At 49.6% G+C, this 229,625-nt stretch carries 216 protein-coding genes, 2 tRNA genes, 1 other RNA gene, 10 pseudogenes and 1 other annotated feature (1 of these 230 cut by a window edge); of the genes and pseudogenes, 124 read left to right on the plus strand and 105 right to left on the minus strand.

Features of this window, described 5'->3' with window-relative positions; genetic code table 11:
- Nucleotides 1-9: the 3' portion of a metal-dependent hydrolase gene (locus AACS05_RS09065; RefSeq protein ID WP_045441730.1), read on the plus strand. It extends 789 nt beyond the left edge of the window; the window shows 9 of its 798 coding nt (coding positions 790-798); its start codon lies beyond the left edge, outside the window; its stop codon occupies nt 7-9.
- A 293-nt stretch (nt 10-302) separates the two neighbouring features.
- A complete protein-coding gene (gene ptsG, locus AACS05_RS09070) occupies nt 303-1,736 on the plus strand; it encodes a PTS glucose transporter subunit IIBC (protein WP_045441733.1) in 1,434 nt (477 codons plus the stop codon).
- Between the two features lie 52 nt (nt 1,737-1,788).
- Here ptsG and AACS05_RS09075 read toward each other — a convergent pair whose 3' ends face one another.
- From AACS05_RS09075 to AACS05_RS09090, 4 genes are all read right to left on the minus strand, one after another.
- On the minus strand, nt 1,789-3,567 hold the full coding sequence (locus AACS05_RS09075) for an aminopeptidase P family protein (RefSeq protein ID WP_045441735.1): 1,779 nt from the start codon (nt 3,565-3,567) through the stop codon (nt 1,789-1,791).
- A 15-nt stretch (nt 3,568-3,582) separates the two neighbouring features.
- On the minus strand, nt 3,583-5,037 hold the full coding sequence (locus tag AACS05_RS09080; protein WP_045441737.1) for an AMP nucleosidase: 1,455 nt from the start codon (nt 5,035-5,037) through the stop codon (nt 3,583-3,585).
- Between the two features lie 118 nt (nt 5,038-5,155).
- Nucleotides 5,156-6,472 (minus strand): shikimate transporter, encoded by a 1,317-nt coding sequence (gene shiA / locus AACS05_RS09085; RefSeq protein ID WP_045441739.1) that lies wholly within the window; start codon nt 6,470-6,472, stop codon nt 5,156-5,158.
- 119 nt (nt 6,473-6,591) lie between these two features.
- A complete protein-coding gene (locus AACS05_RS09090) occupies nt 6,592-6,774 on the minus strand; it encodes a hypothetical protein (RefSeq protein WP_071828917.1) in 183 nt (60 codons plus the stop codon).
- A gap of 427 nt (nt 6,775-7,201) precedes the next feature.
- On the opposite strand from AACS05_RS09090, the gene AACS05_RS09095 reads away from it, so the two are divergent.
- From AACS05_RS09095 to AACS05_RS09110, 4 genes and pseudogenes are all read left to right on the plus strand, one after another.
- The gene (locus tag AACS05_RS09095) at nt 7,202-13,615 is read left to right on the plus strand and encodes a hypothetical protein (protein WP_045441742.1); all 6,414 of its coding nucleotides are present in this window, start codon (nt 7,202-7,204) and stop codon (nt 13,613-13,615) included.
- A 404-nt stretch (nt 13,616-14,019) separates the two neighbouring features.
- Nucleotides 14,020-14,322 carry a hypothetical protein gene (locus AACS05_RS09100; protein WP_223306985.1) on the plus strand — a complete coding sequence of 101 codons (303 nt, stop codon included), beginning with the start codon at nt 14,020-14,022 and terminating at the stop codon, nt 14,320-14,322.
- Between the two features lie 351 nt (nt 14,323-14,673).
- Nucleotides 14,674-14,802, plus strand: a complete 129-nt coding sequence (locus AACS05_RS09105) for a hypothetical protein (RefSeq protein ID WP_255351253.1) — start codon at nt 14,674-14,676, stop codon at nt 14,800-14,802.
- 183 nt (nt 14,803-14,985) lie between these two features.
- Nucleotides 14,986-15,401: pseudogene (locus tag AACS05_RS09110) on the plus strand (transposase); the annotation flags it as partial.
- Here AACS05_RS09110 and AACS05_RS09115 read toward each other — a convergent pair.
- The 4 genes from AACS05_RS09115 to AACS05_RS09130 form a co-directional block, all read right to left on the minus strand.
- Nucleotides 15,401-16,042, minus strand: coding sequence for a hypothetical protein (locus tag AACS05_RS09115; protein WP_045441748.1), 642 nt, complete (start codon nt 16,040-16,042; stop codon nt 15,401-15,403). The pseudogene AACS05_RS09110 and the gene AACS05_RS09115 overlap by 1 nt on opposite strands.
- Nucleotides 16,039-17,484: an AAA family ATPase gene (locus tag AACS05_RS09120; protein ID WP_045441751.1), complete on the minus strand. Its 1,446-nt coding sequence runs from the start codon at nt 17,482-17,484 to the stop codon at nt 16,039-16,041. Before AACS05_RS09120 ends, AACS05_RS09115 begins: the two co-directional genes overlap by 4 nt.
- Before the next feature lie 42 nt (nt 17,485-17,526).
- Complete coding sequence (locus AACS05_RS09125; RefSeq protein ID WP_045441754.1) at nt 17,527-17,784, minus strand: hypothetical protein; 258 nt, start codon at nt 17,782-17,784, stop codon at nt 17,527-17,529.
- A gap of 93 nt (nt 17,785-17,877) precedes the next feature.
- Nucleotides 17,878-18,471: a hypothetical protein gene (locus AACS05_RS09130; protein ID WP_045441757.1), complete on the minus strand. Its 594-nt coding sequence runs from the start codon at nt 18,469-18,471 to the stop codon at nt 17,878-17,880.
- A 279-nt stretch (nt 18,472-18,750) separates the two neighbouring features.
- On the opposite strand from AACS05_RS09130, the pseudogene AACS05_RS09135 reads away from it, so the two are divergent.
- Both AACS05_RS09135 and AACS05_RS09140 read left to right on the plus strand, forming a co-directional pair.
- Nucleotides 18,751-19,852, plus strand: a pseudogene (locus tag AACS05_RS09135) (IS3 family transposase).
- A 56-nt stretch (nt 19,853-19,908) separates the two neighbouring features.
- Nucleotides 19,909-20,238 (plus strand): hypothetical protein, encoded by a 330-nt coding sequence (locus AACS05_RS09140; protein ID WP_045441764.1) that lies wholly within the window; start codon nt 19,909-19,911, stop codon nt 20,236-20,238.
- A gap of 11 nt (nt 20,239-20,249) precedes the next feature.
- Here the strand turns inward: AACS05_RS09140 and AACS05_RS09145 are convergent.
- Nucleotides 20,250-21,360 (minus strand): annotated as a pseudogene (locus AACS05_RS09145) (IS3 family transposase).
- Nucleotides 21,361-22,263: 903 nt separating this feature from the next.
- Here AACS05_RS09145 and AACS05_RS09150 point away from each other — a divergent pair.
- Nucleotides 22,264-22,578, plus strand: coding sequence for a helix-turn-helix domain-containing protein (locus AACS05_RS09150; RefSeq protein ID WP_045441768.1), 315 nt, complete (start codon nt 22,264-22,266; stop codon nt 22,576-22,578).
- Between the two features lie 133 nt (nt 22,579-22,711).
- Here AACS05_RS09150 and AACS05_RS09155 read toward each other — a convergent pair.
- The 3 genes and pseudogenes from AACS05_RS09155 to AACS05_RS09165 form a co-directional block, all read right to left on the minus strand.
- Nucleotides 22,712-23,983 (minus strand): annotated as a pseudogene (locus tag AACS05_RS09155) (tyrosine-type recombinase/integrase).
- Nucleotides 23,984-24,181: 198 nt separating this feature from the next.
- Nucleotides 24,182-24,257: transfer RNA gene (locus AACS05_RS09160), tRNA-Asn, on the minus strand.
- 99 nt (nt 24,258-24,356) lie between these two features.
- On the minus strand, nt 24,357-25,844 hold the full coding sequence (locus AACS05_RS09165) for an EmmdR/YeeO family multidrug/toxin efflux MATE transporter (protein WP_286493689.1): 1,488 nt from the start codon (nt 25,842-25,844) through the stop codon (nt 24,357-24,359).
- A gap of 160 nt (nt 25,845-26,004) precedes the next feature.
- Here AACS05_RS09165 and AACS05_RS09170 point away from each other — a divergent pair.
- The 10 genes and pseudogenes from AACS05_RS09170 to AACS05_RS09215 all read left to right on the plus strand — a co-directional run bounded on the left by AACS05_RS09170 (nt 26,005) and on the right by AACS05_RS09215 (nt 32,706).
- A tRNA-Asn gene (locus tag AACS05_RS09170) sits at nt 26,005-26,080 on the plus strand.
- A 354-nt stretch (nt 26,081-26,434) separates the two neighbouring features.
- Nucleotides 26,435-26,794 carry a purine nucleoside phosphoramidase gene (gene hinT / locus AACS05_RS09175; protein ID WP_045449566.1) on the plus strand — a complete coding sequence of 120 codons (360 nt, stop codon included), beginning with the start codon at nt 26,435-26,437 and terminating at the stop codon, nt 26,792-26,794.
- 2 nt (nt 26,795-26,796) lie between these two features.
- Nucleotides 26,797-27,171: a YcfL family protein gene (locus AACS05_RS09180; RefSeq protein WP_045441772.1), complete on the plus strand. Its 375-nt coding sequence runs from the start codon at nt 26,797-26,799 to the stop codon at nt 27,169-27,171.
- A gap of 13 nt (nt 27,172-27,184) precedes the next feature.
- Nucleotides 27,185-27,826 (plus strand): penicillin-binding protein activator LpoB, encoded by a 642-nt coding sequence (lpoB, locus tag AACS05_RS09185; RefSeq protein ID WP_045441778.1) that lies wholly within the window; start codon nt 27,185-27,187, stop codon nt 27,824-27,826.
- Nucleotides 27,807-28,632 (plus strand): annotated as a pseudogene (gene thiK / locus AACS05_RS09190) (thiamine kinase). Before lpoB ends, thiK begins: the two are co-directional and overlap by 20 nt.
- A gap of 10 nt (nt 28,633-28,642) precedes the next feature.
- Complete coding sequence (gene nagZ, locus AACS05_RS09195; protein WP_045441780.1) at nt 28,643-29,668, plus strand: beta-N-acetylhexosaminidase; 1,026 nt, start codon at nt 28,643-28,645, stop codon at nt 29,666-29,668.
- A gap of 21 nt (nt 29,669-29,689) precedes the next feature.
- Nucleotides 29,690-30,232, plus strand: coding sequence for an alpha/beta hydrolase YcfP (ycfP, locus tag AACS05_RS09200; RefSeq protein ID WP_003030817.1), 543 nt, complete (start codon nt 29,690-29,692; stop codon nt 30,230-30,232).
- A 237-nt stretch (nt 30,233-30,469) separates the two neighbouring features.
- The gene (gene ndh, locus AACS05_RS09205) at nt 30,470-31,774 is read left to right on the plus strand and encodes an NADH-quinone dehydrogenase (RefSeq protein WP_045441784.1); all 1,305 of its coding nucleotides are present in this window, start codon (nt 30,470-30,472) and stop codon (nt 31,772-31,774) included.
- A gap of 96 nt (nt 31,775-31,870) precedes the next feature.
- A complete protein-coding gene (locus AACS05_RS09210; RefSeq protein WP_190284556.1) occupies nt 31,871-32,026 on the plus strand; it encodes a hypothetical protein in 156 nt (51 codons plus the stop codon).
- Between the two features lie 140 nt (nt 32,027-32,166).
- Entirely contained in the window at nt 32,167-32,706 is a 540-nt protein-coding gene (locus AACS05_RS09215; RefSeq protein WP_045441787.1) for a glycine zipper 2TM domain-containing protein, read from the plus strand.
- A 61-nt stretch (nt 32,707-32,767) separates the two neighbouring features.
- Here AACS05_RS09215 and AACS05_RS09220 read toward each other — a convergent pair whose 3' ends face one another.
- Together AACS05_RS09220 and comR are read right to left on the minus strand one after the other, a co-directional pair.
- On the minus strand, nt 32,768-34,954 hold the full coding sequence (locus tag AACS05_RS09220; RefSeq protein ID WP_045441790.1) for a TonB-dependent siderophore receptor: 2,187 nt from the start codon (nt 34,952-34,954) through the stop codon (nt 32,768-32,770).
- A gap of 249 nt (nt 34,955-35,203) precedes the next feature.
- Nucleotides 35,204-35,839: a TetR family copper-responsive transcriptional repressor ComR gene (comR, locus tag AACS05_RS09225; RefSeq protein WP_045441792.1), complete on the minus strand. Its 636-nt coding sequence runs from the start codon at nt 35,837-35,839 to the stop codon at nt 35,204-35,206.
- A gap of 242 nt (nt 35,840-36,081) precedes the next feature.
- Between comR and bhsA the strand changes: the two genes are divergently transcribed.
- Entirely contained in the window at nt 36,082-36,339 is a 258-nt protein-coding gene (gene bhsA, locus AACS05_RS09230) for a multiple stress resistance protein BhsA (protein WP_045449568.1), read from the plus strand.
- A gap of 85 nt (nt 36,340-36,424) precedes the next feature.
- On the opposite strand, the gene ldtC is transcribed toward bhsA, so the two are convergent.
- The 3 genes from ldtC to AACS05_RS09245 all read right to left on the minus strand — a co-directional run bounded on the left by ldtC (nt 36,425) and on the right by AACS05_RS09245 (nt 42,166).
- Nucleotides 36,425-37,390 (minus strand): L,D-transpeptidase LdtC, encoded by a 966-nt coding sequence (ldtC, locus tag AACS05_RS09235; protein ID WP_045441794.1) that lies wholly within the window; start codon nt 37,388-37,390, stop codon nt 36,425-36,427.
- Between the two features lie 147 nt (nt 37,391-37,537).
- Nucleotides 37,538-40,984, minus strand: a complete 3,447-nt coding sequence (gene mfd / locus AACS05_RS09240; protein WP_045441797.1) for a transcription-repair coupling factor — start codon at nt 40,982-40,984, stop codon at nt 37,538-37,540.
- A gap of 117 nt (nt 40,985-41,101) precedes the next feature.
- On the minus strand, nt 41,102-42,166 hold the full coding sequence (locus AACS05_RS09245) for an acyltransferase family protein (RefSeq protein WP_045441800.1): 1,065 nt from the start codon (nt 42,164-42,166) through the stop codon (nt 41,102-41,104).
- 260 nt (nt 42,167-42,426) lie between these two features.
- Between AACS05_RS09245 and lolC the strand changes: the two genes are divergently transcribed.
- The 5 genes from lolC to cobB are packed head-to-tail and all read left to right on the plus strand — an operon-like array spanning nt 42,427 to nt 47,331.
- Nucleotides 42,427-43,626, plus strand: a complete 1,200-nt coding sequence (lolC, locus tag AACS05_RS09250) for a lipoprotein-releasing ABC transporter permease subunit LolC (RefSeq protein WP_045441803.1) — start codon at nt 42,427-42,429, stop codon at nt 43,624-43,626.
- Nucleotides 43,619-44,320 carry a lipoprotein-releasing ABC transporter ATP-binding protein LolD gene (gene lolD, locus AACS05_RS09255; RefSeq protein ID WP_045441805.1) on the plus strand — a complete coding sequence of 234 codons (702 nt, stop codon included), beginning with the start codon at nt 43,619-43,621 and terminating at the stop codon, nt 44,318-44,320. Before lolC ends, lolD begins: the two co-directional genes overlap by 8 nt.
- Nucleotides 44,320-45,564 carry a lipoprotein-releasing ABC transporter permease subunit LolE gene (lolE, locus tag AACS05_RS09260; RefSeq protein WP_045441808.1) on the plus strand — a complete coding sequence of 415 codons (1,245 nt, stop codon included), beginning with the start codon at nt 44,320-44,322 and terminating at the stop codon, nt 45,562-45,564. Before lolD ends, lolE begins: the two co-directional genes overlap by 1 nt.
- Before the next feature lie 18 nt (nt 45,565-45,582).
- Nucleotides 45,583-46,494 (plus strand): N-acetylglucosamine kinase, encoded by a 912-nt coding sequence (gene nagK / locus AACS05_RS09265; RefSeq protein ID WP_045441811.1) that lies wholly within the window; start codon nt 45,583-45,585, stop codon nt 46,492-46,494.
- A gap of 15 nt (nt 46,495-46,509) precedes the next feature.
- The gene (gene cobB / locus AACS05_RS09270; protein ID WP_045441822.1) at nt 46,510-47,331 is read left to right on the plus strand and encodes a Sir2 family NAD+-dependent deacetylase; all 822 of its coding nucleotides are present in this window, start codon (nt 46,510-46,512) and stop codon (nt 47,329-47,331) included.
- A gap of 37 nt (nt 47,332-47,368) precedes the next feature.
- On the opposite strand, the gene AACS05_RS09275 is transcribed toward cobB, so the two are convergent.
- The 5 genes from AACS05_RS09275 to potA form a co-directional block, all read right to left on the minus strand.
- Nucleotides 47,369-47,875, minus strand: a complete 507-nt coding sequence (locus AACS05_RS09275; protein ID WP_045441825.1) for a methyltransferase — start codon at nt 47,873-47,875, stop codon at nt 47,369-47,371.
- 139 nt (nt 47,876-48,014) lie between these two features.
- Entirely contained in the window at nt 48,015-49,061 is a 1,047-nt protein-coding gene (gene potD / locus AACS05_RS09280; RefSeq protein ID WP_045441827.1) for a spermidine/putrescine ABC transporter substrate-binding protein PotD, read from the minus strand.
- Between the two features lie 23 nt (nt 49,062-49,084).
- Nucleotides 49,085-49,864 (minus strand): spermidine/putrescine ABC transporter permease PotC, encoded by a 780-nt coding sequence (potC, locus tag AACS05_RS09285; RefSeq protein ID WP_003030794.1) that lies wholly within the window; start codon nt 49,862-49,864, stop codon nt 49,085-49,087.
- On the minus strand, nt 49,861-50,718 hold the full coding sequence (gene potB, locus AACS05_RS09290; protein WP_045441829.1) for a spermidine/putrescine ABC transporter permease PotB: 858 nt from the start codon (nt 50,716-50,718) through the stop codon (nt 49,861-49,863). The genes potC and potB overlap by 4 nt, the downstream gene beginning before the upstream one ends.
- Complete coding sequence (potA, locus tag AACS05_RS09295; RefSeq protein ID WP_045441837.1) at nt 50,702-51,838, minus strand: spermidine/putrescine ABC transporter ATP-binding protein PotA; 1,137 nt, start codon at nt 51,836-51,838, stop codon at nt 50,702-50,704. The genes potB and potA overlap by 17 nt, the downstream gene beginning before the upstream one ends.
- Before the next feature lie 249 nt (nt 51,839-52,087).
- On the opposite strand from potA, the gene pepT reads away from it, so the two are divergent.
- Entirely contained in the window at nt 52,088-53,314 is a 1,227-nt protein-coding gene (gene pepT, locus AACS05_RS09300) for a peptidase T (protein WP_045441840.1), read from the plus strand.
- 56 nt (nt 53,315-53,370) lie between these two features.
- Here the strand turns inward: pepT and roxA are convergent, their stop codons facing one another.
- From roxA to rluE, 9 genes are all read right to left on the minus strand, one after another.
- Nucleotides 53,371-54,492 carry a [50S ribosomal protein L16]-arginine 3-hydroxylase gene (gene roxA / locus AACS05_RS09305; RefSeq protein ID WP_045441843.1) on the minus strand — a complete coding sequence of 374 codons (1,122 nt, stop codon included), beginning with the start codon at nt 54,490-54,492 and terminating at the stop codon, nt 53,371-53,373.
- 88 nt (nt 54,493-54,580) lie between these two features.
- Nucleotides 54,581-56,044, minus strand: a complete 1,464-nt coding sequence (gene phoQ, locus AACS05_RS09310; RefSeq protein ID WP_045441845.1) for a two-component system sensor histidine kinase PhoQ — start codon at nt 56,042-56,044, stop codon at nt 54,581-54,583.
- Complete coding sequence (gene phoP / locus AACS05_RS09315; RefSeq protein WP_045449570.1) at nt 56,044-56,715, minus strand: two-component system response regulator PhoP; 672 nt, start codon at nt 56,713-56,715, stop codon at nt 56,044-56,046. The genes phoQ and phoP overlap by 1 nt, the downstream gene beginning before the upstream one ends.
- A gap of 181 nt (nt 56,716-56,896) precedes the next feature.
- Complete coding sequence (gene purB, locus AACS05_RS09320) at nt 56,897-58,267, minus strand: adenylosuccinate lyase (RefSeq protein ID WP_045441847.1); 1,371 nt, start codon at nt 58,265-58,267, stop codon at nt 56,897-56,899.
- A 3-nt stretch (nt 58,268-58,270) separates the two neighbouring features.
- A complete protein-coding gene (gene hflD, locus AACS05_RS09325; RefSeq protein WP_045449571.1) occupies nt 58,271-58,912 on the minus strand; it encodes a high frequency lysogenization protein HflD in 642 nt (213 codons plus the stop codon).
- Between the two features lie 35 nt (nt 58,913-58,947).
- Complete coding sequence (gene mnmA, locus AACS05_RS09330) at nt 58,948-60,054, minus strand: tRNA 2-thiouridine(34) synthase MnmA (protein ID WP_045441850.1); 1,107 nt, start codon at nt 60,052-60,054, stop codon at nt 58,948-58,950.
- A 53-nt stretch (nt 60,055-60,107) separates the two neighbouring features.
- Nucleotides 60,108-60,569, minus strand: coding sequence for an NUDIX hydrolase (locus tag AACS05_RS09335; protein WP_045441852.1), 462 nt, complete (start codon nt 60,567-60,569; stop codon nt 60,108-60,110).
- Between the two features lie 10 nt (nt 60,570-60,579).
- Nucleotides 60,580-61,509, minus strand: coding sequence for a hypothetical protein (locus AACS05_RS09340; protein WP_045441855.1), 930 nt, complete (start codon nt 61,507-61,509; stop codon nt 60,580-60,582).
- 43 nt (nt 61,510-61,552) lie between these two features.
- Nucleotides 61,553-62,176, minus strand: a complete 624-nt coding sequence (gene rluE, locus AACS05_RS09345) for a 23S rRNA pseudouridine(2457) synthase RluE (protein WP_045441858.1) — start codon at nt 62,174-62,176, stop codon at nt 61,553-61,555.
- 201 nt (nt 62,177-62,377) lie between these two features.
- Here rluE and icd point away from each other — a divergent pair, with 201 nt between their 5' ends.
- Nucleotides 62,378-63,628, plus strand: a complete 1,251-nt coding sequence (gene icd, locus AACS05_RS09350; RefSeq protein WP_045441860.1) for an NADP-dependent isocitrate dehydrogenase — start codon at nt 62,378-62,380, stop codon at nt 63,626-63,628.
- A gap of 309 nt (nt 63,629-63,937) precedes the next feature.
- On the opposite strand, the gene AACS05_RS09355 is transcribed toward icd, so the two are convergent.
- Nucleotides 63,938-64,825: a LysR family transcriptional regulator gene (locus tag AACS05_RS09355; RefSeq protein ID WP_045441863.1), complete on the minus strand. Its 888-nt coding sequence runs from the start codon at nt 64,823-64,825 to the stop codon at nt 63,938-63,940.
- A gap of 101 nt (nt 64,826-64,926) precedes the next feature.
- On the opposite strand from AACS05_RS09355, the gene AACS05_RS09360 reads away from it, so the two are divergent.
- Nucleotides 64,927-65,904 (plus strand): hypothetical protein, encoded by a 978-nt coding sequence (locus AACS05_RS09360; RefSeq protein ID WP_045441866.1) that lies wholly within the window; start codon nt 64,927-64,929, stop codon nt 65,902-65,904.
- A gap of 404 nt (nt 65,905-66,308) precedes the next feature.
- Nucleotides 66,309-66,464 (plus strand): annotated as a pseudogene (locus AACS05_RS24940) (NADP-dependent isocitrate dehydrogenase); the annotation flags it as partial.
- Between the two features lie 331 nt (nt 66,465-66,795).
- Here AACS05_RS24940 and AACS05_RS09370 read toward each other — a convergent pair.
- A complete protein-coding gene (locus AACS05_RS09370; protein WP_045441872.1) occupies nt 66,796-68,094 on the minus strand; it encodes an anaerobic C4-dicarboxylate transporter in 1,299 nt (432 codons plus the stop codon).
- Between the two features lie 107 nt (nt 68,095-68,201).
- Entirely contained in the window at nt 68,202-69,632 is a 1,431-nt protein-coding gene (locus AACS05_RS09375; protein WP_045441875.1) for an aspartate ammonia-lyase, read from the minus strand.
- Between the two features lie 136 nt (nt 69,633-69,768).
- Here AACS05_RS09375 and AACS05_RS09380 point away from each other — a divergent pair, with 136 nt between their 5' ends.
- The 10 genes and pseudogenes from AACS05_RS09380 to AACS05_RS09420 all read left to right on the plus strand — a co-directional run bounded on the left by AACS05_RS09380 (nt 69,769) and on the right by AACS05_RS09420 (nt 75,572).
- Nucleotides 69,769-70,710, plus strand: coding sequence for a LysR family transcriptional regulator (locus tag AACS05_RS09380; RefSeq protein WP_045441878.1), 942 nt, complete (start codon nt 69,769-69,771; stop codon nt 70,708-70,710).
- 312 nt (nt 70,711-71,022) lie between these two features.
- Nucleotides 71,023-71,739, plus strand: a complete 717-nt coding sequence (locus tag AACS05_RS09385) for a YebC/PmpR family DNA-binding transcriptional regulator (protein ID WP_045441888.1) — start codon at nt 71,023-71,025, stop codon at nt 71,737-71,739.
- A gap of 133 nt (nt 71,740-71,872) precedes the next feature.
- A pseudogene (locus tag AACS05_RS24945) lies at nt 71,873-71,986 on the plus strand (hypothetical protein); the annotation flags it as partial.
- Between the two features lie 728 nt (nt 71,987-72,714).
- A complete protein-coding gene (locus tag AACS05_RS09390; RefSeq protein WP_045441890.1) occupies nt 72,715-73,095 on the plus strand; it encodes a hypothetical protein in 381 nt (126 codons plus the stop codon).
- A 24-nt stretch (nt 73,096-73,119) separates the two neighbouring features.
- A complete protein-coding gene (locus AACS05_RS09395) occupies nt 73,120-73,374 on the plus strand; it encodes a membrane lipoprotein lipid attachment site-containing protein (protein WP_045441892.1) in 255 nt (84 codons plus the stop codon).
- Between the two features lie 494 nt (nt 73,375-73,868).
- Nucleotides 73,869-74,081, plus strand: a complete 213-nt coding sequence (cspE, locus tag AACS05_RS09400; RefSeq protein ID WP_045441895.1) for a transcription antiterminator/RNA stability regulator CspE — start codon at nt 73,869-73,871, stop codon at nt 74,079-74,081.
- A 10-nt stretch (nt 74,082-74,091) separates the two neighbouring features.
- Nucleotides 74,092-74,280: a cold shock small protein YmcF gene (gene ymcF / locus AACS05_RS09405; protein WP_071829076.1), complete on the plus strand. Its 189-nt coding sequence runs from the start codon at nt 74,092-74,094 to the stop codon at nt 74,278-74,280.
- A gap of 77 nt (nt 74,281-74,357) precedes the next feature.
- A complete protein-coding gene (locus tag AACS05_RS09410) occupies nt 74,358-74,585 on the plus strand; it encodes a hypothetical protein (RefSeq protein ID WP_045441897.1) in 228 nt (75 codons plus the stop codon).
- 332 nt (nt 74,586-74,917) lie between these two features.
- Nucleotides 74,918-75,091 (plus strand): GnsA/GnsB family addiction module toxin, encoded by a 174-nt coding sequence (locus tag AACS05_RS09415; protein WP_045441900.1) that lies wholly within the window; start codon nt 74,918-74,920, stop codon nt 75,089-75,091.
- 178 nt (nt 75,092-75,269) lie between these two features.
- Complete coding sequence (locus tag AACS05_RS09420; protein ID WP_045441902.1) at nt 75,270-75,572, plus strand: putative quinol monooxygenase; 303 nt, start codon at nt 75,270-75,272, stop codon at nt 75,570-75,572.
- A gap of 88 nt (nt 75,573-75,660) precedes the next feature.
- Here the strand turns inward: AACS05_RS09420 and AACS05_RS09425 are convergent, their stop codons facing one another.
- Nucleotides 75,661-77,748: a TonB-dependent receptor gene (locus tag AACS05_RS09425; protein ID WP_045441905.1), complete on the minus strand. Its 2,088-nt coding sequence runs from the start codon at nt 77,746-77,748 to the stop codon at nt 75,661-75,663.
- Between the two features lie 434 nt (nt 77,749-78,182).
- On the opposite strand from AACS05_RS09425, the gene AACS05_RS09430 reads away from it, so the two are divergent.
- The 7 genes from AACS05_RS09430 (at nt 78,183) to zinT (ending at nt 84,219) form a co-directional block, all read left to right on the plus strand.
- A complete protein-coding gene (locus tag AACS05_RS09430; protein ID WP_045449573.1) occupies nt 78,183-79,769 on the plus strand; it encodes an ABC transporter substrate-binding protein in 1,587 nt (528 codons plus the stop codon).
- The gene (locus tag AACS05_RS09435) at nt 79,769-80,743 is read left to right on the plus strand and encodes an ABC transporter permease (RefSeq protein WP_045441907.1); all 975 of its coding nucleotides are present in this window, start codon (nt 79,769-79,771) and stop codon (nt 80,741-80,743) included. The genes AACS05_RS09430 and AACS05_RS09435 overlap by 1 nt, the downstream gene beginning before the upstream one ends.
- Complete coding sequence (locus tag AACS05_RS09440; RefSeq protein ID WP_045441909.1) at nt 80,733-81,545, plus strand: ABC transporter permease; 813 nt, start codon at nt 80,733-80,735, stop codon at nt 81,543-81,545. Before AACS05_RS09435 ends, AACS05_RS09440 begins: the two co-directional genes overlap by 11 nt.
- Nucleotides 81,539-82,333, plus strand: coding sequence for an ATP-binding cassette domain-containing protein (locus AACS05_RS09445; RefSeq protein WP_045441912.1), 795 nt, complete (start codon nt 81,539-81,541; stop codon nt 82,331-82,333). Before AACS05_RS09440 ends, AACS05_RS09445 begins: the two co-directional genes overlap by 7 nt.
- On the plus strand, nt 82,317-82,922 hold the full coding sequence (locus AACS05_RS09450) for an ATP-binding cassette domain-containing protein (RefSeq protein ID WP_045441915.1): 606 nt from the start codon (nt 82,317-82,319) through the stop codon (nt 82,920-82,922). Before AACS05_RS09445 ends, AACS05_RS09450 begins: the two co-directional genes overlap by 17 nt.
- A gap of 59 nt (nt 82,923-82,981) precedes the next feature.
- Entirely contained in the window at nt 82,982-83,491 is a 510-nt protein-coding gene (locus tag AACS05_RS09455) for a phospholipase D family nuclease (RefSeq protein ID WP_404842361.1), read from the plus strand.
- Between the two features lie 83 nt (nt 83,492-83,574).
- Entirely contained in the window at nt 83,575-84,219 is a 645-nt protein-coding gene (gene zinT / locus AACS05_RS09460; RefSeq protein ID WP_404842378.1) for a metal-binding protein ZinT, read from the plus strand.
- Nucleotides 84,220-84,289: 70 nt separating this feature from the next.
- Here zinT and ycaC read toward each other — a convergent pair whose 3' ends face one another.
- On the minus strand, nt 84,290-84,916 hold the full coding sequence (gene ycaC / locus AACS05_RS09465; RefSeq protein ID WP_045441920.1) for an isochorismate family cysteine hydrolase YcaC: 627 nt from the start codon (nt 84,914-84,916) through the stop codon (nt 84,290-84,292).
- 250 nt (nt 84,917-85,166) lie between these two features.
- Between ycaC and leuE the strand changes: the two genes are divergently transcribed.
- The 4 genes from leuE (at nt 85,167) to AACS05_RS09485 (ending at nt 87,400) form a co-directional block, all read left to right on the plus strand.
- On the plus strand, nt 85,167-85,805 hold the full coding sequence (leuE, locus tag AACS05_RS09470; RefSeq protein WP_045441923.1) for a leucine efflux protein LeuE: 639 nt from the start codon (nt 85,167-85,169) through the stop codon (nt 85,803-85,805).
- Nucleotides 85,806-85,980: 175 nt separating this feature from the next.
- Nucleotides 85,981-86,343 carry a DUF1971 domain-containing protein YeaR gene (gene yeaR / locus AACS05_RS09475; protein ID WP_045441926.1) on the plus strand — a complete coding sequence of 121 codons (363 nt, stop codon included), beginning with the start codon at nt 85,981-85,983 and terminating at the stop codon, nt 86,341-86,343.
- Nucleotides 86,344-86,346: 3 nt separating this feature from the next.
- Nucleotides 86,347-86,529, plus strand: coding sequence for a DUF1869 domain-containing protein (locus tag AACS05_RS09480; RefSeq protein WP_045441929.1), 183 nt, complete (start codon nt 86,347-86,349; stop codon nt 86,527-86,529).
- A 226-nt stretch (nt 86,530-86,755) separates the two neighbouring features.
- Nucleotides 86,756-87,400, plus strand: a complete 645-nt coding sequence (locus tag AACS05_RS09485) for a hypothetical protein (protein WP_045441932.1) — start codon at nt 86,756-86,758, stop codon at nt 87,398-87,400.
- Nucleotides 87,401-87,454: 54 nt separating this feature from the next.
- Here AACS05_RS09485 and fdhF read toward each other — a convergent pair whose 3' ends face one another.
- On the minus strand, nt 87,455-89,602 hold the full coding sequence (gene fdhF / locus AACS05_RS09490) for a formate dehydrogenase subunit alpha (RefSeq protein ID WP_045441935.1): 2,148 nt from the start codon (nt 89,600-89,602) through the stop codon (nt 87,455-87,457).
- 360 nt (nt 89,603-89,962) lie between these two features.
- On the opposite strand from fdhF, the gene AACS05_RS09495 reads away from it, so the two are divergent.
- Nucleotides 89,963-90,211: a GlsB/YeaQ/YmgE family stress response membrane protein gene (locus AACS05_RS09495; RefSeq protein ID WP_045441938.1), complete on the plus strand. Its 249-nt coding sequence runs from the start codon at nt 89,963-89,965 to the stop codon at nt 90,209-90,211.
- A gap of 49 nt (nt 90,212-90,260) precedes the next feature.
- Here the strand turns inward: AACS05_RS09495 and yoaJ are convergent, their stop codons facing one another.
- From yoaJ to AACS05_RS09510, 3 genes are read right to left on the minus strand one after another with little or no spacing between them, the layout of a single operon-like run.
- Nucleotides 90,261-90,335: a protein YoaJ gene (yoaJ, locus tag AACS05_RS09500; RefSeq protein WP_099530266.1), complete on the minus strand. Its 75-nt coding sequence runs from the start codon at nt 90,333-90,335 to the stop codon at nt 90,261-90,263.
- Entirely contained in the window at nt 90,335-90,436 is a 102-nt protein-coding gene (locus tag AACS05_RS09505) for a YoaK family small membrane protein (RefSeq protein ID WP_144243066.1), read from the minus strand. The genes yoaJ and AACS05_RS09505 overlap by 1 nt, the downstream gene beginning before the upstream one ends.
- 47 nt (nt 90,437-90,483) lie before the next feature.
- The gene (locus AACS05_RS09510) at nt 90,484-91,509 is read right to left on the minus strand and encodes a sensor domain-containing diguanylate cyclase (protein WP_045441941.1); all 1,026 of its coding nucleotides are present in this window, start codon (nt 91,507-91,509) and stop codon (nt 90,484-90,486) included.
- 187 nt (nt 91,510-91,696) lie between these two features.
- Here AACS05_RS09510 and AACS05_RS09515 point away from each other — a divergent pair, with 187 nt between their 5' ends.
- A complete protein-coding gene (locus AACS05_RS09515; protein WP_045441944.1) occupies nt 91,697-91,945 on the plus strand; it encodes a putative hemolysin in 249 nt (82 codons plus the stop codon).
- 7 nt (nt 91,946-91,952) lie between these two features.
- On the opposite strand, the gene AACS05_RS09520 is transcribed toward AACS05_RS09515, so the two are convergent.
- Nucleotides 91,953-92,300, minus strand: coding sequence for a DUF488 domain-containing protein (locus AACS05_RS09520; RefSeq protein ID WP_045441950.1), 348 nt, complete (start codon nt 92,298-92,300; stop codon nt 91,953-91,955).
- A gap of 210 nt (nt 92,301-92,510) precedes the next feature.
- On the opposite strand from AACS05_RS09520, the gene AACS05_RS09525 reads away from it, so the two are divergent.
- Entirely contained in the window at nt 92,511-93,218 is a 708-nt protein-coding gene (locus tag AACS05_RS09525) for a CTP synthase C-terminal region-related (seleno)protein (RefSeq protein WP_045441952.1), read from the plus strand.
- A 36-nt stretch (nt 93,219-93,254) separates the two neighbouring features.
- Here AACS05_RS09525 and AACS05_RS09530 read toward each other — a convergent pair whose 3' ends face one another.
- Complete coding sequence (locus tag AACS05_RS09530; protein WP_045441954.1) at nt 93,255-94,442, minus strand: CynX/NimT family MFS transporter; 1,188 nt, start codon at nt 94,440-94,442, stop codon at nt 93,255-93,257.
- 99 nt (nt 94,443-94,541) lie between these two features.
- Between AACS05_RS09530 and AACS05_RS09535 the strand changes: the two are divergent.
- A pseudogene (locus AACS05_RS09535) lies at nt 94,542-95,388 on the plus strand (AraC family transcriptional regulator).
- Here AACS05_RS09535 and AACS05_RS09540 read toward each other — a convergent pair.
- The 3 genes from AACS05_RS09540 to dgcJ form a co-directional block, all read right to left on the minus strand.
- Entirely contained in the window at nt 95,317-95,763 is a 447-nt protein-coding gene (locus AACS05_RS09540) for a DUF441 domain-containing protein (RefSeq protein WP_045441958.1), read from the minus strand. The pseudogene AACS05_RS09535 and the gene AACS05_RS09540 sit on opposite strands and share 72 nt — an antisense overlap.
- A 147-nt stretch (nt 95,764-95,910) precedes the next feature.
- A complete protein-coding gene (locus AACS05_RS09545) occupies nt 95,911-96,414 on the minus strand; it encodes a YbaK/prolyl-tRNA synthetase associated domain-containing protein (RefSeq protein WP_045441960.1) in 504 nt (167 codons plus the stop codon).
- A 45-nt stretch (nt 96,415-96,459) separates the two neighbouring features.
- On the minus strand, nt 96,460-97,950 hold the full coding sequence (gene dgcJ, locus AACS05_RS09550) for a diguanylate cyclase DgcJ (RefSeq protein ID WP_045441963.1): 1,491 nt from the start codon (nt 97,948-97,950) through the stop codon (nt 96,460-96,462).
- 175 nt (nt 97,951-98,125) lie between these two features.
- Between dgcJ and AACS05_RS09555 the strand changes: the two genes are divergently transcribed.
- On the plus strand, nt 98,126-98,896 hold the full coding sequence (locus AACS05_RS09555) for a class I SAM-dependent methyltransferase (RefSeq protein ID WP_045441965.1): 771 nt from the start codon (nt 98,126-98,128) through the stop codon (nt 98,894-98,896).
- 39 nt (nt 98,897-98,935) lie between these two features.
- Here AACS05_RS09555 and AACS05_RS09560 read toward each other — a convergent pair whose 3' ends face one another.
- Both AACS05_RS09560 and yeaG read right to left on the minus strand, forming a co-directional pair.
- Nucleotides 98,936-100,219: a YeaH/YhbH family protein gene (locus AACS05_RS09560; protein WP_045441968.1), complete on the minus strand. Its 1,284-nt coding sequence runs from the start codon at nt 100,217-100,219 to the stop codon at nt 98,936-98,938.
- Nucleotides 100,220-100,342: 123 nt separating this feature from the next.
- Nucleotides 100,343-102,277, minus strand: coding sequence for a protein kinase YeaG (gene yeaG / locus AACS05_RS09565; protein ID WP_045441971.1), 1,935 nt, complete (start codon nt 102,275-102,277; stop codon nt 100,343-100,345).
- Between the two features lie 433 nt (nt 102,278-102,710).
- On the opposite strand from yeaG, the gene AACS05_RS09570 reads away from it, so the two are divergent.
- Nucleotides 102,711-103,454, plus strand: a complete 744-nt coding sequence (locus AACS05_RS09570; protein ID WP_045441974.1) for a MipA/OmpV family protein — start codon at nt 102,711-102,713, stop codon at nt 103,452-103,454.
- A 291-nt stretch (nt 103,455-103,745) separates the two neighbouring features.
- Nucleotides 103,746-104,600, plus strand: a complete 855-nt coding sequence (locus tag AACS05_RS09575; protein ID WP_045441977.1) for an aldo/keto reductase — start codon at nt 103,746-103,748, stop codon at nt 104,598-104,600.
- A gap of 58 nt (nt 104,601-104,658) precedes the next feature.
- Here the strand turns inward: AACS05_RS09575 and AACS05_RS09580 are convergent, their stop codons facing one another.
- Nucleotides 104,659-105,543 (minus strand): D-hexose-6-phosphate mutarotase, encoded by an 885-nt coding sequence (locus AACS05_RS09580; protein WP_045441980.1) that lies wholly within the window; start codon nt 105,541-105,543, stop codon nt 104,659-104,661.
- 268 nt (nt 105,544-105,811) lie between these two features.
- Nucleotides 105,812-106,807, minus strand: a complete 996-nt coding sequence (gene gapA, locus AACS05_RS09585) for a glyceraldehyde-3-phosphate dehydrogenase (RefSeq protein WP_045441983.1) — start codon at nt 106,805-106,807, stop codon at nt 105,812-105,814.
- A 341-nt stretch (nt 106,808-107,148) separates the two neighbouring features.
- On the opposite strand from gapA, the gene msrB reads away from it, so the two are divergent.
- Both msrB and AACS05_RS09595 read left to right on the plus strand, forming a co-directional pair.
- Nucleotides 107,149-107,562, plus strand: a complete 414-nt coding sequence (gene msrB / locus AACS05_RS09590) for a peptide-methionine (R)-S-oxide reductase MsrB (protein WP_045441986.1) — start codon at nt 107,149-107,151, stop codon at nt 107,560-107,562.
- 41 nt (nt 107,563-107,603) lie between these two features.
- Nucleotides 107,604-107,879, plus strand: coding sequence for a YeaC family protein (locus AACS05_RS09595; protein ID WP_045441989.1), 276 nt, complete (start codon nt 107,604-107,606; stop codon nt 107,877-107,879).
- Between the two features lie 43 nt (nt 107,880-107,922).
- Here the strand turns inward: AACS05_RS09595 and yajD are convergent, their stop codons facing one another.
- The 5 genes from yajD to sppA all read right to left on the minus strand — a co-directional run bounded on the left by yajD (nt 107,923) and on the right by sppA (nt 113,434).
- Entirely contained in the window at nt 107,923-108,267 is a 345-nt protein-coding gene (gene yajD / locus AACS05_RS09600) for an HNH nuclease YajD (RefSeq protein ID WP_045441991.1), read from the minus strand.
- A 97-nt stretch (nt 108,268-108,364) separates the two neighbouring features.
- Nucleotides 108,365-109,618, minus strand: a complete 1,254-nt coding sequence (locus AACS05_RS09605) for a glycoside hydrolase family 18 protein (RefSeq protein ID WP_045441993.1) — start codon at nt 109,616-109,618, stop codon at nt 108,365-108,367.
- 232 nt (nt 109,619-109,850) lie between these two features.
- Nucleotides 109,851-110,489 carry a bifunctional nicotinamidase/pyrazinamidase gene (gene pncA, locus AACS05_RS09610; RefSeq protein WP_045441995.1) on the minus strand — a complete coding sequence of 213 codons (639 nt, stop codon included), beginning with the start codon at nt 110,487-110,489 and terminating at the stop codon, nt 109,851-109,853.
- Nucleotides 110,490-110,503: 14 nt separating this feature from the next.
- Entirely contained in the window at nt 110,504-111,520 is a 1,017-nt protein-coding gene (gene ansA, locus AACS05_RS09615) for an asparaginase (RefSeq protein ID WP_045441997.1), read from the minus strand.
- A 57-nt stretch (nt 111,521-111,577) separates the two neighbouring features.
- A complete protein-coding gene (gene sppA, locus AACS05_RS09620) occupies nt 111,578-113,434 on the minus strand; it encodes a signal peptide peptidase SppA (protein ID WP_045441999.1) in 1,857 nt (618 codons plus the stop codon).
- Nucleotides 113,435-113,609: 175 nt separating this feature from the next.
- On the opposite strand from sppA, the gene AACS05_RS09625 reads away from it, so the two are divergent.
- The 3 genes from AACS05_RS09625 (at nt 113,610) to topB (ending at nt 117,275) form a co-directional block, all read left to right on the plus strand.
- On the plus strand, nt 113,610-114,161 hold the full coding sequence (locus AACS05_RS09625) for an NAD(P)H nitroreductase (protein ID WP_045442001.1): 552 nt from the start codon (nt 113,610-113,612) through the stop codon (nt 114,159-114,161).
- A 116-nt stretch (nt 114,162-114,277) separates the two neighbouring features.
- Entirely contained in the window at nt 114,278-115,321 is a 1,044-nt protein-coding gene (gene selD, locus AACS05_RS09630) for a selenide, water dikinase SelD (protein WP_045442004.1), read from the plus strand.
- Between the two features lie 4 nt (nt 115,322-115,325).
- Complete coding sequence (gene topB / locus AACS05_RS09635) at nt 115,326-117,275, plus strand: DNA topoisomerase III (RefSeq protein WP_045442006.1); 1,950 nt, start codon at nt 115,326-115,328, stop codon at nt 117,273-117,275.
- A gap of 39 nt (nt 117,276-117,314) precedes the next feature.
- Here topB and gdhA read toward each other — a convergent pair whose 3' ends face one another.
- Nucleotides 117,315-118,658: an NADP-specific glutamate dehydrogenase gene (gene gdhA / locus AACS05_RS09640; protein ID WP_045442009.1), complete on the minus strand. Its 1,344-nt coding sequence runs from the start codon at nt 118,656-118,658 to the stop codon at nt 117,315-117,317.
- 237 nt (nt 118,659-118,895) lie between these two features.
- On the opposite strand from gdhA, the gene AACS05_RS09645 reads away from it, so the two are divergent.
- The gene (locus AACS05_RS09645) at nt 118,896-119,171 is read left to right on the plus strand and encodes a YnjH family protein (RefSeq protein ID WP_045442011.1); all 276 of its coding nucleotides are present in this window, start codon (nt 118,896-118,898) and stop codon (nt 119,169-119,171) included.
- Here the strand turns inward: AACS05_RS09645 and AACS05_RS09650 are convergent.
- Nucleotides 119,131-119,547, minus strand: coding sequence for a pyrimidine (deoxy)nucleoside triphosphate diphosphatase (locus AACS05_RS09650; RefSeq protein WP_144243097.1), 417 nt, complete (start codon nt 119,545-119,547; stop codon nt 119,131-119,133). The two genes, AACS05_RS09645 and AACS05_RS09650, sit on opposite strands and share 41 nt — an antisense overlap.
- Nucleotides 119,548-119,623: 76 nt before the next feature.
- On the opposite strand from AACS05_RS09650, the gene AACS05_RS09655 reads away from it, so the two are divergent.
- Nucleotides 119,624-120,193, plus strand: a complete 570-nt coding sequence (locus AACS05_RS09655) for a carboxymuconolactone decarboxylase family protein (RefSeq protein WP_045442014.1) — start codon at nt 119,624-119,626, stop codon at nt 120,191-120,193.
- Nucleotides 120,186-120,809 carry a CDP-alcohol phosphatidyltransferase family protein gene (locus tag AACS05_RS09660; protein WP_045442017.1) on the plus strand — a complete coding sequence of 208 codons (624 nt, stop codon included), beginning with the start codon at nt 120,186-120,188 and terminating at the stop codon, nt 120,807-120,809. Before AACS05_RS09655 ends, AACS05_RS09660 begins: the two co-directional genes overlap by 8 nt.
- 7 nt (nt 120,810-120,816) lie before the next feature.
- Here AACS05_RS09660 and AACS05_RS09665 read toward each other — a convergent pair.
- From AACS05_RS09665 to xthA, 7 genes and pseudogenes are all read right to left on the minus strand, one after another.
- Nucleotides 120,817-122,123 (minus strand): annotated as a pseudogene (locus tag AACS05_RS09665) (sulfurtransferase).
- 87 nt (nt 122,124-122,210) lie between these two features.
- A complete protein-coding gene (locus tag AACS05_RS09670) occupies nt 122,211-122,843 on the minus strand; it encodes an ATP-binding cassette domain-containing protein (protein ID WP_045442020.1) in 633 nt (210 codons plus the stop codon).
- Nucleotides 122,843-124,378, minus strand: a complete 1,536-nt coding sequence (locus tag AACS05_RS09675) for a thiamine ABC transporter permease (RefSeq protein ID WP_045442023.1) — start codon at nt 124,376-124,378, stop codon at nt 122,843-122,845. Before AACS05_RS09675 ends, AACS05_RS09670 begins: the two co-directional genes overlap by 1 nt.
- On the minus strand, nt 124,351-125,520 hold the full coding sequence (locus AACS05_RS09680) for an ABC transporter substrate-binding protein (RefSeq protein ID WP_045442026.1): 1,170 nt from the start codon (nt 125,518-125,520) through the stop codon (nt 124,351-124,353). Before AACS05_RS09680 ends, AACS05_RS09675 begins: the two co-directional genes overlap by 28 nt.
- Before the next feature lie 32 nt (nt 125,521-125,552).
- Nucleotides 125,553-126,260, minus strand: a complete 708-nt coding sequence (locus AACS05_RS09685) for a TVP38/TMEM64 family protein (RefSeq protein WP_404842379.1) — start codon at nt 126,258-126,260, stop codon at nt 125,553-125,555.
- Nucleotides 126,260-126,931: a TVP38/TMEM64 family protein gene (locus tag AACS05_RS09690; protein WP_190284575.1), complete on the minus strand. Its 672-nt coding sequence runs from the start codon at nt 126,929-126,931 to the stop codon at nt 126,260-126,262. Before AACS05_RS09690 ends, AACS05_RS09685 begins: the two co-directional genes overlap by 1 nt.
- A 210-nt stretch (nt 126,932-127,141) precedes the next feature.
- Nucleotides 127,142-127,948: an exodeoxyribonuclease III gene (gene xthA / locus AACS05_RS09695; RefSeq protein WP_045442034.1), complete on the minus strand. Its 807-nt coding sequence runs from the start codon at nt 127,946-127,948 to the stop codon at nt 127,142-127,144.
- Between the two features lie 444 nt (nt 127,949-128,392).
- Between xthA and astC the strand changes: the two genes are divergently transcribed.
- The 7 genes from astC to ves all read left to right on the plus strand — a co-directional run bounded on the left by astC (nt 128,393) and on the right by ves (nt 136,186).
- Nucleotides 128,393-129,613: a succinylornithine/acetylornithine transaminase gene (gene astC, locus AACS05_RS09700; protein WP_045442036.1), complete on the plus strand. Its 1,221-nt coding sequence runs from the start codon at nt 128,393-128,395 to the stop codon at nt 129,611-129,613.
- Nucleotides 129,610-130,644, plus strand: coding sequence for an arginine N-succinyltransferase (gene astA / locus AACS05_RS09705; RefSeq protein ID WP_045442043.1), 1,035 nt, complete (start codon nt 129,610-129,612; stop codon nt 130,642-130,644). The genes astC and astA overlap by 4 nt, the downstream gene beginning before the upstream one ends.
- Nucleotides 130,641-132,119 (plus strand): succinylglutamate-semialdehyde dehydrogenase, encoded by a 1,479-nt coding sequence (astD, locus tag AACS05_RS09710; RefSeq protein WP_045442046.1) that lies wholly within the window; start codon nt 130,641-130,643, stop codon nt 132,117-132,119. Before astA ends, astD begins: the two co-directional genes overlap by 4 nt.
- Complete coding sequence (gene astB / locus AACS05_RS09715) at nt 132,116-133,447, plus strand: N-succinylarginine dihydrolase (RefSeq protein ID WP_045442048.1); 1,332 nt, start codon at nt 132,116-132,118, stop codon at nt 133,445-133,447. Before astD ends, astB begins: the two co-directional genes overlap by 4 nt.
- Nucleotides 133,448-133,450: 3 nt before the next feature.
- Complete coding sequence (astE, locus tag AACS05_RS09720; protein ID WP_045442050.1) at nt 133,451-134,416, plus strand: succinylglutamate desuccinylase; 966 nt, start codon at nt 133,451-133,453, stop codon at nt 134,414-134,416.
- A gap of 366 nt (nt 134,417-134,782) precedes the next feature.
- Nucleotides 134,783-135,268, plus strand: a complete 486-nt coding sequence (gene spy / locus AACS05_RS09725) for an ATP-independent periplasmic protein-refolding chaperone Spy (RefSeq protein ID WP_045442052.1) — start codon at nt 134,783-134,785, stop codon at nt 135,266-135,268.
- A gap of 342 nt (nt 135,269-135,610) precedes the next feature.
- Complete coding sequence (gene ves, locus AACS05_RS09730) at nt 135,611-136,186, plus strand: environmental stress-induced protein Ves (RefSeq protein WP_045442055.1); 576 nt, start codon at nt 135,611-135,613, stop codon at nt 136,184-136,186.
- Here ves and cho read toward each other — a convergent pair.
- Both cho and nadE read right to left on the minus strand, forming a co-directional pair.
- Nucleotides 136,146-137,033, minus strand: coding sequence for an excinuclease Cho (gene cho / locus AACS05_RS09735; protein WP_045442058.1), 888 nt, complete (start codon nt 137,031-137,033; stop codon nt 136,146-136,148). The two genes, ves and cho, sit on opposite strands and share 41 nt — an antisense overlap.
- A gap of 139 nt (nt 137,034-137,172) precedes the next feature.
- Nucleotides 137,173-138,003, minus strand: a complete 831-nt coding sequence (nadE, locus tag AACS05_RS09740) for an ammonia-dependent NAD(+) synthetase (protein WP_045442061.1) — start codon at nt 138,001-138,003, stop codon at nt 137,173-137,175.
- A 336-nt stretch (nt 138,004-138,339) separates the two neighbouring features.
- Here nadE and osmE point away from each other — a divergent pair, with 336 nt between their 5' ends.
- The 8 genes from osmE to cedA all read left to right on the plus strand — a co-directional run bounded on the left by osmE (nt 138,340) and on the right by cedA (nt 144,679).
- Nucleotides 138,340-138,681: an osmotically-inducible lipoprotein OsmE gene (gene osmE / locus AACS05_RS09745; RefSeq protein WP_045442064.1), complete on the plus strand. Its 342-nt coding sequence runs from the start codon at nt 138,340-138,342 to the stop codon at nt 138,679-138,681.
- Nucleotides 138,682-138,979: 298 nt separating this feature from the next.
- Nucleotides 138,980-139,300 carry a PTS N,N'-diacetylchitobiose transporter subunit IIB gene (gene chbB / locus AACS05_RS09750; protein WP_003832547.1) on the plus strand — a complete coding sequence of 107 codons (321 nt, stop codon included), beginning with the start codon at nt 138,980-138,982 and terminating at the stop codon, nt 139,298-139,300.
- 86 nt (nt 139,301-139,386) lie between these two features.
- On the plus strand, nt 139,387-140,745 hold the full coding sequence (chbC, locus tag AACS05_RS09755; protein WP_045442068.1) for a PTS N,N'-diacetylchitobiose transporter subunit IIC: 1,359 nt from the start codon (nt 139,387-139,389) through the stop codon (nt 140,743-140,745).
- 54 nt (nt 140,746-140,799) lie between these two features.
- Nucleotides 140,800-141,147, plus strand: a complete 348-nt coding sequence (gene chbA, locus AACS05_RS09760; RefSeq protein WP_045442078.1) for a PTS N,N'-diacetylchitobiose transporter subunit IIA — start codon at nt 140,800-140,802, stop codon at nt 141,145-141,147.
- Nucleotides 141,148-141,157: 10 nt separating this feature from the next.
- Nucleotides 141,158-142,000, plus strand: coding sequence for a transcriptional regulator ChbR (gene chbR / locus AACS05_RS09765; RefSeq protein ID WP_136345518.1), 843 nt, complete (start codon nt 141,158-141,160; stop codon nt 141,998-142,000).
- A gap of 122 nt (nt 142,001-142,122) precedes the next feature.
- On the plus strand, nt 142,123-143,478 hold the full coding sequence (locus AACS05_RS09770) for a 6-phospho-beta-glucosidase (RefSeq protein WP_045442082.1): 1,356 nt from the start codon (nt 142,123-142,125) through the stop codon (nt 143,476-143,478).
- A gap of 12 nt (nt 143,479-143,490) precedes the next feature.
- Complete coding sequence (gene chbG, locus AACS05_RS09775; protein ID WP_045442084.1) at nt 143,491-144,249, plus strand: chitin disaccharide deacetylase; 759 nt, start codon at nt 143,491-143,493, stop codon at nt 144,247-144,249.
- A gap of 166 nt (nt 144,250-144,415) precedes the next feature.
- Nucleotides 144,416-144,679: a cell division activator CedA gene (cedA, locus tag AACS05_RS09780; RefSeq protein ID WP_071667549.1), complete on the plus strand. Its 264-nt coding sequence runs from the start codon at nt 144,416-144,418 to the stop codon at nt 144,677-144,679.
- A gap of 64 nt (nt 144,680-144,743) precedes the next feature.
- Here cedA and tcyP read toward each other — a convergent pair whose 3' ends face one another.
- The 3 genes from tcyP to hxpB all read right to left on the minus strand — a co-directional run bounded on the left by tcyP (nt 144,744) and on the right by hxpB (nt 147,684).
- A complete protein-coding gene (gene tcyP / locus AACS05_RS09785; RefSeq protein WP_045442098.1) occupies nt 144,744-146,135 on the minus strand; it encodes a cystine/sulfocysteine:cation symporter in 1,392 nt (463 codons plus the stop codon).
- A gap of 135 nt (nt 146,136-146,270) precedes the next feature.
- Entirely contained in the window at nt 146,271-146,870 is a 600-nt protein-coding gene (locus AACS05_RS09790) for a metal-dependent hydrolase (protein WP_136345517.1), read from the minus strand.
- 145 nt (nt 146,871-147,015) lie between these two features.
- A complete protein-coding gene (gene hxpB, locus AACS05_RS09795) occupies nt 147,016-147,684 on the minus strand; it encodes a hexitol phosphatase HxpB (protein ID WP_045442101.1) in 669 nt (222 codons plus the stop codon).
- Nucleotides 147,685-147,853: 169 nt separating this feature from the next.
- Here hxpB and AACS05_RS09800 point away from each other — a divergent pair, with 169 nt between their 5' ends.
- Complete coding sequence (locus AACS05_RS09800; RefSeq protein ID WP_045442103.1) at nt 147,854-148,390, plus strand: YniB family protein; 537 nt, start codon at nt 147,854-147,856, stop codon at nt 148,388-148,390.
- Between the two features lie 75 nt (nt 148,391-148,465).
- Here the strand turns inward: AACS05_RS09800 and AACS05_RS09805 are convergent, their stop codons facing one another.
- Together AACS05_RS09805 and pfkB are read right to left on the minus strand one after the other, a co-directional pair.
- Nucleotides 148,466-149,326 carry a fructosamine kinase family protein gene (locus tag AACS05_RS09805; RefSeq protein WP_045442105.1) on the minus strand — a complete coding sequence of 287 codons (861 nt, stop codon included), beginning with the start codon at nt 149,324-149,326 and terminating at the stop codon, nt 148,466-148,468.
- Between the two features lie 270 nt (nt 149,327-149,596).
- On the minus strand, nt 149,597-150,526 hold the full coding sequence (gene pfkB, locus AACS05_RS09810) for a 6-phosphofructokinase II (protein WP_045442107.1): 930 nt from the start codon (nt 150,524-150,526) through the stop codon (nt 149,597-149,599).
- Between the two features lie 287 nt (nt 150,527-150,813).
- On the opposite strand from pfkB, the gene AACS05_RS09815 reads away from it, so the two are divergent.
- Complete coding sequence (locus AACS05_RS09815) at nt 150,814-151,572, plus strand: DUF481 domain-containing protein (protein ID WP_045442110.1); 759 nt, start codon at nt 150,814-150,816, stop codon at nt 151,570-151,572.
- A gap of 132 nt (nt 151,573-151,704) precedes the next feature.
- Here AACS05_RS09815 and yniD read toward each other — a convergent pair whose 3' ends face one another.
- A complete protein-coding gene (gene yniD, locus AACS05_RS09820; protein WP_136345516.1) occupies nt 151,705-151,812 on the minus strand; it encodes a small membrane protein YniD in 108 nt (35 codons plus the stop codon).
- 305 nt (nt 151,813-152,117) lie between these two features.
- On the opposite strand from yniD, the gene thrS reads away from it, so the two are divergent.
- The 14 genes from thrS to selO all read left to right on the plus strand — a co-directional run bounded on the left by thrS (nt 152,118) and on the right by selO (nt 165,053).
- Nucleotides 152,118-154,046, plus strand: coding sequence for a threonine--tRNA ligase (thrS, locus tag AACS05_RS09825; RefSeq protein ID WP_045442112.1), 1,929 nt, complete (start codon nt 152,118-152,120; stop codon nt 154,044-154,046).
- A 3-nt stretch (nt 154,047-154,049) separates the two neighbouring features.
- Nucleotides 154,050-154,592, plus strand: coding sequence for a translation initiation factor IF-3 (gene infC / locus AACS05_RS09830; RefSeq protein ID WP_071828920.1), 543 nt, complete (start codon nt 154,050-154,052; stop codon nt 154,590-154,592).
- Nucleotides 154,593-154,688: 96 nt separating this feature from the next.
- On the plus strand, nt 154,689-154,886 hold the full coding sequence (rpmI, locus tag AACS05_RS09835) for a 50S ribosomal protein L35 (protein ID WP_003030583.1): 198 nt from the start codon (nt 154,689-154,691) through the stop codon (nt 154,884-154,886).
- Nucleotides 154,887-154,941: 55 nt separating this feature from the next.
- On the plus strand, nt 154,942-155,298 hold the full coding sequence (gene rplT / locus AACS05_RS09840; protein ID WP_045442118.1) for a 50S ribosomal protein L20: 357 nt from the start codon (nt 154,942-154,944) through the stop codon (nt 155,296-155,298).
- Nucleotides 155,299-155,418: 120 nt separating this feature from the next.
- Nucleotides 155,419-155,543: a sequence feature (Phe leader region), on the plus strand.
- The gene (pheM, locus tag AACS05_RS09845) at nt 155,424-155,468 is read left to right on the plus strand and encodes a pheST operon leader peptide PheM (RefSeq protein ID WP_001386830.1); all 45 of its coding nucleotides are present in this window, start codon (nt 155,424-155,426) and stop codon (nt 155,466-155,468) included. Its footprint overlaps the feature before it by 45 nt.
- Before the next feature lie 165 nt (nt 155,544-155,708).
- Nucleotides 155,709-156,692, plus strand: coding sequence for a phenylalanine--tRNA ligase subunit alpha (pheS, locus tag AACS05_RS09850; protein WP_045442121.1), 984 nt, complete (start codon nt 155,709-155,711; stop codon nt 156,690-156,692).
- A gap of 15 nt (nt 156,693-156,707) precedes the next feature.
- Nucleotides 156,708-159,095 (plus strand): phenylalanine--tRNA ligase subunit beta, encoded by a 2,388-nt coding sequence (gene pheT / locus AACS05_RS09855; RefSeq protein ID WP_045442124.1) that lies wholly within the window; start codon nt 156,708-156,710, stop codon nt 159,093-159,095.
- A 4-nt stretch (nt 159,096-159,099) separates the two neighbouring features.
- On the plus strand, nt 159,100-159,399 hold the full coding sequence (ihfA, locus tag AACS05_RS09860; RefSeq protein ID WP_003030571.1) for an integration host factor subunit alpha: 300 nt from the start codon (nt 159,100-159,102) through the stop codon (nt 159,397-159,399).
- A 222-nt stretch (nt 159,400-159,621) separates the two neighbouring features.
- Entirely contained in the window at nt 159,622-160,602 is a 981-nt protein-coding gene (btuC, locus tag AACS05_RS09865; RefSeq protein WP_045442126.1) for a vitamin B12 ABC transporter permease BtuC, read from the plus strand.
- Nucleotides 160,603-160,676: 74 nt separating this feature from the next.
- Entirely contained in the window at nt 160,677-161,228 is a 552-nt protein-coding gene (locus AACS05_RS09870; protein WP_045442129.1) for a glutathione peroxidase, read from the plus strand.
- Nucleotides 161,228-161,977, plus strand: coding sequence for a vitamin B12 ABC transporter ATP-binding protein BtuD (gene btuD, locus AACS05_RS09875; protein WP_045442133.1), 750 nt, complete (start codon nt 161,228-161,230; stop codon nt 161,975-161,977). Before AACS05_RS09870 ends, btuD begins: the two co-directional genes overlap by 1 nt.
- A gap of 77 nt (nt 161,978-162,054) precedes the next feature.
- The gene (locus AACS05_RS09880; RefSeq protein ID WP_045442137.1) at nt 162,055-162,519 is read left to right on the plus strand and encodes a C40 family peptidase; all 465 of its coding nucleotides are present in this window, start codon (nt 162,055-162,057) and stop codon (nt 162,517-162,519) included.
- A 316-nt stretch (nt 162,520-162,835) separates the two neighbouring features.
- Nucleotides 162,836-163,549, plus strand: coding sequence for an EAL domain-containing protein (locus AACS05_RS09885; RefSeq protein ID WP_045442140.1), 714 nt, complete (start codon nt 162,836-162,838; stop codon nt 163,547-163,549).
- Between the two features lie 61 nt (nt 163,550-163,610).
- Nucleotides 163,611-165,053: a protein adenylyltransferase SelO gene (selO, locus tag AACS05_RS09890; RefSeq protein WP_045442143.1), complete on the plus strand. Its 1,443-nt coding sequence runs from the start codon at nt 163,611-163,613 to the stop codon at nt 165,051-165,053.
- Here selO and AACS05_RS09895 read toward each other — a convergent pair.
- The 8 genes from AACS05_RS09895 to ppsR form a co-directional block, all read right to left on the minus strand.
- On the minus strand, nt 165,050-165,829 hold the full coding sequence (locus AACS05_RS09895) for a heme ABC transporter ATP-binding protein (RefSeq protein ID WP_045442146.1): 780 nt from the start codon (nt 165,827-165,829) through the stop codon (nt 165,050-165,052). The genes selO and AACS05_RS09895 overlap by 4 nt on opposite strands.
- A complete protein-coding gene (locus AACS05_RS09900; RefSeq protein ID WP_045442149.1) occupies nt 165,822-166,814 on the minus strand; it encodes a FecCD family ABC transporter permease in 993 nt (330 codons plus the stop codon). The genes AACS05_RS09895 and AACS05_RS09900 overlap by 8 nt, the downstream gene beginning before the upstream one ends.
- Nucleotides 166,814-167,635, minus strand: coding sequence for a heme/hemin ABC transporter substrate-binding protein (locus AACS05_RS09905; RefSeq protein ID WP_045442151.1), 822 nt, complete (start codon nt 167,633-167,635; stop codon nt 166,814-166,816). The genes AACS05_RS09900 and AACS05_RS09905 overlap by 1 nt, the downstream gene beginning before the upstream one ends.
- A complete protein-coding gene (chuS, locus tag AACS05_RS09910) occupies nt 167,632-168,663 on the minus strand; it encodes a hematinate-forming heme oxygenase ChuS (protein ID WP_045442153.1) in 1,032 nt (343 codons plus the stop codon). Before chuS ends, AACS05_RS09905 begins: the two co-directional genes overlap by 4 nt.
- 47 nt (nt 168,664-168,710) lie before the next feature.
- The gene (locus tag AACS05_RS09915) at nt 168,711-170,696 is read right to left on the minus strand and encodes a TonB-dependent hemoglobin/transferrin/lactoferrin family receptor (RefSeq protein ID WP_045442155.1); all 1,986 of its coding nucleotides are present in this window, start codon (nt 170,694-170,696) and stop codon (nt 168,711-168,713) included.
- A gap of 74 nt (nt 170,697-170,770) precedes the next feature.
- Nucleotides 170,771-170,959 carry a hemin uptake protein HemP gene (hemP, locus tag AACS05_RS09920; RefSeq protein WP_071828921.1) on the minus strand — a complete coding sequence of 63 codons (189 nt, stop codon included), beginning with the start codon at nt 170,957-170,959 and terminating at the stop codon, nt 170,771-170,773.
- A 169-nt stretch (nt 170,960-171,128) separates the two neighbouring features.
- Nucleotides 171,129-172,175 carry a 3-deoxy-7-phosphoheptulonate synthase AroH gene (gene aroH, locus AACS05_RS09925; RefSeq protein ID WP_045442157.1) on the minus strand — a complete coding sequence of 349 codons (1,047 nt, stop codon included), beginning with the start codon at nt 172,173-172,175 and terminating at the stop codon, nt 171,129-171,131.
- 126 nt (nt 172,176-172,301) lie between these two features.
- Entirely contained in the window at nt 172,302-173,135 is an 834-nt protein-coding gene (ppsR, locus tag AACS05_RS09930; RefSeq protein ID WP_045442159.1) for a posphoenolpyruvate synthetase regulatory kinase/phosphorylase PpsR, read from the minus strand.
- Between the two features lie 329 nt (nt 173,136-173,464).
- Between ppsR and ppsA the strand changes: the two genes are divergently transcribed.
- Nucleotides 173,465-175,843, plus strand: coding sequence for a phosphoenolpyruvate synthase (gene ppsA / locus AACS05_RS09935; RefSeq protein WP_045442162.1), 2,379 nt, complete (start codon nt 173,465-173,467; stop codon nt 175,841-175,843).
- Nucleotides 175,844-175,895: 52 nt separating this feature from the next.
- Here ppsA and fadK read toward each other — a convergent pair whose 3' ends face one another.
- The 5 genes from fadK to AACS05_RS09960 form a co-directional block, all read right to left on the minus strand.
- Nucleotides 175,896-177,533: a medium-chain fatty-acid--CoA ligase gene (fadK, locus tag AACS05_RS09940; protein ID WP_045442164.1), complete on the minus strand. Its 1,638-nt coding sequence runs from the start codon at nt 177,531-177,533 to the stop codon at nt 175,896-175,898.
- An 81-nt stretch (nt 177,534-177,614) separates the two neighbouring features.
- Entirely contained in the window at nt 177,615-177,908 is a 294-nt protein-coding gene (locus tag AACS05_RS09945; protein WP_045442166.1) for a ferredoxin family protein, read from the minus strand.
- Nucleotides 177,905-179,194, minus strand: coding sequence for an FAD-dependent oxidoreductase (locus AACS05_RS09950; protein ID WP_045442169.1), 1,290 nt, complete (start codon nt 179,192-179,194; stop codon nt 177,905-177,907). Before AACS05_RS09950 ends, AACS05_RS09945 begins: the two co-directional genes overlap by 4 nt.
- A 56-nt stretch (nt 179,195-179,250) precedes the next feature.
- Entirely contained in the window at nt 179,251-180,186 is a 936-nt protein-coding gene (locus AACS05_RS09955) for an electron transfer flavoprotein subunit alpha (RefSeq protein ID WP_045442171.1), read from the minus strand.
- Between the two features lie 21 nt (nt 180,187-180,207).
- Nucleotides 180,208-180,972, minus strand: a complete 765-nt coding sequence (locus tag AACS05_RS09960; protein ID WP_045442173.1) for an electron transfer flavoprotein — start codon at nt 180,970-180,972, stop codon at nt 180,208-180,210.
- 508 nt (nt 180,973-181,480) lie between these two features.
- On the opposite strand from AACS05_RS09960, the gene AACS05_RS09965 reads away from it, so the two are divergent.
- Complete coding sequence (locus AACS05_RS09965; RefSeq protein WP_045442176.1) at nt 181,481-182,371, plus strand: AraC family transcriptional regulator; 891 nt, start codon at nt 181,481-181,483, stop codon at nt 182,369-182,371.
- Nucleotides 182,372-182,425: 54 nt separating this feature from the next.
- Here the strand turns inward: AACS05_RS09965 and AACS05_RS09970 are convergent, their stop codons facing one another.
- The 9 genes and pseudogenes from AACS05_RS09970 to ydiK form a co-directional block, all read right to left on the minus strand.
- Nucleotides 182,426-183,577 carry an acyl-CoA dehydrogenase gene (locus AACS05_RS09970; RefSeq protein ID WP_045442178.1) on the minus strand — a complete coding sequence of 384 codons (1,152 nt, stop codon included), beginning with the start codon at nt 183,575-183,577 and terminating at the stop codon, nt 182,426-182,428.
- A gap of 13 nt (nt 183,578-183,590) precedes the next feature.
- Complete coding sequence (locus tag AACS05_RS09975) at nt 183,591-185,186, minus strand: acyl CoA:acetate/3-ketoacid CoA transferase (RefSeq protein ID WP_045442181.1); 1,596 nt, start codon at nt 185,184-185,186, stop codon at nt 183,591-183,593.
- A 278-nt stretch (nt 185,187-185,464) separates the two neighbouring features.
- Nucleotides 185,465-186,223 (minus strand): type I 3-dehydroquinate dehydratase, encoded by a 759-nt coding sequence (gene aroD, locus AACS05_RS09980; protein ID WP_045442184.1) that lies wholly within the window; start codon nt 186,221-186,223, stop codon nt 185,465-185,467.
- 35 nt (nt 186,224-186,258) lie between these two features.
- Nucleotides 186,259-187,125 carry a quinate/shikimate dehydrogenase gene (gene ydiB / locus AACS05_RS09985; protein ID WP_045442188.1) on the minus strand — a complete coding sequence of 289 codons (867 nt, stop codon included), beginning with the start codon at nt 187,123-187,125 and terminating at the stop codon, nt 186,259-186,261.
- Nucleotides 187,126-187,146: 21 nt separating this feature from the next.
- Nucleotides 187,147-188,383, minus strand: a pseudogene (locus AACS05_RS09990) (MFS transporter).
- A gap of 241 nt (nt 188,384-188,624) precedes the next feature.
- On the minus strand, nt 188,625-189,845 hold the full coding sequence (locus tag AACS05_RS09995) for an MFS transporter (protein ID WP_045442190.1): 1,221 nt from the start codon (nt 189,843-189,845) through the stop codon (nt 188,625-188,627).
- A gap of 143 nt (nt 189,846-189,988) precedes the next feature.
- Complete coding sequence (locus AACS05_RS10000; protein WP_045442192.1) at nt 189,989-190,345, minus strand: YdiL family protein; 357 nt, start codon at nt 190,343-190,345, stop codon at nt 189,989-189,991.
- Nucleotides 190,346-190,932: 587 nt separating this feature from the next.
- An RNA gene (gene rprA / locus AACS05_RS10005) (antisense sRNA RprA) lies at nt 190,933-191,040 on the minus strand.
- Between the two features lie 184 nt (nt 191,041-191,224).
- On the minus strand, nt 191,225-192,334 hold the full coding sequence (gene ydiK, locus AACS05_RS10010; RefSeq protein WP_045442195.1) for an AI-2E family transporter YdiK: 1,110 nt from the start codon (nt 192,332-192,334) through the stop codon (nt 191,225-191,227).
- A 211-nt stretch (nt 192,335-192,545) separates the two neighbouring features.
- On the opposite strand from ydiK, the gene ydiJ reads away from it, so the two are divergent.
- The 3 genes from ydiJ (at nt 192,546) to AACS05_RS10025 (ending at nt 196,275) form a co-directional block, all read left to right on the plus strand.
- The gene (gene ydiJ, locus AACS05_RS10015) at nt 192,546-195,602 is read left to right on the plus strand and encodes a D-2-hydroxyglutarate dehydrogenase YdiJ (protein ID WP_045442197.1); all 3,057 of its coding nucleotides are present in this window, start codon (nt 192,546-192,548) and stop codon (nt 195,600-195,602) included.
- Nucleotides 195,599-196,009, plus strand: a complete 411-nt coding sequence (gene menI / locus AACS05_RS10020) for a 1,4-dihydroxy-2-naphthoyl-CoA hydrolase (protein ID WP_045442199.1) — start codon at nt 195,599-195,601, stop codon at nt 196,007-196,009. Before ydiJ ends, menI begins: the two co-directional genes overlap by 4 nt.
- 77 nt (nt 196,010-196,086) lie before the next feature.
- Nucleotides 196,087-196,275 carry a YdiH family protein gene (locus AACS05_RS10025; RefSeq protein ID WP_045449579.1) on the plus strand — a complete coding sequence of 63 codons (189 nt, stop codon included), beginning with the start codon at nt 196,087-196,089 and terminating at the stop codon, nt 196,273-196,275.
- Between the two features lie 67 nt (nt 196,276-196,342).
- On the opposite strand, the gene AACS05_RS10030 is transcribed toward AACS05_RS10025, so the two are convergent.
- A complete protein-coding gene (locus tag AACS05_RS10030; RefSeq protein ID WP_045442202.1) occupies nt 196,343-197,194 on the minus strand; it encodes a Vmh family MBL fold metallo-hydrolase in 852 nt (283 codons plus the stop codon).
- A gap of 124 nt (nt 197,195-197,318) precedes the next feature.
- Between AACS05_RS10030 and AACS05_RS10035 the strand changes: the two genes are divergently transcribed.
- The 8 genes from AACS05_RS10035 (at nt 197,319) to ldtE (ending at nt 205,317) form a co-directional block, all read left to right on the plus strand.
- A complete protein-coding gene (locus AACS05_RS10035) occupies nt 197,319-198,194 on the plus strand; it encodes a LysR family transcriptional regulator (RefSeq protein WP_045442205.1) in 876 nt (291 codons plus the stop codon).
- Nucleotides 198,195-198,669: 475 nt separating this feature from the next.
- A complete protein-coding gene (sufA, locus tag AACS05_RS10040) occupies nt 198,670-199,038 on the plus strand; it encodes a Fe-S cluster assembly scaffold SufA (RefSeq protein ID WP_045442207.1) in 369 nt (122 codons plus the stop codon).
- A gap of 8 nt (nt 199,039-199,046) precedes the next feature.
- A complete protein-coding gene (gene sufB, locus AACS05_RS10045) occupies nt 199,047-200,534 on the plus strand; it encodes a Fe-S cluster assembly protein SufB (RefSeq protein ID WP_045442211.1) in 1,488 nt (495 codons plus the stop codon).
- A 16-nt stretch (nt 200,535-200,550) separates the two neighbouring features.
- A complete protein-coding gene (gene sufC, locus AACS05_RS10050) occupies nt 200,551-201,297 on the plus strand; it encodes a Fe-S cluster assembly ATPase SufC (protein WP_045442214.1) in 747 nt (248 codons plus the stop codon).
- On the plus strand, nt 201,272-202,543 hold the full coding sequence (gene sufD, locus AACS05_RS10055; protein WP_045442217.1) for a Fe-S cluster assembly protein SufD: 1,272 nt from the start codon (nt 201,272-201,274) through the stop codon (nt 202,541-202,543). The genes sufC and sufD overlap by 26 nt, the downstream gene beginning before the upstream one ends.
- Nucleotides 202,540-203,760, plus strand: a complete 1,221-nt coding sequence (gene sufS / locus AACS05_RS10060) for a cysteine desulfurase SufS (RefSeq protein WP_045442219.1) — start codon at nt 202,540-202,542, stop codon at nt 203,758-203,760. Before sufD ends, sufS begins: the two co-directional genes overlap by 4 nt.
- A gap of 12 nt (nt 203,761-203,772) precedes the next feature.
- Nucleotides 203,773-204,189, plus strand: a complete 417-nt coding sequence (sufE, locus tag AACS05_RS10065; RefSeq protein ID WP_045442222.1) for a cysteine desulfuration protein SufE — start codon at nt 203,773-203,775, stop codon at nt 204,187-204,189.
- 123 nt (nt 204,190-204,312) lie between these two features.
- Nucleotides 204,313-205,317: a L,D-transpeptidase LdtE gene (gene ldtE / locus AACS05_RS10070; protein ID WP_045442225.1), complete on the plus strand. Its 1,005-nt coding sequence runs from the start codon at nt 204,313-204,315 to the stop codon at nt 205,315-205,317.
- A gap of 69 nt (nt 205,318-205,386) precedes the next feature.
- Here the strand turns inward: ldtE and lpp are convergent, their stop codons facing one another.
- From lpp to ynhH, 3 genes are all read right to left on the minus strand, one after another.
- Complete coding sequence (lpp, locus tag AACS05_RS10075) at nt 205,387-205,623, minus strand: murein lipoprotein Lpp (protein WP_003029373.1); 237 nt, start codon at nt 205,621-205,623, stop codon at nt 205,387-205,389.
- Between the two features lie 308 nt (nt 205,624-205,931).
- Nucleotides 205,932-207,344, minus strand: a complete 1,413-nt coding sequence (pykF, locus tag AACS05_RS10080; RefSeq protein WP_045442228.1) for a pyruvate kinase PykF — start codon at nt 207,342-207,344, stop codon at nt 205,932-205,934.
- Nucleotides 207,345-207,351: 7 nt separating this feature from the next.
- The gene (gene ynhH, locus AACS05_RS24950; protein WP_420808585.1) at nt 207,352-207,582 is read right to left on the minus strand and encodes a protein YnhH; all 231 of its coding nucleotides are present in this window, start codon (nt 207,580-207,582) and stop codon (nt 207,352-207,354) included.
- Here ynhH and AACS05_RS10085 point away from each other — a divergent pair.
- From AACS05_RS10085 to AACS05_RS10100, 4 genes are all read left to right on the plus strand, one after another.
- Nucleotides 207,529-207,765 (plus strand): hypothetical protein, encoded by a 237-nt coding sequence (locus AACS05_RS10085; protein ID WP_045442231.1) that lies wholly within the window; start codon nt 207,529-207,531, stop codon nt 207,763-207,765. The two genes, ynhH and AACS05_RS10085, sit on opposite strands and share 54 nt — an antisense overlap.
- A 154-nt stretch (nt 207,766-207,919) precedes the next feature.
- Entirely contained in the window at nt 207,920-208,942 is a 1,023-nt protein-coding gene (locus AACS05_RS10090; RefSeq protein WP_045442234.1) for a methionine ABC transporter ATP-binding protein, read from the plus strand.
- Nucleotides 208,935-209,603: a methionine ABC transporter permease gene (locus tag AACS05_RS10095; protein WP_045442237.1), complete on the plus strand. Its 669-nt coding sequence runs from the start codon at nt 208,935-208,937 to the stop codon at nt 209,601-209,603. Before AACS05_RS10090 ends, AACS05_RS10095 begins: the two co-directional genes overlap by 8 nt.
- 21 nt (nt 209,604-209,624) lie before the next feature.
- Nucleotides 209,625-210,437: a MetQ/NlpA family ABC transporter substrate-binding protein gene (locus AACS05_RS10100; RefSeq protein WP_045442239.1), complete on the plus strand. Its 813-nt coding sequence runs from the start codon at nt 209,625-209,627 to the stop codon at nt 210,435-210,437.
- A 43-nt stretch (nt 210,438-210,480) separates the two neighbouring features.
- On the opposite strand, the gene ttrA is transcribed toward AACS05_RS10100, so the two are convergent.
- From ttrA to ttrB, 3 genes are read right to left on the minus strand one after another with little or no spacing between them, the layout of a single operon-like run.
- On the minus strand, nt 210,481-213,546 hold the full coding sequence (ttrA, locus tag AACS05_RS10105) for a tetrathionate reductase subunit TtrA (protein WP_045442241.1): 3,066 nt from the start codon (nt 213,544-213,546) through the stop codon (nt 210,481-210,483).
- Nucleotides 213,539-214,561 (minus strand): tetrathionate reductase subunit TtrC, encoded by a 1,023-nt coding sequence (gene ttrC, locus AACS05_RS10110; RefSeq protein ID WP_045442245.1) that lies wholly within the window; start codon nt 214,559-214,561, stop codon nt 213,539-213,541. The genes ttrA and ttrC overlap by 8 nt, the downstream gene beginning before the upstream one ends.
- Nucleotides 214,562-215,296, minus strand: a complete 735-nt coding sequence (gene ttrB, locus AACS05_RS10115; RefSeq protein WP_045442248.1) for a tetrathionate reductase subunit TtrB — start codon at nt 215,294-215,296, stop codon at nt 214,562-214,564.
- Between the two features lie 179 nt (nt 215,297-215,475).
- On the opposite strand from ttrB, the gene ttrS reads away from it, so the two are divergent.
- The 9 genes from ttrS (at nt 215,476) to ydhT (ending at nt 224,468) form a co-directional block, all read left to right on the plus strand.
- Complete coding sequence (gene ttrS, locus AACS05_RS10120) at nt 215,476-217,257, plus strand: tetrathionate respiration histidine kinase TtrS (protein WP_045442260.1); 1,782 nt, start codon at nt 215,476-215,478, stop codon at nt 217,255-217,257.
- Nucleotides 217,232-217,816 (plus strand): tetrathionate respiration response regulator TtrR, encoded by a 585-nt coding sequence (gene ttrR / locus AACS05_RS10125; RefSeq protein WP_045442269.1) that lies wholly within the window; start codon nt 217,232-217,234, stop codon nt 217,814-217,816. The genes ttrS and ttrR overlap by 26 nt, the downstream gene beginning before the upstream one ends.
- Nucleotides 217,817-217,908: 92 nt before the next feature.
- Nucleotides 217,909-218,118 carry a fumarate hydratase FumD gene (gene fumD / locus AACS05_RS10130; protein WP_045442274.1) on the plus strand — a complete coding sequence of 70 codons (210 nt, stop codon included), beginning with the start codon at nt 217,909-217,911 and terminating at the stop codon, nt 218,116-218,118.
- Nucleotides 218,119-218,599: 481 nt separating this feature from the next.
- Nucleotides 218,600-219,226 (plus strand): ferredoxin-like protein, encoded by a 627-nt coding sequence (locus tag AACS05_RS10135; protein ID WP_003029338.1) that lies wholly within the window; start codon nt 218,600-218,602, stop codon nt 219,224-219,226.
- Between the two features lie 120 nt (nt 219,227-219,346).
- Nucleotides 219,347-221,449 (plus strand): aldehyde ferredoxin oxidoreductase, encoded by a 2,103-nt coding sequence (locus AACS05_RS10140; RefSeq protein ID WP_045442277.1) that lies wholly within the window; start codon nt 219,347-219,349, stop codon nt 221,447-221,449.
- A 10-nt stretch (nt 221,450-221,459) separates the two neighbouring features.
- Nucleotides 221,460-222,137, plus strand: a complete 678-nt coding sequence (locus tag AACS05_RS10145) for a YdhW family putative oxidoreductase system protein (protein WP_045442279.1) — start codon at nt 221,460-221,462, stop codon at nt 222,135-222,137.
- A 64-nt stretch (nt 222,138-222,201) separates the two neighbouring features.
- The gene (locus AACS05_RS10150; RefSeq protein WP_045442282.1) at nt 222,202-222,870 is read left to right on the plus strand and encodes a 4Fe-4S dicluster domain-containing protein; all 669 of its coding nucleotides are present in this window, start codon (nt 222,202-222,204) and stop codon (nt 222,868-222,870) included.
- Nucleotides 222,867-223,652 (plus strand): thiosulfate reductase cytochrome B subunit, encoded by a 786-nt coding sequence (gene phsC / locus AACS05_RS10155; RefSeq protein ID WP_045442284.1) that lies wholly within the window; start codon nt 222,867-222,869, stop codon nt 223,650-223,652. The genes AACS05_RS10150 and phsC overlap by 4 nt, the downstream gene beginning before the upstream one ends.
- Nucleotides 223,653-223,655: 3 nt before the next feature.
- Entirely contained in the window at nt 223,656-224,468 is an 813-nt protein-coding gene (gene ydhT, locus AACS05_RS10160; protein WP_045442287.1) for a protein YdhT, read from the plus strand.
- Nucleotides 224,469-224,477: 9 nt separating this feature from the next.
- Here the strand turns inward: ydhT and AACS05_RS10165 are convergent, their stop codons facing one another.
- The 4 genes from AACS05_RS10165 to AACS05_RS10180 are packed head-to-tail and all read right to left on the minus strand — an operon-like array spanning nt 224,478 to nt 227,583.
- On the minus strand, nt 224,478-225,155 hold the full coding sequence (locus tag AACS05_RS10165; RefSeq protein ID WP_045442290.1) for an amino acid ABC transporter permease: 678 nt from the start codon (nt 225,153-225,155) through the stop codon (nt 224,478-224,480).
- Nucleotides 225,145-225,930, minus strand: coding sequence for an amino acid ABC transporter permease (locus AACS05_RS10170; protein WP_045442293.1), 786 nt, complete (start codon nt 225,928-225,930; stop codon nt 225,145-225,147). The genes AACS05_RS10165 and AACS05_RS10170 overlap by 11 nt, the downstream gene beginning before the upstream one ends.
- Entirely contained in the window at nt 225,930-226,748 is an 819-nt protein-coding gene (locus AACS05_RS10175) for an amino acid ABC transporter ATP-binding protein (RefSeq protein WP_045442296.1), read from the minus strand. Before AACS05_RS10175 ends, AACS05_RS10170 begins: the two co-directional genes overlap by 1 nt.
- 1 nt (nt 226,749) lies before the next feature.
- On the minus strand, nt 226,750-227,583 hold the full coding sequence (locus AACS05_RS10180; RefSeq protein WP_045442299.1) for an ABC transporter substrate-binding protein: 834 nt from the start codon (nt 227,581-227,583) through the stop codon (nt 226,750-226,752).
- 248 nt (nt 227,584-227,831) lie between these two features.
- Here AACS05_RS10180 and AACS05_RS10185 point away from each other — a divergent pair, with 248 nt between their 5' ends.
- Complete coding sequence (locus AACS05_RS10185) at nt 227,832-228,011, plus strand: hypothetical protein (RefSeq protein ID WP_045442302.1); 180 nt, start codon at nt 227,832-227,834, stop codon at nt 228,009-228,011.
- A 180-nt stretch (nt 228,012-228,191) separates the two neighbouring features.
- Here the strand turns inward: AACS05_RS10185 and AACS05_RS10190 are convergent, their stop codons facing one another.
- Entirely contained in the window at nt 228,192-228,332 is a 141-nt protein-coding gene (locus AACS05_RS10190; protein WP_003832695.1) for a hypothetical protein, read from the minus strand.
- 247 nt (nt 228,333-228,579) lie between these two features.
- Between AACS05_RS10190 and AACS05_RS10195 the strand changes: the two genes are divergently transcribed.
- Nucleotides 228,580-229,625: APC family permease (locus AACS05_RS10195; protein WP_045442306.1), on the plus strand; the 1,046-nt coding region annotated here is incomplete at its 3' end.

Consider the following 229,625-nt stretch of genomic DNA (forward strand, 5'->3'; position numbering starts at 1 on the left):
GCCTGTTAACTGAGTTTTTTTAAAGCTCGTAATTAATAAGTAAAGCGAGTAAAGTTCACCGCCCCAGAATGGGCGGTGAGTAACCAGTTGGAAACATTCAGATACTCATTTTATCGGAATGTGCGAATTTTGCGGCCACCCACAACTGAATTGTGATAGCCGTCAAACAAAAACGAACTGAATTATTTTACTCTGTGTAATAAATAAAGGGTACTTAGATGCCCTGTCCACGGCGAGGTTCTCCCCCCTCGCCAATGCGTGAGAACGTAGAAAAGCACAAATACTCAGGAGCACTCCTAATTATGTTTAAGAATGCATTTGCTAACCTGCAAAAGGTCGGTAAATCGCTGATGCTGCCGGTATCCGTACTCCCTATTGCAGGTATCCTGCTGGGTGTCGGTTCCGCTAACTTCAGCTGGCTGCCAGCCGTTGTATCGCATGTAATGGCAGAAGCAGGCGGATCTGTTTTTGCAAACATGCCGCTGATTTTCGCCATCGGTGTTGCGTTAGGCTTCACCAACAATGACGGTGTATCCGCCCTGGCTTCAGTCGTCGCCTATGGCATCATGGTTAAGACCATGGCTGTGGTTGCGCCGCTGGTTCTGCATTTACCTGCAGAAGAAATCGCCGCTAAACACCTGGCTGATACCGGTGTTCTCGGGGGGATTATCTCCGGTGCGATCGCAGCGTATATGTTCAACCGCTTCTACCGTATCAAACTGCCTGAGTATCTGGGCTTCTTTGCCGGTAAGCGCTTTGTTCCTATCATTTCTGGTCTGGCTGCCATCTTCACGGGTGTGGTTCTGTCCTTCATTTGGCCGCCAATCGGTACTGCTATTCAGACGTTCTCCCAGTGGGCTGCGTATCAGAACCCGGTAGTGGCATTCGGTATCTACGGCTTCGTTGAACGCTGCCTGGTACCGTTTGGTCTGCACCATATCTGGAACGTTCCTTTCCAGATGCAGATCGGTGAGTACACCAATGCTGCGGGCCAGGTGTTCCACGGTGATATTCCTCGTTATATGGCAGGTGACCCGACTGCGGGCAAACTGTCCGGTGGCTTCCTGTTTAAAATGTACGGTCTGCCGGCTGCTGCTATTGCAATCTGGCACTCTGCAAAACCGGAAAACCGCGCGAAAGTGGGCGGTATCATGATCTCCGCGGCGCTGACCTCGTTCCTGACCGGTATTACCGAGCCGATCGAGTTCTCCTTCATGTTCGTGGCGCCGATCCTGTACATCATCCACGCGATTCTGGCAGGTCTGGCATTCCCAATCTGTATCCTGCTGGGTATGCGTGACGGTACATCGTTCTCCCACGGTCTGATCGACTTTATCGTACTGTCCGGTAACAGCAGCAAACTGTGGCTGTTCCCGATTGTCGGCCTCGGCTATGCAATCGTCTACTACACCATTTTCCGTGTACTGATCAAAGCGCTGGACCTGAAAACTCCGGGTCGTGAAGACGCCACCGAAGACAGCAAAGCTGGCGCGACAGGTGAAATGGCTCCGGCTCTGGTTGCTGCGTTTGGTGGTAAAGAAAACATCACTAACCTGGATGCGTGCATCACTCGTCTGCGTGTCAGCGTTGCTGACGTTGCCAAAGTTGATCAGGCTGGCCTGAAGAAACTGGGTGCTGCGGGCGTCGTGGTTGCTGGTTCCGGTGTTCAGGCTATCTTCGGGACTAAGTCCGATAACCTGAAAACTGAAATGGATGAATACATCCGTAACAGCTAAGCAGTAAGACGTTGGGGAGAACTAAGGCAGCCTGAGGGCTGCCTTTTTTACGTTAATTGGCCTGAACACGAATCGGTGCTGTGGCTGCAAATAGCCATGGACGTGCGTCACTGTCCACGCGTGGCGACAGTGTTTCTCTTACCTGCTGGTGGTAGTCATCAATCCACTGCTTTTCTGTTTCGCTCAACAGATGTAACTCAACCAGGTTCAAATCGATAGGGACCTGCGTCAGTGAGGCGAACCGGCAAAAGCCTGGACGACTCTCGATAATCTCTACCTGATTCTCGATGCGGATCCCATATTGACCTGCCAGATAATATCCCGGCTCGATAGTAATAATATTGCCTGCGACCAGAGGCCAAGGATTTACTTTTTTGGCAATACGGTGGGGCTGCTCATGAATCAGTAGCTGGTGGCCCACGCCATGTCCGGTGCCATGATCGTAATCCAGCCCCAGCTCCCAAAGAGCCCGACGACTAAACGCATCCAGTTGATGACCCTGAGTGCCGCTGGGGAATTGTAGCGTGATCAGCGATATAAAGCCTTTCAGTACTGCCGTATAGTGCAGTCGGCGCTGCGGATCCTGTGGGCCAAAGGCGAGGGTACGCGTCGTATCTGTGGTACCGTTTTGATACTGACCACCGGAGTCATTCAGATACATGGCCTGTGAGGTAATCGGCGTATCTGTCTTTTCACTGGAATGATAATGACACATCGCCGCATTACTGGCTGAAGCTGAAATAGTGCCAAAACTTTGCTCAATAAACCCGGGTTGTTGCTGGCGAAACGCCAACTGTTTGGCTTGTGCTTCCAGCTCGGTTACCGGATTACCGGCCGCCTCACGTAGTGGTACCTCATGCGCCAGCCAGGCGAGGAAGTTAACCCATGCAGCACCATCCTGTTCATGGCATTCACGATAGCCTGCCAGTTCAGTGTCATTCTTATGAGCTTTAATCAATGTGATTGGATCCGGGGCCCAAAGAACTTCACCTCCGTTCTGTTCAATCGCAAAACGCAAAGCAACCGGGGCATAGTCCTTATCAACCAGAAAACGTTTTCCCTGTGCCAGTTGCTGGCAGCGAGAGAGAAAACCCTCTTGTGGTGCAAGGGTCAACGTGCTCAGCAGGGCTTCGGGTAACTGCTTTGTTTTGTTGGTATCAACAAACCACTCCAGTTCGCCGGTGCGGTGCAGCAGGGCAAATGAAAAAGGGACGGGGACCATATCAAGATCTGAACCACGCACATTGAGCAGCCAGGCAATATTATCAGGAAGGGTAATAGCCAGAGTATCAGCCTGATGCCGGGCAAGTTGGTCTACGATCCGTGCACGTTTTTGTGTACTGCTTTCACCGCTGATTTCAACAGGCATTTCCCGGATGATGCCGCACGGTGCCGCAGGACGATCGAGCCATACCTGGTCGAAAGGATCGGTTTCCAGAGCCACCAGTTCGCAATGGGTGGCCGACAGGGATTCAAACTGGCTGTTAACCATCAACAGGGGTTCAAAGCCAATACGAGTGCCTGGTGCGACGTGTTCCTGTAAATAGTCCGCCAGCGGCTCATCGTGCAGATGATGAATTTCAAAATCATCAAGGGAGACTTCGTTACGTACCTGAACCTGATAGCGTCCATCGACAAACATTAAGGCGCGATCGCGAAGGACTAACGCCAGGCCTGCTGAGCCGCTAAAGCCTGTGAGCCAGGCCAGTTTATTGTCGTGTGGCGTGCAATCCTCGCTCTGGTGTGCATCAGCGCGTGGAACAATCATACCGTCAAGCCCCAGGGCCAACAGTAGATTGCGCAGAGCGGAAAGGGGAGTTGAGTTGTGCATAGTTACCTTCAGGCCTTAACGGAACGGCGGTTCGTTGAACGTACGTAATTTGCGGGAGTGCAGTCGGTCACCTTCAGCACGAAGGCGGTCGATAGCCCGGATGCCAATCTGCAGGTGCTCAGAAATCGCACCTTCATAAAATCGGTTAGCCTGACCAGGAAGCTTAATTTCACCGTGCAGCGGTTTGTCGGAAACACAAAGCAGAGTGCCGTAAGGGACGCGGAATCTGTAGCCCTGAGCAGCGATAGTGGCGCTTTCCATATCGATAGCTACGGCGCGGCTGAGGTTAAAGCGCAGCGCAGAAGCGGAGTAGCGTAATTCCCAGTTGCGATCGTCGGTCGTAACGACAGTGCCGGTACGCAACCGTTGCTTCACCTCTTCACCGGGCATACCGCTGACCTCTTTGGTGGCGTCATACAGTGCGCGCTGAACTTCCGCTATGCTCGGAATAGGAATGTCAGGAGGCAGTACGGCATCAAGCACATGGTCGTCACGCAGATAGGCGTGGGCAAGAACATAATCACCAATTGCCTGGCTTTCGCGCAGACCACCACAGTGCCCAATCATCAACCAGACATCAGGGCGAAGGACCGCCAGATGATCACAAATGGTTTTAGCGTTAGACGGGCCTACGCCAATATTTACCAGCGTGATCCCCTGGCCGTCGGCGGTGATTAAATGCCAGGCAGGCATCTGGTGTTTTTTCCAGGCAAGGTCGGAGATAGCCTCTTCCGGGGCTTCTGTTTCAGCGGTGATCCAAATCCCTCCCGCACAGGAGAGCGCGATATATGGACTGTCAGGATCGAGGATCTGGCTGCATCCCCAGCGTACGAATTCATCAACATAACGGGTGTAATTGGTGAACAGTACAAAGGGTTGGAAATGTTCAACCGGCGTGCCCGTGTAGTGACGCAGTCGTGCCAGTGAAAAATCTACCCGTCGGGCGTCGAAATGTGACAGTGGGGAGAATTCCGCCGGATGATAAGTCCCGTCTGCGGTTTCATCGCCAATCTGTGACAGCTCGGTGGTAGGGAAATGACGCGTTAATCCGGCACTCATCGATCGATCAAGTGTCAGTTCAGAACCGTCAATCACATAGGGATAGGGGATTTCGTGCTGCGATGGCTCGACGGAGATGTGAGCATCATAATCTTGATACAGCAGCGTCAGCTGTTCTTCAAGATAAGGGCGAAAGAGCGACGGGCGGGTAATGGTCGTGGTATAGCAACCAGCATGGGTAAAACGTCCGTAAGCGCGAGTTTTTGGTGGATTGGTGGCGCTGCCATCCCAGGTTACAGAAAGTGAAGGGTAAACAAAAAGACCTTTATCTCGGGCGATTACATCAGGAAGTGTCCCGGTGTCAATGTACTTGCCAATGGCGCTACGCAGAGCCTTAACTGATTGCTCATACAATGCGTCCAGTTTATCCAGCGCCTGAGCCGGGGTCAGGCTGGAGCCCTTATTGTTCATGTCTGTCTCCTTGTTCCACAGATGTGCTGCTCTCCCGATAGTATGTCACAGGAATGTGAAACAAAAGTCAGACGTTGAGGAAGAAAATGCGAAGACCAGATGGTCTTCGCGAAAAGACTTAACCGTGCTGCTTATCTCTCATCATTATTGCTGTGGCAGCAGAAATCAGACAACCCGCCATCAGGTAAATGGCTACACTGTGCCAGTCTCCGCCGGAGAACGTGACCAGTGCTGCAGCAATAAACGGGGTAAAGCCGCCGCCAACCACGCTGGCGACCTGATAGCCAACTCCTGCGCCACTGTAACGGTAGCTTGCGCCAAACAAGCCGGTAAACATGGGTTGCTGGACACAGACCACCATGTCGTGGGCGATGTTTGCCAGCATAATCGCGAAAAATACGATCCAGAAGATTGACTGTGCTTCCAGGGCCATAAAGAACGGGAATGCGCTGAGTGTGCCGACCAGCGCCCCGGTAATGTAGACCCGGCGACGACCAAAGCGGTCGGCAAGCCAGGCAAAGCAGGGGATAGTCAGACAACTTAGCCCACCTACCAGCAGCCCGATATTGAGAAACAATTCGCGTGGTAGTCCCAGATTTTGGGTGGAGTAGTTGAGTGCAAAAGCGGTGACTATATACATCGTCAGCAGTTCACAAAGGCGCAGGGCAATAATTTTTAAAAATGCCCCCGGGTGGCGGGTTAGCGCTTCGATGACCGGCAGTCGTTTTTTCGCCTGCGGTGGTTCTTGTTTTTGCAGCTCGAACTCTGCGGACTCTTCCATTCTGTTACGCATCCACAATGCGCCCAGAACTAATACGATGCTGAACAGGAACGGAATACGCCAGCCCCAGCTCAGGAACTGTTCATCAGTCGTTTGCGAGCTAATCAGCGAGACTAACCCTGTAGAGAGCAGCAAGCCGACACCGTAACCCACCTGAACGCCGCTGCTGTAGAACGCTTTTTTATTTTTTGGGGCACTTTCGACGGAAAGTAATGCCGCGCCGCCCCATTCACCGCCGACGGCGAATCCCTGAACGGCGCGCAGTGTCACCAGTAAGATGGGGGCCCACCAGCCGATGGTGTCAAAAGAGGGGATAATGCCAATCAACGCAGTGGCAATCCCCATCATCCAGACAGTGAGCATCAGCATGCGCTTACGGCCAAGGCGATCGCCGAAGTGCCCGAATATTATTCCACCCAATGGGCGGAACAGAAATCCGACACCAAAGGTGGCGAACGCGGCGAGCGTACCCATCGCGGGACTTATCTGTGGGAAAAACTCGCGATTGAAGACCAGTGCGGCAGTGATGCCATAAAGCAGAAAATCATACCAGTCGACCACGGCACCAGCGAAGCTACCGAGTGCTGCGCGTCGGGCGCGGTTAAGCGAAGATGTGTCCTCCTGGGGACCCGTGGAGATGAGGGTGGAATCCATAGTTATCCTGTCTGTACTGATTTCTAATTATTAGTATTGGAATAAGGTTACGCACATTGCAGTCGATATATTAACGACTGTTATGAGACTACCGCGACAGACGGGAAGAGAAAACGATTTTATCCCTTATAACGGGGCAAGATGAAAAATAAGACGAAAGGAAAAACAGAAAAACAAAAAGCCCGCTTAAGTTTCCTTAAGCGGGCTTTTCTAAATATGGCTCCTCTGACTGGGATCGCCCTTGCCAGTAACTGGCTAATAAATAAGCTAAACCTGAATTCCCTTTCTGTCAAGACCACCATAATGACCACCCAATAGGCCGGGTTACATAAATTGATTTGAGCGGTCTACGTTCATTTGGTAATCGTTACTATGGTTTTATCTACGAGGGTAGTGTTGTTTCTGTCCTCGTAGTGGAATTGTACCCGTGAAAATGCCCTGGGAGCCTGTTCTGTGCATATGTTGTGTGAAAAGGTGTTTGGTCAAAGAGAGACGGCCGAAAATAGAGCTTAAAACCGTGCTCGTGTGTAAAATTGGCCCTAACTATCCAATTGAGCAATTTCATATTTTGCGTAGACGCGCGCCCTAAGTTTATGGCAAGGGTTTTCACACAGTCTGCGCCAATAGCGGATATTAAAGGTATTCAAGTAGTTACAATAGTATGTTCTGGCTTAGGTCTCTAAACGTGGATATGGTGAAATAAAATAATTTTTAAGGGTCAAGATTTCTATGAATATAGCAGTAAGGAGCGTAGACAAAGTCAGAGTATCACGTGCGGGACACACTTTTCATGAACGGTGGGCAGCGCGGCGAGCTCTTCAGCTTGTGTTCCCGAAGGATGATCTTTTCGCGATAGTGATCGAAGGCCTATCCCCTAACGAAGATCTAAAGCTTGGAAAAGAGGCAGAGGATATAGCTGACCTTGTTCTTTATTATGGCAATGGAGATACTTTCGAGACCTGCATAGCCCAGCAGATTTTGCAGTTCAAATACAAGGAAGCTTCCGAGCCCGTCACATCATCCTATCTGAAAAAAACGATCAAGAAATTCGCTGCAACACTGCGAAACTTTAAGGCCAGCATTTCGGATGAAGATATAGCGAAGAAATTGTCATTCGGGTTCGTGACGAATGCGGAATTTTCTTGTGAGCTTTGGGATGCTATCGCGTGCTTGAAATCGGGTCGTGCACCGGGGTCCAGTAGCGCCAAGAAGCAACTTGAGTACCTCAAAACCTGGTGCAAGGAAGAGAAGGTCGAAGCGAAGGATATTTTCCTGCTCATCGAGTTTCGTGCTGCAACAAATGATTTACCTGCGCAGAACCGATTCTTGCGACGAACAATCAGTGATTGGTCGGCTGACTCAAGCGGACTGGCTGCAAGGAGGCTGTTTGCACTCGTAGAGCTTGTCCGAGAGAAGTCGCAAATCGAGGGGCAGGGCAAGAATTCTATCAGGCGTGAAGATATCCTCGATGCTCTTGAATGTGATGAGGATCAGTTATTTCCAGCGGATACGCGGTTTGTTGATGTTGGTGATGTCGTTGAGCGCAGCGCCTCGCAAGATGTCAAAGACGAGATCGAAGCCAGCAATCTTCCCGTATTCCTCCATGCTGACGGCGGTGTTGGAAAAACCGTCTTCATCCAGAGCCTGACCACATATCTGACAGATACTTTCGAAATCGTGGTGTTCGACTGTTTCGGTGGCGGGTCGTATCGCTCTGAAGCCCAGGCACGTCACCTTCCTCGGGTTGGCCTTCTGCAAATCGTCAATGAACTGGCGACCCGTGGACTCTGCGATCCACTTTTTCCAACCGACAGCGATCAATATGGGTTGATCGAAATTGCCCGCAAGCGTTTCAAGCAGGCGAGCGAGACTGTCAAAAGTCAGTCTTCACTGCAAGGTATACTGGTTGTTTTGGACGCAGCAGACAATGCGCAGTTGGAAGCTGAGGCGCGAAATGAAATCGCCTTCCCTAGACTTCTCCTTGCATCGCTGAGCGCAGAACCTATCGAAGGTGTGAAGCTTCTGCTTACTGCGCGTCCTCACAGGATGGAAAGTGTAATCGGAAAGAGCCAGACGAAGCGTCTCGCGCTCGAACCATTCACGAAGGAGGAAACTTGGAGCTTTCTTGAAACAAGGCGTAAAAATATCACCGATGTGGAATTTTCCGCAGTTTTTGCGCGATCGCAAGGAAATGCCCGCGTCCTTGAGTACCTCGTCGAAAGTTGGGACTCGCATGTGTCCGGCAATGCGCCGCAGAGCGAAATATCCGTCGAAGAATTGATCGCACAAAAATGCGTGAAGATATTCCGGGATCTACATATGGCAGGCTGGCTTGAGAGCGAGATTCGCGAATTCTTCGCCGCTTTATCGCTTCTTCCACCACCCATTCCGTTAACTGAACTTGCTGAGGCTCTGGGCTGGTCAGAAACGCAAGTCAAAAGCGCGGCATCCGATCTTGCGCCGATGCTTGAGCTGGTCAAACATGGTGTGATTTTTCGCGACGAACCCACTGAAACCTATATCAAGGATCACTATGCAAGAGAGGCAGCAGCCCAGCAGTCCATTGCACATAGGCTTCTAACGCGCCAGAAAGATTCAATGTACGCTGCAGAAGCGCTTCCGCATTTCCTTGTGGTAATTGGCGACAGCGACAGAGCTTATCAGCTTGCTGGCTCCGATGAGTTTCCTTCTATGATCGAGACTGAATATGGACGGCGAAAATTGAAACTTGCGCGCCTTTATGCGGCATTCTCGCTTGCCATACGAGGCGACAACCTAGACAGAGTTCTGAGCTTGACCATGCAACTCTCACAGGTAGCTTCGGCAAATGCGAGGGGTGATCAGTTTATCCGGCGTTCTCCGGCACTGGCGACGATCCTTGGAGATTCTGATGCCTCTCGCCGCCTGTTCAATGATCGATCTGGCTGGCGCGGTGGGCGTGATGCACGTCTGATCGTCGCTTACAGTTTTACCGATGAACTGGACGAAGCGCGCATTCATCAAAACAGGGCCATTGGGTGGATAAATTGGCATCTTAATAAAGATGATGAGACCAAACGGTTTGACCGCTCGGGGCCGGAGGCATCTGACGTCGCGGCGATTATGTTCTTGAGTGTACTGAAGAACGAGTACTCGTCGTTTAACCGGAATATCCAGATATGGAGTTTCAAGTTTGCACTTTCCGTAATTGAAGAACTGATCACTCTTTGCGCACAACACGAAGTCTCGAATGGAAGTGATGCTTTGCAGGCCCTCGCCAAATTCGCAGCATCGAAAAGGTGCCTGTCTCTTACCTTGCAAATCGGTCTCCTGTCTAAGGAGTATGGCCTTTCGAAAAGCCAACTCAAGGCTGTTTCGCTAGCGACGAGTTTGCTTTCACAGAGTTACAAGAACAAAGTTCCGCAAGATAACTCCGACTATAAAATGGAGCTGCAGGGGGCTATTGCTGGTGCGGCGATGGACTCCTTAATCGTGAATTCAAGGCAGGCCGCGAAGCGGTTGCTCAAGTTATGTCGATACCGTAGGCCATCATGCTACGACTATGGCGAACGTCATGGCATTAACGGTGTTTGGATGTCTGTTCAATCGGCTTGCATCACGTCCTGGTCGTCAGGCAAAGAGCTGTCTTTTCATCATCTTTTGCCGGAGGAAGTGAAAACAGGGCGAAAGGCAAAATCTATAGCCACCGAAGCTGACTTCAGCGCGTTCCTTGATAACCTCATCATCACAAGAGACCACAACAGGGGGCGAAAGGGTCGGAAGCCAGAGAAACGCAAGCAGTTTTCCGGGCATGAACGAGAAGATATTGTGAAGGGCGTGGCCTGCGTCCTGCAGCTAGTCAAACCTATTGAGTCAGCCCTTCTGTCGAAGGTTACGCTTTCAAATGACGTTCTGGCCGAGTTCTTGACTGTCTGGAAATCTTCGTTGAGACCCGATGTCCACTGGAGAGCTGAAACCGGAAGAGACAATGTTGCGCGACACGTCGGCATTGGACTTGCCAGACTGCTGCTTCGCCATTGCGAAACGGTCGAAAAGAAAGAGGCTGAAGAGCTCATTGAAATCATTGGCTTGAACCGGTTTTCGCTGGGTGACAAGCTAAGCGTACTCGCTCTTATCGCTAGGTGCCCCAATCTGTCCGATGTCGCAGGAGCGTACTCCGCGATGATTTCCAGCGACATAGTAAAGGATGACTACATCGAACAACGCGGCGAGTCCTACCAGGATTTGGCTGCATCGTTGCTACCGATGAGCATTGGCGAAGCACAGGAGTACTACGCACAAGGTTTGGTTGAACTTGATCAGATGGGTGGTAATGACTTCGACTTGATTTACTCCGCCTTGCACTACGCCGCAGAACAGCCTGGAGGGTTTGTGAAGCCGGAGGTCTCGCACCGGCTCATGAACCTTTGTCAGACGATCTTCCAGCATGAGCCATCAAAGTTCGGATGGACACTGTTCGGACGTGCCGCCGCTTCATCCATCGGCTTTCCGGCGATATATAAGCTGATACGCTGGGATGATCAGGATGTTGTGGATTATTCCTACGGACTTCCACAGCTTGCCTGCTACCTCGCGAAAGCGGGACATCTTGATGCGCGCCGTGCGGCGGTGCTTCTCACAATATGTGAAGATCATGGCTGGCATGAGTGGCAGGTCGGTAAGGGTTTGCACGATCTGCTTTCGGTTGCCAATCCCAAGGAAAAGGCTGCAATCTTCTCTCTTGTGGCAACGAAGCTCGATCAAGAGCACAGTTTTGGTGGGTGGGAAGGGCTCTGGGAGAGCCTGCTGGGCTGTGTGGATGCCATTGAAGAGATCAATGACGTGAGTTTACGTGATCATCTCCAAGGTCAGCGGGAAGCTGCGCGGCGTAGGCGCGTTATCGAAAATACCAAAAGAAATTATGGTGGGGCGAGCGCTGAATACGGAGTACAGGAGCGTAGCAAGAAGCAGGATGAACAGGCTCGAAACAAAGCCGTCGCGACGATTGTTGCCAAATGTGACTTTACATCTGCATCATCGGTGGATGAGGCAATTCAAAAAATTAAGTCCAGTGATGGGCTGCTATTCGTTAGCAGAGGTCGCCTGCTAGAGGAACTCCGGACTGCTTGCCCGTATGCCAAAAGGGTCAAGTTTCTTGAGGCACTTTGTGAGTCTACCGAGCTTGAATTTGATCGCGCACTCGACCTTATAATCGAATGCGTGGAGGTTTGGGGCAATAGTTCGGTGCATGCAAGGAAGAGCGCACCTGATCTGATCAAGAAGCTTTTTGCATTCAAGGGATCCGAGCTTTTCGAGCTCCAATATTCGGGCATCTCCAGACACATCCTTCGTCTATCCAAACTTTGCGGCGATCCAAAATTCGTGTTGCAAACCGTTTTAGAAACGGTAGCGAAGGAGCGCCTTGAGCTCGGAGGAGACGAATGGCTTCAACTGGCGACCAGTCTATCTCGCCACACTGACCCTTCGACGGCTTTAGATGCTTTTGAGGACTTGCTTTCCAGTTCAGTTGCAAAGGTTGGTGATGAAATTGGCGAAGGTGAGTATCGCGCTGCGTTCGCAGGCAAGAGTGACGAAAGTGACGTCCTCGCTGATATCATCTGGCATCTGCTTGGTGATAGTGATGCCTTTGTCAGATGGTGTGTCGCACGAAGTCTGAAGGGCATGCTTGATGTCGGATTGACAGAAGATATAGGTTGCTTGCTTGATCGTTTTGATTCGGTTGACAACTCATCTTTGGCCTCAGATGTGCATCATTTTGCTTTTCTGAATGCACAGCAATGGCTGTTGATGGGATTGGCGCGCGCGGCTCTGCACAATGGAGAAAAGCTCAAACCTCTGAGTTCAAAAATTGCAGCGCTAGCAAAGCGAACCGATTTGCACGTGCTCAACAAACTTCATCTTGCCCGATGCCTCAGACATATCGAGGGCGATAAATTCATGAGTTCCGAACTGGAGAAACTGTGGGTAGATGTTCAAACGCCTCTAAAATGTATCGTTGAACGCGATGGCTGGCCGATCAATAAAGACCGACGAACTGATTTTGATTTTGGATATGAATTTGATAAAACCGATATTCCAAGCTTGGCAAGACTTTTTGATATATCGAAAAATGAAGCCAGTGATTACATAACCGATGAAGTGATCAAACGTTGGCCAAGTGCAAAAAGCATTTCCGATTTTCCCGAAACGGTTCGCTACTGTCCCGACGAACAGTTCGAGACCTATGCTGAACACATTCAACGGCATGCTCGCCTTTTTGCAGCAACCACACTCGTGAAGACCTTGCCCGTGGCACGGCAATGCTATTATTTGGATGGCCTGAACCCTTGGCAAGAATTCCTACAAGACGAAGATGTTTCGTTTGATGATGGCTCATGGTTATCAGATCATAAAGACTGTGTTCCAGAAGAGGCTCGGGCATACCTACTCGGCGAGCGCAAAGAAAATCAAGAAACGCTTCTTGGCAAAGAGTCGCTGTTTGCTAAGGTCGGTTTTTCCCAAGACTCGGATGATAAGTTCCTACCGCTTTACGGTTACTGGACTTCACCGGATGGCGTACATGTCCGTATAGATTCCGCGCTGATTAAGGGACGTGGTGCGGTCGGGCAATGTACAAAGTTTTCAAGGTCCCCTGATTACGATCTTTGGTTGCCACATTTTGGTTCAGATGGACGTGTTGATCGCTACACTGCGAATAATCCGTTCAACCCATTGATTTGGGAACCGGAGAAATATCCCATTGGTATTGACGAGGGTGAAGAGTGGGCCGCTCGGGGAGCTAAAGCCCGTCCAAAACTAGGGCTGTCTCTCAACAAGTTGCTTAGACTGGCCTCCGATGATGATGAACGGCTGTGGCATGACGATATAAATAGACTGGTATTGAAGAGCGGAGTCTGGGGTGAGTGGAGGCAAGAACCAGGTGCTCGTAGTAAATATCGGGATGAGGGGGCAATCCTGTGGGCAGAACGTGACTGGCTCGACGAAGTGCTCAAATCCAGCAAACGAGGCCTCATCTTCACGCTCAGTTTCTCAAAATACAAATCAAGCGACTCATCTGGCATCCGAGAACGGTATGTAATCTTGAAGCGAGATGGTGTTCCCCCCCGCATTTGGTATGCCAAGAAGGCATCTAAAAGGGCGTAATAGTTGAATAATACACTCTTTGTCGTGAGGCGTGGCTGGTTGACTGAAACAAATCTGAACACCTTCTAACCCTGCAAACAGGAAATGCCGGGTTAGGAGAGTTTGCATACACCGCTTAGGTAAATGACGGTGTTAATGAGCTGCCTCGATAAAATCAAATGAGAATATGAAGAGCTTTCAAAATACCGCTTGATTCTGACGCGTCTGCTAAGTGGGATACTTAAACGTTATGTAGAAATCTTATCGGAACACATATTAAATATTTCCGAAAATATGTTGCAAAAGAGGTATCTCGACGTTAATTTTGTATGAGTAATGATCAGAGAAGAAGGTGGGGAGTGCACCACTTACGGGTGAGGCACCATCTATTAAATTATTAGCATTCAATCGTGTAATGTTAGAGTATGGAGTTAAAATTGAGAGACTTTAACAATGGCGGTGACATAAACGTTAACGGGGATTTTAACGTAAATGATAATTCTAAAAGTGAGTTCAAACTCTATGTTCATTGCACAAACGAAGAATTACTGGCTGACCGTCCCTTTAGAGCTGAAAACATCAAAATTGAACAACGAAATAAAATTCAGCGCTTGAAGCCGTTCTATGCTTTTACCGTTTTGTTAGCTTTCGCTGCGGCTATCTGGGCTATGTACAACGGAAAAACTGATCTTATTACGATATTGATGGGAGCTGTTTCGCATTTTTAAGTTATCAATCTTTGATTGCGACCATTGAACCAAATACGTTCCAAAAAGAAGAGCAGGCGGCAGTGAACGAAATAAGCAAAATATTAAAGCAGCGTCGAGTTGAGTGATAGCAATGAATGCTAAAAAAGTGCTCAAGCAAACAGGTTGCTGAATTCGGTGTTTACATACGTTTTTCGCTCATAGTAGACCGATTGCAGCATGCATTGTTCCATTCTATACAAATATCGGACATAGCTCACTCAATAACAAGTTAATCGTTGGAAGACTGTTCACCTCAAATTGAAAACTTTCATTACACCCCATATATCGATGTAGAGGGCTTCCCTCTTAAACCGTTAAAGGATAACTATCATGGCTCTTAAACGTGGTCCTAAACCAATTGCTAAATCGACAGGAAAACCTGATAAACGTCGTCGTGATAATAAGGATACCCCCGGTAACACTCCGGAGCTAAAGCCTAGTAAATCCACTGGGAAGTAAAAAAATTAGGGTGTAAATAATTAAGGTTATAAATAATTTATTTATACCCTCATTACAATAATAGATTATAGAATATTTTTCTGTAGCCAGATCTGCGTACCTTCTGTAAGCATCCCTGCAAACCGGCCCACTCATTTTAGAGATCTTCTGACATACTAATTATGTCCTCATGAGGAGTTCGCCATGCGTAAAGCCCGATTCACCGAACACCAGATCATTGCCGTTCTGAAGTCTGTCGAAGCCGGGCGCACCGTCAAGGATGTCTGCCCTGAAGCCGGTATTTCTGAGGCCAGCTATTACAACTGGAAAGCGAAGTATGGCGGTATGGAAGCCTCTGATATCAAAAAAATGAAAGATCTGGAGAACGAAAACCACCGCCTCAAACAGATGTTTGCCGACTTGACTCTCGAGTGCCGCGCACTGAAAGATGTCATTGAAAAATAGCTTTAAAACCAGCGATAAAGCGTGAGCTTGTCAGCTATCTGACCGCACAATTTGCGATGAGCATACGCCGGGCATGCAGGATGTTATCGCTGAGCAGGACGGTATTTCTTTACCAGCCGGATACGCGGCGTGATGAACCACTGTTGAGTATAATTTAAAACCGGCATGCTTCGATCATCTTCTTAAATGATTCCGGGTCTTTCTTGTATCGCTCTATTTGATTTAAGTCCTTTTCCCTTTCCATTACCATTATTAACGTATCTAATTCAAAAAGTTTTATATGAAACTTCCCTTTTTCTGAGCTTGCCTCTTTAACTGGAATTGAACCATTCCAAATTATTTCTATTGCAGGATCATCAATTTTGGGATGTATAAATAAAAAATCAAATTTAGTATATTGCTCTGACATACAATCGTATTGAATATGATTCTCAAATTTACCGTTTACCTTCATTATATGTTTAAATTTACGACCTTTGCGACTTGAACCATTACAGTTTGAACAGACCACTATTAGGTTTTTAGAGTAAAAACTGAACTGTGGGAATTTACTTTTGAGTGCTATGTGCTCAATTTCTCCACGGCCAGTGCCCCCAACTGGTAGGCCACAATATCCACAGCGCGTTACTTCAAGATCTTTCATTTGTGAACATTTTTGATGTTGATATAATATTGGGACAATTTTTTCTCTAATGCTTATTATAGAATCCCATGACTCTTTAGTGAGAGCGCTCGCATTATTTATTTCTAATGTTAGTTGATTGTAAAACTCATAACTTGTTATTTTATATATCATTTTATTGTTCCATTAATTCTTTGAAGTAAAGTAAAGAGTGGATCGTTTTCACTCAGTTCAAGGCTATTTAATTTCTGTAATATACGATAAAATTCTTTGTTTTTTTCATTATTACTAACAGCTGAAATCAGACTTTGTACATCATTTTCAACATAGTAATTTCTATTTGTCTTTACATTGAAAATTTCATATAAAATTTGCTCGATAGACCAACCATACGGAGATGACGGTAGTATTTCTGACTTTCTCTCTAAAAAATCATTAATATATAGCTTATTCACGCTTGAACAAGCAATATCTAACCCTGAAATAATAAAGTGCGAATGAGTCCCTAAAATAAAATGACAAGAAGGGAATTCTTTAAATATCTTTCTTAATAAGATTATATAATTTAGTTGCCAATTAGGATGTAAAGATATCTCTGGCTCATCAATCAAAATAAGTGACTGATCTCTAATTTTTGACAGTATTCCAATTAGAGTAAATATTATATTCTTTTCCCCTGAGCTAGAATCATCAAAATTAAAATGATCTAATTTTTTGAATTGTATTTTAGGGTTTTCAATGTATCCTAAGATTAATAAAATTTTTATGTTTTTTATTTCTTCTAAGAAAAGCTCCATTGACTCTTGAGCTAACAAATCTAAGTGGTATGTGATGTTGTCGGAGCTTTTTTTCTGTTTTTCCTTAATAAAAACTATTAGATTATCGAAGCTTTCCACGTTGACATTATTAATCTGATAGTTTGTTAACTTCGATTTAGAATCGGAATTCTTAATGGATTTATATTTCCTTATAATTGTTTTTGTGGTTATCTTACGATTAAGAAGAGATTTTATTTTTGGAGTGTAAATCAATGTTATTTTAGGTGAAAAACGTAACAACTCGAACATTTCAACAAGTAAATGTGTTTTATTATTTAATATTAAAAATTCTAGATGTTCGAAAACTCGCTTCTCTATACTGCTAATCCAGGCTGCATTAGATACCTGCCTAACACCTAGATAATGGTAAAAACCATCATAGTTAGAGGGTTTCGAAAAAGTAAATTTATCACCTAGCATATAGGATGATGCTAGAACTGAACATGGCAGATGGGATTTATTTAAAGTATCTACCTTAACACCGTCTAAATAAAAATTTATTTTTCTATGATCATAAGAAATTTTTATTTTAGCTTTATTTATTATATATTCAATATTAAAAAAATCATATCTAAAAAAAATATCCTTCTGCGTGTTGTCACATTTATCATTTATAAGTATAAATATGTCACAAATTAGTTTTAGTAGATAGCTTTTACCGCATCCGTTCATACCAATAATCACTGAAGTGTAAAAAGACTCAGAAGTATTATTATCTCCATTTAAAAAATTTATATCGAAAATTGAATTATTATTATGAACTATTTTTAAATGGGTTAATCTGAAGTATTTATTCACTTTCTGATCCTTATAATTCTGGGTTTAACAATTGTAAGAAGTTTAAGATTGTAAATCAGTAATGATTGAAATACTGCCATCATTAAATCCTACTAAATCACCACCATCAATAAATCTTTCTAAGAATTTAAAGGTTTGCTCTATCGGAGTGGACCACATCTTTTTTATTTCGCTGAGAAAAAAACCAAACTCATCATCTGGGAATCTATAATTCATATGCGGGCCATAGAGAAATAAAAGTTTCAGGCAATTTAACACTTCTAAAAAATCAGCAATAAAAAAATGTGATCTTTCAAACATGAGATAAACACGAGGAATTCCTTTATGGAGTGATTCTTCGAAATAAATTAATTTTTGACTACCATCAACAACACCTACACCGAAAACACAAAATTAATTTTTCTTTCCCCAATAGCTTTCAGTTCGAAGCTTATTACCATAAGTGCCTTCAACTTCGCCAAAAATACCAACTGCGGAACCGTTTAACGAATTCTCCAACACCAAGCAGAGATCTGAATATCCAATCAAATCAGATAAAGATCCTTTCATTTCTTTATAGGGAAATACATCAGTAAAAAGGTTTGAAAGTTTGTGACTAAGTTGAGAGTCATTACCAGAAACATAAAACGAAAATTTATCTAACTCTTTGTTGAAGCAAACTCCATATAAATCCTCCAATCGTTCAATCAATTCAACGATGATATGCCCTCCGATTTTTTGATTAAATAGGCTCGCAAAAAAATACTGAACCCCCCAGTTGCGAATGTAGGTTTCAATTTGGTCGAAGAAGTTTGGAGGTAAATTTCCTCTAAGTAAACTTAATGACCATAAAGGAAACTCTTTAAACCTTCTGGGAGAGTGCATTAGGTTTTTGTGATTATCTAAACACTTCAAAATACTGTAGAAATGTGTTGCCCAATATGATTTTTGATCTGGTATTATGATGGGGTCCACTGGTGTGACTATGCTTTTCTTACCACTTCTCATATTCGCTCATTCTTCCGATAGTTATGATTTAGATGGTTGCGCTCTATGAATGATAATATTGGTTTTTTCAGCGTGTTTGGACATTAACCATAAGTTAGCACATAACAATTTATGCTCATATCTCCTTGAACACAATAGAAAAATGGTAAAAATATTTCCGCGTGTCTGTAAATGCATATGGCTGATAAAAAGTGGAGTTTGTAAGTATCCTGGCAAAACGGCCCATTCACTTTTATAGATCTTCCTACATACTGATAATGTCTCTGTGAGGAGATCGCCATGCGCAAAGCCCAGTTCATTGAGCACCAGATCATCGCCGCTCTGAAGTCCGTAGAAGCAGGGCGCACTGTCAAGGATGTCTGCCGTGAGGCCGCTATTTCAGAAGCTAGTAATTACAACTGGAAGGCGAAGTATGGCGGTATGGAAACCGCTGATATCAAAAAAATAAATGACTTTGTAGACGAAAATCGTCACCTGAACCAGATGTTTTCCGATCTTAGTCTTGAGTGTAGGGCTTTAAAGGATGTTATTGAAAAAAAGCTTTAAAACCAGCGATAAAGCGTGAGCTCGTCAGCCTTCTGACCGTTCAGTTTGCGATGCGCACACGCCAGCATGCAGGACGTTGTCGCTGAGCAGGACAGTGTATTTTTACCAGCCCGATACTCGGCGTGACGAGCCGGTGATTAGTGCGCTGACTGAATTGGCAGAGCGCTATCCGCGGTACGGTTTTAAGAAGCTTTTTCAGGTAATTCGCAGGCAGGGTCACGCTTGGAATCACAAGCGTGTACATCGGATTTACTGCCTGTTGAAGCTGAATTTTCGTCGTAAGGTAAAGCAACGTCTGTCGGTGCGTAATCCGGCACCACTGGTCACGCCGCAAGCTCTGAATCAGAGCTGGTCCATCCACGATGCGCTGGTCAGCGGCAGGCGGTTCCTTACTTTCAACGTGGTAGATGATTTTAACCGTGAAGCGCTGGCCATTGAAATTGATCTGAATATCTCGGCTCAGCGTGTAGTTCGGGTACTGGACAGAATCGTCGCAAACAGGGGTTACCCGCTGAAGATGCGTATGGATAACGTACCTGAACTGATTTCGCTGGCACTGGCTGAGTGGGCCGAAAGCCATGGCGTGATACTGGAGTTTATCAGGCCAGGTAAGCCAACAGAGAATGCTTTTATCGAACGCTTTAACCGGGCATACCGGACAGAAGTTCTGGATTTTTATCTGTTCAGAACGCTGAATGAAGCACGGGAGATCACAGTGCGCTGGCTGAATGAATACAACAGCGAGCTACCTCATGAATCCCTGAATAACCTGGCGCCGGAAGAGTTTCGGCTGATGGCCGAGAAACAGGAAATATCAAAAAGTAGCTGGAACTAAAAGCGGTCTTCTTACGGATACGATTAGGCTTGGCATCAAAAGGGACTCCTGATGATATGTTTACGCGAGTATTCGAGTTAAAAAAACTTGCGGACAAAGCTGCTGAAGAGAATAACTTCTACGACAAAAAAGTAGCAATTGAGAAAGAAGCGTTGTTATCTGAAGAACGCTTGAAAGCGATATACGTGGACATTTTTCTCAGTATTGAAACTGTAATGAATATAAAATTAAAAAACTTTAATAATGTTGTATACGGACCAAGCAGAAATGCCTCTCAGCTGAGAATAAAAAACGCAAATTCATACAACTTCATCTCGCCGGAAGATACTGGAACTGGAAAGTCGTATGCCGGTTTAGTTGGATTTGATCTTGCTATGCTTTTGTAAATAGACCCGTTTTAGTTCCAGGCATTTTTTGAGATCCCGGCCAAATGATTGTGTTGCCGATATTCCTCCGGCGTCATATTGTTCAGTGATTCATGAGGGGTTCACAGTTATATTCTGACACCCATCTTTCCGTGATTTCCCGCACTTCATTCAGCGTTCTGAACAGATAAAAATCGAGTATTTCTGTACGGTATGTTCGGTTAAAGCGCTCAATAAAAGCGTTCTGCGTCGGCTTACCCGGCTGAATAAACTCCAGTTTTACTGCATGTTGCTCTGCCCATTCAGCCAGTGCAAGTGAGATAAATTCCGGACCATTATCCATGCGTAGCATGACCGGATAGCCGCGATTTGCCGCGATCCTGTCGAGTACACGGACCACGCGCAAAGCTGGCAGATTCAGATCGATTTCAATCGACAATACCTCACGGTTAAAGTCATCAACGACATTGAACGTGCGAAAACGACGGCCACAGACCAGGGCATCATGCATAAAATCGACAGACCAGCTCTGGTTCAGCGCTTCCGGTGTGGCCAGTGGCGAGGGATTACGCACCGGCAACCGTTGTTTGCATTTACGGCGAAAATTCAGCTTCAGCAGACAATAAATACGATGGATCCTTTTGTGATTCCACGGGTATCCCTGCCGCCGCAGAACCTGGAAAAGTTTTGGAAAACCGTACCGTGGGTATCGCTCTGCCACTGCCTGCAACGCGACAATAACGGGTTCGTCACGCGTGGTATCCGGACGGTAATGGTAAACCGTTCTGCTCAGGTTCAGACTCCGGCAGGCCTGACGGATACTGAGTCCAAATGTCGTTATCAGATGAGTGACCAGTTCACGCTTAACGGCTGGTTTTAAAGCTTTTTTCCGATAACGTCTTTCAGCGCCCGGTTCTCAAGGCTCAGGTCGGCAAACATCTGTTTGAGACGCCGATTCTCGTCCTCAAGATCCTTGATCTTTTTAATATCAGAAGCCTCCATGCCGCCGTATCTGGACTTCCAGTTGTAGTAGGTGGCTTCAGATATACCGGCCTCCCGGCAGACATCTTTAACGGTTCGTCCGGCTTCAACCGATTTAATTACGGCAATGATCTGATGCTCAGTAAAACGGGCTTTACGCATAGCGATCTCCTTTGTTGGCAGATTGATTATGCCGGAGGATCTCTAAATGTGAATGGCACGATTATGCGGAATACTTACAGTAACTGAGTCGCGATGACTATAGCTTCTGGTATCGTAATCCAGTTAAACTTATCACTCAGGGTATCAAAAAGACTATTTTTCATTATCATGATTCATCTCCTTTATATGAAAATGATATATGCACAAGTGTTTTACGTTCCCTTGTGCAGTCATGACGTATAGATAGGATTTTAAAGGTGGGGAATAGGATTAGTGAGGGGTTGTAGTGATAACGGAGATGTTATTATTTTCTTTTCGCTGGCTGTCACTAAAAATTTCGAACTAAGTCGCTATGAAATGACGTGATAAATTCCTCATGTCATTTTTACGCCATGCTTCGAAGATTCCATTAAAAGCAATGCTATTAAGATCTTCGTTGAAAATAATATAAAAACTTAGCTCAGAGCATAAAGTTTATATGTGGTAATTTACGAATTAATTGATGAGACACGATTGGATACAGAGTGAATCAGAATGTCATTATCTGAAACTGGCGCTCAATTCAGCAAATAATATTTTTTTTAAAAAGTATATCTCATTGCATGCGCTGCCTACGTGAATCGAAAAAGGGATTCGACACATTTCACTTGTTGTTATGCACAGTGAGCCTGCAATAAGTCGTTCACCTTACGGTTGGAGGCATTTTAGTGCATTTGGGAGTGTTGATGAACTAAGACCTGTCTCGGATGCATTATGGAATTCAATTTCAGTGTATCTACTCTTCTAAATTTGATTGTTTAACTATTTATAAATTAAATATTTATTTTGAAATTTGAAAAAATAAAAAACTTTCGATTAATAACCACTTTAAGAGCGGCATGGCGGAATAGCGATAAACGGCATATGTTAATCTGCGAAGTCGGTAATACCGTGATTGGTAAACGATTAAGATTGGCCCGAGTGAATACAGGATTAAAACAGGTCGAGCTTGGTTGTCTCGCTGGGCTGGACGAAGAGACGTCGAGTTCCCGCGTAAGCCAATATGGAAGAGAAGTCAGTTCACCGGATTTTGGTCTGGTTTACCGATTTGCGGCGGTGCTGGATGTGTCGGAAGCCTATTTTTATGCTATCGATGAAGATCTCGCAACGCTAATATTGCAATACCATCGTTATAAGAAAAGTAACCCTAATTCTACGTTGTTGATTACCCCGCAATAGACCTTCATTTATGTATCTGGCCTGAGTAATTTCCTGACGCTTCTCGATTCTTTGTGAAATGCTGAGGGGACGATTTCTCACAGTCTGAAGAGCAGATCCTGTTATCAGGCTCTGCTCTTAGGTGCGTTATCGATCAAGCTGCTCCGGTCGTCTTATGTTGTTGAGCATAAATGTATGGTGCAACACATTCTTCTCGGTTGGTATCCAGATAATCCGACCACCATTGCATCATCGCTTTACGGGCATCAAGATATTCTGCTTTATGGATGTAAGCTGCTCGAACGCTATTGCGTTCCTGATGGCTCATTTGGCGCTCAACCACATCCTGCGCCCACAGTCCAGATTCCATCAGCGCACTACAGGCCATCGCTCTGAATCCGTGGCCGCAGATTTCATCTTTTGTGCCATAACCCATCAGGCGCAAAGCCTTGTTCACCGCGTTTTCGCACATTGGCTTATGCGGATTGTGATCGCCAGGAAATATGAGTTCCTGATGCCCGGAGATTTCCCGTATCTGTTTCAGAATAGCGATGGACTGACGGGAGAGAGGAACGATATGCTGCGTGCGCATTTTGGCACCACGCCCGGAATAACGCACTCCGGGGATGGCTTCACGGGCAGCCGGAATGGTCCAGATTTTGTTTCTGAAATCGATCTCAGACTAACGGGCGAAACGCAATTCGCTGGAACGGATGGAAAGGTGCAGGGTGAGCGATACTGCCAAACGGGTTAATGCTCTCCCTTGCTTGTAGTCCTCAATGCGAGTCAACAGTTCCGGTAGTTTCTCCAGCGGAAGGGCAGGGTAATGGCGTTTAATGGGCGGAGCGATGATACCGTCCAGATTGGCCGCCGAATTATGTTCTATCAACTCTTGATGCACGGCATGACGCATGATGTTGCACATATGCTGCCGGGTACGCGCCGCCACTTCCAGCAAACCTTTATTCTCAATCCCTTTCAGCAGATCGATGAAGTGGCGAGTTTTCAATTCTGTTATCGGCAGATGTCCAATGATCGGGAATATATGGTTATTCATGCTGGCGAGCAAGCGGGCGGCATGGTTTTCTGACCATGTTAGGTTGCTTTTATGCCACTCCAGTGCCACATACTTGAAGGTTTTTTCTGGTGAGGAAGTGGTTTTTTCAGCAGAGCGCTGTTGTGCTGGATTGATATTATGCGCCAGCAACTTGCGAATACCGTCACGCTGCTGACGAGCGTCGGCTAAAGATACGTCTGGATAGGCACCTAGGCCGAGGCGGGATTCTTTTTTATTGATACGATATTTGAGATACCAGAGACGTGAACCGCGAGGATTAACCAACAGATACAGACCATGAGAATCGGAAACTTTGAAGGGTTTAGCGAATGGTTTTAAGTTGCGGATTTTTGAGTCGTTAAGAGACATTTGGGGGTCACTCCGTCATCGAACCAACTTGACCCCAAATCTGACCACCAAATTCTCCCGATGCGGAGGATAAACTAGAAATGCATCTGGAAGATTTTTCACACTAACCTATTGAATCTGAATCACATAAGATTTCGCAAAAAGACATAAAAAAACAAAAAGCCCGCTTAAGTTTCCTTAAGCGGGCTTCTCTAAATATGGCTCCTCTGACTGGACTCGAACCAGTGACATACGGATTAACAGTCCGCCGTTCTACCGACTGAACTACAGAGGAATCGTGTGAACGGGGCGAATATTAGCGATGCCGGTCAGCGTTGTCAAAGCCTGAATGTAGAAACGCGATCGTTTGCTGAAATATTCTTCATTTCGCCGTTTATTCAGACGCAACGGGTTGTTTTATACACTTTTCACGTTCCTGGCGCGGATATTTCCACAGCCATCGACCGGTGACCATTCGCCAGTAAAATAGCGCGGCGCGGACCGCCCAGTCGAAGAACATCCCCATCCAGACGCCGACCACTCCCCATCCTAATACGATCCCTAGGGTATAACCTGCTACAACACGGCAGCCCCACATACCCAGCATGGAAACCCACATAGCAAAACGTGCATCACGCGCTCCCTTAAAACCAGCGGGAAGGACCCAGGATGCTGCCCATATCGGCATAAATGCCGCATTGAGCCAAATCAGTATGACTATGACCTCTTTTACGTCCTGATCGTGGGTATAAAACGAGGCCATGACACCGGCAAACGGTGCAGTCAGCCAGGCGATGGCAGTTAAACCGATTGTGGATAACCAAAATACGTGTCGCAACTGAATTTCTGCCTGGGCAATCTGCCCATTACCCAGGCGTCTGCCGGTAATGATGGTGGATGCGGATCCTAATGCGTTTCCCGGCAGGTTAATCAGAGCCGCAATAGAAAATGCGATGAAGTTACCGGCAATAACGCTGGTACCCATACCCGAGACAAACATTTGAGTTAATAGCTTGCCACCGTTAAACAAAACGGATTCGATACTTGCAGGAATACCTATCCCCATCACCTCCCAGATAATGGCGAGATTTAACGGCTTAAAATAACTTTTCAGTGAAATACGCAGCGCTGGGTTAAAACCAATCATCAGCACCCAGATAATGGCGATAGCACCAATGTAGCGGGAAATCGTTAACCCAAGACCTGCGCCTACAAATCCCAGCCCTTGCCAGGAAAAAATGCCGTAGATCAGGATGCTACTGATGATGATATTCAGTATATTCATGCCGCCGTTAATCAACAGCGGTATCTTGGTATTCCCGGCCCCACGCAGTGCTCCGCTACCGATCAATGCAATGGCTGCTGCCGGATAACTGAGCACCGTTAATTCCAGATAGGTCAGCGCCAGTGCCTTTACTTCGGGAGTCGCTTCACCGGCGACAACATTAATAATCTGCTCGCCAAAATAATGAATCACCGCTGCCAGCACGATGGCAAAAATCGTCATGATTACCAGTGACTGTCTGGCGGCAGCTCTGGCCCGTCGGCGATCGCGTTTCCCAAGGCTAAAAGCAACGACCACCGTCGTGCCAAGATCGATAGCGGCGAAAAACGCCATGATAACCATATTGAAACTGTCGGCGAGTCCGACACCCGCCATTGCTTCCTTACCCAACCAGCTAACAAGGAAAGTACTCAGTACTCCCATCAATAATACGCAGGTATTTTCCAGAAAAATGGGAATGGCTAAAGGAGTGATTTCACGCCAAAAGAGTACTTTGTAACTCTTGCGTTTGGCATACCAGGGCGTACGGGAAACGACCTGACGTAAGGCAGCGGACACGTTCAAAGTGGACCTTAATGAAGAAAGTTGAAACCTCATTTCAAATGATGAGGGAGAATCAAAAAAGCTGCAAAGTTTTTTCCATATAAAATGTCTGTAAATGCAACAAACTGTCGAGAGAAGCACCAATTGATACTCAATGAAGGAAATGGGGTTTGACAAAAGATTTTTCGCCGCTAAGATAAGCCTCCACAACGATTCCTCTGTAGTTCAGTCGGTAGAACGGCGGACTGTTAATCCGTATGTCACTGGTTCGAGTCCAGTCAGAGGAGCCATATTTAAGAAGCCTGCTTAGGAAACTAAGCAGGCTTTTTGTTTTTTTAGCGTTTACATTTCTCTGCCTGGGTAAGCGTTAACGTCAGCTTTAGTCCCCCGTATTTTGGCTATGAGTGCAAAATCCACCCGATGAGCAGGTGGAATTTTTGCCAGTATGAAATATTGTTTCAGTACTATGTCTGAGCAATAGCAACGGGAAATGGTTATAAGAGCAGCATAAGGAAAACTTTTTGCTTAAAAAATCGAGGGTTAAAGTTGAAAGAGCGTGAGTAACTCACTCATACTCTATACTCGCAGAGTAGCTCGGCGTAGCATGGCACAACGAAGGGCTCTTAATGAAAAAGGAAAACGTCGTGGCAGAAGAAACTATATTCAGCAAAATTATTCGTCGTGAAATCCCCTCAGATATCGTGTACCAGGACGAACTGGTCACAGCGTTTCGCGATATTGCACCTCAGGCGCCTACGCATATCCTGATTATTCCAAATGTCCTGATCCCAACCGTTAATGATGTTACGGCTGAACATGAGCAGGCGTTGGGGAGAATGATCACGGTCGCGGCGAAGATCGCTGAGCAGGAAGGCATTGCCGAAGATGGATATCGTTTGATCATGAATACCAACCGCCACGGGGGTCAGGAGGTGTATCACATTCATATGCATCTACTGGGTGGGCGTACTCTTGGTCCAATGCTTGCGCATAAAGGTCTTTAATAATGACCAGAGGATGCTTAGTGCTGTCACTGGGGGTGCTGTTACTGGCAGGCTGTCGTTCACATCCTGAAATTCCGGTGAGTGATGAACAGTCGCTGGTGATGGAATCAACGATACTGGCTGCAGGTATAACAGCAGAACAGCCTGCGTTAACCACGTCTGATATTCAGCCCTCTGCATCCTCACGACTCTATAACGAAAGACAAGAACCCGTTACCGTTCATTATCGGTTTTACTGGTATGACGCCAGAGGGCTGGAGATGCACCCTCTGGAAGCGCCACGCAGCGTCACTATCCCGGCACGTTCGTCGGTGACTCTGTACGGCAGCGCCAATTTTCTGGGGGCGCACAAGGTTAGACTTTATCTTTATTTGTAAGGGGTGAATCTTGATGATCAAAATGAATCGCTACGCATTGATTGCCGCGCTGGCGATATTTCTCTCTGGTTGTGTGGCGCAACGAGAGCCAGCGCCGGTAGATGAAGTCAAACCGGTGCCGGAGCAGCCCGAGCAACCGCAACAGCCGGTACCGGTTGTCCCAACGGTGCCAACCATACCGCAGCAGCCTGGTCCGATTGAACATGAGGATCAAACGGCGCAGCCGACGCCCCGGGAACGTCATTATGACTGGAATGGCGCAATGCAACCGATGGTGGCGAAAATGCTGCAGGCTGATGGCGTCAAAGCTGGAGGTGTCTTGCTGGTCGACAGCGTGAATAATCGCACCAATGGTTCTCTCAACTCTGGTGACGCAACCGAAACATTGCGTAATGCGCTGGCGAATAACGGCAAATTTACCCTGGTCTCGGCACAACAATTGTCGCTGGCGAAGCAACAATTAGGTTTATCACCACACGACAGCCTGGGTACGCGCAGTAAAGCCATTGGTATTGCCCGTAATGTAGGAGCGCAGTATGTGCTGTATTCCAGCGCTTCCGGCAACGTCAATACGCCGGCACTGCAAATGCAATTAATGCTGGTACAAACTGGCGAGATAATCTGGTCAGGTAAAGGTGCTGTTCAGCAACAATAACAGACTGACGCGCGACGAGGTTTTGTCGCGCTATTTCCCGCAGTATCATCCCGTCGCGGGCAGCCAAAGCGGCTTGAGCGGCGGGAGCTGTATCATCGAAAATCATCCCCATCGTTTAGTGCTGCGCTGCCATCATGATCCTCACGCGCCCGAGTCCCATTTTTTACGGCACTATCATGCGCTAGAAAAAACTGCCCGAAAGTCTTGCTCCCAAACCCTGTTTTTATACACAAGGGTGGATGGCAGTAGACTATTTTCACGGTAAGGTAGAATCCAGATTACCGGAAGCCGACGAACTTGCAGGCTTACTGTATCATCTTCACCAACAACCCCGTCTGGGCTGGCAAATCAGAGTGCTGCCATTACTTGAACAGTACTGGCAGTGTTGTGATCCGGCGCGCCGGACGCCTGGTTGGTTGCGCGTGCTAAAGCGGTTAAGAAAACAACGCGAACCTCGCCCGATACGTCTCGGGCCGTTACATATGGATGTCCACGGCGACAACATAGTGCGCACAGCGTCGGGGCTGCGGTTGATTGACTGGGAATATGCCGGAGACGGTGATATTGCGCTGGAGCTGGCTGTGGTGTGGACCGTTGATGAATCTCAGCACCGGCAACTGGTGAACGCCTATGCTCAGCATGCGCACATTGATCCGGATGCCCTCTGGCGGCAGGTCAGACAGTGGCAACCCTGGGTGATGGTGCTGAAGGCGGGGTGGTTCGAATATCGCTGGCAGCAAACCAGCGATCGACAATTTATCAGGCTGGCCGATGAAACCTGGCGGCAGCTAACAATGAAAGGATAAGGAGAGCAGTGTGGGTCCAGTAATGTTGGATGTCGAAGGGTATGAGCTGGACGCTGAAGAGCGTGAGATTCTGGCGCATCCGCTGGTGGGTGGGTTGATCCTCTTTACCCGAAATTACCACGACCCGGAACAGTTGCGTGAACTTGTTCGCCAAATCCGTGAGGCATCACGTAATCATCTGGTGGTGGCAGTGGATCAGGAAGGGGGGCGTGTACAGCGTTTTCGTGAAGGGTTTACCCGCCTGCCGGCGGCACAATCTTTTGCTGCACTGCACGGACTGGAAGAGGGAGGTAAGCTGGCTCAGGATGCCGGATGGCTCATGGCCAGCGAAATGATTGCGATGGACATCGACATCAGCTTTGCCCCCGTCCTGGATGTGGGCCATATTAGCGCGGCGATTGGCGAGCGTTCTTACCATGCCGATCCAATAAAGGCGCTGGCAATGGCAACCCGCTTTATTGATGGCATGCATGCCGCGGGCATGAAAACCACCGGTAAACATTTCCCCGGGCATGGGGCGGTGACGGCGGATTCGCACAAAGAGACACCAACCGATCCGCGACCGGAAGCGGAAATTCGCGCCAAAGACATGTCGGTGTTTAAGACGTTAATTACGGAAAATAAACTTGATGCCATTATGCCGGCACACGTGATCTATAGTGAAGTCGATCCGCGTCCGGCGAGTGGTTCCCCCCACTGGTTAAAAACGGTGCTGCGTCAGGAGCTTGGTTTTGATGGGGTGATCTTCTCCGACGATCTGTCGATGGAAGGCGCAGCTATCATGGGGAGCTACGCAGAGCGTGGGCAGGCATCGCTTGATGCAGGTTGCGATATGATCCTGGTCTGCAATAATCGTAAGGGAGCGGTCAGTGTGTTAGATAATCTGTCGCCGATCAATGCGGAACGTGTTACACGTTTGTATCATAAAGGTTCATTTTCGCGTCAGGAACTGATGGATTCGGCACGCTGGAAAACGATTAGCGCCCAGCTCAACCAGCTTCATGAGCGCTGGCAGGAAGAAAAAGCAGGTCATTAACGCACGTTTGGTGAGGATGCGATGATTATCTATTTACACGGTTTTGACTCTAACAGTCCGGGAAACCACGAGAAAGTGTTACAGCTGCAGTTCATTGACCCGGATGTCAGACTGATCAGCTACAGTACACGGCATCCTAAGCATGATATGCAGCATCTGCTGAAAGAAGTGGACAAAATGTTGCAGCTTAATGTGGACGATCGCCCGTTGATTTGCGGCGTGGGGTTGGGTGGTTACTGGGCTGAACGAATTGGTTTTCTGTGTGATATTCGGCAAGTCGTGTTTAATCCCAACTTGTTTCCGTATGAGAATATGGAAGGGAAAATCGACAGGCCCGAAGAGTATGCGGACATCGCCACAAAATGCGTGACTAATTTCCGTGAAAAGAATCGCGATCGGTGCCTGGTTATCCTTTCACGCCATGATGAAGCACTGAACAGTCAACGCTCCTCTGAGGAGCTGCACCACTTCTATGAAATTGTATGGGATGAAGAACAAACCCATAAATTCAAAAATATCTCTCCTCATTTGCAGCGAATCAAAGCGTTCAAGACGTTAGGTTAGTCGCCGATTTACGTTGAACAAAGCCAGCCTTCGGGCTGGTTTTTTTGTTGTTAAAGCTAGGGTTGTCTATCTTTTCATCATCAAAACTTGATACATATCAATTTTGGTATGACCAATGCACCGTTCGTGTTATTCTCAGTCTCGAAGAAGATTTTCATTATCGTAACTTGTTGTTAATTAAAGGCTATGTTAATAACTTTTAATTAACAATTGGTTAATAAATTTAAGGGGGTCACGTTGACTACACCATTAAAAAGAATCGTTATTGTCGGCGGTGGTGCTGGCGGACTGGAAATGGCGACTCAGCTGGGGAAAAAACTGGGACGTAAGAAAAAGGCAAAAATCACGCTGGTAGACAGAAACCACAGCCATTTGTGGAAACCCTTACTACACGAAGTGGCGACAGGATCCCTGGATGAAGGCGTTGATGCGCTGAGCTATCTGGCACATGCGCGTAACCACGGCTTCCAGTTTCAGCTTGGCTCGGTTGTAGATATCGATCGTGAAGCGAAGACCATTACTATTGCTGAGCTGCGCGATGAGAAGGGTGATCTACTGGTTCCTGAGCGTAAAGTGCCTTACGACACGTTGGTGATGGCGCTTGGCAGTACGTCCAACGATTTCAACACGCCGGGTGTCAAAGATAATTGCATCTTCCTCGATAACCCGCATCAGGCGCGTCGTTTCCACCAGGAAATGTTGAATCTGTTCCTGAAATACTCTGCGAATCTGGGCGCGAATGGCAAAGTGAATATCGCCATTGTGGGCGGTGGTGCAACAGGTGTAGAACTCTCCGCCGAGCTGCACAATGCGGTAAAACAACTGCATAGCTATGGGTACAAGGGACTGACTAACGAAGCGCTGAATGTGACTCTGGTGGAGGCCGGTGAAAGAATTCTGCCAGCATTGCCGCCGCGGATTTCCAGTGCTGCGCATAATGAACTGACCAAGCTGGGCGTGCGTGTATTGACTCAGACGATGGTGACCAGCGCTGATGAGGGCGGGTTACATACTAAAGATGGCGAGTACATTGAAGCCGATCTGATGGTGTGGGCGGCAGGTATCAAAGCGCCAGACTTTATGAAAGACATTGGTGGTCTGGAAACTAACCGCATCAACCAACTGGTGGTGGAGCCTACTCTGCAAACCACACGCGATCCGGATGTTTATGCTATTGGTGACTGTGCTTCCTGCGCCCGCCCGGAAGGTGGCTTTGTTCCACCGCGCGCTCAGGCTGCTCATCAGATGGCTTCCTGCGCGATGAACAATATTCTGGCGCAGATGAATGGCAAGCCGCTGAAAGCGTATCAATACAAAGACCACGGCTCTCTGGTTTCCCTCTCCAACTTCTCTACCGTGGGTAGCCTGATGGGGAACCTGACGCGCGGTTCGATGATGGTGGAAGGGCGTATTGCGCGCTTTGTGTATATCTCACTGTACCGTATGCACCAGATTGCGTTGCATGGTTACTTCAAAACCGGTCTGATGATGCTGGTTGGCAGTATTAACCGTGTGATTCGTCCGCGCCTGAAACTGCATTAAAATATCAAATAACCGGGCCACACAGTGGCCCGGTAGACGTTTTTCAGCTCCTGCCCTCCTACTATATTGCAACTTGGCCTTCCTTGAGATCCAATAGTGAACCTGACCGATGAGCCGCGCGAGTCGATGAGTCTCTCCACTGAAGTGCTAAGTATGCAGTTTGTATTCTGGCAGATACCGATCACCGGGTTAACCAATGTACCAACCGGAATGGTAGTGGCTGCAGGTTTTTATTCGAACAGCATTATATGACATCCTGTTCTGCGTGATTCAGAACCGTCTGAATCACGCTGCTTTCGCGCTTACCCTCGCTATTTTCATCCCCATTCTGATTGGCATTCCTTACATCCTGTTGCAAAGTTGTTGCTAATAGCAAAAAAGGAGGATGTCCCGTGAATAAATCAATGTTGGCGGGTATAGGGATTGGCGTGGCGGCTGCGCTGGGCGTGGCGGCGGTAGCCAGTCTGAACGTTTTTGAACGTGGCCCACAATATGCACACGTCGTCTCTGCGACGCCGATAAAAGAAACGGTAAAAACGCCGCGTCAGGAGTGCCGTAACGTTACCGTTACCCATCGTAAACCTGTGCAGGATGAGAATCGTATTGCCGGTTCGGTACTGGGCGCTGTTGCGGGTGGTGTTATCGGTCATCAGTTTGGTGGTGGACGAGGTAAAGACATTGCGACCGTCGCTGGTGCTTTAGGTGGCGGTTATGCTGGTAACCAGATCCAGGGTTCAATGCAGGAAAACGATACATACACCACCACACAGCAGCGTTGTAAAACGGTGTATGACAAGTCGGAAAAAATGCTTGGTTACGACGTAACGTACAAAATTGGCGATCAGCAGGGCAAAATCCGGATGGATAAAGATCCTGGTTCGCAAATTCCACTGGATAACAATGGCCAGTTGGTTCTGAATAACAAAGCGTAAAAAAGCTTTACTCTGCACATCAATTAGCCCCCCAATCGCTCAGGCTGGGGGGCTTTTTTTATCAGAAGGTTAAGGCATAGTTCAGACCAAAGGTGCGACCGCGGCCTTTGTATTCATAGAGTGAAGGGCTACCGTAGGTTGGGCTGTAAAGTAACGGTGCACGTTGTCCCCAAAGTGTGGTGTATTCTTCATTCAGCAGGTTTTCAACGCTGAAGGTCAGTTTACCCAGCGGGAGCTGATAGCTGCCTATGAAATCCATGGTGTTATACCCGTCCAGCTTGTTGCCGCTGGCGTCGCTCAGGTCAAATGTCTGCTGACTCTGTATACGTAACGACCACAGTTCAGGCGCCCAGCCGACCCAGGCGGTTGCTTTTGATGGCGAGGCCAGTGTGACGTCCCACTTCTGCCATTTACCGTTCTGTTTGACTTCCGATTTGATGATATTGAAGTTACTTCCCAGGCTCCAGTCAGTGTCAGCAATGAAATAATCCACGGCACCTTCGAGGCCATATATCCGGCGATCGTCTGGTTGCACGTTAATGGTCATATCGCTGCGGTTAATGACAATCGACTTATCCGAGGTAGAGTAGTAGGCCGCCAGTTGAGTGCGCAGGCTATCACCGGTGTAGCGCCAACCCAGTTCGAAAGAGTTTACCTTTATGCCTTCCAGCCGAGAATCTGCCACATTGACACTACGCTGGAGTTGATAATGGTCACCGACAAGTGAGTAAGTACCGTTCCCGTAGTATTTCCCCGGATCGGGAAGCTCCACACCCTGAGAGAAATTAAACCATGTCTGCTGACGGTCAGTCAGATGTGCAAGAATGCCCGCATTAAACAGGAAATTATCGTAATCAGTTTTCCCGCCAGGAATCACATCTGCAGAGTGCGCCAGCCCATTAGCAATCCCTTGTTGCTGCGCATAGCCGACAAAATCATCAACCCGGTTTTCGGTCCATTGATAGCGAACGCCGGCACTTAACGTGAAGATGTCGTTTATGTCATAGCTGTTTTGCAGGAAAGGCGCGAAGTTGGTAATGCTGTAACCAGGATAACGCCCGGTGGTATAGGCGGTGCGGTTATCCATGCCGCCAGAGGGCAGGGACCAGGCAAGATCAAAGAATTTCTGGTTGGAGTCGAAGGTTTCATGGTCCGCATCGATACCCCATGTCAGCTCCCAGTTCTCCATCAGTTGGCTATTAAGGGTAATTTTTGCGCCAAATTGATCGGTATCCTGCTGTGATGCGGAGAAACTGGTGACTTTGCCTTTGCTCAGTGTAGGGAAGGGGTAGAATGTCAGAGATTCATCACGGTAGTAAACCTGACTGACCAAATTCTGGCCGAAGAAGTCAGCATCGGAATATTGCAGGCTGATAAGATGACGCTCCGTGCCGGGAATGCGATCGGAACTCAGACCGCTGCTGGTGTAGGCTTTCCCCGTTCCCGTCACCGCCGACATATTCTCGCCCAGATATAATCCGTAATCATCATCCCCCTGGCTTTTATAGTACTGGGTTACCAGTTGTAGTTGACGGTTGTCATCAATCTCTATTGTCCCGGTGCCCATGATGTCGAGACGATCGGAATGCTGCAGGCCGGTTTGAGTGTTATCCAGCATTAAGGCATCGTTGTTGCCGTCATACCAGCCGCCAAATCGTTGATAAGCGACGGACATGCGTCCGGAAGCGTGATCGGTTCCTCCGCTGACAGCTGCGGCGACACGTTCGTCATGATCGTTACTGTTGTTGAAGCCGCTTTTGCTTCCCAGTTCGAGTTCAACTTCGCGTTCTGGCTGGCCTTTTTTGGTGACAATATTGATCAACCCACCGGTACTTCCACCGCCATACAACGACGTTGCACCAGAGATAACCTCGATATGCGCAATATTAAAGGGGTCAATGGAATCCAGTTGGCGGCTGTCGGTACGGGAGGAGTTCAGGCGAACACCGTCAATCAACACAACGATGGCGCGTCCACGCATGTTCATCCCGTAGTTCGTCCGTCCCTGACTGCTGACGTCAATTCCAGGGATTAACTGAGCCAGCACATCTTTGAACTCTTTACCACCCTGAACCTGCTGTTCAATCTCGCTGCCTTCAATGACCCAGGTGGTTTGCGCCATTTCAGCCACAGTTCGCTGGCTACGGTTGGCGCTGACGATGAGATTTTCTTCTTCATTCTGTGCCGCCATTACCGGCAGGGTTAAAGATAATAAGATTGGATTGAGCACCCAAAGACGCTTATTCATTCGCATTCCTTTTAAAAAAGAGTCGGTCTGTTTTTTTTATTGCGGCGTAGAAACCGATAGTTACATTGGGAAATAGATGTTAAAACAAATGCAAATATTGCTGATATTGATTGTGATTATCAATTGTTTTTACAAAAATGTAGCATTAAGGTTATGAAAACAATGATAAAAGTAGGGTGATTCAGAGGGGATCGGGAGCGAGATAAACTCCCGATAATCTTAGAAATGAAAAGTTGTCACGGTAAAGCATTACTCTTTGAGTAATTCAGGCCACAGCCGCAAGGTTGTATGGGTTATCTGCATCAGTTTTTCGAACGTTGCGCCTTCACGGGCACTGATCGACATTCCTTGTAAAATACAGTTCAGAAATTCGGCCAGTTTCTGCGGATCGCAGTGGGCAGGAATTTCACCATGTTCCTGGCGTTGGCAAAGAAACCGGGCAAGCGTCTGTTCCTGCATAGCGTGGCGGGTTTTAACCGTGTGTGCAATGTCACGGGAGGAGGCAGCAAGCGTTGCGGAGGTATTAATCATAAAACATCCCGCAGGTGTGTCCTTGCTGGTGAAACAGGTGGCTATGGCTGTGAAATAGTCTTCCAGTGCAGACTCAAGACTTTTTTCTTCGCAAAAAAGCTGAGCTTCATGTTTTGCCGCAAAACGGCTGATGTAGCGGTCCAGCACGGCGCGAAATAATCCTTCTTTATTGGTAAATTCCGCATACAGCGTGGGCGCTTTAGCACCGGTTGCTTCCACGAGATCGGAGAGCGATGTCGCTTCATACCCGTGCTGCCAGAAGAGTGTCATGGCCTTATCAAGCGCGGCTTCCCTGTCGAACACTTTTGGTCGGCCACGGCTTTTCTTTGTACAACTCGTTGTTTCAGTTGTCATGGTGCCGTCGTACCTGATTGGGTTTGTTGAATAACCATTATAAAAATATTCGACCACACTCTCCAGCAGATTCACGATAAAAATAATTCATGGCTATTAGCATGAAAGATAAGGCCTTTATGATTTGTATAACGATCATTATAAAAAATTGTTGACGTGTGACCTGGATCACATCTATGATTTACCTATCGATCGTTAAGTTAATCTTTGCGACGCACATTCATCTGCTAAAGGTCACAATTATGAAAAACGTACAAACACTCCTTCTTGCTACCGTTCTGAGCTCACTTTCATTCGCCAGCTTTGCTGCTGTTGAGGTTCAGGCAACGCCTGCAGACCAACAGAAAGTTGGGACTATTTCTGCTAATGCAGGTACCAACTTAGGTTCTCTGGAAGATCAACTGGCACAGAAAGCGGATGAAATGGGCGCGAAGTCGTTCCGCATTACTTCCGTTACCGGTCCTAACACCCTCCACGGGACTGCGGTTATTTATAAATAAGTTTTAACCCATCGTAATGCCACTGCGATTTAAATAAAAAACCCCGCTGAACAACGTCCAGCGGGGTTTTTTCATGGGTTGTGTTTTACAGTGTCTGCTGAGTAACGTCGTGATGGCGTGTCACGTCGACCGGCATCCCTGAGCGTAGCTCCATCGCATGCTCCATGACGGTCTGGTCCGTTTGCACTGCATTTTTAAAGTTCTGCATTGACGTATTCAGTACGATCGGCAGTACCTGCGGGTCGTCATCTATATTTTTCGACAGCGGTTGGTGCACTTCAACCAGACGCATACCGTTTGGTTCAACAGACGCTTTAATTGGCGTGTTAATGATATTGACCTTTGTTCCAGGAGTTACCTGGCGGAATAAGGTCTCAATATCGCCATCGCGCAGGCGAATACAACCAGAGCTGACACGCATACCGATACCAAAATCAGCGTTTGTGCCATGCAGCAGATAAACACCACCGTATGCCGCTAAGCGAATGGCATGGTGGCCCATGGGGTTGTCCGGGCCAGCAGGTACCACAGCCGGTAGGTCGATCCCCTGCGCTTTATAACGTGCTCGAATATTAGCGGTTGGCGTCCAGGTTGGGTTGGCTCGTTTATCTGAAATGGTGGTAACCATTGTTGGTGTCAGTGTGTCTCCGCCCAACTGACCGATGCCAATGGGATACACGGTCACCGAATTTTTACCCGGATGATAGTAATAAAGACGCAGCTCAGCGAGGTTAATCACAATGCCTTCGCGCGGTGCATCGGGCAGCAAGGTCTGCAACGGAATAGTCAGCACACTGCCCGCCCGAGGTACGAAAGGATCAACGCCAGGATTCGCCTGTAGCAGAGCTAAAAAACCAACGTTGTATTTTTTCGCAATAGCTTCCAGTGAACCGCCATTATTTTCGACAACGTGAACGGCGTTTTTACCAACCACCTTGCTTCCGGGAGGAGGTAGCGGCCAGGTATTTGCCTGAGCCGGAAGGGCCAAAACCATGGTTGCGGCGAGCGTAACAAATGTGAACCAGCGAGAGATAGATATATTGTTTAACATCACCATAAATCCATTGTTTTTACGTGGTTATTGTTATGTAAAAGTAAACAGGAATTATGGCGGTTTGCTCTGTCGGGAAGTGCAGGGAAGTGCAAAGAGTTTGTAAATACCGGGTCGGGTGAGCGTTGTACTCACCCGACCCGCCGTTTACGCTACCGCGTTCTCTTCAAGCTGGCGCATAAACTGACGCACCCATTCGATGCGTTTTTTTCGCTCGCTCAGTTCCTGCATGAATTTCAGACGGGTAGGGCCATCCAGACGGAAATGTTGCGGCTGTTTTTGCAATAGTCCAATCAACCAGACCGGGTTGACGTGGTTTTTCTCTGCAAACTCAATCGTGCCACCTTTTTCATTTCCCTCGAGCTTTCTGATACCCAGTTTCTGTGCCTGCTGGCGTAAACGGGCGACATCCAGCAATGTCCTGGCCGGATCGGGCAGCAGACCGAAACGGTCGATCAGCTCGACCTTGATCTCTTCCAGCTCATTTTCGTTCTTCGCACTGGCGATGCGTTTATAGAACGACAGTCGTGTATTAACATCGGGAATGTAGTCATCCGGTAGCAGCGACGGTACCCGTAATTCCACTTCAGTTTGCTGACTGGTGAGATCTTCCAGCGACGGTTCCCGGCCTTCTTTCAGAGCATCGACAGCGTTTTCCAGTAGTTCCATGTACAGCGAGAAGCCGATGGTTTCCATTGAGCCACTCTGGTCTTCACCCAGCAGTTCACCCGCACCGCGAATTTCGAGGTCGTGAGTTGCCAGCGCAAATCCGGCACCCAGATCTTCCAGCGAGGCGATAGCTTCAAGGCGTTTTTGGGCATCAGTCGTCATTGCTTTCGGATGCGGTGTCAACAGCCAGGCGTAAGCCTGGTGGTGCGAACGCCCGACGCGACCGCGTAACTGGTGTAACTGTGCCAGCCCAAAATGGTCTGCGCGCTCGATAATAATGGTGTTGGCGGTTGGGATGTCGATTCCGGTTTCAATAATGGTGGTGCACACCAGCACGTTAAAGCGCTGGTGGTGGAAATCGTTCATCACGCGTTCCAGTTCCCGCTCGCGCATTTGTCCGTGTCCAATGGCAATGCGCGCTTCAGGCACCAGCTCCGCCAGCCGATCTGCAGTTTTCTGGATATTCTCGACATCGTTGAACAAATAATAGACCTGACCACCGCGCAGAACCTCACGCAGGATTGCTTCACGCACCACCAGATTGTCGTACTCACGAACAAAGGTTTTAACCGCCAGGCGACGGGCAGGAGGTGTAGCGATAATCGACAGATCGCGCATGCCGCTCATTGCCATATTGAGGGTTCGCGGGATGGGGGTTGCCGTCAGCGTCAGAATATCTACGTCAGCGCGCATCGCTTTAATGCGCTCTTTATGTCGTACGCCGAACCGGTGCTCTTCGTCGACGATAAGCAGGCCCAAATCTTTTAGCTTCACATCACTTTGCAGCAGTTTGTGAGTACCAATCAGGATATCGATTTTCCCCTCAGCGACCTGTTCGAGAATTTGCGCCTGCTCTTTGGCACTGCGGAAACGGGATAGCATCTCAATGCGTACTGGCCAGTTGGCAAAGCGGTCGCGGAAGTTGTCAAAGTGCTGCTGGGCGAGCAGGGTGGTCGGTACCAGCACGGCGACCTGTTTGTGGTTCTCTACGGCAAGGAATGCAGCACGCATCGCCACTTCGGTTTTACCAAAGCCCACATCGCCACAGACCAGTCTGTCCATTGCCAGTGGCTGACACATGTCGCTGAGTACAGCGTTAATGGCCTGGGCCTGATCCGGTGTGGTCTCAAACGGGAAGCTGTCACAGAACAACTGATACTGTTCACGATCATGCTTAAAGGCAAAACCTTCTTTTGCGGCGCGTTGGGCGTAGATATCCAGCAGTTCTGCTGCGACATCGCGAACTTTCTCGGCGGCTTTCTGACGGGCACGCGACCAGGCATCGCCGCCAAGTTTATGCAGTGGCGCATTCTCTTCCGCACCACCGGCGTAGCGGCTAATAAGATGTAACGACGACACCGGCACATACAGTTTGGCGTCATTGGCGTAGGTGAGCATCAGATACTCACCAGTGATACCGCCGGCTTCCAGGGTGGTCATACCGGCATAGCGTCCCACGCCGTGTTCAAGATGCACCACCGGCTGACCAGGGTGCAGTTCAGCGAGGTTACGGATTAATGTGTCCGGGTTGATGGTGCGGCGCGAGTCCTGACGGCGACGCGCCACTCGCTCACCGAGAAGATCGCTTTCGCAGATCAGCGCCAGATTCCGGTTGCTGTCGATGAACCCGTGTTCCGCTGAGCCAATCATCAGATAGCGACCGGCATCGACCGCTTCATCGAGGCGTAAAATACGTTTCGGAGCAATCTTGATGCGGGCGAGAAGGTCGCCAAGCGCTTCACGGCGCCCTTCACTTTCAACCGAGAAAATCACCGGGCCATCAAATGATTCGAGAAATTTACGTAACGCATCCAGTGGTGCTTTTTGCTGCGCTTGTACCGCCAGGTCCGGGAGCTTCTTGAATCCCAGGTTGGTATTTGCAGCTTTTTTCGGCAGGCTCTCAGTTTTGAGCTGAACGCGTGGCCAGCGTTTAAGCTCAGAGAACAGCTCATCCACGCGTAACCACAATGATTCCGGCGGCAGAAGAGGGCGCATCGGATCGACGCCCCGGTTTTCGAAGCGCGATAGCGTATCGACCTGAAAGCGTTCTGCGCTGGTCTCTAAATCGCTAGTATTCACCAGCAGCGTATTTGCGGGGAAGTAGCTGAAAAGCGGCGGCAGCGGTTCGCTGAAAAACAGCGGCTGCCAGTATTCGATCCCGGCAGGCAGCGTGCCTTTACTGACCTGCTGGTAAATATGCTCCGCGTCGCGTTTAACTTCAAAAGTATCGCGCCACTGGCTACGGAACAGCTCGATGGCCGTTTTATCCGTAGGGAATTCGTGTGCGGGTAATAAGTTAATAGCGTCGACTTCTTCCAGTGTGCGTTGAGTATCTGTATCAAACAGACGCAAACTGTCAATTTCATCATCAAAGAAATCAAGGCGGTAAGGCAGTTCACTGCCCATCGGAAACAGGTCCAGTAACGCGCCGCGTGTGGCATATTCGCCGTGTTCCATGACCTGGTCAACGTGGCGATAACCGGCGCTGTCCAGTTGCTCACGCAGGGCATCGCGCGACAGGCGTTGGCCTTTTTTCATCACCAGTGCATGACCGTGCAGATAGCTGTGTGGGCACACGCGCTGCATCAGAGTGTTTACCGGCACAATCAGTACACCGCGCTGCATGGAAGGCAGTTGATACAATGTAGAGAGCCGTGAGGAGATGATTTCCTGATGAGGGGAAAAACTGTCGTATGGGAGTGTTTCCCAGTCTGCAAGGTTCATCACCATCTGGTCGGTGAACTGACGAATTTCATCATGCAGGCGCAGGGCATTTTGCATGTCCGGCGCGATGAGCACCACCGGACCAGCGTGGTGCTCGGCGATTTCTGCCACCAGCGTAGCGCAGGCGGCACCGGTAAGTTCACCTAACTGGCGCTGATCGCCAGCTTTCGCTGGGAGCGTATAACGATGTTGTTCAGGCATAACGGTTGTCAGGATCTCGTTTAGATATACGTCTGATAAGCAATGTTCTTTATTATCCGTGATCGTTTCTCATAAGCAAATTGAATCGCCCCCAAATGGGGGCAAAAAACGGTGAGGTTAGCGGGTGACGGTCGCCAAAGTCGGCGGGGAAAAAAGCAGATCGGCCACGGCTTTCTGCGAAAACTTTCGCACTATAAGTCCGGCGAGGGTGCACAATAACAAACTGGCAAACGGATAAATGAGTAACACAGCCAGTTCCACTTTTGCAGGCCATGCGGCGTGATTCAGTTTGGGGATTAGCGTTAAGCTGAACGCCTCGACCAGGATACGGTGCGTGGTGTAGATAGCGATGGTGTTCGCGCCAATCACACTTAATAGACTGTTGGCCCGCATGCCAAAGCGCTGCTCGAACTGATAAAACATTTTCATAATAAGCACAATGGAGAGCAGTGACAGTAGCAGCGAAACATTTGCCAGCCAGGCCATGACGGACAGTAAGGCGGTAAATGTAAATATCAGAGCGTGGCGGCCCAGGGGAACTTCTTTAATCCACGCCATCAGCGTTGCGCCAGACCAGGCACCGAGGCTGTAATACGGCAGATTGCGTAATACGCTGTTCATTCCCCACCACGGCGTTGGGAAGAAGTTTATCGCTATACTGAGCAACATCAACAGCGGCAGCAGCGGAAATGCCCAGCGGTTGAAAGTTTTACACAGGATAAAGTAGACCACCAGTGCGTACAGATACCACAGGCTGGTGCTGGCAGTAAGCATGCCACGCGTAAAGTCACGCGCGGAATCGGCATAAGCGGCATTGGCTGCATGGGCCAGGTCGCGTTCCGGGGCCAGCCAGCCATTGAGCGTCGTTAATGCCAGCCATTGCACTATTCCCCACAGTACCAGTACCCAGACAATATTCCAGATCCGCTTATCCACACAGGTGGTCCAGGAGACGCTGTCGATATAACGACGAATGAGATAACCCGAAATAAAGAAAAATACTGGCATCCGAAACGGTGCCAGATACAGGTTGAGGTAAATCCAGCTTTTGGCCAGCATTTCTGCAAGAGGATGCTGAAAAGTGGTGAGATGAGGGTAAAAGGTAATAACTGAGTGGTAAATAACCACCAGACATATACATAACCCTTTGATTTGATTAATCCATAATTCTTTTTGATTCATTGCGACAGCGTATCCATATTGAGTGAGATAGTCTGTCATCCTGCGGATACCGGGGAACGCTGTAATGCGTAACCGTCTGCTTTTTATTTTTTTCAGATTAAGATCAGGGACAAAGAACGATGCGAGGAGAGATAACTATAGTGAATTGATTTGTTTATGCTTTTCAGATTAAAGCTGACGAACACTTACGGTTCAGTCATTTACCCATTCCGCTTTCGCTTATATACTCGTGGCTTTGCTACAGCAACCAGACGGATTTCATGTATCAACCTGTCGCTCTATTCATCGGCCTGCGTTATATGCGTGGGCGTGCAGCTGATCGCTTCGGTCGCTTCGTTTCCTGGCTCTCAACCATAGGCATTACTCTCGGGGTAATGGCACTGGTAACGGTATTGTCGGTAATGAACGGTTTCGAGCGCGAGCTGCAAAATAACATTCTTGGTCTGATGCCTCAGGCCATTCTCTCTTCTGAACAGGGCTCCGTTAACCCGCAACAGCTGCCTGAAAAAGCCGTGGTATTGAATGGCGTCAATCGTGTTGCACCGCTGACGACGGGAGATGTCGTCCTGCAAAGTGCGCGCAGCGTTGCTGTTGGCGTTATGCTGGGCATCGACCCGGCGCAAAAAGATCCGCTGACGCCGTATCTGGTCAATGTGAAGCAAACAGATCTCGCACCGGGCAAGTATAATGTCATCCTCGGTGAACAGCTTGCCGGGCAGTTGGGAGTGAACCGGGGTGATCAAGTCCGCGTTATGGTGCCGTCAGCCAGCCAGTTCACGCCAATGGGACGTCTGCCAAGTCAGCGTTTGTTCAATGTGATTGGCACTTTTGCCGCCAACAGCGAAGTCGATGGCTACCAGATGCTGACCAATATCCAGGACGCATCACGTCTGATGCGCTATCCAGCGGGCAATATCACAGGCTGGCGTCTGTGGCTGAACGAACCATTGAAGGTCGATACACTGAGTCAGCAAACGCTGCCGCAGGGGACTAAGTGGCAGGACTGGCGTGAGCGCAAAGGCGAGCTGTTCCAGGCTGTGCGGATGGAAAAAAACATGATGGGACTGCTGTTGAGCCTGATCGTGGCTGTCGCGGCGTTCAATATTATTACTTCGCTGGGCCTGATGGTGATGGAGAAGCAAGGGGAAGTGGCAATTTTACAAACCCAGGGGCTAACGCCGCGACAAATAATGATGGTGTTTATGGTTCAGGGGGCCAGCGCAGGTATTATTGGCGCGCTGCTGGGCGCTGTGCTGGGAGCGTTGCTTGCCAGCCAGTTGAATAACCTGATGCCAATTATCGGGACGCTCCTGGATGGCGCAGCGTTGCCGGTCGCTATTGAACCACTACAGGTTATCGTCATTGCGCTGGTGGCAATGGCCATCGCGCTGCTGTCTACGCTTTATCCTTCCTGGCGCGCTGCCGCCACTCAACCCGCTGAGGCTTTACGTTATGAATAAGATCCTGTTGCAATGCGACAACCTGTGCAAACGCTATCAGGAAGGCTCCGTACAAACTGATGTGTTGCACGATGTCAGTTTTTGCGTCGGCGAGGGTGAAATGATGGCGATTGTCGGCAGCTCAGGCTCCGGCAAAAGTACCTTGCTGCATCTGCTGGGTGGCTTGGATACGCCGACGTCAGGCGATGTGATTTTTAGCGGCCAGCCAATGAGCAAACTTTCGTCTGCGGCAAAAGCGGAGTTACGTAATCAGAAGCTCGGTTTTATTTACCAGTTCCACCATCTGTTACCGGATTTTACCGCGCTGGAAAACGTGGCGATGCCTTTGTTAATCGGTAAGAAAAAACCGGCTGAAATTACCGAGCGTGCGCGCGATATGCTGAAAGCGGTTGGGCTGGATCACCGTGCCAGCCACCGTCCTTCTGAACTTTCGGGCGGCGAGCGCCAGCGTGTGGCTATTGCTCGCGCATTGGTGAATAACCCGCGTCTGGTCCTCGCGGATGAGCCGACGGGTAACCTTGATGCGCGCAACGCGGACAGTATTTTCGAGCTTCTGGGAGAACTGAATCGTTCTCAGGGCACGGCATTTCTGGTGGTGACGCACGATCTGCAACTGGCGAAGCGAATGAGTCGTCAGCTTGAAATGCGCGATGGTCGTCTGACGGCTGAACTGAGCCTGATGGGAGCAGAGTAATGGCTTCGCCTTTATCGTTATTGATTGGGCTGCGCTTTAGCCGTGGTCGGCGGCGCGGTGGCATGGTCTCGCTGATTTCCGTTATTTCTACCATTGGTATCGCATTAGGTGTAGCGGTATTGATCGTTGGTTTGAGCGCCATGAACGGCTTTGAGCGCGAGCTGAATAACCGCATTCTGGCGGTTGTTCCGCACGGTGAGATTGAAGCGGTTAATCAGCCCTGGAACAACTGGCAGGAAGCACTGGACAACGTGCAGAAAGTGCCGGGTATTGCGGCAGCAGCACCCTACATCAACTTTACCGGACTGGTGGAGAGTGGGGCGAATTTACGCGCCGTACAAGTGAAAGGTGTTGACCCCAAACAGGAACAGCGTCTGAGTGCGCTGCCTTCGTTTGTGCAAAACCACGCCTGGGACAATTTCAAAGCCGGTGAGCAACAGGTCATTATTGGCAAAGGTATTGCCGATGCGTTGAAGGTGAAACAGGGTGACTGGGTGTCGATTATGATCCCTAACGCCAGTGCCGATCACAAGTTACAGCAACCTAAGCGCGTGCGATTACATGTCACAGGCATTCTGCAACTGAGTGGTCAGCTCGATCACAGCTTCGCTATGATCCCAATGGAAGATGCGCAGCAGTATCTGGATATGGGATCCAGCGTTTCCGGGATCGCCCTCAAGGTTAACGATGTCTTTAATGCCAATAAACTGGTCAGAGATGCCGGTGAAGTAACCAATAACTATGTCTACATTAAGAGTTGGATTGGCACCTACGGCTATATGTATCGCGACATACAGATGATCCGCGCCATTATGTATCTGGCAATGGTCCTGGTGATAGGCGTCGCCTGTTTTAATATCGTTTCGACGTTAGTGATGGCGGTAAAAGACAAGAGTGGCGATATTGCGGTATTAAGAACGCTGGGCGCTAAAGATGGATTGATTCGCGCCATTTTTGTCTGGTATGGATTGCTGGCGGGTCTGTTTGGTAGCCTGACAGGCGTCGTTATCGGGGTTGTTGTCTCGCTGCAGCTGACGCCGATTATTAACGGGATTGAAGCAATTATCGGCCATCAGTTCCTCTCTGGTGATATCTATTTTATTGACTTCCTGCCATCCGAATTACACTGGCTGGATGTTATTTACGTGCTGGTTACAGCATTATTGCTGAGTCTTTTAGCGAGTTGGTATCCGGCGCGGCGCGCCAGTAATATTGATCCTGCGAGAGTACTTAGCGGCCAGTAAAAATAATAAGGAGCGGTGATGTATTACGGATTTGACATCGGCGGGACTAAAATTGCGCTAGGCGTGTTTGATAACCAACGTCGTTTGCAGTGGGAAATTCGTGTCCCTACGCCACGCGACAGCTATGAGGCTTTCCTGGATGCAGTTTGTAATCTGGTGACGGAAGCCGATCAGCGATTTGGTGTCAAAGGTTCGGTGGGTATTGGTATCCCCGGTATGCCGGAAACTGAAGACGGTACGCTGTACGCGGCTAACGTTCCTGCCGCCAGCGGCAAACCACTCCGCGCCGACCTCAGTGCTCGGCTGGATCGTGATGTTCGCCTGGATAATGATGCCAACTGTTTTGCACTCTCCGAAGCCTGGGACGATGAGTTCACCCAGTATCCCTTAGTGATGGGATTAATCCTCGGCACGGGCGTTGGTGGAGGCCTGATCCTTAATGGGAAATCCATCACTGGACGCAGTTATATCACCGGTGAGTTCGGTCATATCCGTTTACCAGTAGATGCGCTGACGCTGATGGGGTTTGACTTCCCGTTGCGTCGCTGTGGTTGTGGTCAACTGGGATGTATCGAGAGCTATCTATCCGGTGGCGGATTTGCGTGGCTGTATCAGCATTACTACCATCAATCGCTGGATGCCCGCGAAATTATCTCGCTCTGGGAGCAGGGTGATGAGCATGCGCGCGCGCACGTCGAACGCTATCTGGATTTGCTGGCGGTTTGCCTGGGGAATATCCTGACTATCGTCGATCCTGATTTAGTGGTGATTGGTGGTGGTTTGTCGAATTTTACCGCGATAACAACGCAACTGGCAGACCGACTGCCACGCCATCTGCTGCCGGTTGCCCGTGTGCCACGTATTGAACGGGCACGACACGGTGATGCGGGTGGGATGCGCGGGGCCGCTTTCCTACATCTTACCGATTAATACAAAGAGGTTGTTATGCTGTCGCGTCGGGGTCATCGGTTAAGCCGTTTTCGTAAAAATAAACGCCATATGCGCGATCGCCTGCGTCAACGGATCTTTTTCAGAGACGGAGTGGTGCCTGAATTGATGGAAAAACCAAGAGTATTAGTCCTGACGGGAGCGGGGATTTCTGCCGAGTCAGGTATTCGTACCTTCCGCGCTGCGGATGGCCTTTGGGAAGAACATCGGGTTGAGGATGTTGCGACCCCGGAAGGATTTAGTCGTAATCCAGGGCTTGTTCAGTCGTTTTATAACGCTCGCCGCCAACAACTTCAGCAGCCCGAGATCCAACCAAACGCTGCGCATATCGCGCTGGCGAAACTCGAAGAAGAGCTTGGCGACCGTTTTTTGCTGGTGACGCAGAACATCGATAATCTGCATGAACGTGCGGGTAGCCGGAATGTTATCCATATGCATGGCGAGCTGCTCAAGGTACGCTGTTCGCAAAGCGGGCAGATTTTAGACTGGACGGAGGATGTCACTCCGGAAGATAAATGTCATTGCTGCCAGTTTCCGGCACAGCTTCGCCCACATGTCGTGTGGTTTGGTGAAATGCCTCTTGGTATGGATGAAATCTATATGGCGCTGGCAATGGCGGATGTTTTCATTGCCATTGGCACATCGGGCCATGTCTATCCGGCTGCGGGTTTTGTGCACGAAGCCCGACTGCATGGGGCTCATACGGTGGAGTTAAATCTTGAACCGAGCCAGGTGGGAAGCGAGTTTGAAGAGAAGTATTACGGTCCGGCAAGTCAGGTAGTACCTGAGTTTGTTGAGAAGTTACTGAAAGGGCTGTAAGCGTCTTTTGTGCCAAAGCCCTTACCGGCAACGTTCTTTAAGCCTGTACAAGCTGGCGGCTCTCGCGCAGGGCCGCCAGAATCAAAAATCCTGTAATGTAAAAACAGCAGATCAGTGCCAACACGCTCAGCCATATGGGCAGTCGGGTAATGTAAACCAGGCTGCACGAGATAATCACTAAAATAATCCCGGTGTACATAGGGTGCGCAATCCAGGCAAAAATGCCGCGTGTAACTCGTTTAGCGTTGGGTAAATAATATCCTGTCCAGGTGTGGCTGCCGCCAAGATCCCATTTCCCCTTGATAACCAGCGCGTTACCGATGATCGCTATCGCCAGGTACCCCCAGTCCGCTGGATTAATCTGATGATCAAAAAACAGACTGTAGCCAAAAGCCAGAATCGGCAGTAAGAAGGTCAGGCGCAATAGTCGGGTTGCTGCTATCGGCAGCAAAGGACGAGCGCCTACCGGTTGAGGGCGAGGGAGAATAAAAAGAGTGAAAACAATGAGGTTAACCAGCTCAAGTAGCATCCATAGCGTTGCCATTGGGAGCCTCACAGCAGAGTCGGAATAGAGTAAGCGTAGCTGGTGGCGGGGGTAAATAAATCAGTCGAAAGACGTAATCAACTTCGGGGATTGCAGCTAGCAACCCGGCGTTGCCATGTTTCGCCGGGTTGCAAGAGTATTAGCGTCCTGCCTTCAGCTTCTGATAATACTCTTCATAAATAGCGCTGGCTGAACCGACATCGTTTTGCCATTCGCCTTTGCTGATAGTTTCCGCGTCAGGGTAGAGCGTTTTATCATTCGCTACGGCCGGGCTTAGCAACTTACGCGCCGCCAGGTTAGGTGTCGGATAACCAATGGTTTCTGCTACTTCTTTCGCCACGTCCGGGCGCAGCAGGAAATTAATCAGTTTCAGCGCACCTTCTTTATTTTTGGCGTTCGCCGGAATAGACAAGCTGTCCATCCAGAAAATACCTCCTTCTTTCGGCCACACGACTTCCAGTGGTGTGCCAGCCTGACGCGCGACAAATGCGGATCCGTTCCACACCATGCCCAGGTTCACTTCACCTTCCATATAGGGGTTCGCCGGGTTATCGGAGTTAAATGCGGCTACGTTGGGCATTAGCTTTTTCAACTCGTTATAGGCGGCTTCAATCTCTTTCGGATCGGTGGTATTGCCGGAATAGCCCAGTTTACGTAGTGCCATCTGGAATACTTCACGGGCATCATCAGTTAACAGCAGACTGCCTTTGTATTCAGGTTTCCACAGGTCTGCCCAGCTGGTTACGGTTTTCGGATCAATGGCATCACTATTGACGCCAATCGCCGTTGCCCCCCAGATGTACGGAATTGAGAAGTCATTGTTCGGGTCAAACGGCTTGTTGAGCATTTCCGGATCGAGGTTGTTGAAGTTGGTTAACTTCGACTTGTCAATTTTCTGGATCATGCCCTCTTTGCGCATCTTATCCACGTAATAGGTGGAAGGTACCACCAGGTCGTAGGCGCCTTCTTTATAGGTTTTGAGCTTGGCATACATGGTTTCATTCGACTCGTAGGTTGAATAAATAACCTTAATACCAGTCTCTTTTGTAAACTGTTCCAGCAGTCCTGGTGGAACGTACTCGGTCCAGTTATAGAAATAGAGTGTATTGCTATCGGAAGCTGTGGCAGTGTTCATGCCCAGTGCCAGAGCACCCGCCGCGAGCAGGTGGCGTGACCATTTTTTCATTTAACGTCCCCTGAGTATCGGCCTTAGCGGCCCTTGGTTTTATCACGTGCAATAAGCTGGCTGGCGATAACCATAACCAGCGACAGAACCAACAAAATGGTAGCCAGCGCGTTAACTTCCGGTGAAACGCCTACTTTAACCATTGAGTAGATTTTTAGTGGCAGAATTTCATAGCCAGGTCCGGTAACGAATGATGAGACAACGACATCATCCATCGACAGGGTAAAGCTCAGTAACCAGCCTGCAGCTACCGCAGGCATGGCCAGTGGTAGAATAATTTTGCGCAAAATAGTCACTTCACTGGCCCCCAGATCCTTCGCTGCCTCAAGCATACGCACGTCAAATCCTTTCAGGCGCGAGTAAACTGTCACTACCACAAAAGGCAGGCAGAAGGTGATATGCGAGAACAGCAGTGACCAGAAGCCGAGTTGGATCCCGATCAGCATAAACAGCACCAGCAGTGAAATCGCCATTACGATATCTGGTGACATCATCACCACAAACAGCATGCCGCTGACAAACGGTTTGCCGCGAAAACGATAGCGATAAAGTGCAACTGCCGTCAGTGAACCAATCAGGGTCGCAAATGTTGCAGATAACACGGCCATGGTCAGTGAATGCTGCGCTGCCTGCAACAGGCTGTCATTATTCATCAACAGGCCATACCATTTGGTGGTAAAACCTTGCCAGTTGATGCCAAATCGCGAGCTGTTAAAAGAGTTCACAATCAAAATAATGATTGGGATGTACAGATACGCGTAGATTGCGGTCATAAAACCGCCGCGAAGCAGTCGACCGATCATTCGAGTTCCACCTTCTTGTTCAGTAGGCGGGAAGCACGCCAGTATATCAATAGCATCAGCCCCATCACGATGGTCAGAGTAATGCTGGTAGCTGCACCAAATGGCCAGTCGCGGATATTCAGGAACTGAACTTTAATCACGTTACCAATTAACAGGTTTTTCGCGCCGCCCATCAGATCGGAAACGTAAAACAGTCCCATCGCGGGCAGCATAACCAGCAGACAACCAGCGATAATCCCCGGCATGGTCAGCGGAATAATGATGCGGGTAAAGGTCTGAAATTTGCTTGCTCCCAGATCGCGTGCCGCTTCCAGTAGTGGCTTGTCCAGCTTCTCAATGCTGGAGTAGAGCGGCATCACCATAAACGGCAGCAGGATGTAAACCAGACCGATAATTACTGCACTGGGGGTAAACATGATGCGAATTGGCGTGTCAATCACACCGAGCCATAGAAGAAACTCGTTGAGATAGCCTTTGGTGCTGAGAAAAATTTTGAGTCCATAGATGCGAATTAACGAGTTGGTCCAGAATGGAACAATCAGCAGGAACAGTAGCAGTGGTCGAACTTTTTCTGGCAGCTTTACTAAAAACCAGGCGAAAGGATAGCCGAGCACAAGACAAGCAAGTGTGGCAATTAGCGCCATATTGAGGGAGTGAACCAGTACCTCAAAATAGAGCGGATCGAGTAGACGAGCGTAGTTTTCCAGCGTAAAGACCATTTTGACGAAATTTGCATCGTCTCGGGTCAAAAAGCTGGTGCCAATGATCATCAGGTTGGGCAGAAAGACAAATAACACAAGCCAACCGACAATGGTGACGATCACCACACTCTGGAATTTACTTGTGTTCTTCATCAGCCAGTACGACCTCCCAGCTTTCTACCCAGTTAATGGCCATTTTCTGGTCGAGAGAGTGATCGAAGTCAGGGTCGTCTTCATTGAAGAATTCACTGACCATCACCATCTTGCCATTTTCCAGTTCGACAACTGACTCCAGCGTCATGCCTTTGTAGTTGCGCTCGCGCACGTAGCCGATAAGTCCTTCGATATGATTATCATCATTGATCTCATCAACGCGCAAATCTTCCGGACGCAGCAGGACGTTTAATTTCTGTCCTGGAACAACCGCGAAATTCACATAAATGTTGCACTCGCGACCCTCAACGTTAGCGCGAACGCGCTGTTCGTCCAGACGTTCAATAACGGTCGCATTAAACATATTGATCTCACCGATGAATCCGGCAACGAACAGATTTTTTGGCTCTTCGTAGATTTCACGCGGCGTACCGTCCTGTTCTATACGGCCATCACGCATCACTACGATGCGGTCTGACATCGTCAGAGCCTCTTCCTGGTCGTGAGTGACAAAAACAAAAGTAATGCCGAGCTTACGTTGCAGTGCTTTCAGTTCGTTCTGCATCTGCTTGCGCAGTTTGTAGTCCAGCGCAGAGAGTGATTCATCCAACAACAGCAAACGAGGTTTGTTGACTACCGCACGGGCAATCGCCACACGCTGTTGCTGCCCACCGGAGAGTTGATGTGGTTTGCGCTGGGCAAACTCTTCCAGTTGCACCATACGTAAGGCTTCGGTGACGCGAGGAGGAATGTCAGCTGCGGGGGTCTTCTGCATGCGTAAACCGAAAGCCACATTTTCGAAAACGGTCATGTGGGGGAATAACGCATAGCTTTGGAATACGGTGTTCACGTAGCGGTTTTCCGCAGGAACGTGAGTGATGTCCTGGTTGTCCAGCATGATATGACCGGAATCAACCGTTTCCAGACCCGCAATCAGGCGAAGAACGGTCGTTTTACCGCAGCCAGAGGGGCCAAGCAGCGTGAGGAATTCGCCATTGTTGATGGTCAAATCCAGGTTAGAAATCACCTCTTTACCATCGAAACTTTTGCGAATTCCCGCTAATTGCACCAGTGGAGAAAGCGAACGCGGTTGTTTATTCAATTTTTTACTCTGTCCCATGTAAACGCAACGGATTTCTGACCATTGCGGGGTTTGTGGTTGACCACCTTGATGTCTCTTAATGAGGGCCGTTATTCTACGGCAAACCATTGTAATCGCCAATCCTTGTTGCGAATTACTGACTTAGCTTTATATTCAGAAGGATGTCATGGCGAAATATTCTCATTTGCGGGGATAAAAGTGACCTGACGCAATATTTGTCTTTTGTTGCTTATTGATAATGTTGTCACAAAAAGTGAGGGTGACTGCATGGATAAACTACTTGAGCGTTTTTTACACTACGTGTCGCTGGACACCCAATCAAAATCGGGCGTGCGGCAGGTTCCCAGCACCGAAGGACAGTGGAAGTTATTGCAGTTGCTTAAGCAGCAACTCGAAGAGATGGGGCTGATTAACGTTGCATTGAGCGACAAGGGAACGTTGATGGCAACGTTGCCCGCTAACGTGGCAGGTAATATTCCCGCTATCGGTTTCATTTCCCATGTGGATACCTCACCGGATTTCAGTGGCAAAAACGTCAATCCGCAAATCGTTGAAAACTACCGTGGCGGCGATATTGCGCTAGGTATTGGTGATGAGGTTCTGTCGCCGGTGATGTTCCCGGTGCTGCATCAACTTCTGGGGCAGACGTTGATTACCACAGACGGCAAAACGTTACTGGGAGCTGATGACAAAGCGGGCGTGGCGGAAATCATGACCGCGCTGGCCGTACTGATACAGAAAAACATTCCGCATGGTGATATTCGCGTGGCCTTTACGCCTGACGAAGAGGTTGGCAAAGGGGCAAAGCATTTTGATGTTGCAGCCTTTGATGCGAAATGGGCTTATACCGTTGACGGTGGTGGCGTGGGTGAGCTGGAGTTTGAAAACTTCAATGCGGCATCGGTCAATATCAAGATCGTCGGCAATAATGTGCATCCTGGCACGGCAAAAGGGGTAATGGTGAATGCGCTGTCGCTGGCAGCCCGCATTCATGCTGAAGTTCCAGCCGATGAAAGCCCGGAAACCACTGAGGGTTATGAAGGTTTTTATCACCTGGCAAGCATGAAAGGTACGGTTGATCGGGCGGATATGCACTACATCATCCGTGATTTCGACCGCAAACAGTTTGAAGCACGTAAACGTAAAATTATGGATATCGCCAAAAAAGTCGGCAAGGGGTTACACCCGGATTGCTATATTGAACTGGTGATAGAAGACAGTTACTACAATATGCGCGAAAAAGTCGTTGAACATCCACATGTCCTGGATATTGCACAGCAGGCGATGCGTGATTGTGATATTCAGCCGGTGTTGAAACCCATTCGTGGCGGCACCGACGGCGCGCAGCTGTCGTTTATGGGATTACCATGTCCGAATCTGTTTACTGGTGGCTACAACTATCATGGTAAGCATGAGTTTGTGACGCTGGAGGGAATGGAAAAAGCAGTGCAGGTGATCGTGCGTATTGCGGAATTGACCGCAAAACAGAAGTAAGTTTATCTGTAGATGCCGGATGACGGCTGACGCCTCATCCGGCATGACGACAACAATTATCCTTCGAAGAACCAGTACCCGCTGTTTACCAGTGCAGCAAGCATTGCAAGGAAAGAGGGATCTTCCAGCGCATCATCGAAGTTTTCGGCTGTCAGCACAATATGGTTGGCCAGCGCCTCAAGGGCAGGTCGATGCGGAGAGTCAATTTTTTCACCGTTAGCGTAGACATCATCACCTACACGTAATACGCGCAATCCACCGAGACGCACCAGCACATCACCCTGTTTCAGGGCATCATAGATTTCGTCTGGCTGATAAGGCGGCTCTGGTGGGGCGATATCCAGCTCGTGACGAGACTGGGAAATAAACTCGCCAAACCACTGTTTAAAATGTTCAGGCTGGTTAATCAGCCCAAGCATCATTTCGCGCAGTTTGTCCATTTCCTGCGGCAGAACATCCGCCGGATGATCACGGGCTGGCAGATCCGGGTCGCTGTAGTAAGTGCTACCCAGCTCGCGTTGCAGAACGTAATCAGCAAATCCGCTGATAAGCTCCCGGGTATTGGGCGCGCGAAAACCTACCGAATAATTCATCGCGTTTTCCAGCGCATAACCTTCGTGCGGGAATCCTGGTGGAATATACAGAATATCGCCAGGCTCCAGCTCTTCATCAATAATGGCTTCAAACGGGTCGACCTGTAGCAGGTCCGGGTGCGGACAATGTTGCTTGAGCTGGAGTTTTTCACCCACACGCCAGCGACGGCGACCGGTACCCTGAATAATAAATACATCATACTGATCCAGGTGCGGGCCCACGCCGCCACCAGGTACCGAAAAGGAGATCATCAGATCGTCGATACGCCAGTCCGGTAACTCCCGGAAAGGGCGCATTAGCGCAGCGGTGGGTTCGTGCCAGTGATTGACAGCCTGCACCAGTAGCGACCAGTTGTTTTCGCCAAGGTGGTCATAGCTCTCAAAAGGACCGTGGCTAACCTGCCATTTACCGTCCTGATGGCTGACAAGTCGACTGTCTACTTCGCTTTCCATTGCCAGGCCAGCCAGTTCGTCAGGGGAGAGCGGATCAATAAAATTGTTAAAACCACGCTTTAAGACCACAGGGCGCTTTTGCCAGTGGCGTTCAAGAAAATCGGGCCAGTTGAGGTTTAATTGGTATTCCATAATGAGCATCCGCAGGCTGTTAGTTGCTCCGATTATAACGGATGCTTAACCAGATAAGTGATGTCTGCACATAAATATTACAAACAGCTTACTCGTCGTTTTGCCCCGGATGCTGACGGCCAAAAATAACTTCCATTCGTGCACCGCCTAACAGGCTGTCTCCGGCGATAATTTGTCCGTCATATTGTTCGGTAATTTCACGGGCTACCGCCAGCCCCACGCCCTGACCTGGTCGTAACGTATCAACACGCTGACCGCGATCAAATACGATTTCACGCTTGCTTTGTGGTATTCCTGGACCGTCGTCTTCAACCAGAATATGCAGGCGGTCCTCCGACAGTTGCGCTGAAATTTCGACGAACTCCAGGCAGTATTTACAGGCGTTATCCAGGACGTTACCCATCACTTCGACAAAATCATTCTGCTCGCCAACAAAGCTGATTTCGGGTGAGATATCGAGACTGATATTGACGCCTTTGCGCTGATACACCTTATTGAGGGCGGATGTCAGTTTATCCAGTAAAGGGGCAACAGGGTGCAGTTCGCGGCTGAGGAGAGCGCTACTGCCTCGCATACTGGCGCGATGCAGGTAATAGCCAATTTGCTGAGAAATACGGCTGATCTGTTCCAGCATAAGGGGTTCCGCATCACTCATGCTCATCTTTTCACTGCGCATAGAGCGCAATGTACTTTGCAATACGGCCAGCGGTGTTTTCAGACTATGCGTGAGGTCGGTTAAGGTAGTGCGGTACTTATCGTAACGTTCACGTTCGCTTTTCAGCAACCGATTGAGGTTGCGTACCAGACTGGTAAGCTCGCGCGTGGTTGCGGGGTTAAGCATCTCACGATGGTGCTCTTCGAGTTCACGGACCTCGCGGGCCAGTGATTCAATGGGACGTAAGCTCCACCAGGCGGCGACCCATAATAGCGGTATGACTAATAACAGGTTGGCTACCAGTACGTAGATAAACCAACTCCAGACCATATACGAGCGCTTCAGCTCAATAGGGATGGTATCGACAACGACAATAGTAAGCTGGGGCATTCTGGCCGTGGCAGGGTAAACGTTTACTGCGACGGAGTGGGTCATTTCGGCGTCGTCGTCATCTTCCCGGACTTCTTTAAGCTGCTGCTGTGCTGAATGATCCTCGCTGAGTAACGTGCTTGTCGCATTGACGTTGGCTTCAATCTCATGGAAGCCATTGGTTTTTAACCAGTCCGGACGAATGCTTTGTATCAGCCAGGGGACATCGCGTTGCGCCCATAGCAACTTGCCATTTTCATTATAAATCAGCGACATTGTGGGGCTTTGCATATCGAGATTTTCAGGCAGTTCGACGTTTATCTTACCGTTTTCCCATTTCGCAAGGGTGTAGAACAGATTACTTTCACCGCGCAACAGGCGGAAGGTTGTCTTATCAAAGCTCAGGCTGTAACCAACTAAAGCGACCATGCCATAGGCCAGAGAGAGCACCAGTACCACGCCTGCAGTAGCCAGCAAAAAGCGTACACGCAGCGATAGCGGGAAAAAATGTCGCAAGAATTTATTCATTAGCGCAGTTCGAAAAGGTATCCCTGACCACGTACGGTGGTGATCACTTCATTCGGATATTGAGCCTGAATTTTTTTGCGCAGACGTCCCATCAAAACATCGATGGTGTGGCTCTCGCGCAGCTCGGCATCCGGATAAAGCTGCAACATCAGCGAATCTTTACTGACCACTTTGCCGTTATTACGGATCAGCGTTTCCATAATGGTGTATTCGAAAGCCGTGAGCTTAATGACTTCGTCATTGACAGACAATTCACGACGTGAGAGATCAACCTGAAAAGGCGGAAGGGAGATAATTTGTGACGCCAGACCGCTGTTGCGGCGCATCAACGCCTGCATTCGCGCCATTACCTCTTCAATGTGAAATGGCTTGGTCACATAGTCGTCAGCGCCTGCGCTGAGCACTTCCACTTTGTCCTGCCAGCCTTCCCGGGCGGTTAATACGAGAATGGGAAGGGAGACTTCACTGCTGCGCCAGCGGCGGATCAGCGACAAGCCATCTTCATCAGGAAGTCCTAAATCGACGATCGCAATATCTGGCAGGTGTTCGTTAAGATAATAGTCTGCTTCCTTTGCATCCTCTGCGTCATCAACCTGGTGGCCTAAATCCTGTAACTGAACTTTCAGGTGGTGACGTAATAATGCATTATCCTCAACAACCAGTACGCGCATCATCGCTGCTCCATTAATTAACGGTATGAATAGTTTAACGCTGATTATGGTGCTGTGGGGATAAACATTTAATAAACCAGAAGGGATGTGAAGCGCCGGATGGCGGTAGAGAAAGCTTATCCGGCATCCGGGGGAGGCAGACAGGCCGGATAAACATAAGCGTCATCCGGCGCAGGAGAGATTATTTCAGCTCATCAACCATGGTGATAGCGCGACCAATATAGTTGGCAGGCGTCATCGCTTTCAGACGAGTTTTCTCTTCTTCTGGCAGTGCCAGACCATCAATAAACTGTTTCATGCCTTCGGCGTCAACACGCTTGCCTCGGGTCAATTCTTTCAGTTTTTCGTATGGTTTTTCAATACCGTAGCGGCGCATTACGGTCTGAATTGGCTCTGCCAGTACTTCCCAGTTATGATCCAGTTCGTCCAGCAGATGGTCACGGTTCACTTCGAGTTTACTCACACCCTTCAGCGTGGACTGATAAGCGATGAGCGCATAGCCAATACCCACACCCAGATTACGCAGGACGGTTGAGTCCGTCAGGTCACGCTGCCAGCGGGAAACCGGCAGTTTGCTGGCCAGATGCTGTAGCACCGCATTAGACAGGCCCAGATTTCCTTCGGAGTTTTCGAAGTCGATTGGGTTAACCTTGTGTGGCATGGTGGATGAACCAATTTCGCCAGCGATGGTTTTCTGTTTGAAGTGGTTCAGCGCGACATAGCCCCAGACGTCACGATCAAAATCGATCAGGATGGTGTTAAAACGCGCCACGCAATCGAACAGTTCGGCAATGTAGTCGTGCGGTTCAATCTGTGTGGTATACGGGTTCCACTGAATGCCCAGAGAGGTGACAAATTCTTCACTGAACTGATGCCAGTCAACTTCCGGGTAGGCGGCGATGTGGGCGTTATAGTTGCCGACTGCACCGTTGATTTTACCGAGAATTTCCACCTGATTTAGCTGGCGATACTGGCGTTCCATACGGTAGGCCACGTTAGCCATTTCTTTGCCCAGCGTAGATGGTGTGGCGGGCTGACCGTGGGTACGGGAGAGCAGGGGAATGTCGCGATACTGCACTGCGAGATCTTTCACTGCGTCGATAAGTTTGCGCCAGTAAGGCAGGATCACTTCGTCGCGAGCGGTTTTTAGCATCAGCGCATGAGACAGGTTATTGATGTCTTCAGAAGTACAGGCGAAGTGGATAAATTCGGCAACTGCGTGCAGTTCCGGGATATCAGCCACTTTTTCTTTCAGGAAATACTCAACTGCCTTCACATCGTGGTTGGTCGTACGCTCAATGGTTTTGATACGCGCGGCATCTTCTTCATTGAAGTTAGCGACGATCGTATCAAGGAAACCGATTGCGTCGGCAGCAAAAGCAGGAACTTCCTTGATCGCTGCGTGCGCGGCCAGTTTTTGCAGCCAGCGTACTTCAACTTGTACACGGAATTTCAGCAAACCGTATTCGCTGAAAATCCCGCGCAGCGCGCTGACTTTATCGCCGTAGCGTCCATCGACAGGGGAAACGGCGGTCAGTGAGGATAATTCCATAGATCACAACTCCGGGGTTAAATGAGCAAGAATTTGTTTTGCCTGAGTGGTCAGGCGATTACGAGAAAACATGAGTTGCAGACGGCCTCCACCAACCTGATGCCAGAGCACAGCGGCACGAATGCCAGCCAGAAGCGAAGCGCGTACTTTTGCCTGTACCTGCGGGCTCTGGAGGATGGCTGGCGAACCTGTTACCTGAATACGCGGACCGAGTGGGCTGATGACGTCAACGTAGATACCCGCCATTGCACTCATTAACGTTTCTGACTGCAAATCAAAATGGTCTAACTGGCGTTGCAAGCCGTTGATACGGTCTCCCAGCGTGTCCATTGCGCCTTTGGCTGCTGACAGCTTACGCTCCAGCACCATCAGGCTTAGTGTGTAGCGAGTGAGTTCCGCATTCAGCCCCTGACGGCTGCTGGCATTAAGTACGCCAAGCAGTGTTTCCAGTCCGAGACGTAAATTGGCTTCGCTACCACCAAATACGCCCAGCGTAGAGCTGGGGTTCATATCGATAACACTGTTCAGTGAAACGTGTAGGGCATCGGCATCACAGTGCCCCTGGTGTGCCAGTTGTTGCACCAGGCGTGCTGACTGGCAAATGCCTGCCAGGGCGAGGGTGATGTCATAATAATTCTTTGCCACGTTCACTGCTTCCTTGTATTAAACCAATAAAATAATTATACCGGCAGAGGCAAGCGCTGCTCGATAATACCGCCGCCGAGGCACACTTCACCGTTGTAAAAGACGGCTGACTGACCCGGGGTTACCGCTGCTACCGGCTCATCAAAAATAACTTCAATACGTTCGTCATCCAGTGCTTTAACGGTGCACGGAATGTCTGTCTGGCGATAGCGGGTTTTCACCGTACAGCGCATTGTGCCGGTAAACGGTTCGCGGTCGACCCAGTGTAATTGCTGTGCGATAAGGCCAACGGACATCAGACGTGGGTGTTCATGGCCCTGCGCGACAATGAGGATATTGTTCTCAACGTCTTTGTCGACCACATACCATGGATCTTCTGTACCTTCTTTCGTACCGCCGATGCCGAGACCTTTACGCTGACCCAGGGTGTGGTACATCAGCCCCTGGTGCTGGCCAATTTCTTCGCCATCAACGGTGATGATTTTTCCTGGCTGAGCAGGAAGGTAACGACCGAGAAATTCGCGGAATTTACGTTCGCCAATAAAACAGATACCAGTAGAGTCTTTTTTCTTCGCGGTAATCAAACCGAGATCTTCGGCAATTTTACGCACCTGCGGCTTGGACAGTTCGCCAACCGGGAACAGGCTTTGTGCAATTTGCTCATAACCGAGAGTGTAGAGAAAATAGCTCTGGTCTTTATTACCGTCGAGGCCACGCAGCAGGCGGCTTTTGCCGTCCACATCCGCGCGGCGAACGTAGTGACCGGTGGCGATGTAGTCAGCACCTAAATCTTCAGCGGCAAATTCCAGGAAGGCTTTAAACTTAATTTCTTTGTTGCACAGAATATCCGGATTCGGTGTACGACCCGCTTTGTACTCCTCAAGAAACAACTCAAAGACGTTGTCCCAGTATTCTGCAGCAAAGTTTACGGTATGCAGCTCAATGCCGAGTTTGTCACAGACAGCCTGTGCATCCGCAAGATCGGCGGCCGCTGTACAGTATTCCTCACCATCGTCCTCTTCCCAGTTCTTCATGAACAGGCCTTCTACCTGATAACCCTGTTGTTGCAACAGCCAGGCAGAAACGGAGGAGTCGACACCGCCGGACATGCCGACGATCACTTTTTTTGGGCTTTCAGACATAGGAATACTCACGACATTGAACTTCAAGGCGGCATATTCTAGCACGCAGCCCTTTACTTGACACCCTCTGTAAACGGCCAGTTAAATTCACCGATCATTGTTAGTGGGTACCGTTGTCCGCTCTGATAACAGCGGATACTCTCAGCAACCAACGGAGACCGCAGGTTTGGCGCAGCGATGATCTCTTCCGCACTCACCCAGCGACAGCAGTCTATATCGCTGTCATGAGGTTCAGTAGCGCACATATTGGCAAGCTCAATAGCGAACAGAAAACGCAAAAAGGGTGTTTTGTCAGGCGCGATCCACTGATGCATGCGAATGAAGTGTTGCGGCTGTGCCTGAATGCCGGTTTCCTCCCACAGTTCGCGCGCGGCAGCTTGTACCAGGGTTTCATCCGCCTCCAGATGTCCGGCAGGTTGGTTCCACAACGCTTTACCGTTGATGGTCTCCTCAACGACTAAAAATTTATCTTCTGCATGCACAATACAGGCTACGGTGACGTGCGGTTTAAACATGGTTCACCTCTTATTCTTCTTTAAAGCCTTCAGCTACATCTGGCCAGCTAATTTCGCCAGTGGTTTTATGGATACTGATATAGGCCATCGGAGGGGATGTTTGTGGATCGGCTGCACCTCGGCATAACTCCGTTTGATGGTCTTCGCGAACGATAATCTCAATTGCGTTCTTAGCATTCCAGCTCTCATAAAAAACACATTGATAGTCATGGCGCAAATCGAGGGTAGCGACTCGTGTCGCTTTATCCGTAGATAATGGATTAATGTCGTCGCGATAGCGGTCACCCTTGTTTAAAGGTTGCAGCTGTGATTTTTTTAACCAGCCGCGTACGATATGGCGATCGGCGGTGTAGTAGACTACTTCAATAAAATCATCTTTTGACTCTTCCTGAGCAGAAACGATGTCGCCGGGAATCAGGAAGGTGGAGCGGCTCCGACACTGCTCATCCGGCATCGAATAGAATCCTGCGCGCGTGCTGCCGTTTATCTGATAAAGGTTGCTTGCGGCTGGGGGCATCTTTTCGCGCTGTGACATCGCTTTATTTGCCCACGCCTCACATGCTGGGCTCACAGGTAGCGGATTAGTTAACGGTGCGAGCCCATCTACTGTGACCCAACCGGTAGCGAAGGTGCCGTTTGTGTCCCGATAACGGACATAACGAAAGGGTTCGTCTTTGGAAAGCATGCCTGTGCTTTCATAACGCTGCGAACTTCTCAGCACCTCTACTGTGTCGCTATTGACCAAAAAAGCGGGAAGCTGGCATTTGCTGGCTGGAGCGGAGTAGAAATGCAGCCTGGACCCAGTGTCCACTTTAGCAGAGGCGTAAAGATAATTTGCCTCTCCTGCCGCGATTCCGGCTATTCCTTCACAATCCTGATTTGCATAGCAAAATGGTGATATGCCGCACAGCATCAACGTTGCAATGATCCGTTTATCCATGATGTTGTTTCTTCCCTGTTAATGGTTGCATTAAGAGACGATGCTATGGCTGCACTTCCCGCCATTCACCGTTAGCAAGGCTTTCCAGGGTGTAGTTGCCCATCGCATAACGGATCAGACGCAGCGTAGGGAAACCAACGTGCGCCGTCATCCGCCTCACCTGGCGGTTACGACCTTCATACAAAGTGATTTTCAACCAACTGGTGGGAATATTTTTCCGCTCGCGTATAGGCGGATTTCTTGGCCACAACCACTCTGGTTCTTCAACAATCTCAATGCCCGCTGGTAGCGTTGGGCCATCGTTGAGCGTCACACCATTACGCAGGGCCTCCAGGGCTTCCGGTGTTGGTTCACCTTCTACCTGGACGTAATAGATTTTTCCGGTGCGCTTGCCCGGTTGTGTCAGACGGGCCTGTAGTGCTCCATCATTAGTTAGCACTAAAAGTCCTTCGCTGTCCCGATCTAAACGGCCAGCGGCATAGACACCCTGTACAGGAATAAAATCTTTTAACGTTCTTCGGCCCGCTTCGTCAGTAAATTGCGGCAAAACATCGTAGGGTTTATTGAACAAAACCACGCGTTTTGGCTGGTTTTCTTTACGCTGTTTAGTGACTTGTCGTGAGCTGAATCGCTCAACCCGGTGATTTCTAAAAGAAGTTTTTTGCATGGTATTTTCAGATTATATCAATTGCCGCATTATAGCCTAAGAACGAGTGTCTTTCATGGCGGCGAACAATAGGGTAGTATTGACACGCTCATTACAAATCATTAACAAAAGTTGCTCTAACGCATCCGTGTAGCAGGACGCAAACGCACATGCAGCGTGATGACAGACGAGCAGAACCAGAAGCGCTCGAAGGAGAGGTGAATGGAAAGCAAAGTAGTTGTTCCGGCGGAAGGTAAGAAGATCACCCTGCAAAACGGCAAACTCAACGTTCCTGAAAATCCGATTATTCCGTTCATTGAAGGCGACGGTATCGGCGTTGATGTAACCCCACCGATGATTAAAGTAGTCGATGCTGCTGTCGAGAAAGCCTATAAAGGCGAGCGTAAAATCTCGTGGATGGAAATCTACACCGGCGAGAAATCCACCCAAGTCTACGGCCAGGATGTCTGGCTGCCTGCTGAAACCCTTGATCTGATTCGTGACTACCGTGTTGCCATCAAAGGCCCACTGACTACGCCAGTTGGCGGCGGTATTCGCTCTCTGAACGTAGCACTGCGCCAGGAACTTGACCTGTACGTTTGCCTGCGCCCGGTACGTTACTACCAGGGCACCCCAAGCCCGGTTAAGCATCCTGAACTGACCGATATGGTCATTTTCCGTGAAAACTCTGAAGACATCTACGCAGGTATCGAGTGGAAAGCTGACTCGGCTGATGCTGAGAAAGTGATTAAATTCCTGCGCGAAGAGATGGGCGTGAAGAAAATTCGCTTCCCGGAACATTGCGGCATTGGTATCAAGCCGTGTTCTGAAGAAGGAACCAAACGTCTGGTTCGTGCAGCGATTGAATACGCCATCGCTAACGACCGTGATTCTGTTACCCTGGTACACAAAGGTAACATTATGAAGTTCACCGAAGGCGCATTCAAAGACTGGGGTTACCAGTTAGCGCGTGAAGAGTTCGGTGGTGAACTGATCGACGGTGGCCCGTGGGTTAAAATTAAGAACCCGAAAACTGGTAAAGAGATCGTGGTTAAGGACGTTATCGCAGATGCGTTCCTGCAACAGATCCTGCTGCGTCCGGCTGAGTATGACGTTATCGCCTGTATGAACCTGAATGGTGACTATATCTCCGATGCACTGGCTGCACAGGTTGGTGGTATCGGTATCGCTCCGGGTGCAAACATCGGTGACGAATGCGCACTGTTCGAAGCAACCCATGGTACCGCTCCGAAGTATGCAGGCCAGGATAAAGTGAACCCAGGTTCAATCATCCTGTCTGCTGAAATGATGCTGCGCCACATGGGTTGGGTTGAAGCGGCTGACCTGATTGTTAAAGGTATGGAAGGCGCGATCAACGCTAAGACCGTAACCTATGACTTTGAACGTCTGATGGAAGGCGCTAAACTGCTGAAATGTTCAGAGTTTGGTGACGCGATCATCGAAAACATGTAATGCGGTAATTTGTTAAATTCATTAACGGGAGCGTAATGCTCCCGTTGTTTTTTGTTAGGCTGCTAACGGTTATCAAAATTTTATCAAAATAAGTTATCAAAACTTCCTGGTAGTTTGGGGGAGGTTGGTCGGTCAGATGGAAGTTCTATTGCCAGGTTCCCATTAGGCATTCCTCAGTTTTTTATTATTTCTGGTGGACGCCCGTTAATATTTAGGTTCGCTCTTTGCCAAGTGCGGACGTTAATGACATTCATATGTTCTATAAAACGAGGAGTACTTATTACGGGCATTCCCCTGACGTTGCAGGTATTAGTGATGATTTTTTATATACTCAACAAAAGCCTGAAATGCTGCGGAGGCATATTTTCGATTGGAATAATAAAGATAGAAGCCGGGAAGATCTGTCAGCCAATCCTCAAGTAATGAAACGAGTTTGCGACTGTGTATATGGGGTTCAGCCATTTCATACAACACGTAGCTGATACCAGCGCCATTCAGTGCGAGACTTAGTGCAACATCGAGGTCATTTACCTCAAGCATTCCCTTCACATTAATCTCAATGCGCTCGTTATCTCGACCAAATTGCCACTGATAGCTGCGCCCACCAGGATAGCGAAACTGGATACAGGAGTGATTCAGAAGATCCTGAGGCTGCTTTGGGCTGGTATGCGTTTGGAGGTATTCTGGGCTTGCCACAACGGCGTAACGAACAGGCTGACCAAGTGGGATAGAAATCATGTCTTTTTCGATGATATCACTCAGCCTCACTCCGGCGTCGTATTCACTACTCACAATATCAACCAGATTATCGTCCTGAATTATTTCCACTCTGACGTCGGGATAGTCCTTGTTAAACCCAGCAACCAAAGGGGCGAGTCGGTAACGCCCCCCCAGCCTGACCGCGTTAATGCGTAGCGTGCCTATGGGTGTGGCACGATAATCATTTATTGCTTCAATGGCATCCATCGCATGATTGAAAAGTGGGGAAAGCGATTCAAATAATTTATGCCCGGCATCCGTTAGAGATACGCTGCGAGTCGTGCGATTAAATAATCGTACCTTTAATCGTTCCTCGAGCTGGCGGATCGAATGACTCATTGCCGAAGATGTCACGCCTGCGGCTTCTGCTGCCAACCGGAAACTACGAAAAGTTGCTACTGCGATAAAGGGTTCAAAATCGGAAATTTTAACATTCATTGCTGATTTAAACTCACTAACTCATAAAAATTAATGAGCTTAATTAAAGTTTATTTGTGTTCTAAAGTCACCTCATCAGCAACGTTAAATGAGGAAATATGATGAATTTCAAACTGACACAGCAGATTTTTATTGCCGGCGGATATGGGATGATAGGCAGTAATCTAGCCACCCAGTTGCGGACGCGTTTTCCGGATGCGAAATTAATCCTGGCAGGCCGCTCGCCGCAAAATGGCGAAAAACTTGCGGCCCAGTTGGGAAACGCCATGACTGTTTGTCTTGATTTGATGAGCGGGGAGCTTCCGCCGCTTGTATCGACTTCACAGCTTATTATCAGCGCCGTACCCGATCCAAAACATACGCTAGGTGAATACGCTATTCGCAACAATATTGCTTTTATTGATATTACGGTAGGGACTGCCGACGGCTATGCACCTCTACTGAACATGGCGCTGCTCCATCATGCGACTTCGCCGATCGTACCATTAGGTTACTATGAGGCGGGAATGTTTTTACCGCTGGTTGATAAACTTGCCAGCCAGTTTAATTCTGTTAAACGTGTACAGCTGACCGCAGTGCACGACCCAGAAGATCCTATAGGTAAAGTCACTGAAAAAGAGCTTAATCAGGCGATAGCTCCTGCATTTGTACGGGAAGATGGTATCTGGGGTTATACCGCTGAGCAGAGTAACATTTGCCTTATCAGTGGTGAATGTGTCGAGACTACGCCGTTTGGTATCCTGGATGTCAGCGCTATTGCGGCAATGACTCGTGCTGACAATATCAGGCTTGATGTCGCCGTGGGGACTTCAGAGGGTAAGAGAAATGCCACTCAAGCGTCGGTAGAACTGTATGTTGATATACAGGGTGTTAACGTGTCAGGCGCTTCAGAGTCCAAACGAATTATCGCTTCAGACCCACAAGGACAGGCGCATTTCACAGCCCTTGGCGTTACTATCGTCATCGAAGCGCTACTCAAAAGCCCATTGACCGGTTTTATGTTGCCAGAGCAAATAATGGATCAAGAGGCGGCCCTCACAGCGATGCAGGATGCAGGTGTCGTATTGATTACGGCCTAACCAGTTTTCGTACTCGTCATTTATGAGTTTTGATTCGTACAAAGACAAACTCATACCTACGGGGATTGATGCCAGTAAAAACACTTCAAGTAAGTCGTACTTACCAGAAGTAACTTATATCCCCCGAAAGGACTTTATTCAACGTATGCTTCTCGCTCATAGCGGATCTATACGGCTGTATGGCTTTAGCATGGTAGGCATTGAGAGTTGCCATTAGCGGTAACCATTTTGAATGGTCGGGTGGTTGTATTTACCCAAAAACGGTTATCAAAACCCTAAAACATATATTGATCATCAGTGGGTTATGAGAGTCCCAATAGTCAGTGAGATATATGGAAATTGATTAAATTATACTTTAATATCAGATTGTTGTGATTGAACGATCTAACTACTTCACCGACATATGGGTAGAAGTGGCTGACCTGATCGTTAAGGGTATGGAAGGCGCGATTAACGCGAAATCTATAACCTATAATTTCGAATGTCTGATGGACGGCAGCTAAGCTGCTGAAATGTTCGAGTTTGGTGACGCGATCATCGAAAAACATGTAATGCGATAATTTGTTAAATTTACTAACGGGAGCGTAACGCTCCCGTTGTTTTGGGTTAGGCTGCCAAAGGTTATCAAAATAAGTTATCAAACCCCCGCAGTAGTTTGGGGGAGGTTGGATGGTCAGATGGTAGTTATACCGTCAGGTTTCAGTTAGATATACCTCAATTTTTTTGCGGTTATTACTGGTGGATGTTCGTTAATACTCAGCTCCATTCTTGCCTGGAGCGGACGTTGTTTTTGATAGTTTTGCAAGAAATGAATTGTCATTTATCTGTGAATGACAACATATTTTGGGTTGTTTCTTACTATTTCCTATACTTACTTAGTAATGTTATAAATTAAAGAATAACTTTTGCCAAAGCGAAACCTACTGGGACTGCAGTCAATATAGAAATGCAGCCTGGCAAAAAGAATGGATGATTAATTATCTTAGATCCATTCCACCGATTACTTAAAAAAGATCCTGTATCATCAGTTGCAATTGCAAATGCAGTTGTTGGGTAAATATTAGTGAGATAAAGCGCGCTAACAGCGACGAAACTAGCTAATATTGCGTCAGCGCTAATGCCAATAGAAGCAGCAATGGGCATTAATAAAGCACATGTAGCACCCTGGCTGAACAACATTGCGCTGGTACAGAAAAAAACTACCGCCAGTAGTCCTGGATACATACGTAACATATCACTAGCTTGTATTTTTATCTCGTCGATATGGGCGCCAATAAGCGTGCTGCTTAACCATACAATACCTAACACCACAACCAGTGATTCAGCACCAGATTTAAATATAGGTGAGTTCTTCAGTTCTTTCATATCTAGTTTACAGATAAAAATAATTAGCGTGGAAACTATAAACATGGTAATGATTATTAAATCACGGGAGTTAATTGTATGTCCGATAACCGATTTAAACATCAACATGCAAACAACAAATACAACACCTACCAGGAATATTACTACCGAGGATTTAGCACTGGCGGGGATTTTACAGCTGATGTGTTTATTTATAACGACTTTATTTTCCTGCATGATTTTTTGGCAAACGGGATCGTTAGCCAGACTTTCACCTTGTCTGCTGGCGATGAAAGCTGCGACCAACATAGCAAAAAAAGCGGTGGGAAAAACAATCAACATAGCATCACCAAAACTGACTCCCATTATCTCCACGGTGCCATACATAATTGCCGTGGCTGCAGAGATTGGTGAGGCTGTAATACCTAGCTGTGAAGCTACAACGGCAGAGCTTAATGGTTGGCTGGGTCTAATGCCGTTATCTTTTGCAACTTCCTGAATCACATTCATGACCGACATGGCGGTATACCCCGTACCGGAAAGTACAGTCAGGATAAAGGTCACTGTTGGCGCGAGAATATTTAGGTAACCTGGGTTATTGCGTAATAATTTCTCTGTCAGAGTTACTAAATAATCCATTCCACCAGCCTGTTGCATTGCAGAGAGCGCAACAATAGTAGACAGAATAATGAGCATGACGTCGACAGGTGGAGCACCAGCCGGAACATCAAAAATAAAAACTGAAATTGCTAATCCGATCCCGCCAGCAAACCCTACGCCAATTCCCCCCCAACGGGCGGCAAGCATGATAGTTCCCAGCAATAACACGATATGTAACATCACCATAAAATTGACCTGTTTTTATTTATAATTCTCGCAAAAGGGATGGTTAGGTAATGAATATAAATATTCATTACCTCCGGTTAAAACTGATTATTTATTTAATTGATAAACTACGAAATATTCATTTCTTTTTGATAGCGTTTAATCACTGCTGTACTTTTTTGTGGATCGGTCATATTCATTGGATCAAGCAAATAATCTGCCTGTACTGGCGTCAGCAGCTTTTCTGCTAACACGACCTGCTTTACACTGGTCCGTTGCTGAAACGCAGCCTTGGCAATTCGAGAGCCAACCTGATAGCCAAACAGTGTTGCGATAATGGTCGCAAGCGCTGTACTTTCCTCTGCATAACGAGCGCTCACTTCTTCATTGATCGCGATATCCTTCAGGCACTTGTCAATAAATAAAGGTATCCCTTTAGTCAATAACGAGCAGGATTCAAAGAGCGCTTTCAACAGCACCGGTTCCCACACGTTCAGATCAAGTTCACCACCCTCAACAGCCATCGTCACAGTTAGGTCATTGCCAATCACCTGATACGCAATTTGATTTATCAGTTCGGGCATTACAGGATTAATTTTGCCTGGCATAATTGAAGAGCCCGGTTGCACCGCAGGGACAATAATTTCATTAAAGCCAGCTCTTGGTCCTGAACCCTGAATACGAAAATCGGTAGCCATTTTGGAGAGAAACGCAGCTATTTTTTTAAGCTGTGCGGAAAATTCAATATAAAAGTCACCGTGCTGGAGACCATCAAAGAAATCTTCTTCCGGGGTATATTTATCACCAGTAATAATTTCCAGCCACTGATAAACTGCCGGGATATATCCTTCGTGAGTGGACAATCCCGTACCTATAGCTGTCGCTCCCAACGGTAAAAATAATGCTTCTTCTCTGACTTCCACCATTTTTGCTTTAAGTCTGCTTACCTGCGTGCGATAAGCGCCAAATTGCTGGCCAAACGTCATCGGCACTGCATCTTGTAAGCAGGTTCTCCCTAATTTCACCTTGTCAGCAAACAGGCAACTTTTTTCTGTTAACACTGCTTCCAGTTTTTCCAATTGGACTAACAATTGATCTATATTCATGCGGCTGGTCATTTTCATTGCCGCTGGGATGACGTCATTCGTTGACTGTCCCATATTTACGTGGGTATTCGGGTGAATCTCATCATATCCACGTTTTCCGGTAATTAGCTCATTAGCACGGTTTGCGACCACTTCATTCATGTTCATGTTGGTTGAAGTGCCGCCGCCTCCCTGAAAAACATCAATGGGGAAATGGGCATCAAAATCACCGGCCATTACCTCCTTCAATGCTGTAACGATGGCCGACGCTTTCTGCTGATCCAGCGCACCAATTTGTCTGTTCGCCTGTGCTGCCGCTTGCTTGATTGCGGCGATAGACCATAAAAAGTGTGGGATTTCTCCTGCTGTTTTGCCCGACACTGAGAAATTCAGCACCGCACGTTGTGTTTGAATACCGTAGTAAGCTTCATCTGGCACCATTAAAGTTCCTAATAAATCCTTTTCTTCACGCATTTCTGTTTCTCTTGTGTATTAAGGTGGCTATACCTTAATTTAGTGATATGACAGATAGTTTGAAGTAGCTCAAAGAAAAAATACCATTTAAAAGTTAGATAGATACTATTAAAAAATGTAATGTTAAGGGATGAGAATGAAGGATATTAACTTCGATTTTAAGCAATTACAGGCATTTTTAGCCGTGATAGACACAGGCTCATTTACAGCTGCAGCCAGGAAACTCAACGTGACTCAGTCATCAATTTCGCAGCAGGTTGCAAACCTGGAGGTAGGATTAAATACTGCTCTGGTCAACCGTTCACAGCGACCAATCCAGATGACAATTGCCGGGCAAGCACTCTACCCGCTAGGAAAAAAAATTATTGATAACGGTGTTCACCTGCAAGAACATATCAATGCAATAAGCGACGGACATATTTCGAATCTGAAAATTGGTTTTGTGGATTCAATTAGTAAAACCGTTGGCCTGGATATCCTTAAGTTTCTGCAACCACAGGTTAAGCATATTTTTCAGGTGACAGGCACAGCATCTGGATTGCTCCAGGCGCTTAATAAGGGGGATATTAATCTGGCTGTAACCATGTTACATACTGAAATGCCGCCCAATGTTAGAATGTACCCGTTGATTGAGGAAGAGTTTCTATGTATTTGTCCCAAAACATGGCCGGAAACAGAGTTGGAAGAATTATGTAAGCAGCGGAACTACATTGCTTATACCCAAAATACGCCAACGGGAATCCAGACACTCAACTGGCTAAAATGGCAAAACTTTTCTCCTGCCATTCAGTTTGAAATGGACAATGCTGATGAGATTTTGAAACTGATAGCCTGTGGTTACGGGTGGACGTTAACTACGCCGCTGTTTATTACTACTATTCCAGCTTTTTCTGACTCGCTAAAGATCATCCGGATCAAAAAACGTAAAGAGCGTCGCAAAATTGTTCTGTTGTGCAAAAATGACGAGTTTTCGGTTTTTTATAAAAATCTGGCATTTGAGATTCGTTCGATACTGGAAACGAAACTGGAGCAGGAGTTTTATAACCAGGTGGATTTGGATGCTAATTTGCCATCATAAATATGTATACGAACATAGCATCTCTCCGACACAGTAGGTGTTTTTGTCTGGATTATCACTTTTGTTTCTCTTGCCTTATGTATTATTGCTGCAGATCAATTATTAAGAAAAAACAAAAGAACCAGAAGGAAGTTCGGAAGTAGCTTATCTACAATATTAGCTATTGATAAAATCAAAGTAACATTTCGTAAAGTTTGGATGTTTTATTTCTCATAGACGAGTATTTACATATTATGATATAATATGACGGAAAAAACTGGCAGGTTATTAACCTGCCAGTAATGTAAATAAATTGTCGAGGAGAGCATTCCAGTGGGACGTAAATGGGCCAATATTGTTGCTAAAAAAACGGCTAAAGACGGTGCAACGTCAAAAGTATATGCAAAGTTCGGTGTGGAAATCTATGCTGCTGCTAAACAAGGCGAACCAGATCCAGAATCAAACTCATCTTTAAAATTCGTTATTGAACGTGCAAAACAAGCACAAGTTCCAAAGCATGTTATTGATAAAGCAATTGATAAAGCCAAAGGTGGCGGAGATGAAACGTTCGTGCAAGGGCGTTATGAAGGCTTTGGGCCAAATGGTTCAATGATTATCGCTGAAACCTTGACATCAAATGTTAACCGTACGATTGCTAATGTCCGCACTATTTTCAATAAAAAAGGCGGGAATATCGGAGCGGCAGGTGCTGTCAGCTATATGTTTGACAATACTGGCGTGATTGTATTTGAAGGCACAGACCCTGACCATATTTTTGAAATTTTGCTTGATGCTGAAGTTGATGTTCGTGATGTAACCGAAGAAGAAGGAAACATCGTTATTTATACTGAACCTACAGATCTTCACAAAGGAATTGCAGCTCTAAAAGCAGCTGGAATTACTGAATTCTCAACAACAGAATTAGAAATGATTGCTCAATCAGAAGTTGAGCTTTCACCAGAAGATTTAGAAATCTTTGCAGGACTTGTTGATGCCCTTGAAGATGACGATGATGTACAAAAAGTATACCATAACGTTGCAAATCTCTAATTATAAATTAAAGGAATCTGTCATTCTGGCAGATTTTTTAATTTCATAAATTTGTATAAAAAACATATCTAGCCAGATATATTAATGATGACAAATAGATAAAAACTGCTATCTTCCAAAAGAAATTCCATTAATGGAAGACGCAATCAACGCCAAAACCGTAAGTTATGATTTCGAACGTCTGATGGGCGGTGCTAACCCGCTGGAATGTTCAGAGTTTGGCGACGTGATCATCGAAAACATGTAATCCAGATTCTGGGTTGTGGGAGAACGGGAACCGAACGGTTCCCGTTTTTTTGCCTGTCGATCCTTATCGTTTATGGCCTGCACGATGATAAGTTTATCAACATCCAACTTTTATATGTGAAATATTATTGAAATAACTTCGGTTACAATATTTTGTTATATATTGACTAATAAACTTATACATTTTTGCAACGTTCTGTGTCGGGCAATGTTTAGAGCAGGTGCTTTGCAAATGAATGTCTACATTATTTCATGCGCAATACTCGCAGTCAGAATAATCCCATTAAGGGGTGGGTTGTAAAAACTGTTTGCATATCTGATATGCGTGGTGATATTTATTAATACAGCAAAGATGCATTTGGTTTGCGTGTTAATAGCATGTTTAAGATAAACTAAATGCCATGTTTTTGTCGTTAGTAATCTGCCGTCATGCAAATAAATGTCAACATTGATTCCATCGTGAGTCAGAAGTCTATATTTATTAAGATGTTAAATTCGACTTGTGAATGAAAGTAAAATATGCGGTTTATCATTGTGAAGTTGTTATTTTTTACGGAGTTAATGTCTATATTGCCAGAGTGTTTCAGGTTACTGAATGAAGAGCTTCCATTGAGAAAGGGCCGGGATTAAAGGGCGTCCAATATCAGATGAAATAGTTTGTGCTGACAGAAAACTTGAAGCATGTCGTGCGGGCTTTGATACCGCTGAAAATATTTAAGAGGTAATATTATGAAGAAGTTAATTGCTGTGGCTATTGTTGCTGTAATTCATACATCACCGGCTTTAGCTATTAATGCTCAATACCGCGCTCAGCTTGAGCGTTCCGGTTGTACTGAAATGAATGCAGGTACCACTTGTAATATTCACAAAACTGCAGAGCAGAATGAGCGAAATGCTCGTCGTCACGGAGGATATAATTCTCCGGATGTAATCCGCGCGCATTTAAATCAGATGGTTGTGGGATCCTTTCGTGGGGAAGCTGTTGATGTAATGGAGTCTGATGGGTGGACACGTATCTCTCAGGACGGTAGTAAATATCGTAAGGATGACCGTTATGCGACTCTGGTTTGGGGACAGGATGATGCTGTTGCATCGGTAGTTGTTCGCTAATTTATAATAAAAGAGACACAACACATGAAAAAGTTAATCACATTTATTGTATTCACGACTTTATTGTCTGGCTGTTCTGCGGACTTCGCACAACGTTATGCAGATGCAAAGCGTGACCAGGAGCGTAAGGAACATCACCATCATGAACATCAGAACGACGATTACACCAGTTCCGATGGATATCGCATGGTTACGAGACACGGTGTAACTCTTCCTGATTGCGAGGAACTGCCGGATGCGAGTCAGGCAGATAATGGTGGACGCTGCTGGTATAAGTAAGACAGCCATTTTTATACTCAGAACCGCTATCTCGCAGATTCATCATTCTTTAAGATTTCAATCTCCGGTTTGTACAACCTGAGCCTCCTGCGCCATCGGAGAACCCTTGGCGCAAAATCCCCCCAGATAATGACGTTGATCGATGACAGCATTTTCTTTCTTTCACTAATAGGGCTTTAATATTTTGATATAAGATTATCAGCCAAATTTACTGTATGATTTGCAGTGGCTTACAATAAATTTCATCCTCTTTTTATTGGGAAACTTCACTTGTTCTTCTGTGTGTTGGAAGAAGTAATGAGTCAGGATGAAACTAAAGCTTGCGATGTTTGGTTAACCATGCGTTAATGGTTGTGCGGTTTGATACAAAATTATCTGAAGTAGTTATTGAAGTATTTCTCTTCACTTTCACCTCTTAAGAATCCTTTTGGTTTTTTCTGATAAATTTTTTTCGGACCATTCTGCCTAAGGGCTTACTCATAAAGGTAATAGTGATGTCTAATAAAATGACTGGTTTAGTTAAGTGGTTCAATCCTGAGAAAGGATTTGGATTCATTACTCCTAAAGACGGTAGTAAAGATGTGTTTGTCCATTTTTCTGCCATTCAGGGAACCGATTTTAAAACTCTGAATGAAAATCAGGAAGTCGAGTTTGGTGTGGAACAGGGACCCAAAGGCCCATCGGCAGTTAATGTCGTGACACTTTAAGGTAACTGTTATTACTAATCATATTCACTTCCGGTGTCCATGTTGTCATGGTTCTCAATACAGAACATCGACTTTCGATGTTACTGACAGAAATCCTTTCGGGGCAAAATGTATTTTTTGCAAATCTACAATGATTACATTTGATAATATTGCACTGTACATTCGTTCCGGCCAGGCTCCATTGGATTTCAGGAAATAATTTTATTGGGCTCCTTTATGGGGCCTTTTTTTCAACCTGTTAAAAGGTGTTCCAGTCAGGAGCATCATGGTGCGGTTATGAAAAAAGTGATTGTTTTTTTTAACACAGAACCAGCGGTTACTGTGTCATTGATGGAAGGCATCACCACGATATTACGTGAGTATCCAAATGGTGAGAAAGCTCACCTAACCGTGATGTCAGCTGGCTTCCCTTCACTAACAGGAGATCATAAAGTGGTCTATGTTGCCTCTGATCGTGATGTTAGTTCTGATGAGATTCTTGAGGCTGCATCGAAGTTGTTGTAATGGCTGTCGGGCGTTTTTACTACCAAGTTGTATAAACTCTTCTGCTGTTGTTTCATCTATGAACAATTCTTGTCTAACTAATAGACAGTAACTCTGTGGTTATTGAATCTTCTTACTGAATAGTCTATAGATATCAACGGTTGCATATACTCGTCGTACTTCAGGTTGCATATATGCTAGCTGTGCTTGTCCATCCGGATCACTTACCGGAGTCAGGTCCCCGAGATCGTCTCGCTGGCTGTCTTCCTGCAACTCGATTTATTTAGAGTATAGTTAAACTGAATCATACCTACTGGCGCGTTGATGCCGTTACAGACCAGAAGAGGTGCATAGTGAACGTCGAAGATTTGAAACGTAAAACTGAAACAGATATATCTGAATTTATCACAAAGAAAATAGCTGAGCTCAAAAAAAAGACAGGAAAAGAAGTTTCTGACATTCAGTTTATTGCTCGTGAGAAAATGACGGGTCTTGAAAGTTATGATATTAAGATTAAATTGATCTAGTTCCCCAAAGCAATTCAACATTATCAAAAGCATCATCATCCATTAGATGTGATGCTTTTTTGCCCATGAAAAACTGCAGTGAATTTTATCCTATCAGTTCAACCGCCAGGTCAGTCCATCTTGTTTAAAACGGTTCTTTCACACATAGTGTGTAGTCAGATTTAGCCTGGAGGTTCGAATGTTAAAAGTTATTGCCGAAGATTTCATAAAAGTTGAGTGTGTTGATATCGTTATCCCTCTGTATCATGAGCTGGTATCGGCAACGAAAAAAGAAACTCTCTGCATTTCTTATGATTTGTATATTGATGAAAAGGATCCGGGACACTTTATTTTTATCGAAGAATGGCCGGACCATGCAGCACTCGACGAACACTGTGCAAGTGAACATTTCAGAAGGCTTGTGCCATTAATTGATCAACATAAGCGGCAGGATGCTCGTTATATTCTTATGAATTACTTAGTGAGCGCAGATGGCTCGTAAATCTGATACGGTATTATGCTAAGTTAACATTACTTTCCAGTTGAGTCCGGGCTATAAGTAATAGCCCGGGATGATAAATTGTCAAAAATTAGAACTGATAGTTTAATGAAACCCAGTAGTTACGGCCAGGTATCACATAGCCGATCGTGGATTGCGCTGTCTGGAAGTAGTCACCCGCGTAGGTGCTATTGCGGCCTACCTGATACAGTGTGACGTCGCTAAAGTCTTTATCCAGTACGTTATTAACTGCCGTATTCAGCGTCAGTTCTTTGGTCAGTTTATAGGACAGCCCCATGTCCAGAACGGTCCAGGCTTTTAAATTAGCGCCTTTGTCGTCATATACTTTCTTTTGTACCGCGCTGAGATTGTCGTAATTCTCGGTAAAACGTGGGGCTTTACCACGATAACGTGCGCTCAGCCAGGCATTCATATCTTCCGTAGCCTGCCAGTTCAAACGTGCGTTAGCCATATGTTTAGGTGTATAGCTCAATGGCGCGCCTTTATTATCGCCATCTTTTTGTTTGCTCTGAGTGTAGGTGTAGTTGAGGGATAAACTCAGCACGTCCGACCAAAGAGGGAAGGTGCTGGCGAATTCAACACCATCAGTTCTTGCTTTGCCGCTGTTGGTGTAGCTATTGGTATAATCATCAATAGAGTACGAGACAATTTTATTTTTATATTCGGTATAGAAGCCGGTAATGTTAGCGTTCAGTCCCGTATCGTTTTCATAATACAGTCCGGTTTCATAGCTGGTGCTCTCTTCGGGCTTAAGGTCCGGGTTGCCGACCGTATTGACGGTTCCCTGGGCGGTAACACCACTGATACCATTGTGTAATTGGCTGAGTGACGGGGCTTTATATCCTGTCGTGACGCCGCCTTTCAACGTCCATTCTTCAGATACATCCCAGACCAGGTAGGCGCGAGGGCTGAGATGACCGCCAAAGACATCGTTATGTTCGTAGCGTGTCCCTGCGGTTAATGCCAGTGAGTCGAGAATGTGCCACTCATCTTCAGCGTAGGCAGCCCATGTTTTCTGGTGGAATGTTTCGCCAGTATTGGCCAAAACAACACCGTCTTTCATACGCGCATCCCAGTATTCTCCCCCGAGGGTTAAGAGGTGCGAATCACCTAATGGTGTCAGCAGCAGAGAGTCCAGAATGACGTTGGTATTTTTCAGTTCACGGGCATCACCGGCCCGGCCAGCATTTTCTGGTGTGAGCGCGGAAGAGACCAGTTGTCGGCCTTTATTCTCGGTTTCATTCCAGCCCAGGGATGACTTCCAGGTTCCGAATGTTAATGCGGTATCGTGGCCGAGGGTCACTTTGTTACGCTCATAGCGCAGCGTCTTGTCATAACCCCCGGTCAGGCTACCAAGCTGTCCGTCAACGTTATCGTAACGCTGTCTGGCTGAGTCGAGATCCATCCAGAGTGTATTGTTTTCGCTGGTTTTCCAGTCCAGTCGAGTACCGATATTGTAGTTTTCAGATTCAGTTGGGTAGGGCACACGTGTCGAAGATGTATCGCTCAGGGAAGTGATGCTTGAGCCTTGCCGTTGAGTCGTGCTGCCGCGAACCTGCATATCCAGGACGCCTGCGATTAAAGGACCGCTTGACCAAAAGTTGGCGACAGTGCTGTTACCCCATTTATTACTTTCTTGCAGGTTCACGCCGGTATTGATGGAAGTACTCCATTTATCGGTGCTTTTTTTGGTAATGATATTAACAACACCACCAATTGCGTCAGAGCCGTAAAGCGTAGACATGGGACCGCGGATCACTTCAATATGATCAATCGCCGCCAGTGGCGGCATAAAGCTGGTGTTCATGGCAGAGAAGCCGTTTGGTGTAACGTCGCTGCTTCCGTTTTGACGAATACCGTCTATCAAAATCAGGGTATAGCTGGCGGGCATACCACGGATACTAATCTCCAGACCACCGGTTTTACCGGTACTGCTTTCAACATCTACCCCTTCAACTGAGCGCAGGGCTTCGCCTAAGTCATTATATTTATTGGTTTGTAATTCTTGCTGTGAAATAACGGAAACGCTGGCAGCAGCGTTGGTGATTTTTTTTTCGTAACCGGAAGCGGTCACGACCATAACGTCTTCTGCGAAGGCATTAGTACAGCTGAATCCAATACAGGACAGAACGACAGAAGCAACGGGCTTTAAACGCATAGTCAAACTTCCTTTGTTAAAAATTAGAAGGAAGTAAGATAAATGATGGTAATGATAATACAAATAATTATCATTATTAATTTACATAAATTGTCACTTCTGGTGTCTTTCTTGAATAAATATACATAAATTGTCATAAATTCGAGTCAGAAAGGACGACAAAATCAGCCAGTAGTTATCTTTGTAATTATTGACATTCATTTAATATCGAATTGAATAAATCAGATGTTGTTAAAACATGCTTTCAGCAAAGAATGTCATGTCGCTTGCTGAATATTAGAAAGTCGTATGATGTTTTTTTAAAATCGTCATACTTTTCTGCGCTGTATCATTTTTTTCGTCGATACTGTCCGCCATAATCCTTTCCCCAGGAAGTCGCCCAACGACAGCGGGTTGTTGTGTGGCATAAAAAAACACAAAATCTGGATAAGATAATGATTAAAGGCAAGCTGGCGCTGCTTACGTGCGCATTGACTCTCGCATTTACCTCACCACTTATCGCTGCGCAAAAGGCGGTTGACGGTCAGACATTAAAGCTGGCTATTGGATCCGAACCAACGGAAGGGTTTGACCCGATGCTGGGCTGGAGCCACGGCAGTTATCTTCTTCTGCATGCACCACTATTAAAACAAAATGCAGATATGAGCTGGGGTAACCTGCTGGCAGAGAAAGTGGTGACCAGTGCCGATGGTAAAACCTGGACGTTAACGCTAAAACCTGATCTTAAATTCTCCGATGGTTCAGCGCTAACGGCTGAAGATGTGGTGTTTACCTATAACAAAGCAGCTCAAAGCGGTGGGAAAATTGACATGGGTAATTTCACCCATGCCCGGATTCTCGACAGCCGCACGGTGGAAATTACGCTTCGTAGCCCGCAGAGTACCTTTGTCAACGTACTCGGTTCTTTAGGTATTGTGCCGGCAAAACTGTATGACGAAAAAACATTCGCCAAAAATCCGATTGGTGCAGGCCCGTATCGGCTGGTGAGTTTTCAACCGGGGCAGCAACTGATCGTGGAGGCTAACCCCTGGTATGTTGGCAAGAAAAATGATTTTAATCGGCTGGTATTTGTTTTCCTGGATGAAGACAACGCTTACGCAGCCGCGCGTAGTGGTCAACTGGGCCTGGTACGTATAGCGCCATCGATGGCCGTAGCACCACAGCAGAAGGATCTCAAACTCTGGGTTCGCAACAGTGTAGAAAACCGGGGAATTGTGTTCCCAATGGTTCCGGCAGGTAAAAAAGATGCCAATGGCTATCCTGTCGGTAACGATATCACGGCCGATGTTGCTATCAGACGGGCCATTAACTACGCCATCAATCGGCAGCAATTAGCTGATCAGGTTATGGAAGGGCACGCTATCCCTGCTTTTAGCGCGGTTCAGGGGCTTCCATGGCAGAGCAAATCCGTCACTTTCAAAGATGGCGACAGTGAAAAAGCACGGACTATCCTGGAAGAGTCCGGCTGGAAAGTGGGTAAAGATGGTGTACGCGTGAAAGACGGCAAAGAAGCCCGTCTGACCTTATGGTATACGAGTGGCGACAGTACTCGTCGGGATCTCGCTGAAGCCGTTCGTTCAATGCTGGAACCTGTCGGTATTGCAGTATCCCTGCAATCAGGAAGTTGGGAAACCGTTGAGCGCAATATGCATGCTAACCCGACGCTATTTGGATGGGGGAGCCTGGATCCGATGGAGCTTTTCCATCATTACAGCGGGCAGGCTGCGGGTGTGGAGTATTACAATCCCGGTTACTACAGTAACCCTGTGGTGGAGCAACATCTCAAACAGGCCATTGATGCCCCGGACTGGCAGCATGCGTTACCTTTCTGGCAACAGGTGGAGTGGGATGGGAAACACGGCGCTGGCGTACAGGGCGATGCTGCATGGGCATGGTTGCTAAATATTCAGCACACCTATCTGGCAAATCCGTGCATTGACTTAGGCTCTGGTGCTCCGGAAATTCACGGTAGCTGGTCACTACTCAATAATCTTGATGAATGGACCTGGACCTGCCGTTAATGAAGTTTGCTTTGGCGTATGTTCTTCGGTTGGCCGTTTTGTTGGTGCTGGTAGCTGCTGGCACCTTCATCTTACTCAGCTTTTCACCGGTCGATCCCATTCGTGCCTACATTGGCAACGATCTCCTGCACGTTCCACCCGAGCAATATGGGCGAATTGCCGCTCGCTGGGGGCTGGATCAGCCGCTGTGGGAGCGCTTTGGACACTGGTTTTTGCGCGTGCTACAGGGCGATCTCGGCTATTCCATGTTGTTTAATGCGCCGGTAGCCAGCGTGATCAAAGAGCGTTTTACGACGTCCTTTGCACTGCTTGGCGGGGCATGGTTGATGTCAGGTTTGCTGGGAACAGCAATGGGATTTGTCGCCGGACGTTTCCTGAACCGCTGGCCAGACCGAGCTATTTGCCGACTCAGTTATCTGCTTTCTTCCTTACCGACCTTTTGGATCGGCATGCTATTGCTGGCAGTATTCGCGGTGCACTGGCCTGTGTTGCCCGTCTGCTGCGCATGGGAGCCGGGCAATAATGGTGAAATGGCGACGTTTGCTGAACGTCTTCGTCATCTGGTGCTTCCCGTATGTGCTCTCAGCTTACTGGGACTGGGGCAGATTACGCTCCACACGCGAGAAAGTATCGCCAGCGTGATGAAAAGTGAATTTGTCCGTTTTGCCCGTTCTCAGGGGGACAGGGGATGGTCGCTTTTACGCCACCAGGTACTGCGTCATGCCATTACGCCTGCGCTGTGCCTGCAATTTGCTTCGCTCGGCGAACTGTTTGGCGGCGCATTGCTGGCTGAAAAAGTCTTTGCTTATCCCGGACTGGGTCAGGCTACGATTGATGCCGGATTACGTGGTGATGTGCCGTTGCTAATGGGGATCGTCTTGTTTAGTACTGTGCTGGTGTTCATCGGCAACTCCGTTTCAACCTGGCTTGTCCATTTTCTGAATCGTGCTCTGGAGCGTCCTGATGCTCTATAACCCGACACCAACGTTAATTCGTCTTTTGCTGTCCGTAGGCTGTTTATTATTTATTGCCGTGTATGGCTCAGTTTCGCTGGATAATCCAGTAAACGTCAATCTTCTTGCCCGGCACTTGCCTCCGGATGCGCTGCACTGGTTTGGTACGGATAATCTTGGGCGTGATTTATGGCTTCGATGTTTTCAGGGGGCGTTAACCAGCCTGCAAATTGGGATTGGTGCAGCGTTGTGCAGCGGTTTGATTGCCTTGTTGATGGCTGCCGTTTCGCGTTTGCATCCGCGTTTGGATGTTCTTATGCGGTTAATAACCGATGCTATGTTGTCGATGCCGCATCTGCTGTTGCTGATCCTGATTTGTTTTACGCTGGGCGGTGGAAAAAGCGGGGTGATTATGGCGGTTGCGCTAACCCACTGGCCGCGTCTGGCATTGATCCTGCGTGCTGAAGCGGAACGCGTTGCACACAGTGACTACCTGACACTGACCTGGCGGTTGGGACACGGTCATTTTTACTGTTGGCGCCATCACTATTTCCCGGCGTTATTGCCTCAATGGTTGACAGGCACGCTGCTGATGTTCCCTCATGCGGTGTTACATAGCGCGGCGCTGAGCTTCCTTGGGTTTGGGCTGGCACCGCATGAACCTTCACTGGGTTTGTTGCTGGCGGACGCCCTGCGGTTTATCAGTCATGGTAACTGGTGGTTGGTGTTGTTTCCGGGGCTCATGTTGTTCAGCCTGGTGATGTTATTTGACCAGTTCGCCAGGGCAGTGCATCGTTTGTGGCTAAGGGGTAATGCATGTTGAGTTTGAAGCAGGCCTCGCTGGAGGTGGCTCGTTATCGCTGGTACGGCGCGAGAAATTGGTCATCGCTGCTGCAAGATATCTCTTTTGATGTTGCCCCTGGTCAGATGGTGGCGTTAGTCGGGGGAAGCGGAGAAGGTAAGAGCCTGCTGTTACAATGCCTGCTTGATCTTTTGCCGGAAAACTTGCGCTTTCAGGGGACCATTACTTTGGATGGTAAGAAGCTGGAGCGCAATGACATCCGGGCGTTTCGCGGTAATACCTTCAGCTATGTGCCACAAGGTGTGCAGGCGCTTAATCCGCTGCTGACTGTTAAAAAACATCTGAAAAGGGTAAGTCAGCTCTCCGGTCAGGCATGGAAAACGGAGGAAATAGAGCATTTGCTCCAGCGTAGCGAACTTGAGTCAAGCGTGCTGGAAGCGTTTCCGCGCCAGCTTTCCGGCGGGATGGCGAAACGTGTCCTGGCGTGTCACGCGTCGCTCAGTCAGGCTCGTTATATCCTTGCTGACGAAATTACCGCCTGGCTTGATGCCCCATTGGCGAATCAGTTGCTTGAGCAGTTGCGTGGTCTTTGCGAGCAAGGCCGTGGCGTTTTATGGGTGACACACGATCTTACGCTGGCAGCGCGACATGCCGACCGGATTGTCGCGCTGCATCAGGGGCGGGTATCGGATAACGTGAGCCGGGAACAGCTTCTGCGAGGTGATATTAGTGAACATTTGCAGCGACAATGGCAAGCATTACCTGAACAAAATCAACTTTTTGGAGAGCTGAATGCTGTGCTGTCGTGATGTTGTGATTCGCCAGGGAGGGAAAGTGCTGTGGCAAAACCTGAACTTCTCGCTTGTTGCCGGGGAACGCATGGGAATTTGCGCGCCCAGCGGGACTGGGAAAACAACGCTGGGACGCGTTCTCGCTGGCTGGCAAAAACCGACATCAGGCGAAGTACTGGTGGATGATTCACCGTTGCCAACTCATCAATATTGCCCGGTGCAACTTGTCCCACAACACCCTGAGCTAACTTTTAACCCCTGGCGAAGCACCGGTGATGCGGTACGAGATGCGTGGCAGCCAGATGCTGACATGCTTGCCCGTCTGCATATCAACCCTGAATGGCTAACCCGCCGGCCCGGGCAGCTTTCAGGCGGTGAACTGGCCCGTATTGCAATACTCCGTGCGCTCGATCCGCGTACGCGTTTTCTGATCGCAGATGAAATCACTGCCCAGCTCGATCCTTCCATTCAAAGAGATATATGGATGTTGCTCCTTGAGGAATGCCAGCGCCGCCCATTAGGTATGCTTGTGATCAGCCATCAGCAGGCATTGCTTGCTCAGATTTGCCCCCAGGCGTTACTCTGTCCGACATCCACCTTAATCTGAATTTGCCGTCGGGTTTGCTTCGGCGTTTCTTCTTCTCCCGGTAATACATGAAAGTGAGTATGAAACATATTGTTGCTGCTGCCATTTTATTTGGGTCAGTGATCCCGCAGGCTAATGCCTCGATACAGGTGGGTTTTTCTCCGGAAGGCTCTGCTCGGGCATTAGTACTGGATTCAATTAACCATGCAGAACACACCATCGATATGATGGCTTATTCCTTCCAGTCAGCAGACATTGTAAAGGCGCTGGTGAATGCGGAAAAACGAGGCGTAGTGGTGCGGGCCGTGGTTGATAAAAAACGCAACCAGGGCAAGGTCAGTCAGAAAGCTATCACCTTTGCCACTGCCAATGGGATTGATGTTCAACTGGACGGTCATTACCACATACAGCACGACAAAGTGATGATTATTGATGGCGATACGCTGGAGACCGGATCTTTCAATTTTGCCAAATCCGCAGAGTTTGAGAATTCTGAGAATGTTCTGGTTATCAGGGGAGAGCCTGCCGTTGTGGCACAGTATCAGGCCCATTTTGACAGCCGCTGGAAAATCGCCCACCAGCAAGGTTGAATTTATAACATCAGTGTTGATTATGTTGTGATGTTATATTATAACAATTCACTCGCAAACATTTTGAGGGTGAAATTTTGGCTATTCGTTTTGAAAAACTGGCAGTCGCTCTGGGGATGCTTTTAGCCAGTGGTCAGGTTCTAGCTCATGGTCACCATTCCCACGGTGCACCGATGACAGAAATAGAGCAAAAAGCGTCAGAAGGTGTTTTCGATGATAAAAATGTCAAAGACAGGTCGCTGAGCGACTGGGATGGCATGTGGCAGTCTGTATACCCATATCTGGTAAGCGGTGAACTTGATCCGGTATTCAAAAAGAAAGCGGAGAAGGACAAAAGCAAAACGGCGGATGAGATTAAAGCCTATTACCGTAAAGGTTATGTAACCAATGTGGACACCATCGGCATTGAGGATGGGGTGATGGAATTTCATACCGGTAATCAGGTTGAATCGTGCAAGTATGATTATTCCGGATATAAAATATTGACTTATCAGTCAGGTAAGAAAGGCGTTCGCTACCTGTTTGAATGCAAAGATGCTGGCAGTAAAGCACCAAAGTATGTTCAGTTCAGCGATCATATTATCGCACCGCGCAAGTCGAGCCATTTCCACATATTTACCGGTAATACCTCACAGGCGGCTTTGCTTGAAGAGATGGACAACTGGCCGACGTATTATCCGTATCAGCTAAAAGCGGCAGAGGTCGTTGACGAGATGCTGCATCATTAATTTGCGCGACGACCATTTATTTAAACCCGCCAGCAATGGCGGGTTTTGTATAAAAAGTGTCACTTGCGAATTATTTTTCGGATGTCAGCGTGGTATAGCTTGTCATGAGGTTGCGGTAGTCAGGAATATGGTTGGAGAACAGGGTTCCCAACCCTTCAATATCATTACGCCAGTCGCGGTGTAGTTCACAGGCCAGACCGAACCAGGTCATCAGCTGGACGCCCGCGGAAGACATACGATTCCATGCGGAGTCACGGGTCAAAGGATTAAACGTGCCAGACGCATCGGTGACCACAAATACATCAAATCCCGCTTCAATTGCGGACAGCGCAGGAAACGCAACGCACACTTCCGTTACAACCCCGGCAATGATCAACTGCTTTTTGCCCGTTGCTTTAATCGCTTTGACAAAATCTTCATTATCCCAGGCGTTTATCTGCCCTGGACGAGCGATGTAAGGGGCTTCAGGGAACAGCGCCTTCAGCTCGGGTACCAGTGGCCCGTTAGGGCCCGTTTCAAAGCTGGTGGTCAGAATGGTGGGTAGCTTGAAGTATTTCGCCAGATCGGCCAAAGCCAGTACGTTGTTTTTGAATTTGTCTGGATCTATGTCACGAACCAGAGACAGCAAACCCGTTTGGTGATCAACCAGCAGTACGGCAGCCTGATCTTTATCAAGACGTTTATAAGCAATAGTCATTTTTCTTTCTCCAGGTGATGAAAGGGCGCCTCGGAAGGCTTGAGTTATGGATAAACATTAGTGGCTGAGCTGGGTATTGGGTAGGCGCAAAAATGAGTTTCATCGTTGCAAATCTGGAACGAGAAAAATAATGCTGCAATATAGCTGCAACAGAGAGCATTATTCTCAACCATTCCTTTCCATCGCACGGCGCATTCGTTAGCATATTGTCTCGCAGTAAGTGCATGTGTTTTTTCAGGAAGAGGTTAACGTGTTCGCAGAGTATGGAGTTCTGAATTACTGGACGTATCTGGTCGGTGCTATTTTTATCGTGCTGGTGCCGGGACCCAATACGATATTTGTGCTGAAGAACAGCGTCGGACGAGGAGTAAAGGGGGGATATCTTGCAGCAAGCGGTGTGTTTATCGGCGATGCTGTATTGATGTTTTTGGCTTATGCAGGTGTCGCTGCACTGATCAAAACAACGCCTGTTTTGTTTAATATCGTCCGTTATCTCGGTGCTTTTTATCTGCTGTATCTCGGCGCGAAGATCCTCTATGCAACATTGAAATCGAAAAATGGTAATGCGGCGGCGGAAGAAGTTCCGTTTGGCGCGATTTTCAAGCGTGCATTAATTCTGAGCCTGACAAACCCTAAAGCGATATTGTTTTATGTTTCGTTTTTCGTGCAGTTTATTGATGTCAATGCGCCGCACTCAGGGCTGTCATTTTTTATTTTGGCCATCACGCTTGAGATAGTGAGCTTTTTCTATCTGAGCTTCCTTATTTTCTCCGGCGCGTTTGTGACGCAATATATTCGCACGAAGAAAAAACTGGCTAAGATTGGCAACTCTCTTATCGGTTTGATTTTTGTCGGTTTTGCTGCGCGTCTGGCTACGCTTCAGTCATAATGCCACTGGCCCGCTGTTGGCGGCGGGCTTTCAAAATTCCCCGCTCTTGCTTATTAATTGTGAAAACCCGCAGTAACCAATAAATGGTATTTTAAATATATATTTTGAGGCGTACCCTGTTCACAGCAGCGATTCAATAAAGGTCGCTGGTTGTCGACTGGAAAAGGGAAGAAAAATGCTTCAAATTCCACAGAATCATATCCATACACGTTCAACTCCGTTCTGGAACAAAGAGACCGCACCTGCCGGAATTTTCGAACGCCACCTTGATAAGGGAACCCGTGCCGGGGTATATCCTCGACTTTCGGTTATGCAGGGGGCGGTCAAATATCTCGGATTCGCGGATGAGCACAGCCCGGAGCCAGAAGAAGTGATGATTATTGAAGCCGGTCAGTTTGGCGTTTTTCCGCCGGAAAAATGGCACAACATCGAAGTAATGACCGACGACACCTATTTTAATATCGATTTTTTTGTTGCGCCTGAAGTCCTGATGGAGAGTGCTAATCAACGAAAAGTCGTGCGTACCGGTAAGGAGTAAATCATGGGTAAAGCAACCTATACCGTCACCGTCACTAACAACAGCAATGGCGTTTCTGTTGATTATGAAACTGAGACACCGATGACGTTGCTGATCCCAGATGTGGCAGCTGAAGTCGTCAAAGACCTGGTGAATACCGTACGTTCATACGATACCGAAAATGAGCATGAAGTCTGTGGCTGGTAACATTACACATACTGTTACTGGTTAATTTTGTGGTCCTTTCTGTAAAGCCGCAACGCGTTATGAGAGCGTGTTGCGGCTTTTTGTCTTTATAAATTAACCAGTTCCATCATTGGTTATTTATGAAACAACATTAAGAAAACCTTAAGAAATACGCATTCATTGCTAATAGCCAACTATTCACAAGGGTTATGATCGTAAGCCAGACACTGAAAAGAACACTGCGCTTATGAAATTTGATACCCGACTTACATTACCTTCAATCATTCTTGGACTGATTGTCGTGGCGATCCCGTTCACCGCAAACTGGAATCTGCCTCTGCTTAACGGCCTTGTTGTCCGAAGCATTGAGAACGGGCAAGCGTTATGGTTGCTGTTTGGTGCTGTATTTACCGCACTGTACATTCGGCCCTTATCCCGTCCTGAAGGTGGGAAGCAATTTTGGTTATGGGCGACGGTGTGGTGGTTAGTATTGCTGGGAAGAAGTACCAGCTGGGGACGTGATTACTTTCCTGAATATCCAAAGCTTGTATTCCGCGCCATCTCTGTGGTTCTAATCGCCATGATTATACTACCCGTACTGATCTCGAAACGCTTACGTCAGGAAATCGCGCGACGCTTTCGTGAGGAACCGCTGCCGATCTGGTTGCTGGTGATTACGGTATGTGCGTTTTTGATTTCCGACACCGTGGAGCACCATCGTCTGCTGGCACCGCTATTCCTGCACAATGCGCATTATGGCGATCTTATTGAAGAACTGTATGAAATGCCGTTTATGGTGGGGTTATTTTTTATTAACTTCGGCTTTATGCACCGTGATAAGCAGGAAGAGTATGCGTCTGTTCACGTAGGCAAAGCGCAACTGGCCGAGTGACAGGACATGCAGCCTGAGTCCGGAAAGTAAGACTCAGGCTGGTTTTACTACCGCTTACTCAATGGCTTCGCACAGACGTGACTTCATTTCGCTGTACGATTGCGCTGCGTAGTTCTCCGCCCAACTTTGATCGGCAATGTGTTCAATATTCACCGCACAATATTTGGTTTCCGGCGTTTTAGAGATAGGATCCAGGTTATCCTGCGTCAGCTCGTTACATGCGCCAATCCACCATTGATAGGTCATATAAACCGTTCCGCGATTGATGCGCTCTGAGACATCCGCCCGGCTGATCACTTTCCCGCGACGAGAACTGACCCATACCAGATCGCGATGACGGATCCCGTGTTTTTCTGCGTCACTGGCATTGATCTGTACATAGCCAGGCTCATCTGCCAGCGCTTGAAGTGCCGCGCAGTTACCTGTCATAGAACGACAGGAATAATGCCCGACTTCTCGCACGGTACATAACACCATCGGATATTTTTCATCAGGGACTTCTGCCGGCGCCCGCCAATGTGCGGCAAACAGTTTGCCTTTGCCGTTGGCGGTATCAAACTGGCTGTTTTCGTACAGATAGGGGGTGCCTGGATGATCGAGATCCGGGCAAGGCCACTGGACGTGTCCCATATCGCCCATTTTTTCGTAGGTAACACCGTAGAACAATGGGCACAGTTCGCGCATCTCATCCCAGATTTGCTGGTTATTTTGATAGTGCATTGGATAGCCCATTTCGCTAGCCAGCAGACTGATAATTTCCCAGTCGCGTTTCACATCTCCGCCTGGTTCTATGGCTTTTTCAAAACGCTGGAAGCCACGGTCGGCACAAGTGAAAACACCACCATGTTCACCCCATGAGGTAGCAGGCAAAATAACGTCAGCCATTTCCGCCGTCTTGGTCATAAAGATATCCTGCACAACGACAAAATCGAGTGCGTTGAACCCTTCGCGAACCAGACCCAAATCGGCTTCGGTCTGCAGCGGATCTTCCCCCATGATGTAGTAGGCTTTGACTTTGCCTTCTATTGCCAGGTGTGGGACTTCAGTGATTCGTGTACCGACCTTGTCATCCATCAGATTGACGTCAATACCCCATGCTTTGGCAAATTTCTCCCTTACTGCAAAATCGGTCACGTCCTGGTAACCCGGGAACTGGTTAGGCAGAACCCCCATGTCACACGCGCCCTGGACGTTATTTTGTCCACGTACCGGACCGACGCCAACATTGGGACGTCCCAGGTTCCCGGTCAGTAGCGCCAGGGATGATAGTCCACGTACAACGTCAACGGCCTGCCCAAATTGCGTTACTCCCATCCCCCACATGACGGTGGCAGAAGGGGCTGATGCAAATGTGCGCATCGCCTGACGCACCTGTTGTGCAGGAACGCCAGTTAAGTGCTCAACGGATTCCGGGGCATAATCCTTAACGGTTTCCCAGTAGGTTTCCAGACCCTCAGCATGTTTTTGCACATACTCACGATCGTAGAGTTGCTCTTCAATGAGAACATGGCCGAAGGCATTTACCAGCGCCATATTACAGCCGTTTTTCAATTGAAGATGCTGGTCTGCAATACGTGCTGTTTCAATACGGCGAGGGTCGCACACAATAATTTTAGCGCCATTCTGACGCGCTTTGATAACCCTGCGGGCCACAATCGGGTGAGAATCTGCGCAGTTATAACCAAAGATGAGCAGGCATTTGGAGTTTTCAATGTCGCTGATGGAGTTACTCATTGCACCATTGCCTAACGTTTCTTGCAGGCCGGCGACGGAAGGGCCGTGGCAGACGCGGGCACAGCAATCGACATTGTTGGTATGGAGCACGCCGCGGGCGAATTTTTGCATCACATAATTGGTTTCATTCCCGGTACCACGGGAAGAGCCCGTTGTCATAATGGCGCGGGGACCATAGGCGTTTTTGATTTCGGATAAGCGTTTGGCGGTGTAACGAATGGCTTCATCCCAACTAACGGGCGTGAATTTTCCACCTTTTTCATAGCGGATCATCGGGCGAGTCAGACGGGGGGTCAGAAGGCGAGTGTCGTTAAGGAAATCCCAACCATAGTAGCCTTTCAGGCATAACTGATTTTGATTTGTTACACCCTCTGCGGCTTCGGCGCGGATGATTTTGTTATTTTCAACAACAAGCTTGAGCTTGCACCCGGCCCCACAGTATGGGCAAACACTGGTGATTTTTTTCATCAATAACAGACCTGTTAAAAGCTGAAATAGCGCGAATTGTAGACGAAGCCACGCGATTGCATCGCGGACTACGATTTGTCGTAGCGACGGGCTGTATAAGCATAAAGTGTGCCATAAGTGAAAACGCAGTTACGGCAAGGGCTGGCTCCGAAAATTGGATGAAAATGACAGTCGATTCGACATTAATGACGATAAACGTCAGATAAAAAACAGTGGATCTGACTGTTTAAACCGGTGAAACATAAGAAAAAGATGAAAATCAAAAGTGATTAAGATCACAAATTTTAATTTTTCAGGTCTATGCTATGCTTTTATACGGCGAGTAAATCGTTCACGTAAAAACATAAGTGAGGAAAACAAATGGGTATTATTTCATGGATTATTTTCGGTCTTATCGCTGGGATTTTGGCAAAATGGATTATGCCGGGTAAAGATGGCGGCGGGTTCTTTATGACCATTATCTTAGGGATTATCGGTGCTGTTGTTGGTGGGTGGATCAGTACACTCTTCGGTTTTGGTAAAGTTGATGGCTTCAACTTTGGTAGTTTTGTCGTTGCGGTTATCGGTGCGATCGTTGTTTTGTTTATCTACAGAAAAATCAAAAGCTAGGTTAAGAAACAGACAACAAAGGCCACATATCGGTGGCCTTTATTCTGTGTTACCACCAGCCCAGTTCCGTCCCCAGCACCACAATAATGGCTACCCCAATCATAATGAGCGTTGTTTTTTTCATCAAGATGCTCCCGGTGCAGCATAGCCGCCAATAAAAAACCAGGATAAGAAAACGACCGCGGAAATGAAAATGATAATGGGGAATATAATACCGAGTCGCATGCTCTTATCTGCCAGAGTTATTTAAAGATGAGCCAGAATAGCAGGGCTTAATGCGTGACAAAAGTGGTTTTATCCTGACGCTTTTTATCCTGGTACATTGCGCCGTCTGCAATGTGCAGCGCGCAGTTCACGTCGGTCTCCTGTGGGTCTATTTCCACAACGCCCAGGCTGGCACCAGGATAGAACAGCTGGATATTCCCCAAATGGTAGTCGCCGCAAATTTGCTGTCGTAAATGATCCTTCACTCTCTGCAGACGGTCACGTTGTTCTATTTCATCTTCTTGTGACATCCCGGCAACCAAAAACTCGTCACCGCCAAGCCGACCGAGAATATCATTCTCACAACATCCAAGACGCAAGCGTCGACCGATCTGGATCAGAAACTGATCGCCAACTTCATGTCCAAACCGGTCATTGATGAGTTTGAAATCATCTAAATCGATATAGGCAACGACAACCTTGTGTTTCAGATGACGGGCAAGTGAAAAGAGGGTTTCCATATTTTCAAAAATAGCCCGACGATTAGGTAACCCGGTTAATGCGTCAGTATAGGAGTGCGCAATCAGCGCGGCGTTTGCTTCACGCAGCTGAGCAACCAGTGATTCTTTTTGAATAGACTGGGCGATAAGACCGGCAAACAGATGCAGCACTTGTTCACCACGTTGGCTTAGCGTCTGCTGTTGTCGGCTGGTGGCGCAAAGCGTACCGTAGAACGTGCCATCCGGCAGATGAACCGGGGTGCTCAAAAAAGTGGTGATCTCCAGAGCCCGAGCTGCGCTACAGTCAGGCCAGCGCGCTGGCACGTTATCGCTGTACAGGCAGTTTTCTTCTATAGCACGTTTGCACAATGTTTCATCCCACGGCACGGATAGCCCTTCGGGGATCTGCATCTGCTTGCTGTTACGCGCATACAGAATATGCTGCAGGCGGGCATCTAAATCGACTTTAGTTAAATAGGTCGATTCCATGTCAGTCACCACTTCCAGCATTTCCAGAAGTTGCCGAACCAGACTCTCAACAGACTGCTCAGTGGCTAAAGATTGTGAGACTCGGGCGAGGATCATGTCCGACATGAGATCTAAGTACTCCTGGGTACTGATAAGGGCGATATTGGTCTGCATGATAAAACATCACTGTGAAAGATGAAACATGCCACACTGGTCATAATATAAACATCAGATTGAAACAGTTCAGTAAAACATGGAGATGGACTGGAAGTAGGGGTAATCTGCCGGGATAACATTCTGAACAGGAGTTAACATGAAATCCGGGTTTATCGTATTGGCAGGTATTCTGGTACTGGCTGGATGTAAAACGCAGCCTGAAGCGCCAACCCCACCGAAAATTGGCATGGCAAATCCTGCTTCTGTGTACTGCGAACAAAAAGGCGGCTCGCTGATTGCAGTTCAGACTCCGCAAGGAGTACGGTCTGACTGTAAATTACCCGGCGGGGAAGTCATTGATGAATGGGCGCTCTGGCGCAGGGATCATCCGACTGCCGGGCAGTGATGGCCAGTCACCATTGACGTAGCCACTCAGCAAGGACGAGCGCGTGGTTTTGCTGCGTGTTTTTTGCTGCATACAGCAGGGTTAAGGTTTGCTGACGCGCAATCGCAGCGAGTCGCTGGCCTTCCTGCTGTTGCCGGGCGAGTTCTGCGCGGTATTGCTCGGAAAAGTGTTCAAAATCAATCAACTCTGCGTGGAACGCTTTACGTAAGTCTGATGATGGAGTGAGAAGTTTATTCCACTCGTTGAAGGCCAGATCGGTTTTTTTTATCCCGCGCGGCCACAATTTATCCACCAGAACTCGATAGCCATCACTCTTTTCTGCCGGATCATAGACGCGTTTACACTGAATATTCATCTGTTTCCCTCTACGCAATACAGTCTGTTAAGAAACCGCGCTTGTCATTTTCTGGCTGTTTGTTACGGTCAGATAAGATCACTAAAACGTGAGCATTATAGCATTTTGAATATGCACACTCCCAATTTAAGGGATTGTGATAACAACAAAAAATCAGTAGGCTGAGGCTCCTTATGTTGTCCCTTATTGCTCTGACATAAGGAATTTCTTATGGAAATGTCTCCTGTGAAAGATACGCTTCGTATTGCGCTGGTGGGCGATTACAGTCCTGAAATTGTGGCACATCAGGCTATTCCCCTTGCAATCGATGATGCTGCCGCTGTTCTCGAATTGATGGCTGATTATGACTGGTTAACTACCGCTGATATCAGTAGTAGCGAAGATCTGGTCGGCTATGATGCTATCTGGGTCGTACCCGGTAGCCCGTACAAACACCCTGAAGGCGCGTTGATTGCGATTCGCTACGCTCGTGAAAACAGCATCCCTTTTCTTGGAACCTGCGGCGGTTTTCAGCATGCTATTATCGAGTATGCCCGTAACGTTTTGGGCTGGAGCGATGCCGCCCATGCAGAAACCGATACTGAAGGTCGCATGGTGATCGCACCGTTAGCTTGCTCACTGGTTGAAAAGACCGACGATATTGAACTGCGGGCAAATACGCTGATCGCAAAAGCCTACGGACAAGATATTATCTCTGAGGGATATCACTGCAATTATGGCGTATCTCAGGCATTTGCCGTCGAGCTTGAACGAGGTGATTTGCGTGTGACGGGCTGGGATGAAGCCGGTGATATTCGTGCTATTGAGTTAGTGACGCATCCTTTTTATGTTGGCACGCTTTTTCAGCATGAACGCGGAGCGCTGGTGGGAAAACCGGTTCCACTTGTCCAGGCGATGCTGCGCGCGGCTCGCGAGTAAAAGGAGGGCAGGTTTACCATTAACCTGCCCGCTGCGTTATGAGGTAGCTATCTCCCGATTGCTACCGGCACAAAATCCAAACACAGCCATCACTGTTGCTAACAGGGCGACGCCGATCAACGGTATTTGCCAGTTACCGTTGAGGTCGTGAATTTTGCCCATCAGGGGCGGTCCGCATGCGGCCAGTAAATACCCGACAGATTGCGCCATGCCGGATAAGGCAGCAGCCTGATGTGCTGAACTTGCACGCAGGCCGATGAAAGTTAATCCCAGAATCATCGATGCCCCTGACCCAAAGCCAAACAGAAGGGTCCATAGCACCGCCCGGTCGGGCATCAACCAGAAACCAGCAGCACCGATAGCGCACATTAGGGCGACCAGGGCGGCGATGGCCCGCTGATCTTTAAATCTGTACAGGATCAGGGGGATCAGTATTCCCGGCGCGGCGGTGGCTAATTGCAGTAAACCGTGCAGCGATCCGGCCTGAGCTTCACTGTAGCCATGACTAATCAAAATGGCGGGTAACCAGCCAATTACCACGTAATAGATAAGTGAGTTGATCCCCAGAAACAGAGTAACCTGCCAGGCAAGACGGGAGCGCCAGATAGCGCGGGAATGCAGCGCACGTGAGTTACTCATCGTGGCATGGGCTTTCTGGCGCCACTGCGGCAGCCAGATAAACAGAGCCAGCAGAGGAAAGGCCATTAACATCAACAACGCGCCACGCCAGCCGAATCCGTTAAGCGCCAGTGGTACCACGATTGCTGAACCAATTGCTGCCGCTGCGCCCATCGTCAGTGAGTATGCGCCGGTGAGTTTCGCTACATGCTGCGAAAAATCGCGCTTGATTAGCCCTGGTAGCAGAACGTTTCCTAATGCTATTCCGCAGCCAATGAGGGTGGTTCCGCCAAAAAGGAACAGTGGTGAGGATAAAGATCGTATACCAATACCTGCGCAAATCAGCAGCATGGCGGCAAATAAGCTGCGTTCAATTCCCCATCGACGTGCAACGGCCGCAGCCAGAGGCGAAACCAGCGCAAAAGCGAGAAGGGGAAGTGTTGTCAGGAGTCCTGTCTGGGCGGTGGTTAACCCGTAATCAGCCCGGATAGCATCCAGCAGTGGGGCTACGCCGGTAAAGGTCACGCGTAGCGTGGTTGCGATCATCAGGATACCCGCGATAAGCAAAGCACCCTGTTTGCCGTGGGGGGAAGAGTAATGTGTCATTGTTTTCTCATGTCGTCAGGCGAGGCGATACCTTACCGTTTTTACATGATGGATGAATCAAGCTAAAATGACAGTTTATCGCTAAAATCGGACATTATTATGTTGGGACTGAGGCTGGATGGATATCAACCCGACCTGTATCACGACGCCGCTGTGGCTTTTTGTATTCAGGCCCGGGAAGACGAACTCTTTAGCCCACTGCATCAGCACCGAAAGGGTCAGTTGATTCTGGCGTTGCACGGCGCGATTACGTGTGAAGTGGAAAATGCTATGTGGATGGTTCCTCCTCAGTATGCGGTTTGGATCCCTGGTGAAATTCCACACAGTAATCACGTTACTGTTGGTGCCGGCTTATGCTTTCTGTTTATTGAACCGAATGCAGTGGTGATGCCGGAACGCTGCTGCACGCTGAAAATTGCGCCATTGTGTCGGGAACTCATTCTCTCGCTGGCGTCGAAAACCGATGCTCAGCGGCTGGATCCGTCAACACAACGTCTTACGCAGGTATTATTTGATGAGCTACCGCAGCAGCCGCAGGAGCAAATGCAGTTGCCGGTATCCGACCACCCAAAAATTCGTAAGATGGTGGCGACGATGGCGCAGGAGCCAGCGCAATGGCAAACCCTGGGCCAGTGGGCCAGTGTATTTGCTATGAGTGAACGTAATCTTGCCCGGCTGGTGGTCAAAGAGACTGGGCTGAGTTTTCGTCGCTGGCGTCACCAGCTACAGCTGATCCTGGCATTACAGGCGTTGATAGAGGGGCGAAACGTACAGCAGGTCGCTCAGATGCTGGGTTACGATTCGACTACCGCATTTATCACCATGTTCAAAAAAGGCCTGGGCCAGACGCCAGGCCGTTATCTGACAGGGTTGACTACTGCTTCCCAACAATCAACGAGACCAGACCCGCCGCAATGAGTGGTCCAACCGGTACGCCGCGAAATAAAGCCACGCCCAGCACAGTTCCCACCAGCAGGCCGGCGACCAGCTGCGGCTGATTACCCATCAGCGTGACACCGCGCCCACCAAGCCAGGAAACAAATACGCCGATAGCAATGGCCACCAGCGACTTCCAGTTCACAAATGAATGGATGAGCGTGGAAGGGGGGAGCGTACCGCTGGCGATTGGCGCCATCACGCCGATGGTCAGAATGATAATCCCGACGGTCAGGCCCTGTTTTTCAATCCACGGGAAGAAGGTATTCAGAGGCGTAACACGGACTATAATCAGCACCAGAATTGAAACGGCGACAGTGGTGTTATGGCTGACAAAGCCCAGAGCTGCCAGTCCGAGCAGGATCAGCAGAGTGACATCAAACATCGTAGTTTCCTTGCCAAAAAAAAGATAAGCCTGCTTACTGTACGCGCAAACGCGTGACGGAACAGGCTTTTTTTATTGATAAAGACAATTTTTAGGCGAACGCATAAGATCGCGTTTTTATGCCGATAAACCGGTCACTATTTCTGGCTATTGTGCGCGGCGGAACTGGACTAATTCTGGTCGGGCTATGCGCAAATAATCTTTAGTATCCATGATGACCGATTTTTCCAACATCCCGGCATTAAACGCAATCTCATTAAAGCGCTCGAATAAAAGCGGATCGGCGACCAGCTTGAGATTAGGATGAAAACTGAAGGGGGGGATGGCGCCAAACACACAACCTGTTAGCTCATCCACTTCTGCCGGGCTGGCAAGAGAAGCTCTTAAACCGCCGAGATGGCTGGCTAGCTGACTCAGGTCGGCCTGTTGGTCAGCGGACAGAATAGCCAGCACATGCTGATTGACTCCATTGCCTTTCACTTTGCATACCAGAGCTTTTGCCCCCTGACCCAGCGCAGTGCCGCGGATCTCTGACACGGCTTCACACTTGCCGACTGCTTCATGGCTGATTACGCGGTACGTGGCGCCTTGCTCTGACAACAATGAAATCAAACGTTGATGGGTCTCATTACCTTTATTCACTTCCGTCATTTCTTACTCCTGGTACAACGATAAAAATCCTGCGCAGAAAAATTTTCACGAACGAAGGTGTTTTTTCTGTTTATTAAGATAGAGCTGAGCATCAGATGCTTTATAGGCATCATTAATGGTGTCGTTTGGTTGCATATTATATATCCCTGCGGAAAAGCTGACTGATTTATCCGGCGCAATAATTTGTAAGTTATGGCTAATGCGTTCCAGCAGGCGAGGTGTAAGTTCGGTGGCGTAATCGATGAGAATAATACAGAACTCGTCCCCACCGAGGCGAATCGCATAGTCACTTTTGCGAATAGATGACTGAATAGCTTTTGCCAGAATGGTGATAACGCGATCGCCTTCCTGGTGCCCCAACGTGTCATTAATTGTTTTCAGTTTGTCGCAATCAATAGCGATAAATGTCACAAGTGTTCCTGCATTGACCAGTTGCTGCAACCGCTGTTCAAGCGTAGGGGTTAAAATTTTGCGGTTATAGAGACCGGTCATCGCGTCACTGATATTTTCGCGAGTTACGTTGTGATACAAACGGAAATGCATCCTGACCATATTCAACAGAAGTACCGTTGCCAACAGATAAAAGGCGAATATCTTCCATGACGAGACAATAAAGTACATGAAATCAAGCGATAACGTGATGCGTATTCCACCGGGTATGTCATTGATATAATGCACATACTGAAACAGATTGCTCTCGCTTTGGTTAACGATAATCTCCTTTCCCGAGCTGATATCAGACAGGGTGACGTTAAGATAACGCCATACAAGAGGACGATCGTTGGTATAAAAAATATGTTTCAAATTCTCTTTGTTCACATCCACCATGACCACGCCTTTTAGTTTGCCGTCTGAATAGACTGGCGTTAAAAAGCTCATGACTTTTTCTTGCGTAAGGTCATCTTCGTAAATACTGGAAATGACGGTTCGGCCAGTAAATACATCGTCAATATCATTCTGATTAATTCCCAGGGTGCCTTTTTGCAAAAAGGACCAATGGTTCATGGTGAACTGGAGTGAGTTAACGAGATTGTAGAAATAGATGTAATTATTTTTTAGGTCAATGTAATAACGAAACTTGTATTCCAGCGTTCCTAACCCCTGACCGTAATCGACCAGCTCACGATTCACATTTACCGCCTGGTCGAAGGCCGGCAGCAGGAATATGTCATCAAGTTGTTCGACGCAATTACCGGAATGGGTCTGCAATGTACCGCGTAATGGAAGATAGTTATGGTTGGTGAGGTTGAGTCCATGCGTGCCGTTAACGCTCTCGAAAGCGTTGCACAGCGCTTTTCGTTGCTCGGGTGAAATACTCTCTTTGGGGGATGAAAAACGGCGCATAAGATGGGCTGCGATGCTCTGATTTGTATACTTATCATAGAGAAATGATGAATCTGCTTTCTCAATGATATACCGCATATACGCGCTCATTGCCCGATCGCTGGCAACAAGTTCGTAAACCAGAAAGGTCGATGTCAGAACAATAACGCTTACGGAGATAAAGTGCCTGAGCGCTTTATGTTGCAATTTCATAATGATTTACAGCCCTGTAAGTCAGATACTTCAGTCTATCACACGCTATACGTCCGCTCTAACGGTATGGGAATTGTCGCAGAGGTCTATTTTGTAATAAAAATCATTCGCACACTTCACCTTTGAATCTTAATGTTGTATTTATAATGCAACTTATGAAAAAGGAGACAGGCAAATGAGCACGACTGAAAAAGCGGGCCATACATTTTTAGCCAGCCTGGGTAAAACCCGTCTACGCCCAGGCGGAATTGAAGCAACTGACTGGTTGTTCAACCAGTCACAACTGACGCCTGATTGCCAGGTACTTGAGGTGGCATGCAATATGGCGACGACGGCGATAGAGCTGGTTCAGCGCTTTGGCTGTACGGTTTATGCCATTGATATGGATAAGGACGCGCTCGCCAGAGCGAGAAGTAATGTGGCTGTTCATGGGCTGGAAAATCACATCCATGTAATGGCTGCTAACGCGAGCACTCTCCCTTTTGCTGATAACAGTTTTGACGTTGTGATTAACGAAGCCATGTTGACAATGTATGCCGACAAAGCCAAGGCGAAGCTGATTGCGGAATACCATCGGGTGCTGAAACCCGGGGGACGGTTATTAACTCACGATATTATGTTCACCAGCCAAAAACTGGGTGAGGGCGATCAAAGTCAGCTAATGCAGGTGGTGAAGTCAAACGTAAGCCCGATGACCCGGCAGGGCTGGAGTGAACTCTTCCTGAATGCCGGGTTTGAGCATGTTATGCAGAAAAATGGCGAAATGTCGTTAATGTCGCCTCGCGGATTAATTCGTGATGAGGGGTTAGGTGGCGCACTCAAAATTGCATTTAACGGCTTACGTACGCATGAAAATCGGCGTCGGTTCCTTAAAATGTTTCGCTTTTTTAAATCCCAGCGACATCAATTAAATTACATCGCTTGCTGTTCGGTGAAGGGAAAATAAAAACAGGCCAGAACGTATGTTCTGGCCTGTTAGCGATATCTAATTATTGCTGGTGGTACTCTGCTTATGGAACAACTCGCGGAATACCGGGTAAATATCATCCTGGTCACGAATATGTTGCATAGCAAAGTTTTCAAAGGTCGATTGCAAATGTTCGTACTCACGCCATAAGGTTTGGTGCGCACGACGGGTGATTTCGATATAGCTATAATATCGCACCACCGGCAGCAGTTTTTTCGCCAGAATCTCATGGCACAGCGGCGAATCATCAGCCCAGTTATCTCCATCCGATGCCTGCGCCGCGTAGATATTCCATTGGGCAGGATCGTAGCGGTCTTTCACCACTTCATCCATCAATTTTAGGGCGCTGGAGACAATCGTCCCCCCGGTTTCCTGAGAGTAGAAGAACTCGTGCTCATCTACCTCTTTCGCCTGAGTGTGGTGGCGAATATAGACCACTTCTACGTTCTTGTAAGTCCGGCTTAAAAAAAGATACAGCAGAATATAAAAACGCTTTGCCATATCTTTTGTCGACTGGTCCATTGAACCGGAGACATCCATCAGGCAGAACATAACCGCCTGGCTGGAGGGATCGGGGCGTTTTTCATAATTCTTGTAACGTAAATCAAAGGTATCGATAAACGGTACGCGTTCGATTTTTGCCCGTAGTTCAGCAATCTCTTTACGTAATCGTTCTTCTTCCAGCAACTGAACGGGTTCACTTTTGGTGATGGTCTCCAGATCGGCTTCAAGGGCGTGTAACTCCCGACGTTTACCCGCTGTCATTGCCGTACGGCGCGCCAGTGAGTTTTGCAGGGATCGCACCACGCTGATGTTGGCTGGCACACCATTAGAGGTAAAACCTGCACGATGCGTTTTGTACTCCGTTAACTGACGCTGCTGATTTTGCTTCAGATTAGGGAGGGCCAAATCCTCAAAGAGCAGATCCAGATACTCATCTTTAGAAATCTGAAACACGAACTCATCCTGGCCCTCTCCATCCTGGCTGGCCTGGCCTTGTCCGCTGCCAGAACCACCGCCGCCGCCCTGAGGACGTTCAATACGGTCATTCTGGACAAAATGGTCGTTACCCGGATGTACACGATGGCGCAGCCCCCCGCGCCCCTGATGAAACATCGGTTCGCTAATATCATCGGTCGGGATAGAGACAGATTCGCCACTATCGACATCAGTCACCGAACGCTTGTTAATGGCCTCGGAGATAGACTGCTTAATTTGCGATTTATAACGGCGTAAGAAGCGCTGACGGTTAACCGTGCTCTTGTTTTTGCCGTTAAGACGCCGGTCAATAAACCAGGTCATAAGCTCCTCCCGTGCTGCCAACTTTTCGCAGTGTGCATAGTGCCGGAAGTCGCTTACGCGCGTCCGGCCTACGCTGCATGTTTTTGTAGGCCCGGTAAGTGCAGGCACCACCGGGCATTTGCATCACGATGATTTACGCACGCGCAAATACCATTCGCACAATAAACGCACCTGTTTACGCGTGTAGCCTTTTTCCATCATACGGTCGACAAAATCGTCGTGCTTTTTCTGCTCGTCAGTCGAGGTTTTAGCGTTAAAGGAAATGACCGGCAGCAGTTCCTCGGTATTCGAGAACATTTTTTTCTCGATAACCGTGCGCAGTTTTTCGTAACTGGTCCAGTTTGGATTGCGACCGCTGTTATTCGCTCTGGCGCGCAGAACGAAGTTGACGATCTCGTTACGGAAATCTTTCGGGTTACTGATGCCTGCTGGCTTCTCAATTTTCTCCAGCTCTGAGTTGAGCGACTCACGGTCAAACAGTTGGCCAGTATCCGGATCGCGATACTCTTGATCCTGAATCCAGAAGTCCGCATAGGTGACATAACGGTCAAAAATGTTCTGCCCGTATTCGGAATAGGATTCCAGATAAGCCGTCTGGATCTCTTTGCCAATAAACTCGGCGTATTTCGGGATCAGATAGCCTTTCAGGAACTCCAGATAACGTTCTGACTGCTCCTGCGGGAACTGTTCGCGCTCGATTTGCTGTTCAAGAACATAGAACAGGTGCACCGGGTTGGCCGCCACTTCGGCGTGGTCAAAGTTAAACACGCGGGAGAGGATCTTAAACGCAAAACGCGTGGACAGGCCGTTCATGCCCTCATCAACCCCGGCGTAATCCCGATATTCCTGGTAGGATTTCGCTTTTGGATCGGTATCTTTCAGACTTTCGCCATCGTAAACGCGCATCTTCGAGTAAATGCTCGAGTTTTCCGGTTCTTTCAGGCGCGAAAGAATAGTAAAGCGAGAGAGCGTTTCCAGCGTGCCTGGTGCGCAAGGCGCGTGGGTCAACTCACTGTGGTTAAGCAATTTCTCGTAGATCTTGATCTCTTCGGAAATGCGTAAGCAATACGGTACCTTCACGATGTAAACACGGTCGAGGAAGGCTTCGTTATTCTTGTTATTGCGGAACGTTACCCATTCGGATTCGTTCGAGTGCGCAAGAATGATGCCGTTAAACGGCAGGGCAGAGATACCTTCTGTGCCGTTGTAGTTTCCTTCCTGAGTCGCGGTCAACAGAGGATGCAGCACTTTAATCGGTGCTTTAAACATCTCAACGAATTCCATGATCCCCTGGTTAGAACGGCACAGTGCGCCTGAGTAACCGTAGGCATCAGGATCGTTTTGGGCGTGGTGTTCGAGTTTACGAATATCCACTTTCCCGACCAGGGCGGAGATATCCTGGTTATTTTCGTCGCCAGGTTCTGTTTTGGCGATAGCAATTTGCTCCAGAATAGACGGCCAGACTTTGACGACGCGGAATTTAGTAATGTCCCCGCCGAAATCATGTAAACGTTTTGCCGCCCATGGCGACATGATCGTACCGAGATAGCGACGCGGGATCCCATACTCTTTTTCCAGGATCTGGGCATCTTCCTGTGGATTAAACAGGCATAACGGATGGTCGTTGACCGGACTCCGCTCGCCGTTAGCACTCAGGACATAAATCGGTACTCTTTGCATCAGCGATTTCAGCCGCTCGGCAAGAGACGATTTCCCACCCCCAACAGGCCCCAACAGATACAAAATCTGTTTCTTCTCTTCCAGCCCCTGAGCCGCGTGTTTCAGATAAGAGACAATCTGTTCAATCGCGTCTTCCATGCCGTAAAACTCTTCAAACGCGGGATAACGAGCGATCACCCGGTTAGAAAAGAGTCGAGAAAGTCGAGGTTCATGGGCAGTATCGACCATGACAGGCTCACCAATAGCCATTAATAGCCGCTCTGCCGCGTTGGCATAAGCACTGCGATCTTGCCGACAAGTGGTAAGAAACTCCTGCAGCGTGAACTCTTCGTCCTTGGCAGCTTCATAACGCTGGCGATAGTGATCGAATATATTCATGGTATGCCGTCCTTTCGTTTTTTAGCACATGTTAAGAGCCGTTCATATGAATAGTAGAGGCCCCTGAAGAGGTAAACTGAACGACGTCGCTGCTGAAGAAATAAGCAACTCTCATGCCATTTTGGTGGTCAGGAGATCAACGTATTCGGTGATACACCTTCTAAAATTAAGCGTAGATGGCATTTGCAAAACTTGCCTGTGTGCGCAAACGAATTTCAATGGCATATCAATAACTCATCAGCAAAAAAAGCACATCTAATGTAAAGAAATAGGGTTGGATTCATGCGGTATTCATCGTTCTGCAAGCAAAATGTCATCACTCGCAGAGAAATTAGGGGGTTACATTACGTGGCTAATACGTAAAATAGTTGGGCTGTAACGTAATGACGGTTACACTTCTGTTGCTATACATTTGAATAAGGAATTATGGATTGTGACCAAACTCAAACTTCTGGCACTTGGCGTGCTTATCGCCACTTCCTCTGTTGCGCAAGCAGAAAGCAACCTGACGCTGGGCGCAGGCGTTGGTGTGGTTGAACACCCCTACAAAGATTATGATACTGACGTTTATCCCGTTCCTGTCGTGACCTACGAAAGCGAGAACTTCTGGTTCCGTGGTCTGGGCGGTGGCTACTACCTGTGGAATGACAACACAGATAAATTATCAGTCATGGCGTACTGGTCGCCAATGTACTTTAAGCCGGGCGACAGCGATGACAGCCGCCTGCGCAGCCTTGATAAGCGTAAGAGCACCATGATGGCTGGTCTGTCTTACGTTCACAATACGCAATATGGTTTCCTGCGCACCAGCCTGGCGGGAGACACGCTGGACAACAGTAATGGTATCGTATGGGATCTGGCGTGGTTGTACCGTTACACCAACGGTGGTCTGACGCTGACACCAGGTATTGGTGTTGAGTGGAACAGCGAAAACCAGAACGATTACTACTACGGTGTATCGCGTCACGAATCTTCCCGCAGTGGTTTGCGCAGCTACGATCCTAACAGCAGCTGGAACCCGTACCTTGAATTAAGCGCAAACTACAATTTCCTTGGCGACTGGAGCATGTACGCCACTGCGCGTTATACCCGTCTGTCTGATGAAATTACCGACAGCCCGATGGTGGACAAATCCTGGACGGGTCTGATCTCAACCGGTATTACTTATAAATTCTGATTTCACTAAATGAAGAACAGATGATTACATGGAAGCCCGCAGAAATGCGGGCTTTTTGTTTTATCACCATGGGTAAGCTCCGATACTTATTTTTAAACGAGGAAAGTTGTCTTTTATTCACTGCGCGTGAATCACACTATTAACGCATATTCTGTATCTGGCTGCAGACATCTTGTCACTCATGATCCGCGTAAAAATCAGTCCAAACTATGATGGTGCAATTTGTGCACCATTACAGGACACACCCGCGTTGTTTTGCTTTACTGTGGTGCATAAACACAGGAGGGTGTGATGACAAACAAGCAGGTGATTTTTGCTCAGCAGATTGCGCTTCCAGCTATCGGGCAGGGTACATGGTATATGGGCGAGAATGCCAGCCGCCGTCGTGATGAAGTAAATGCGCTGCGGGCAGGGCTGGATCTTGGTTTACAGCTTATTGATACGGCCGAAATGTACGCTGATGGTGCAGCGGAAGAAATCGTTGGCGAGGCATTGACGGGGCGACGCGAACATGCGTTTTTAGTGTCAAAAGTTTACCCATGGAATGCGGGCGGCCAAAAAATGATTGCGGCCTGTGAAGGGAGTCTGCGTCGGCTGAACACTGACTATCTGGATCTCTATTTATTGCACTGGATGGGGGATTACTCATTTGAAGAGACCGTGAGTGCAATGGAAACATTGATTGCGCAGGGGAAAATCCGTCGCTGGGGAGTCTCTAATCTAGATTACGATGACATGCAGGCGTTATGGCAGGTTACGGGTGGGCAACAGTGTGCCACTAATCAGGTGCTGTATCATGTGGCATCGCGGGGTATTGAGTATGATTTACTCCCCTGGTGTCAGCAACAGCAGATGCCGGTCATGGCCTACAGCCCGCTGGCCCAGGCAGGGCGTTTACGCAGTGATGTGCTCACGAACACCGTGGTTAACGATATCGCGAGAGCTCGCAATGTCAGCGCCGCTCAGATTTTGCTGGCGTGGGTTATTCGTCATCAGGGGGTAATGGCGATTCCAAAAGCGGCAAACGTGGCACATGTGGAGCAGAATGCAGCCGCGCTCGCGATTACGCTGTCCGCCGACGAGCTGAAATTGCTGGATAAGGCATATCCTGCCCCGAAAGGTAAAACTGCGTTGGATATGGCCTGATTTTACCGGATGGTTGTCCGCACACTTTTTCGGTCAATCATCCGGTATTAATTATCGCTTATCGTTTAGCAACACGAATAGTTTGCGCCAGACGAGAAGGTTTCTCTGCCGTTGTTTTCTGCGTTTCGGTGGCGTAAGCAGTTTCTACGCAAACAAACGTTTTGTAACCATCATCCGGCATATCTCCCATGCTGACAGACAGCGCCGGGCCTGGGTTCCAGCCGACTACATTCAGATGGTGGTGATGCACAACGTCGATATTGCGGTTCAGTGAATCATCGTGAATGACGCTGCATGCTTCCGGGTTCAGATACACACGATCGGTACGGTCCGGGAACGTCTGGATACCATCAGCCAGTACATCTTCTTTTGCATCGTTAACTTTATCGATCAGGCGGTCGCCAAGGCCACTTACTTTCACCGCTGCGATATCTCCTACATTAAAGTAGGTGTGGAGTGCAGAAGTGGTTTCAAACTCACCATGGGCTTCCAGCTCGATCTCACAGGTTTTACCCACTTTGAAGCGTGCTAACAGCGTAAACTCATGCGGCCAAAGCTGACGCGTTTCAGCATTGCTTTGCAATTCAAATGTCAGAACAGCGCCGTTGTCATCTTCATTGTGCGCTTTCAGCGTCCAGGGCAGGTTACGGGCAAAGCCGTGAGAAGGTAGACCCTGCTGGGCAGCCGGACCGAACCACGGCCAGCAAATTGGAACACCGCCACGCAATGCGACGCCCGTCTTAAACGGTGTGTTGTTGCTGAGCCAGAGGACTTCTTCTTCGCCGTTTGGTTTCCAGGAGAGGAGATGAGCGCCCTGCAGCGCGAAAGAGGCTTTAACCTGCGGGTGATCGACAACAATGATTTCAAGATCATCAAGCTGGCGACGAGAGAGGACAGGGGTAATTTGCTCGATTACCGGAAGTGCAAAAATTTTATTAATCATTACGCAATCCTTTTTTACCCTGAATAATTCGAATTACAGGAAGCGGCAAGTGAACGACAAATTCGTCAGGAACGAATTTGAACAACCGAAGGCAACCTTCGGCCAGGACATGAATGCCCCTGATTCATCCCGATGAGCTTACTGTTGTAAGCGAACAGGGGGAGATAACGTAGCCAACACACCTGCAAGTTGAAGTATGGCGGGTATATCTTCAGGCAAAAAAAAGAGCGACCTGAGTCGCTCTTACAGATTACTGTCTCATCTCAACTTATTTGGAGATGTGAGCAATCAGATCCAGAACCTTGTTGGAGTAACCGGTTTCGTTGTCGTACCAGGATACCAGTTTCACGAAGTTGTCGTTCAGTGCGATACCAGCTTTAGCATCGAACACAGAAGTGCAAACTTCACCGTTGAAATCGGTAGAAACAACGTCGTCTTCGGTGTAACCCAGAACGCCTTTCATCGGGCCTTCGGAAGCAGCTTTGATTGCTTTCTTAATTTCTTCGTAAGAAGCAGCTTTTTCCAGACGTACGGTCAGGTCAACAACGGATACGTTCGGAGTAGGAACGCGGAACGCCATACCAGTCAGTTTGCCATTCAGTTCTGGCAGTACTTTACCTACAGCTTTAGCAGCGCCGGTAGAGGACGGGATGATGTTCTGAGCTGCGCCACGGCCGCCGCGCCAGTCTTTGTGAGACGGGCCATCAACGGTTTTCTGAGTAGCGGTGGTTGCGTGAACGGTAGTCATCAGACCTTCGATAATGCCGAAGTTGTCGTTGATAACTTTAGCCAGCGGAGCCAGGCAGTTAGTGGTGCAGGATGCGTTAGAAACGATGTCCTGACCTTCGTATTTGTCAAAGTTAGCGCCTTTAACAAACATCGGAGTGTTATCTTTGGACGGACCAGTCAGAACCACTTTTTTCGCGCCAGCAGTGATGTGCTTACGAGCGGTTTCGTCAGTCAGGAACAGACCAGTTGCTTCAGCTACTACGTCAACACCAACTTCGTCCCATTTCAGGTTAGCCGGATCACGTTCAGCGGTAACACGGATTTTTTTACCGTTTACGATCAGATGACCGTCTTTCACTTCAACGGAACCGTTGAAACGGCCGTGAGTGGAGTCATATTTCAGCATGTAAGCCATGTAGTCAGCGTCTAACAGGTCGTTGATTGCAACGATCTCGATGTCAGAGCGTTCTTGAGCAGCACGGAAAACAATGCGACCGATACGGCCAAAACCGTTGATACCTACTTTGATAGTCATATATTCCACCAGCTATTTGTTAGTGAATAAAAGGTTGCCTGTAAAATTACAAAAACCTTACGCAGCGTCAAGCGGAATCGTGTCAATCATTGCGACAAATCAATCTGCTGCCTAAGCTTTGCGCAACTGACTCGCCTCACTCTTCCTTTGGGCTTGAAACCACATGGGGGCGGCGGCCCGAATTTTAAAGGGCAATCAAGATAAAAACGTGATTGTGATCACGATTAACAGGCTGCCATTTCGCAAGTATCAAGTTTAGAACAAAAGTTCGCACTACGGTGTTAATGTTTTGTTAGAATCTGTCTCGCGATGTGAGTATAGATAAAGTGAGATGTGAGCAAATGGCTAATCAACCTTCTCCAGAAGAACTGAAAAAAAATTTGTCCGAAATGCAGTTCTACGTGACGCAAAATCATGGGACAGAACCGCCATTTACCGGGCGTTTGCTGCACAATAAGCGTGATGGCGTTTACCATTGCCTGATCTGCGACAAACCGCTGTTTCGTTCAGATACTAAATACGATTCCGGCTGCGGCTGGCCCAGTTTTTACGAGCCTGTTAGCGAAGAGGCCATTCGTTACATAAAAGATACGTCACACGGTATGCAGCGCATCGAAATCCGCTGCGGAAACTGTGATGCACACCTCGGACATGTCTTCCCTGATGGTCCAAAACCTACCGGGGAACGTTACTGCGTAAATTCGGCGTCTTTGAACTTCACCGATGATGAAAATGGTGAACAAATCAAAGGCTGAGGAAACGATTCAGCAAATTATTCTACGGGAATGGATTTAACATGAATCTTGATGAGATGATCAACAGCATGACGCCGGAAGTGTATCAGCGCTTATCTACTGCCGTTGAGCTGGGAAAATGGCCGGATGGCGTCGCGCTGACGGCAGAACAAAAAGAGAACAGTTTGCAGTTGGTGATGCTATGGCAGGCACGCCACAATGTTGATGCGCAACATATGACTATCGACACGAAGGGTGAGATGGTGATGAAGAGTAAGCAACAGCTGAAAGTTGAGTTTGGTATTACGCCAGAGCCCATTGCGACGTTCAAATCCTGAGTCACAGGCCCGGTAGCACATCACGCCGGGCCTGCTGTATTTGTTATTTCTTGTTCATCATCGCTTTAAGATCGGCAAACGGGTTATATTTCGCTTCGCCGACAGCCTTCTGCGCATCTTCTCCGGCAACCACCGTTGAACCATACTGTTCCGTTTCCGTATATTTGGAATGCTCGTGATCGTGACAATACAGGCACAACATTTCCCAGTTGCTACCATCTTCCGGGTTATTGGAGTGATCGTGATCGATATGGTGCACTGTCAATTCACGCAGGTTGGAATAGACAAACTCACGGGAACAGCGTCCGCAAACCCAGGGGAAGAGTTTAAGTGCCTTTTCCCGGTATCCGACTTCCAGACGGGCATAATTTTTAGGGATAAAAGCCATAACGCTTCATGCCTCCTGTAGAAAATAAAAAGCCGCACCAGAGCAGCCTGGTGCAGCGGATTATGATAATCATAACCTATTGTGCCAGGCGTTGGGATCAGTGTTTAATCCCTAACGACTCGGCCAGCTGCTTCGCTAACTGATTTTTATCATCTGCGCCGTACTCCCAGAACATAGCCCCTCCCAACCCCTTGCTCTTGATATAGTCCGCTTTGATGGCGACCGAACGCGGGTTTTCAAAAGAGAGGGCGAAAAGTGCTTTACCGTTGGCAGACTGTACTGACAACCACGGCACTTTGGCCTCATCATCCCAATGCTGACTAAAGCGCTTTTGCGGATCGTTGATTAACTTAGCCACGATATCGTTGTACTTCACATAGGTATCTTTGCTCAGATCAACCCCCAACGATTTGAACAACTCAATGTGTTGTGGTTCGAAGTAGGGCTGGGTTGCCGGATTTTTCTGGGCATTAGGTTTGCTCCAGTCAATACCAGGTTCGATGGCGCGTTTTGGTACCCGGCCGTAGAAGCCTATCCCGAGATTCATCTGACCTGGTTTTAATCCTGCGGCGAGATAGTTATTGACCACAAAATCGGCGCTGTATTTATCTGCTGCAGCCACCGTTGGCCACTGGGTCGAATCATACAGGTTTGAGTTGAAGTACTGAGTACCGTAAGCCATGTCGTAGGTCATCAGGTTGATATAATCGAGCAACGGGGCAATCGCTTTCACATCTACCCAGCTTTTCGGACTTTCAGCGTTCGCTCCGACGGCGATAGTGACCAGCTTATTATGGCCAAATGTGGCGCGTAGCTCTTTCAGTAACGCGGTAAAGTTATCGCGGTCAGCCGGTTGGCTTTCGACCAGCCCCCATGCGCCGTTGACCGGATATTCCCAGTCGAGATCGATGCCATCCAGGCCATATTTCTCAACAATCGCCTGTGCAGACTGAATAAACACCCTGCGGGATTCCTGCGTAGCCGCCGCGCCAGAAAATCCGCGCGCCCCCCAACCCCCAACAGAAAGCAGAACTTTAAGGTTTGGGTTTTGCTTGCGTAGCACCGGAATTTTTTGCAAATCAGCCTGTACTTTTTCTGACAGCCAAATCTGGTGTAGCTTGCTGGCGTCTTTCAGGGCGTCATTGGTTTCGTCTTTTTCATTGTTGTAGACAAGACCAAACGAATAGTTGAGATGGGTTATCTGGCGGACATCCAGCTTATTGATATCACCGCCAGGGCCGGCAGTAACATCGCCACCGCCGTTAAAGTAGCCGACAGACATCAGGGAGTTTGCGGAAACAACGCTTGCACAAAGCAGGGGTAATGCTGCCAACAAAGGCAATAGTTTCATCGGTGTTCCTCTTTGACATTTAAAAAAGCAAACACGCCACGCCAGTGGGTGGCGAAAAAAACAGCTCTTGCAGACTAACAGTTTAAAAAAAGGAAAAATGCGAAGCTGTTCACGCCATGCTGGCGAAGCGGCGAAAGCGATGTGTCGGGTATCGCGGGGATACCAGAGAAGGCCGAGAGGGGAAGTTAACAGGGGACCTGGTGACGACATAAGTTCCGCCACCAGGCATGGTTTAACGCTGGGTTTCTTCCCAGTCTGCCAGCGTGTACAGCGTTGCACCCGCTGCCGCCATTTCCATAAAAGCATGCGCGCTATCTTGCGGCTGAATGTTCACACCACGACAGCCATCAGTAATGACGTTGACGGTATAGCCAAGATCCAGCGCATCAAGAACAGTAAATTTAACGCAATAATCAGTTGCCAGGCCCATGATGATGAGTTCAGCAATACGATTCTCCAGTAGCCACGCATTCAGCGCAGTTGCCTGTCGACGGCCGTTATCAAAAAACGCGCTGTAGCTGTCGACCAGCGGATTCTCGCCCTTACAAAAGGTCTTATTAATTGCGTGTTGATTCAGCAACGGATGCAGGGCTGCACCCTCAGTGTTCTGAACACAGTGATCCGGCCAGAATGTCTGCGGCAGACCGTCAAGTTGTCCCTGACTGTAAGGCGTGACATGATGCTGGCTGGCAAAACTACCGTGATTTGCCGGGTGCCAGTCCAGACTGGCAACTATCACGTCACCACGCGATGTACACCAGTCAATAAGACGATTGGCGACATCCACGGTGCTATCTCCCTCAGGGACGGCGAGAGCACCGCCTGCACAAAAGTCGTTTTGTAAGTCAACCAGCAGTAATGCTCTGGCCATTATCGTTTACTCCTCTATTCGTCCGGCGTGAGCTCACCACGCAGGTTTTGCGTCATCGCCGTGCGAATGGCCTGCGTATCCAGCCCCTGGCTCAGCAAGTAATGCAGCTTGGTGAGCGTTGCTTCAACGGTCATATCCGCGCCACCAATAACCCCGGCATGCGCCAGCGCATTCCCTGTTGCGTAACCGCCCATGTTCACCTTGCCGGACATACACTGGGTGAGGTTAACCACCACAATGCCACGCGAGCTCGCATCTTCAAGCTCTTTCAGGAACTCTTTATTTTGCGGCGCATTGCCCACACCGTAGGAGCGAAGAATTAATGCTTTTACCGGCTGGCGCAGGAAATTGCGCACCACGTCAGCGGAAATGCCAGGGTAAATAGTGACGACGCCAATCGGCTGCGGGGTGATAGGGTGAACAATCAGTTCGCCTGCCCCGTGTGGCGCTGGTGGCGTTCCCAGGCGGCGGATATGGATCCCGGCTTCCAGCAACGGGGCAAGGTTTGGTGAGGCGAAGGCGTCAAAACCGTCTGCATGGGCTTTGGTTGTACGGTTACCGCGAAACAGTCGATTGTTGAAAAACAGGGTAACTTCGTTGATGGGGTAATTCGCTGCGACGTATAGCGCATTCAGCAAATTGATTTGTCCGTCAGAACGTAGCTCTGCCAGCGGTATTTGTGACCCTGTCACAATTACCGGTTTACCCAGATTCTCCAGCATAAAAGAGAGCGCTGAGGCAGTAAACGCCATGGTGTCGGTGCCATGAAGGATCACAAAACCATCGTAATCGTCGTAGTGCGCTTTAATGTCTTCAGCAATATGCTGCCAGTCTTCTGGCGTCATATCGGATGAATCCATCAGCGGGACGTATTCGTGGATAGTGAAATCAGGCATCTCGGGGCGGTGGAATTCAGGCATCAATGCCAGCTGGCGCTGAAGATGGCCGGAGACCGGAATATAACCTTGTTCTGAGCGCTGCATACCAATAGTACCGCCGGTATAGGCAACGTAAATCGATTTCTTCTGCATGACTTTTTCTTCTGTCTCAAAGAAAAACCCCTCTTCATCCCGAAGAGGGGTCAAGAGTTAGCGAACGTTGGCGCAGGTCAGACAAAACGCATAACGGTTCTGCGGATCGTTAAACGCCGCCAGCTTATCACCTTCGGCTTTTACCGCACTGGCAGCAGAGGCCAGCGGTGCCGGAAGCATTGCCTGGATGGCTTGTGGCAGCATGGCGCGAACTGAACCCGACATACTGTCCATAACCATATCGACGAATGTCGGTTCGTCTTGATAATACTCAATGTGCCATTGTTTCAGTTTGGCAAGCTCTGCCGCTTTTGTCACCGCATCGTCAAAGTCGCCCAGACTGTCCACCAGACCGTTAGCTTTCGCATCCTGACCGGTCCAGACGTGGCCCTGAGCAATCTTATCAATCTGCTCTGGCGTAGTCTTACGTGCATCCGCAACCAGCGTGATAAAGCGCTTATAGCCATTCTCAATGCTCAGTTGCATCATCTGCTGGACTTCTGGCGGTAACGCTTTGGTGATAGAAATATCAGCCAGCGGCGAGGTTGAAACGCCATCAGTATGGATGCCAATGGAATCCAGGCTGTTTTCAACGGTGTTGATAACGCCAAAAATACCGATTGAACCAGTCAGAGTACTGGGGTTCGCCACAATGTAGCTTGCCGGTGTGGAGATCCAGTAACCCCCTGAAGCCGCCATACCGCCCATAGAAACGACCACCGGTTTACCCGCAGCCTTAGCTGCAGCCAGTTCAGAGCGAATCACTTCAGAGGCGCTGACGCTACCGCCAGGACTGTTAACGCGCAGAACAATCGCTTTCACTTTTGGATCGAGGCGTGCTTCACGGATCTGTGCGGCAGTGGTGTCACCGCCTACGTTCCCTGGTGTTTCTTCCCCGTCCATAATTGCGCCATTGGCGAAGACCACGCCTATGCTGTCGCCGGTCTCAGCCGGGGTTTTCAGCGAGTAATCGTAATAGCTGACGGCGCGGTAATTTTTGTCCGCTTTGCTCCAGCCAAACTGTTTAGTCAGCAGTTTTTCGACTTCAGCGCTGGAGGCGAGGGCGTCGACAAGTTTGTTATCGAGGGCATACTTAGCGGTATCGCCATCCACTTTCGTCAGACCGTCCAGCATCGCCTGCGCGCCCGGGAACACCTGCTGGGCCGGGATCTGGCGATTGGCCGCAACGGTGTCGAGATAGTTTTGCCATAACTCGCCAATCCAGCGGCTGTCGGCTTCACGTGCGGCCGGGGACATATCGTCACGAATAAACGGCTCAACGGCGGATTTATAGGTCCCGACACGGAATACGTGGGTGGAGACTTTCAGCTTATCCAGCAGTGACTTGTAATACAGGCCATTGGTAGCAAAGCCGTGCAAGTCAACCGAACCTTGTGGGGAGAGCCAAATTTTGTTGGCAAAACTGGCGAGGTAATACTGACCCTGGCTGAAGTTATCGCCGATGGCAAAAACGGGTTTCCCGCTGTCGCGGAATTCACGCAGCGCTTTACCGATGTACTGCATGGAAGGCTGATCGGCCCCGGCAAAGTTTTTCAAATCCATCACGATGCCGGTAATGTTGCGGTCATCTTTCGCCTGGCGAATGGTATTCACGATGTCGAACAGGGAGTTTTCCTGTAGACGATCCGAGCTGGCGCCAAACAGCTGGCGACCAATGACGCTTAAGCGACTGGTACTTGAGGGCTTGTCGACAATCACCCCTGAGATATCGAGCAGCAATGCGCCACGTCCGGCCTGTTCGCTGGTATTAGTGCTACTGACCTGCATCCAGATACCGACGCCAACCAGCACCAGAAAGATAAAGAACAGGTTAAGCACAAATTCACGGACGAAATTCAGTAATCGCCACGTCCATTTAAAAAATCCGGCAATAAATCGCCACAGGGTTCGCATGTATTCTCCCTACAGATTAACAACACGCCTCCCCGTTAGACGGGAGAAAGGCGTTAAGATGTGGCTATCGTAATGACCCGACAGGCACTTGTCAGCAGGAATCACCGCCTGTGCTGTAACAAAATCCACTCACGTGTTAATTTTGTGAACAGATTTTATTGTTGGAGTTAAGCAAATGGATGCACTCGAATTACTTTTGACTCGTCGTAGCGCTTCTCGCCTTGTCGAACCGGCCCCGGCGGGGGAGCAGTTACAAAACATTCTGCGGGCGGGGATGCGTGCGCCTGACCACAAATCTTTGCAGCCATGGCGTTTTTTTGTGATAGAAGGCGATGGTCGCGAGCGTTTTAGCGCTGCGCTGGAAAAAGGTGCGATTGCCGCACAGGGTGACGAAAAAGCGGTAGAAAAAGCGCGTAGCGCGCCGTTTCGTGCACCGCTAATTATTGCAGTAGTGGCAAAATGCGAAGAAAACGGCAAGGTTCCTCTCTGGGAGCAGGAAATGTCAGCCGGTTGTGCGGTAATGGCTATGCAGATGGCGGCGATTGCACAAGGCTTTGGCGGGATCTGGCGTAGCGGTGCCTTAACGGAAAGCGCGGAAGTGCGTGAGGCTTTTGACTGTCGACCACAGGATAAAATTGTTGGTTTCCTCTATCTGGGTACACCGCAGCTAAAAGCTTCCACCTCGATTAGCCTTGCCGATCCGACCTCATTCGTCCGTTATTTCTGATATCAACAGCAAAACTGTCTGGATTATGAGCAAAGACACCCTAATTCAGACAGTCACTCTTACCACATCATGGAATGAGCGCTACCATATCCGGATTGCAATGACAGGAGATGTCCATGAGCGAGCAAGCTATTCGTTTAACGCAATACAGCCACGGAGCCGGTTGCGGTTGTAAAATTTCCCCCAAAGTGCTGGAAACCATCCTGCACAGTGAGCAGGCGAAGTTCGTCGATCCAAACTTACTCGTGGGTAATGAAACCCGCGATGATGCGGCAGTGTACGATCTGGGAAATGGCACCAGCGTTATCAGTACCACCGATTTCTTTATGCCGATTGTCGATAATCCGTTTGATTTTGGCCGTATCGCTGCGACCAACGCTATCAGCGATATCTTCGCGATGGGCGGCAAACCGATTATGGCAATCGCTATTCTGGGCTGGCCTCTCGATAAGCTGGCACCGGAAATTGCCCGTGAAGTCACCGAAGGCGGACGCTTCGCCTGTCGTCAGGCGGGTATTGCCCTGGCGGGCGGTCACTCTATTGATGCTCCGGAGCCGATTTTTGGTCTTGCGGTTACAGGCGTCGTTCCTACCGAACGCGTGAAGAAAAACAGCACCGCCGAGGCGGGATGCAAACTGTTCCTCACCAAGCCTTTGGGTATTGGCGTGCTGACTACCGCAGAGAAAAAATCGCTGCTCAAGCCTGAACATATTGGGCTGGCAACGGAAGTGATGTGTCGCATGAACGTCGCGGGTGCAGCGTTTGCGGATATTGAGGGCGTGAAAGCCATGACCGACGTGACCGGTTTTGGTCTGCTGGGACATCTGAGTGAGATGTGTCAGGGCGCGGGTATCCAGGCGCAGATCGTTTATCAGGACATTCCAAAACTCCCTGGCGTTGAAGAATACATTGCGCAGGGCGCAGTACCGGGTGGTACGCAACGTAATTATGCCAGCTATGGGCATCTGATGGGCGAAATGCCGAAGTCGGTACGTGACCTGTTGTGCGATCCGCAAACTTCGGGTGGTTTGTTGCTGGCGGTAACGCCGGAGGCCGAAGCCGAAGTCAAGGCGGCGGCTGCGCAGTTCGGTATTGAACTCACTGCGATTGGTGAACTGGTGGAAGCTCGTGGCGGTCGCGCCATGGTTGAGATCCGTTAACTTGATGCGGTTGTTTATTGCCGAAAAACCGAGTCTGGCTCGCGCGATTGCGGATGTGCTACCTAAACCGCATCGCAAAGGTGATGGTTTTATTGAATGCGGAAATGGGCAAGTGGTGACCTGGTGCATCGGCCATCTGCTTGAACAGGCGCAGCCAGATGCCTATGACAGTCGCTATGCTCGCTGGAGTCTGGTCGACTTGCCGATTGTCCCGGAAAAGTGGCAGCTACAGCCGCGTCCCTCGGTGACCAAACAGCTCAACGTGATTAAGCGCTTTTTACATGAAGCAAGTGAAGTTATTCACGCGGGAGACCCCGATCGTGAAGGGCAACTGCTGGTGGATGAAGTGCTTGATTACCTGCAACTCGCCCCAGAGAAACGTCAGCAGGTACAACGTTGCCTGATCAACGATCTTAACCCACAGGCGGTGGAGCGGGCGATTTCCCGCCTGCGCGCTAACAGTGAGTTTATCCCGCTATGCGTGTCGGCGCTGGCGCGTGCGCGTGCGGACTGGCTGTATGGCATCAATATGACGCGAGCCTACACCATTCTTGGGCGTAACGCGGGCTATCAGGGGGTGCTCTCCGTTGGTCGCGTACAAACACCGGTTCTCGGACTGGTGGTTCGCCGTGATGAAGAGATTGAAAACTTCGTCGCAAAAGATTTCTTTGAAGTGAAAGCACATATCGTGACGCCTGCCGATGAGCGGTTCACCGCTATCTGGCAACCCAGCGAAGCGTGTGAGCCGTATCAGGATGAAGAAGGACGTTTGCTTCACCGCACGCTGGCAGAACACGTGGTAAATCGTATCAACGGCCAGCCTGCGATTGTCACCAGCTATAACGATAAACGGGAATCAGAATCCGCACCGTTGCCGTTTTCGTTATCGGCGTTGCAGATTGAAGCGGCTAAACGCTTCGGTTTAAGTGCGCAAAATGTGCTGGATATCTGCCAGAAACTGTACGAAACCCACAAGCTGATTACCTATCCACGTTCCGATAGCCGCTATCTGCCGGAAGAGCACTTTGCCGGACGTCATGCGGTAATGAACGCTATCAGCGTTCATGCGCCGGATTTGTTACCGCAGCCAGCGGTTAACCCCGATACGCGTAATCGCTGCTGGGACGATAAAAAGGTGGATGCGCACCACGCCATTATTCCCACTGCGCGCAGTTCATCCATCAATCTGAATGACAACGAAGCGAAGGTGTATAACCTGATTGCGCGTCAGTATCTGATGCAGTTCTGCGCAGATGCAGTATTCCGTAAATGCGTCATTGAACTGGACATTGCGAAAGGGAAATTTGTTGCCAAAGCGCGTTTCCTCGCCGAAGCAGGATGGCGTACGTTGCTCGGCAACAAAGAACGCGATGAAGACAACGACGGCACGCCGCTGCCGGTAGTGGCAAAAGATGATGAGTTGCTGTGCGAAAAAGGCGAAGTCGTTGAACGCCAAACCCAGCCGCCGCGCCACTTTACCGATGCTACGTTGCTGTCGGCGATGACCGGGATCGCGCGGTTTGTGCAGGATAAAGATCTGAAAAAGATCCTTCGTGCAACCGACGGTTTAGGAACGGAAGCCACGCGCGCCGGGATTATCGAACTGCTGTTTAAGCGCGGATTTTTGGTGAAAAAGGGCCGTTATATACACTCAACGGACGCCGGAAAAGCGCTGTTCCATTCGCTTCCTGAAATGGCGACGCGCCCGGATATGACCGCGCACTGGGAGTCGATTCTGACACAAATCAGTGAAAAACAGTGTCGTTATCAGGATTTTATGCAGCCGCTGGTAGGGACGTTGTATCAGCTTATCGATCAGGCTAAACGTACGCCGGTGCGCCAGTTCCGCGGGATTACCGCTCCGGGTGGTGGTGAGAAGAAAAAGAGTGCGCCGCGCAAACGCTCGGCGAAAAAAAGCCCGCCATCAGTTGAGGCGGGCGGAGATACTGCGTAAGCCTGATGAGCTCAGCATCATCAGGCAGAAGGGGCAAGATCAGATAACACCCTGACCCAACATCGCGTCGGCAACTTTCACAAAGCCCGCGATGTTGGCACCGCGCACGTAGTTGGTTTGTTTGCTCTCGCCACCGTACTCGACGCAGGCATGGTGAATATCCAGCATGATGTGGTGCAGGCGCGCATCAACTTTCTCTGCTTTCCAGCCAAGACGCGCAGCGTTCTGCGCCATTTCCAGACCTGACGTCGCCACACCGCCAGCGTTGGCCGCTTTACCCGGTGCAAATAATACGCCCGATTCGAGGAACAGATCGGTTGCTTCGATGGTGGTCGGCATATTTGCGCCCTCAGCGACGGCTTTCACACCGTTAGCGATCAGCACGCGAGCGGCGTCGACATCAAGTTCGTTCTGTGTGGCGCACGGCAGAGCGATATCTACCGGCACAGACCACGGCTGCTTGCCTTCCAGATAAGTCAGACCAAATTCACGGGCGTAATCCGCCACGCGTCCGTCACGACTGTCTTTGATCGCGCACAGACGTGCCAGTTTTTCTTTGGTGAAGCCGCTTTCGTCTACCACGGTGCCGCTGGAGTCAGAGGCAGTAACCACTCGAGCCCCGAACTCCATCGCTTTTTCAATGGCGAATTGCGCCACGTTACCGGAACCCGAGACGGCGACACGCATGCCTTCAAAACCCAGGCCATGACGTTTAAGCATGGCTTCGGTAAAGTACACCAGACCGTAACCGGTCGCTTCCGGGCGGATCAGGCTGCCGCCAAAGGAGAGACCTTTACCGGTAAAGACGCAGGCGCTGTTGTTGGACAGTTTTTTCATCATCCCGGCCATAAAGCCAACTTCACGACCGCCTACGCCTATATCGCCCGCAGGCACGTCGGTATCTGGCCCTAAGTGGCGGAACAGCTCGGTCATCAGTGCCTGGCAAAAACGCATCACTTCGCCTTCACTTTTGCCTTTTGGATCGAAATCGCTCCCGCCTTTACCACCGCCCATCGGCAGCGTGGTGAGGGCGTTTTTAAAGGTCTGCTCGAAGCCGAGGAATTTCAGGATCGACAGGTTTACCGACGGATGGAAACGCATGCCGCCTTTGTAAGGACCAATTGCAGAACTAAACTGCACGCGCCACGCACGGTTTACCTGTACCTGATTCCGATCGTCCAGCCAGACTACGCGGAACTGAATCACGCGCTCAGGCTCAACCAGACGTTCCAGCAATGACATTTGACGATAGCGCGGGTTTTGTTCAAGAAATGGCCACAGCGTGGTCATTACTTCACGAACGGCTTGCGCGAACTCCGTTTGATTCGGGTCGCGCTTTTGTACATGGTTGAGAAATGACTCCAGAGAACGTGTCTGATCCATAGATATAAAAACCTCTTATGTATTGATATGGTTATATTTTTGATATTTGTGTTAAGTGTTTTGCAGTTTTTGACTATACCATCAGCCATGTGACGAAACGCAAGAAAAAATTAACCCCGCTAAGGAAATTAATATTGCGACGTGGGTCATAACCAAAAACGATGATGGAAGGGACTAAAGTTTCTGCCAGTATCTACCGTTATACTGAGCATTGATGTCGGTTTAAAAGGAAAGAGTATGCGCCGTCTTATTATGGCTGGAGTGCTGGTGATGTTATCCAGCGCGACACTGGCAAATCAGTTATATCGTCCGGATGTGCAAGTGAATGTTCCGCCAGAGGTGTTTAGCTCCAGCGGACAACGTGCACAACCCTGTAATCAGTGCTGTATTTATCAGGATCAGAATTACTCAGAAGGGGCGGTGATAAAAGCCGATGGTGTACTGTTACAGTGTCAGCGCGACGAGAAAACCATCAGCACGAATCCGCTTGTCTGGCGTCGCGTAAAAGGATAAACGCCTCCAACAACGGAATGTCAGCAGGCGCCAGCGGATAACGCAGCGCGTCCTCTGGCGTACACCAGACCAAATCCTGATGCTCATGAGCCTTCAGTTCGCCCTGATAAGCAGGAACATGCCAGGCATGCAGATGTATCAACCGGCCTGATACTTGGCGCTGATGGCTGGCAACGTATTGCCCAATGACTGCCTCGATACCCAGTTCCTCCCGCAGTTCACGAATCAGCGCCTGCGGTTGGCTTTCTCCTGGCTCAATCTTACCGCCGGCAAACTCCCACATTCCTGATTGGTCGGCATGCTCCGGGCGTTGAGCGAGTAAAATATTGCCATCATGTTCAATAATAGCGGCGACAACGTCGAGGGTTTTCATCATATTCATCAAGATTCAACATCAGAAGATGACATACTATCGCTATCTTTGTTTTATCTGAAGTATTCAGGAGTCACCGTTGAACGATCCTCAGTCGTGGGTAAAGCCGTTAACGCGTATCCCTTCCAGTTTAAAACCGCTTGTGGCCACACAGAAAAAACACTATGGAGATGTATTACATCCCACGCGATGGTGGGGGCGGGTGCCGTTTCTGTTCTGGTTGGTAGCGTTGTTTGTCGGATTTCTGGAGCGAAAACGCTCGCGATTAACGCCGGTGATGCGGGCGCTATTGATGACACGGGTTTCTCAGGCGTGCCACTGCGCTTTTTGCATTGATGCCAACAGTTTACGTCTCGCCGAACGTTGTGGCGCCCTGGATAAAGTGTTGCAGGTCGCAGACTGGCAAGCGTCAACGCTGTTCAGCGAAGAAGAGCGTGTGGCACTGGCCTATGCGGATGCGGTTACCGCCACGCCGCCACAGATTGATGATGGACTGAAGGCGCAAATGAAGCAGTATTTTACCGACGACACGATTACCGAAATGACTGCGCTAATTGCCTTTCAAAATCTCTCGGCGCGCTTCAATGCCGCGCTGGATATACCCTCACAAGGATTATGCGACAATTTGAAAGGACACCCGCATGCTTGACCGTCATCTTCACCCGCGATTAAAACCACTTCTGCACCAGTGCGTACGGGTTATTGATACACCCGCTATCACGCCGGATGGCCTGACGCTGGTCGGTTTCGCTATTGGCGTGCTGGCTTTGCCATTTCTGGCATCAGGCTGGTATCTGGCCGCGCTGGTGGCCATTGTGCTCAATCGTCTGTTTGATGGTCTGGATGGGGCGCTGGCGCGTCGCAGAGGATTAACCGATGCGGGGGGATTCCTCGACATTGCGCTCGACTTCCTGTTTTACGCCTTAGTACCGTTTGGCTTTATTCTGGCGGCACCGGAGCAAAATGCGCTGGCGGGTGGCTGGTTGCTATTTGCTTTTATTGGCACCGGCAGCAGTTTCCTGGCCTTTGCGGCACTGGCAGCGAAACACCAGATTGATAACCCTGGCTATGCACATAAATCATTTTATTATCTGGGTGGACTGACCGAAGGCACTGAGACAATTATGTTGTTTGTTCTGGGCTGCCTTTTCCCTGGATATTTTGCAGTGATGGCCTGGGTGTTTGGCGCGCTGTGCTGGATGACAACCTTTACGCGGATCTGGAGTGGCTACCTGACGCTGAAGTCACTTCAGCGTCAGGGCTAGCGAGAGGTTACTGACTGCTTTCCGGGCCGCGTTCACCGCTGGCGACCGGGTTTTTCGGATGGCTGCTCCACTCGTACCAGCCGCCGTCATAGACGGAGACGTTTTTCCAGCCCATCGCGCGGGCATACATAAACGTCTCAGAGGCGCGCCAGCCGGTGCCGCAATAGAAAGAGACCTGCTGATCCGGCAGGATATTCCACTGCTTCCATATTGCGGCGATGTCATCCGCGCTACGCATGGTGCCGTCTGGGTTATGGAAATCTTCCATATGTGTGGAGTCGCTCCCTGCGTGGCCCCAACGAGCGCCTGCAATCTCACCTTTTGGCTTAATGTAGCTGTATCCGCTGGTGGTGCCGACAAACTCTGGCCACGAGCGGATGCTGACCAGCGATGCGTCCTGGCGGTGCAGCAGGCCACGCGCCTGTTCCATATCCAGCATCAGCTGCGGTTGGGCAGGGATCGTTACGCCGAAATTCGGTTCTGGTTTCACCGTTGGCGCCGTACCGCGTTCAACCGGTAATCCTGCATCGGACCAGGTTTGCCAGCCACCGTCGAGCAGGCGAACGTCTTTTACACCCGCGTACAGCATGATTTGTGCGACACGTGCTGCGGCGTAAACATCGCGGCCATACAGAATGACCGTTGTGTCGTGGCGAATTCCATGTTTGCCAGCATCGCTTTTAGCTGAGCGTCCGAGACTTTATTCCACAGCGGTTCGCTTTCGACTTCGTTAGTATCAATGTATCCGGCTCCCGGGATGTGGCTGAGCAGATAGAGTTTCGGCGCCCCCCAGGCGGCCTCGATCACTTTCCAGTCGCCAGCCGGTTTAGCTGTGACCTCTTTACCCTGTTGAAGGTCGTGCAGCCACTGCGGATAGACCAGTTGTTCGAAGTGCGGCAGGCGTTGCAGGCGAGCTGGATCCTGCAGCGCATCGCTGAGCGTTGAAATATGGCTAAAGCCAGCCTTTTGCAGGCGATTTTTGACGGCCTGCATATCAGTGTCGTTGCCATAGAGTGCAACCGGGGCATCGGTTTTTAACTGATGTTGATGAACCCAGGCGGAGAGTTGCTCATCATTCATCTTGTCGAGCCATGCGGCAGACAGATTCAGGGCGGAAGGTTCATGTCCAGAAGGGCCATTAAGCGATTGCGGCCAGCCGTTATAATAAGCGCTCTGACGGGTATCGATTGCCGCGCCTTGTTTTTGCTGTAACTGGTTGAAGGTGAGTGTCTGCGCGGTTTCAGCAGCCCAGGAAGAAGCGCAAGCCAGCCCTAAAGCCAGTGCCAGCGCGGTCATTTGAGAAACACGTTTCATCGAATAGCCCGACGTTGAAAAAAGAAGACGACATTCTGTGCCGCCAGTTAAGTAAAATCCTTGCGTTAACGCAGCATATCGCCACATTCACGTCCACTGCACCATCTGCAAAACAGAACCCCCAGGCGGCACGTCCTGCGCGTCATGGGTAACCTGTACCACGGGAATACCCTGCTGATGAACTTCGTTAAACACCCACTGACGAAATGTGTCGCGAAGCGACGTATCCAGGCGACTGAACGGTTCGTCCAGTAGTAGCGCCTGTGGCTGCGCCAGCAGCGCGCGCAGCAGCGCGATACGCGAGCGCTGTCCCCCGGACAATGACGCCGGATCGCGGTGAAAAAAACCGGCCAAATCTGCACGTTTAAGAGCGTGTTCAACTTCATCGCGTCTGGCGGAGCCTTTCAGGGAAGCCGGTAATGCCAGCAGTAAATTTTGCCCAACGCTGAAGTGGTCGAACAGCAGTGCATCCTGGAACAGGATGCCAATCTGACGTTGTGCTGTGGGCAGTGAATCAATGCGTTTATCGTTGAGCCACAGTTCGCCAGACGCCTGAAGTTGAGGCGAAAGGGCTCCAACCATCCATGAAAACAGCGACGATTTGCCGCTGCCCGATGGGCCCATAATAGTGACAATGTCACCTTTCTTAACCTGGAAATTGACTGCTTTTAGCAGCACGTTCGCACCCTGACATAGTGAAACGTTTTTCACGATAAGCATTAACGGAGTCCTTGTCGTAAGCGGCCAATCCACGCAGAGAGTAATGCCGCCAGTGCGAAAACCAACAGAGGCAACAGAAGCTGCCATAACGCCTGTGTTGCAAGCATAGCGGTGCTACCGCCACTGCTCAATGCCACGGCTTCGGTGGTAAGCGTGGGAAAACGCCCGGCGCCTAACCACAGGGTGGGCATGTACTGGGCGATGCTGACGGAGAATCCTACTGATAAGGCGATCAGCGCCGGGCGCAATAACAGCGGGCATTTTACCTGCAAGAAGATGCGGCCCTGCGTCCAGCCAAGAGTTTGGGCGATCAAAATCAGTCGTGGATCAATACGCTGCCACGCCGGTTTGAGCACAAACAGCATCCATGGCGTTACCCACAGCAGATGCCCCCAGATAACCGTCAGGAACAGACCATCCAGCTCAGCGTGTAGAGCCAGCGTATATTGCCCGGTGACCAGGGGTAGCGCAGGCAGGATAATCGGCAGCCACACCCAATTATTCCCACTTTGTGGTCCCCATTCCAGCCATAAGAAAAGTGTTATTAATGCCACTACGCTGGAGATTAATCCCATTTGCAGGCTGGTCAATAGTGTCTCAGGAACCACTGAAGAGAAGTCTGCAACCCATACCAGAATCCCTGCACATAACACACCGCTAACGGGCAGTAGTTGTGCCAGTGAGCGCCCGGATGAACAGGAGGACAAACGTTGACGTACTCCGCTTATCGCCGGGATTGCTCGTTGCCAGCATCGCCAGAAAAGAAAACCGATCAGTGCGAAAATGGCCAGTAACAGCACCAGCAGAAAACTGGCAAGCGCACCTTTCGTCTGCTGGTCGCTGTCTCCCTGACTGAGCCATTGCCAGCTCAATACAGCAAGCGTCGGCGGATTGCCAGGTCCGAGGATTATCGCCACATCAACGACGGACAACGACCAGGCAACTACGGCCAGCATAACTTTACCTAATGCCGGGGCGATGGAGGGTAATACCAGCCAGTTCAGGCATTGCAGTCGGCTATAGCCCAGTGAGTCCAGGACGATAACCTGCTGCGAGAGCTGTTTTTCGCTCAACAGAGCGGAGAGGATCCATAATACAAAGGCGCTCTCTTTAACCGCCAGCGCAATGCCAAGGCCAATTCCGTAGCGGTCGGTCTGCGGGGTAAGAAAGGGCAGTGCGCGATAGAACATACCGCCCTCAGCAAATAGTAACAGGACGCTGGTGGCAAATGCCACGTGTGGAATGGCCAGCAACCAGGGGAGTCGGGTACACAGACGAGCCCAGCCCGCGCCGGGCCACAATGCGAGGAGCGCCATCAGTGCAATGACCAGCGCAACAGTGGCTGCCAGGGTAACGGAAACCAGCGTCGCCAGTAGTGCCTGCGGTAACTGTGGATCGGCAAAAAGCACCAGCCAGTTGAGGCTGGTAAGCGCAGGTGTGATGAGATCGAAAGCAGCGGGCGCCAGCGGCAAATAGATTGCCGCCATGATGCCCCATATCAACAGGATTAATGCGTACCGTAACGGCGTAGCCATTCTTGTTCCAGTGCGTTTACCCAGGCTGCATGGGGTTCAGGAAGTACAGCGGGCAGGCCTTTTGGGATCCGTGCCAGTAGCGCTTCACGCTGCTCAGCGGGTAGTTTTTGCGGGTCAAGCACCGAAGGATCGCCCCAGTAAGTGGGATCGGCCTTGCGCAGTTGCGCTTCGGGAGAGAGCAGGAAATTAGCGACGACTTGCGCCCCGGCGCTGGCCCGTGCGTTAGCCGGAATAGTGACAAAATGCACATTGCCAATCATCCCTTGTGAAAAGCCAAAACTGTAGCTGTTTTGAGGCAATTCACCGCTGGCCACTTTTTGCTGGGCGTGCGCGGGATTAAAGGTCAACGACAAACGCAGCGCTCCGCTATTCAATAGTGCATCCATGCGCGCAGGAGTGGGAGGAAAGTCTTTACCTTCACGCCATAACATGGGATGTAATGTATCAAGATACTGCCACAATGGGGCGGTAACGTCGGCAAACGTCGCAGGTTCGGGCGCAATTTTCAGCGCTTGTGGCTGAGTGGTGAGCATAATTAACAACTGTTCGAGAAATGCTGTACCGGTAAAATCAGGGGGACGCGGATAGGTCACCGTACCGGGATAGGCTTTAGCAAACTCCAGTAATGCCTGCGGGGTTTGTGGTGGTTGTTTGCTAACATCGCGATTGGCGATAAAGGTTAACTGCGCGCCGCCCCACGGCGATTCAGCCCCGTCAGTCGGGATGGAGAAATCTTCGCTCACAGGCTTCAGGGTATCAACGTAGCGCCAGTTGGGCAGCGTTTGCGCCCAGTGCGTTTGTAGCAGATTAGCCTCTTTTAGCGTACGGAAATTTTCGCCGTTAACCCACAGCAAATCGACTGAGCCGCCGGTTTTACGCCCGGAAGCGGCTTCCGTTTGAATGCGTTTAACGGCATCGGCTGCATCTGCCAGACGTACGATTTTCAGGTTAATAGCATAATGTGTTTTCATCTCACCGCTAACCCAGTCGAGATACTGGTTAACCGCGTTATCGCCTCCCCAGGCGTTAAACCAAACCGTTTGCCCTCGGGCTTCGTTTTTGATTTGCTGCCAGTTCGCATCCTGCGCAAAAGTTGCCAGGGGGAAGAGCAGTAAACCAAGGCACAATAAGCAGTAACGCATAATATTTCCTTGATAATGAGTGAATGCAGGCTTCAGGACTGTTTCCTCTGCCGCTCAAGATAGAGGCTTCGCGCGACCGGGATAACCACGGTCAGCGCAAAAAGCACAAACAGCCCGGTAACAAACCAAAATGCGCCTCCGGTTAACAGGCTCCCGGCCCATGAATAGACGATGGTAGCGGGCAACTGACCAATGCCGGTGGCGAGGAAAAAGTGGCGAAAGCGGATCGATGTCAGGCCTGCGGCATAGCTTATCGGGTCAAAAGGGACGAAAGGGAGGAGGCGGCACACGAGAATAGTATGTTTGCCGTAACGCTCAAAAAAGGCATCCATATTTTTCAGCACCGTTTTTCCGGTCAATTTTTCCACCGCACTACGGCCTAAAATACGGGCAATAAAAAAGCATAACGTCGCACCCGCCATGGCACTGGTCCAGGACAGTACGCCTCCCCAGAATGCGCCGAACAGTGATGCGTTCGCAAATGTGATCAGGAAGGCCGGAAGCGGGGCGATAATTGCCTGCAAGATCATCAAAAAGAAGGAAACTACTGCTGCCTGAGTACCCCAGGAACGAATGAAATTCTCAAGCGCATGCTGATCAACCGTGGCAAATGCCGCCAGGCTTTGTCGGAGAAAGTCGCTTACGGCAGGTATCCATACCCACGCCATCAGCGCCATCAGCAGCAGTATAATCAGCCCGATCCGGCAAAACTTTATGAGGTGCGCTTTATTTCGCTTCATCATTTACCTGTTTGCTCACGATGGGCAGAGGGATCGACACGTTTACACCGGGCCCAGGCTTTTGCCGCCTGTACCAGGGCGAATAATGCAATGCCTGCCCCACTGAGTTTAATGATAAATGCCAGGGTGATGCCTTCCTGGGCAAGCTCGTGCGACATCAGGGTATAGATAAAGATACCGGGCAAGGTGGTAACTGCTGAAGTAAAAGTAAACGACCAGAAAGAGATTGCGGTCAACCCGTAAGCATAATTTTGAATATTATATGGAAATAGCGGAACGAGCCGGGTGAGGATCAAAAAGTCAATCCCACTGTGGGCAATGCCTTTTTCGATTGCCTGAAAGGTGGTGGTATGACCGGCATATTTCAGCAGCAGATCGCGGCCAAGCCAGCGGGCCAGTAGAAACGACAACGCCGAGGCTACGGTGGCCGCTACCAGGGAAATAAGGGTGCCAACCAGTGGGCCATAGAGGATCCCGCCGACGATCACCAGAATACTGCCGGGGATCAGACATAGCGCCGCCACGATAAAAAGCAGGATATATAACGTGTAGCCAAAGATACCGCTCTGACGGATGGCGTCTTGTAGATGATGGAAATTAGTTATCAGGTCAGTCAGACCGTAATAATGGACAGCTCCCGTCAGAACGCAGAATAATGCGGCGACAATCAGTAGCCTGTATTCTGCCTTATGCGAACTTCTTTTTCATAGGGGCACTCCTGTAAACCATGTGCGATGACGCGTTTTCGCAAGCGAAAAGTGGGCGGAAGATATAATAAATTCCCGGACGTAACAATGTATTACCGTTATTTTATTGATTTTGCTCAGGATATATCCGCTCTCCAGAGCGGCGATGCTCTGGAGAAAACGCGATGGTATGGATTACACGCGGAATTTTGCCCACACCGGTGCGTGGTCGGATGGTTTTTCCATGCTGCGGATCTCATAGTCGATCCCGGTTTCTTCGCAGCGCTCTGCCAGCGGAGTGCTTGCCAGCAGCAGGTCGATACGCAGGCCACGGTTGTCGTCGAAGCCTTTTGAACGGTAATCAAACCACGAATACTGGTCGTTTGTTTCCGGATGAGCATGACGGAAGGTGTCCACCAACCCCCAACCCAGCAGGCGCTCCATCCATTCACGCTCTTCCGGCAGGAAAGAGCATTTTCCGGTACGCAGCCAGCGCTTGCGGTTCTCTTCACCGATGCCGATATCAAGATCGGTTGGGCTGATATTCATGTCTCCCATGATCAGCACTGGATTGTCGCGCTTCAGTTCGGTATCCAGATAGTTTTGCAGGTTCTGATAGAACGCTGCTTTGGCCGGGAATTTGGTTTCATGGTCACGGCTTTCACCCTGAGGGAAATAGCCGTTGATGACGGTGATGTTACCCAGAGATGAAGGAATTTCCGCCATGATAATACGGCGCTGGGCTTCTTCGTCATCGTTCGGGAAGCCACGACGTACAGACACCGGGGTTTCTTTCGTCAGTAACGCTACGCCGTAATGCCCTTTCTGACCGTGATAGAAAACGTTGTAACCCAGCTTTGCTACCTCTTCGAGAGGGAACATATCATCATGAACTTTTGTCTCCTGCAGGCCAATAACATCGGGTTGGTGTTTTTCGACAATAGCTGCCAGTTGATGAGGACGGGCGCGCAGGCCGTTGATATTAAAAGAGACAAATTTCATAGTCGCTGCCACTTTGCAAGGTGAATAGTGCAAGGATGGTAGCAGAATTTCTGCTGGCTGACTGCCACTTGTCACCTGATTCCAACAATGACTGCTAAAGGTGTTAACGATGGGGCAAAAACTGCACTGTTTTGGCGCGGAGTGCGTCAGAATAGAGCAATAATTTCCGATAAATTTCGTATATGATCACAATTCCAGAATTATATTTGGCAACTGAATAATATTTCGCTTTTTCCTCTTTTTAGTCGCCCAGTGCGCAAACATATTCACTTTATATGCACGTACAGTGAATATCGCTGGGTTATAACCTATTGATATTCCGTTCCCTCACTCCGTTTATGCATTTTTTTCGCTGGCTGGCACGAACCCTGCAATCTACATTTACAGCGCAAACACTATATTATTTAACATATAAATAACTTTTTATTTACCGTTGAGGTCGCTATGTCTCTGTCAGTTACGCGTGAAAATTTTGATGAATGGATGATGCCCGTATACGCTCCAGCGCCTTTTATTCCGGTTCGTGGTGAAGGCTCGCGTCTGTGGGATCAGCAGGGTAAAGAGTATATCGATTTCGCGGGAGGCATTGCGGTTAATGCGCTGGGGCACGCACATCCGGCGTTACGTGAAGCATTAAACGATCAGGCGAGTAAATTCTGGCATACCGGAAATGGCTATACCAACGAGCCGGTACTGCGGTTGGCGAAACAACTGATTGATGCAACTTTTGCCGAGCGCGTTTTCTTTTGTAACTCTGGTGCGGAAGCTAACGAGGCCGCACTAAAACTGGCGCGTAAATATGCTCACGATCGTTTCGGTAGCCAGAAAAGTGGCATCGTGGCCTTTAAAAATGCCTTCCACGGTCGCACGCTGTTTACCGTAAGCGCCGGGGGGCAGCCAGCCTATTCGCAGGATTTTGCACCGTTGCCGCCGGATATCCGCCATGCCGTGTATAACGATCTGGATTCTGCCAGCCAGTTGATTAATGACGCAACCTGCGCGGTTATCGTGGAACCAGTCCAGGGCGAGGGTGGCGTGATACCGGCAACGAAAGCATTTTTACAGGGGCTGCGTGAATTATGCGATCGACACAATGCGCTGCTTATTTTCGATGAAGTGCAGACCGGAGTCGGTCGTACTGGCGAGCTGTATGCCTATATGCATTACGGCGTGACGCCGGATCTGCTGACGACGGCCAAAGCGTTGGGCGGTGGTTTTCCTGTTGGCGCGTTATTGACGACTGAGCAATGCGCCAGTGTGATGACGGTGGGCACACACGGTACCACTTACGGCGGAAATCCGCTGGCCTCTGCGGTGGCCGGGAAAGTGCTGGAAATTGTTAACACACAGGAAGTATTGAACGGCGTCAAACAGCGTCACGACTGGTTTGTGGAGCGTATCAACGCCATTAACGAACGTTTTGGATTATTTAGTGAGATTCGTGGACTTGGCCTGTTAATCGGCTGCGTACTGAATGAAGAGTTTGCCGGGAAAGCCAAACTGATCTCGCAAGAAGCCGCCAGTGCAGGGGTGATGGTGCTGATTGCTGGTGGGAACGTAGTGCGTTTTGCGCCAGCGTTGAACGTCAGCGAAGAAGAAGTTGCCACCGGACTGGATCGCTTTGCACTGGCCTGTGAACGCATTACAGCAGGAGGTTCATCATGATGGTGATCCGTCCCATTGAACGCGCAGATATTACGGCGTTAATGCAACTTGCCAGTAAGACCGGTGGCGGATTGACGTCGCTTCCGGCGAATGAAGCCACTCTTATGGCGAGAATTGAACGTTCGCTGCAAACCTGGCAGGGCAAGTTGCCGAAAAGCGAGCAGGGGTATGTTTTTGTGCTCGAAGACAGCGCCACAGGTACGGTAGCAGGAATTTGCGCAATCGAAGTGGCGGTTGGACTTAATGATCCCTGGTATAACTATCGGGTGGGTACCCTGGTGCATGCCTCGAAAGAGCTGAACGTTTATAACGCGCTGCCGACGCTGTTTCTCAGTAACGATCATACGGGAAGCAGTGAGCTGTGTACCCTGTTCCTCGATCCGGACTGGCGAAAAGAAGGCAACGGCTATTTACTGTCGAAATCGCGTTTTATGTTTATGGCCGCGTTCCGTGACCGGTTTAACGAAAAAGTAGTGGCAGAAATGCGCGGAGTGATCGATGAACACGGTTACTCCCCGTTCTGGCAAAGCCTTGGGAAGCGCTTTTTCTCAATGGAGTTCAGCAGGGCTGATTTTCTGTGTGGAACAGGGCAAAAAGCATTTATTGCTGAATTGATGCCCAAGCATCCTATTTATACCCATTTCTTGTCGGACGAAGCGCAAAGCGTGATTGGCGAAGTGCATCCGCAAACCGCACCTGCCCGCGCGGTGCTGGAGAAGGAAGGGTTTCGCTATCGTAACTATATTGACATTTTCGACGGTGGGCCGACGCTGGAATGCGATATCGACCGGGTTCGGGCGATTCGCAAAAGCAGGTTGGTGGAGGTTGTTGAAGGACAACCGGCACCAGGCGAATATCCGGCCTGTCTGGTTGCCAATGAAAACTATCACAACTTCCGCGTCATGCTGGTTCGCGCCGATCCGCATACTCAGCGCCTGGTGTTAACGGCGGCGCAGTTGGATGCCCTGAAGTGCCACGCGGGCGACAAGGTCCGTTTAGTTCGTCTTTGTGCAGAGGAGAAAACAGCATGACATTATGGATAAATGGCGACTGGGTAACGGGTCTGGGTGAACGTCGGGTGAAAACCAATCCGGTGAGTGGCGATACCCTGTGGCAAGGAAATGATGCTGATGACTCGCAGGTGGCCCAGGCATGTCATGCAGCGCGTGCAGCTTTCCCAGGTTGGGCAAAACAGCCTTTTGCCGCACGTCAGGCGGTTGTGGAGAAATTCGCCGCCTTGCTGGAGAGCAATAAAACAGAACTCACAGCGATTATTGCACAGGAAACCAGCAAACCACGCTGGGAGGCCGCGACAGAATTGACGGCGATGATCAATAAAATCGCTATCTCCGTAAAAGCCTATCATGTACGTACCGGTGAGCAACATAATGAGTTGCCAGATGGTGCTGCGACGTTGCGTCACCGTCCCCACGGCGTGCTGGCGGTTTTTGGTCCGTATAACTTCCCCGGTCATTTGCCCAACGGTCATATTGTTCCGGCTCTGCTGGCGGGTAATACACTGATTTTCAAACCCAGTGAACTGACCCCGTGGACCGGTGAGGCAGTAGTAAAATTGTGGGAGCAGGCAGGATTACCGCCAGGCGTGCTGAATCTGGTGCAGGGTGGGCGCGAAACGGGGCAGGCGTTGAGTGCGCTGGAAGACCTTGACGGCCTGCTGTTTACCGGCAGCGCCAATACGGGCTATCAGTTGCATCGACAGTTATCCGGGCAGCCGGAAAAAATCCTCGCGCTGGAGATGGGGGGCAACAACCCGCTGATTATTGAAAATCCGGAAGATATTGATGCGGCAGTGCATCTGACTATTCAGTCGGCGTTTGTCACCGCCGGGCAACGTTGCACCTGCGCTCGTCGGCTGCTGGTAAAAAAAGGGGCGCAGGGGGATGCATTTCTGGCGCGCCTGGTTGAAGTCAGTCAGCGTCTGGTTCCGGGAAACTGGGATGACGAGCCGCAACCCTTTATCGGCGGGCTTATTTCCCAACAAGCGGCACAGCACGTATATGATGCCTGGCAACGTCTTGAAGCCCTTGGCGGTCGCACTTTGCTGGCTCCACGGCGAGTGCAAGTGGGTACCTCCCTGCTGGCACCGGGGATAATCGAACTGACCGATGTGGCAAACGTGCCGGATGAGGAAGTCTTCGGTCCGCTGCTCGGCGTGTGGCGTTACGACAACTTCGACGACGCCATTCATCTGGCCAACAATACCCGATTTGGTCTGTCGTGTGGGCTGGTGTCGCCGGATCGCGTTCAGTTTGATCAGCTCCTGTTGGAAGCGCGGGCCGGAATTGTCAACTGGAATAAACCCTTGACCGGTGCGGCAAGCACTGCGCCATTTGGTGGGGTAGGCGCATCCGGGAACCATCGCGCCAGTGCCTGGTATGCCGCAGATTATTGCGCCTGGCCGATGGCGAGTCTGGAGTCACCACTATTAACGCTGCCTGCGGCCCTTAGTCCGGGACTGGATTTTTCACGCGGGGGTAAAATATGAAAGCGCGTGAGGTCAATTTCGACGGGCTGGTAGGGCTGACGCATCACTATGCTGGGTTGTCATTTGGCAATGAGGCTTCGACGCAACACCGTTTTCAGGTGTCGAATCCCCGTCTGGCGGCAAAGCAGGGTCTGTTAAAGATGAAAGCGCTGGCGGATGCGGGATTTCCTCAGGCGGTGATCCCTCCCCATGAACGTCCGTTTATTCCGGCGCTGCGCCAGCTTGGATTCAGCGGCAGCGACGAGCAGGTGCTGGAAAAGGTGGCGCGCCAGGCGCCTCACTGGCTCTCCAGCGTCAGCTCCGCATCGCCAATGTGGGTGGCGAATGCGGCAACGGTTTGTCCTTCTGCTGATTCGCTGGATGGGAAAGTGCATCTGACGGTTGCCAACCTGAATAATAAATTCCACCGTTCGCTGGAAGCACCGACCACTGAGTCGCTGTTGCGGGCGATTTTCCGCGATGAGAAAACCTTTGCGGTTCACGGTGCGCTGCCGCAGGTCGCGTTGCTGGGCGATGAAGGGGCGGCGAACCATAACCGTCTCGGTGGTGACTACGGCGGGCCTGGTGTACAGCTGTTTGTTTATGGCCGCGAAGAGGGAAATGCAACGCAACCGAAGCGCTATCCGGCGCGGCAATCCCGCGAGGCCAGCGAAGCCGTGGCGCGGTTGAATAAGGTTAACCCGCATCAGCTAATTTTTGCCCAACAAAACCCGGATGTCATCGATCTCGGAGTCTTCCATAACGATGTTATTGCGGTGTCGAATCGTCAGGTGTTGTTTTGCCATGAGCTGGCGTTTGCCAGACAGCAAGCGTTGTTGAGTCAGCTACGTACACAGGTGGCTGGATTTACTGCGCTGGAAGTGCCCTCAGCGGAAGTTTCAGTGCAGGATGCGGTAGCGACATACCTGTTTAACAGCCAGTTGTTGAGTTGTGATGATGGCTCGATGATGCTGATTTTACCGCAGGAGTGCCGGGAACATGCTGGCGTATGGCGTTATCTGCACCATGTGCTGGAAGGTGATAACCCGATCAACGATCTGCGGGTATTTGATCTGCGGGAAAGTATGTCTAACGGCGGTGGTCCTGCTTGTCTGCGCCTACGGGTAGTATTAACCCCACAAGAGCTACAAGCTGTTAATCCGGCGGTTATCATGAATGATACGTTATTCAATACGCTGAATAACTGGGTCGACCGTTACTACCGGGATCGTCTGACCGCCGCTGATCTCGCCGACCCGCAACTGCTGCGTGAAGGCCGCGAAGCGCTGGATTCGCTGACACAATTACTGAACCTCGGTTCTGTTTACCCCTTCCAGCAGGAGCTGTGAGCTATGGAAAATTTTCTTGCCCTGACGCTCGCGGGTACTGCGCCGGATGCTATCCAGGGTAAAGCACATGGTTTTAACTGGCAGTGGCGCGGACATGGCATTCTGGAACTTACGCCTCTTGCTCCGGTTGAACGTTCGCTGGTGCTTTCCGCTGGTATACATGGCAATGAAACTGCACCGGTAGAAATGCTTGATGTGTTGTTGTCAGGATTGTTTAGCGGCAAGCTGACTTTAACCTGGCGAATGTTGGTGATACTGGGTAATCCGCAGGCGCTGACTGCGGGTAAGCGCTATTGTCATAGCGATCTGAATCGCATGTTTGGCGGTCGATGGCAGATATTTGCCGCAAGTGGTGAAACGCTGCGAGCCCGTGAGCTGGAGCTGTGTCTGGAGGATTTTTATTCACGTGCAACAGAGACGGTGCGTTGGCATCTGGATCTCCATACCGCTATTCGTGGTTCACATCATCTGCGCTTCGGTGTATTGCCGCAGCGCAACGTGCCGTGGGACGAAGGGTTTCTGTCCTGGTTGGGGGATGCGGGGCTGGAGGCGCTGGTTTTCCATCAGGCGCCGGGCGGAACGTTCACTCACTTTAGCGGAGAGCATTTTGGTGCGCTGGCTTGTACGCTGGAACTGGGTAAAGCATTGCCGTTTGGACAAAACGATCTGACTCAATTTGCGCAGACAGCAGATGCGCTGGCCTGTTTGCTGAAGGGGGAATGTAGTGGTGCAGAGGACACATTCCCGGTGCGCTATCGCGTGGTGTCGCAAATTACACGGCGTAGCGACGATTTTATTTTGCATATGGATAACCAGACGCTGAACTTTACGCCATTCAGGGAGGGGACGTTGCTGGCACAGGATGGCGATGAGCGTTTTATTGTCACCCACGATGTTGAATATGTTCTCTTTCCAAACCCCAATGTGGCTTGTGGCTTACGTGCCGGGTTGATGCTGGAAAGGTTGTGACTGAAATATTTGCCCCAGGAACCAGATAATCAGGTAACTGGGGTAAGCCAGAGCAGCTACAAAAATATAATTTGGAAGATAAAGGATATATTACAGATTATTCCTGGTAAGTTGCTTTCTTAATAATCAGAGTTCAGGTATAGTTCTTCATAATCCTTTCAAAATCATCTTGTTGTAATTTTTTATTTCAACTCTCCGCAATTTATTCTTTTTTTCTTCATAATTGATGAAAGTTTGTTTTTTACACTTTCATTGTTTTACCGTTGCTCTGATTAATTGACGCTAAAGCCGGTAAAGTTAGTCTCGTCAACACGACATCACATTGCATGAGTGTCGTAAGAATAACTGAAAGGAAGGACAGAAATTATGCGTAAACTGACTGCTTTGTTTGTTGCCTCTACCCTGGCGCTGGGCGCCGCGAACCTGGCACATGCTGCTGATACTACAACTGCTGCACCGACAACTGCCAAACCTATGATGCACCACAACGGTAAGTTTGGCCCACATCACGACATGATGTTTAAAGACCTCAATCTGACCGATGCACAGAAACAACAGATCCGCGACATTATGAAAGGTCAGCGCGATCAGATGAAACGTCCGCCGCTGGAAGAACGCCGTGCAATGCACGATATCATCGCCAGCGATAGCTTCGATAAAGCGAAAGCTGAAGCGCAAATTGCGAAGATGGAAGAACAGCGTAAAGCCAACATGCTGGCGCACATGGAAACCCAGAACAAGATCTACAACATTCTGACGCCGGAACAGAAAAAACAGTTTAATGCCAATTTTGAGAAGCGTCTGACAGAACGTGAAGCGCAGAAAGGTAAAATGCCAAAGGCTGCTGAGTAATCGATCAGCGTCTACACTAAATCATTCGCGTTGTGTCTGATACGGCGCGAATAAAAACTCAAGACCGCCGGTCTTGTCCACAACACGTTTAACGAGGTGGGCAGGATCGGCGGTTTTTTCTTTACTGCCTATTGCACCTCGCAACCGACACGCTATTCTCCTGAAGCCCGCGAAAATTCTACCTGGATCAGCGCGTTAATCTTTTTTGCAAAACGCCAGGTTCATCGCTAAGGCAAATCAACTCTGCTGCCGATAACAACAATGTGCAGGGTGAATGATAACTACGATGATTAGGGTGCCTGTGTGCGGCATACTGGCGTACTGCGCCTTTCTGGAGAGATGATGGAATACTTTGATATCCGCAAAATGCCGGTCAATCTTTGGCGTAATGGTGCGGGAGAAACGCGTGAGATTTGTTGTTTTCCGCCTGCAACACGTGATTTCCACTGGCGGGCGAGTATTGCCTCTATTGCCGCGAACGGCGAATTTTCACTTTTCCCAGGGGTCGAACGCGTGATTACGCTGCTGGAAGGGGGGGAAGTCACTCTGGAAGGCGTGAATGCTTTCACGCATACGCTCAAGCAGCATCAACCGTTTACCTTCGCGGGGGACAGGGTGGTAAAAGCCAGGCTGACAGAGGGACAGATGTCGATGGATTTCAATATCATGACGCGTCGTGATGTCTGTCAGGCGAAAGTCAGAGTTGCTGATCGTACTTTTACAACCTTTGGTTCGCGTGGCGGCGTTGTGTTTGTGATTAGCGGAGCCTGGCAACTGGGAGATAAATTGCTGACAGTTGACCAGGGCGCATGCTGGCACGATGGCAAGCACACGTTGCGACTACTAAAAGCGGAAGGGAAGCTGTTATTTAGTGAGATTAACTGGATGCCGGGGCATTCTCCGGATCCAGTTCAATAATTTCATATTGCCCTGACATGACCGGCCGGCAGAGGATTTTATAACCATCATGATCAAAGCCGGCAGGCATGCGTGCCAGCGTTGTGGCCTCATCCAGTGTTGACACAGCGCCGAGCCACAGCCAGTTATTGATGATGTGGTACTGCGTCAGTTCCGCCGTGCTCTCTTTCAGTGCAATTGCACTTTTCCACGGCCAGCAGATTACGCGTAGTCTTTCCAGCGCTTCCTGTAGTCGCAACTGATGCGCCTCGGGACTCTCCTTTCCGCAACATGCTCCGGCGCAGCGTTTAAGCGCTGAACGGAAGCAGGCTCGTCCGCGACTCAGCGGTTCCAGTCCGAGTAAACCGTAGCAAAGCTTCTGTTCATCAGCGAGGCTTTGCAGCGCCTGTAGCGCGGCGCGGCGATGAGCAAACAGGCCGAACAGATGGGGCGTTTGTGAGAAATCAACTTCGCGTGCATAGACAACTTGAACAGTTCGGTCGGTTAATCGCAGGGAACAGAGCTGGCGCGTACGCCGCAGTCGTTTGTTAAACAGGGGTTGTTGCTCTTTGATCAGCCGGGCTTCCAGCAGGAGCGCGCCGATTTCCCCGGCTGTACAAATCCAGGTAATACGTCGGGACTGGCGCAACATCGCCGCTTCGTCTGCTGTACGCAGATGCGATAACACCCGGCTGCGAATATTCACACTTTTGCCGATATAAAGCGGCATCGTATCGCTATCGCTGTGAAACAGATAAACGCCAGGTGCCGCTGGCAGCTCGCGCAGAAACGGGCGCAAGTGCTCGGGGTATTCATAGATTGCTGCTGGTTCAAACGAAAGACGAGGTGCTGATTGACGCCGTACCACTTGTGACTCCGGATGCTGGTTATTCATCCAGTGTAACAAAAGTGTTTCGCTCAAAAAAGAGGCTGGGATGATGTTTCCAGTTCTTGTGCCGGACAGGACATAAATTGTCGCTATCCGGCATCATGCTGGAAGAAGTGAGTTACGGTTTTTTCCAGAAGTCGTCAAACACCGTAATTGGTGGGCGACGTTTATGCTCTGTCTTCATATACCAGCCTTCGATTTTATTTGCCACCGCGGCATCCAGTGTTTTCCCTTCCAGGTAATCATCGATGTTGTCGTACGTCACGCCTAATGCGGCTTCATCAGGCAGAGAAGGACGATCGTCCTCGAGATCGGCGGTTGGTGCTTTCTGATAGAGATGCTCAGGGCAACCCAGCGCGGCAAGAAGCTGTTTCCCCTGACGCTTGTTGAGGCGGAAAATAGGGTTAATGTCGGTGCCGCCATCGCCATATTTGGTGAAGAATCCGGTGATAGCTTCTGCCGCGTGATCGGTACCAACGACAACACCGCTGGTCATCCCGGCGATACTGTACTGTGCCTTCATACGCTCACGGGCTTTCTCATTACCTCGCACAAAATCACTTAGTTCGATACCCGCTTCACGTAATGCTTGCTCACTGGCAAGTACCGCGCCCTTTATATTAACGGTTAACACGCGATCCGGCTGGATGAATGCTATCGCATCCTGGCAGTCCTGTTCATCGGCCTGAACACCGTAAGGCAGACGAACGGCAATAAACTGCAGTGCGTCGTTGCCGGTTTCTTCACGCAGTTCAGAAATCGCCATTTGGCATAATTTTCCGGCCAGGGTTGAGTCCTGGCCACCGCTAATCCCTAACACCAGTGATTTCAGAAAGGGGTAGGTTTGCAGGTACGATTTCAGAAAATCCACGCTGCGGCGAATTTCCTCTTCTGCATTAATGTGCGGTTTGGCGCCAAGCGCCTGGATTATCTCTTGCTGCAGAGTCATTTAACCCCCTCCGAAAAATAAAATGATCAAAAATAATGATGTGTTAAAGCTAACGCGTTGACGCCCAAACGACAAGGGATGCGGCCGGATATAACATCATTTTGTTTTAATAGAATTTTCCGAAAGGGCTTAAGTATCAACTGTCAGCTTGAAAAATGAGTTGTTGTGCTCCAGGCTTATATAACACGCTGAAATATACGGCATCATTCAAATCGTCTCTTTGCTGGCTGCCTTTGCTCACCTCAGTCACTTACTGATGTAAGCTCCTGAAGATTTGCTCAGTTGCCGCTTCGATGTATTTTGAATGATATTGTGTACCAACAAGAGGAAGAAAAAATGAACAAGAATCTAACAGGAATTCTGGGTGCAGCGGCGGTAATGACTATGCTGGCAGGTTGTACGGCCTACGACCGTACGAAAGACCAATTTGTCCAGCCCGTGGTGAAAGATGTGAAGAAAGGGATGAGCCGGGCGCAGGTTGCGCAGATTGCTGGTAAGCCTTCATCTGAAGTGAGCATGATTCATGCGCGTGGAACTTGTCAGACTTACATCCTGGGTCAACGAGATGGTAAAGCTGAGACCTATTTTGTTGCATTGGATGATACTGGACACGTGATTAATTCTGGCTATCAGACATGTGCAGAGTACGACACAGACCCACAGGCGGCGAAGAAGTAACAACTGTATATTGCCTGTGCGTTCTGGAGAACCGGCCATTGCGCCGGTTTTTTTGTCTCTAGCGATCTTAATTATTGTCGCGAATTATTTGCCCGAAATGTGAGGGGTGTCATAACGACAGGTCAAGGAGAAGCAATTTTGTTGGTCAAGGAAATACCATCCTCCAGTGCAATCCCGTATACTCATTTCAGCCACCTAAAAAAGTAATTTAGCTGACGCAAGTTACCCAGAGCATGGATGCAGGTTATGGCTTGCGGACTGTCTGGTTGACAGATAATCGCATATGAGGATCGTTTTTATGGAAAAGAAACACATTTATCTGTTTTGTTCTGCGGGCATGTCGACTTCCTTGCTAGTATCGAAAATGCGCGCGCAGGCTGAAAAATACGAAGTACCGGTTATTATTGAAGCGTTTCCTGAAACGCTGGCCGGAGAAAAAGGTCCCGTGGCCGATGTCGTTTTATTAGGCCCACAAATTGCTTATATGTTACCCGAAATTCAGCGTTTGTTACCAAACAAGCCTGTTGAAGTGATTGACTCGCTGTTGTATGGCAAAGTCGATGGTTTAGGCGTGCTTAAAGCTGCTGTTGCAGCAATTAAAAAAGCCGCAGCAAATTAATTATTTTATTTTAATTTTCCCGTCAAAGAGTTATTTCATTAACATTCACCGCAATTTTTTATTGCGGTATTTAAGGGTATTTTTCTATGAGTAACGCTATTGCTTCACTTGAAAAGGTACTCCTTCCTTTTGCTGTAAAAATTGGAAAGCAGCCACACGTTAATGCAATCAAAAACGGTTTTATTCGTTTAATGCCGTTAACCCTCGCAGGGGCCATGTTTGTATTAATAAATAACGTTTTCCTGAGCTTTGGGGAGGGGTCCTTTTTTTATTCAATGGGCATTCGGCTTGATGCTTCTACTATTGAGAGTCTCAATAGTTTAAAAGGCATTGGTGGAAACGTCTATAACGGTACGCTGGGTATTATGTCATTGATGGCGCCATTCTTTATAGGTATGGCGCTAGCGGAAGAACGCAAAGTCGATTCACTGGCGGCCGGACTGTTATCTGTTGCAGCATTTATGACCGTAACTCCATATAGCGTGGGCGAAGCCTATGCCGTTGGTGCAAACTGGTTGGGTGGTGCGAATATTATATCCGGTATTATTATCGGTTTGGTTGTCGCGGAAATGTTTACCTTTGTTGTCCGTCGTAATTGGGTGATTAAATTACCTGATAGCGTGCCGACATCCGTTTCGCGCTCATTCTCTGCATTGATACCGGGCTTTCTTATCCTCTCCGTTATGGGGATTATTGCCTGGGCGTTGACGACTTTCGGCACGAACTTCCACCAGATCATCATGGACTCAATTTCTACTCCGCTGGCATCACTGGGCAGCGTGGTGGGCTGGGCCTACGTGATTTTTGTCCCGCTGCTGTGGTTCTTTGGTATTCACGGTTCACTGGCGCTGACTGCGTTGGATAGCGGTATCATGACGCCATGGGCGCTGGAAAACATCGCGATTTACCAGCAGTTTGGTTCTGTCGACGCTGCACTGGAAGCCGGTAAAACGTTCCATGTCTGGGCAAAACCAATGCTTGACTCCTATATTTTCCTTGGGGGTAGCGGAGCAACGCTGGGTCTGATTATTGCTATCTTCCTGGCATCCCGCCGTCCGGACTATCGTCAGGTGGCAAAACTGGCACTGCCGTCAGGCATCTTCCAGATTAACGAGCCTATCCTGTTCGGCCTGCCAATTATCATGAACCCGGTGATGTTTATCCCGTTCATTCTGGTTCAACCAATTCTGGCAGCGATTATGTTGGCCGCCTATTACACAGGCATTATTCCACCGGTTACCAATATTGCACCGTGGACCATGCCAACCGGGTTGGGTGCTTTCTTCAACACTAACGGCAGCGTCGCCGCGTTGTTAGTCGCACTGTTCAACCTTGGGATTGCAACGCTGGTGTATCTGCCTTTCGTGGTTGTTGCCAACAAAGCGCAGAACGTTATTGACCAGGAAGAAAGCGAAGAAGATATCGCTAACGCATTGAAATTCTAAATTTAATCCGGCATGTCTACCCGGGCATGCCGGACTGAACCAGAGGAAAAGAGTATGTTGGATATCGAAAACATCGTAGGTACGCCGTCAGAGGCTGAAGAGCTGGAAGAAGTGGTGATGGGACTTATCATCAATTCAGGTCAGGCCCGTAGTCTGGCATATGGCGCGCTCAAAATGGCCAAGCAGGGGGATTTTGAGTCGGCGAAGACGATGATGGAACAGTCTCGCATGGCGCTTAACGAAGCGCATCTCGTACAAACGAAACTGATTGAAGGCGATCAGGGTGAAGGTAAAATGAAGGTCAGCCTGGTTCTGGTTCACGCGCAAGATCATCTGATGACGTCAATGCTGGCGCGCGAACTGATTACAGAACTGATTGAGCTTCACGAGAAGCTGAAATAGTGAGGAGTGCATGATGCAACTACAGATTAACGCACCGGAAATCAAGACCGTCTATGAGCAGCAGCTTTTTAATGGCAAAAATTTCCATGTGTTTATCTATAACAAAACTGAGAGTATCAGTGGACTGCATCAGCACGATTACTACGAATTTACCCTGGTATTAACCGGGCGTTATTATCAGGAAATCAACGGGAAGCGCGTACTGCTCGAACGTGGAGATTTTGTTTTTATCCCTCTGGGATCGCATCACCAAAGTTTCTATGATTTCGGCGCGACACGGATCCTTAACGTCGGTATTAGTAAACGTTTTTTCGAACAGCATTATCATCCTTTATTACCGTTTTGTTTTGTTGCTTCACAGGTGTATCGGGCTAATAACTCATTTCTCACCTACATTGAAACGGTTATTGCATCGTTGAATTTTCGCGAGAGTGGTCTGGATGAATTTGTAGAAGTGGTCACCTTCTATATTATTAATCGGTTACGGCATCATCGTGAAGAGCAAGTGCTGGATGATATTCCACAATGGCTTAAAACCACCGTGGAGACTATGCATGATAAAAGGCAGTTTAGTGAAAACGCGCTGGAAAACATGGTTCGCCTGTCCGCAAAGTCTCAGGAGTATCTGACCCGCGCTACCCAGCGTTTTTACAGTAAAACACCTATGCAGATTATTAATGAAATCCGCATTAACTTTGCTAAGAAACAGCTGGAGATGACTAACTACTCGGTAACCGATATTGCATATGAGTCTGGTTACAGCAGTCCTAGCCTGTTTATTAAAACGTTTAAAAAACTGACGTCGTTTACACCTAATAGCTATCGAAAGAAATTAACTGAATTTAATCAGTAAATAATATTCATCAATTACTAATTTTAACGCTTGCCCTAAATAATGCCGGGACTGCCGCGTTATTCCTGACGAACGGGCAGGGCGTAATACACGTCAGTGTTTTTACACTGAAGGGAGAAATTATGAATCAGAAATTAAAAGTCGTCACTATTGGTGGCGGAAGTAGCTACACCCCTGAGTTACTTGAAGGCTTTATTAAGCGTTATCATGAATTGCCGGTTTCTGAACTGTGGCTGGTGGATGTCGATGGTGGAAAAGAGAAGCTGGATATTATTTTTGACCTGTGCCAGCGAATGATCGACAAAGCTGGCGTGCCGATGAAGCTGTATAAAACGCTGGATCGCCGTGAAGCCCTGAAAGACGCTGATTTTGTCACAACACAGCTGCGAGTTGGTCAGTTGAAAGCGCGCGAAAAGGATGAGCGAATTCCGTTAAGTCATGGTTATCTGGGACAGGAAACTAACGGTGCTGGCGGCCTGTTTAAAGGTTTACGTACTATTCCGGTCATTTTTGACATCGTGAAGGATGTGGAGGAACTGTGTCCGAACGCATGGGTGATTAACTTTACTAACCCGGCCGGGATGGTGACTGAAGCGGTTTATCGCCACACTAATTTCAAGAAATTTATTGGCGTGTGTAATATTCCCATCGGCATGAAAATGTTTATCAGCGATGTGCTGGCGCTGAAAGAGAGCGATGATTTATCCATCGATCTGTTTGGCCTGAATCATATGGTCTTTATTAAAGACGTACTGGTGAATGGGGAGTCGCGTTTTGATGAACTTCTGGACGGCGTGGCTTCTGGTCAGCTTAAAGCCTCTTCGGTGAAGAACATTTTCGATTTGCCGTTTAGCGAAGGACTGATTCGCTCACTGAAACTCTTACCTTGCTCTTACTTGCTGTATTACTTCAAGCCAAAAGAGATGCTGGCGATTGAAATGGGTGAATACTATAAGGGCGGTGCACGTGCTCAGGTGGTGCAGAAAGTCGAGAAACAGCTGTTTGAACTCTACAAAAACCCTGAGCTGAATGTTAAGCCGAAGGAGCTTGAGCAGCGCGGTGGGGCCTATTACTCCGATGCGGCTTGCGAAGTGATTAACGCCATCTACAACGACAAACAGACCGAGCACTATGTCAACATCCCTCATCATGGGCATGTCGATAATATTCCCGCAGACTGGGCGGTTGAAATGACCTGTACGTTGGGACGTAACGGTGCGACACCGCACCCGAGAATTACCCATTTTGACGAGAAAGTCCTCGGCCTTATCTATACCATTAAAGGCTTTGAAGTGGCGGCGAGTCAGGCGGCGCTGAGTGGTGAGATTAATGATGTGCTGTTGGCGCTAAACCTTAGTCCATTAGTACATTCTGACCATGATGCCGAGATTCTGGCTCGGGAATTAATTCTCGCACACGAGAAATGGCTGCCTAACTTTGCCGGTTGTATCGAGAAACTCAAAAGCGAACAACATTAATCGAGGTTGGCTATGGAACGCGTACTGATAGTTAATGCTGATGATTTTGGCCTGAGTAAAGGACAAAACTACGGCATTGTGGAAGCCTGTCGCAATGGTGTTGTGACCTCGACAACGGCGCTGGTCAATGGCGAAGCGATTAACCACGCGGAGCAGCTCAGCCGCGATTTACCCGAACTGGCTGTGGGAATGCACTTTGTTCTGACGCTGGGAAAACCGTTGACGCTTATGCCGGGGTTGACTCGTGACGGGCTTTTGGGGAAATGGATCTGGCAGATGGCTGAGGAAGATACTTTGCCGCTGGATGAAATTTCACAAGAGCTGACCGCTCAGTATCAGCGTTTTATTAACCTGTTTGGGCGGGAGCCGACGCATCTGGATAGTCACCACCATGTGCATATGTTCCCGCAGATCTTCCCAATCGTAGCTAATTTCGCTGCGCAACGGGGCATTGCGCTGCGTATTGATCGCCAGACAGTGATTCAGGCGTCTGACATACCGGTAACGTTGCGTACCACCCAGGGGTTCAGCAGCGAGTTTTATGGCGAAACTATCTCTGAGGCGCTGTTTTTACAGGCTCTGGATGCATCTGCTGAAAGAGGGGAGTCTTCGCTGGAAGTGATGTGTCATCCGGCCTTTATCGATAATATTATTCGTCAAAGCGCCTATTGTTACCCCCGTTTAACTGAACTCGATGTGCTGACGTCTTCGTCATTGAAATATGCTATTGCGGAGCGCGGTTATCGTCTTGGCAGTTTTCTGAACGTGTAATTCCTGAGTTTGCGGCGCTGAGATGCGCCGCACTTTTTTTGTCTATCATTCCAGCCTCAGCAGCCTGCCCGTAGTCCTCGATTTGCCATTATTTTAGCGAGCAAACTGTTTTTACAACGCCCGATAAGAAAATCAGCTAAGATAGCGCTTTTCAGTTTTTTAGAATTTGTCTTTAGTGAAGCAACTGATTATGAAACCTCTTCGCCAACAAAATCGTCCGGTTATCAGCTATGTTCCGCGTGTGGAGCCTGCACCACCTGAACATGCGATCAAAATGGATGCGTTTCGTGACGTATGGATACTGCGCGGGAAATATGTCGCTTTTGTCTTAATGGGGGAGGCGTTTCAACGGTCGCCTGCGTTTACAGTGCCGGAGTCGGCACAACGCTGGGCGAACCAGGTTCGCCAGGAAAATGAACTGAGCGATTAACCGGACATAAAAAAACCGCCGGAGCATTACTCTCCGGCGGTTTTTTACATTTCAGGAATCAGGGTTAGCGGTGTGCCAGTTCGGCATTATCGTCGTTATCCAGAATCGTTTTATCGGTTTGCTTCAGCCATTGGCTGGTGAGCGTACCGGCGGTCATGGAACCGCTGACGTTCAACGCAGTACGGCCCATATCGATCAGTGGTTCAACGGAGATCAGCAGAGCGACCAGTGTCACCGGCAGGCCCATCGCAGGCAGCACAATCAGCGCGGCAAAGGTTGCGCCACCGCCCACACCAGCCACACCTGCGGAGCTGACGGTGACGATACCTACCAGCGTCGCAATCCACATTGGATCCAGCGGATTAATACCGACAGTTGGTGCAACCATCACGGCCAGCATGGCAGGATACAGGCCGGCACAACCGTTTTGCCCAATCGTTGCGCCAAAAGAAGCCGCAAAGCTGGCAATGGACTCCGGTACACCCAGACGACGAGTTTGTGCTTCAACGTTCAGCGGAATAGACGCGGCGCTGGAACGGCTGGTGAATGCGAAAGTCAGTACAGGCCAGACTTTACGGAAATATTTCAGTGGGCTAACACCGTTAATACCCAGCAGGATACCGTGAACCACGAACATAATACCCAGGCCGAGATAAGAGGCCACGACAAAGCTACCGAGCTTAATGATGTCCTGCAGGTTTGAACCCGCAACGACTTTAGTCATCAGCGCCAGCACACCGTACGGCGTCAGTTGCATAACCAGACGAACCAGTTTCATCACCCAGCTTTGCAGGGTATCGATAGCGGTTAATACACGTTCGCCTTTCGGGGCATCATCTTTCAGCAGTTTAAGCGCTGCAACACCGAGGAATGCCGCGAAAATAACCACGCTGATAATCGAGGTCGGGTTAGCACCGGTCAGATCGGCAAACGGGTTTTTCGGGATGAACGACAGCACCAGTTGCGGAACGCTGAGGTCAGCGACTTTGCCAGCATAATTGGTTTCAATGGCGTTCAGACGTGCGGTTTCAGCACCGCCCTGCACCAGACCTTCTGCCGTCAGGCCGAACAGGTTGGTGACCAGCACCCCTACCAGAGCAGCTATCAGCGTGGTAAACAATAACGTTCCGATAGTCAGGAAGCTAATTTTACCCAGTTGGGAAGCGTTATGCAGACGAGCAACGGCGCTAAGGATAGAGGCAAACACCAGCGGCATAACAATCATTTGCAGTAGTTGGACATAGCCATTGCCGACAATGTTGAACCATTGTACGGAATCTTTCAGCACCTGGCTGTCAGAGCCGTAGATGGTGTGCAGGGCAAGGCCAAAAACCACGCCCATGACAAGACCAACCAGTACTTTTTTGGCCAGACTCCACTGTTTGTGACGGGTTTGCGCCAGCAGTAACAGCAGTATGGCGAACACGATAATGTTCGCGATTAATGGAAAGTTCATCCCCGTTCTCCTGATCTTTTTATATATATCACCGTGCTACAGTGATTCTGTTGGCGCAAGATTAGCAGAATCTGTGATGTGCCTCTTATATTCAAATGGAATTGTTTATTCCGAAATGACATTTTGGCTGAATTATTAATCAGCCTGGTGTTTTATAAACCGATTAAATTGCATTTGCAGCGTGTTAATCATCTGCGATGACCAGCGTACGGCACTATTCTCTGGCATTGTTTGTGGCATCCAGATAGACCATGCGAACAGCGCCATGCATAAAAAACGCTCCAGTTGATTACCTTTTTGCGGCACGAGGATCGGCAAGCGAAAGCGCCAACGGCAAGGCCAGAGCAGGGGAACACCGGCGGGCGTCAACATATCCGCCACAATGTGGCTGAGATAACCAAGTACCATCCCTTGTAACGCATCAGCCGGGATTATCCAGGTATCGGGTACTTTCAGGTAAAATGTTGTCAACAGGGCAAAGACCGCCAGCAGGCTGTGTGTAAATCCACGGTGGCCAAACGCCCGGGCAATTGGTTTTGATATCCATTTCAGACGCTGACCAAGCAGAGATTTAGGATGATCAATATCGGGCAGCAGGCACGTCAAAATTGCTGAAGGAACAATATGCCACCAGTCACCCTGAGCGAGAACGGGCGTCAGCTCGGCATTTTTGGCAAATACCGCACAGGCTATAGAAAAAAGAAGGTGGCCTTCCGCCGTCATGATAAAACCCAATAAACTGTCAATTCATACAGTATAGGGGTTTTATACAGTAGGCGGAAGAGGTGACGTTGTAACCCTTTGTCACAATTATGCTCTCAGCGTGCGCTGGAACACGATCGACAATCTGCGGGCAATGCTGCCATTGCCCGTTGGATGATTACTCGTGCAGATGCACGGCGGTAAGTTCGGTCAGTGATGTCAGTTTGACGTCGGCAAGAACAAATCGCGGATCGTCCTGATTCTCATGCGCCGGTACGACAATGGAGCGCATTCGTGCCGCTCTGGAGGCGATCATGCCGTTCACGGAGTCTTCCAGTGCCACACAGGATAATGGATCAACGCCCAGCTTGGCTGCGCAGTCGAGGTAAACCTGGGGATGCGGTTTGCTGTAGGGCAGTTTTTCAGCAGAGGCCAGCGCATCGAAGCTGTCGCGGAGATCAAACATTGCCAGCACTTTTTCCAGCATGTGCAGCGGTGAGGCAGACGCAAGCCCAACCAGCAGCCCCTGGGATTTACACAGCGCGACAGCTTCACGTACGCCGGGTAACAGAGGCCGGGTCTCTTCAACCAGCGAAATAGCCCGGGTGATGATACGATCCGTGACTTCCTGGCGTGAGGGGCCGTTCCATGGTTGCTGGGCAAACCAGAGATCAACAACCATGTCGATACGCAATCCCAGTGTATCCGGAAGCTCATGGCGGCGAGTGATATCTACGCCTAAACTTGCGATGACATCCAGTTCGGCCTGATCCCAGAGTGGCTCTGAATCGACCAGTAATCCATCCATATCGAAAATTGCAGCAAGAATTTGACGCGGGGTTGACATCACAACCTCTCCTTTGAGAATTAAACAGCGGGATTAAGAGCGTAACTGAACTCGCTCTAAGCGTTCATTATGGCTAATCCTTTATTATATCGCCTTTAAAGATCAGGCGAAAACAGTTATCAACGGGTAAACTTAGGCCAAAATGACACGTCTTAATCAAGGGGAACTCATGACGTATCAACAAGCTGGACGCATTGCTGTCTTGAAAAGGCTGGTGGGGTGGATAATCTTTATCCCGGCGCTGATTTCAACGCTGGTTTCAGTACTGAAGTTTATGTATGCGCACAGTGAAAAACAGGAAGGCATTAACGCCGTAATGCTCGATTTTGCTCACGTTATGATTGACATGATGCGGGTGAATACACCATTTCTTAATGTGTTTTGGTATAACTCGCCGACGCCAGATTTTCAAAGCGGCCTGAACCTCGTTTTCTGGCTGATTTTTATTCTTATCTTTATTGGTCTGGCGTTGCAGGATTCTGGTGCCAGGATGAGCCGCCAGGCGCGCTTTCTGCGTGAAGGCGTTGAAGACCAACTGATTCTGGAACAGGCTAAAGGAAGTGAGGGGCTGTCACGTGAGCAAATTGAATCGCGTATTGTCGTACCGCACCATACGATCTTTCTACAAATCTTCCCGCTCTATATTTTGCCGGTGATTGTCATCGTAATCGGCTATTTCTTCTTTTCGTTACTGGGCTTTTTGTAAGTAATGTCTTATCAGGCCTACAGTTCTGGCGTGGGACTGTAGGCCTGATAAGCAGAGTGCCAACAGGCAATTGTTTTAAGCAGCCAGTAACCGTTCCATCGCTTTCTGCGCGACTACAAGATGCTGACCACCGAACAAAATCGCCCGGTTGAGCAGCGTGTACAACTGGTAGATGGGCTGACGATCCAGAAAATCCAGCGGCAAAGGCGAGACAGACTGATAGCCATCATAAATCTGCGGCGGTTGATCGGTATGTAACGGCAGCATCGCCAGATCGCATTCTCTGTCCCCCCAATAACAGGCGGGATCAAAAATGTAAGGGCCGTTGGGGCCGAGAGCACAGTTTCCTGACCAAAGATCGCCATGTAGCAGCGAGGGCTGCGGCTGATGTGAGGAGAGTCGCTGTTGAACATGTTCTACAATTGCGTCAATGCTACCAAACGCAATGCCTTTTTCAGCGGCCAGTTCCAGTTGCCAGCCAATACGTTGTTCTGCAAAAAAGGTTGACCAGCGACGTTGCCAGGTATTGGGTTGCGGAGTGGTGGAGAGTGCATTATCGAAGTCGAGACCGAACTGCGGTTGATCGCTCCATTCATGCAGATGTGCCAGCTGTTGTCCCAGAATAAAGGCGTTGTGAGCATCAAGTGGGCGCGGAGGAAGGAAATCCATCACCAGAAAACTGTAGTCCCTGTCTGCACCTACCGCCCAGACTTTTGGAACTGAAACAGTATTACTCCGGGAGAGCAGTTCCAGTTGATCGGCTTCCGCCGTAAAGCCGGATAACAGCTCCCTTTCATCGCATTTGACGAAAAAATCGCGCCCCGCATAGCGTAAATGCCATGCGGCGTGGATCTCTCCGCCAGGCAGTTCATTACGCAGCTCGATTTCGCCTTCACCTAATTGCTCGCTTAAAAGACGACTGATTGCCTGCCACATGATGTCTCTCCCCATGTTGTCTGCCAGATCATAAGGTTAGCGCAATAATGCGGAAAAAAAACACGAACTGACGCACACCCTGAACGCGTCATTACTGGAAAGGCACTTAATGTTTGTCGTTCTTCCACACCTCCCTGAGATAGGGCGACTTTCGGCTTCACGTGATTCACTTCTTTGTAATCACGTGATTTTTTATCATAGACGTATAACACGTATGCTGACAGCTTTGTGGGTAAATCCCCCTTATTTTCTATAAGGGGGAGAGGGCTATCATTGAGAAAGATACGAATATATTTTTTGCGCATCGTTTAAAGAGCACAGTCGTGTGCCCTGATTTAGCGTCGCTGCGCTGCCTGCAGCTACGCCAAAACGAACAATATCCTCAAATGGCGCGTTTTCAGCCAGTTTAAGCGTCATGGCGCCGACCATACTGTCGCCCGCGCCAACGGTACTTTGACTTTTCACCGGAGGCGGAACCACCTGAACGCAGGTTTCACGATCAACGCCTAATGCCCCTTGTGGGCCAAGAGAGACCACTACTCGATGGGCTTTACCACTTTGCACTATTTCCTGTGCGGCTTTACGGACATCATCAGGCTGCGTGAGTTCACGATTAACCAGGGCGCTCAGTTCTTTAAGATTGGGTTTGACCAGTTCGATATTGCCAATAGCTAACGCCGCTGTTAGTGCGTCACCGGAGCTATCAATGATGCAACGGATACCCTGCTTTTGTGCCGTGGTGACCAGTCGGGTTAATTTCTCAAGTTTTACACCGGGGGGCAGGCTACCGCTAATGACCAGTAGCGCACCTGATTCAATTTCCAGTACCTGATCCTGAAGCTGGTGAAATTCGTCATCAGTGAGCGCAGCGCCGGGCATAACAAAACGATATTGTTCGCCGCTGGACTCCACATGGACATGAAGATTTTGTCGGGTCCAGTCTTTGGCTTCTATCGTCGATACTGGAACATTTTCATCAGCGAGTAAGGACACCAGGTGTTCACCAGTGGCGCCGCCTGCCGGGAAAATCGCTGTTGCGCTACCGCCAAGATGCGCGATGGCGCGAGCCACATTGATGCCGCCGCCACCAGGTTCAAAAACTGGCGAGGTGCAGCGAAGTTTACCTTCGGGGTAGATTTGTGGGGTGATTGTTGCGCTATCGAGAGAGGGCGCGAGTGTTAACGTATAGATACGTACCATCTTTACCTCCTGTTAGGCTGACCTCAGTCTGGCACTTAACGTCACGAAAGTGAAGCAATTAACAACATGATTTATCGCATCTTTATTTAAAACTATCCCTCTATTTATATATAAATAAAATTATGGTTTAAGAACGCTCTTATTCAAAAAATGAAATAAGAATATATTGCTATGTTATTCGAGTCTTTTTATAATTTGTTACCTTTCCTGGGTCTTTTGTCATTGATCCATATGAAAGTTTCCGAGACCGTAATGGTCTCTTTTTTTGTTGTACGGACTCTTTATAAATGAAGCTTTTGAAGACAGTACCCGCAGCATTCGTGCTGACGGGGTGCGTGTTTGCGTCAATGCATGCCGCCGCCGATGATTCCGTTTTTACTGTCATGGATGACCCTTCCAGCGCGAAAAAACCTTTTGAAGGTAACCTGAACGCGGGATACCTCGCCCAGTCAGGCAACACAAAAAGTTCTTCTTTAACTGCAGATACCACCATGACCTGGTACGGTGAAACCACGGCGTGGTCTCTGTGGGGAAATGCCAGCAATACCTCCTCGAATGATGAGCGATCTTCGGAGAAATATGCCGCGGGCGGTCGTAGCCGTTTCAACATGACCGACTATGATTACTTGTTTGGGCAGGCGAGCTGGTTGACAGACCGTTATAACGGCTATCATGAGCGTGACGTGCTGACCGCAGGTTATGGTCGTCAGTTCCTCAGTGGACCGGTGCACAGCTTCCGTTTTGAATTTGGTCCTGGCGTTCGCTATGACGAGCACACTGACGGTAAGACTGAAACTCAGCCGTTGGGTTATGCGTCTGGCGCCTATGCGTGGCAGATGACGGACAACACCAAGTTTACTCAGGGTGTATCGGTGTTTGGTGCTGATGATACAACGCTCAACTCTGAATCAGCCTTAAATGTTGCTATCAATGAACACTTCGGGTTGAAGGTGGCTTATAACGTTACCTGGAACTCTGAACCGCCGGCAACAGCGCCGGAACATACCGATCGTCGTACAACTGTTTCTCTCGGCTATCGTATGTAGTAATAGGCCAGGTCAATTAAATGACCTGGCTTTTCTTTTTATTATTGAGCGTAATGATTCTTTAAATATACTTTCTACTTTAACTTATAAAAAAATGAAAACGCCTGGCGAATGTCAGTAACGTTTTTCAAATTAGCCCCAAATTATTGCCGCCCAGCGTAACATCAACATTGCCGCACAAATTACGAGCAATACCACAACCATTTTCCAGTGTTTTTTTGCAGAGCGATTTGTTGGCATGGTTCTTTTCCTGCTCAGATCAGACTATTACTGCACAGTGTAACAAAGGCTGCAGGTCGTCAGTGAATTGATTTAAATCATAGATGGCGCGTTGATTGCTGCTTTGAACGACTCGTAATGCCGTGTACACTGTCAGACGGTGTTATCAAAAAGCGGGTGTAGGTTACGTTGTTGCCAGTCCGGTGATATGTGACATATTTCGCAGAGTGAAGCGGGAATCAGCCCACACCTTTTTGGTAATTTTAAATATTGAAACTTTGTATGTGATCTTACGTGTGGGTCACCACTGCAAATAAGGATATAACATGCCTGTTATTACTCTTCCTGATGGCAGCCAACGCCATTACGACCACGCTGTAAGCCCCATGGATGTTGCGCTGGACATCGGTCCAGGTCTGGCGAAAGCCACCATCGCAGGCCGTGTAAATGGTGAACTGGTTGATGCTTCCGATCTGATTGAACATGATGCGAAGCTCTCTATCATCACCGCTAAGGATGAAGAAGGTCTGGAGATCATTCGTCACTCCTGTGCGCACCTGTTAGGGCACGCGATCAAACAACTCTGGCCGCACACCAAAATGGCGATCGGACCGGTTGTTGACAACGGTTTTTACTACGATATCGATCTTGACCGTACGTTAACTCAGGAAGACGTCGACGCGCTCGAAAAGCGGATGCACGAGCTCGCTGAGAAGAACTACGATGTCATTAAGAAGAAAGTCAGCTGGTACGAAGCGCGTGAAACGTTCGTGAAGCGTGGCGAGACCTACAAAGTCTCTATTCTTGATGAAAACATCGCCCATGATGACAAGCCAGGCTTGTACCATCATGAAGAATATGTCGATATGTGCCGTGGCCCGCACGTGCCAAATATGCGTTTCTGCCATCACTTTAAACTGATGAAGACCGCTGGGGCGTACTGGCGCGGTGATAGCAACAACAAGATGCTGCAGCGTATTTATGGTACTGCATGGGCAGATAAAAAAGCCCTGAGCGCCTACCTGCAACGTCTGGAAGAAGCGGCCAAACGCGACCACCGTAAAATTGGTAAGCAGCTTGACCTGTATCATATGCAGGAAGAAGCACCGGGTATGGTGTTCTGGCATAACGATGGTTGGACTATTTTCCGTGAACTGGAAGTCTTTGTTCGTTCGAAACTGAAAGAATACCAGTATCAGGAAGTTAAAGGTCCGTTTATGATGGACCGTGTACTGTGGGAAAAAACAGGACACTGGGACAACTACAAAGATGCGATGTTCACTACCTCTTCTGAGAACCGTGAATACTGCATCAAGCCAATGAACTGCCCAGGTCACGTACAGATCTTCAATCAAGGTCTGAAATCCTATCGTGACCTGCCGCTGCGTATGGCTGAGTTTGGTAGCTGCCACCGTAACGAACCATCTGGTGCGCTGCACGGTCTGATGCGTGTACGTGGTTTCACGCAGGATGATGCACACATCTTCTGTACTGAAGAGCAGATCCGTGATGAAGTTAACGCCTGCATCCGTATGGTCTACGATATGTATAGCACTTTTGGCTTCGAGAAAATCGTCGTCAAACTGTCCACTCGCCCCGAAAAACGTATCGGTAGCGATGAAATGTGGGACCGTGCTGAAGCGGACTTAGCCGTTGCGCTGGAAGAAAACAACATCCCGTTTGAATATCAACTGGGTGAGGGCGCATTCTACGGTCCGAAAATTGAATTTACCCTGTATGACTGCCTCGATCGTGCATGGCAGTGCGGTACTGTACAGCTGGACTTCTCCCTGCCGTCCCGTCTGAGCGCCTCTTATGTTGGCGAAAACAACGAGCGTCAGGTGCCGGTTATGATTCACCGCGCAATTCTTGGGTCGATGGAACGTTTTATCGGTATCCTGACTGAAGAGTTCGCTGGCTTCTTCCCGACCTGGCTTGCGCCAGTTCAGGTTGTGGTCATGAACATTACCGATTCGCAGTCTGAATACGTTAACGAATTAACGCAGAAACTACAAAATGCGGGTATTCGTGTAAAAGCAGACTTGAGAAATGAGAAGATAGGCTTTAAAATCCGCGAGCACACTTTACGTCGTGTCCCTTACATGTTGGTCTGTGGCGACAAAGAGGTAGAAGCCGGCAAAGTTGCCGTGCGTACCCGTCGTGGCAAAGACTTGGGCAGCCTGGACGTAAATGAAGTTATCGAGAAGCTGCAACAAGAGATTCGCAGCCGCAGTCTTCAACAACTGGAGGAATAAGGTATTAAAGGCGGAAAACGAGTTCAAACGGCACGTCCGAATCGTATCAATGGCGAGATTCGCGCCCTGGAAGTTCGCTTAACAGGTCTGGAAGGCGAAGCTTTGGGTATTGTGAGTCTGAGAGAAGCTATCGAAAAAGCTGAAGAAGCTGGAGTAGATTTAGTTGAAATCAGCCCTAACGCCGAACCGCCAGTTTGTCGTATTATGGACTACGGCAAGTTCCTTTATGAAAAGAGTAAGTCTTCTAAGGAACAGAAGAAAAAGCAAAAAGTTATCCAGGTTAAGGAAATTAAATTCCGTCCTGGCACCGACGATGGCGATTACCAGGTAAAACTCCGCAGCCTGGTACGCTTTCTGGAAGATGGCGATAAGGCTAAGATCACGCTGCGTTTCCGCGGTCGTGAGATGGCCCACCAACAGATCGGTATGGAAGTGCTGACGCGCGTCCGTGACGATCTGAGTGAACTGGCAGTAGTCGAATCCTTCCCTACGAAGATCGAAGGCCGCCAGATGATCATGGTGCTCGCTCCTAAGAAGAAACAGTAAGGCCTTCAAGTAGCAATGTCTGTGGAGCCTACGGGTTCCACAGCCGTTGTTCGCCTACGTTTCGTTTATTAACAATGCGAAGTGGAAGTTATTAAAATGCCGAAAATTAAGACCGTACGCGGTGCTGCTAAGCGCTTCAAAAAAACCGGTGGTGGTGGATTTAAGCGTAAGCACGCAAACCTGCGTCATATTCTGACCAAAAAATCTACTAAGCGTAAACGTCACCTGCGTCCAAAAGGCCTCGTTTCTAAAGGCGATCTGGGTCTGGTTATCGCGTGCCTGCCGTACGCATAAGCCGTTAACGTTTAATCAATTTTTTTACTAAGAATATAGATACAGGAGAGCACATATGGCTCGCGTAAAACGTGGTGTAGTTGCCCGTGCACGTCACAAGAAAATTTTGAAACAAGCTAAAGGCTACTACGGTGCGCGTTCTCGCGTATACCGCGTTGCCTTCCAGGCTGTTATCAAAGCTGGTCAGTACGCTTATCGTGACCGTCGTCAGAAAAAGCGTCAGTTCCGTCAACTGTGGATTGCGCGTATCAACGCAGCAGCACGTCAGAACGGTATTTCTTACAGCAAATTCATCAACGGCCTGAAAAAAGCCTCTGTTGAAATCGACCGTAAGATCCTGGCTGACATCGCAGTATTCGACAAAGTAGCGTTCTCCGCTCTGGTCGAAAAAGCGAAAGCAGCTCTGGCATAAGCCGGTGAAAAGAGGGAGCCTGGCTCCCTCTCTTTTATTTGTAATCCAATCAATTGGTTGACAATTTACCCGTAAGCCTTTTCAATAAAGGTTGTACGGTTTTTACCACACAAGGTAACGCAAGCATGAATGCTGCTATTTTCCGCTTCTTTTTTTACTTTAGCACCTGATTCCAGGAGGCTAGCGCGTGAAAGAAGAAACGGAAAACAGCGCCTAAAAGCCTCCCTGGTGGAGGCTTTTTTTATACACGTCATCCTTCACGCTGCCTTTGCGTTGGCTGCATTCGTTTATCTCAGTCACGTACCTATGTACGCTTCTGAGGATTTGCTCTCTTGCAGCCTTGATGCAAGTTGAATGATTTTGTGTATATACGTGCGACTAATGAATATCGCCACATAACGAGGAAAACCATGTCACATCTCGCAGAGCTGGTTGCCAGTGCAACGGCCGCCATAAACCAGGCTTCAGATGTTGCCGCGTTAGACAATGTCCGCGTCGAATATTTGGGCAAGAAAGGGCACCTGACCCTTCAAATGACTACCCTGCGCGAACTGCCGCCAGAAGAGCGTCCGGCAGCAGGTGCGGTTATCAACGAAGCAAAAGAACAAGTACAGCAGGCGCTAAACGCGCGTAAAGCTGATTTAGAAAATGCAGCGCTGAATGCACGTCTGGCTGAAGAAACCATCGATATCTCCCTTCCAGGGCGTCGTATCGAAAACGGCGGGCTGCACCCGGTAACGCGTACTATTGATCGTATTGAAAGTTTCTTCGGTGAGCTGGGCTTTACCGTGGCGACGGGGCCGGAAATCGAAGACGACTATCATAACTTCGATGCCCTGAATATTCCTGGCCATCACCCGGCGCGCGCTGACCACGACACTTTCTGGTTTGACGCCACGCGTCTGCTGCGTACCCAGACCTCTGGCGTGCAGATCCGTACCATGAAAGAAAAACAGCCACCAATCCGTATTATCGCCCCGGGCCGAGTGTATCGTAACGACTACGATCAGACGCACACGCCAATGTTCCATCAGATGGAAGGGCTGATTGTTGATACCAATATTAACTTCACCAACCTGAAAGGTACGCTGCACGATTTCCTGCGTAACTTCTTTGAAGAGGATCTTCAGGTTCGTTTCCGTCCGTCCTACTTCCCGTTCACGGAGCCTTCTGCGGAAGTCGATGTAATGGGTAAAAACGGCAAATGGCTGGAAGTGCTGGGTTGCGGTATGGTCCACCCGAATGTGCTGCGTAATGTGGGCATTGATCCGGAGATTTACTCTGGCTTTGCATTTGGCATGGGTATGGAACGTCTGACCATGCTGCGTTACGGCGTGACCGATCTGCGTTCTTTCTTTGAAAACGATCTGCGTTTCCTCAAACAGTTTAAATAAAGGCAGGATAAAACAATGAAATTCAGTGAACTGTGGTTACGCGAATGGGTTAACCCGGCGATTGATAGCGATGCGTTGTCAAACCAAATCACTATGGCTGGTCTGGAAGTCGATGGCGTTGACGCCGTCGCTGGTGAATTTAACGGCGTTGTCGTTGGTGAAGTAGTTGAGTGCGGTCAGCACCCTAACGCAGATAAACTGCGCGTCACAAAGGTGAATGTAGGCGGTGAGCGTCTGCTTGATATCGTCTGTGGCGCACCTAACTGCCGCCAGGGGCTGAAAGTCGCGGTGGCTACTATTGGCGCCGTTTTGCCGGGTGATTTCAAAATCAAAGCCGCGAAGCTGCGTGGTGAACCGTCAGAAGGGATGTTGTGCTCTTTCTCTGAGCTGGGTATTTCTGACGATCATAACGGTATTATCGAGCTGCCTGCGGATGCACCGATTGGTACTGATATCCGTGAATACCTGAAGCTTGATGATAACACTATCGAAATTAGCGTAACGCCGAACCGTGCAGACTGCTTAGGCATCATCGGGGTGGCGCGTGATGTCGCTGTACTGAACAAAGCTCCTCTGGTAGAGCCAGAAATCGCGCCGGTTGCTGCAACCATTAACGACACACTGCCAATTACCGTCGAAGCTGTTGAAGCGTGCCCACGCTATCTTGGCCGTGTGGTAAAAGGCATTAACGTTAAAGCGCCAACGCCGTTGTGGATGAAAGAGAAACTGCGCCGTTGCGGGATCCGTTCCATTGATGCCGTGGTTGATGTAACCAACTATGTGCTGCTTGAACTGGGTCAGCCGATGCACGCATTCGACAAAGATCGCATCGAGGGCGGAATTGTGGTGCGTATGGCAAAAGAGGGGGAAACCCTGGTATTGCTGGACGGCTCCGAAGCGAAACTGAATGCGGATACGCTGGTCATCGCTGACCACAATAAAGCGCTGGCAATGGGTGGTATTTTTGGTGGTGAACACTCTGGCGTGAATGACGAAACGCAAAACGTTCTGCTGGAATGTGCGTTTTTCAGCCCGCTGTCAATTACCGGTCGAGCACGTCGTCACGGTCTGCACACCGATGCCTCTCACCGCTATGAGCGTGGTGTTGATCCGGCACTGCAGTACAAAGCGATGGAGCGTGCTACGCGCCTGCTGATTGATATCTGCGGTGGGGAAGCTGGCCCGGTTATCGATGTTACGAACGAATCCACTATGCCAGAGCGTGCAACCATTACTCTGCGTCGTAGCAAACTGGATCGTCTGATCGGACACCATATTGCTGATGAGCAGGTGAGCGATATTCTGCGTCGTCTGGGCTGTGAAGTGACAGAGGGTCAGGATGAGTGGAAAGCGGTAGCGCCGAGCTGGCGTTTCGATATTTCAATCGAAGAAGACCTGGTCGAAGAAATTGCTCGCGTATACGGTTATGACAATATCCCGAATATGCCAATTCAGGCGGGTCTGGTCATGGGTACACACCGCGAAGCGGATTTATCCCTGAAACGTGTTAAAACCATGTTGAATGACAAAGGCTACCAGGAAGTTATCACCTATAGCTTTGTTGATCCGAAAATCCAGTCACTGCTGCACCCAGGCGAAGAAGCACTACTGCTGCCAAGCCCAATCTCTATTGATATGTCGGCAATGCGTCTGTCGCTGTGGACGGGGCTGCTGTCAACGGTAGTTTATAACCAGAATCGCCAGCAGAACCGCGTACGTATTTTCGAAACGGGTTTACGTTTTGTTCCCGATACACAAGCTAACCTGGGGATCCGTCAGGATCTGATGCTGGCAGGCGTTATCTGCGGTAACCGCTATGATGAACACTGGAACCTGGCAAAAGAGACTGTTGATTTCTATGATCTAAAAGGTGATCTGGAAGCGGTTCTCGACCTGACCGGCAAGTTGGGTGACATTCAGTTTAAAGCTGAAGCCAATTCAGCTCTGCATCCGGGTCAGTCTGCGGCGATTTATCTGAAAGGTGAACGTATTGGTTTCATTGGGGTTGTTCATCCTGAGCTGGAACGTAAACTGGATCTGAACGGTCGCACTCTGGTGTTTGAACTGGAGTGGAATAAGCTCGCAGACCGCGTGGTGCCTCAAGCGCGTGAAATTTCTCGCTTCCCGGCGAACCGCCGTGACATCGCAGTCGTTGTGGCAGAAAACGTTCCCGCTGCGGATATTTTATCCGAATGTAAGAAAGTTGGCGTAAATCAGGTAGTTGGCGTAAACTTGTTTGACGTGTACCGCGGTAAGGGTGTTGCGGAGGGTTATAAGAGCCTCGCTATCAGCCTGATCCTTCAGGATACCAGCCGTACACTTGAAGAAGAGGAGATTGCCGCTACCGTTGCCAAATGTGTAGAGGCATTAAAAGAGCGATTCCAGGCATCATTGAGGGATTGAACCTATGGCGCTTACAAAAGCTGAAATGTCAGAATATCTGTTTGATAAGCTTGGGCTTAGCAAGCGGGATGCCAAAGAACTGGTCGAGCTGTTTTTCGAAGAGATCCGTCGTGCTCTGGAAAATGGTGAGCAGGTAAAACTCTCTGGTTTTGGTAACTTCGATCTGCGTGATAAGAATCAACGTCCGGGCCGTAACCCGAAAACGGGCGAAGATATTCCCATTACAGCACGGCGCGTGGTGACCTTCAGACCCGGGCAGAAGTTAAAGAGTCGGGTCGAAAACGCAACGCCCAAAGAAGAGTAATTTAACTATACGCTAAATTATTTGTGCTGCATCGCGGTGACAGGTGAGGGAACCCCGGAAGCATAGCGTGCTATGTGACCGGGGGGCTGAACGTAGCTACCAAAGAAGCGGCATAAAGGATGATGCGTATAACTAAAAAGGCCGCGTAGCGGCCTTTTTCCTTTCCACTGCCGAATCGGCACCGTAGAATCATCCCCATCTTTTTTCAGCAGAATGGAAAACATGCTGACTTTCGCTCATCAACAACAGCGACGAAATGTGCGCTGGATACTGTCTCTGTCAGTACTGATGTTGCTGGCAACAATTCTAAGCTTGTGCGCAGGAGAACAATGGATCGCTCCCGGCGATTGGTTTAGCGCTCGTGGCGATCTGTTTGTCTGGCAGATTCGGCTTCCCCGCACGCTTGCTGTTTTACTGGTAGGTGCTGCGCTGGCGCTATCCGGCGCGGTGATGCAGGCGCTATTTGAAAACCCGCTCGCGGAGCCAGGCTTACTGGGTGTGTCTAACGGTGCAGGGGTTGGGCTAATTGCTGCGGTGTTACTGGGGCAGGGGCAGCTTCCTGGATGGGCATTGGGCTTATGTGCGATTGCGGGGGCGTTGATTATCACGCTCATTCTTCTGCGTTTTGCCCGTCGTCATCTGTCCACCAGTCGTCTGCTGCTTGCGGGCGTGGCGCTGGGTATTATCTGTAGTGCACTGATGACATGGGCTATCTACTTTTCCACCTCTTTTGACCTGCGCCAGCTCATGTACTGGATGATGGGGGGCTTCGGCGGCGTAGACTGGCAACAGACCTGGCTGATGATTGCATTGCTCCCTGTTTTGCTGTGGATTTGCTGTCAGTCGCAGCCAATGAATATGCTGGCGCTGGGCGAGACTTCTGCGCGACAACTGGGACTGCCTTTATGGTTCTGGCGTAACCTGCTGGTGGTCGCGACAGGCTGGATGGTGGGTGTCAGCGTGGCGCTTGCCGGCGCGATTGGTTTTATCGGGCTTGTCATCCCTCATATTCTGCGACTGTGTGGGCTGACCGATCACCGTGTTTTACTGCCTGGCTGCGCGCTGGCAGGGGCGATAGCGTTACTGCTAGCGGATGTTGTTGCTCGTTTGGTGCTGGCTTCAGCCGAGCTGCCTATCGGCGTAGTGACAGCCACCATGGGGGCGCCTGTTTTCATCTGGCTATTGTTAAAGTCCGGGCGCTAGAATGCCCCAGTTCGGTCTATGATTAAAAACTGAAAATTGAACGCTTACTATCCACCTGTTGTTCTGGAGAGGCTATGCAAAATACTATTTTCAATACAGAAGTGACGACCATCGATGGGGAAGTTATCACATTGCAGGCGTATGCCGGAAAAGTGTTATTAATTGTCAATGTTGCTTCGAAATGTGGATTAACGCCGCAGTATGAGCAACTGGAGAATCTCCAGAAAGCCTGGCATGAACAGGGATTCACCGTACTGGGTTTTCCCTGCAATCAGTTTCTTGGGCAGGAGCCTGGCAACGAAGAAGAAATTAAGACCTGGTGCACGACCACGTGGGGCGTTACTTTCCCAATGTTCAGTAAGATCGACGTCAATGGCAAAGCGCGCCATCCGCTGTATCAGAAGCTGATTGACGCTATACCGACAGCTACTGCACCTGCTGACAGCAGTTTTTTGGCGCGTATGGTGAGTAAAGGCCGCGCTCTGCTCCACCCGGGCGATGTCCTGTGGAATTTTGAGAAGTTTTTAGTCGGGCGAGATGGACAGGTGCTGCACCGTTTTTCACCGGATATGAAGCCTGATGATCCGGTCCTTGTGCAAAGTATTAAGACGGCGCTGGCAAAATAATGTCTCTATTGATGCAGCTACAGGATGTGGCGGAATCGACCCGGCTCGGCCCACTATCCGGTGAAGTAAGAGCGGGGGAGATCCTGCACTTAGTGGGGCCAAACGGTGCCGGTAAGAGCACGTTATTGGCGCGTATGGCGGGTTTAACCAGTGGAGAGGGAACCATCACCTTTGGTGATATGGCGCTTGATGACTGGCCCGCAGCAAAACTGGCGCGATACCGCGCTTATCTTGCGCAGCAACAAAACCCGCCGTTTGCGATGCCGGTCTGGCATTTTCTGACGCTGCATCAGCCCGACAAATCGCGTACTGACCAGTTACAAGAGATAGCAGATGCGCTTGGACTGGGAGATAAGTTAGGTCGCGGTGTTAACCAGCTTTCAGGTGGTGAATGGCAGCGCGTGCGTCTTGCAGCGGTTATCCTGCAAATTTGCCCACAGGCTAATCCGCATGGTCAGCTTTTGCTGTTAGATGAACCGATGAACAGCCTGGATGTCGCGCAACAAAACGCGCTGGACAGGCTATTGGGGCAGCTTTGTCTGCAGGGGATAGCGATTGTAATGAGTAGCCATGACCTTAATCATACATTACGTCATGCGCATAAGGCCTGGTTACTCAAGCGAGGGAAGCTGCTGGCCAGCGGCTCTCGCGATGTGGTGCTGACGCCTTCCAACCTGTCTCGGGCTTATGGCGTAAACTTCCGTCGTTTGGATATTGAAGGCCACAGAATGCTCATATCAACCACTTAAGTTAAATGGGTTCTTGAAAACCACATAATTTCCACGCTAAATTGGCACAAAAATAAAAATCAGAGGATTCGTCCTGAATGCGTTTTTGGCTCATTTTCATCACAGCACTGTTTTTAGCAGGGTGTAGCAGCCATCGCGCTCCTGCGCCAAATGCCCGATTGTCGGATTCTATCGCCGTCATCGCTGGTCTTAACGACCAGCTACAAACCTGGCATGGAACACCCTATCGTTATGGCGGCATGAGCCGCAGCGGTGTGGATTGCTCTGGATTTGTACTGATGACGATGCGCGACAAATTCGATTTACAACTGCCACGCGATACACGCACACAATCGAAGATTGGTACGGAAATCGATAAAGATGAATTGCTGCCTGGCGATCTGGTTTTCTTTAAAACCGGGTCGGGAGAAAGTGGTCTGCATGTCGGTATTTATGACACCAATAATCAATTTATTCATGCGTCAACCAGTCGTGGGGTGATGCGTTCATCACTTGATAATGTCTACTGGCGTAAAAACTTTTGGCAGGCACGACGTATTTAATCTCAAGGATGATGAGGCTACCGGCGAGTGAGTAGCCTCACCATCATCATTTAAAAGCTAACTTTCATTTATGACTTCCAGTCAGCAATAACCTTGCGCAACAAGAGTGTATTTTACTAAAAATATGATTTATGGCGAGTTATTAAAAAGTACAAAACTGGATATTCGTTTATAATCAGGATAAGCTAAAAAAAAGGATTCGATTTACTGGCTAAAAGGGAAAAATGAAAGGGCCTCTATTTGCATCTGAAATGACGTATTTTTCCATCCTTTGCTACAGGATGCCGGATAACACCCATGCTGCGGGGCTGGCACAATGATTGTTTCACTGGATAATATTTATCATTCTGAGTTCTCTTTTCTTCCTGCGAGAAGCGAAAATGGCGACCTTGAGTTCGTCGATATCATCACAAATTTTGTCAGCCAGGATGGGGTCGTACACATGCCAACTGAGCTGGTCTTACCTCGTTTGTCGGATGATGAACAATGCCGTTTATTTGCCGAAAAACTTGAATTAATCGAAACGTGCCAACACTTTTTTATTCAGCGCGGAATTTCTGCCTGGATTAATTTAACACCGGCAGTTGCTAATTCTTTATTATCAGATACGGAATATGCATCACGTGTTGAACGATTTTCATTTCTTGAACTGGCGATTAATGAAAGTTATCCAGAGTTAAACAACGGAAAAGAAAATCCAACACTGGCAGCATTAGCTACGCGCTTTCCATTAATACTGACAAATTTTGGCGCCGGAGGCATATCAACACGGGCCATTTTTGATGGTCTTTTTAAACGAGTTGTGCTGGATAAAAACTTTGTGCAACAACGGATTGCGCATATTTCGTTTGAGCCGTTTATGCGAGCTATCCTGGCGCAAATATCCCCAAGTTGTGAATCAATCATTATTAGCGGGGTTGATTCGCAGGAGATGTTGACGCGAGTATTGCCTCTGGGGTTTAACGCCATGCAGGGCGCACTGTGGCCTGCAGTATCTCCCGCGAAGATAATCTCGCTGGTGAAGGGATAACCCTGTTCTTTGCTGGTGTTTAACAGACCATTAACAGTCTACACTAGTGACAGGAGGCCCTATGACCCTGTCTTTTACCACCCGCTGGCGTGATGAATTACCAGCAACCTATACCGCACTTTTACCCACCCCTTTGAGAAATGCGCGCGTAATCTGGCATAACGATGTGCTGGCTGAACAATTAGGCATTTCTGCAGACCTGTTTGATATTCCAGATGGCTCTGGCGTTTGGGGGGGAGAGTCGCTTTTTGCCGGCATGTCGCCTTTAGCACAGGTTTACAGCGGGCATCAGTTTGGTGTTTGGGCCGGCCAACTTGGCGACGGACGCGGGATCCTTCTCGGCGAACAGCAGCTCGCAGATGGTTCAATACTTGACTGGCACCTCAAGGGCGCCGGGTTGACGCCATATTCCCGCATGGGTGATGGACGCGCAGTGCTACGTTCTACGATTCGGGAAAGTCTGGCCAGCGAAGCGATGCACTATCTTGGGATACCGACTACACGAGCGCTGTCTATTGTTACCAGTGACACGCCGGTACAGCGAGAGACCACGGAAGCGGGCGCGATGCTCATTCGTGTGGCACAAAGCCATATGCGCTTTGGTCATTTTGAACACTTTTACTATCGTCGCGAACCGGAAAAAGTCCGCCAGTTGGCAGACTTTGCTATTCGCCACTACTGGTCGCAATGGCAGGATGAATCAGACTGTTATCAACTGTGGTTTCAGGACGTCGTCACGCGTACCGCGACGTTGATCGCTGACTGGCAAACAGTGGGATTCGCGCATGGGGTGATGAACACCGACAACATGTCGATTCTGGGGCTGACGATGGATTACGGTCCGTTTGGTTTTCTGGATGACTATGTGCCTGACTACATCTGTAACCACTCCGATCATCAGGGGCGATACAGTTTCGACAATCAACCGGCGGCAGCTCTGTGGAATTTACAGCGTCTGGCACAAACCCTGTCGCCTTTTATCCCGGTCGATGCGCTAAACGATGCGCTGGATAGCTATCAATTGGCGCTGCTCACACGTTACGGGCAACGGATGCGGCAAAAACTGGGCTTCTTTAGCGAGCAAAAAAACGATAACGAGCTGCTTAGCGAACTGTTTAGTTTGATGGCGCGTGAAGGAAGCGACTATACGCGAACGTTTCGTATGCTAAGCCAGACGGAGCAGCACAGCGCATCATCTCCACTGAGAGATGAGTTTATCGATCGCGCCGCATTTGATGACTGGTTCGCACGCTATCGGTCGCGTTTGCAACAGGATAATGTTGATGACGATATCAGACAGGCGCAGATGAAAGCGGCTAACCCGGCACTGGTTTTACGTAACTGGCTGGCGCAGAGGGCAATCAGCCTGGCAGAGAAGGGGGATTACACAGAGTTGCACCAATTGCACCTTGCTCTACGTACTCCCTTTGACGATCGTAATGATGATTATGTCAGCCGTCCACCTGACTGGGGTAAACGGCTGGAAGTGAGTTGTTCAAGCTAAGGTGTGAGAAAAACGTGGGGAGAATCGTTGGCCGGGTGCTGGCCAACATGAATTTGGGCGCCGTACCAGCGCATCAAATCATCGGCCTGCAATACGACGTCCGGTGCCCCCTGCGAAACAATATTACCGTTATGGAGCAACACGATTCGGTCAGCCCACAGAGCTGCAAGGTTGAGGTCGTGAAGTACGATACAAACATGCAGATCGCCCTGAATTGCCAGTGTCTTCAGCAGCCTCAGCAGATGCTGTTGGTGGTAGAGATCCAATGCTGAAGTGGGTTCATCAAGGAATAACCAGCCACGTGGCGCGCCGTTACGCCATAGCTGCGCCAGTGCACGCGCAAGCTGGACGCGCTGCTGCTCACCACCAGATAGCGCGGTGTAGTGTCTACCGGCCAGCGTTAAACAACCGGTCATTTCCATCACCTGGGCGATAAGTGCAGGTTCGGGCTGTTGGGTCCAGGGGGCACGCCCCATGGCAATAACGGCTTCTACCTGCCAGTCGAATCCTACCTGTGTTTGCTGACGCATGACCGCGCGATGGCGCGACAGTGCTTGTGTACTCCAGTCACCAAGCGTTCTCCCGTCCAGTAAACAACGCCCGGCATCGGGTTTAAGAAATCCGGTCAGCAGTCGTAGCAAAGTCGATTTTCCTGCGCCGTTAGGCCCGATCAGCGCGACCAGTTCGCCCCTGGCGAGGTTGAGCGAAACGTCGCGAATAACCGTTCGGCCAGCAACGTGGTAGCTCAGCCCTTCGGCAGTTAAATATTCAGCCATGCGGCCCTCTCTGACGAAAAATAAGCCACAGAAACCAGGGCGCACCGAGAATACTGGTTAACAGACCGACCGGCATCTCAGCAGGCGCAACGGCAGTGCGGGCGAGGGTATCGGCAATCAGCAGCAAAAAAGCGCCAGCCAGGACTGAGCCGGGGATCACGGCGCGATGATCCGGACCGAGCCACATACGTAGTAAATGCGGAATAACCAGTCCGATAAATCCAATCACACCGCTAACCGCCACTGCGGCGGCAACTAACAGTGCGCTGCAGAGCAGCAAAATACGCTGAACCATGCGCACATCGACGCCGAGATAGTGAGCTTCCTCTTCCCCCAACTGCAGCAGGTTCAGCGCCGGGGCCAAACGCCAGATGACCAGTACAGTCGGCAGCATTAGCGATGCTACCGCCAGCAGAGTAGACCACTGCGCGGAGCCCAGGCTGCCCATTCCCCATAGCGATAGCTGGCGCAGTTGGGCATCATTGCTGACCCACGACAAAACGCCCACTGCGGATCCACAAAGTGCATTGATGGCAATACCGACCAGCAACAGACGCGACAGCGAACTGTCACGTTGTTGGCTGAGGATAAAAATCACCACCGTTGCAGCGAGCGCACCGAGAAACGCCGCCAACATTGGCGCATACAGCATCAGCAGAGCGGGCAACGTGATCGGCAATACCACCCACAATGCGACGGCGCAGGCAGCACCGCTGCTGATCCCCAGCAATCCTGGATCGGCAAGTGGGTTACGAAATAGCCCCTGCATCACACAACCCGCCAGAGCCAGCGAACCGCCAATCACTAGCGCCAGCAGTACGCGGGGAAGTCGAATGGTTAGCCAGATTTGACGCAGGGCATCATCGCCATCGCGCCAGAAAAGACTCACCGGCAGACGCAACGCGCCAAAACCGGTAGCCAGAACTGTCGTCAATGCCAGCGTAAAAGCCAGTATCCACAGAGAGCAGGTGATATGCCGTGACATCAGGGCAATTGCTCCGCTTTGGTACGAAGTTGCTGGATTGCCTGCGGAGTGCGGACGCTAAAGCCCAGCAATGCCATATCGTCAATCTGTAACACCTGTTTATTGCGACCAGCCGGTGTTTGCGCAAGTCCCGGTAGCGACCACAGGTTAGCTTCTCCGCCCATTGCCTTGACGCCATCCTGCGAGATCACCACCAGATCGGGCTGGCTGGCGATTACACCTTCTTGCGACAGTGGCTGGTAGCGGTTGAACCCCTGCATCGCGTTTTGTAAACCAGCGGCACGGATGGCAGCGTCAGCTCCGGTTTGTTGCCCGGCGGCCATCGCGGTCATCCCACCGTGATTGAGAATGAACAGTACGCGTTTATTGAGTGTCGATGATGGCAGCATCGCCAGTTCCTGACGCAAGGTTTGACGCAGCGCTTCGCCTTGTGACTCGCGATGTGTAGCCTGCGCAATTACCTGAACTTTCTCATCAATCACGCTCAGTTCGTTACTTGCAGGCACCGTGACAACACGGACTTTGCTTTGCCCGACCTGTTTAAGCACCAGAGACGGCTGTGCCTGCGCGCTGGCAAGGACCAGCGTTGGGCGAGTTGCAAGGATCCCTTCGGCGTTGAGTTGGCGTAAATAACCCACATCAGGTAATGCGGTTGCTTCTTCAGGCCATTGGCTGGTGCTGTCTCGTGCAACGAGGGATGACTGTGCACCCAGCGCATACACAATCTCAGTGACATCGCCGCCAAGAGAAACTATTTTTTCCTCGGGTGTAGCCAGCGCCGCCGCAGGCAGGAGTGCAATCAGGACGAGCAGTTTTTTCATGCGGCCAGCCCTTTTGGCGTTAATGCGTCAATTTGCGCACGCCATTGCTTCTGCTCTGGTTCGCCTTCTGTACGCTGACCATAGAGCTGAGCGATTTGCGTCCCGTCTGCGGCAAACAGTTCCAGACTGGTCACGTGGCCATCCGCAGTGGGTTTGCGCGTTACCCAGGTTTCTGCAATGGTCTCTTCCAGCAGATGCAGGGTAAAGGTTGGATTGAAAATATTCAGCCAGCCTTTCATTGGCACCAGTTTTTCTACAACACCGGTAAAAATCTGCACGCAGCCGCGGTTGCCAACAAATACCATAATTTCGTTACCATCCTGACGTGCTGTTTCCAGCAGTTGTGCCAGTGCCCCATTGGTGACTTTACAGGCCAGATCGTCGCCCACCAGGCTAAATGCCTGCTGACGCGTAAGGTTGTGACGTTTCAACAAGCCGAAGAACTGATGCACATCGGTCATGGCGCGCCACTCTTTATCAACGGTTTCAGCGTCTACGGTAACCGCGGCAGGGGCAGCATTCTCAATGGATTGCAACTCCAGCGGCGGGTTTTCGGCGAAGATGAAGCGGGTCAGCAGCGAGCCCCATTCCGCGACGTCGGTATTCTCTGTGGTGTAGACTTTTAACAGCGCATCACCCTGATTATCAAAAAATTGAATGCTCTGGCGCTCTCCGCGGGCGGTCGCTTCGCTGATATGAAACGCACTTGCCCACTGGTTCAGAAACAACCGCAGGTCGAGGGCGCGGGGATTCAGCACCAGTCCGGCATGTCCATTAAGGTGCTGATTGGTGAATGCGCCAACTTGCTCATGAACGGCGTATTCGTTACGGCAGATACATTTAGTTTCCCCTACGGCTTCCAGTGCGCCCAGGATCTCGCGTACTTCGCCACGTAAACGCCATGCGTCATGACCGACGCGTGCAAAGGTCAGCTCAGCTTCACTGATGTTCATCAGACCCGCGATGTCACGCGCATATTTTCCAGGATTTTCTTTTTTCAGTTCCAGCCAGCGTGTGTAATGATTCATTGCCTCTTCCTTCCAGATTGCTGCCCCGGCGAGCCGGGGCAGGGTGATTACCACTGATAACTCACGAAAATTTTGCCGTTACGACCATCCTGCGGAATGCCCTGCGGAGACCAGTATTCTTTGTCGAAGGCGTTACCCAGAACCAGCGTAGTGGTCACGCCTTTCAGTGCCTGTTGGCCCTGATAGCTCACATAGAAGTCGTTTACCGCATAGCCTGGTTGTTTAGTGTAGCTACTGCTGATATGAGTGGAGCGATCGGCAAAGGTACCGAGCCAGCCGACTGAGAAGCCGCTGTGTGCTACAGGAATGTTTAGTTTGCTGGTGACCGTGTCCGGGTTAATGCTGGAAATGTATTCACCGGTGTCAGTATCTTTGCCGCGCGTACGGTTATAGGCCAGATCCAGACTGAACAGGTCGGTGGTGTATTTCGTCATGACGTCCCAGCCCCAAATTTTGGCGTTGGGTACGTTGTAGGACATCGTTGTCGCAGCGGCAAAATCGACGCTGGTGGAGATGTAATCTTTTGCTTTGGTATCAAAATAGCTGGCTTTAAATTCGAGGGCGTCGTTCGCCAGCATCAGATCATCAAAGCGCAGGCCAAAACCATACTCCTGGGTTTCGTTGGTTTCCGGGCGCAGGTTAGGGTTTGGCACCCAGTAGTTGGTGTAAAACCGACCGATGGAGAAGTGTTTCGCATCGTTATACATCTCACCCATAGTCGGTGCGCGGAAGGCTTGCGCCCAGGAGCCAAACAGCATCAACCAGTCAGCAGGCGTAACGGTCATTCCCGCGCGAGAGGACCATTTATCAGCATCAACATCCGCATATCCCTCACTGCTGCCGCGGTAAGAGTCATAACGAGTGCCACCCAGTATCGTTATCGGCAGGTCTCGCAAGGTGATCTCGTCCTGTAGCCAGCCGGAGCTGAAATCAATTTTTGCCTGCGGGAAACCTGTGGTCGAGCCACCTGGACGTTGCTCCTGGCGATAATACTCACCGCCATAGGTCAACAGATGAGAGCCAGGGGAATCGGTAAACAGGCGACTGCGGTTATCAATTTTCCCGCCTTTGGTCGTTTGTTTGCGAAACTCGTTGGTTGCATCGGGGTTCTGCGCGTTAATGCGTGCTTCAGACCAGTAAATGCGAGCATCAGCATTCAGCCAGTCATTATCCGCTGGTGCGAGGGTATACGTCAGTTGGGCATCACGCTGGATAGTCGAACGATCGGTCATAGGATTACTGCTGCTATCCGCATCACTGGCCTGTGGATTTTTAGGTTCCTGCGCATCATTGTTGTAATAACGTAGCGAACCTGCCAGTGTCTGGGCGCTGTCAAGTTTCCAACTGCCTTTTGCCAACATATTGTTAATCGTTTCGTCGTTCGGCGCGGTGGTACCGTTGCTCTGACGCAAATCACCACGGTCACGGCTGGACCAGGCGAGCAGTCCGTCCAGCGTATCGCTGCGACCATATGCGCTGGCTCCCATTCCGAGGCTGTGATCGCCCGTTGCTGCGGTACCAAATACGCGGTAGCCGCTGTTTTTGCCGACTTCCAGCAGATCTTTAGCATCTGCGGTTTCGTACGCGATCACGCCACCCAGCGCACCGCTGCCATACAGCAGAGCAGACGGGCCGCGAACCACTTCAATTCGTTTGATGAGAGCAGGGTCGAGGAAGGTGCTATTCAGGTGCCCGGTATCGGTACCCTGACGTACACCATCAACCAGGACCAGAACGCCGCGTCGGTCGTAACCACGCAGATTAACGTCCTGTCCATTAGTACGCCCCGTACCGTCCAGAGTCAGACCAGGTACTTTACGTAACAGATCGGCAGCCGAGCTGGCGGTTTGGTTTTCCGGTGCGCTGGCGTCGATGACGCTGACCATCATCGGCGCTTCAAAGGCGCTACGGGCATTGCCGGTGGCGGTAACGGTAATATCATCAGTCGCGGCATAAGCGGTTGCGGACAGATGACTCATGATCGCCAGCGCCAAAAGTGATGGGCGCAAAGCCGCGGTGTGCAGGTATGGCATAGCAACTCTCCATTAGGAAATCGAAAAGCGCTGGCTGCCTGGGGATCACCTGGGTGGCTGGCGAAATGTGTTGTTTATTTAGTCAGAATCAGTTTTCCGGCATGCGTTTGTCTCAGCAGGTAATGCTGTCCGTCATGCTCGATAATCACCCGACCCTCGTTTCCGAGCAGACTTTTGCTGTCAATTCGACGCTCAGTTTGAACGGGAGAAGGTGGTGTATTGTCTTTTACGGGTGTTGCCGTGGTGTTATCCATACGTGACATAGTGTTTAAAAATAACAATCAATGTAACAATGATAATCATTATCAACAAACTAAAATTTTGCGGCAAGCCTTTTTGTGAAAAAATTGTGACGAGAATATTTTTTGAGCAAAAATGAAGGGAAAAACAAGGGATTGTCACCGGGCGAAGCTATTCCACCCGGTGAAAAGGTCAGAAACGACTATCAACGGCAGAGGCGAGTTTTTCGACCAGCAGTTCAGTATCTTCCCAGTTCAGACATGGGTCGGTGATCGACTGACCATAGACCAGCGGTTGGCCACTGACGATTTTTTGCGTGCCTTCACGCAAGAAACTTTCCGCCATAATCCCGGCGATAGCCGTCGAGCCATTGCGAATTTGCTGACAAACATCATCGCAAACCTCTAACTGACGACGGTGCTGCTTCTGGCAATTGCCGTGACTAAAATCGACTACCAGATGCTCCGGTAAGGAGAACTCATGCAGGGTATCGCAGGCGGCGGCGATATCAGCTGCAGAGTAATTCGGCTTTTTACCTCCGCGCATGATGATATGTCCATACGGGTTACCGCTGGTCTGATAGATGGTCATCTGCCCGGTTTTATCCGGAGAGAGGAACATATGACTGGCTCGGGAAGCGCGAATAGCATCGACGGCAATACGTGTATTACCATCCGTCCCGTTTTTAAACCCTACCGGACAGGAGAGCGCAGAGGCCATCTCTCGGTGGATCTGGCTTTCAGTTGTACGCGCGCCAATGGCCCCCCAACTGATTAAATCGGCAATAAACTGGCCGGTAACCATATCGAGGAATTCCGTTGCCGTTGGCACCCCAAGCTCGTTAACCTGCAGCAGTAATTTACGCGCCAGCTCAATACCGTGGTTGACGCGGTAGCTGCCGTTTAAATCCGGGTCAGAAATTAAGCCTTTCCAGCCAACAACGGTGCGCGGCTTTTCAAAATAGGTACGCATCACGATTTCCAGACGCGCCTGGTGCCTGGTACGCAACGTCTGTAAACGAGTGGCGTACTCCATAGCTGCGTCAAGATCGTGAATCGAGCAGGGCCCAACGATCACCAGTAAACGGGGATCTTCACCATTCAATATTTTTTCTATCCGGCGTCGGGAATCCGTCACATGACGGGCGACGGAGGACGAAACAGGATGCCGCTGCGCAAGCTCTGCTGGAGTGACCAGGTTGTCAATACGCGCAGTACGGAGTTCATCGGTTCTGTTCATTACTTGTCTCAGAAATTTGTTGCTTCAACGGCAGGACTACCGGGAAGTGATGTACATCACAATAACACACTCATCCTGCCTACTGGCGAGCATAATAACAAAAAATTGAACCAATGCACTAGCGTTCTAGTACATTCGGCGATTCAGCCCCATAATATCGAGGATCTTAGTGGCAATTTCTTCTACCGAATAATTAGTACTGTTTAACCACGGGATCTGATTCTTCCGGTATAGCGCTTCTACTTCTGCCACCTCCATCCGGCACTGGCGCAGTGATGCGTAACGGCTATTTTCCCGGCGCTCTTCACGGATCGCCGTCAGGCGTTCAGGGTCGATCGTCAGGCCAAATAATTTATGCTGTAACGGTTTCAGTGATGCCGGTAACACGAGATTATCCATATCATCGGCAATAAAGGGGTAGTTGGCCGCCCGGATCCCAAACTGCATCGCCAGATACAGGCTGGTAGGGGTTTTACCGCAGCGGGAAACGCCGAGCAGGATCACCTGAGCCTGATCGAGGTTGCGCAACGAAATACCGTCGTCATGAGCGAGCGTATAATCAATCGCCGCGATGCGTGCGTCGTACTTGATGAGATTACCCGGATTAAGACCGTGCGTGCGATGGGCAATCGGCGTGGGGTCGAGCTTCATCTCATGTTGCAGGGGAGCGACCAGTGCCTGCACGATATCCTGGCAGAACCCTTCACTTTGCAAAATAATAGAGCGGATTTCCGGCAACACGATGGAGTAAAACACCAGAGGGCGCACGCCAGTTTGTTGATAAATGGCGTCTATCTGGTCTTTTACCGCGCGGGCCCGACTCTCATTTTCCACAAACGGCAGCGTGATACTGCTGATCGTAACTGGAAACTGCGACATTACCGCGTGACCTAATACCTCTGCGGTGATGGCCGTACCATCAGAAATATAAAATACATGACGATCAACAGCATTATCCATTTTGCTCATCCTGGGGGCTGACATAATTCTCTGAAAGCATAAATTAAAATTCGCCAGAAGCGAATATAACGATACTTATTTTATAAAATGAAACGGTATTTTTATATTTAATGAAAAGTACATTTCATTTTTCGGAACAAATGTTTATACCGACAGTTTTTGTGGTGATCCCGTGCCGCTCGCGGGTTTGCGCAAATGCGTAAACAATCTTAAAAAATAAAAAATAAAGTTGCTTGAACGATTCACCGTTTTTTTCGCTGAAGTAAATATGCAAAGATAATTACGCAAAATTGAGTTTCCTAACCTCGTTCATATATAAGGATTGTTCGATGTCCAACAATGGCTCGTCACCGCTGGTGCTTTGGTATAACCAACTCGGCATGAATGATGTAGACAGAGTTGGGGGCAAAAATGCCTCCCTGGGTGAAATGATTACTAACCTTTCCGGTATGGGTGTTTCCGTACCGAATGGTTTTGCAACGACCGCCGATGCGTTTAACCAGTTTCTGGACCAGAGCGGTGTAAACCAGCGCATTTATGAGCTGCTGGATAAAACGGATATTGACGATGTTACCGCGCTTGCGAAAGCCGGTGCGCAGATCCGCCAGTGGATTATCGACACTCCTTTCCAGCCTGAGCTGGAAAATGCCGTCCGCGATGCCTACGCGCAGCTTTCCGCGGATGATGCTAATGCCTCTTTTGCCGTGCGTTCTTCTGCAACCGCAGAAGATATGCCAGATGCTTCATTTGCCGGTCAGCAGGAAACTTTCCTCAACGTCCAGGGTTTTGATGCGGTGCTGGTGGCAATAAAACACGTATTTGCTTCGCTGTTTAACGACCGGGCGATCTCCTACCGTGTTCACCAGGGTTATGACCACCGTGGGGTGGCGCTCTCTGCGGGTGTCCAGCGTATGGTGCGCTCTGACCTTGCGTCTTCCGGCGTGATGTTCTCTATCGACACCGAATCAGGTTTCGACCAGGTGGTGTTTATCACCTCAGCCTGGGGCCTGGGAGAAATGGTCGTGCAGGGCGCTGTCAACCCTGATGAATTCTACGTGCACAAACCGACGCTGGCCGCTAACCGCCCGGCAATTGTGCGTCGCACGATGGGTTCGAAAAAAATCCGCATGATTTACGCGCCGACGCAGGAACACGGTAAACAGGTTACGATTGAAGATGTTCCGCAAGATCAACGTGATATTTTCTCGCTGACGAACGAGGAAGTGCAGGAACTGGCGAAGCAGGCGGTACAGATCGAGAAGCACTACGGTCGTCCTATGGACATCGAATGGGCTAAAGATGGTCACACCGGCAAGCTGTTCATTGTGCAGGCTCGTCCGGAAACCGTACGTTCTCGCGGTCAGGTGATGGAGCGTTATACGCTGCATGCTCAGGGTAAAATCATTGCTGAAGGTCGTGCTATCGGTCATCGCATTGGCGCGGGTCCGGTGAAGGTGATTCACGACATCAGCGAAATGAACCGCATTGACCCAGGCGACGTACTGGTCACCGACATGACCGACCCAGACTGGGAGCCGATCATGAAAAAAGCGGCAGCGATTGTCACCAACCGCGGCGGTCGTACCTGTCACGCGGCGATCATCGCACGCGAGCTGGGGATCCCGGCTGTCGTAGGTTGTGGTGATGCTACCGAGCGCATGAAAGATGGCGAGAAGGTGACTGTCTCCTGCGCCGAAGGCGATACCGGCTATGTGTATGCTGACATGCTCGACTTCAGCGTGAAAAGTTCCAGCGTGGAGACCATGCCGGATCTGCCGTTGAAGGTGATGATGAACGTCGGCAACCCGGACCGGGCTTTCGATTTCGCCTGTCTGCCGAACGAAGGCGTTGGACTGGCGCGTCTGGAATTTATCATCAACCGCATGATTGGCGTGCATCCTCGCGCACTGCTGGAGTTTGATGATCAGACGCCTGAGCTGCAAAAAGAAATCCGCTCAATGATGAAAGGGTTCGACTCCCCTCGCGAATTCTATGTTGGTCGTCTGACCGAAGGGATCGCGACCTTGGGTGCAGCGTTTTATCCAAAACGTGTCATTGTCCGTATGTCGGACTTTAAGTCCAACGAATACGCCAACCTGGTCGGCGGCGAGCGTTATGAACCGCATGAAGAGAACCCGATGTTGGGCTTCCGTGGCGCGGGTCGTTATGTTTCAGATAGCTTCCGCGACTGTTTTGCCCTCGAATGTGACGCGGTGAAACGCGTGCGCAACGAAATGGGACTGACGAACGTTGAAGTGATGGTACCGTTCGTACGAACTGTGGCCCAGGCAAAAGCGGTGGTGGATGAGCTGGCGCGTCAGGGGCTGAAACGTGGCGAGAACGGGCTGAAGATCATCATGATGTGTGAGATCCCATCCAACGCCTTGCTGGCTGAGCAGTTCCTTGAGCACTTCGACGGCTTCTCTATTGGCTCTAACGACATGACGCAGCTGGCGTTGGGTCTGGACCGTGACTCTGGTGTTGTTTCTGAGCTGTTTGATGAGCGTAACGACGCGGTGAAAGCACTGCTGTCGATGGCGATTCGCGCAGCCAAGAAACAGGGTAAATACGTTGGTATTTGCGGTCAGGGTCCATCTGACCACGAAGACTTCGCTGCCTGGCTGATGGAAGAGGGGATCGACAGCCTGTCGTTGAACCCGGATACCGTTGTACAGACATGGCTGAGTCTGGCTGAACTGAAAAAGTAATATCAACCAGGATGGCGGCGTTCGCGTCGCCATCCTGTCATCTCTGCCACACTTATACCTCAACACATTCAGCCTGCAGGCGCTGAATAATATCCTGACGTAACAAGAACTTCTGAATTTTACCGGACGCCGTTCTGGGTAATTTTTCGATCACCACAAGATGTTCCGGATATTTGTACTTTGCCACCCGTTTACGACTAAAAAAAGCTACCACAGATTCCAGCGAAAGCGAGTGATGCGGGGACTTGAGCACTACGTAGGCGCACGACCTTTCCCCTAATCGATCGTCTGGCATGGCAACAACACAGGCATCATGTATGCGCGGATGCTGCAATAGAATGTCTTCAACCTCACGACTACTGATATTCTCGCCACCTCGCACGATAATATCTTTCTTACGTCCGGTAATTTTTATGTATCCCGCGTCGTCCATTCGGCACAAATCACCACTGTAGTACCAACCGTCGCTATCCAGCGCTCTGGCAGTCATTTCTGGCTCATCAAGGTAGCCCATAAAGACGTTGGGCCCGCGCGAAGCTTCTTCACCTTCTGTGCCTGGTGGCAGCGTTTTTCGCGCTTCATCGACCACTTTTATTTCGACGCCAGCGGCGGCGTAGCCGTCGGTATTCATCATGCGAGAAAGTGAGTCATCAAGGTTTACTACTGCATGCGGTGAACTTTCCGTCGAGCCATAGACGCTTAACAGTTTGATGCCGAGCTGCTGACAGTCGCGGGCAATTTTTCTTGGAATAGTTGTGCCACCGCATAAGAAGAAGCGCAGTGATGAGAGATCGTAAGGTTGCTTTTCGACACAGCACAGGATGTCATAGACGAAGGGTGTTGCGCCGAGTACGCAGGTACAACGCTGTTGCTGCAACAGTTCGAGGCAGGCCGTTGGGGTAAAAATATCCAGCAGCACGCTGCGCGCACCAATTAAAAACGGCGCTGTTACGCCATGCAGAAAACCGGTGGCGTGCCCAAGCGGAGCAGGCATTAAAAACACATCCTGCCAGTTGAGGTTGAGGCGGGCGCAGTAGGCGCGCTCGCTGGCAAGGATGTTGTTATGGGTCAGCATCACGCCTTTCGGCATCCCTTCAGTACCGGAGGTAAAAAGCACTGCGGCCAGTTCGTCGGCATGAACGCTAATCGCTTTGGTTAACGGTGGGGTCGTAAGTAGCTGACTGAGCGCTAATGATGCCGTTGCAGGGGCCAGTTTATCCACGGCGACAATCTGTTGCAGATGCGGTAACTGATTTTGTAGGGGCAGGATCAGATCGACCGATCGGGTCTGCTTAAACAGGGTCGGCGCGAAAAAGATCTTCGCTTTACATTTGTTCAGTACCCACACCAGTTCTGCCTCGCGCCAGGCGGGTAACAGGGGAACGGAAACGGCCCCCGTTTTCAGACAGGCCAGATAAATAAGAGTAAATTCGCACCAGCCCGGCAGTTGAAAAGCAATACGATCGCCAGGTTGGATCCCGCAGGATAAAAACCATGATGCCAGGCTGTTGGCTGCACTGTCGAGTGCGGCATAGGTATATGAATCGCCCTGATTATCGACTACAGCGGTTTTGTCCGGCACGGCCTGAGCAGTTTGGTGCCAGTAGTCGCCGAGTGATGCATCTCCCCAAAATCCCTGCTGTCGGTATGTTTTTCGACGCTCGGCATTAAACGTTAGCGTGACTTTCATTGTTTGTCCCTGGATTATTTTCGGCATACTTCTTGCCGGACGGCAGTAGCATCCGATCCGGCCTGTAAAATGCAAAATCCGTTAGCCGTAGCGGAACTCCACACCAAATGTCCCTGCCGGGTATTCCCATTGTTCGAGGATTGTTTCACCGCAAAGTACCCGACAAGTCCCACACTCCAGACACCCTGCAGAATCAAAATGAATATTTCCGCTTTCGTCCTGCTTATACAGTCCGGCGGGGCAGGCTTTCAGTAATTTGCGAAATTCATTAACGTCAGGATGATCGGTCAGAATAATATGCGGATGGCCTTCATCGACATTGAATTTGTTGACGCCCAGTTTGACGTCAACGTTAACGGTATTGTCCTGACTCATAGCGCTGTTGCTCCCTTAATGCCGTCTTTGAGTAAGTTCATTAACCCAATCTGTTTTGCATGGGACATAAATATCTTGCGAACCGGTTGATTCGGACGTCCGTCAACGGTGAACATATCGCTCATGATATCTGCCACCATGCGTGGGTATTGGGTAAACAGACGCGGGTTTTCCATCAGCGCCGGGATCTTGCGAAAATGCTGTAAATCGCGCATTACGCAACTCTGTTCGAGAGCGTGCTTGTAGTCCATCAGGCTGTTGGCGGAGTAATCTTGCCGTTCTTTCGCGGCAATCGCTGTTTTAGCTGCCGCCTCCGCAGAAGCAATGGCTAAATCCATGCCGCGTACCGTATACCCCAAATTCAGACAGAAACCGGCGGCATCGCCGACGATCATCACGCCATCATCGAACAGTCTGGGCACCATTGCCAGACCACCTTCAGGCACCATATGTGCCGAGTATTCCCGCAATTCACCTCCTTCAATCAGCGGGCGAATAGTGGGATGCTGCTTAAAATCTTCCAGCATTTGCGGAATACTTTTTGTGGCGTGGTCTATGTCCCCCAGGCCGCACACCAGCCCCAGAGAAACAGAGTCATGGTTGGTATACAGAAAACCACCGCCCATGAGTCCGTTAGATGGCGAGCCGGCAAACAGCCAGGCCGCACCTTCATTGCCCGAAAGATTGAAACGATCTGCAATAACAGAGGGAGACAAGCCGATCAGTTCTTTTACACCGACGGCATAATGATGTGCTGAGGAGGCGGGGACTAAGCCCAGTGAGCGGCCCAGCATGGAATTAACACCGTCGGCAAGGATGACAATATTGGCTTCGAGGATATCGTCACCAGCCTGTACACCGGTAACTTTATTGCCCTCGCGGATCAGCGCATCGACGCGAACGCCAGGAATGAACTGCGCGCCTGCTTGTTCGGCTTTTTCCATCAGCCAGGGATCAAGACGGTTGCGCAAAACGGTATACGACTCCTGCGCTGGGGCATCGGTTTTTTCACGGTGAAAGTCCAGGGTCACGGCACTTTCTTCGGTCAGGAATGAGATTTTTTCGCGGGTCACTTTACGTTCGATGGGCGCTTGCTGAGCGAATCCAGGCATGATGCTTTCAAGGCTATGTGCGTAGAGCCGGCCACCGGTCATATTTTTACTGCCAGCGCTGTTTCCACGCTCAATAACCAACACGTCCAGTCCTGCACTTGCCATCACATAGCCTGCTACCGCACCGGCCACGCCAGCACCGACCACAATGGCATCAAATTTTTCATCTGACATGCTTTATGCTCCCTTCCCGCCGCGAGGGCGGCGGGATCTGTGCGTTAAATAGGGGGTTAGCGGCTTAGCTGTTCGATAAGGGCTGGAACAACTTTGTAGATATCGCCCACCAGACCGTAATCGGCGTAATTAAAGATGGGGGCTTTTTTGTCTTTGTTGATGGCGACAATAATTTTCGCACCGTTTCCGCCGACCATATGTTGAATTTGCCCTGAGATGCCCAGCGTCAGGTAAAGATCAGATTTCAGCAATACGCCTGAAACGCCAATATAGCGTTCGCGCTCCATCCAGTTTTCACCTTCAGCAATCGGTCGTGAGCATCCCACCTCAGCGCCCAGTACAGCAGCCAGGTTATGCACCATTTGTAAGTCGTCCTGTGCAACCAGGCCACGACCAACACCCACGACGCGTTTGGCTTTACTGAGATCAACACTGCTAAGTGGTTTGGTGCGACGCTCCTGGCAGATAACTTCATGGTGCGGAGTGATATACGTTGCGGAAGTAACCGGACAGCTGTTTTCCTGATTCTCTTCTACCGGCTCCAGCACTCCGGCGGCGATTGTGATAATCGCCAGAGCACTGTTGAGTTTTTCTTTGCCGAATGCGAGACCGCCATACATGCGGTGCTCAGCGAAAAGCGCCCCGGCATCAAGACTTACCGATGTGGCATCGTTCACCATCGCTGCATTGAGTTGAATACTCAGACGCGCACCGAGGGCCTTGGCGCGTTTGGTGGCAGGCAACAGCAACAGGCCAGAGTGCTCTTTTATCAGGGCGACGAGGGTCTCCGCATAGTTTTCAATACGCTGTAAGGGGGAGATTTGTTCGAGGACGATTATTTCATCGGCACCCAGCCGCTTAGCCCTGCTTGCCTGTTCGCTACCTTGCACAATGATGTGCACCTGCTCACCCCATTGGCGAGCTCCGGTCATTAACTCTGCATAGCGTTCTACGTTATCGCTGAACACCCAGACGTTGGCTAATTTACTCATGATAATCTCTCTCCGTTGGGTTTAGTTCAGGGCTTTTTTCAGATGTTCAGCCAGTTCGGCAATGGCTTCTGGCGAGTCGTTTTCCAGAATGATGCGCTTGCGCTCGGCTTGCGGCGGAACCACGATCTCAACCAGCTCTGCTAATGGTGGCGTTGGTGTCCAGCCAATATCACTGGCCTGCCACTGCGTAACGGGTTTTTTACCCGCGCCAAGAATGGCTTTCATCGAAGGAATACGCGGTGTATTGATATCTGACGTGACGCAAAGCACGGCGGGAAGGGGGAGGTCGATGACTTCAATTTCATCTTCAAGCGCGCGCTCAACCAGAACATGGCCGCCGTTACGTTGAATGCTGCTTACTGCGTTAATAATGGGAAGTTGTAGCAATTCTCCCACCAGCAAGCCCACCTGCTGCGCGTAGAGATCGCCTGATCCTTCACCAAATATCATCAGGTCAAATCCAATACTTTTCGCGGCGCAGGCCAGGGCCTGAGCAGTGTCTCTGGGCAGTGAATGTTCCAGTTGCGCATCCTGTACCAGAAACAGACTATCCGGACCGCGGGACAACACGTCTTTCCGCACTTTAGAGTTCTGTAACAATGAACCTCCGACCGTTAAGGCGACGATCTCATCACCCTCAGCGGTTAGTTGTGCAGCGGCTTCCATCGCGTTCAAATCAAACTGGCTGATTTTGGCTTCGGCTCGGTCAAAGTTAAGCGAGCGCTCCTGGGTAACAACAATGTCCTGTTCTTCAGGTACCAACTTAAAGCAGGTTATTATTTTCATGGTATCTCCAGTGGGTCACGTTCGGATGATGACGGAGTGCGTCATCATCGGCAGTAGGTAAAATTTGACTGAAAATAGTGTGCGGTAGATGTAATGTGTTTTCGACGGGGCAATCTGTTTTCATTCCTAACAATCTTGCAAAAAAAAATGAGATCAGAGTGCAACGTTGATCAGAATGGAAGGAAAACGGATTGTGGAAGAAATAATTGGACCAGGCAAACTGTAGGAGATCTTTGCGAAGTGCATCATATTTTTATTCACTATTGAGCGATATTTGTTTCCGTTATGTAAATTATTGCCTCTAAAGAAATAACATTTATCCTTTTCAATAAATTTAAAATGCAAATAAATAGTGGGGATAATTCACTCCAACCGGGAGTATCATCTTGCAGTTGGCACAAATAATTTTGTTTCGCTAGTATGGATTATCATTGTATAACATGGCTCATCGCTTTAATTTGTCATTATTAAATGTTCCTAAAATTACTGTCTTAAGGTGGAGGTTGTCATGTATCAACGATGTTTTGATAATGCGATGGAAACCCTTTTTGAGCAGGGGAAAACGCCCAGATTTTCACGCTTCGTCATTAGTGATGATCCTAACTGGGAGTCTGGCCACCATGTTCATGACAATGAAACAGAGCTCATTTATGTCAAAAAAGGGGTCGCCAGATTAATTATTGATTCTTCACTGTATGTCGCGCATGCCGGCGATATTGTCGTGATAGAACAAGGGCGGCTCCATGCTGTCGCCTCTGACAGCAGCTCGCCTGCGACCACTTATACCTGTGCATTGTACGGCTTCCGTTTTGAAGGCTGGCAGGAGAATCAGCTATTGCAAGGGCATTCATGTCCGGTCATCAGCGCCGGGCAAGGAAAGGAGGTCATTAAAAGTATCTTTAATGAACTTAGCATCATGCTCCCGCAGAGCAAAAATAACCTGACCTCCGCGGCTTATGATGCTTTCGCTTATGCCTTAACCGTTTTATTTTATGAAAACTTTAAAAATGCTTATCGTTCGGAGCAAGGGTATATTAAAAAAGATATCTTAATTAAAGATGTACTGGTTTATTTAAATAACAATTTCCGCGAAAAAATAACGCTGGATCAGTTGTCCAAAAAATTTCGTGCCAGCGTCAGTTATATCTGCCATGAATTTACCAAAGAGTATCGTATTTCACCGATTAACTATGTTATTCAGCGACGGATGACAGAAGCGAAATTCTCCCTGACAAATACTGAGGCTTCGTTAGGTGAGATTTCGTGGCGGGTGGGATATGAAAATGTCGATCATTTTGCCAAACTCTTTCAACGGCATGTGGGGTGTTCACCCAGCGACTATCGTAAGCAGTTTAAAAACAATCTGATTGAGCAGGAATGCCTGCTACCGGAAGTCTGATCCCTGGCATAAGCCCGGATAGCATTTATACGCTATCCGGGTTGCTACCATCACTTATTTGTTTTGATAATCTTTCAGGATCTGACGACCAGCTACGTAAATCATGATCTCATCGGTGCCGCCACCAATACGTTCGCAACGTACGTCTCGCCAGAATCGGGAAACGCGCGCTTCATCGGTATAACCCAGACCACCCATAATCTGAATTGCGTCGTCGATCACTTCCATCGCAGTGCGAGCACAGTACAGTTTTGCCAGTGCTGCGCTGGTACGCAGCGATTGCTCCTGGTCGGCCTGCCAGGCGACTTTCAATACCATATTGCGCATGTTCTCGATTTTAACCGCCATGAGTGCCAGTTTCTCCTGGATCATCTGGTTATGCCCAATGGGCTTGCCGAATGCAATGCGCTGGTTGGCGTAACGTGCTGCGTCTTCGAAGGCACACTCCGCAAAACCGGTGCTGCGCGCAGCGTTGATCAACCGTTCCATTTCAAAGTTATACATCACGTTGAGGAAGCCCATGCCTTCTTCACCGACCATGTCGCTTTCGTCAACTTCGACATCGTCGAGATAGACTTCGCAGGTACTTAACATGTGCCAGCCGATTTTGTGTAACGGGTTAATCTTGATGCCGGGTTTACTGGAGTCAACCCACCACAGCGTAAAGGCTTTCTTCGGATCTTTAGGCTCCGGATCACGCGCCAGTACCAGCATGTATGGATACTCTTTGGCTCCGGTAATGAACGTTTTTTGTCCGTTCAGGTACACCTTGCCATTTTTACGCGTATAGCTGGTCGTGGCACTGTTGTTGTCGGACCCGGCGCCAGGTTCGGTCAATGCCAACGCATACGCTGGATCGCCCGTTTCCATTGTGCTTTCTGCTGTTTTACGTAGTTGCTCGGCTGAACCAAAACGACGCATGCTGTGAATGCACTGACCGTTGGTAATTAAAAATGCGGGAGCTCCACATTTTGACACTTCCATCAGAGCCAGCATCTGTGTGACGTAGTCAGCCGGTATACCGCCAAACTCTTCCGGTACACCCAGCATCGAAATACCGTTATCCGCAAGGGCACGCATAAATTCTCTGGGGTAGGTGGCGGTCTGATCGCAGGTACGGAAATACTCTTCCGGGAAATTACTGGTAATCAGATCCCGAATACTGGCAAGCAGCAGCTCTTGTTCTTCAGTTAATGAAAAGTCCATCTGGGTACTCCTTTTAATTGGCGGCGTCGGGCAATACAAAACCCATCGAAGAATCAATAAATAATCTTTCGTCCATCAGTTTCAGGTTCGGAGAAATAACGGGTGTGAAATCCATTTTGTCCAGAATGTCTTCTTGCAGAGAGACTCCTGGTGCAATCTCAACTAAATGGAGGCCGTCTTCTTTTAACGTAAACACGGCGCGCTCGGTGATATAACGCACATCAAGTCCGCGTTCGAGAGCAATTTTTCCGCTGAAAGTTATTTCGGGTAATTCATTAACGAATTTCTTCACCCGACCTTCCTGCACGATATTTAATTTACCATCGGTCACTTCTGTTTTCAGACTGCCGGCGGTTAATGTGCCGCAGAAAATAATTTTCTTCGAGGTGGCGCTAATATCGATAAAACCGCCAGTGCCCATAATCTTGCCATTAAATTTATGTACGCCAACGTTGCCATGCCGATCCACCTCAGCAAAACTTAAATAGCACACATCCAGTCCGCCACCGTGGTAGAAATCAAACTGGGAGGTCATATCCATAATGGCACGGGTATTAACGTTAGCACCAAAGGCAATGCCTTGAGAGGTAATGCCACCAACAGGGCCGGTTTCGACCGTTAGAATAAAGTCGTCGGCACATCCTTCTTCGCGAGCGACAAGGCCAATACCATCGGCAATACCTACACCAACGTTACCGACAGCGCCTTTGCGCATTTCGAAGAGAGCGCGTCTGGCAACAAGCTTACGCTGGTTGAGTGGCAGGGCGGTCTGGTGGCTGTCATCAAGGACAAAATCACCTGAAATAAAGCGGTTAACTGGCGCACCGCCGTACAGCTGAGTCTGATCGGGATCAACCACCACAATGTCCACCAGATAGCCCGGAATACGAACCGCTTTAGGATGCAGGGTGGCTTTCTTAACCATCTTTTGCACCTGCATCATGACGATGCCACCGTTGTTGTGAACGGCCTGGGCAATGACCAGCGCATCGAGATACATCACTTCATCTTCAAAGGTGGCGTAGCCTTCGCTGTCACAGGTAGTCGCGCGAATAAAGGCGATATTTGGCGCGATGGCCTTATAGTAGAGGTACTCTTTGTTATCGATCTCCACCAGTTTAATTAAATCTTCAGTGGTCACTTCATTCAGCTTGCCACCCTGTTGGCGAGGGTCAACAAATGTGCCAAGGCCGATATCGCTTAAAATACCTGGCTGGTGGGCCGCGCAGGCGCGTAACGTTTGAGTTAATACCCCCTGTGGGTAGTTGTACGCAGCGATTTTGTTCTGTTCGGCTAAATCGGAGATCCGTGGTGATTGTCCCCAATGCCCGCAAAGCGCCCATTTAACTAAACCTTCCTGCGCCAGCGGGCTAATCCCCCGGTCTGCCCGATCTCCTAATCCTGTCGGACTGATCAGTGATAAATTACGCGGGGACTGGTTGTTTTTATATTTATCAGCCAATGCAGTAATTAATTTGGTAGCTTCAAGAATACCGCCACCTGCACCTAATACGCAAAGAGTCGCTTCATCAGGAATATAATTCACTGCGTCCGCTGCCGATAATACCGGTACCCGACCTTGAATACGTTCAGGTCTTTTAAGTTTCATATAAACTCCAGATTATATGTGTGCGAATACCTATCGATATATTCGATGAAATAGTATTCACTTTAATAATGCTTAGCTGATTGCCAGATATACGCTGTTAAACGAATATCTGAGCCAGCGAGTTATTTATATTTATACCCGTGATCCTGCAAGCTGCTTCTGCGTTGGCTGCACGCTCCCACCCGAATCACTTACCTTAAGTAAGCTCATCGGGATTCGCTTATTTACTGCCTTGATGCAACTTGAATGATTTTGTGTATCGTGGAAATATTTTGTTATTAAGCCTGATGTAATATTGTCAGTACGGTACGCAGATCGGTAACGGAGATCTGCCCCGGGGCTGAAGCTTTTTTTACTGCGCCAAAGGTTGCAGCTGAGCCAAAGACTTCACCTGCCAGACGTGAAATAACGCCAGTTTTGGCCATTGACATAGTAATCACCGGGCGATCGGCGTAGCGTTCCTGCATCTCCAGCGTGGCGCTGAGTAACGTCAGAACATCCGTTTTACTTTGCGGCATCAGCGCAATTTTAGGAATATCTGCGCCAAGTTCCTGCATTTTGCGCAGACGCTGAATAATCTCTTCTGCCGCCGGTGTTTTATGGAAATCATGATTAGACATAATCACAAAGACATTTTTCGCATGCGCGTGTTCGACGGTTGCTTTAACCTGCTCATCGCCGGTGAAAAGTTCCAGATCGATCATATCCACCAGACCGCTATCTACTGCCGCACGGTTAAGCGCAAGGTACTCTTCTACAGACAGCGCCTGTTCGCCACCTTCTTTCGCGCTGCGGAAGGTAAATAACAGCGGTTTGTCGGTCATCACATCGCGGATTGCGCGGGCGGCTTCCAGTACGGCGTCAATTGATGAAACATCCGCAAAATGGTCAACGCGCCACTCCAGAATGTCGAAGTCTGCTTCACGATAGGCCAGCGCTTCGCTTTTTACCGTTGAGATGTCTTTACCCATCAGCGAGACAATGATCTTCGGCGCACCCTCGCCAATAACGAGGTTTCTTACGGTTACGGTTTTCATTGATTACCCTTTAAATATTTACTGATACTTGCCCGTCAGGCTGCAAACCCCATAACCTGTTTAACGTACTCCAGCGGGAAATCTTTTCCTGTCCAGAGCTTGAACTGCTCAGCTCCTTGCCATAACAACATGCTGTAACCGTCAATCGTTTTGCAACCTGCAAGTTGTGCCTGTTGCAGCAATTTGGTCATATGCGGGTTATAGACGCATTCGGTTACCAACAGATCCGGACGTAGCAAAGAGACGTCGGTGACGATGGATTCATTTTCCAGTGGCTTCATGCCGACTTTAGTGCCATTAGTCAAAATATCCGCACTGGCCAACGCTTCTGCAAACGCCTGCTGGTCAGCGAGATCGATAACGGTCACCACGCAGTCAGTGTTTTCATTCACGCGTTTGGCGAACTCAACCGCTTTTGCGAAAAACTCATCTTTACGGTTAAAGAGTTTAATCTCTTTTATACCTTCAATTGCCGCTTGCGCACCGATAGCCGTAGATGCGCCACCTGCGCCCAACAGTACCATGGTTTTACCTTTAATATCGAAGCCGCTTTCTTTAATTGCGCGAATATGTCCGGTACCGTCCGTGTTGTAGCCACGAAGGTAGCCGTCATCATTGACGATGGTATTGATTGCGCCCACCAGTTTGGCGGCGGGGGTTAATTCATCAACATACTCACATGCCAGCTGCTTGTTGGGCATAGATACCCCAGTACCGCGCATTTTTAATGCTTTCAACCCGGCAATCGCATTGGCAAACGTTGAATTATCAACTTCAAATGCCATGTAGGTAAACGGTAATCCTGCTTTTTCTAATGCTTTATTTTGCATTTCGGGCGACAGACTGTGCCTGATAGGATAGGCCATCAGACCGATCAGTTCATATTTTGCAGTTACGTCCATTTGAAACTCCTATTAAACTGTTTATTGAAAATAACGTTCGCCCAGGCGCACATCGTTTTGGGGAATATTGAATACGCGGTAGTAACGGACAAAGACGATAATGGCAGTGATAAATGCCAGCAGAGCAAATGCGAGGTCCAGCAAAATAATGTATTGCAGACCAATGTTAGAAAGGTATCCGGTGATTAGTGGGATAATAAAGTTGGCGACACCTCCCATCATCATATAAACACTGGTGACTTTGGCTTTGCTCTTGGGGAAAAACTCTGACATCACGGAAACACCGAGCTGTAAAATACCGCCTGCCGCAGAGAATCCGATGAGAAATGAGCCTGCATTACACACCAGCGGTGAGGGGTACAGATAGATAACCGCCGCCGTAATGGTTGCCAGACCCGCGTTAAAAACGTTGGCCCAGATAGGACGAACCATTTTCTTCAGTAGCGCAGCAAAAATAAAGACGCAGACCAGCGACCCCATACTGTAGTAGGAGATAGTTTTCAACGCGTCGGCTTCCGCCATACCGGCAAACGCCATGGCGTATTTGGGCATCCAGACCACGATGACATAAAACGTTGAAAATGCGGCAACCCCAAACATCACGGATGCCACTCCCTCCAGCCAGACCAGTGGCTTGCTGTTCATTTGCGGCAAATCTTTCGCGACGCCAGCATCCACTATCTGACTCGGGAAGCGGCTTTTTAATAGCATTAGGGTAATCAGGACGAACAATACGCCGGGGATAATAACCGCATAGCCGTACCAGATATGATTAAGCAGCAGGGTACTGACGATGATGGGGTAGATCATCTGTCCAAATGACACCATGGCTTTCACCAGAATAACGGCTGAACCTGATGCTTTGGGAAAACACTCCATTAACGCCGGATAACCGCCTGTATCGAGGGCTGAGTTTGCCACGCCGACACAAACAGCCAGAATAAATGCAATCATTAAATTTGGGCTGGCAGGAATACCGAAGAAGAAGAACATATACAGAATAGCGCCCAACAGGATGATGGCCCGACGACCAAATTTATCTGAGAGAACGCCAAAAAAATAGAATACTGACCAGTCGCCCGAGGCCAATTCCCGAAATTAAATAGGCAATGCCTGCATTATCTGTTGAGAATTTTTCTGCCAGGGATGTCATGTTTTGCGCCAGCGTAATGACACTAATGCCGTGTAAAAAGTAGCTTAAATAAATACAGGTTATCGCCAGAAGAAATGGCGTATTAAAGGCCTTGTGTTGAGACATTTTTCACAACTCCTTGCGGATGTTAAAATTATTATATTGTCGTCGCTATGATTTAAATGACGGCGTTCATGTTATTAATATACCGAGAGGGTGTCATTTCACCCACATAGCATGGCGTTTTAGTTACCAGGTATATTGCATGCTAATTTGTGAAACCCAATTCTTACTGCCGTTGTTTTACTGATGTTTTAAAAATTAACCCAATTATTTTGCAGCAGGTATGAACAATATTGCAGTGGTGCTATTCCACCAGCGATGCCATTTTTAACTGATATCTGGACTCAACACGGCTGCGATAGCCAATAAACAGCGCCAGAACGAAACCAATGGCGGCTATACCGGTATCAAACCACATGATGTGGGCAATGCTGGTTTGCGAAAGCTTTGCCGTGATCAGTGGGATCGTGAAGGTAGCAATGCTGCCCGCGCTGTAATAAATGCCGGTTGCTTTTCCTTTTGCATGCGGAAAACGGGCCGCCATTAACGTTAAGCCAATTTGTACGACGCCGCCGGCGGAAGAAAACCCGATAACAAACGCAAATACGACCACCACGTAAGGGGTGGGGTGCAGACAAACCGTCAGCAGGGCAATAAATGAAATTAACGTGTAAAGCATCAACAGCGGTGTCGCGCGGTCTGGTTTCCTCGCAAGCGGCGCGGTGATCAGCACGCACAGTAGCGAACCGCAGGTGTAGATACTCAACAGCTTAATCGCCGAGGTGTACGGCATTCCGGCGACGAACTGACCATACTGAGCCAGCCACTGGCTGATCAGGTAAAATGTCGCCATAGCAATGTAGCCATACAGGGTGTAGCTGACCAGGTCGATAATGGAACACCGATGTTTAGGTAGAGGGCCTTCCTGTGCGGGAGGTGATTTCTTGACGAAAGGTTTAGGCCCGGGATGTGCCGGGAATTGGCAGCGAAATAAAAACACGCCGTTGACAATCATAATCCCCGCAGCGAACAGGAATGACCAGCCAAACCAAAGCTCAGCCCACACCAGTACACTAATGACCATCGGTAACAGAAACTGCCCGCCGGACACAAAAGCTTTAATCAAAATATTGGCGGTGCCAGGGGTGCGGGGAAACGCCTCCATCAGGCTGGGATAGGTCCCGGCATCAAGAAAACTGTTAGACATACCCGCCAAAAAGCCAAATGCGTAGGCTATGAAAATACTGTGAGTATTGATAATGCCAAAAAAGAAGAGCAGATAGCAGAGCATGCCGAAAATGACGAATGGTCTACGGCCAAAGCGATCGGAAAGTAAGCCCGCTAGTAATAAGACGCTTAATCGACCGATGCCGAGAGATGAGATGACAATTGACACACCTGCTGCATCGGTTTGCCACTGTTGTTCAAGCGAGGACATGTTGAGGCTTATCAGAATAACCCCCATGCCGTGTACAAGGTAATTAAGGTACAGCCCTATCGCAGTGGAGAAATAGGCGTTTTTCATAATGTGTTACTCAGCGAAGAGGCTAAATGGAAATTTTGTATTTCGAGTCGGGTGTACAGGCCATAGCAATATGCCGTATTCGCATCAGCGTGGGCATTATGTCAGTTACTAATAGTACAAAGTTATAATCGTCAGATTTTCTCCTAACACAAACGCTCAAGATCGTGCGCATAGAGTTCAACAGCAGTCGATTGATAGAGTTTCCATTCGAGAAAATTTTCACTGTTATAAACCGCCTGAAAAGAGGCGAGGTTAGGAAAAAAACGCATGGTGTTATTACCGATACGGTTGTTTATTTTTTCAATGATCGCGTTAATTCTTAACTTTCGTTTTGCTAACATTTCTGAACATTGACGAGAGATGTTCTCCGGGATTTCGTGTTCGCCATTTTCCCATTGTTGCCAGGCGGTAACGTTGCCATCAGCAGCGATATAAGTTGCGCTTTCTTCAATCGTCATAGCAAAAACATGCCGGAATGCCTGCAATTCAAATGCGTTCATAATTTCATCACCTTAAAAGACGGTGGAATAGTAATAGCATTACTGTGGATATTTCGGCTTGAAGAGAGTCACAGTATCTTGTGCAATATTATTTGTTAATAATGAGTGAATGGGCGCATTTAACCAACCGGATGGCGTATAAAAGGGCCGGGTGGTTGAAGGAGGAGCTGTACTTCAGGTGGTGTTGTTTGAAGAATAAAAAAAAGCCCATCGTGGGAGATGGGCAAAATACAATGTGGTACACATTTCTGGAGAATATGAGGTTTTATCTCTTTAATCTCTATGTGATTTCTCTCAAACCCCAGAATTGGCGCGGCTTTGCGTGTAACACACAAATTACACACACTTTGCACACAGCTATGTAGGAAGCTTGTTTGCGGAATTGTGTAATGCAATAGAAAAAATAATGTGAATTGTTTTTGTATAAAACGAGATGCAAAGGTTTCTGATTGTTATCTTAATTAACAATATGTAGTTAAGTGATTGAATTATATCTGTTTTTAACGATATGTGCAGTGTGTGCTATTTATGTGGTTGCACACATTTTTAGACTTATTTTTTCTAATAGTTAATCCATTGAAAGATAAGAAAAAAAAAGCCCAACGTGGGAGTTGGGCAAAGACTACACACAGCAATTCGTTGTTTCACTCAGGGGATTTCCATGCTTATAAATCAATGTGTTGATCTAAAGCCTTGAGCTAATAGTAGGCATGCTGGTTTTTTACGTCGATCGGATTCATCTCAATAGTTTAAAGGCCGTGAAGAATTTGCGACGCAAATGTGTATGTGAAGTCGGAATATGTTGAATTCAGATAACAGGAAATACGGAATTGATTAGCAATGTTAAACAATCAGGCGGCAGCGCCGCCTGAGCTGGGGTTATTTTTTATCTTCTATTTCGGCGATCTCTTCGAGGATCTCGTCCGGGTCGTTGCCGGGTACCGGGGCTTCGTTCACCCAGGCTGAGAACAGACGCCAGGAGACAGCCAGTACAACCGGGCCGATAAACAAGCCAATCATGCCGAAGGCAATCAACCCGCCGATAACGCCGGAGAGAATGAGGATCAGCGGTAAATCAGCCCCCATACGAATCAGCATTGGACGGATAACGTTATCCAGTGTACCCACCACGCCGCTCCATACCAGCAGCACTGTGCCCCAGGTTGAATCACCCGACCAGTAAAGCCAGATAATGGCCGGGATCAGTACTGGTAAGGGACCCAACTGTACCAGGCAGGAAAGGATCATCAGTACCGCCAACAGCGTCGCGTATGGTACACCTGTCACCGCCAGACCAATACCGCCGAGGACAGCCTGTACCAGAGCGGTAACAACAACGCCCAACGCTACCGCACGGATTGCTTGTGCAGCCAGCAGGACGGCAGCATCGCCGCGTTTAGATGCCAGACGGCACGCGAAATGGCGAATACCTAACGCAACCTGCTCACCTCGCCAGTACAGCAGGGCGCTGAACAACAACATCAGGCCACAATGCATCATAAAGCGACCAATATGCGCGGCCTGACCGACAAACCAGGTGGTGGTGGTGCCAATATAAGGACGAACTTTGGCCATAATGGCCGAACCGCCCATATCAAGCAGGCTGTGCCATGCGGCATAAATTTTTGCGCCAACCAACGGAATACTGTTCAGCCATGCAAGGTCCGGCAGTGTCATATCTCCTGCTGTCACGGCATGGATTAACGGTCCACTTCCATCAACGATGCTATTCACCAATAACGCGATGGGGATGATAAACAAAAGAACCAACAGCAGAGTCATTACCAGGACGGCCAGCGAACGGCGTCCCCACAACAGTTTCTGTATGCGTAGTAAAATGGGCCAGGTTGCAATAACGACTGTTCCCGCCCACGCAAAACCGAGAATAAAGGGCTGCACAATCCACAGACATGCCACAATCATGATGGCCAAAAACAGCACCGATAGCATCACTTGCGCGATATTGCTGGGCTGACGAAAATTTACCATAAATACTTTTCACCTTTTTTGTGCGTCAGACCGTTGACGCGACGTGAACACTTAAATCACACCCTATAATGATGAGCAATTTCAGCGGTTTTTAACAGGCCGATTCTGCCTGTAATTGTGTTGGGCGTATTAGAAAAAAATGTGATACAACAAACAACGCAACACGCAAACGATAACTTCACAATACAGACCGCAGGAAAGGGTCACTATAATGATTCCACAAATTTCTCAGGCACCCGGTGTTGTTCAACTGGTGCTCAATTTTTTGCAAGCGCTGGAGCAGCAAGGATTCACGGGCGATACGGCAACGAGCTATGCCGATCGTCTGACAATGTCGACGGATAACAGTATCTATCAGCTTCTTCCAGATGCCGTGGTTTTTCCGCGTTCGACGGCAGATGTGGCGCTTATCGCCCGCCTGGCGGCTGAACCTCTTTTTTCCTCGTTGATTTTTACCCCTCGTGGCGGCGGGACAGGAACAAACGGTCAGGCTCTGAATCAGGGCATCATCGTCGATATGTCCCGCTATATGAGCCGCATTATTGAAATTAATCCGCAAGAGGGGTGGGTGCGGGTGGAAGCCGGGGTGATAAAAGACCAGCTCAATCAGTATCTGAAACCCTACGGCTATTTCTTCGCACCAGAATTGTCCACCAGTAACCGGGCGACGCTTGGCGGGATGATCAACACCGATGCGTCCGGGCAAGGGTCGCTGGTTTACGGTAAGACCTCCGATCACGTACTGGGTGTACGTGCGGTGCTAATGGGCGGCGACATTCTTGATACCCAACCCATGCCGGTTGAACTTGCTGAAATGCTCGGCAACACGAATACCTCCATTGGTCGCATCTATAAGACGGTATACCAGCGCTGTCGCGAAAAGCGCCAGTTGATCATCGATAAATTCCCTAAGCTCAATCGCTTTTTAACCGGCTACGATCTGCGGCACGTTTTTAACGACGAGATGACCGAGTTTGATTTAACCCGCATCCTCACCGGCTCTGAAGGCACGCTGGCGTTTATCACCGAAGCCCGCCTGGATATCACGCCGTTGCCGAAAGTTCGACGCCTGGTAAACGTCAAATACGACTCTTTTGATTCGGCGCTGCGTAATGCGCCAGTGATGGTTGAAGCGCGTGCGTTGTCGGTGGAAACCGTCGACTCCAAAGTTCTTAATCTGGCGCGTGAAGACATTGTCTGGCACTCCGTTAGTGAACTGATTACCGATGTACCGAATAAAGAGATGCTGGGTCTGAACATCGTGGAGTTTGCGGGTGACGACGAAGCTTGGATTGATACGCAGGTTAGTGCCCTTTGCGAGCGCCTTGACGGGTTAATCGCCCGCCAGGAGGCCGGCGTGGTTGGCTGGCAGTTGTGTACCGAACTGGCAGGTGTTGAGCGTATTTACGCGATGCGAAAAAAAGCGGTTGGTCTGCTGGGTAATGCAAAAGGCTCCGCAAAACCGATTCCGTTTGCGGAGGATACCTGCGTACCGCCAGAACATTTGGCTGATTATATTGCCGAGTTCCGCGCATTACTCGACAGCCATGGCCTGAGCTATGGCATGTTTGGTCACGTGGATGCGGGTGTACTGCACGTCAGACCGGCGCTGGATATGTGTGATCCGCAGCAGGAAGTGCTGATGAAACGCATCTCTGATGATGTAGTGGCACTGACGGCAAAATACGGCGGTCTGTTGTGGGGTGAGCACGGAAAAGGGTTCCGGGCAGAATACAGCCCGGCGTTTTTCGGTGATGAACTGTATAGCGAACTGCGCCAAGTGAAGGCGGTGTTTGACCCGCAAAACCGTCTGAATCCTGGCAAAATCTGTCCACCAGAGGGCGTTGATGCCCCGATGATGAAAGTGGATGCGGTTAAACGCGGCACTTATGACCGCCAGATCCCGCTGGCCGTAAGGCAGGAATGGCGTGGAGCTATGGAGTGTAATGGCAACGGGTTATGTTTTAACTTTGATGCGAAAAGCCCAATGTGCCCGTCGATGAAAATCAGCCTCAACCGTATTCACTCGCCAAAAGGGCGGGCAACGCTGGTACGTGAATGGCTGCGTCTGCTGGCCGATCGCGGGATCGATCCTGTTAAGCTGGAAAAAGAGTTACCGGAGAAACGCGCCAGTTTGCGTACCCTGATTGCCCGAACCCGCAACAGCTGGCATGCGCGCAAGGGCGAGTATGATTTCTCACATGAAGTGAAAGAGGCGATGTCCGGGTGTCTGGCCTGCAAGGCATGTTCCACGCAGTGTCCGATTAAAATTGACGTACCGGAATTCCGCTCGCGCTTCCTGCAGTTGTACCACACGCGCTATCTGCGCCCGCTACGCGATCATATGGTGGCGACCGTCGAAAGCTATGCGCCGTTAATGGCGCGCGCTCCGAAAACATTTAACTTTTTCATCAACCAACCGCTGGTGCGCAATCTGGCTAAAAAGCATATCGGTATGGTGGATTTACCATTGCTGTCAGCTCCGTCGTTACAACGCCAACTGGTAGGACACCGTTCCGCCAACATGACGCTGGAGCAGCTTGAGGTATTGAGTCCGGAACAGAAGGCTCGCACGGTACTGGTGGTGCAGGATCCGTTTACCAGCTACTACGATGCGCAGGTGGTGGCGGATTTCATCCGCCTGGTGGAAAAACTAGGGTTACAGCCGGTACTGCTGCCGTTCTCGCCCAATGGCAAAGCGCAGCATATTAAGGGCTTTTTAAACCGTTTTGCTAAAACCGCGAAAAAGACATCCGAATTCCTTAATCGTGTGGCGAAGCTGAAAATCCCGATGGTTGGCGTCGATCCGGCGTTGGTACTGTGCTATCGCGACGAGTACAAACTGGCACTGGGCGAGCAGCGGGGTGATTTCCATGTACAGTTGGTTAACGAATGGCTGTCGACTGTTCTTGAATCGCAGCAACCGACTGCCCTCGGCGGTGAATCGTGGTACTTCTTTGGACATTGCACCGAAGTGACGGCTTTACCCGGCTCACCTGCACAGTGGGCGGCCATTTTTGCCCGATTTGGGGCAAAACTGGAAAATGTCAGCGTAGGTTGTTGTGGGATGGCGGGGACGTATGGTCACGAAGTGAAGAATCACCAGAACTCACTGGGGATCTATGAGCTATCATGGCACCAGGCAATGCAGCGATTGCCGCGTAACCGCTGTCTGGCCGCAGGATATTCTTGCCGCAGCCAGGTTAAACGCGTTGAAGGCACGGGCGTTCGCCATCCATTACAGGCACTGCTGGAGATTATAGGATGATCTGGAAACGTGAAGTCACACTCGAGGCCCTGAATGCCATGGGTGAGGGGAACATGGTTGGGTTGCTTGATATTCGTTTTGTGCACATCGGTGACGATACTCTGGAAGCGACAATGCCGGTGGATCATCGCACGAAACAACCATTTGGCCTGTTACATGGAGGAGCCTCCGTGGTGCTGGCTGAGAGTATTGGATCGGTCGCCGGATATCTTTGCACTCAGGGTGATCAAAAAGTGGTGGGACTGGAAGTGAACGCCAACCACATTCGTTCTGCGCGTGAAGGACGCGTCAGAGGCGTTTGTAGCGCTCTGCATACCGGTTCTCGTCACCAGGTCTGGCAAATCGAAATCTTCGATGAGCAGGGGAGATTGTGCTGCACTTCGCGTCTGACGACAGCGATACTGTGACGCATTTTGCTTTTGGTCATAATGTGTGCAGAGGAAGGTGCTATACTGTGCAGGTTTTGAACACAAGCGAGGATGATATGTCTACCCAATTAGACCCGGCCCTACTGGCAATAGAATTTTTACGTCGTGATAAAACCGATCTTTCACCGGCTCAGTATTTGAAAAGACTGAAACAACTGGAGCTGGAGTTTGCCGATTTACTGACGCTCTCTTCGACTGAACTGAAAGAAGAGATCTATTTTGCCTGGCGCCTGGGCGTTCATTGATTCCAGTATGCTAATCGTGATGAAACCCCGACACCTGTTCGGGGTTATTTTTTGCGTTAAATCTTGTTTACCACTTCATCTCACCTGTATTTACTTTCGCACTCAATTCCAGAGAGCTGGCATCCGCAAGGCCGGGCCAGGCGGCAGTCATCGTTTTAATCACGTAGTCTGAGCCTTTTTTAGCTCCAAGTGCCTGTTCAAACGACTGTAAGTAATCCTGGGTGAAGCGAATCGCTTTATCGCCCGCCGGCAGTTCGCCAATGTAATGGCCTGGAATGACCTGAGTTGGCTGCAAAGCCTGCATTTCACTGAGTACATTACGCCATTGCGCACGTTGTTCAGAGGACTGAGTATCCGCCGTCCAGACATGAATACCAGAAGCTACACCGGTTCCACCGAGGATTGCGCGATTGGCTGGGATCCAGACGTAAGCGGCATAATCATCAGGATGGCGGAGTTCCAGGGTTTCACCATCAACGGTAAAACGCGTTTGTGTTGTGGCTTGCGGTACGGTGAGAGACGCTGGCGCACCGTCTTTCATCTGGGGGCCCCAGAATTGCAGTTTGGCCTCTTTAGTGGCGCGAATATGATCCACCACGTGAGGCGTTGCCAGTATTTTTACGTCAGGGAACGCTTTTACAATCGGTTCAAGGCCAAAATAGAAATCCGGATCGCCGGAGGTAATTACGATAGCTTTGAGTTTTTTTCCGCTGGCGTGGATCATCTGCACCAGCTTTTCGCCATCTTTGGTGCTGAATTGCGCATCAAACAAAATGGCCTCTTTCGGACCAGACACCAGCGTTGAGGAGACAGGGAAAATAGCTTTTTCCTGCGGGTTGTAAACATCAAGCTGGAGTGGGGCAGCAAATACCGGGGAGGCGAACAGTGGCAACAGCAGGGCCAGGTTTTTAACTTTCATAATGGAATAACCTTTTGCAGATGAAATTGTCTTTTGCACGTCTCTTATTTTAAGGAAATTCGGATCTGTTAGAATTCCTCTATCAGGACATGCTGAGTTTCATAAAACGATCGGATGGGATGCGATGGACAGAGTCATGGCGGCAACAGTATTTAATCATATTTGTGATTTGGGCAGTCTGAGTGCCGCCGCGCGAGCGCTGGGTCTTTCCAGACCGATGGTCAGTCGCTATCTCGATGAGATGGAGAAATGGGCCGGTGCACGGTTGATCCACCGTTCATCTCGTCGGTTAACGATCACGCCTGCCGGTGAGGAGGCGTTGGTGAAAACCCGCTCGCTGGCGCAATTGTCGCTGGATATTGGTGCCGCCAGCGCGACCGAAGTTCCTTCCGGTACGTTACGGGTGGCCTGCGCACATTTCACCGCTATGCATATTCTTGCCCCGGTGCTGCCCGCTTTTCTGGCGCGTTATCCTGAACTCCGTATTGAGGTTGAAATTAATAATCAACCGGTTAGCCTTGTGGGGGAACGTATTGATGTGGCGATCCGTATCACGGACAACCCCGAGCCAGGAAGCATCGCCCGTCGGTTAGGAGACTGTGAGTCGGTGCTATGTGCCTCTGCTGATTATCTTCGTCTGCATGGTACTCCCCACACGGTTGCAGAACTCGCACAACATAATTGCCTCTACTACAGCGGATTTGCCGGAAAATCATGGCATTTTCAGAATGAGAACGCCGAGGTTGTCTCTGTGGCAATAAAAGGGAATTTGAGCGCGGGTATCTCTTCGCTTTTATGCGAGTCGGCGCAGGCGGGAATGGGGATCGCGCTGGTACCAGAGCAGGAGGCGAGAGAAGGCCTGGCGCAGGGACAATTGGTGCGACTACTGCCACAGTTGCAGCCGAGACGCTTGCCGATTTACGGATTATACCTTTCGCGTGAGCATCAGCCAGCAGGGCTGCGTCTGTTGCTGGATGCCCTCAATCAGACACAAAATTAAAAATGTGAAGTGAGCCAGATTATAAAACAGGCGAATCGCAGTTTGTGTTAAAAATGGCTCACCGGGATATGAGACTATTCCTAACGCCCCTTCAAGAGCTAAGCCATCGTGAGTGCCGGAGATAAGCGCCGGATGGGGCCGGAACCCTTAAGCCTGCTAACCAGCAGCCTTAAGGGTTTTTTATTACCTGTGTTTACCCGCATCCAATTCTTCTCCTATTCCTTAAATAGACATTATCTATACATCTTTTCGTGTTTGACCTGCCTGAACGATTTGGTTTTCATAATCTATTATTTATCAATGCATTGAACAAAATAATCCATCTCTGTGAACCCTCGCCGCAGGGTCTATGCTTAATAAAAGTAGCCAAAAAGGGCGGTTAACCCGAATGCCCCTGCTGTTGAGGGGTTGAAGTGATAATCATTATCACTAACATGATGTTATAGCTTGAAGGCTAATTACTCGAGGTAACCCTATGGAATTGCATTCAGGAACATTTGATCCGGACGACTTTTCATGGCGTGGATTGTCGTTAACGCCCGCTGCTGCGGCACATATTCGCGAGCTGGTGGCAAAACAGCCCGATATGTTGGGCGTCCGATTAGGCGTGAAGCAAACGGGATGTGCGGGATTCGGCTATGTGCTGGGCACCGTCAGTCAACCGGATAAAGACGACCTGCTATTTGAAACGGATGGCGCCAGACTCTACGTAGCGTTACAGGCGATGCCGTTTATCGACGGAACTGAAGTCGATTTTGTTCGTGAAGGATTAAATCAGTTATTTAAATTTCATAACCCGAAAGCACAGAACGAATGCGGCTGTGGCGAAAGTTTTGGGGTATAGGCGGTACTATGTCTCGTAACACTGAAGCAACTGACGATGTCAACACCTGGTCTGGCGGACACCTCAATTACAAAGAGGGGTTCTTCACCCAACTAAAAACCGATGAACTCGCGAAAGGAATCAACGAAGAGGTGGTTCGCGCGATTTCCGCGAAGCGCAACGAGCCTGAGTGGATGCTCGAATTTCGTCTTAACGCGTTCCGAGCGTGGCTGACGATGGAAGAGCCGCACTGGCTAAAAGCGCATTACGAAAAACTGAATTATCAGGATTACAGCTATTACTCTGCACCTTCTTGCGGTAATTGTGATGAAACCTGCGCGTCGGAGCCGGGAGCGGTGCAACAGACGGGCGCGAATGCGTTTTTAAGCAAAGAAGTTGAGGACGCGTTTGAACAGCTTGGTGTGCCGGTCCGCGAAGGTAAAGAAGTGGCGGTAGATGCCATTTTTGACTCGGTATCGGTTGCTACGACCTACCGCGACAAGCTGGCAGAGCAGGGTATTATTTTCTGTTCGTTCGGTGAGGCCATTCACGATCACCCGGATCTAGTGAGGCAGTATCTCGGTACTGTCGTTCCGGGTAATGACAATTTCTTTGCCGCGTTAAATGCGGCGGTAGCTTCAGACGGTACGTTCATTTATGTGCCGAAAGGCGTGCGCTGTCCGATGGAGCTTTCCACGTATTTCCGTATTAATGCGGAAAAAACCGGGCAGTTTGAACGCACGATTCTGGTGGCGGATGAGGGCAGTTACGTCAGCTATATCGAAGGTTGTTCGGCACCAGTGCGTGACAGCTACCAACTGCATGCGGCGGTGGTGGAAGTTATCATCCATAAAGATGCTGAAGTGAAGTACTCGACGGTACAAAACTGGTTCCCCGGAGATGGAAATACAGGCGGCATCCTGAACTTCGTCACCAAACGTGCGCTGTGTGAAGGTGAGAACAGCAAGATGTCCTGGACGCAGTCGGAAACCGGCTCGGCTATCACCTGGAAATACCCGAGCTGTATTTTGCGCGGTGACAATTCTATCGGTGAGTTCTATTCCGTCGCGCTGACCAGTGGGTATCAGCAGGCTGATACCGGCACCAAAATGATCCACATTGGCAAGAACACCAAATCAACCATCATATCGAAGGGAATTTCCGCCGGGCACAGCCAGAACAGCTATCGTGGTCTGGTGAAAATCATGCCGACCGCCACCAACGCCCGTAACTACACCCAATGTGACTCCATGCTGATTGGTGCGGACTGCGGGGCGCACACCTTCCCGTATGTCGAGTGTCGTAACAACAGCGCCCAGCTTGAACACGAAGCTACAACCTCACGCATCGGTGAAGATCAGCTGTTCTATTGCCTGCAGCGCGGTATCAGCGAAGAAGATGCCATCTCAATGATCGTCAACGGTTTTTGTAAAGACGTGTTCTCTGAACTGCCGCTGGAATTTGCTGTGGAAGCGCAAAAACTTCTCGCCATTAGTCTTGAACACAGCGTCGGCTAAAATTTAAGGAAAGCACATGTTAAGTATTAAAGATTTACAGGTCAGTGTGGAAGATAAGGCGATTCTGCGTGGGCTTAGCCTTGAGATTCGCCCCGGCGAAGTGCACGCCATTATGGGACCAAACGGTTCAGGGAAAAGTACGCTGTCTGCGACGCTCGCCGGGCGTGAAGATTATGAAGTGACCGGTGGTACGGTTGAATTCAACGGAAAGGATTTGCTGGAACTGTCGCCTGAAGACCGCGCCGGAGAAGGCATATTTATGGCGTTTCAGTATCCGGTGGAAATCCCGGGCGTCAGCAATCAGTTTTTCCTGCAAACGGCACTTAATGCGGTGCGTAGCTACCGCGGGGAAGAGGTTCTGGACCGCTTCGACTTCCAGGATTTGATGGAAGAAAAAATTGAGTTGTTAAAGATGCCGGAAGATTTGCTCACCCGTTCGGTGAACGTGGGCTTCTCTGGCGGTGAGAAAAAGCGTAACGATATTCTGCAAATGGCGGTACTGGAGCCGGAGCTGTGCATTCTCGATGAGTCCGACTCCGGGCTGGATATTGACGCGTTGAAGATTGTCGCGGATGGCGTGAACTCGCTACGCGACGGCAAGCGGTCGTTCATTATCGTCACCCACTATCAGCGCATCCTGGACTATATCAAACCCGATTACGTTCACGTTCTCTACCAGGGGCGAATTGTGAAGTCCGGTGATTTCACACTGGTCAAACAGCTGGAGGAGCAAGGATATGGCTGGCTTAGTGAACAGCAGTAATGTGCTACAACAGTGGCACCATCTGTTTGAGGCGCAGGGCGAAAATCGTTCGCAACACGCGCAACAGCACCTGCAACAGATGCTGCGTCTGGGGCTGCCTACGCGCAAACATGAGGACTGGAAATATACCCCGCTGGAAGGATTAACCACCGGACAGTTTGTCAGTCGTTTTTCAGAAATTAGTTCGACACAGTGCGAGGCGCTGTCGACAGGTATTGATGCCATCCGTCTGGTTTTTGTCGATGGGCAGTTTTGCCCGACGTTCAGCGACAGCGTGGACGGTAGCGGTTTCGACGTGAGTATTGACGACACACGCCTGGGGCTACCGGCGCCGATTCAGCCTGAAGTGTTTCTGCATCTGACTGAAAGCCTGTCTCGTAGCGTGACACACATTCACGTCAAGCGTAATCAGCGCCCGACGAAACCGCTATTACTCATGCACATTACCCAGGGACTGGCGGGAGATGAGATCAATACAGCGCATTATCGTCACCATCTTGAACTGGCGGAAGGCGCGGAAGCCACTGTCGTTGAACATTACGTCAGCCTCAACGATGCGCGTCATTTTACGGGCGCACGCTTAACAATGAACGTGGCGGCAAACGCCCATTTGCATCACATCAAGCTGGCGTTTGAAAACCCGGTCAGTCATCACTTCGCTCATAACGACATGCAGTTAGGGGCGGATGCGACGGCCATAAGCTACAGCTTTTTGCTCGGCGATGCGGTATTGCGTCACAACACCAGCACTCAACTGAACGGCGAAAATACCACGCTGCGGATTAACAGTCTGGCGATGCCGGTAAAAAATGAAGTCTGCGATACCCGTACGTGGCTGGAGCATAACAAGGGCTATTGCAATAGTCGTCAGCTACATAAGACGATCGTCAGCGATAAAGGTCGGGCAGTGTTCAATGGCCTGATCAATGTGGCGCAGCATGCCATCAAAACCGACGGGCAAATGACCAACAATAATTTGCTGCTTGGTAAACTGGCGGAAGTGGACACCAAGCCGCAACTGGAAATATACGCTGATGACGTGAAATGTAGTCATGGTGCGACGGTAGGGCGGATCGACGATGAACAGATGTTCTATCTCCGATCCCGCGGGATCGGCCAGCAGGATGCTCAACAGATGATTCTCTATGCGTTTGCCGCTGAGCTAACAGAAGCCCTGCGCGATGAAACGCTGAAACAACAGGTTCTGGCGCGGATCGCTCAACGCCTGCCGGGAGGCGTAGCATGACATTTCCGATTGAAAAAGTGCGGGCTGACTTTCCTGTCCTGACGCGTGAAGTGAACGGTTTGCCGTTGGCCTACCTGGACAGCGCCGCCAGTGCACAAAAGCCGAATCAGGTGATTGATGCCGAGGCTGAGTTTTACCGCCATAGTTATGCTGCCGTCCACCGGGGTATTCATACGCTCAGCGCCCAGGCCACGGAGAAAATGGAGAATGTGCGTAAGCTGGCTTCTCTGTTTATTAACGCCCGTTCAGCCGAAGAACTGGTGTTTGTGCGTGGTACGACGGAGGGTATTAACCTGGTAGCCAACAGTTGGGGCAGTAGCAATGTGCGGGCAGGTGATAACATTATCATTAGCGAGATGGAGCACCATGCCAACATTGTTCCGTGGCAGATGTTGTGCGCCCGCGTAGGCGCAGAGCTGCGCATTATTCCTCTCAATACTGATGGCACGTTGCAACTGGATCTGCTGCCGACGCTGTTCGATGACCGCAGCAAACTGCTGGCTATTACCCATGTATCAAACGTGCTGGGGACAGAAAACCCGTTGTCGGAGATGATTGCGCTGGCGCATGAGCACGGCGCGAAAGTGCTGGTGGATGGCGCGCAGGCTGTGATGCACCACAAAGTGGATGTACAGGCGCTGGATTGCGACTTTTATGTCTTTTCCGGGCATAAACTTTACGGCCCAACCGGCATCGGCGTGCTGTATGCCAGGGAATCTCTGCTGCAAGAGATGCCGCCGTGGGAAGGCGGGGGATCGATGATAGCGACAGTTAGCCTGACCCAGGGGACGACATGGGCTAAAGCCCCCTGGCGCTTTGAGGCTGGAACACCTAACACCGGGGGGATTATCGGTCTGGGAGCCGCTATCGAGTATGTCAGTGCGTTAGGGCTCGAGGAAATCAGCGAGTATGAGCAGTTCATGATGAGCTATGCGCTTGAGCAACTGGCGAGCGTCCCGGACCTGATCCTCTATGGACCTAAAGACCGACTGGGCGTCATTGCGTTTAATCTTGGTAAGCATCACGCGTACGACGTCGGCAGTTTTCTTGATAACTACGGGATTGCCGTGCGGACGGGACATCACTGCGCCATGCCGTTGATGGCGTACTATAACGTTCCCGCAATGTGTCGGGCTTCGATTGCCATGTACAACACCCATGAAGAAGTGGACCGTCTGGTGACGGGACTGAAACGTATTCATCACTTACTGGGTTAATAGAGAGGCGTTATGGCTGCGCTACCGGATAAAGAAAAATTGTTGCGTAATTTTCTGCGTTGCGCTAATTGGGAAGAGAAGTACCTGTATATTATTGAATTGGGTCAGCGTTTGCCGGAATTAAATACCGACGATCGCTGTCCGGAAAACAGCATTCAGGGATGCCAGAGTCAGGTATGGATAGTAATGCGTCAGAATGCTGACGGTATTATTGAATTACAGGGCGACAGTGATGCGGCAATTGTGAAAGGGCTAATCGCCGTGGTATTCATTTTGTATAACCGGATGACAGCCCAGGATATTGTGAATTTTGACGTGCGTCCGTGGTTTGAAAAAATGGCGCTCGCACAGCATCTCACACCGTCTCGTTCACAGGGGCTTGAAGCGATGATTCGCGCTATTCGCACGAAAGCTGCAACTCTTAGCTAAACTGATAAAACATATCATCCTTCAGGTTGACCCGGATGATTATGTACAGAGCAACGCAGTGACTCGTAGGCCGGATAAGGTATTCACCAGTATCCGGCAATAACGCCAGGGGGGTGAGTGAGTATGAAACGCGCGTCTATTATTACTCTAATGCTGATCGGCGCTTACAGCGCTATACAGGCCGCCTGGGCGGTCGATTATCCTTTGCCCCAGGCAAACAGCCGTCTTGTTGGGCAGAATCAAACCTATACCGTACAGGAGAGCGATACGAACTTACAGGCAATAGCCCGTCGGTTCGACACCGCGGCGATGCTGATCCTCGAAGCCAATAACACCATCGCTCCCGTACCGAAACCCGGAACCCTGATTACTATTCCTTCGCAACTGCTGTTACCGGATGCCCCGCGTGAAGGCATTATTGTAAATCTGGCGGAACTGCGTCTCTATTACTTCCCGCCGGGAGAAAATATTGTTCAGGTTTTCCCGATTGGCATCGGTCTGCAGGGGCTGGAAACTCCGGTGATGGAAACCCGGGTCGGGCAAAAAATACCTAATCCCACCTGGACACCTACACCAGGCATTCGTAAGCGTTCTCTTGAGCGTGGTATTACGTTGCCTCCTGTGGTGCCCGCTGGGCCAAATAACCCGCTAGGACGCTTTGCACTGCGTCTGGCGCATGGAAACGGTGAATACCTTATTCACGGAACCAGCGCACCTGACAGCGTTGGCCTGCGCGTGAGCTCCGGATGTATCCGCATGAATGCGCCGGACATCAAAGCCCTGTTTGCTCAGGTCAGAACGGGAACACCGGTCAGAGTGATTAATGAGCCGATAAAATATTCTGTTGAACCAAACGGTATGCGGTACGTGGAAGTGCATCGTCCATTATCGCCGGAAGAAGAACAGAACGTTCAGACCATGCCGTATGTGCTGCCGGCTGGTTTTACTCAGTTCAAGGAAAGTAATACAGTAGATCATAGTCTGGTGGAACGCGCGCTTTATCGACGTGCGGGATATCCGGTCACCGTAACGGCCGGACAGACGCAAGAGACCACCAACGGGGTGGAAGTTAAATCTGCGCAGAATGGAATGCCTGGCGCGGGAGAGGAAATGCGCACAATGCAGTAACAGGGAAGCGTAAATTAAAGGCAAAAAAAATGGCGCACAATGTGCGCCATTTTTATTACACAGATACTATTACTTACGGTATTTAGTAGCTGCGTTGTCCAGACGCTGGTTAGCGCGAGCTGCGTCATCTTTAGCAGCCTGAACGTCGGAACGCATTGCGTTCACGTCGTTGCTCAGCTGGTCAACTTTAGCGTTCAGAGTCTGAACGTCAGAAGACAGCTGATCGATTTTAGCGTTGCTGGAGCAACCTGCCAGCAGAGTAGAACCCAGGATTACCGCGCCCAGTACCAGTTTAGTACGATTCATTATTAATACCCTCTAGATTGAGTTAATCTCCATGTAGCGTTACAAGTATTACACAAAGTTTTTTATGTTGAGAATATTTTTTTGATGGGAATGCACTTATTTTTGATCGTTCGCTCAAAGAAGCATCGAATTGTGCAAAAACGGCTAAAAAACCGTGTGAAAACAGAAAGCTTCCATCGGATTCATCTTAGATAATCTCTAATTAGATAGTGAAATCCGATTTGATTTTTTATTAATCATGACTATTGATAAAATAAAAAAAGCGCCACCAAGGCGCTTTTTTAGCAAATTAATTCACGTCGGAATTATTACAGCACGTGAACAGATGCAGTATTGGTCGTGCCGCTTGGTACCAGCGCGCCGGAAACCATCACCACAACGTCGCCTTTCTGTGCCAGACCGCTTTCCAGTGCAACTTCTTTACCCAGACGGTAGAAATCATCGGTAGAGCTGATTTCTTTCACTACCTGCGCAACTACGCCTTTGCTCAGCACCAGTTGACGGGCAGTAGTTTCGTTGGTGGTCAGCGCCAGGATGGTGGCATCCGGGAAGTATTTACGTACTGCGCGTGCAGATTTACCGCCCTGGGTAGCCACTACGATCAGCGGAGCATCCAGTTTTTCAGCAGTTTCAACTGCGCCACGGCAAACGGCTTCAGTAATGCGCAGTTTGCGGCTGTCGTTGTTGAAGTCCAGACGGCTGGTCATTACGCGGTCGGTACGTTCACAGATGGTAGCCATGATGGTCACAGCTTCCAGCGGGTACTTACCTTTAGCGGATTCACCGGACAGCATTACTGCATCGGTACCGTCGAGGATGGCGTTCGCTACGTCGCCAGCTTCAGCACGGGTCGGACGTGGGTTTTTGATCATGGAGTCCAGCATCTGGGTCGCAGTGATAACGACTTTGCGCGCGCGGATACATTTTTCGATGATCATTTTCTGTGCGAAGATAACTTCTTCTACAGGGATCTCAACGCCCATGTCGCCACGAGCAACCATGATACCGTCAGATGCTTCGAGGATTTCGTCGAAGTTGTTCAGACCTTCCTGGTTTTCGATTTTGGAGATGATCTGGATGTTTTCGCCGCCGTGCGCTTTCAGGTGCTCACGGATTTCGATAACGTCAGAACGTTTACGGATGAAGGACGCTGCAACGAAGTCAACGCCTTGCTCGCAACCAAAGATCAGGTCTTGTTTATCTTTTTCAGCCAGTGCTGGCAGTGCGATGGAAACGCCCGGCAGGTTAACGCCTTTGTTTTCGCCCAGATCACCGTTGTTCAGCACTTTACAAATAACTTTGTTACCTTCGATAGCGGTAACTTCCATGCCGATCAGACCGTCGTCAACCAGCACAGTGTTGCCTACGGACAGGTCTTTGGTGAAGCCTTCGTAGGTAACAGCAACGATTTCGTTATTACCAACAACAGATTTGTCGGTAGTAAAAGTGAAGGTCTGGCCCGCTTTCAGAGAAACGTCATTGCCGCCTTCCAGTTTAATGGTACGGATTTCCGGACCTTTAGTGTCGAGCAGGATGGCTGCTTTTTTGCCAGTTTTGCTCATCACGTTGCGCAAATTCTTGATGCGCTGACCATGTTCTTCGTAGTCACCGTGGGAGAAGTTCAGACGCATGACGTTCATGCCCGCGTCCAGCATTTTGGTTAACATCTCTTCGGATTCGGTTTTCGGACCGATGGTGCAAACAATTTTCGTCTTTTTCATGACAGTCTTAGTCTTTAAGTTGAGAAGGATATGGAAATCTGGCTTCCGTCGCGCACGGCCGGGAAGCTAAACCTGAGTTGCGAAAGTTGTGATGCCTCGCTCTAAGGATAGGTGACATCAATAAAGCGTGCAGAGGAATGTGTGCTTGCGTTTCAGCCCAACGGGAAGGTGAGTTTTGTAGTCGTTGAGTATTACAGGTCAATGTGCTGAAACCATTCAAGAGACAATTGGCGCGCATTATACGCTGAAAATTATCAAAAAGGAAAATGGAAACAGCGTTTCAAAAGAGTTCTGTGCAGTTTCACAAAAAATATTCACGCATTTGTTCATCGGTATGGATAAAGAGGTTGCCCACGGGCGTGGTTTGTTGCGCAACAAGCTACATTTGTCGTCTGAAATGGCTGTTTTCTGTACATGGTAATGTGATTTTTGCATATTTCTAAAAGTTATATCAAATTCGTTTTAATTCATTTTAAAAGCTAACTTCACTGATTACACTCGTTTGGACATCCATACTGCTAAACAGCTAAAGGCACTAGCAGGATAACGATAAGCAGCAGCGGATACCAAACGACATGATTGTCCTGAAAAATATTTCAAAAGTGTTTACGCCAGGCAGGCTTTCCATTACCGCTGTCGATGACGTCAATCTGACGGTTGAACAGGGACAGATTTACGGAATTATTGGCTACAGTGGTGCCGGTAAGAGCACCCTGATACGCCTGCTTAATGGACTCGAAAAACCGACATCCGGCAGTGTGATTATTAATGGTCATGACATCTCAGCAGCAAGCGGAGAATCTCTGCGTCAGGCGCGACTGAAGATCAGCATGGTTTTTCAGCATTTCAATTTACTGTGGTCGCGAACCGTTTTCGAAAACATTGCGTTCTCGATGCAAATTGCCGGCGCTCCGAAAGCGAAAATTAAAGCACGGGTTGCCGAACTGATTACGCTGGTTGGGCTGAGTGGCCGTGAAAATGCTTATCCGTCGCAGCTCAGCGGTGGTCAAAAGCAGCGCGTTGGGATTGCACGGGCGCTTGCGAACAATCCGGACGTGCTGCTGTGTGACGAAGCCACATCGGCGCTGGATCCGCAAACCACCGATCAGATTTTAGATCTACTGCTCGATATTAACCGCCGCTTCAAATTAACGATTGTGCTGATTACTCATGAAATGCATGTGGTGCGCAAAATCTGCGATCGCGTGGCAGTGATGGAGAACGGCAGAGTTGTTGAAGAGGGCGATGTACTTAGCGTCTTCACCCATCCGCAGCAGCCGATTACACGCCAGTTTGTCCGTCAGGTAAGTCAGTATGCTGAGGAGGATGAGTTTAACCCACAGCTGGCAAGCGAACTTGGCGGGGTAGTAATCAAATTAACCTTTACCGGAAACCGCACACACCGGCCTGTTGTTGGGGAACTGACTCTGCGTTACGGCCTGCCATTTAACATTTTGCACGGCAAGATGACGCAAACCGCCCACGGCACATTTGGTCAGCTATGGGTGCACGTTGTGGCCACCGAAGAACAGCTCAGCAATATTCTGGCCGATCTGCGCCACAGCGACATCGACGCGGAGGTAATTCAACATGGTTGAAAATCTGTTTCCCCATCTGAAATGGGACCAACTGTTTGCCGCGACCCAGGAAACGCTCTACATGACCGCGCTGTCCGGCGTGGCGACATTTGTGCTGGGGATTGCGCTTGGACTGGCGCTATTTCTGACGGCTCGTGGAGGTCTATTTCCGAACCGTGCGGTGTACAGCGCCATTTCACTGGTGGTGAATATCTTCCGCTCGATCCCGTTCATCATTCTGATCGTGCTGTTGATCCCGTTTACCAAAGCGATGGTTGGCACCATTCTCGGGGCCAATGCCGCGTTACCTGCACTAATTGTTGGCGCTGCGCCGTTTTATGCACGCCTGGTCGAAATCGCTCTACGTGAAGTGGACAAGGGTGTCATTGAAGCGACCCGCTCGATGGGCGCGCGTCTGAGTACGCTTATTTTTCGGGTTTTACTGCCTGAATCATCACCGGCTCTGGTGTCCGGGATCACCGTGACGCTGATTGCGTTGGTTAGTTACAGCGCGATGGCTGGTGTGATTGGTGCAGGTGGTTTAGGGAATTTGGCTTATCTGGAAGGATTCCAGCGCAACCACAGCGACGTCACGCTGGTGGCGACGGTGACCATACTTGTCATCGTCTTCATTATCCAGCTTTGCGGCGATGTGATCACCTCTCTGTTAGATAAACGCTAATAAAATACGGAAACCATAATCATGAAAAAATCACTGACATTACTCGCTGCAGCAACCCTTAGCGCCCTGAGCTTTGCCTCGTGGGCAGATACCCTGACCGTTGGCGCGTCTAACGTGCCGCATGCTGAAATTCTTGAGCAGGCGAAGCCTATTCTGGCGAAGCAGGGGATCGAACTGGAGATTAAACCGTTCCAGGATTACATTTTGCCGAACACCGCGCTTGCAGGCCGTGAGATTGATGCTAACTACTTCCAGCATATTCCGTATCTGAATAGCGTATTGAAGGATCATGCAGGCGATAAAACTTATGATTTCGTCAGCGCCGGAGCGATTCACATTGAGCCAATCGGTATTTACTCCAAAAAGGTGAAATCGCTCAAGGACCTGCCGGAAGGTGGCAAGGTCATCATGCGTGACGCAGTTTCTGAAGAAGGTCGTATTCTGTCGATTTTCGAAAAAGAGGGCGTGATTAAACTTAAGCCCGGGGTGGATAAAGTCACTGCACGCATCAGCGACATTGTTGATAATCCGAAAAAGCTGAAGTTCCTGCCTAACGTGGAAGCGGCACTGTTACCGCAGATGTATAACAATGACGAGGGCGACGCGGTCGTTATTAACGCTAACTACGCTATCGACGCCGGCCTGGATCCGGTTAAAGATCCGATTGCCGTTGAAAGCGGTGAAAATAACCCGTATGCCAACATTATTACCGTACATCGTGGCGATGAGAAGAAGAAGGATATTGTGGCACTGGTAGATGCGCTGCATTCTAAAGAGATCCAGGACTGGATCCGCACCAAATATAAAGGTGCGGTGATCCCGGTAAATAACTAATCCAGACTGCGCCGGATGGTATAGCCACCATCCGGCACACGGATCACACCCGTTCGATTTTCGCCGGAAGCCCCTGACGTACCGAGGCACCAGAAACCCAGTCCAGCCAGGTATTGGCGACCTGACGTGTCGGATCGGCAAAGCCGAGATCGTTAATATTGATTCCTGATTTTATCTGGGTGTCAGACGCCATCAGCTCTCCATCAAGCGTATGCTGCGCCGCGCCCATTTCTCTGTGTCCGTAACCATGCTCTATCGCGATCACCCCAGGCATTACGCCATTGAGCAGACTGATCTGCGCCTGTGCCTGACCGCCAGGGGTCGTAATACGAACTACATCGCCATGGGACACCCCAAAACGCCGACCATCTACCGGATTTAGCGCTACCAGATTCACCGGTTTAAGATGATGCAGGCGAGGGATCACCGCCGACGCGCTGGACATGGTATTGGATTTAAATGAAATCAGCTTCAGCGGCCACTCCCGTTCAGGGAATAATTCATCAATGGAACGACCGTCACTGAGGCGCGCAGGATACCAGGCCGGACATCCGCTATAGCGTTCACCGGTAATCGCATGACGGTGCGCGGCAACGTCCGCATTCCAGATTTGCAGTGGTTTCTCCCACGCATTACCGACGCGGTTTTCCACCCGACCGCTCTTGTCCGGAGCAAAGCGACCACCGCGCGAATAGACAAACGCGACACGGCTTATTTCATCGGCTTTCAGCGTTTGCGTTATTACAGGGAGGATCCGCGTCACGCCAGTTAGCGAGATATCGTCAGGTGTGGCTTCAGCGACAGGCGCTTTTCCCATAAACGCAATGTTTGCGGCGACCCTGAGGTAGTAATCTTCTGCGCGGTTAAGTGGGTAGTGGTTACCTTGCGGATCGGTGATCGCGTTGTCACCAAAGCCCGGCAGCCCGATGCGTTTGGCTACTGCAATGCAGAAAGACTCCATCGACGCTGGTTGACCGTCCTCGGTTTTACTGGTCGCTGGTGCAACTACCGGCCAGCGCGCGGTTGTGGCTTTGCTGGCAACGCCTGCCCACGGTGCGCTGAATCCCCAGCTTTCGAAGTTGTGCGTATCCGGTACGATGTAATCCGCCAGTGCGGTTGTTTCGTTCATGAAGGCGTCAATTGCGATAAACAGCGGCAGACGAGCAGGATCTTTGAGTTTTTCTTCCGCTACGCCGCGCAACCCTGCCACACCGTAGAACGGGTTGGTCATGTTGGAGATCCACGCTTTCAGCGGGTAAGGGTAACCTTCAAGCGCCGAGGCGAGTAATTCGGTCAACTGACCTGCAACAAACGGATACCATGGGGCTTTGGCCGGGAAGGGCGATTGCCCGGCGGCGACTTTATTACGGTACTCTTCAGAGGATTCATAGGCGGTTTTACTGCGTGCGATGCTTAGCCCTTTTGGCTTCACCTTTCCGGCGAAACTGTCCATATTGTAGCGAGGACCATCGGTCGCACCATTGAATTTGCCTCCACCAACAAACACGCCGCCTTCCAGGCTGAGGTTGCCAATCAGCGCATTCAGCATCATCACCGCCCAGGCATTATAAAATCCGTTGCCTGCCATCATCCCGCCGTGGGTGATCACTGCGGCTTTACGCCCGTGACGGGTGAATGCGTCGGCCAGGACGCTTATTTTCGCTTCCGCCACGCCGCACTGCTGGCTGTATTGCGCCATCGAGAGTTTTTCGGCGGACTCTTTCAGACACTGGAACCCGCTTTTTACCGTTACCGTTTGTCCATCAGTCAGCGTAACCTGGCGTGTCACAAACAGTTGTGCGCGTTGGCAGTCGCTGGCGGCTACACACTCTCCAGCCTCGTTAACAACCACCGGTTCACTGGTCGCGCCTGCGTGTAAATGCGCAAGGGTTAAATGCTGTCCGGCAAGCGTTGGGATTTCATCGGTGATCACCAGATGCGTGGCATTGGTCCAGCTTTTTTCCCCGGCCTGTTGCATCGCCTGTACACCGGGAATGGTGAGGTAATCAGCGTTGTAGCGCTGGTTGTCGATTATCCAGCGGATCATCCCCATCGCCAGCGCGGAGTCGCTTCCCGGACGCACGGGTTGCCAGTGTCCGCGATCATCAGCCAACACCGTGGTTAACGGTAGGGCGGGCGCAACCACGACATACTGAAAATCGTTGCGTAAACGGGCGCTGGCAAGCTGCCGGGCCTGGCGCTTAAACGGGTTGCCGGACTGTGCCGGAGAGGTGCCCATAAACAGCGCGAATTCGACATTGTCCCAGTCAGGTTTGACGTGGGTATTCTTATCCAGATCGCCCATTAACGCGCCAGATCCAGCCCGATATGCCAGCCCACAGTAAGCGCCGTGTGCGCCGAAGTTTTTACTGCCGAAACTGTTAAGGGCAAAGCGACGTAAAAACGTATCGCGCCCCTCATCGCTGGTATTGGTGACCAGTAACTGATTTGATTTCGGACCAAAGCCGGGATGACTGGCATCAATTGGTGTATTGGGATCGTGTATTGCCCGTAGACCGTCAACATGGCCCTCACCAAACAGATCGCCACCTTCCACGACCTCTTTGATCAACTGTTCGAAGCTAATGCGCTGCCATTTACCCTCGCCACGCTTACCAACGCGCTTCATCGGCTCCAGAATGCGAAGTGGACTGTACAGGCCTTCAAGTAAAGTTGCGCCACGAGCGCAGGCGGTAGAACGTGCGTCAAGACCGCTTTCACCCGCCAGTTGTTCCATAGCGGTGGCAAAGGGTACAGAAGAATCAATGTGGTGTTCGTGAGATAACGGATGATACGGGTTGCCCGCAATACGCAGCACTTTCCCTTTTTCGCTGTCGACGCGAACGCGTACACCGCATTGAGTCCAGCAACCGAAGCATTGCGTCATTGAGATCACCTGTTGCGGATTCTGCTGCCAGCGTGACCGGGCGTTGGCTTCGGGGATTAATGCGTTGCCAATGATTCGATCGCGGGTGATTTTTCCTGAAGATCCATCAAGTAAACCGTAAATTGCACGTTTTGCCACGTCCCGGTAACTCAGCCCAAAGGTTACCATCCCTCCAACGGTGAGACCGACTTTAAGCCACTGACGACGGGTTAAATTAGCCATGTTGCATTCTCCTTGCGATCGCATTCAGGACTTCACGAACAATAATGATAAGTGCTATCCACAGGCCAAAGGTGCCGAGTATGGCAAGCCAGCCATCCGTGCCGGCAGGCAGGGAGTATGGGTTAAACTGCGCGTTAAACTTGGGTATGGTTTGGACCTGAATCAGGAGTGTCCAGCGCATCAGCCAGCACAGCGCCATTGCACTTAAAGCCAGCAAAATGCGCAGCGGAAGTGACAAAGGATGACGCAACACCAGTCCACAAAAGCACAGAGAAACAACCCACAGCACCACCCAGCCGATGGCGTAATGGCGTGCTGAAGACGCAATATCCAGCCAGTAGCGGATAGCCGAACCTGAAAGCGTATTACCGCTTACCCAGATAACCATCACCATCGCCAGCGCGATTAACGTTGCGATTTGTCCCCATGCCAGCTTGCGCAACAATGTGCCTTCACTTTTCGATGCGGCGATCAGCAGAGCTAAGAAGGTCTGTAGCGCACTCAGGAACATCGCGACCGGGAAGGCATAACTGAACCAGATGGGGCGCGCCTGAACCACCGATACTTCACGGCCGGTGTACACCAACAACCCGATTGCAGAAAGCGCGCTGCCGATGGTTAACCATTTAGTGACACTGTAACTTTTGAGCGTAAACTGTTTGATGTGTTGTGCCAGAAACCATAGCCCAAGAAACCCGGTGAACAGTGGTAAAAATAGCGCCCCCCAGGGCATCCATGACCACGGCGTTGGGTAAGCGTAGAAATGCCAGACGCGGGCGGTTTGGTGTAAATCCGCTGTAAGCGCCAGTGGGGCGGTGATCGCACAGGTCAATGCGATAAGCAGAGTGAGGTTTTCTAACTCCGGTTGCTTTTTTTTTCGCCAGTAGAGAACGCAGGCGAATAGCGCGGCGCAGGCGGCAATACCGATAAAAAGGAAGTATTGTACAGCCCACGGTAGCCAGCTTACGTCCTGTGGATGCGCCAGTACCTCTTCAATAACCAATGAGTGGGTCATTTAAACCTCCTGCCAGAGAGCGGGTTGAGCACGTCCCATCAACGGGGTAACAAAGGCTTCATCCAGTCCGAGATAGAACACGTGGGGCGAAGTGCCGCTTTCGGGTTTCAGGACTTTGATGGCGTCATGATGATCGTGCAGCATCTGCGAAATCCGACTGTGTGGATCTTTTAGATCGCCAATGATTCGCGCACCACCAACGCAGGACTCCACGCAGGCAGGGAGCAATCCGGCTTCCAGTCGGTGAACGCAAAAGGTGCACTTATCGGCGGTTTGGGTTTCATGGTTTATAAAGCGTGCATCGTAAGGACACGCCTGTACGCAGTAGGCGCAGCCTACACAGCGCGTGTTGTCGACCACCACAATGCCATCTTCACGTTGGAAGGTGGCCTGCACCGGACAAACGGGAACGCAGGGTGGATTATCACAATGGTTACACAGGCGCGGCAGCAGGACGTTGGTTACGCTTTTCTTGCCTTCAAGCTGCACCTGATACTGGTTAACGTGGGTACGAAACTCCCCCTGAGGTGTCTGGTTTTCAATAGCACAACTGACGGTGCAGGCCTGACAGCCGATACACCGCCGCAGGTCAATCAGCATGCCGTAGCGGTGCTGAAGAGAGCCTTCATGCCGTTCAGGTGAGAAAGGGAATTGTGCCTGAGCCAGGGGAACCAGTGATGCGCCAGCGGTCAGGACACCCAGTTGCTGGAGAAACTGCCGTTTACTGCTGTCCATATTTTCTCCCGTCACGATGCAACAACGAAACATTGGTCACGCCGTTGGTTTGCGTATGATGAATAAAGAATGTTGATGATTTACAGTGTAAAAATCGCGGCGGGGGAAGCACTATTGTGGTTAACCACATACCCGGCTTGTTGTTGATCTAAAACAACATAATTGACAGGGATAATTGCGTGGGATGTAAAGTCGTACGACGCCTGGCGTTGTTGGTATCCGTATGGATATTTAGCAGTGTAACCTGGGCAGATACATGGAACATTGGCATTTTGGCGATGCGTGGTGAAGTATCTACACGAAACCACTGGCAACCGCTTGAAACCCTGTTGAATCAGCAAATCCCCGGTGAGCGCTTTCATATTCAACCTCTGGATTTGCATCAAATGCAGGATGCAGTCAATCGGGGAGACGTACAATTTGTGGTGACCAATCCGGCGCAATTCGTGCAGCTAAACAGCCGCTCTGCGCTACGCTGGCTGGCCTCTTTACGTTCCACACGCGGCGGGAAAGCGACGAGTAATGTGATAGGCAGTGCGATCCTCGTCAGACGTGACAGCGGGATAACTTCCCCACACGATCTGATAGGTAAAACAGTCGGCGCGATTGATGCTCAGGCGTTTGGTGGTTATTTACTCGGGTATAAGGCGCTCAGCGATGTCGGCCTGCGCCCTGAGCGCGATCTGCGTCTGAGATTCACTGGATTTCCCGCAGATGCCTTATTGTATTTATTACGCGAAAAAGCCGTTCAGGCGGCGATCGTACCCGTCTGTTTACTGGAAAAAATGGACGAAGAAGGGTTGATCCATAAAGCGGATTTTATCGCAGTGCTCAATTATCCCACCTCCATTCCCTGCTTATCCAGCACGCCGCTCTATCCTGACTGGTCATTTGCGGCACTGCCGGTGGTGAATGATGAACTTGCCGATCGCGTCACACGGGTACTGTTTAACGCGTCGCAAGGTGCTACTTTTCGCTGGGGCGCGCCTGCGTCTACCCGTGAAGTTGAGGCATTGTTACGCGACGTTCGGCAGCATCCGCAGCAGCGGCATCTGTGGTTAGATGTCAAAAGTTGGTTTATTCAACACCGGCTGGCAATGGGGGCTGTGGTTGTCATGCTGTTGTTGCTCACGCTCAATTATATCTGGGTCATGCTGCTGGTCCGCAGGCGCGGACGAGAGCTGGAACGCAACAATGTGCTGTTGCGCAAGCAGGAACAGGCACTGGAAACAGCCCGGCAAATGAGCGTCCTTGGAGAGATGACGTCCGGATTTGCCCATGAAATCAATCAACCGCTTTCGGCCATCCGCCACTATGCGCAAGGCTGCCTGATTCGCCTGCGCGGACAAGATCAACAGCATCCACTGTTGCCCGCACTTGAACAGATTGATGTCCAGGCGCAACGGGGAGCAGACACATTGCATAATCTTCGTTTGTGGGTCAGCCAGGCGCAGGGAAACCCGGTGATGGCTGATGACTGGAAGTCGATTAACGTGCGTGACGCCATTCACCATGTATGGCAATTATTACGCATGGCGCAGCAGTTCCCGGCAGTGACGCTACAAACGAAGGCCAGTCATGCGTTAATGGTGACACTACCGTCCGTTTTGCTCGAGCAGGTGTTGGCGAATCTGGTGCTGAATGCGGCCCAGGCAGGGGCCAAAACGGTGTGGTTTACGGCTCAGGATGAGGATATGGGGATCAGCATCATGGTGCAGGATAACGGCGGAGGTATTGATGAAGCTCAGCTCTATCAGGCTTTTCAGCCCTTCATGACCACCCGCAAGGAAGGTATGGGGCTGGGACTGGCAATTTGCCAGCGACTGGTTCGTTACGCAGGCGGTGAGATTACGATTAAAAACCAGACAGCCCCTGACGGGCAGGCGGGTGTCAGGGTGACATTATCTTTTAAGCAGACACAGGAAGGAGGGCGCTGTGGCGATAATTCATCTGCTGGATGACGACGTTGCCGTCACCCAGGCCTGCGCATTTTTACTGGAAAGTTTGGGATATGACGTTCGATGCTGGGAGCAAGGCGAAACGTTCCTGGCTCAGGCCTGTCTGCATCAACCTGGCGTATTGTTGCTGGATATGCGTATGCCGGTACTGGACGGGCAAGGTGTACATGAGGAGATGCTGAGACGCGGAAGTACGCTGGCAGTTGTGTTTCTCACCGGGCATGGAGACGTACCAATGGCGGTTGAGCAAATGAAGCGCGGAGCGGTCGATTTTTTGCAAAAGCCGGTTTCAGCCGAACCGCTGCAGGCCGCGCTGGAGCGCGCACTGGAGGTATCCGCAGCGGCTTGCTCGCGACAAGAGATCGTCAACTGCTATCAACAACTCACTCCCAAGGAACGTGAACTGGCGACGCTGGTGGCGACAGGGTTGATGAACCGGGAAATCGCTGACGCCATGAACATCGCCGTGCGTACGGTTGAGGTCCACCGGGCAAGGGTGATGGAAAAAATGCAGGCCGGGAGCCTTGCAGAGCTGGTTAACCGACTGCAACGGGTGCTGTAGATTTATGACATTTCATTGATTTTCATTGATTTTTGTCTAACGGGGTAGAGTGATATATGCTGTTGGTTTGAGTCAATGACGAGCAGGCAAATATGGGAAATCAGACTAAAGACGACGAGCTGTACCGTGAGATGTGCAGAGTAGTCGGGAAAGTAGTGCTGGAAATGCGCGATCTGGGGCAAGAGCCTAAGCATATCGTCATTGCTGGGGTGCTGAGAACGACTCTCGCCAATCAGCGTGTAAAGCGCAGTGAGTTAGAGAGACAGGCCATTGAGACCGTGATTAAAGCACTGGCGGGTTAATGCAGAAAAGAGGGCGGCGGAAATATTCTGCCGCCCTCTTATTTTAATCACAATAATCTTCCAGTTAATATAATTTAGCTTTGTCACTAATGTTGTCAATGTCGTTATATATTTAATTACATATCGAATTGTATATTGCACTGTATTTTGAAGCATAGTCACAAATATTTGTTGCGCATATAAAATACTATTTCAAATTTCCTTAATGATAATAAATATCACTCCACATTAATTATTTTTCTTCCGTTTTTTAATTGATAACGATCAAAGTTATAGGGGGAGAATAACCACATTATTCATATGCCTAACCCTAAAGGATTAGATTCATTCAGTTTAACCGCCGTCATTTATGCGATCAGGTTAGGGCAAATAATCACGTGTTGTTGGCAACATGAGTGGCCCGAAATGGCCTGACCTGCGCTCATTAATATTAGCCTGGAAGTGTTGCTGCTACAGCGTTTGCGAAGAGGATGCGAAATAAATGAACCAGGTTGATCGTCCATTTTTAGATTGTGGTTTAACGCGGCTTGAATTTCTGCGCATATCCGGGAAGGGGCTGGCGGGATTAACCATTGCACCCGCGCTGCTATCGCTTTTTGGCTGTAAACAGGAAGATGTGGATAGCGGCACTGTGGGGCTCATCAACACCCCAAAAGGGGTGCTGGTGACTCAGCGAGCTCGTTGCACCGGATGCCACCGCTGCGAAATTTCTTGTACAAATTATAACGATGGCGCTGTGGGTACCTTCTTTTCCCGCATTAAAATTCATCGAAACTTCTTTTTTGGCGACGATGGCGTAGGCTCCGGTGGTGGCTTGTATGGCGATTTAAACTATACCGCCGACACCTGTCGTCAGTGTAAAGACCCGCAATGTATGAAAGTCTGCCCGATTGGCGCAATTACCTGGAAACAGGAAGATGGCTGTATTGCGGTAGATCATAAACGCTGTATTGGTTGTAGCGCCTGTACCACGGCTTGCCCATGGATGATGGCAACCGTAAATACCGAAACGAAGAAATCCTCAAAATGCGTTTTGTGTGGGGAATGCGCCAATGCTTGTCCGACTGGAGCATTAAAAATTATCGAGTGGAAAGATATTACTGTTTGATTGATAGCAGGGATGTCTGATACGCGTCACTAATTGCCAAAAATATCGCAGTTTTGAATGAAAAAGCTGCCTGCAAAGTGACGGGTATATCTATCGAACCTTCTTGCAAAGGAATATATGATGGCTAATGGTTGGACGGGTAATATTTTACGGGTCAATCTCACTACGGGTAATATCACCGTTGAAGATTCCAGTAAATTTAAAAAATTTGTCGGTGGGATGGGCTTTGGTTATAAAATCATGTACGACGAGGTCCCGCCAGGTACCAAACCTTTTGATGAAGGTAATAAACTGGTTTTTGCCACCGGACCACTAACTGGTTCTGGTGCGCCTTGTAGTTCCCGCGTCAATATCACCTCCTTATCGACCTTCACAAAAGGTAATTTAGTGGTTGATGCCCATATGGGCGGATTCTTCGCTGCGCAAATGAAATTTGCCGGCTATGACGCCATTATTATTGAAGGAAAGTCGCCATCACCTGTCTGGATCAATATTAAAGATGACAAGGTGAGCATCGAAAAAGCCGATTTTCTGTGGGGCAAGGGCACGCGTGCAACGACCGAAGAAATCTGTCGCGTAACCAGCCCGGAAACCTGCGTCACCGCTATCGGCCAGGCAGGTGAGAACCTGGTTCCGCTCTCCTGCATGATCAACAGCCGTAACCATAGTGGTGGTGCCGGAACTGGTGCAGTGATGGGGTCGAAGAACCTGAAGGCTATTGCGGTCGAAGGGACAAAAGGGGTCAACATTGCCGATCGCAAAGAGATGAAGCGGCTGAATGACTATATGATGACCGAGCTTATTGGTGCTAACAATAACCACGTTGTGCCGAGTACCCCGCAGGCATGGGCAGAATACTCCTCACCAAACTCACGCTGGACGGCGCGTAAAGGACTGTTCTGGGGCGCAGCGGAAGGTGGACCTATCGAAACGGGTGACATTCCCCCTGGCAACCAGAATACCGTTGGCTTCCGTACCTATAAATCCGTATTCGATCTCGGCCCTGCGGCTGAAAAATACACGGTCAAAATGAGCGGGTGCCATTCATGCCCAATTCGCTGTATGTCTCAGCTCAATGTCCCGCGAGTTAAAGACTTTGGCGTACCGAGTACCGGCGGTAACACCTGTGTGGCGAACTTTGTGCACACCACCATTTTCCCGAACGGCCCTAAAGATTTTGACGATAAAGACGATGGACGTGTGGTGGGGAATCTGATTGGCCTGAACCTGTTTGACGATTACGGCATTTGGTGTAACTACGGACAACTGCATCGCGACTTTACGTACTGCTACTCCAAAGGCGTCTTTAAGCGCGTACTCCCGGCTGAAGAGTATGCGGAGATCCGCTGGGATCAGCTGGAAGCGGGCGATCCTAACTTTATTAAAGATTTCTACTACCGCCTGGCGCATCGCGTCGGTGAACTCAGCCACCTCGCAGATGGCTCTTACGCCATTGCTGAACGCTGGAATTTGGGTGAAGAGTACTGGGGATATGCCAAAAACAAACTGTGGTCGCCGTTTGGCTTTCCTGTTCACCATGCCAACGAAGCCTCGGCACAGGTGGGGGCGATTACCAACTGTATGTTTAACCGCGACTGTATGGCGCACACCCATATCAACTTCATTGGTTCTGGTTTGCCACTGAAATTACAACGGGAAGTGGCGGGCGAACTGTTCGGTTCGCAAGATGCCTACGACGAAACCAAAAACTACACCCCCATCAATGCGGCCAAAATCAAATATGCCAAATGGACGCTGCTTAAGGTCTGCTTGCATAACGCCGTGACGCTGTGCAACTGGGTCTGGCCAATGACGGTTTCACCTCTGAAAAGTCGAAACTATCGTGGGGATCTGGATCTGGAGGCGAAGTTCTTCCAGGCCGTAACTGGTGATGAAACGACGCAGGCGAGTCTGGATTTAGCTGCGGAGCGTATCTTTACCCTGCATCGTGCTTATACGGTAAAACTGATGCAAACCAAAGATATGCGCAATGAACACGATCTCATCTGCTCCTGGGTATTCGATAAAGATCCTAAGATTCCGGTCTTCACAGAAGGGACGGACAAGATGGACAGAGAGGATATGCGCCAGTCACTTACGATGTTCTATCAGGAAATGGGCTGGGATCCGGAACTGGGATGCCCAACTCGCGAAACCCTGAATCGACTCGGTCTTGAAGATGTGGCAGCCGATCTGGCTGCGCAGGATCTGCTGCCGGCGTAAGGAACGTGAGATGACTAACGTGAGCAACGTTCTGGTGCCTGTTGAGGAAGCGTCTGGTGCGCTTCCTGACGAGGTCGACAGCCAAAAGAGACAATGGCTGCATGCGTTACATCAGCCTGTAGAACACAGGAATGCGCCGCAGATCCAAGAGCCCGCTACCCCGGAGTCAATTGTGGCGGATTTTATTCGCCAGCACTCCGCAGCGGGTCAACTGGTGGCTCGCAATCTCTTTTTGCTGCCGCCTTACTCGGTTCCAGAAACCGACCTGGCGGCGCTCCTGGACACGATGCGTCAGCATGAGTCCGGGGCGGATATTGCCAGTGTGCAGGGGGCTGAAGATACGTATTTCTACTCGACGCAAACCATGGCAGAAAACTACGCCAGCATGTGTGTGCAGGTGGTTGAAAACGATATCTGCCGCGCGATCGCTGAAGCGGTACGTTTTGACTGTCGAACGTATCCTCGCCCTTATAAGGTCGCGATGCTGGAACAGCCACCTTATCACTTCGAGCCTCAGCAGGTCGCCGCAGCGCTCACGGCAATGGAAACGCATCCTGATTACGCAGACATACGCACTGTGGAATCGTCGAATGCGGAACCTTACCTGTTCAGCGAGCGCTTTATGAGTTACGGCAAAGCGTACGGCTTGTGCGAATGGCTTGAAGTTGAGCAGTATCAGAACCCCTGAATTCTTCAGGTTGATGTCATGGAATGTGTGGACGATCACTGTCACAGTATTAGAGGATAACCCGATGTCCTTCACCCGACGAAAATTTGTCATTGGCATGGGGACGGTGATTTTTTTCACCGGCCCAGGTCAAAACCTGTTAGCGAGTACCAAGGCAACCAAAGATGTTCGTTACGTTATGATCCATGATGAATCATTGTGCAACGGATGTAATATTTGCGCTCGTGCGTGCAGGAAAACGAATCATGTTCCCGCTCAGGGGAGCCGTTTATCGATAGCCCATATTCCGGTATCGGATAACGACAACGAAACGCTGTATCACTACTTCCGCCAGTCCTGTCAGCACTGTGACGATGCGCCGTGCATTGAGGTATGTCCGACCGGGGCTTCCTGGCGTGATGAGAATGGGATTGTGCGTGTAGACGCTTCTCGCTGCATTGGATGTAGCTACTGTATTGGTGCGTGTCCGTACCAGGTGCGTTATCTCAACCCGCAGACCAAAGTGGCGGATAAATGCGACTTCTGCGCCGAATCTCGTCTGGCGAAAGGTTTCCCTCCGATCTGTGTTAACTCTTGTCCGGAGCATGCGCTGATCTTTGGTCGCGAAGACAGTCCGGAAATTCAGACATGGTTACGGGAAAACAAGTATTACGAATATCAACTTTCAGGCGCCGGGAAACCCCATCTGTATCGTCGGTTCGGTCAACATTTGATTAAGAAGGAAAATGTATGAACGCGTCGCAGAATGCTGAGCAGTTTCACGCACAACTAGCGCAGTATGTCCCCATGTTTTCGCCGGACTACTGGCCTGTCTGGTTGGTGATCGCGGGATTAATGCTGGTGGGGATGTGGCTGGTACTTGCGCTACACGCCATGCTGCGCTTCCGTTCAGCCAATAAAGCATCAGCCGGGCATGGCGAAAAGGTGTATTTATACTCGAAGGCCGTCAGGTTGTGGCACTGGTCGAATGCGCTGTTATTTCTGCTGCTGCTTGTCAGCGGTCTGGTGAACCATTTCTCTGCGGTCAGCGCATCGGTGATGAAAAGCTTACTGACCGTACATGAAGTTTGCGGCTTTTTGCTGCTCGCCTGCTGGATTGGTTTTGTGCTGATCAACCTGATAGGGGGGAACGGACATCATTATATTATCAAACGTCAGGGCTGGGTCGGAAGGGCGCTAAGACAGACGCGGTTTTATCTGTTTGGCATTATGCAAGGTGAGTCACACCCGTTTCCTGCATCTACGCGTTCAAAATTCAATCCATTACAACAGGCTGCTTATGTCGGCGTGATGTATGGCTTGTTGCCGCTGTTGCTGATATCGGGTCTGTTATCGCTCTACCCACAGGTGGTGGGCGATGTATTCCCTGGCGTGCGTTACTGGTTGCTACAGGCACACTTTGCCCTGGCGATTGTCAGTCTGTTTTTTATTTTTGGGCATCTTTATCTCTGTACCACGGGGCGCACACCGGGCGAAACCTTCAAATGTATGGTCGATGGCTATCACCGGCATTAAGAGATGATGATTACTCGCAGTGACTTACGGGCCTGGCGCGTTGGGTCCGTAATGTATCGTTGGTTTTTACGCGCTTTTCCTGAGGGGGGGAGCTATGCAGATGTGCATCGCGCTCTCCTGCGGGAGGGGTATATTGATTGGGCAAACAGCCTTGTGGAGTACGCCTGGTCAAAATGGCTGGGTGAGGAGAGTTTTGTTCAACAGGATATTTGCGCCATGGAGAGTATTGCTGGTGCGCAAACAGCAGGTGAAAACGGCAGGCAACTGGCGAGTGCCGTGGATAGCACCAACTTTAGCTGTGCGGGCGATAACGTCAAAATCGCCAGTGCCGGATATGCCGCGCAGATTGCCAGTGCCGGACACAGCGCACGTATTGGCAGCGTCGGATATAACGCGCACATCGGTAGCTCCGGGGATCGTGCCAGGGTAGCAATCGCGGGAAATTCCTCACGTATCAGCAGTGTCGGTGATGGCACGCGCATCGCAAGTACTGGCATGCGTGTACGTATCAGTTCTCTGGGTGACAGAAGTCGTATTGCCAGTAGCGGCGATTTGACGCAGATCGCCAGTTTTGGCGCAGAGTCGAAAATAGTAAATTGCGCTGACAACATCCATATTAATGCCTGCGGCGAAAATGCTGTTATTGCCAGCACCGGTGTTGTCGATTCGATCATTCTCGGCCCTGGCGGATGCGCGGCGTTAGCCTATCATGACGGCGAAAGAATGCGCTTTGCGGTTGCCATTGAGGGGGAAAACAATATCCGGGCGGGCGTGAAATACAGGCTCAACGAAGATCACCAGTTTGTAGCTTGTTGAGCCGTAGGATTATCTCAAGGCAAACCGACGCCGGGTAATTTTCTCCAGCCCAAAACACAACAGATAATAGACCAGCCCGGTGAAGATAAAAATCGCTGCCGGGTAAATTTGCACCCGACTGTTAACCTGACCGGCTACCGTTGTCAGTTCAGGAACGTTAACGATAAACGCCAGCGACGTATCCTTCAGCAAGCCAATAAATATCCCTGTTAGTGAAGGCAGAATGTTCCGCAGCACCTGCGGCAACATGATGAGCCATAATGCCTGAAACGGGCGAAAACCCTGAACCACCGCTGCATCATATTGCCCTGCAGGGAGTGCATTTATCCCGGCATAAACTGAGTGCATCACTGAGGCTGCGGTAAACCAGGCCAGAGCCAGCGTGACGGTAACAGCACCAGGAAGATCGCTTCCGCTCAGCATTGGTAGCAGATACCACATCCAGAAGATCACAAAGATCAACGGAATACCGCGAATGAACTCCGCCCAGATAAACAATCCTTTGCGAACCACTCCCGGAAAACGCCAGGCACAGCAGGCCAGTATTATCCCCGCAGGAAGGGCCAGAATTGCCGCGCCAATTGCCATCAGTAGTGTAAGCAGAACGCCACCCGGTTGACCGTCCGCTATGCGTCCCCACAGGAGATAGTCCAGATTGTCGGTAATGACCGAAATATTAGCGATCATGCTGTGGACTCCTGAGACTGAATACGCGCGTTTTTCTGGCAAATGCCCTGGCTGACACAGGGGCCGGGCCAAGACGCGTTAACAACATACCCAACGCAATGCCGGTCAGCAGATAGAGCGCGGTACCGACGGCAAATGCTTCCAGCGCGTGCGCGTTATAGCTTTCAACTTGTCGCACCTGGTAGGTCAGCTCGGCAAAACCGATACCACTGGCTAGCGAAGAGAGCTTCATCAGGTTGAGATATTGCCCAACGATCGGTTGCCAGGCGTTCACCAGCCCCTGAGGAAGCAATATGTGACGCAAAGTGGCCCATGATGAAAAGCCCTGCGCAATGGCGGCCTCTCGCTGCCCGTCAGACACGGCCTGTAAACCTGATGCGATTTCCTCAACCAGAAAGGCAGAAGTAAAGACCCCCAGGCCCCAGGCAGAGCAGATAAATTCGGGTGTTAGCCACCAGACGTCTCCTGGCAGAATGGACCAGCCATGCTCTGCATTGACGAACGTAATAACCCCCCTGGGTAGCAGATTCCATGCGGCGAAATACCAGAACATCAGTTGCACAAGTAACGGTGTATTGCGAAAAACTGAAACCCATACGTTAACCACACCGATGCCAAAGCGGTTGCCCGTAAGACGCAGGCTGAGCAACAAAATAGCCAGCAGTGTGGCGAGTACAATACCTGCCACTGTGACCCATAGCGTGGTTAGAAAACCTGAAATTATCCATTGCAGAGGTTGCCCGCTCAGCACTCCCTGCCAGTCCATTGCATGCATTATAACGGTGACTCCTGGTGTAACGGGTCGAGCACTTTTTTCAGGAAACGCTGGGTTCTGGGGTGCTGTGGACGGGTGAAAAAATCTTCTGGCGGTGCCACTTCCAGAATATCGCCGCCATCAATAAATACCACCCGGTCAGCAATCTCTCTGGCGAAATGCATTTCATGGGTAACGACGATCATGGTGATACCGCTGTGTGCTAGATTTTTCATCACCTGTAATACTTCTCCGATCATCTCAGGATCCAGCGCAGAGGTGGGTTCATCAAAAAGGATAATTTGTGGTGAGGAGGCCAGAGCGCGGGCGATAGCAACACGTTGCTGCTGCCCGCCGGAAAGCTGGGCGGCATACGCATCAGCTTTCTCTCTCAGCCCGACCTGATCCAGCAGTTCAAGCGCGCGGTGTTCTGCGTCCGCTTTGTTCCATCCGTGAACATATTCCAGTGCCAGCGTGATGTTTTGCTGTGCCGTCAGATGGGTATACAGATTGAATTGCTGGAACACGAAACCAATACGACTGCGTAACTGACGTAATGCCGCACCGCGAAGCTGACCAATCGGTTTACTATCAATGTATATATCGCCGCCGCTCAGTGACTCAAGCTGATTAATCAGGCGAATCAGCGTGGATTTGCCTGATCCTGAGGGGCCAAGGATGGTGACCACTTCACCGGGCTCAACGGACAGACTGACACCGTTCAAAACGGTGTGCGCGTCATATTGTTTAACGACATTGCGCAGTTCAACGCGAGCCTGGCGCAAATGTGTAAAATCCGCAGCGGGAGCTGCGGAACGAGGAAACAGACCTGAGAGCATATTACTTCGCTTCTATTTTAAAGGCGCGCGGCTGTGGGTTTTTGGTTTCAGGGCCAAACCAGACGTCATAGATTTTGGCTGCCTGACCGTCAGATTCGAGTTTAAGTAGCTCATCATTTACCGCTTTTAACAGCGCTGATTCGCCTTTTTTCACCCCAACGCCGATCTCTTCTTTGCTCAGCAGGTCGGGCAGGATTTTGAAATCCGCTTTATCCGGCGCGCCGCTCAATAAACCCGCCAGAATAGTGCTGTCCTGCGTGATTGCCTGGACATTACCGTTACGCAGTGCAGTTAATGCCAGCGGAATATCGTCATAGGCCAGCACCCGCGACTGCGGGAATCGCTGATGCAACGCCTGCTCTCCCGTGGTGCCTTTCACCGCACCAATTCTGGCACGACTGTAATCATCAAGTTTGTCCGGAGACTTTGCCGGAACGAGAAATTGCTGGCCGGTGACAAAGTAGGGGACGGAGAAATCGATAACCTGTGCCCGTTCAGGGGTAATCGTGATATCCGCCACGATTAAATCCGCCTTCCCGGATTGCAATAGCGGGATACGGTTTGCCGGATTGGTCGCTACCAGTTCAAGTTTAACGCCGAGGGATTTGGCCAGCGCTTCGGCAAAATCAACGTCGTATCCGACAATTTTGTGACTTTTCGCATCGACTGAGCCAAACGGCGGGTTAGCGTCGAATGTCGCGACTTTTACCACACCTGCGGCTTTAATATCTGCCAACTGGTCGGCCTGAGCCTGCGTGGCGGTAACACCCGATGCCAGCAGTACGCTGAGAGCCAGCAGAGTTTTTTTAGCGCTGTGAATTTTCGTTGCCATCATTTTATGAAATCCCAGTAGTTATTGGTTTGTGCTTTTTACGCTCCCATAACTTAGGGTTGTCACCAAATATGAAAAAATTCTTATCTATATACAAAAAGATATTAGTGACGGAGGTGTTAATAACGGGTAAATGCAATGAGCGAATGGAATGCAAAATTGTGCAAAACCTTGGCAATAATTCGCATTTCATTTTTAGGCGAGAGTGCGCTGGAATAAAACGCATCCGACATACAGAGGAGGCGGAGAAGATGAAAGGGCTGAAACAGCTTTGGCTGAACGTAATAAAACGGCGTCCACTGACCCCACAATATGGTGCAGAGTCTAATCTTCAGCGTGTTGTGGAGTCTGTTCTTCCTGTCGCCAGCCTGTATGGGGTGGATATCGCCAATATTGATCCGGAGTGGTTCCGTGATAAAACAACACGCTGAACTTCGCCTGACGCGCGAGATGTACTGGAATGAGGTGTGCAACGTCGCTACCGGATGGCAATTCAGATCGTAACAGCACACTGCAGTATTCGCGCAACGGGTTGAAACATTATGCCATTTGATTTGGCGCGGGCAGGATGAACCGAATATAAAAAAACCGGCATTACGCCGGTTCAGAGATTAGATCTTGCAGGCGTCGCCGCAGTCATTATCAGCAATAATTTCCTGCGCTTTTTTGTCAGCATCTTCCAGACGTTCAGCATTACGCTCTTGCGCTTCTTCCAGTCCATCAAAGACCAGATTATCGAGATCAATTTCCATCATTCACCTGTTCAGGTTCGGCGTTAAACATCTCCCTATTATATTGCAAATATGTTGCTTAACAGCAGCGATTCTTGCGTTTTTTCAGTTCAGATGCCGCTTAACGGTGCGCTGTGTCTTCTCTCATTAGTGGAAATCATACGATTTTATTTAACAAATATGTGACAAAATCACTATACATATAACTTAATATCTTTTATACATTAATCGTTCACCCCTGCGACTATTCCACAAAAGAGAAAGATATATGGAACAGACACCTGATAAGAAAAACGATAGTTTTCATAAAGATGGCAAAGAACAGTTCAACCGGTCGATCGGACTTATCTCTAACTTTGCGTTGGGTTTTACCTACCTGTCGCCACTTACTGCTGTTTATTCTCTGTTTGCTCTGGCAGTGACTCTGGCTGGGCCACCCGCGGTATGGTGGATTTTGATCGTCGCGTGCGGGCAGCTTCTGGTGGCATTGGTATTTGGTGAAGTGGCATCCCAGTATCCTATTACCGGTGGACTGTATCCCTGGGCCAGAAGGTTATGGGGGAAAAAGTATGCATGGATCGCGGCGTGGATTTACCTTTGGGCGTTGGTTGTCACCATAACGTCAATCGCTGAATACACTTCGACTTTTGTAGAGTCTCTGTTCCACTATGGTCAAACGCCCGCCACTATGCTGCTGACATCTGTCGTGCTGCTGTTTTTGATGATGGCGGTGAATATGTCAGGGACGAAGAATCTTGCCCGCGTCGCCAAAATTGGTTTCTGGTGTGAAATTGTCAGCGTTATTGCGCTGGGAATATATCTGCTGATCTTTCATCGCTCACAACCGTTCTCGGTCATCTTTGATTCGATGGGCGTACTTGCTCAGGACGGAAGTTATTCCAACGCATTTATGTCAGCCGCGCTGATGGGCTTGTTTATGTTCTTTGGCTTCGAGGCATGCGGTAACGTCGCGGAGGAGGTGAAGAACCCAAGCAAAAAAATCCCGGTAGCTATGATTTTGAGCATCGTGTTTGGCGCGATCTCCGCCATCATCTCTGTGATGGGCTATCTGCTTGCTTCACCAAACCTGGTCAGCATTGTTAACGGTAAAACGGCCGATCCGATCCCGGCTATCCTTAATGAGGCTCTGGGGGAAACGGGCGCAACAATCTTTATTGTCGTGGCGATTATAGCCATGTTGTCGTGCATTCTGTCCCTTCAGGCTGCGCTGAGCCGCCTCATCTTTTCCTTCTCCCGTGACAAAATGCTACCGGGAAGCGAGTGGATGGCAAAAATTTCCAAAAATGGCGTACC

This window comes from Citrobacter sp. S-77, assembly GCF_963864895.1.
GTDB lineage: Bacteria > Pseudomonadota > Gammaproteobacteria > Enterobacterales > Enterobacteriaceae > Citrobacter > Citrobacter murliniae.

Coding starts and splice junctions, on each gene's coding strand:
- sufE (WP_045442222.1), top strand. CDS start 203,773: ATGGCTGCGCTACCGGATAAAGAAAAATTGTTGCGTAATTTTCTGCGT.
- btuC (WP_045442126.1), top strand. CDS start 159,622: ATGCTGACTTTCGCTCATCAACAACAGCGACGAAATGTGCGCTGGATA.
- AACS05_RS10140 (WP_045442277.1), top strand. CDS start 219,347: ATGGCTAATGGTTGGACGGGTAATATTTTACGGGTCAATCTCACTACG.
- AACS05_RS09965 (WP_045442176.1), top strand. CDS start 181,481: ATGTATCAACGATGTTTTGATAATGCGATGGAAACCCTTTTTGAGCAG.
- AACS05_RS09650 (WP_144243097.1), bottom strand. CDS start 119,547: ATGATGAAAACCCTCGACGTTGTCGCCGCTATTATTGAACATGATGGC.
- AACS05_RS09335 (WP_045441852.1), bottom strand. CDS start 60,569: ATGTTTAAACCGCACGTCACCGTAGCCTGTATTGTGCATGCAGAAGAT.
- astE (WP_045442050.1), top strand. CDS start 133,451: ATGGAAAATTTTCTTGCCCTGACGCTCGCGGGTACTGCGCCGGATGCT.
- AACS05_RS09605 (WP_045441993.1), bottom strand. CDS start 109,618: ATGAAACTATTGCCTTTGTTGGCAGCATTACCCCTGCTTTGTGCAAGC.
- ydiB (WP_045442188.1), bottom strand. CDS start 187,125: ATGGACGTAACTGCAAAATATGAACTGATCGGTCTGATGGCCTATCCT.
- chbR (WP_136345518.1), top strand. CDS start 141,158: ATGATGCAACTACAGATTAACGCACCGGAAATCAAGACCGTCTATGAG.
- ansA (WP_045441997.1), bottom strand. CDS start 111,520: ATGCAGAAGAAATCGATTTACGTTGCCTATACCGGCGGTACTATTGGT.
- AACS05_RS09900 (WP_045442149.1), bottom strand. CDS start 166,814: ATGTCACGGCATATCACCTGCTCTCTGTGGATACTGGCTTTTACGCTG.
- selO (WP_045442143.1), top strand. CDS start 163,611: ATGACCCTGTCTTTTACCACCCGCTGGCGTGATGAATTACCAGCAACC.
- AACS05_RS09540 (WP_045441958.1), bottom strand. CDS start 95,763: ATGTTTGATGTCACTCTGCTGATCCTGCTCGGACTGGCAGCTCTGGGC.
- mnmA (WP_045441850.1), bottom strand. CDS start 60,054: ATGTCTGAAAGCCCAAAAAAAGTGATCGTCGGCATGTCCGGCGGTGTC.
- phoP (WP_045449570.1), bottom strand. CDS start 56,715: ATGCGCGTACTGGTTGTTGAGGATAATGCATTATTACGTCACCACCTG.
- ihfA (WP_003030571.1), top strand. CDS start 159,100: ATGGCGCTTACAAAAGCTGAAATGTCAGAATATCTGTTTGATAAGCTT.
- yniD (WP_136345516.1), bottom strand. CDS start 151,812: ATGCCAACAAATCGCTCTGCAAAAAAACACTGGAAAATGGTTGTGGTA.
- AACS05_RS09645 (WP_045442011.1), top strand. CDS start 118,896: ATGCGCCGTCTTATTATGGCTGGAGTGCTGGTGATGTTATCCAGCGCG.
- ttrA (WP_045442241.1), bottom strand. CDS start 213,546: ATGGCTAATTTAACCCGTCGTCAGTGGCTTAAAGTCGGTCTCACCGTT.
- AACS05_RS09430 (WP_045449573.1), top strand. CDS start 78,183: ATGATTAAAGGCAAGCTGGCGCTGCTTACGTGCGCATTGACTCTCGCA.
- AACS05_RS09130 (WP_045441757.1), bottom strand. CDS start 18,471: ATGAGAAGTGGTAAGAAAAGCATAGTCACACCAGTGGACCCCATCATA.
- AACS05_RS09575 (WP_045441977.1), top strand. CDS start 103,746: ATGACAAACAAGCAGGTGATTTTTGCTCAGCAGATTGCGCTTCCAGCT.
- AACS05_RS09815 (WP_045442110.1), top strand. CDS start 150,814: ATGAAGCTTTTGAAGACAGTACCCGCAGCATTCGTGCTGACGGGGTGC.
- lolD (WP_045441805.1), top strand. CDS start 43,619: ATGAATAAGATCCTGTTGCAATGCGACAACCTGTGCAAACGCTATCAG.
- ptsG (WP_045441733.1), top strand. CDS start 303: ATGTTTAAGAATGCATTTGCTAACCTGCAAAAGGTCGGTAAATCGCTG.
- pncA (WP_045441995.1), bottom strand. CDS start 110,489: ATGGCCAGAGCATTACTGCTGGTTGACTTACAAAACGACTTTTGTGCA.
- AACS05_RS09165 (WP_286493689.1), bottom strand. CDS start 25,844: ATGAGGTTTCAACTTTCTTCATTAAGGTCCACTTTGAACGTGTCCGCT.
- rpmI (WP_003030583.1), top strand. CDS start 154,689: ATGCCGAAAATTAAGACCGTACGCGGTGCTGCTAAGCGCTTCAAAAAA.
- ydiK (WP_045442195.1), bottom strand. CDS start 192,334: ATGGTAAATTTTCGTCAGCCCAGCAATATCGCGCAAGTGATGCTATCG.
- AACS05_RS10190 (WP_003832695.1), bottom strand. CDS start 228,332: ATGGAAATTGATCTCGATAATCTGGTCTTTGATGGACTGGAAGAAGCG.
- cspE (WP_045441895.1), top strand. CDS start 73,869: ATGTCTAATAAAATGACTGGTTTAGTTAAGTGGTTCAATCCTGAGAAA.
- AACS05_RS09870 (WP_045442129.1), top strand. CDS start 160,677: ATGCAAAATACTATTTTCAATACAGAAGTGACGACCATCGATGGGGAA.
- AACS05_RS09080 (WP_045441737.1), bottom strand. CDS start 5,037: ATGAACAATAAGGGCTCCAGCCTGACCCCGGCTCAGGCGCTGGATAAA.
- AACS05_RS09520 (WP_045441950.1), bottom strand. CDS start 92,300: ATGAATATTCAGTGTAAACGCGTCTATGATCCGGCAGAAAAGAGTGAT.
- AACS05_RS10185 (WP_045442302.1), top strand. CDS start 227,832: ATGAAAGGGCTGAAACAGCTTTGGCTGAACGTAATAAAACGGCGTCCA.
- potD (WP_045441827.1), bottom strand. CDS start 49,061: ATGAAAAAATGGTCACGCCACCTGCTCGCGGCGGGTGCTCTGGCACTG.
- pepT (WP_045441840.1), top strand. CDS start 52,088: ATGGATAAACTACTTGAGCGTTTTTTACACTACGTGTCGCTGGACACC.
- AACS05_RS09115 (WP_045441748.1), bottom strand. CDS start 16,042: ATGATATATAAAATAACAAGTTATGAGTTTTACAATCAACTAACATTA.
- rluE (WP_045441858.1), bottom strand. CDS start 62,176: ATGCAAAAAACTTCTTTTAGAAATCACCGGGTTGAGCGATTCAGCTCA.
- AACS05_RS09220 (WP_045441790.1), bottom strand. CDS start 34,954: ATGAATAAGCGTCTTTGGGTGCTCAATCCAATCTTATTATCTTTAACC.
- chuS (WP_045442153.1), bottom strand. CDS start 168,663: ATGAATCATTACACACGCTGGCTGGAACTGAAAAAAGAAAATCCTGGA.
- AACS05_RS09995 (WP_045442190.1), bottom strand. CDS start 189,845: ATGAAAAACGCCTATTTCTCCACTGCGATAGGGCTGTACCTTAATTAC.
- lolE (WP_045441808.1), top strand. CDS start 44,320: ATGGCTTCGCCTTTATCGTTATTGATTGGGCTGCGCTTTAGCCGTGGT.
- AACS05_RS09275 (WP_045441825.1), bottom strand. CDS start 47,875: ATGGCAACGCTATGGATGCTACTTGAGCTGGTTAACCTCATTGTTTTC.
- AACS05_RS10170 (WP_045442293.1), bottom strand. CDS start 225,930: ATGCATGCAATGGACTGGCAGGGAGTGCTGAGCGGGCAACCTCTGCAA.
- AACS05_RS09560 (WP_045441968.1), bottom strand. CDS start 100,219: ATGACCTGGTTTATTGACCGGCGTCTTAACGGCAAAAACAAGAGCACG.
- ydhT (WP_045442287.1), top strand. CDS start 223,656: ATGATGATTACTCGCAGTGACTTACGGGCCTGGCGCGTTGGGTCCGTA.
- AACS05_RS10100 (WP_045442239.1), top strand. CDS start 209,625: ATGAAAAAATCACTGACATTACTCGCTGCAGCAACCCTTAGCGCCCTG.
- cobB (WP_045441822.1), top strand. CDS start 46,510: ATGCTGTCGCGTCGGGGTCATCGGTTAAGCCGTTTTCGTAAAAATAAA.
- gdhA (WP_045442009.1), bottom strand. CDS start 118,658: ATGGATCAGACACGTTCTCTGGAGTCATTTCTCAACCATGTACAAAAG.
- ppsA (WP_045442162.1), top strand. CDS start 173,465: ATGTCCAACAATGGCTCGTCACCGCTGGTGCTTTGGTATAACCAACTC.
- thrS (WP_045442112.1), top strand. CDS start 152,118: ATGCCTGTTATTACTCTTCCTGATGGCAGCCAACGCCATTACGACCAC.
- AACS05_RS09440 (WP_045441909.1), top strand. CDS start 80,733: ATGCTCTATAACCCGACACCAACGTTAATTCGTCTTTTGCTGTCCGTA.
- AACS05_RS09410 (WP_045441897.1), top strand. CDS start 74,358: ATGAAAAAAGTGATTGTTTTTTTTAACACAGAACCAGCGGTTACTGTG.
- AACS05_RS09435 (WP_045441907.1), top strand. CDS start 79,769: ATGAAGTTTGCTTTGGCGTATGTTCTTCGGTTGGCCGTTTTGTTGGTG.
- sppA (WP_045441999.1), bottom strand. CDS start 113,434: ATGCGAACCCTGTGGCGATTTATTGCCGGATTTTTTAAATGGACGTGG.
- AACS05_RS10030 (WP_045442202.1), bottom strand. CDS start 197,194: ATGAAAGTTAAAAACCTGGCCCTGCTGTTGCCACTGTTCGCCTCCCCG.
- astB (WP_045442048.1), top strand. CDS start 132,116: ATGAAAGCGCGTGAGGTCAATTTCGACGGGCTGGTAGGGCTGACGCAT.
- AACS05_RS10135 (WP_003029338.1), top strand. CDS start 218,600: ATGAACCAGGTTGATCGTCCATTTTTAGATTGTGGTTTAACGCGGCTT.
- AACS05_RS09525 (WP_045441952.1), top strand. CDS start 92,511: ATGGAAATGTCTCCTGTGAAAGATACGCTTCGTATTGCGCTGGTGGGC.
- sufB (WP_045442211.1), top strand. CDS start 199,047: ATGTCTCGTAACACTGAAGCAACTGACGATGTCAACACCTGGTCTGGC.
- yajD (WP_045441991.1), bottom strand. CDS start 108,267: ATGGCTTTTATCCCTAAAAATTATGCCCGTCTGGAAGTCGGATACCGG.
- AACS05_RS09485 (WP_045441932.1), top strand. CDS start 86,756: ATGAAATTTGATACCCGACTTACATTACCTTCAATCATTCTTGGACTG.
- AACS05_RS09960 (WP_045442173.1), bottom strand. CDS start 180,972: ATGAAAATAATAACCTGCTTTAAGTTGGTACCTGAAGAACAGGACATT.
- AACS05_RS09075 (WP_045441735.1), bottom strand. CDS start 3,567: ATGCACAACTCAACTCCCCTTTCCGCTCTGCGCAATCTACTGTTGGCC.
- AACS05_RS09530 (WP_045441954.1), bottom strand. CDS start 94,442: ATGACACATTACTCTTCCCCCCACGGCAAACAGGGTGCTTTGCTTATC.
- AACS05_RS09390 (WP_045441890.1), top strand. CDS start 72,715: ATGAAGAAGTTAATTGCTGTGGCTATTGTTGCTGTAATTCATACATCA.
- potB (WP_045441829.1), bottom strand. CDS start 50,718: ATGAAGAACACAAGTAAATTCCAGAGTGTGGTGATCGTCACCATTGTC.
- msrB (WP_045441986.1), top strand. CDS start 107,149: ATGGCTAATCAACCTTCTCCAGAAGAACTGAAAAAAAATTTGTCCGAA.
- rplT (WP_045442118.1), top strand. CDS start 154,942: ATGGCTCGCGTAAAACGTGGTGTAGTTGCCCGTGCACGTCACAAGAAA.
- yeaR (WP_045441926.1), top strand. CDS start 85,981: ATGCTTCAAATTCCACAGAATCATATCCATACACGTTCAACTCCGTTC.
- AACS05_RS09245 (WP_045441800.1), bottom strand. CDS start 42,166: ATGAATCAAAAAGAATTATGGATTAATCAAATCAAAGGGTTATGTATA.
- AACS05_RS10025 (WP_045449579.1), top strand. CDS start 196,087: ATGTCTACCCAATTAGACCCGGCCCTACTGGCAATAGAATTTTTACGT.
- AACS05_RS09555 (WP_045441965.1), top strand. CDS start 98,126: ATGAGCACGACTGAAAAAGCGGGCCATACATTTTTAGCCAGCCTGGGT.
- ydiJ (WP_045442197.1), top strand. CDS start 192,546: ATGATTCCACAAATTTCTCAGGCACCCGGTGTTGTTCAACTGGTGCTC.
- ttrC (WP_045442245.1), bottom strand. CDS start 214,561: ATGACCCACTCATTGGTTATTGAAGAGGTACTGGCGCATCCACAGGAC.
- tcyP (WP_045442098.1), bottom strand. CDS start 146,135: ATGAACTTTCCATTAATCGCGAACATTATCGTGTTCGCCATACTGCTG.
- purB (WP_045441847.1), bottom strand. CDS start 58,267: ATGGAATTATCCTCACTGACCGCCGTTTCCCCTGTCGATGGACGCTAC.
- sufD (WP_045442217.1), top strand. CDS start 201,272: ATGGCTGGCTTAGTGAACAGCAGTAATGTGCTACAACAGTGGCACCAT.
- AACS05_RS09685 (WP_404842379.1), bottom strand. CDS start 126,260: ATGAAGCGAAATAAAGCGCACCTCATAAAGTTTTGCCGGATCGGGCTG.
- shiA (WP_045441739.1), bottom strand. CDS start 6,472: ATGGATTCCACCCTCATCTCCACGGGTCCCCAGGAGGACACATCTTCG.
- sufC (WP_045442214.1), top strand. CDS start 200,551: ATGTTAAGTATTAAAGATTTACAGGTCAGTGTGGAAGATAAGGCGATT.
- hxpB (WP_045442101.1), bottom strand. CDS start 147,684: ATGTCAACCCCGCGTCAAATTCTTGCTGCAATTTTCGATATGGATGGA.
- AACS05_RS10180 (WP_045442299.1), bottom strand. CDS start 227,583: ATGATGGCAACGAAAATTCACAGCGCTAAAAAAACTCTGCTGGCTCTC.
- pykF (WP_045442228.1), bottom strand. CDS start 207,344: ATGAAAAAGACGAAAATTGTTTGCACCATCGGTCCGAAAACCGAATCC.
- osmE (WP_045442064.1), top strand. CDS start 138,340: ATGAACAAGAATCTAACAGGAATTCTGGGTGCAGCGGCGGTAATGACT.
- nagK (WP_045441811.1), top strand. CDS start 45,583: ATGTATTACGGATTTGACATCGGCGGGACTAAAATTGCGCTAGGCGTG.
- pheT (WP_045442124.1), top strand. CDS start 156,708: ATGAAATTCAGTGAACTGTGGTTACGCGAATGGGTTAACCCGGCGATT.
- chbB (WP_003832547.1), top strand. CDS start 138,980: ATGGAAAAGAAACACATTTATCTGTTTTGTTCTGCGGGCATGTCGACT.
- AACS05_RS09675 (WP_045442023.1), bottom strand. CDS start 124,378: ATGGCTACGCCGTTACGGTACGCATTAATCCTGTTGATATGGGGCATC.
- lpoB (WP_045441778.1), top strand. CDS start 27,185: ATGATCAAAATGAATCGCTACGCATTGATTGCCGCGCTGGCGATATTT.
- AACS05_RS09395 (WP_045441892.1), top strand. CDS start 73,120: ATGAAAAAGTTAATCACATTTATTGTATTCACGACTTTATTGTCTGGC.
- AACS05_RS09680 (WP_045442026.1), bottom strand. CDS start 125,520: ATGCGTTACTGCTTATTGTGCCTTGGTTTACTGCTCTTCCCCCTGGCA.
- AACS05_RS09970 (WP_045442178.1), bottom strand. CDS start 183,577: ATGGACTTTTCATTAACTGAAGAACAAGAGCTGCTGCTTGCCAGTATT.
- AACS05_RS09670 (WP_045442020.1), bottom strand. CDS start 122,843: ATGCTTATCGTGAAAAACGTTTCACTATGTCAGGGTGCGAACGTGCTG.
- AACS05_RS09805 (WP_045442105.1), bottom strand. CDS start 149,326: ATGTGGCAGGCAATCAGTCGTCTTTTAAGCGAGCAATTAGGTGAAGGC.
- AACS05_RS09595 (WP_045441989.1), top strand. CDS start 107,604: ATGAATCTTGATGAGATGATCAACAGCATGACGCCGGAAGTGTATCAG.
- AACS05_RS09975 (WP_045442181.1), bottom strand. CDS start 185,186: ATGAAACTTAAAAGACCTGAACGTATTCAAGGTCGGGTACCGGTATTA.
- AACS05_RS09140 (WP_045441764.1), top strand. CDS start 19,909: ATGTTTACGCGAGTATTCGAGTTAAAAAAACTTGCGGACAAAGCTGCT.
- AACS05_RS09545 (WP_045441960.1), bottom strand. CDS start 96,414: ATGACGGAAGTGAATAAAGGTAATGAGACCCATCAACGTTTGATTTCA.
- nadE (WP_045442061.1), bottom strand. CDS start 138,003: ATGACTCTGCAGCAAGAGATAATCCAGGCGCTTGGCGCCAAACCGCAC.
- AACS05_RS09915 (WP_045442155.1), bottom strand. CDS start 170,696: ATGCCATACCTGCACACCGCGGCTTTGCGCCCATCACTTTTGGCGCTG.
- yeaG (WP_045441971.1), bottom strand. CDS start 102,277: ATGAATATATTCGATCACTATCGCCAGCGTTATGAAGCTGCCAAGGAC.
- AACS05_RS09380 (WP_045441878.1), top strand. CDS start 69,769: ATGAAGGATATTAACTTCGATTTTAAGCAATTACAGGCATTTTTAGCC.
- gapA (WP_045441983.1), bottom strand. CDS start 106,807: ATGACTATCAAAGTAGGTATCAACGGTTTTGGCCGTATCGGTCGCATT.
- fumD (WP_045442274.1), top strand. CDS start 217,909: ATGGGAAATCAGACTAAAGACGACGAGCTGTACCGTGAGATGTGCAGA.
- aroH (WP_045442157.1), bottom strand. CDS start 172,175: ATGAACAGAACCGATGAACTCCGTACTGCGCGTATTGACAACCTGGTC.
- pheS (WP_045442121.1), top strand. CDS start 155,709: ATGTCACATCTCGCAGAGCTGGTTGCCAGTGCAACGGCCGCCATAAAC.
- sufA (WP_045442207.1), top strand. CDS start 198,670: ATGGAATTGCATTCAGGAACATTTGATCCGGACGACTTTTCATGGCGT.
- AACS05_RS09895 (WP_045442146.1), bottom strand. CDS start 165,829: ATGGCTGAATATTTAACTGCCGAAGGGCTGAGCTACCACGTTGCTGGC.
- AACS05_RS10000 (WP_045442192.1), bottom strand. CDS start 190,345: ATGAACGCATTTGAATTGCAGGCATTCCGGCATGTTTTTGCTATGACG.
- AACS05_RS10035 (WP_045442205.1), top strand. CDS start 197,319: ATGGACAGAGTCATGGCGGCAACAGTATTTAATCATATTTGTGATTTG.
- AACS05_RS09095 (WP_045441742.1), top strand. CDS start 7,202: ATGAATATAGCAGTAAGGAGCGTAGACAAAGTCAGAGTATCACGTGCG.
- potC (WP_003030794.1), bottom strand. CDS start 49,864: ATGATCGGTCGACTGCTTCGCGGCGGTTTTATGACCGCAATCTACGCG.
- AACS05_RS09100 (WP_223306985.1), top strand. CDS start 14,020: ATGGAGTTAAAATTGAGAGACTTTAACAATGGCGGTGACATAAACGTT.
- AACS05_RS09660 (WP_045442017.1), top strand. CDS start 120,186: ATGCTTGACCGTCATCTTCACCCGCGATTAAAACCACTTCTGCACCAG.
- AACS05_RS09955 (WP_045442171.1), bottom strand. CDS start 180,186: ATGAGTAAATTAGCCAACGTCTGGGTGTTCAGCGATAACGTAGAACGC.
- AACS05_RS09425 (WP_045441905.1), bottom strand. CDS start 77,748: ATGCGTTTAAAGCCCGTTGCTTCTGTCGTTCTGTCCTGTATTGGATTC.
- potA (WP_045441837.1), bottom strand. CDS start 51,838: ATGGGACAGAGTAAAAAATTGAATAAACAACCGCGTTCGCTTTCTCCA.
- fadK (WP_045442164.1), bottom strand. CDS start 177,533: ATGAAAGTCACGCTAACGTTTAATGCCGAGCGTCGAAAAACATACCGA.
- AACS05_RS09495 (WP_045441938.1), top strand. CDS start 89,963: ATGGGTATTATTTCATGGATTATTTTCGGTCTTATCGCTGGGATTTTG.
- fdhF (WP_045441935.1), bottom strand. CDS start 89,602: ATGAAAAAAATCACCAGTGTTTGCCCATACTGTGGGGCCGGGTGCAAG.
- AACS05_RS09800 (WP_045442103.1), top strand. CDS start 147,854: ATGACGTATCAACAAGCTGGACGCATTGCTGTCTTGAAAAGGCTGGTG.
- ttrB (WP_045442248.1), bottom strand. CDS start 215,296: ATGGACAGCAGTAAACGGCAGTTTCTCCAGCAACTGGGTGTCCTGACC.
- AACS05_RS09455 (WP_404842361.1), top strand. CDS start 82,982: ATGAAACATATTGTTGCTGCTGCCATTTTATTTGGGTCAGTGATCCCG.
- sufS (WP_045442219.1), top strand. CDS start 202,540: ATGACATTTCCGATTGAAAAAGTGCGGGCTGACTTTCCTGTCCTGACG.
- ynhH (WP_420808585.1), bottom strand. CDS start 207,582: ATGCGCGCCAATTGTCTCTTGAATGGTTTCAGCACATTGACCTGTAAT.
- astC (WP_045442036.1), top strand. CDS start 128,393: ATGTCTCTGTCAGTTACGCGTGAAAATTTTGATGAATGGATGATGCCC.
- selD (WP_045442004.1), top strand. CDS start 114,278: ATGAGCGAGCAAGCTATTCGTTTAACGCAATACAGCCACGGAGCCGGT.
- AACS05_RS10095 (WP_045442237.1), top strand. CDS start 208,935: ATGGTTGAAAATCTGTTTCCCCATCTGAAATGGGACCAACTGTTTGCC.
- ycfP (WP_003030817.1), top strand. CDS start 29,690: ATGATTATCTATTTACACGGTTTTGACTCTAACAGTCCGGGAAACCAC.
- phoQ (WP_045441845.1), bottom strand. CDS start 56,044: ATGAATAAATTCTTGCGACATTTTTTCCCGCTATCGCTGCGTGTACGC.
- AACS05_RS09480 (WP_045441929.1), top strand. CDS start 86,347: ATGGGTAAAGCAACCTATACCGTCACCGTCACTAACAACAGCAATGGC.
- chbG (WP_045442084.1), top strand. CDS start 143,491: ATGGAACGCGTACTGATAGTTAATGCTGATGATTTTGGCCTGAGTAAA.
- AACS05_RS09945 (WP_045442166.1), bottom strand. CDS start 177,908: ATGAGTCAGGACAATACCGTTAACGTTGACGTCAAACTGGGCGTCAAC.
- ldtC (WP_045441794.1), bottom strand. CDS start 37,390: ATGTTAAACAATATATCTATCTCTCGCTGGTTCACATTTGTTACGCTC.
- chbC (WP_045442068.1), top strand. CDS start 139,387: ATGAGTAACGCTATTGCTTCACTTGAAAAGGTACTCCTTCCTTTTGCT.
- ldtE (WP_045442225.1), top strand. CDS start 204,313: ATGAAACGCGCGTCTATTATTACTCTAATGCTGATCGGCGCTTACAGC.
- ycaC (WP_045441920.1), bottom strand. CDS start 84,916: ATGACTATTGCTTATAAACGTCTTGATAAAGATCAGGCTGCCGTACTG.
- phsC (WP_045442284.1), top strand. CDS start 222,867: ATGAACGCGTCGCAGAATGCTGAGCAGTTTCACGCACAACTAGCGCAG.
- aroD (WP_045442184.1), bottom strand. CDS start 186,223: ATGAAAACCGTAACCGTAAGAAACCTCGTTATTGGCGAGGGTGCGCCG.
- AACS05_RS09510 (WP_045441941.1), bottom strand. CDS start 91,509: ATGTCGGACATGATCCTCGCCCGAGTCTCACAATCTTTAGCCACTGAG.
- AACS05_RS09515 (WP_045441944.1), top strand. CDS start 91,697: ATGAAATCCGGGTTTATCGTATTGGCAGGTATTCTGGTACTGGCTGGA.
- xthA (WP_045442034.1), bottom strand. CDS start 127,948: ATGAAATTTGTCTCTTTTAATATCAACGGCCTGCGCGCCCGTCCTCAT.
- hemP (WP_071828921.1), bottom strand. CDS start 170,959: ATGTCACGTATGGATAACACCACGGCAACACCCGTAAAAGACAATACA.
- spy (WP_045442052.1), top strand. CDS start 134,783: ATGCGTAAACTGACTGCTTTGTTTGTTGCCTCTACCCTGGCGCTGGGC.
- AACS05_RS10165 (WP_045442290.1), bottom strand. CDS start 225,155: ATGATCGCTAATATTTCGGTCATTACCGACAATCTGGACTATCTCCTG.
- lolC (WP_045441803.1), top strand. CDS start 42,427: ATGTATCAACCTGTCGCTCTATTCATCGGCCTGCGTTATATGCGTGGG.
- AACS05_RS09150 (WP_045441768.1), top strand. CDS start 22,264: ATGTTAATCTGCGAAGTCGGTAATACCGTGATTGGTAAACGATTAAGA.
- AACS05_RS09125 (WP_045441754.1), bottom strand. CDS start 17,784: ATGTTTGAAAGATCACATTTTTTTATTGCTGATTTTTTAGAAGTGTTA.
- AACS05_RS09950 (WP_045442169.1), bottom strand. CDS start 179,194: ATGTCAGATGAAAAATTTGATGCCATTGTGGTCGGTGCTGGCGTGGCC.
- astA (WP_045442043.1), top strand. CDS start 129,610: ATGATGGTGATCCGTCCCATTGAACGCGCAGATATTACGGCGTTAATG.
- AACS05_RS09885 (WP_045442140.1), top strand. CDS start 162,836: ATGATTGTTTCACTGGATAATATTTATCATTCTGAGTTCTCTTTTCTT.
- AACS05_RS10090 (WP_045442234.1), top strand. CDS start 207,920: ATGATTGTCCTGAAAAATATTTCAAAAGTGTTTACGCCAGGCAGGCTT.
- lpp (WP_003029373.1), bottom strand. CDS start 205,623: ATGAATCGTACTAAACTGGTACTGGGCGCGGTAATCCTGGGTTCTACT.
- AACS05_RS10150 (WP_045442282.1), top strand. CDS start 222,202: ATGTCCTTCACCCGACGAAAATTTGTCATTGGCATGGGGACGGTGATT.
- topB (WP_045442006.1), top strand. CDS start 115,326: ATGCGGTTGTTTATTGCCGAAAAACCGAGTCTGGCTCGCGCGATTGCG.
- AACS05_RS09420 (WP_045441902.1), top strand. CDS start 75,270: ATGTTAAAAGTTATTGCCGAAGATTTCATAAAAGTTGAGTGTGTTGAT.
- AACS05_RS09370 (WP_045441872.1), bottom strand. CDS start 68,094: ATGGTGATGTTACATATCGTGTTATTGCTGGGAACTATCATGCTTGCC.
- AACS05_RS09580 (WP_045441980.1), bottom strand. CDS start 105,543: ATGATTAATAAAATTTTTGCACTTCCGGTAATCGAGCAAATTACCCCT.
- chbA (WP_045442078.1), top strand. CDS start 140,800: ATGTTGGATATCGAAAACATCGTAGGTACGCCGTCAGAGGCTGAAGAG.
- ppsR (WP_045442159.1), bottom strand. CDS start 173,135: ATGGATAATGCTGTTGATCGTCATGTATTTTATATTTCTGATGGTACG.
- AACS05_RS09360 (WP_045441866.1), top strand. CDS start 64,927: ATGAATTTCAAACTGACACAGCAGATTTTTATTGCCGGCGGATATGGG.
- AACS05_RS09445 (WP_045441912.1), top strand. CDS start 81,539: ATGTTGAGTTTGAAGCAGGCCTCGCTGGAGGTGGCTCGTTATCGCTGG.
- AACS05_RS09880 (WP_045442137.1), top strand. CDS start 162,055: ATGCGTTTTTGGCTCATTTTCATCACAGCACTGTTTTTAGCAGGGTGT.
- AACS05_RS09180 (WP_045441772.1), top strand. CDS start 26,797: ATGACCAGAGGATGCTTAGTGCTGTCACTGGGGGTGCTGTTACTGGCA.
- dgcJ (WP_045441963.1), bottom strand. CDS start 97,950: ATGAAATTGCAACATAAAGCGCTCAGGCACTTTATCTCCGTAAGCGTT.
- icd (WP_045441860.1), top strand. CDS start 62,378: ATGGAAAGCAAAGTAGTTGTTCCGGCGGAAGGTAAGAAGATCACCCTG.
- menI (WP_045442199.1), top strand. CDS start 195,599: ATGATCTGGAAACGTGAAGTCACACTCGAGGCCCTGAATGCCATGGGT.
- astD (WP_045442046.1), top strand. CDS start 130,641: ATGACATTATGGATAAATGGCGACTGGGTAACGGGTCTGGGTGAACGT.
- AACS05_RS09105 (WP_255351253.1), top strand. CDS start 14,674: ATGGCTCTTAAACGTGGTCCTAAACCAATTGCTAAATCGACAGGAAAA.
- bhsA (WP_045449568.1), top strand. CDS start 36,082: ATGAAAAACGTACAAACACTCCTTCTTGCTACCGTTCTGAGCTCACTT.
- AACS05_RS09905 (WP_045442151.1), bottom strand. CDS start 167,635: ATGAAAAAACTGCTCGTCCTGATTGCACTCCTGCCTGCGGCGGCGCTG.
- AACS05_RS09375 (WP_045441875.1), bottom strand. CDS start 69,632: ATGCGTGAAGAAAAGGATTTATTAGGAACTTTAATGGTGCCAGATGAA.
- AACS05_RS09090 (WP_071828917.1), bottom strand. CDS start 6,774: ATGGTGGTCTTGACAGAAAGGGAATTCAGGTTTAGCTTATTTATTAGC.
- AACS05_RS09770 (WP_045442082.1), top strand. CDS start 142,123: ATGAATCAGAAATTAAAAGTCGTCACTATTGGTGGCGGAAGTAGCTAC.
- AACS05_RS09450 (WP_045441915.1), top strand. CDS start 82,317: ATGCTGTGCTGTCGTGATGTTGTGATTCGCCAGGGAGGGAAAGTGCTG.
- pfkB (WP_045442107.1), bottom strand. CDS start 150,526: ATGGTACGTATCTATACGTTAACACTCGCGCCCTCTCTCGATAGCGCA.
- btuD (WP_045442133.1), top strand. CDS start 161,228: ATGTCTCTATTGATGCAGCTACAGGATGTGGCGGAATCGACCCGGCTC.
- mfd (WP_045441797.1), bottom strand. CDS start 40,984: ATGCCTGAACAACATCGTTATACGCTCCCAGCGAAAGCTGGCGATCAG.
- roxA (WP_045441843.1), bottom strand. CDS start 54,492: ATGGAATACCAATTAAACCTCAACTGGCCCGATTTTCTTGAACGCCAC.
- AACS05_RS09355 (WP_045441863.1), bottom strand. CDS start 64,825: ATGAATGTTAAAATTTCCGATTTTGAACCCTTTATCGCAGTAGCAACT.
- comR (WP_045441792.1), bottom strand. CDS start 35,839: ATGACAACTGAAACAACGAGTTGTACAAAGAAAAGCCGTGGCCGACCA.
- AACS05_RS09505 (WP_144243066.1), bottom strand. CDS start 90,436: ATGCGACTCGGTATTATATTCCCCATTATCATTTTCATTTCCGCGGTC.
- AACS05_RS10175 (WP_045442296.1), bottom strand. CDS start 226,748: ATGCTCTCAGGTCTGTTTCCTCGTTCCGCAGCTCCCGCTGCGGATTTT.
- AACS05_RS09340 (WP_045441855.1), bottom strand. CDS start 61,509: ATGGATAAACGGATCATTGCAACGTTGATGCTGTGCGGCATATCACCA.
- AACS05_RS09625 (WP_045442001.1), top strand. CDS start 113,610: ATGGATGCACTCGAATTACTTTTGACTCGTCGTAGCGCTTCTCGCCTT.
- AACS05_RS10145 (WP_045442279.1), top strand. CDS start 221,460: ATGACTAACGTGAGCAACGTTCTGGTGCCTGTTGAGGAAGCGTCTGGT.
- ves (WP_045442055.1), top strand. CDS start 135,611: ATGGAATACTTTGATATCCGCAAAATGCCGGTCAATCTTTGGCGTAAT.